This is a genomic window from Paenibacillus amylolyticus (assembly GCF_001570725.1).
Taxonomy (GTDB): domain Bacteria; phylum Bacillota; class Bacilli; order Paenibacillales; family Paenibacillaceae; genus Paenibacillus; species Paenibacillus amylolyticus_A.
In genome coordinates this window covers 1-204,142 of the sequence record NZ_BCNV01000003.1, presented here as the reverse complement: position 1 = coordinate 204,142, position 204,142 = coordinate 1, and the positions used below count along the sequence as shown (strand labels likewise).

Sequence of the window (204,142 nt, the reverse complement as noted above, 5' to 3'; positions counted from 1 at the left end):
TATTGAAAAGAGCGATAAGCTCATTTTGAATCTGACGAGATTAAAAATCTCATTTGTGCTCCAATCGATCCAAGCCAAGGCTTGTCTCAACTTTCGCGTTTATTCTGCAAGCAGAATGTTTACTCACTCGTTGTTCAGTTTTCAAAGATCAAACTTATTTCGTTGCCAACCGTCGTTCTCTTCAGCAACTCTTATATATTATCATGTCCGAACCAACTTTGCAAGCTCTTTTTTTAAGTTTCTTTCGAAGCTTATTTCATTCGCTTGCCGCACCGTGTAAACCGTGTTTTCTTGGCCGGATTAATAATATATCACGTATAGATATTAATTACAACACTTAATTTAATAATATTCATTTACTACAGATTAACTACCTTTACTGTGTTGCTCTCCTCTATCCCAGTGTAAAGTTTATTATAGCTTAAATGCCATTCATACATACATCTCATTACTTCTCTGATTGATTTTAAACGTATTAGGCTACATCTCCTCTCATATATTTTAGCTTCATTAATATGCCCAATTTAGGTTGTCCTTTTATCAAGGTCATGCAAGATTACTGTGGGCACTGTAAGTTACCACCATTATAAGTAAAAGTATTATAGAACATAAACAAAAAAGTGATGCACGCATATAACTATACGTGAACCACTTTTTTGTGTGTTATTACATTATATATAGAAAGAAATCCTTAATGCTGTGCCTGTGCTGATGTTGAAGCCGTTATCGTTGTTTGTCCATTACCTACTTTTTGCATGCCAACTCTCAGCAACGTAATTCCCCACGTAATAATCGAGATCAACAGAAGATGAATCATGAATCCACCCACAGCTTCTCCACTATAGATCAAACGCATAAATCCCTGTACCCCATTGGAGGCGGGCAGAAAGTTTCCAATATAGCGGTAGAATGGCGCCAGCATCTCGGCTGGAATGATATTTCCTGCTGTCATCAACTGAAGCGGAACCATCGCTACATTAAATAGAGGTCCTGCATTGCCAAAAAGGGCAAAACTCATTTGTGTAAAACAGATACAAGCCAAACTCACCAACACATGATACAGATACAACGCACCGAAGGAGCTCGCAACATCCGTGAATTGAAGAGCTACTGTATCCACAATTAGAGGAACGATTACTGCTATACACAATAACAGCATTTGCCGTCCCCAGAAGATTTCCCATTTGGAGTGGTTACGCTTCATGATATTCGACGTGATATTGAACTGAATGTTCATAGTCATCGAAGCAATGTAGGTGATAAAACCCAGAATCATGGGCAGCATCGATGTTGCAAAATCACTGACACTATTCGTTTTATTAATTTCAGCCTTCACAGGCCCTTCATTCATCTTGGCCATTGCTTGTCCAATAGCTGCACTCAGTTCATCGCTATTTATATTATCGTTATTAAGTGTCACTTGAACCTTGGATTCTAAAATCCCTTGTCCCATTTGTGCAGTCATTCCAGTCGCAGCATGTTCCACAATGGATTTGGCTACATCGGCATTTCCCTGGTTGATATAAAAGGACAAGCTCGCGTCTGCACCGCCGCCAATCTGGTCAGCGAACCCTTCCGGAATAACAATAACCATTGCATAGTTACCTGCATTCATCTGTTGCTCGGCTTCCTTGGCAGAATCCAGAACATTAACATGGAAAGGCGCGAGCGTTTCAATCTGCTTCTGCACCTCTGTCCCCTGTGTCCCATCTTCGTTCACCAGAGCAACCTGAAGTTGATCCACTCTCTCCGTGGCTTGATGATAACCTGTCATCCAGATCACAACAAATAACAACGGAACAATCAATGCAAAAACCAATCCTATTTTTGTCTGTGGCACTTTAAGAAAATCTTTGAAGCTTCTCATTCGTTCACGACTCCCGTTAATTAAAATTAAAATAATAGCACTACACATATATGCATGTGCACATATTAGGCCAAAAAAATTTATTTCATCTTCTCATAAATGCGATTCATCACATTCATGAATGCTTCAAGCTCTTCAGGGGAGCATTGGGCAAGTGCCTCTTGCTCTTGCTGTTTAGCCTTTGGTGTCAGAACGTTATTCATTTCCAATCCTTCCGCCGTCAAACAAAGCAATACCGCTCTGCGGTCCTGTGGATCTTCTTCTCTCGTCACCAGACCTTTGCGAATTAACTTGTCTATAATTTTGCCTACAGTTGTCTGATCTCGAACGGTTAATTCAGCCAGCTTCTTCTGCGATATGTGACTTCCCGCCTTACTCAATTCATTCAGAACGGCAAATTGTTCCGGAGTAATATCCTGTTCACTCAGATTTCTGGTTGTTGTTTTTTTGTATGCCAGATACGTCCGTGACAAAATCAATCCAAGTGGATTTTCATCCATATTAACAGGCATGCTGATGCTCCTTTCTCTAAATAGTAGCACTACCATCTAATTTGCGTAAGCTCTATATTATTACCATATCTACAATACTGTCAATTTAATTTTTATCTTTTCAAACAAAAAGAGACCCACCCGATAGTCAGGCAGCTCTCTCCTCTGGCATCGTCAAGCCACACTTACTCGGGCTTGCCACTTGAAGTTTCGGTATCGTCCTTCTTCTTCGTACCTTTACTTTTATAAGGCTTCGGGGTACTTTTCGCCCGGTTAGCAGCTGCTTGCCAACGGTTCCAGCCTTTTTTGCCAGTACCACGGCCGGTGCCGCCTTTTCCTTTTGCTTTGCTCATGTTATCACTCCAATAATCCTGTATATGCTTAAAAATGACCGTCCTCGGTAACTTATTATGCAACCCAGCCCATCTAATTCACTTCCAGCAATTCTTATTATACCAAAAATCGATGCTCCTACGTCTTTTCCGCACAATTACATTTCAGCCTTCGGTTGTTTCACCGTTTTGACCCCTCTGAGTACCCGCAGAGATAACAGGAAACAGATCGCCAAAACAGCTGCTGCTGAAACGTAAGGATAGTTAATATTCACATCGAACAGTGCTCCAGCTACGATCGGACCTGCGATATTCCCCAAACTGGTATACGCCGAGTTCAGTCCGGCCACAAAGCCCTGTTGTTCTTGGGCCAATTTGGACATCTGTGTACTGATTGCCGGACGCAAAATGTCCATACCTAGAAAGACGATAAACGTAACGACAAGAATGAGCCAGTACGTATGCACAAACAAGGTCAATAGTACAAATACCGCTACAAACAACAGACAGACCGAAATGACCATCTTTTCACCAAACCGGTTGAGCAACCAACCGATCAGGGATACTTGCACAACCGCACCCGCAATGGAACCAAATGTAATAATGAATGCAATGTCTTTTGTCGTGAAACCAAACTTGTGATCCACAAACAATGAAAATACCGTCTCATAGTTCGCCAAACCAAATGCCATAACAAACACGATGATCAAGCTGAAAAAGTAGGGTTCACGGTACGAATTCAGCAATTGGGATACCATACCCGGAGCTTTGACCTTCACTAAGCCAGGGACAGGTTTACTCTGCTCTCCTGTGCTTCGTGCGGATTCCGGCAAAATAATCAAGGTAATGATCGCTGCCAGCAAACCGGCAACTCCTGCAGCGTAGAACGGTATTCGAATGCCAAAGTCCGCAATGTATCCACCAATTCCCGGACCGATGATGAACCCGGTTGTAATGGCTGCATTAATCAAACCCATACCTTTACCGCGTTCTTCCTCTGTCGTAATATCCGCGGTGTAGGCCATAACTGCCGGGAAGATCATCGCCGCTCCAATACCACCCAGCATCCGGGCTGCGAAGAGCAGCACTGGTGCGTTGACCGCACCGAACATAAACTCAGATACGGCAAAAATCAGCATGCCGCCAACGATAATTTTCTTACGTCCCCACGTATCCGACCATCGACCCGCAAGCGGGGAGAAAAGAAATTGAGTGAAGGAGAATGCCGCTACCAGCAATCCAACCGTGAATCCGGTGATATGCAACAGATCCATATACGCAGGCATGATCGGTACAACCAGACCAATACCCGTAAAAACGAGAAAAATATTAAACATTAACAGCAGCAGTGCGCCCCTGTTCCGTGTTAGTAATGCCATGATTCCATCCTCCGTAGTTGTCAAAATGTTGCTTAATCTTTATCTTTTGCAATCCCGTGCAAGAATACACTAGCGGCCTGACGATATAGAGCGAGAGCCTGATCGGATTCCATGCCCCGTGACATCTGGCTAAGACCAATAATGGTACTTTCCAATATGAGCGCAAGATTATCTACATTGTCTGCTTTGAACTCACCGCTCTCAATGCCTTGTTCGATCATTTGTTTGTTAAATTGAAGATGCCGCTCAAACATCAAGGAGATACGCTCCTCGATATCATTTTCTTTTTTCTCCCCAGTGAAGAACTCATCGGCTGCTTTGGTCAGCGGGTGATTCATGTCATCCAATATCAATTGTTCCGCCAAGCCGTAAATCTTCTCCGTGGAGGTGCGGTAGAGATGTTCTTTGGCCGCCCAACTCGCTTCCCACTCCCGATCCCACTCATCGATTAGATAAAGGAACAGGCCTTCTTTGCTTTTAAAATGGTAATATATATTGCCTTTGCTGCTGCCCGTCGCAGCTACAATATCCTCAATGGACGTTGCTTTATAGCCTTTTTGTACAAAAAGGGCTTTGGAAGCATCCGCAAGTTTCTTCTTGGTCTGCTCGGTTTGAAGTTGTTTTTTATTCATATTCATTCGTTCCACTCCGTCCCATGCATACTGAACATTCGTTCTGTATTTTAACAGATGCATTGAATATAAGCAATGAAAAAGGAGAATCGGCAATTATGCCAACTCTCCTTACCTGATTCATTTCATCTTTTTACCTTGACCATGTAATATTTTCAGTTGACCATTCTCGTAACCAACCTGATACGTAACCTTATATTTCGCCGTTTCATATTCGCCATCTCTACGTTCATCTGCTGTAATGACGGCGGTGACTTCTATCTCATCATTCCCCTTGTCCGACGACGAGACCTCCCCGATAACTACATAATCGGTGTTAAGATACCCCTCACGGAATTTGGCATAAGTTGTGCCGCTTTGCCAGTCACTTCCGAGTAATGCATAGGATTCGACATAGTCACTCAGGTTCAGATAGCTATAGAAATCAGTAACCAATGCCTCGGCTTCAATAGAAGAAGCAGATAGCCTCGAAGTACCTTCACCTACTATTTGGACAGCTTTTGTAATAGACGAAGTATTGGACCATGCCTGCACCTGCTTCAACACACTAGTGATCGGGATGCTAAATCCCAGTCCGGCTTCCTGTTTTACCCCAGTTGAATTAATACCAAGCACTTCACCCGTCTCTGCATTAATCAATGGGCCACCGCTATTACCGTTGGTGATGGGCGCGGAGATTTGGTACATATTCGTATAAATGTACGGTGCAATCTCAAAACTGCGTTCGACACCGCTAATGATTCCCGTTGTTACCGTGTTTTCGAAGCCTAACGGGCTGCCAAGCGCCAGAATCTCATCTCCAACTTCCGCTTTGGACTTCGCAATGGGCAACGGCTGTACTTCTTTCAAATTAGGTACTCTGATCACAGCAACATCCGTTTCTTCCCCGATCCCGATAACCGTACCTTTATATTCCTCATGATTCAACGTACGGATGGTCACTTCCTTTGATCCCTCCACGACATGCGCGTTAGTCACAACATCTCCTTGTTCATTGTATAGAAAACCGGAACCCAATCCACTGCTACTCTCAATCGTAACCACTTTTTTCTGACTCTCTTCAATGATCTGTTTACGCGTTTTCTTCACGATTGTCTTGGAGGCAGACTTCGGTTGAGGGGTTTCAACCTCCTTTGCAGTGACGACAGCCAGTCTGGGACCAACCTCCAATTCATCAGCCGAGTGCTGATGTATCCATAACACGCCTCCTGCCCCAGCCCCGATAATGATTGCACTGGATAGGATTGTACTCCAGGTTCTTTTGGACATTCTAACTCCCCCTACTCCAGATACCATGTTGCACTCGAAACAGATACGTCTGCTGCTTCGTAAACACCATAATAATAAGTTTCAAAATAACCCTGCTCCCCGGTACCCAGTGTGACTGGATACACATATGCATCTGTCTCACCAATATAATCACCTTCCGTGCTATTAATATTGATTATCAGTGCAATTGACCAGATCGGGCGCGTACCCTTGTTAGTTACCATCCCACTAATATGTAGATCACCATAAATATCCAGTTCCGCTGTCAGCTCTACAACACTTACTGCTCCTGTGCGATTTCTCAATTCTTCCTCAGCTGCTTGTTGTTCCGCTAACAAGATCCGTTCTTCTTCCGCTTTCTCAAATGCCTTCTTCTCACGCAATATCTCTTCTCGATACGTTGTCAGTTTAACTTCCTCCGGAGCATAAGACAGCCCTTGATCGACGGTTTGCAGTGCCGCTGTAAAATTCTTTTTCTTCACTTGCTGCTCAGCCTGTTTATAGCTAATCCCGGTCAGTTTATCTACAATCTGCTTCTCTACTGCTTCGGCTTCCTTGCCATTCAAGTTTGATACTGTTTTGAGTTTCTCTGCCAGACCCTCAACCGTTGTCAAAGTATCAATCTCCTTTTTCACCTTCAGTACAGCCAGCGTGACCTTTCTGTTACTTAACGCGGCACGGACTTTGGCAAAAACCGGCTCCTCTCGTTCCTTCAACGCTTTAGATACAGCCTGAATAGTTTTGTCTCCTGCGGACAATTTTCCTGTTTTCAGACTTGTTGAAGCCTCGTTCATCTGATTCATCAGATTGAACGCTTTCGCTGTGATTTGGCGATCCTGTATAAGTGCATCTACATTCGGACGTTTCGCGAGAGCCGTATCCAGGAGTTGCAAAGCCTCTTTGTATTTTCCGTCCAGTGCAGCTTGTTCTGCTTGCAGATGCAGCGCTTTTACCTCTGCGTTTATACCGCTCTCCTGATTATAATAGTACGTCAACAGAGCACCCATTACCGCTGCCAATAGCAGGGGAATGATCCAGCTAAATGTACGACCTTGATTGGCACTTTCTTGCCTTGGTGCAGGTTGTTGTTGCCGGGATAGTGATTCGGCTGGTGCTGTTTCTTTCAATTTGGTGCTACACTTTCTGCACGTGTTATCCCCCGGGCTGTTTTTCGTCCCACATACGTGACAATACACCCTGATCCCTCCATCTAAAAAACATATGTAACCTTTACTCTCTGATACTTCAGCATGTTGCATGCTTCGATTCAAATCGCCAACGTGAATCGACATTTATCATATAGCAAAAAGGTAAAATACACCATATGTTCTATAGATATCACGTTCGAACGAGTCCTACTGGATGCAAAAAAACCTTCCTACTTTAATATAGGAAGGCTCTAGTTATTTTCATTTTGTCACTCCGAAGGAAAAGCACTTAGATCCATATAGGAAACTTCCCACAGGTGATCATCCAGATCTTGAAAACTCCATCCATACATGAATCCATGATCCTGTGGTTCGTTGGATGGTTTCCCTCCTGCATCGAGGGCAGCTTGTACAATCACATCCACCTGTTCACGACTATCTACAGACAGAGCAACGATGACTTCGGTTGTATCGGCAGCATTGGAGATTTTTTTCGAGATGAAGGATTGGAAACGTTCCTCCACCAGAAGCATGGCGTAAATATTTTCTCCGATAATCATACAAGTAGCGGACTCGTCCGTAAAATTGGCGTCAAACTCAAACCCTACTTTGGTAAAGAATTCAACAGATTTCTTCAAATCTTGGACCGGTAAATTGACAAAAATCTGCTTAGCACGAATAGCCACCATGGATCACCTCGAACTCATAGAATAGATTCCACCTCAAAATAACACCTCGCGTATACGCTGTCAATTGAATATAATGGAGACATTCCAACTTGTGAGGTGACATGGATGTTGCTCCGAATGGTTCGAAGTAAATAGACGTCGGGCTGGGTCAAAACGCGTACCAGCTATCAAGGGACACGTCTGTCCATTTGATCCGATTCGACCATTTACAATAGAACGATTTCGCACAACTCTCTTGTCCTATTCAAACAAACTCACATTGGAGGAACATACAAATGAAAAACAAAATAGATTACGCTGACTTTTATGAACGAGTAGGCCGGACGAATGGCTGGAACTTCAGCTCCATAAACGTGATCTCGGAGAAAATCGGATGGAACTTCTATGAGGAAGTTGTTCGCCATACGCGATCATCCGATCTGTTGCTGGATATCGGAACGGGTGGTGGAGAAGCTATTCTGTCCATTGCCCAAGAAGCCTTGTTACTGGTGGGCATTGATCTTGCTCAGGGAATGATTGAAATCGCACAGCATAACCTTCTGGCTGCGGGAGCTCATCCCAATGTACGCTTTCTGCATATGGACGCAGAGAAACTGGCTTTTCCAAATTACTTCTTTGATGTGGTATCCTCCAGACACTCCAGATTCTCTACTTCAGAAGTCTTCAGAGTGCTTGATGAGGGTGGGATATTTCTAACCCAGCAGGTCAGTGAACAAGATAAATCCAACATTTCAGAAGCTTTTGGCCGAGGACAGAGTCTTGGCATTCAACCTGGCACATTGATGGAACGATACAAGCATGAACTTCAAAAAGTAGGTTTCCAGGACATTCAGGCCCGTGAATATAATGTGGTGGAGCATTACGCTACACCCGAAGATTTGATGTTTCTCCTAACCCATGCACCCATCATTCCTGATTTTGGGAAGGTAGAAACTGACTTTGAGCAATTCCAGCAGTTTGTGAAAGAAAATCATGACGAGAAGGGCATTCGTACCAACTCGGCACGCTTCATGATTACTGCAAGGAAATAATGGCCAACCTTATCCTAAAACTATTGGGGGAAACACAATGTCAAAGCAAGTTGAAATCTCTTATCGTTTCGATGCTCCACGTGAACTTGTGTTTACGGCATTTACCGAATTAGAACACCTGCAGAACTGGTGGGGCCCAAAAGGTTGGACATTTGATGTTGCTGAATCAGATTTTCGTTCGGGCGGTGTCTTTCATTACAACCAGAAACCTGCTGACGGCGACACCATGTGGGTTAAATTCACATACAGTGAGATTATTACATCAGAAAAAATTGTTTACACCAGTTTCTTTTCTAATGAGAACGGTGACACTGTACGTGCGCCCTTTGACGAAAGTTGGCCTATGAAAACCCTGAATACCATGACGTTCAGCGAAGACCAAGGGGGAACAACCCTTATAATGACTGTTGCTCCCGTATCTCCGACGGAGGAAGAAATTCAAACTTTCGAGGCTTCACAAGAGATGGTACAAGCAGGATTTACCGGAACATTCGATCAATTAACCGAATACCTAACAAAGATATAATCTATTTGGTGTACCCTTGGTATAGCCGCAAACAAAAAAACACCGTAACCGGTGTTTTTTTGTTATTTATAACCTCACTCTATTTTCTTCGCATACCTTACTCGGCTCCATTGTTTACCTTGTCGGGCATTTCCAACTTCTCCAAGAAAGGCTTTAACTTATCCACGACATAGTGGCTTCCGCCCCGGCCGTTCACCTCTTCAATGATAGCGGATAACAGGAAGGTCGGAGAGTCGGTATCAAATACCACGAAAAATCCGTTCTCTTGACCCTTTTCTCCCTTCTTCGCTTTCAACTCTGCTGTTCCCGTCTTACCCGCGAGTCCTCCAGCGATTGAATTCAAGGAGTGGGCCGTGCCTCCCTGCCGGGAAACGACTTCTCCCAAAGCATCCTTAACCGTATTTGCGGCTTCTGGAGTAATAATCACCTCAGGGTCAGTGCTTTCTTTTCCCTCAATCAGAACAGGCTTCACCAGTTTTCCTTCATTAATAAAAGGTGTAAATGACGTTGCCAGATGAATCGGTGACATCAACATCTCCCCTTGCCCATAGGACGTATCCGCGAGCAACACCTCAGACGACAGATCCAGATTCGCTTCGTTGGCGTATTGGCTCCGCTTCAAATACAATTCATCCAGTCCAAAGTTATCACCAAAACCAAACTTCTGGATCCCATCAATAAACTTAGCGCTGCCCATCTCGATCGCTTCCATGGCAAAGTAAATATTGTCCGAGTACACCAGTGCATCGACCATATTCACCGGAGATAAGCTCTTCACACGCTTGACATAATAACCGCCCCAACTATCGTCTTTGCGCCATTGCAAGCCAGAGATATCATGTGTTTTGTCCGCTGTGGTCACCTTCTCCATCAGTCCAGCTGCGGCTGTAATCGCTTTGAAGGTTGATCCCGGTGCATACCGGGTAGTGACTCTGTTGATAAAAGGAAGCTTCTCATTCGCCGAATATGCATCCCACTCTGCCTGAGTAAGTCCTGTAACCATCTTGTTCGGGTTATAGGAAGGCGCACTGGCCAACGCCAGCAGGTTGCCGTCCGTTGGATTCATCAGTACCATCGCTCCGGCATCTCCTCCGCTGGATAATGTCTGATACAATTTCTTTTGTTGCTTGGAGCTAATCGTCAGTTGCACATCCTGTCCATCTACAGCATCCTTACGAATAAGCTCAGAGCGGGAGTTGCCGGATTCATCCGTGATTTCAATCAGACCGCCACGTTCACCACGCAGCTGTTTCTCCATGGACTGCTCCAAACCTGCTTTGCCGATCCAGTCCTCTGCGCGATAATACCCTTCCGTATCCTTATCCAGATCTTCTTTGGTGGCTTTCCGCACGTAACCAATCAGGTGTGCAGCTGCCTCACCGAGTGGATAATAACGGATTTCTTTGCTTTGCATCGTAACCCCGCTTAAAGACGAAGGTACGTCAAACTCTTCCGTGGAAGCAATCGGGACAAAATATTCCGGTTTCACCCATGTCTGCGCAAGCGCCTTGTGAATGGCATCTTCCGAAACCTGATAATAGCTCGCGATTCGGGCGATCATCTGGTCCGGGTTATCACCAAGTTTCTCAGGTACAATGCCCCATTCGTTCATCGTACCCTTGGTAGCCAGCGGCAAACCATCGCGATCCACAATGTTTCCACGATCCGGGAACAGCGTCCTCACGCGTACCTTACTGCCCTTAATCATGTCAGTCAGAATCAGCGAAGGCTGCCAGTTAATTTGCCAGGTTTTACTCCCGTCTTCAAGCTCCTGCCGCACCAGATTCAGTGTATGCGTCTCACTAACTTCTCCCAAAAAGGTTGTCAGTTGCAGGTCATAATCCACTTCATACGTATCCGGGTTAGTATTCTCTGCAGTTGCCTTGCTGTCATCAGACGCCGTTTCGGCAACATCCACTGGCTTAACTTCCGCCTTGACGGTGGATACTTCCATACCCGAATAGATCGCATTGTATTTCTCAACAAATTGTTCCTTGTTCATGCCCGAGTCTTGCAGCGAAGCAGGCGTCATCAACGTATACAGCTGGTCAAACTCTTTTTTCTGCAGATGCTCTATGTACTGATTCACGGTGGTCTGGGGTTTGGCCTCTGCTTCTTTGTTATTCTGCATGTATAGATACATTCCGATTCCACCTGCAAATAAGATGGGCAGCAGTCCGTACATTAATTTACGTTTGGATTTCATGGTTACATCACCTCTAATATACACTATAGATTTCCAGAGCCATTTAAACAATGAAACAAATCTGACGAATTTATCATTAAAAATAGCCGAAAGCTCACATAATATGTTTAAATAAGAAGAGTGAGATTACATACTAAAGCTTTTTTGCTATGCAAAAGGCTGAAAAGGAGCCCGATGATGGAAATCAGCTATTTTTTACTCCCCAAAGCCGAAGTGGCCTATATCAAGTCTACCGCTTCCATGAAAGATGCTATTGAGCAACTGGAATCGCAGCACTACACCGCCATTCCCGTGATTGACCAGGATGGAAAATATGTTGCTACCCTGTCCGAAGGCGATTTGTTATGGAAAATGCGAAATACACCCGGATTGACTTTTGATACGATGGATCAGGTTCAGGTCCATGAGATTAACAATCGGGTATATAATGAATGTGTATACATTGAGGCTGAAATGGAGGATATGCTGACACTTGCAGCAGACCAAAATTTTGTGCCCGTGGTAGATGTCGATCGTGTCTTCCTCGGTATTATCCGTCGTAAGGATATTATTGAATATTATACGCGTAACATTTCGGATTAGATTTAAGCAGAACATCCCGGTAATAAACGAATATTCAACTCGAAAGGGTACTCCTGTGGTCAATCATTGGCCAACTGGGGTACCCTTCTCTATTGACGGTATGGCGGGGTATCACGCTATTTACGCTTAGCACGCTCCTCTTTGTAATACATCAACACGTCCCTTGGGCTTCCCTGAAATGCGCGCTCTTTGCCGAAGTCATACGCCTGATGCAGATACGAATACGCCTCGTCATGCTGTTCAAGTCTCATGCAGATCATGCCGAGATCGATCAACGGACTCGTATTTCTATCCGTACTCCGTGTTTGCAACGATATCTCAGCCCACGGCTTCGCCAGTTCATATTGCTTCAGATCCATATGTGCATTCGCGTGGCAGGATGCGATCCAGCTTGCAACCTCCCAATCCATCTTTGGCTCGGGTAACATGCCCCATGCCTGATCATAATAGATAAGTGCTTGTTCATGTTGTTGCGTTTCATCCAGCACATTACCAGCTTCTACCGTTTCAATAATTTGTCGCTCCAGTTCGGCATGTTCCGGTGTTAGATCTTTCATTGCACCGTCTCCTCTTCCAGGACGAAATACCACTCCAGAAAAGCATTGAAATCAGCCCACTGAGGCTCACTCTCGCCATTGAGAAACCGTTCGATGGACTCCCCCAGTTCCACCAGCACCACTTCTCCCGTCTGACGGTTGTAGAAAAATCCACCTTCACCTTCAAAACTATCCATTGGAATATACGCCTCGGGAAGCCCCAGTGTAAGCTGTGCTACATTCATGTCTTCCATATATACGGTGTTCTCCATAAACCAGCAGATCTGATACAACTCCTGATGCCTGCTGTAGAAAGTCGGCCCATCCTCTGCATGTAAATAAAATTGTGCAAAATCTGACTGTAGATCGATCTCTAGCTTCCGTAATGCTTCTTCGTATGCTGCTGGAACATCTTCATGCCACCAGCCTTGCTCCTGGCAATGATCAATCACTTTATTAGATAACATCGTAGACCTCCTATTTCAATTTTGCTTACACAGATTTTACAGGTATCCAGATTTGGGGAGGTGTGCCGTGACCTTTATATACTTCAAGTTCCGGAATACCTGCATGCTGATATGAAGTGGAAGGAAACCACTCTGTCATAATATGGTGCCACAACCGTTGTATCGCCTCCGGCTCTAATTCATCGGCCTCAAATACAACCCAATGGGACGCGGGGAGTTCGATTGACACCAAACCTTCAGGCACTTCACCTGAGTGAGAGGTAGCAATCCAATACTCCATTTGATTGTCCTGCAGCTCTCGCTGATCTACACAGATTCCCACCAAACCAGGAATGGCTCCGTTATTGAACCCGTTTAAACGTTCCTCAATTCCATCTGCCAATGCATCTTGCCACATCTTTGGAATTTCTCTTAAATTCTCTCCATCCACACAAGAGAACGTTCGTTTAATGCCCACAAAGGTAAGGGACTGCTGTTCGATCACTTTATCATTCACATTCATTAGATGGACTCCTCTCCGAGAGCGATATGGGGCATGATTCTCCATGACCCATTCATGAAAACATTGTCTGATAATTGATATGTATCTCCGATATGTCCTACAGTTACTGTATCAAAAGAGTAGGTAGATTGGAAATAGCGCCAGTGTACAGGTTCATCCCGTCCTCTATTTCCTAATTCTGGTGCAACTTTCTTCTTAGTCGTTCGTCTAATTACTGATTAAATTTAAAGGAGATGACTATGCGAATAACTTGCAGCCCCGGTTTCCCAGGAAGCATGATTGGATCGATTGATCTTCAGCCATCGAAGTATTACAACGCACCTTCCAGTAACAGCCAGATTACAGATCATGTTGATCCTGAACTCGTTACCATTCCATATGTGGAAGATTTGGAATTCGGATCACACTTTGACGCCATGAAGATCATGAACGGAACTTATAAAGATGAAATGCATGTGAGCTATGATGTGGAGTTTACAATTGATGTGGACAAAAAAGGCTACATTACGCAATTTGAGCATACGTTCCAGCTGGAACGTTATCTAGATCTGGTTCGCACACAGTCCTATAAAGTGATTAAGACAAACTGGCGTGGACAAATATTTCACGTGATGACTTACAGTTACCTGGAGGAAGTCATTAATACGAAGGATGTTCTTTTTAGATGTAACAATGCCGAAGATGTCTTCGTCGTGGCTGAACTTATGCCTCATCGTGTTGGTGGCATTGTGGTACAGCCCAATAATCTTTATCTTCATTTCCGTGCATTAATCTCAGCCCGCGATGATCTGTACCCTTTAGATTATATGTGCGAGCCTGATTTTGACCTGAGTCTCGACTAAAAAAGTAGATACATATGTATGAGGAGTACAAGCTGTCCCGAATTGGCGGGGGCAGCCTGTGCTCTTTTTTCACTAATAAACTAACAATTCTTACTCATTTCCCTCCCACTCCTTCACATGCTCGACCTTATGCTCCCATACCTGCCTCTAAGCAAAATCAGCTGTAATGTCGATGAATATACCATGATGTTGTACATGCATATGTTCTTCGTACGTTCAGAATTGAGAGGGGTTGGAAACATGGTTTACCGAAAAAATAAAATGCATTCACTGTTCACTCTGCCCTTGGCAGGCCTGCTGTTTCTGTTATGGGGTGCTCAAGCGGCGCATGCAGAACAGATCGACAGTTTGCTGCCAGAGCGAAGTCAGCAAGAAATTGTTCAGAAGTGGGATCAGTGGATGAATGGCAATGATGCATCTCCCTTGTATAAAGAGACACCTTCGACAAGTGCTCCCTACTCTGCTGGTGTGGTAAGTGACGCCTATCTGGAGCAGGGGCTGAACGCAGCCAACTTTTATCGTTTTATCACGGGTCTTCAGGGAGATCTTGTCCTTGATTCGACATTGAATCGTCAAGCCCAGCATGGGGCTGTTGTGGTCTCCACGGGTGGATACCTGTCCCATTATCCAGAGCAGCCGGGAGATATGCCAAAGGATTTCTTTGACATAGGTTCAAAGTCTGCCAGCAGCTCCAATCTGTACCTTACCAGCAGTGCCAAGAATAACGTCCTGACAAAAAGCATCCAGGCCTACATGAATGATTCGGATGCCTCCAATATTGATCGATTGGGTCACCGACGCTGGGTTTTGAGTCCACAATTGCAACGAATCGGATTTGGACTCGCCACTCGTAGTGAAGCAGGCAAGACATATGATCAGTACTATAGTGCCATGCAGGTATTCGACAAGAGCAGAACTGGGTCAGCCCCTTTTAACTACAGTCTGTTTCCAAATCAGGGCGCCTTTCCAATCGAAGCCTTTGGCAGTACACAGGCCTGGTCCGTTCAACTGAATACAGATGTATTCGCGAAACCATCACTGTCTGAGGTACAGGTCGAGATGACTCGAACTTCCGATCAACGTACGTGGACCTTTAATGCCAACAATCAGAACAGTGGCTTTCCAACAGGTTATTACAACGTGGACCCTGCGGATAAACAATGGTTTAATCAAGCCTATTTCAATGTAGAGACAGGTGGATATGGATATGGCTACGCTATTATCTTCCGTCCCGATGATGTGCAAATGTTAAAGAACGGCGATACGTTCAACATTCGAATTACAGGTCTGCAAAAGAAGAACGGTACAGCAGCGGAAATCACATACTCTACGCGTTTCTTCCATGTTGACGGTGTTCAAGATGCCACTCTTACCCGTATAACGCCAGGACAACAAAACCTGAACGTTCGAACAGGAGAACAGATTGATCTGCCTTCGATCACTGCCGTGAATGATAACGGAACATCCTATGTTCCACAGTCTAACGTTTCCTTCACGACGACATCAGATCGCATTGCCATCAAGGATGGCAAAATACTCGGTCTTCAGGCCGGTAAAGCCGAAATTCGGATTCGCTTTGAAGGGAAAGAAGCGGTTGTCTCTGTTACGGTAACGGGAATCCCCCAATTAACTGATATCCGCACACATTGGGCGAAAGATGCCATTCAATGGGCCGTTCAACAAGAGATGGTCAGTGGATACGAGGATGGAACGTTCAAACCCAACAATCAGGTAAGTGAGGCCGAATTTCTCTCCATGTTGTTCAAGCTGTATGCGAATTCCCATGTCATTCAGAGCATCGATGCTGTGGAGGGGCAAGCCGTCAAAGGAAACATCTGGAGTGATCGTTACTATACCTATGCTTCCGCGTTGAATCTGAATCTGGATGCCAGCAAGCAGAATCCAAAGCTTCGCAATCATGCCTTGAACCGGACAGAAGTAGCTGTAATTGTAGCTGGTCTTGGCGGTAAAAATTATATCAAGGATGAAGATGCCATCCGGTATCTGCTGAACATGGGATACTCTTCGGGCAAAACGGCAGCTACGGTGCAAGGTTATGCGGGACAAGAATCCTTGACCCGGGCAGAGGCCGTTGTTTTTCTCCAGAACCTGAAGGAAAAAGGATTCGAACTATGGAGCAGACCCAAGAATGCCACTGAAGCTACCGAGAATGAAAAGAACGGTGGACTACCGGATCAGACCATGAAAGCAGTATATTCTGACGATCACACGCTGATCCTTCAAGGAACGTTCCCGGCGTATGCCAACCAGACGATGCCGATCAAAATCCATGGTCCATCGCCTGCTGTAGAGCACATCCAGACGCAACAGGTTACAACAGATGCCTATGGCAATTTTAAACTGACGGTAAGTAACCTTGACGCGAAGGAACTTAATCTCTATGTGGACGTACGCGAAGATTATTCCTACTGGATCAGTGTAGAGGCGGGGCGAACTTCGATAAGTGATTACAAGGAGTAACATGTAAAAACCAGCTTGGGGATGCTACACTCGATTTCCCAAGCTGGTTTGTTTGTTATGAGGACTGATTCTGGTATGAGACATGACATACGTTCAATGTTCAGTGTTCAATGTATTGGTGGATATAACTTTTTACGTGTAGACTTTAAATTGGATGACCGAATTGCTTTGCCTTTTCTTTCATTATCCTCGCTAACCTCGCTCTTAATCCACTCATCCATTCCGGTTCATGTAACCACTGTTCTGAAGCAGACCGAAGCACACGCACATAACCATATAGGTTGGCAAAACGGCGACATGCAGGGAACATGCTCTCCAGATCATAACGTTCTCCTGCCTTGGACCAGTACCCGTTCAGGAACAATTCCCTTTTTTGCTCCCATTGCTCAGGCTCGATTTCCTCACGTAAACTATCCAAGCTACGCTCCACATCCATCGCGTACCAGTGATACATCGAGTCATCAAAATCAATGGCATAACAAGACTGGCTTTCTTCGTCATAGAAGACATTGTCCAGTTCAAAATCGTAGTGGATGAGACCGAAATTTTGCTGGGTCATCGGTAAAGTCGCAAAATACGTTTGGAGAAATTTCACCTCGTTCAGAGCAGCCGTTTCACCAGGAAAACCCTTCAGGATCTCCCGCATCCAATCCAAAACCTCTGTATAGGTCCAGCGTTTCTCCTTCTGCTCAGGTATGAATGCGCGCGATAGATGATGCAGCTCACCCAATGCCTGACCATAGCTGTACAGGATGGTGTCATTCAAATCAAGGCTTCCTAACTGCGATCCGGGTACTCGCTTGAATACAGAAGCATAGTACGTTCCCCATGGGGTGTGAGCCTCTACGATTTCTGTCTCTGAATGAGAAGGTACAGCCTCCATGGCTCCATAATGATTCGTTCGAAGATAACGTAGGAACGCCAGTTCAGCCCTAAGATTGACTTGATTTTTCTCCTCTACCGGGGCAAAACGAAGCAAGCGAACTTCCCCCTGATCTCTGAACGGGTACACGGCATTGGAGGATATGCGATAATACTGAAACATATCCAGCGATTCGGGATCATAGTTCCAATTCTTCAGGATCATCTCGGCAAGATCATGATGTTGAAATAAATATTTTAATTTTAACATGGGCATTTCTCCTTTTTGATTGTTTCATATGGATTGTCTGTAACACACGAATGCCTATTTTTGCGCGCAAAAAGCCGCAGGCTATGCCTGCGGCTTTTAAAAATTCTGAGTATATGAGAAATTTGCACAAGCAAATAAACCTCGCATACGCCAGAAAAATTGAGCAGTTATATCCCTATATGTCGGAAGATCTCAGACCGGGCTGGAACACGAGATGTGTTCCAACCTTCGTCTGATGACCTACCGGAATTATTCAGTTCATTCTTACCTTCATTATAGTAATAGAGCATACCATCTTAGACCGTCGTTTCATGACGCTCACTCCCTTCGAAAGACCAATTGTTTCCATAATAACCCACAACCCTAATGTAAGCAATTACAAAATGAAAATATCTCCATCCTCTTTTACCGGACAACCATCACCCGTTCAACCGTCTCGGTGTTGTCCTTATACCACACCATCACGATGTTTTCTTGTTGAAGATCAGACACTTCAATGGACGAATTCGCACTTGGCCTGGAATTGCCCGAACGCGGCGTGCCCATACCTTCAGTAATAGTGACATCATCACTTATACTCAATTTCATTTCCATTCCAGTATCCTTCCATTCCATGCTTGGAGATGAGGTGTCCTGCACCTCAAGTAACGCCAGAGTAACTGTGTTTCCATTCACGGAGATGACTCTGCCTGTCATGTCGGCATTCATCATCCCCTGCGTCATGTCCGGACTGCCTGTACGGTCATTCATACCCGTGCCGCCCCTTCCACCTCTAGGTGTTCCTCCGTTCATGCCCATGCCACCGCCATTCGGCATGCCGCCACCGTTCATGCCTTGTGCAGAACCGGTGTTGGTAATATTTTGGGCGGTTATCACATCGCAAGCCGTCAGCATAACCGAACATCCCAGCAGCAAGAGCAGCGTAACCGATGTGAAATATTTATTTTTTCGCATATGATCACCTTTCTCTCAGGGAATATCTCTCCAAGGTACGTTTACGATGGAATATAAGATCATACGTATCTTTGAATCCCATATAGGACAGCACAACCAACAGTGGATATACAGGGTAGATGTATCTGGACTTAATTTCCCATAGAATATAAAATCCAATGAATCCGAGAATGACCAGGATCAATGAGACTTCATCATACCGTTTACGACGAATTCCACCGACCAACCGGATGAGAATAAAACAGTACATCAAGAAATTCATCACATATACGATCCAGAGCAAACCTGTCCGATAAGCCGAATCCCCCTGCAACAGTTCTGTTATCGCATTGGTATAACTGTAGGAGCCTGCGATTCCGCCTCCCCTTCCTCTTCCGGCACCCAAGGAACTTTCATTTCCGATTCCGTATCGGTCCATCTGGTACGTTCCTTCGGTCCAGGTCCATATGATCTTTTTGTAATACATCTGCACCAAGTCACTTGCACTTGCTTCGGACAGTTTATTGCCAATCTCTTGTTTGAACAAATCTGCGCTTTCAACCTTATTGTAGTTGGCCTGCCTCTGATAGATCTGATAGCTCTCCATATTGTCCCAGAAGCCAAAGCGCTCCAGATTAATCCCCATATTCAGCCACATATAGACCGGTGCCGCATTCTCTCCAACAGGTGCGCTCACGGCACCGGAGGATTGAAGAACCGTATTCTGAGTCCAGGTTGGTACATTAAACAACATACCCAGCACACCGATGGAAATGATGACTTTCTTCATTCCGATGCTCCGCATATTCAGCAGGATAGTTATGATGGCAGCGATCAGCACGATCACGCCGATGCTTCGGAAGTAGTTGCCCATCGCGAGAAAAACGGCGGCAATGACGATTGTTTTCCAAGACTTTTCACGTACAAAACGAATGAAGAAGTATAAGCACGATGTCAGAAATGCTGTAGCAATCACATCGTTATAGATCAGGTTGTTCAGGAACAGAGATGGCAGGTACGTCGCTGCAAAGATCAACACACCGTAATCACGTTCGGTGGATCTGTCGTTCACTTGTTTGTAGATAAGATAAATCATGAACGTCGTTAATGTTGAAAACAAAATATTAAATAGTTTGAAGATCAGATAGTTGTCCGGGAACAGGTACAGCAATGTCTTCAGGTACAGCACGATCGAGTAGTTAAACGGGAACATGTGCAGATAACCACCCGTTTCAAACGACGAGTAGTCTTGGTCGTACAGCATATCCATGGCGAGTGAGAGAACGGTCTGTGAATCATCGGTGGGCACTCTCGGAAATACGAAAATGATGATGATCTGAATGGCCAGAGAACTGAGCAGCACCATCGGAATGACAACCTTCGGGCTGTATTTGTTCAGCTTCAGACACAGAGCGTATAACCCAACACCTGAACCAAGAAGCAAAAGAAGGACCGGGAGAAAAACACTCCACTGCTGCATGCCCAAAATGGGATTGTCCCCATACAAGGCGTAGTTGTACTGTGCCCGAACCAACAAGGTCGAAGCAATGAATACCGCAACAAACACGAGCAAAATGAGATAAAACGACTTATGCAGCATCTTAGACATGCCAAAACTCCTTTTCGAATACAGGATTCCGTGAGTATTATAATGGCTCTGGCTGAAAAATCGCTGAATTCGAACAAACAATTTCATTCATAAAACTAACGAATTATCCCTCTAATGTCGATAATATACATCGGATACATAATATTATTATTTTATACTAGAAGGAGATTAGAACATGTTTATTCAAAAAAGGTACATCCGCTCGTTACTCTCTCTTCCTCTGGCAGGCCTGTTATTCGTGCTGCTGGGGACTCAGCAGATCACTGCAGCCCCTGTCGACAGTCTGTTGCCTGAGCGAAGTGAGCAAGAAATCAGTCAGAAATGGACGCAATGGATGAGTGGCAAGGATCAAACTGCCACATTCACTCAGAATCCTTCGACCAAGGCACCTTACGTCGCTGGTGTAGTAAGTGATTCCACATTAGAGCAGGCTCTAGGTGCAGCCAACTTCTATCGCTATCTCTCCGGTCTGGATGGAGATCTCGTTCTGGACGCTGCACTCAATCGTCAAGCCCAACATGGAGCGGTCGTTGTGTCTACCGGAGAATTGACTCACTTCCCGGCTCGTCCGGCAGATATGGCGAAAGACTTTTTTGATCTGGGAGCCAAGTCGACTTCCAGCTCCAACCTGTACGCTTCCTATGGTGCTCAAGGAAACCTTGCAGTCAAAAGCGTTGAAGCTTATATGGATGATTCGGATGCCAGCAACATTGCTGCACTCGGCCATCGCCGCTGGATTTTGAGTCCGCAGCTGAAGAAAGTCGGTTTCGGGATTGCATCCCGGGACAACAAAAACTATGCAAGCCATTTCAGCACCATGCAAGTGATGGATACGAGCCGTTCAGGAAAACTCAATTACAATTACAACTTGTATCCTAACAAAGGGGCATTCCCGATTGAGGCATTCAATGTGTCACAAGCTTGGTCTGCACAGCTGAATCCGGACGTATTCGCGAAGCCCTCCAATTCGGAGGTACAGGTGGAGATCGTGCGTTCATCGGATCAGAAAACTTGGGTACTGGGAGCGAAAACTCCGGTAAGCAGTGATCCTGCAAAGGCCTTTTTCAATGTAAATACCGATGGTTATGGATATAACTACGCTGTCATTTTCCGCCCGGATAACTTGAAATCCCTGAAGGCAGGCGACACGTTCAACGTTCGCATTACCGGTTTGAAAAAGAAAGACGGGTCCAAAGCAGAAATTTCATATCAGACACGTTTCTTCTCGGTTAGCAATCCTTCACAAGAGCCTGTAACGGATCCACAGAATCCTGGGACAGAACCACAAGACCCTGGAACAGAGCCACAAGATCCTGGAACAGAGCCACAAGATCCGGGTACCGGGAACGAGGATTACCTGGATAATCATCTGATGCAATTCGAATATACAGCAGATCGTACGCTGAAAGTACGGGGAACACTCACGGCTTATGCAGGCAAAACATTCTCATTCCAAATCCACGGTCCTTCACCTGACGAAAAACATATTCGCACTGTAACGGTGAAGCTGGACGCTAACGGTCGGTTCAGTCTGACTGTTCCCAATCTGGGCGTTTCCGACCTGACGATCTACTTGCAAGTGGACCCAAGCTTTATGTACTTCATCCCTACAGCAAGTAATTCAAACGTTACGTATTCCTTTGAATAGAAGTGAAGCAAGAGTATAGGAATAAACTAAAGTGAAATGAAATACGACCAGAGTAAAATCTAGAATCTAAAAACAAAAACAGTCGGAATGCATAAGCATCCGACTGTTTTTTGGTATGATATGAGCTTTGGTTAAATACATAGATTGAACTAAAGAATATTTACACTTGCCACTTCGATGACAGAACAACCTTCTGATCGCTGTTATCCCCAGATTTTTTGATTCAATTTTACAAAGGTAAAATTCTGGGGATAAAGGCGCACGCTCCGCTTCTTCAGGTTCTTTCTGTCCCCTACGTTCACGTGTAAACGTTTAGTTCAATTTATATGCTGTAGTGCAGATTAAATTCAAAATATCTAAGTATACTGCTCCTTGAATTCATTCATGTATAGAACATCAATACAACCTGACCAATTCAGAATCGAACCGATAAAATCCTGTATGTCTAGTCCCTTCATTTCATACGTTTCTGCTGTATTTACTGTACCCGCCGCATCTTCAATCAGGGTTACTTTAAACCCCTCATGTTCAGCATTAATCGCTGTAAACAGACAACAATACTCCATGTTAAATCCAACAATGAATACATGTTCAATCTGATGATCCAGCAGCAACTTTTTCAGCTCCGTATTACTGAACGCACTCGGTTTACTTTTCTCCAGAATAGGATGTTCCCCAGTATCGACAACAATCTCCAAATTGGCACTTTTCGCATAATAGAGAGAGGAATCCTCATTGTCCTGGTCCAGATGTTTGGTAAACACAATAGGCCAGTTCATCTTTTCAAAAATAGCAATGACAGACTGAATCTTTGCAATTGGAGCAGATACATCCCTCTGACTTGTAAGCCCATGCTGCACATCAAGTACAATTAACCCTTTATTCACCCGGTATCTCCTTCCATAGATAGGCCTGTCTGCCGCCAACACTCAGTTTTTGCGTTTCTTTTCCAACGCGATCTCCACATTTTCTTTCACCCGATACTCCACGATCCGGCGGATGAGATCCTCGGGCAATGGCTGATCCAGTGGAAACTGGACAGATCCCTTTCCCCCTTTATACGCGGAGAGTTCCTCCTGGAAAGCTTGAATTCCTCTGGGAGCAGGGTAAAACCCAATATGATGCTGGTATGCAGCAAAATGAACCAGATTCCCATGCTGTGCATACGTGGGCATCTTATAACTGATCTTCTCTTCGGCGTTCGGAGCCGCTTCACGAATAATCTGTCTTAATGCCTGTAATCTCACCTGTACATCAGGTGCAAACTCCGAGATATATTCATCTACCAGCACAGAATAATGGTTACTCTCAGCCATCTTGGACTCCTTCCACCACGGATACTATCAATGGATTCGTGGTACGGGCATATTTGCTTATATTGTACTTCAAATGGACAAGCGGAACAGCTATTTTCCTGCAACTTGCAATGTAAAATTTGATTTTCAAGTGAACTAAGCCTTATAATACGTTTAAACAATTAAACATTATAACGGAGTGAGCCATGAACGAGTCGATGGGTAACCAAAAAGTTATTGATATTTTCGAGAATTTAAGCCCTTATCTTCAAGGTTTGGGAGATCCCGTTCGCCAGCGGATTATATCACTGCTCATTGATCAAGAGAGCATGAACGTATCCCAGATTGCAGAGCATGTACCCATGTCACGCCCTACAGTCTCTCATCACTTGAAAATATTGCGTCAATCCGGGCTGCTATCGGTTCAGAAAAAAGGTACGGAGATGTATTACAAGCTGGAGTTCAACGATGCGATCGAATTGCTCAAACAGCTCGTTCATCTCGTAGAAGTGGAATGTCAGAGCTAGCGCATACCGCGCTGGTGAACTGCATTCCTTTTCTTCACCCTATTATGTTTAAAAGTTTAAACATATAAGTACATAAACATATCAACGGAGGTTTATCGAATGATTAGAAAAAAAGTTCTTATCGCTGGAGGCTATGGTGCTGTAGGTGAACAGCTTGCCCGCATTTTGCATGACAGGCATCCTGATCTGGAATTGGTACTGGGAGGTCGTTCTGCGGGTAAAGCAGCACCTTTTCCATCCAATCGTGTCCAAACGGTTGTTGTTGATACCAATGCGGAAGATCCACTGATTCACGCAGGAGAAAATATATCATTAATCATTAATGCAGTGAACGATCTGCATGATCGGCTATTGGTATCGGCAGTGCGCAGAAAAATTCCCCTCATCGATATAACACGCTGGACTGAGGTGTTCAATCAAGCGATCCGTACAATAGAGCAGGAAGAGCTTCATGCTCCGGTAGTGCTGTCCTCTGGATGGATGGCAGGAACGGCGTCACTCTTTGCCATGATACTTTCTAACTCTCTGCAACATGTCGAAGTAAACATTCATGCCCTATGGTCGCTGCGAGATAAAGCCGGGCCTGACTCAGCAGCCTTTATGGATCGGATGAGTATTCCTTTTCAGGTAACTGAATCCAACACGAACCGGCTCGTCTATCCCATGACAGATCCGGTTAAAGTACATTTCCCTAACGGGTACACGACCCCATGTTACAGGTTGGATACACCCGATCACGTCACTTTGCCTCATACAAGTCATATTGATTCCGCCAGTTTCCGCATTTCATTTGATAGCAAAGTATCTACCTATGCACTTGCCGGATTGGTCAAAACGGGTGTATGGAAGATGATCAGCGGTGAACGATTCCAGCCATTCCGGCGGAAATTGCTCTATAATCCCGGAACCGGGAGTGCACATCATCTCGTCATTCAACTGAAAGGACTGGATGCGAAAGGGAAGCAGGTTGAACGAACGATGACGGTCTCTGACCCACTTGGTCAGACCCACATGACTGCACTCGGTGCTGCGGTGCAAGCCGAGAAGATACTGCTGATGCCTGCGGATGAGCCTATGGCTCCAGGCGTCTATTATCCTGAGCATCTGTTCGATGATCGAATGGACATGGATGCGGTTACTCATTTTTTCAAACAATACGGCGTTCAATTATCTTACTCCTAATATCCAGACACAACAAAAATCCGCGAAGCCGCTCACTGCAACAGTGGGACCTTCGCGGATTTTACGAATGATATTGGAGGGATATGGCGTATCCAAGTGAAGGCCTAAGCTTGGATTTATAGTGTCATGGCTCGACCATTGCGCATCAGATAATCTTCTTTGGCTTTGTAATCCGGCATGATACTTCCAATACGCCGCCAGAAGGAGCGATCATGATTCATGTGGTGAATATGGCAAAGTTCATGAATGATGACATAATCGATCACTTCCAGTGGCGCCATCGCCAGACGATAATTGAACGTCAGCTTTTTGTCCCAGCTACAACTGCCCCACTTGGTGGGAGAATCTACGATCTCCACTGACTTCGGCTTCACCTTCAACTCCTGCTGATAACGTCCGATGCGCTCCCCAATCATGCGTTTACACTCGGCAAAATAAAACTTCTTCAGATTCGCTCGCAGCTCCTCTTCTGTAAACCCCTCTACAGGGATTAATTCATGCAGTGCATGCTCCTTGCCAAAAAGCAAAAACTTCCCTTTGCCTTCATCTTCGTATTCCTTGGCTTGAGGACCGTCGAGCGCTTGCTGCATCAGAGCAGATTTCTTCAAAATCACATCCCCGAACTGCTCCACAAGTTGCCGGATCATGTCTTCACTGGTACCATTGGGTGCTTTGATCGTTACCATATAAGGCAAGTCCATCGTGATGGACACTTTTTTGCGTTTGCCGTATTCAATATGACAGTTAATACTGTGATTATTTAATTCTATAGTTAACATAACGCGCTCCGCTTCTGAAGTTATTCTTTTAACCAAATCAAATTGTATACCATCTCCGGCTATAATGCATACTGTTCGCGAAATATATATTCTCGTTGTATTTTTATACATTATTATGTATTATTATTTAATTATGAAATCGGAGGTTGGTTATGACGCATACTATAGATTCAGAACATAAAACCATTGAAGAACTATCCCTTAACCACTGGCAACCCTTGTCCACCTTATTGTATGACGGTTGGGTACTGCGTTTTGCCAAAGGATATACCAAACGTGCCAACTCCGTTCAACCGATCCACTACTCCACTCTGGATGTGCATGAAAAGATTGAGGAATGTGAGCGCATCTATGCTTCCAATCAATTAAATACCATATTTAAGATCACGCCGTTTATTCAACCGGATCATCTCGATCAGCTTTTGCAAGACAAAGGGTATGCAGTTGTAGATCTCACTCGTATCCAGATCAGGAGTCTGGATGATATCAAAGAACCTGTGCACCAAGCTGTACAGATTAACGAACAGTTGACCACAGCGTGGCTGGATCACTTTTGTAGGCTAAATCAGGTGAACGATCTGCAACGGGAAACGACAGAACTAATGTTACATAACATCCGCACAAAGGTAGGTTTTATATCGCTATTGATTGACGGGCAAGTCGTCGCGTGTGGGTTCGGTGTAATCGAGCGTGGCTATATCGGGTTGTATGACATCATTACAGACGCTAACTTCCGGAATCGGGGACTTGCTGAACAGATGATCCTTCATCTCCTGCACTGGGCAAAAAAACAGGGCGCTACTTCCAGTTACCTGCAAGTGGTTGCGAAAAATGCACCTGCCTTGAAGCTTTACGCCAAGCTGGGTTATTCGGAGATGTATAGCTATTGGTACAGAGTCAAAGAATGGAATGAGTCCTGACCATGCTCAGACCAAAAACTGCCCTCCTCTTATAAAGGAAAGGCAGTTTTTGATTTGCTTCGTGATCGTCCAAAACGCTTCACACCGTTCAGCAGTACTCCGTACTCTTTTCTACAAAGGTAGCTTCACCAGCACCTCATATTTCACGCCGGCTTGTATGTTCTTGATAATGTCGCCTTCAATCCGTTGGTCGTCAACATGTACCTCAATTGTCTGGACAGATGCATCCTTCTTCATGTTTACATGCAGCTCAGCCCCGCGGAACAAACGTGTAACCGATGCCTCGTTCCAATCTTCTGGTAACTGCGGACGTACTTGAAGTCCTTGTGCATGACCTTGCAGTCCAAACAATCCGTCGATCAGGCAGCGATACACCCAAGGCACCGTGCCGGTGTTGAACAGGTGACTGGAGCGCCCGGCTGTACGTGGGAATTGATGATAAGCTCCGCGATAATAATTCGGGATAAATACGGGTAGCTGACCCCGCTGGAGAATATCCTCGGCATCGGGGCCAGGAATCATTTTACGCAGCAAACGATACGCCTTCTCCTTCTGTCCCACCAGATACAACGCATAAATATAGAACGCCGCCGCGTGATTGTACACGGCTCCGTTCTCTGCACTTCCCGGATGTTTCTGCGTGACACGACCTACATCCTCTCGCATGGCGGTGAAAGACGGCGCGAGTTTCTCGACACCATATGGCGTTTCCAATTGTTCTTCTACCGCACGGATTAACTTCTCCTGTTTCTCCTGATCCGCAGCACCGCTCATAAGTGCCCAGCTCTGAGGATTGATATAGATGCGTCCTTCCACGTCTTTGCTTACACCAAACACTACGTTATCATCCGTAATTCCGCGGGCATACCAGTCCCCATCCCACAGATACTCATTTGCTACCGCATTGGTCTGATTGGCTTCCAGACGGAATTCCTCCGCAACCTCGGCATGCCCCGCCTGTTCACCAATTTCTGCCCACACATTAAATGCATATGCCGTCGCAATGGTCAGCCAGCCGGATACGCCTTTGCCTTTGTATCCCACCATGTTCATCGGATCACACCAGTCACCCTGATTGATATAGTTCAACCCACGCGCATCACGCTCATGGATCAACCAGCGCATTGCAAGATTCATATGCTCCAGTACGGAAACCTTCTGTTCACTGTCTGTAAAAGCAACCTGTTCCTCCAAAATGCTATAGTCATTCGTTTCATCCAAATAGGTCTTCATACAGACCGGAAGCCAGATACAATGATCGGTATGAGGAACCTGGTTAATATATTTCAGTTCTGCGTCCGGGTGCAAAATAATGCCGTCTGGCATCGCGCCGCTTATATGCTGTTGAGACAAAGCAGTCAAGAACGCAGCTCGTGCAATCTGCGGCTGAATGTAACTCATGCCCATGTTGTCCTGCAAATAATTCCGCGTCTGCGGATCGGTTGTCAGACGGTTGGTTTTGCCATGATAGTACATCTGGCGAGGTAGCCAGTGATTCACGACATTATCTAGCCAGCTGTCCGGTGTCTCAATCTGGATGTTCCCTTGCCCTTCCGCAATATAACCAGCATACTCCTGCTCGGCTGCGGTGAACCCATCCTGTCCTTCTTTATTCTGCTTCACAAAATAATGCTGACGAATACCCTCAATCTCTGTCTCATCATGAGCCGGGCCAAAGATAAATCGATACGCCTGCTCCGCTCCCGCTTCCAATTCGACTCTGTATTGCAATACAGCCACCGGTGTCTCATAGCGTGCATCTCCACCTGCGAGCGTCTCCGACTGAAGGGCGGAAGGATTATGAAGTCCGCCTTCGCCCTCAAAGCTCTCATGATTCACTTCCCAGGCGGCCGGTTGGTGATCTGCAAGCAGATAGGTTTTGTCCCTGTAATTTTTGATTTTGCTATAATCCTGATATTTCTGATACGGCGTAATCGCCGAACAGACAATGCCCTGCAAATCTTCCACATATGAACCGGATTGGTTCATCCATGACATATAACCGACCGTATAATACGGGTAGATACTCAGCTTGCGTTTTCTCGAAGACAGATTGGTTACCTTCACACGCCATAGCTCCATGACATCTTCCTTCGGCAGACGCAGGGACATCTCGATGCAAATGTCGTCTTGGACGACTTTCCAGTGAATATCGTGTTTACCGACAGCGAACGTATAGCTATCCGCCTGCTTGCGAACGGGTTCATACGGGGCGGAGAAGATTTCGCCACTTATTTCATCTTTAATGTACACAAACCGTCCCGGATGGTGGGCATAGTACGGCTGCTCCGGTTGCATAAACGTCTTGGCTTCCAGGTTGGGCGCATACGAGTATTTAGCAGGTTCGGGCTGCATGAATTGGGCCACCGCGTACCCCCGGCAATTCACATGAATCATCATCTTTTCATTCCAAAGGAATCCGGATGCCTTCGGTAAGCTTGTCGGCCTTGTCAGTTCAACATATTGATTATCTTCCGTTGCTTTAATCATCACTGAACCTCACTTTCAGATAATAGAGTCAAAAGACAGAAAACGTTTTAGGTAACTTGTATACAACTTTGTTCATTATAACACGGTAACGCTTACAAAGAACTGAAAACTAAAAAAGAGCTGCGAAACTCAGCTCCGATTACGTTCCAATTGTTTCTCGATGCCCAACCTGTCGATCTGTATCCAATACGCTGCAATTCGTTCGTTTTCCACTCGGTATACCGCACTGGCAATTTCAATCACTGGGATGTTGGTTGGGCTGTATCCGTCCACTTCGCCAACATGGGTACCTGTTTGTCTCCAGCGCACATAAACTTTGTCGCCTTGCGTCAGCAACTCCAGAACTTCGAGTGAAAACTCCCCGTAAGCTTCGATCATCTCTCGCACATGATCCGCATAATCGGAAGGTGTACGGGTCACCGTGACCTCTTCTTCAGATATCACTTGATGGGCCAGTACCTGTTCCGCCATCACGATGCTTGCATAATCAGGATTCCGACCTGATCGGACTTCTTCAAAAAAGGTTCTGACAATCTGTTCCGCTGTCATACGGCACCCCATTCTATTCAAATTATTCTGTTATATATTTAAATATGTAGTAACTCTTGTATTTTAACATGGTCCCCTCGCTACGGAATTACAACTGTTCTATTGTTCTACAGGACTTAAACCCTATCCTCTTACCTTGACAATGCGTCAATATGACCATAAACTAGCAAAGGATATTAGGGAATTAATAGGAGGTTTAGCCGTTAAGAGGTTCGAGTATGGGTTTTAACCATATTTGATAATCTTTCGGTGTATAGAACGTAGCTATTAGAGCAACTCAGAAAAACAAGAAAGCGGTGTATCATGAAACGTCTATTTTTCATTATGTTTGCGCTCACCCTGTTACTGGCTGGATGCCAGAGTAATGAGCAGGAAAGCAGTCCGTCCGAGAATAATCCTACAGAAATTGTGGAAGGTTCTACCATTTTAAGTTTGAAGCAGAAATACGGCTCTGAATCGGAACAAGCGATCATGCCGATGTACAATGTAGCTCAGGATGAAGAATTTACGTTCAAGTTTAAAGCAGATTTAGGAAAATCTAATTGGTCCCTGAGAGATACCATATCCGTACATACCGATATTAAAGCACTCAAAGCAAGTGAAGTACCTTTATTATCAGATATTCATGACAATAGTATTTCTATTAGACCTCTTGGATGGGGCGTTTTAAGTTCAGATTCCATGATGAACAGGGGCCAAAGTTCTTGGGGTGGTGCCCCCATTTATTACATTCGTCTGAATTATGATCCTGACGCAGAGAACATGACGTTGCTCGATGAACCCATCATTATTCCGTTTACAGTGAAATCGGAGTTACCTGTACCCAACCTAAGATACGAGATTGATAAAGACAGACGGTTAAAGTTAGTCTGGGACAAGGTTGAGGGTGCAACCGAATATAAAATTTATGAACGTTCTGACCTAACCAATTTTGATACAAATGCACCTTTAACCGGCGCGGAGGATGCATTCAGCAATAGTCTGCCTTTAGATATTGCGGTAACGACAGAGACGTCTTTCAATGATTTTATGAAAGACGGAAAAGGCGGGCTCGGCACTTATAAGGAACTGATAACTTCTCATCAGAACCATGGTTTACGAGGAGAATATTACGTCACTGCAATCGGTGGAGGCAAAGAATCCAATTTTAGCAGAGGTGTCCCTACAGCTCCGCTTGCTTCCCAGTTGCCAACATCTCTGAAAGAACAATTATATAGGGAGAAATTAAAGAATATAGATGTACTTCCTCAGAAAGCAACAGTTGAGTACAATGACGGCTCTCTAGCTCGTGAAACCATTGTCTATGATACCCAAAGCGTAGAGATTTCAGAGTTCAATGAAACGAATATTCCTTTTCATATTAAAGGAACAGCTCTGAAAAGTTACGTACGTGTAGAAAATGTGACTCAAGCAGAATTAGATAAACTTGCTCAGCAAACCGTAGCCGATTCCAGCAACGGACTGGTGGAACCGAAGAATGACACACCTTACGTCCCTGCACCTGACGTGCCAACGATCATCAACAATCATGATGCACCTGAGTCTGCAACGGAAACAGAAGCACCGGCTTCCGAAACTTCAACTACAGAGTCCACAACCGATACTGGAACGTCAGAAGATGCAACTGATCCGGTATCTACTGAGGCTTCTAATGATACTTCTGAGAGTGCTTCCGAGGAAACTTCTAATGAAGCCCCTGCTCCAGCTCCTGAAGCTGAAGAAGACAACTTGGTAGATGAGCAGAAGTCCAATACACAGCAAAATGTAGAACAAGGTAATCAGGAAACCGTGCCTCAGCCTGCTACAGGCGATGCAATGATCAATGCGGATTCCGCATTGGAAGAAGTTTTAGCCAAAAACATGATTGCGGCACAAGATAAAATTTCGTTGAAAGCTTTCCCCGAAGCTCAAAATTTCACGACACTCTCGGATGTTGTCCTGAAAGTGATGTACCAGAATCCATTGATTCTTGGTGTGGAAGGTTTCGAATACAACTATGGTACGCTTACCCTTTCCATCTATTACAATGAATCGGCTAGTGGTATCCAGAAGAAGCAAGATGAGATTATTGCCAAAGCAAACGAAGTTGTAGCTTCCATTATCAAGGATGGCATGAACGAAGACGAGAAACGAAAAGCCATCTACGATTATCTGAACGATAACGCGAAGTATGACGATGCAGCGCTGGAGAATGCGGAGCAGAACAACTTCAAAAATGTCGATCCGCAGTTCAATGACTCGTTTACCACATACGGTATTCTGGTCAAAGGTGTTGGGGTATGTGCCAGTTATGCCTCCGTCTACAAATTGCTCTCCGATCTCTCGGGACTGGAAAGCATCGTTGTAACGGGAGCTTCAAGCGGCGTTCCGCATGCATGGAACAAGGTCAAAATCGGGAACGAATGGTTCCATGTGGATGCCACCAACAACCTGACGAACTCCGGCATCCCATACTTCCTGTATAATGCCAACGATGAAACTGCTGCAAGTCAGAAAACGATAGCGGATAAGGATTACTGGCTTGATTCCGAGCTCGCGATGTTTAATGGCGAGAGCGATGCCAATGATTATTATGTGCAGAATGATCTCGAAGTCGCATCCCTTAATGAGTACAAAACCAAGGCTGAGAGTGAACTCAAAAAAGGAGAGAACCGGGTCATTCTCCGTTTCGCCTCACCTGTTGACTCTGATGAGCTGATGACAGCTGCCGGCGAAGCCCTCGCTGCAGTGGATGAAGCGCTTCTGAATACAGCACAATTAGCCACGCTCGGCAGTTATGCCATCTTGGACCCGAAACCAGAACAGAAGTAAATTTATAATTATGAACAAATAACATATCAACAAAGAACTCCATTCACCTTCATCGGGAATGGAGTTCTTTGCTTAACTGGCCTATAATCACTGAACTATGGTCGGTCTATAGACCTTTTTTATCCAACGTTTACGGACTAACCGTACCACCATTTGCATTCAATGTCTCGCCGCTCACATAGCTGGATTCCTGGCTTGCCAGGAACACAAATGCCGGAGCCATCTCGGCAGGTTGTCCCGCTCGACCAAGCGGTGTATTGGAGCCAAAATCAGCGAGCTTTTCAATTGGCTGTCCACCCACGACCTGAAGCGGAGTCCATACCGGGCCTGGTGCAACAACGTTGACACGAATCCCTTTGCTACCCACTTGTTGGGCCAACGCTTTGCTGAACGTGTTAATCGATGCCTTCGTTGTCGCATAATCCAGCAGGATTGGCGAAGGTTTGTACGCCTGAATCGATGATGTGTTGATAATGGAGCTACCCGGTTTCATGTGTTTTACCGCTGCTTTGCAGAGCCAGAACATGGAATAGACATTCGTTTTGAACGTCGCATCGAATTGCTCGGTGGTCAGATCTGCAATCTGCTCCACAAACTGCTGCTTACCTGCCACGTTAGCGAGGATATCAATCCCGCCAAGCTCTTTTACCGCAGATTCAATGAGTTCCTCGCAGTATTTCTCATCCTTCAGGTCACCTGGCTTCGTAATCGCTTTGCGCCCAGCTTCCTCAATCAGCTTCACGACTTCCTGTGCATCTGCTTCCTCTTCCGGCAAATAAGCCAGAACGACATCTGCACCTTCACGGGCAAACGCAATCGCTGCCGCACGGCCAATTCCACTGTCGGCCCCGGTCACAACTGCTTTGCGTCCCGTTAAACGTCCGCTTCCCTTATAACTTTTCTCACCCGCATCGGGAACAGGAGTCATCTCACGCTGGAGCCCCGGCTCATCCTGTTGCTGTTTCCACTCCGGTGTAGCCTTCGGATATTGTGTCGTTGGATCTTGCATGGTGTGTTGGTCTTGATTAGCCATGTTCAATTCCTCCTCGGTTATTTACAGTGATCACTACGATCACAGAAGTTATTTTCATAAATGTTGCACTCTTTCCTTTGTAACCGAGATGGGTGAAATTTAAACTAAGCCCGCCCGAATTCCCTGATAGCCGTTTAACATTGAATCTCCACTAGCTGGAGATTATATAATAGAACATGAGGTGATCTCGTTGAATGCAAATAAAGAACCCTATTCCATTGGTGAAGCAGCCAAACTGATCGGCTCCACGGTGAAAACGATTCGTTATTACGATGAGATTGAACTGTTACAGCCCTCCAGTCATACGGAAGGCGGGCATCGACTCTATACAACGCAAGACCTATGGCAACTCGAACTCATTACAACGCTTCGTTATCTGAATTTCAGCATACCGGATATTCGAAAGCTCATGTCCGGTGAACTGGCGGTAGCACAGGCGTTAGATCTACAGATTGAGGCCTTGGAAACTCAGATCGGCACGATGAATTCCATGCTCTCTGTTTTGCAGCAAGCGAGGCAGCATGAAGAAGAAACTTCACTGCATACGGAACAGTCTCTCACCTATATCTCCAGTCTGGTAGAGTCCCTAACGGCCAATGCGAGCAGTCGAAAACAATTCGTTGCTGCCAAGGTGGATGAATCTCATCTGCTGGACAGTATTCCGCAGGATTGGAGAGTGTCGTTTCTACACTTTTTCGATAAATACATGATGAAAGATACGAAACTGACGGCTCAGCAAACACTGGCCTGGAAGGAAATTCAGGAACTGATCAATGATCCGGCCTATTGGGCCGATCTGGCTAGGTTGGAGGTTCCTTTCTTCATTATGGCGAACCAGCCACAAGTCGAAGCAGACGTCTGGGTGAAAAAAATGGAAGCTATTCGCATTCGCACGACCGAAGCTCTCGACAAGCGTTGGGCAATCGATAGCCCTGCTGTGCAAAGCATGGTGTGGGACTTTGTGTTGATGTATGCAAGTGTCGAGCATGTCGAAGCACCTGAAGTATTTTTTGGCAAACAGGCCCGATATATGCTGGACTCCGTGACCGATCGCATTCTACGTTTTAACAAGCTGTGCAAGGTGATGAATCCCGAATGGAGCCAAATTGTAGATGGCATTAACCTGTTGCAGGAGGGCATGCGGTTAAGATTAAAACAAATGGAAGAAGACTGAATCTCAGTCTCCTTCCATTTATACGTTTAGCCTTTTTTCAACGAATAGGACTCATGTTCTCCCACTTCCTTGTCCATATGGAGCGGTTGCCCTTTCAAGTAGTGGTTGAAGAAATCAATCGTCGTATCGTTGACCAACTGTTGCGTCCCCCGTGCATCTACACCCTGCGTCCATTCGAGCAGTGGAGAGATCAGGTAGAGATCGGAGAAACTCAGATGTTTGGTGTTGGTCAGCTCCATCCAGTAGTTCCCTCCTGTGGTTACCGGCTCATACCGAGCGTACACTTCCTCATAATATTTCTCGGCTTCCGGACGGGTCGTACCCATAGCAGCAATCTCCTCGTCACTCATCACACTTGTACCTGCAACGGTTGAGTCTGCACTCATCATCAGGAACGGCTTGCCCACACCTTCCGCAGGGATACGTTTCTCGCCAAACAATACACCATCCATATTCATGCCTGCTTTCACACGTGGATCATCCATTAACATCTGTACTGTCGTTGCTCCGCCAAATGAATGCCCAAACATGCCGATGTTGTCTAGATCCATATGTCCGATAAACCGCCCACTCGGGTCCCCCTCAGCCAACTTTTCTACCTCATCCAGTACAAACTGTGCATCCTTCACCCATGTCTCATTTAACTTGTCCATGTAATTGAATTGCAGTTGCTGGAAGCCTTCTTTCCCTTCAGATTCAAACTGCGCCACACGTCCATCCGGGAATACGGACACCAGACTGCTATACGTGTGATTAATGCCCACAACAATGTAACCTTGACTGACAAGTTGCTCGACCTGGAACGTATTCTGATTTTCATAGCCATGCAGACCATGAGAGAAGAGAACAACCGGATACTTGGCTTCGGCATCAGACAATTGAACTTCCTGTATCGCATGTGTTTTGACCTGACTCAGACTGGAAAATAAAAGCTTTGGCAGTTTCAGCACTTCATTGAAGGCTGTCCCGTAGATCTCCGGCTTATTAACATAAGGGGCTGTTGCTCCCTCTGCTTCTGGATTTGTTGGATACCAGATCTGTACCATCAGCTCCCTTTGGTCACCGGTGGTACTCGTCAGCAGTTCCTCCCGGCTGCTATCTGTCCAGTCGTAGGATACCGTTCCGATTCCATAAGGACCTGCTGGCTTGGCAAACGTAAATACTGGGAACAGCAGCGGCAAACCAATGCTCACAACAACGTATACCAATACCAGCAGAGACGTTGCGATGATTCGAACACGTCCGAGTTTCTGCGCCATAGTCGATGCCTTTGTAAATAACACAACCAGTGGAACCAACGTGAGCAGATACGCTGGAATCATCGGCCAACGAAGTCCTTCGACCACACCATGGATGATCAGCAGCACACCCGATATGGCAAATCCGCCCCATACCATTTTCCGAAAATGTTGACTCTGTCTCCCGACCCCGATTATCCCCACGAACATAAGCAGGTTGAAAATAAGATAAATCCATTCTACTGTCCTCATAAGACGTATGCCCCCTTGTCTGCCGCCGATTTTAAATCGGAATGATATTATTGCGCAGCAGCTATTATATAAATTGAACTGAACATTTACACGAGAACGTAGAGGGCAGAAATAACCTGAAGAAGCGGATGCGTTCGCCTTTATCCCCAGATTTTCACCTTTGTAAAATTGAATCAAAAAATCAGGGGATAACAGCGATCAGAAGGTTGTTCTGTCATCGAAGTGGCAAGTGTAAATAGACTTTAGTGCAATCTTTATAATCCCAATCTTAAAACCTCCAGTTACAGGAGATTCAAGTTTGGATTTTTCTAATAAAAAAATGCACTCCCTGAATGACGCTGAATCACCCGCAGGCTCTTCAATCATTTCAAGGAATGCACGTTTAGTATTACATATCAGTTGATGTTTGAATATTAGACTAGCGATCTTCGCCGCCATCTACCCGTTGTCTTTTTCCGATGCCAAATGCGAAATATCCTGCCACCACGATTGCCATGAACGTAGCTCCAACAATCAGGGGTAAGCGCGTATCCGGGTTAAACGCCATACCGATGATGACGAGGATCAGATACACAATGATAATGTAATTACTGATCGGGAACCATTTGGACTTAAAGTTATGATCGGCCATCTCATTGCCCCAACGCTTTCTAAATCGGAACTGACTGAACGCCAGCGCGAACCATGGGACCATACCCGGAAGAACACTTGCGCTATAGATGTACAGGAAAAGCTTGGAGTCCGGCATCAGGTAGTTCAGCACAACCCCGATCAGCAACAAAGAAATCGTTATAACGATACTGTTGCGGGGAACCCCGCCTCTGGACAGCTTTTTGAAAAAGGCAGGTGCCTGACCATTCTCAGCCAGCGTGTACAACATCCGTCCCGCACTGTAGATCCCGCTGTTACATCCCGACATGGCCGCCGTGAGCACCACAAAGTTGATTATTCCCGCAGCAGCCACAATGCCAACTTTGGCAAAGGTAAGTACAAACGGACTGCCCGTCTCGCCTACCTCGTTCCAAGGATACAGGGTTACGATTACGAATATGGCGCCAACGTAGAAAATAAGAATACGCCACACGATATTTTTGATCGCTTTACGCAAGGTGTATTTCGGATTCTCCGCTTCGCCTGCTGTAATACCGACCATTTCCACCCCCTGATACGCAGCCGTTACGATACACAGCGCGAAGAGGAAACCTTTGATACCTCCAGGGAAGAAGCCACCATGACTGAACAGATTCGACAGACCAATGGCCTGCCCCCCATTCCCCCAGCCGAAGAAAATGAGCCCCGTTCCGATCACGATCATCGCCACAATAGCTGTCACTTTGATCATCGCAAACCAGAATTCGAATTCCCCATAAAACTTCACGGCCGCCAGATTGGCCGCCGCAATGATGAGCACTCCAGCAAGTGCTGGCAGCCACTGCGGAATATCCGGGAACCAATACCCGACATAGATGCCAATCGCCGTAACTTCCGCCATACCAACCGTAACCCACAGGAACCAATAGCTCCAGGCGGTCAGGAATCCGGCAAGCGGACTAATATATTTGTGAGCAAATGTAGCAAACGAACCGGTTACCGGCTCCTGAATCAACATTTCACCCATAATACGCATGACAAAAAAGATAACGATACCGGCCAGTAAATAGGCCAGCAGCACGGATGGTCCTGCCCATTTGATCGTACTCGCCGATCCCATAAACAGACCAACGCCGATTGTACCTCCGAGTGCAATCAGCTCTACATGGCGGGGCTTTAGCCCTCTAGATAGTTGCTTTGACTCCAAACGATTCTCCCCTTTTCTTGTGTACAGCTTCCTGATGTAATCTTTAATTTTCATGTTCACATTAACGCAATGCAGAATTGCTCCACCAAATTGTACGAGATGTGCGGCAGAAATACAACAAGGAATGTGAGGAAACGGATTCACTACACATATAGAAATAGGATAACCGCTTAATAAATATGGCAGTCAGCTCATTCAACAATTCTTGTGGGAACCCCCGAAGGACAACTCACGTATTGTATATTTGGTCGCAATACCGTATGTGACTTGTTCGCTATTGACCTGCTTATACAAAATTGAAAAATGGGAGGTTCACATGCCTGACTTTTTACTAATCTTATTTTTGTTTAACCTATCTCTCTTCCTGCTTCACGAAATGGATGCCATCAGGCGGTCCGAGTGGAAATTATTTATCGTGTTAAAAGATATGGAAGATGATAAAGCCTACAGATATTTCACTTGGATTCATTTACCTATGTACACGGTCATTCTTTCTCTACTTTTTAGCTCGTATCAAACCATTACATTTTGGGTACTGGATATCTTTTTCATCATACATACCGTATAGCACTTCTTTTTCGAAAAGCACCCTCGCAATGAATTTAAAAATGGTTTTTCCAGATCATTGATCTACCCTATGGGAATAATCGCTTTAATTCATTTGATATTGCTAATTATCTAATCTGATCCACTATTTACATCTGTATTTTATTGGTATATAGTATAGCCGTTAGGAATGTTAGCGTTAACATAAACTGAATAAGGAGGGGCTCCAATCCGTTTCGAAAAGGTTTTTGGTTTACATCGAGTTAAACTATAAAAACACTTTATTTTGAGAGGATGGGCATTCTATGAAAAAACGCATTAGCACATTTTTTGCACTTATTCTAGGCATCTCCCTTCTGTTTAGCCTGACGGCTTCCGCTAACCCCTCCATCGTAATCTATGGAGGCACCTATTCCAATGCACTCTCGGCCGGGCAAGGCTACGCCTACATTCTTCCTAACGCCAAAACGACCGGTACCAGCGTGAAAATTACGACAAACGCAGCCAATACCCTTCAACTGCACTATTATTGGAGCTACAATAATACGACACTCGATCTGGGTACAGCCATCGTAAACAACAATACTTACTTCGGGGGTTCAGCATATTACAACCCGGGCACGCTGATCACTGTCGTAGAACGTGTTCCAGGTTCGACAACGGCATACCCTAACGTAGCCTACACGATCTCTTTCAATTAGATCAGTCCTGTATCATCGATCAAAATCAAACCTACGACCGCTGATTGCGGTCTTTTTTTATATTGATACAACTCCTTCTTATCTGTGGAAGTGGCTCCCCTTAAAAAAAGGGTAATGAAGAGCAAACAACCTATTTTTCTTAAATGGAGGTCTGCGTATAAGCGGTAAAGAAAACCGCTCTTTTTGAACATACACTTATATAGTAAACTGTTGAAAATGTCTACATTCGGGAGGTCTACTTATGCAACAACATCATGCAGAACGAGTTGAACTATTCGTTTCCAACACCCAGATCATCAAGAAGTCGTTCAAATGGCAACATGCGATGATGCATCGTCTGGCCGCCCTGCTCTATGCAGCAGAGAATAAAACAGCCGATGGAGAAGCCATTCGTGAAAACCATGAGTTGATCAAGCAAAACACCAAACTCTTCTCTGCATTCAGAGGTAATTCTGCCATTAGCATTGCTACGATGCTCTCCCTTACAACGGATGAGAACACAAAGCTTGCAGATACACTACATGTCTATGACCTGATGAAAGAAATCAAATTCCGCACTTCGGATTATCTGGTTATTGCCGCCTATCAGATCGCTACTCAGGTATCGCCTGACCAGTTTCAACCTACGGTGGAGCGGGCTAAATCATTTTATGACGCCATGAAAGCAGAGCATCGCTTCCTCACTGGACAGGATGACTACATTTTCGCTGCCATGTTAGCCCTCTCCGATCTCGACGTGGAGTCTGGTGTGGCACGCATGGAACAACTTTATGGCGAATTAAAGCCAGAGTTCTCCTCCAGAAACAGTGTGCAGGCGTTAACACAGGTACTGGTTCTTGGAGATGATACCTCGGATGCAAGTGCTCGTGTGATTGCCTTAAATGAAGCTTTTCGCAAAAGGGATCTCCGAATGGATAAAACGTACACATTACCCTCTCTCGGCATCCTTTCCCTACTACCTTCGGAGAGAGACTCATTAGTTGATGAAGTCGCGGAAACAAATGACTGGTTACGGACTCAAAAAGGCTTCGGTGCTTGGTCGATCGATAAACAGGAGTTGCTCCTGTTCTCATCTGCGTTGATCGCCATTCAACATGTGGAGAATCTGCGAAACGGTGTGCTTACGACAGCGATCTCAACCAGTATCACGAATATTATTATCGCCCAGCAGGCGGCCTTGACCGCAGCGGCCGCAGCATCGGCTGCAGCTGCTTCTTCATCTACTCAATCATAGTTGACATCGGCATCCACAAAAAATGCCGCACCGTAATCCTGTACCCATATATCACTCTCGATATCAAGGGGCATACTCTATTTCTATGGATAAAAAAGTTCCTTGGTCATATCCTTACCGGATACAACCAAGGAACTTTTAATAATTATAGGCGAATTAGATTAATCCTGATTTTTGAAGCAGACGTTTAGCAATTGCTGCCACTTCAGCCCTTGTAATCAGGGCTTTTGGAGCAAGCTTACCCTGATTTCTTCCTGTAAAAATACCTGCTTGTACACTATCTACCATGCCGCGGTATGCCCAAGTGGAAACTTCAGACGTATCGGTATATTTCTCTAACCCCAACGGTTCAGATGCAGCAGAGAGTTTCCCTTTAAGACCCGTTAACACCATGGCTTTTGCCATAATCGTCATCGCTTGTTCCCTTGTAATCTTGTCGTCAGGACGGAAAGTTCCATCTTCAAAACCTTCCAACAATTGATAGTCATATGCTGTAGTGATTGCTTGACTGTACCATGTATCATTTGCAACATCGGTGAAGGTAGCTGCTGATGAACTCAGCTTCAGTCCCAAACCACGTACTAATACCATGGCAAATTCGGCACGTGTGATGTCTCTTTCCGGTGTGAACGTACCCTCCCCTGTTCCCTCCATCACCATACGTGAGCCCATATCGTTAACATCAGATTTCGCCCAGTGATTCTGAACATCATGAAATTCAATAGGATTCCATACAATAGAGTAGGTACTGTTGGTTAAACTGTTCACTTTAGCGAAATATTTGGAGTCATTAACCACGACCTGTGTGGGTACATGTCTGACAGACCCATCCTGTTCGATAACTACTCCCGTTGTAATGCGATTGGGATCGACTCCGTCAGGGATTGCGACTGTCCGTTCAACATATACGTTGAATTTTGTAATATTAATAGTTTGATCTCCATACGTGCCGCGTACTTCAAAATTATGCGTAGGGGCAACCAGTGTAAATCTATTTTTCTCAGCTGCATCTGCAACAACTTTTAACATCTCAGCTCCAGGCGTTGCGATTTCAATCTGAATTTTAATATCTTTCAGGTCGATGGACTGACCTAACTGATTGGACAATGCTTGAATGTTAATTTGCTGAGAAGGCAACGTGTAGGTCGCAAAAGGCGCTTGAATTTTCAAGATCGCTCTTTTATCCTCCATGTTTTTGATCATCTGACCATTAAGTTCTCCGATCACAACGTCAGATGTTGTATTCAGCAAAATCGTAACCGTTGCACCGTCTCCTTCCGTGGACAGTTTTTCATCCAGTTTCGCAGAATCTACGGTAATTGTATTGATACTCTGACCATTGCTCTCGCTAAGCTTCGATGTTCCGATTCGTTCTACTTTTCCGTTAACAAGTACGTCCACACCCGAACTACCAGATGTTGTTGGCGTTGGAGTTCCTGACCCAGGTGGCTGAACTGGAGTTAAATTGCCTCCACCAGTACTTCCTCCACTGTTTCCGGTGTTGCCGTCTGTACTCGTTGGAGCCACTGGAGTGGTGGCATTAGACGGTAATGAAGACTCACTTTTTCCTGAGGCATTTATGGCCCGCACGGTAAATGTGTAGCTCGTTCCATTCGTTAATCCAGTAACGACGATCGGGCTGCCTACGCCAGTAACAATGCTGTTTCCCGGTGAGACGGTTACTTCATACCCCGTAATTACACTTCCACCTTGATCTGCTGGAGGGTTGAAACTGACTGTAGCCTGCCCATTTCCAGCAATAGCTGTTACTCCCGTGGGTGCTGAAGCAACTGATAATGGTGTTGCAGTTACCTCATTAGATCCGGCACTTACACCACCAATTCCACCTGCTTTCACCATAAAATAATAGGTCGTTCCATTCGTTAGATTCTCAACACGATAATTTCCACCCGTAACAGTTGTAATTGCAGTACTACTAAACTGACCAGTTACCGTGGATAGATAAATATCGTAATATGCAGCTCCTGGTACAGTACTCCAGTTCAACTCTACCTGGAAATTACCAGGTGTTGCGACTAGATTCTGTGGATTAGCCGGAGCATCTGGCAAGTTAATCGCTTGTACGAATTGGAACGTTTCATCGACTATATTATCTGCCGACACATGTATATTTGCAGTATATGTGCCCGCTGGTAAGCTATCCTTGATCTTGACGGTAAAAGTCGTTGTTTCTCCAACAAGAAGCGTAGACAGTAAGGGTTGTGAAACGTTGTAATCTGTTCCATGAGCCCCACCAGATGAAGTCTGCAAGTTAGCTAATGTACCTGTACCGATATTTTTCACGGTAATGGTTGCCGTATCTTGACTCCCTGACACATAGCCTTGAATCAGAGCCGCTCCACTCTGGTTCGGAATATCCTGGACCATGTAGGTTAGTGTCGCTTGAATCGTAACTTGAGCTGCATTCGTCGTCGTTGTGGTCGTCTTGCTTCCACTCACACCATTGTTGGTGTTCGTGACCACCGCATAATAGTAAGTCGTTCCTACACTTGTTGTGGGTGTAGCATACATAGAACTCGTTGCTCCACTGACTGGCACACCACCTGTGTTGCTGTTTGTTGCATTGCTATACCATTGATAGCTTAGTGTGCCACCGTCACTGGTACTTGCTCCCACAGTTAGTGTCGGGCTGCTCGCTCCCTCGTTAGCTGTTTCGTTGGTAGGTTGTGTTGTGATCGTTGGTGCTGTTGCATTCACTAGCGCATTCACAGTCACTTGAACTGCATTAGTCGTCGTTGTAGTTGTCTTGTTGCCGCTTGCACCATTGTTAGTGTTCGTCACTACGGCATAATAGTAGGTTGTTCCTGCAATTGTTGTGGGTGCAGCATAAGCAGAACTTGTTGCTCCACTGACTGGCGTACCCCCTGTATTACTGTTCGTAGCATTGCTATACCATTGGTAGCTCAGCGTTCCTGCGTCACTCGTGCTTGCTCCTACACTCAGTGTTGGACTGCTTGCTCCCTCGTTAGCTGTTTCGTTGGTCGGTTGTGTTGTGATCGTTGGTGCTGTTGCGTTCACTAGAGAGCTTACCGCAACCTCAGCTGTATTCGTGGTCGTCGTCGTTGTCTTATTGCCATTGACACCATTATTCGTGTTCGTGACCACCGCATAATAATAAGTCGTTCCTACACTTGTCGTTGGCGCTGTATAGCTAGAGCTTGTTGCTCCGCTGACTGGGGTGCCGCCTGTGTTACTATTCGTAGCATTGCTATACCACTGGTAGCTTAGCGTTCCGCCATCACTTGTGCTTGCTCCTACACTCAGTGTTGGGCTGCTTGCGCCTACGTTAGTGCTTTGGTTCGTCGGCTGTGTGTTAATCGTTGGCGCTGCTGCGTTCACTAACGCATTGACTATAACCTGAGCTGCGTTACTGGCAGTTGTCGTTGTTTTGCTACCATTGACGCTGTTGTTGGTGTTAGTCACTACCGCATAATAGTAGGTTGTTCCCGCACTTGTCGTTGGCGCTGCAAAACTGGAACTCGTTGCTCCGCTGACTGGGGTGCCACCTGTGTTACTGTTGGTCGCATTGCTGTACCATTGGTAACTTAGCGTTCCACCATCACCAGTGCTTGCTCCTACACTCAGTGTTGGGCTGCTTGCGCCTACGTTAGTGCTTTGGTTCGTCGGCTGTGTGTTAATCGTTGGTGCTGTTGCGTTCACTAGCGCATTGACTATAACCTGAGCTACGTTACTGGCAGTTGTCGTTGTTTTGCTACCATTGACGCTGTTGTTGGTGTTAGTCACTACCGCATAATAGTAGGTTGTTCCCGCACTTGTCGTTGGCGCTGCAAAACTGGAACTCGTTGCTCCGCTGACTGGAGTGCCACCTGTGTTACTGTTCGTCGCATTACTATACCACTGGTAGCTTAGCGTTCCACCATCACTTGTACTTGCTGCTACACTTAGTGTTGGGCTGGTTGTGCCCACATCAGCGCTTTGGTTCGTTGGCTGTGTGTTGATCGTTGGCGCTGCTGCATTCACTAGCGCATTGATCGTAACCTGAGCCGCGTTACTGGCAGTTGTCGTTGTTTTGCTACCGTTTACGCTGTTGTTGGTGTTGGTGACCACTGCATAATAGTAAGTCGTTCCTGCACTTGTTGTTGGTGCGGCATACGTAGAACTTGTTGCTCCACTAACCGGTGTACCGCCTGTATTGCTATTCGTCGCATTGCTATACCACTGATAGCTTAGGGTTCCACCATCGCTGGTGCTTGCTCCTACTGTTAATACGGGGCTGCTGGCTCCAACGTCAGCATTTTGGTTCGTCGGCTGTGTGTTAATCGTTGGCGCCGCTGCATTGATGACTCCAAGCACAACAGCATCATCCAGGATAATATCATTGATTCCGTGCCAACTGGTCCTATCTATTGAATACAAAAGAACCTTGTCTACATTATCAAAATCCGTACCTAAAGTAAGTCGTTTAGAATTGTAGTTATTCACGACATCATCATTGGTAAACGGGTAACTCGCAACCCTCACTCCATCACGATACCCTTCAATAACCAGATTGATTGGACCTTCACCCCAATTGGAATAGTTCAGTCCATCAATTTGGAATTTCGAAGAATCACTTTTTTGGATCCCCATACCTTTCCATGATTCATAAGTCTGAACATCATAAGTTGTAAGAAAAGGGAAATAACCATATTGAGGTTGGTTTGCAAGTAAAAGTGGTTTGCCAAAAACAGTTCCGCTGGTATCACTAATATTGTAAAATTGATAAACTCTATTCGGGATATCCGTCGATCCACCTTCGCCATCTTCGGCGATACCATCTGCCCAGGCACTGCTATCTGTTGAATTAAACGTTACGGTAACAGCACCTGCTGCCGACGCAACTCCCATCCACGGACTTCCAAAAAAACCATTAGGGACAACTAAAATGAAACATAAAAGTGCGACTGAGACTCTCTTATACAAATTCACTGAACTGTTAATAGTCATCCATCCCTCTCTTATTCCGAAGTGAAAGCCCGCCTTCATCGTCAATTAATCGATCAACCTCCAACTGATTCAAAATACATATATTTAATACAATCGTCACAATATAGCTAAATTCTTTGGCTTTTTACGAAAATAATGTAGTTAAATATTTTATTCACTCATACTTTAATACGGCTGATCTATATAGCAGAAAAAAGAGACTCATCTGCATATATGCAGATGAGTCTCTCCCTCGTATTTCACACCTCAATCTGAGTAATCTCTCTTCAAAACTATTACACTATACCTGTGTAACGGAACTCCTCAATAAAATCATTAAGCCAATCCGAACCATAGTCCAGCGCACCCATATCACTTTCAATAAAAGCAACATCCAGACCCATCACCCAGAATCGGCGAGCGACAATAAAGAGATCAACCGCCTGTTCATCTTCAGCAGAGAAGCTTCTGACTGAACGGTAACCTGCCATTAGCGCACTCCATAATGCTGCTTTTCGATCTTCAGACTGTCGCTTTCGCACCTTCACTTGGGCCAGATCATAAGCACGCCAGCTTTTTGCTGCCCACTCGAAGTCGTAATGGATGAACTGATGCTCCTGTTGAAACGCATTGTTATTCCCATGCATATCGCCATGGCACAGACCAACGTCCAGACCTTGTCTGGAAGCGGCACCGATTCGTTCTTTTAACGTTGTGGCAAACGTGTGGAGAAATGCTGCTGCTTCGTTGTTCTCACCGATGTAGTTGATAATTCTCTCAAGAGGTTCGTCAATAAGAAATTTCAGATCCAGCTCATATCGTGGCAGCTCCACGTTCACCTGATCCATAGCCTTATGTAATTCAGCAGCAGACTGGCCAAAGGCGTAACAAGACTCCTCATCCTCCAGGTTGTTCTCCGTACCCTCGATATACCGAAACATTACAGCCACTCGCTTGCCTTCCGCAGCCTCCAACACCGTATATCCTGTATGATCTTTATTCTCGATGTATTCTCCAATGTCGGTATGTTCCGCAGATGTTAGAACGTTCTTCAGTTGAGACAATAACGATAACTCGTACTGCACATCTGCCTCCGCAATTTCAGTGCGGTAAATACGGAGAATATAAATGCCACTGGACGTGCGAACCCGGTAAGTATCATTCAATCCTCTAAGCCAAAATAAACATTCTTCCCATGTTCCCATGTCATACTGATCCCTCAATGCAGACTCCAGGTACCTAGGGTTAAGCACTGAACGTAAAGCAGTCGGTTGAATGGACATATGGTTGCTCCTTCGGTTTAATATGATTATTTCTCATCTGATGAACGATGTAATCCTTTCACCTATCAATCTATAACATAGTATAATTTTAATTTATTTTCCAGAATATATATTTCGATGGGTAAATACTCTTTGGACTCCCATAGATTCATCGCTCGACAATGCAGTACATTCACGAAAGGCAAAATGTTTGCATCCCCTACATTTCTGTTCATCCAGATGCACTAACGCATAATTGATGGCTTCACCCGTATGTTCAAACATATGCTCAGAACCAATCCGTTCAATCAAGCCTGTTCTCTTCAGCATCTCCAACGGTTGTGCCTGAATGCCTGAAAGTAAAACCCTTCCTCCAGAACTCTCCATATGTTTAACAATATTGGCCAGGTTGGATTCACCTGTCGTATCCATAAAGGGCACCTTGCCCATGCGCAATAGCAAAATACCTGGTCGCCGATGAATCGAATCCATGACCGACTTCTCAAACCAATCTGCTGCACCAAAGAATAACGGCCCTTCAATGGTATACAAACTTATTTGTGGACAATCATGTCCTTTACGGACCATGTGGGCCATGACTTTCTCATGTTTATGATTGGGATCGGGCAGTACTTTGGCAACCTTCAACATCTCACTCATTCGCTTAACAAATAAAAGGACAGCCAGAATCAACCCTACCTCTACAGCTGTCGTTAAACTAGTAAATACGGTCAGTAAAAAGGTAATGAGTAGAACGAGCGAATCGCTCGTTTTGGTTTTCATGACATGCATGAACGATCTCCGTTCACTCATATTCCAGGCAACCATCATCAGAACTGGAGCCATACTGGCAAGTGGAATATGGGAAGCATAGGGTGCGAACAGAACAATGACTAGTAGGACTACTACACCATGAATAACCCCAGACAATGGTGATACAGCTCCAGATTTAATATTCGTTGCCGTACGTGCAATCGCTCCTGTTGCAGGAATACCACCAAATAACGGCGTTACTATATTAGCAATGCCTTGTCCAATAAGCTCCCGATTGCTGTTATGGCGACTTCCGGTCATACCATCGGCCACAACAGCGGATAGCAACGATTCAATTCCCCCCAGCATGGCGATGACAAAAGCGGGTTGCAGCAAGTTTACGATTCGCTCCCACGTCATCTCAGGCACATGAAATTGAGGCAAGGAGCTTGGTATCGCACCAAAGGACGATCCGATCGTAGTCACCTGCCCTTCAAAAAACAACGCTGCGACTACCGTCGATAGAACCAGACCTACCAGTGATGCAGGCACCTTCGGTGCAAATCTCGGCACAAGCAGAATAACAGCCAGGCAACAGCCTGCTGTCAGCAAACTATATATATTAATGGTTGAGATATGCGCCCCGATTTCTTTCATATTGGACCAAAAATCTTCATGTTTCTCAATCCCGCTTAGTCCCAGAAAATTAGCAAGCTGCCCACTGAAAATAATGACGGCAATACCCGCCGTAAATCCAATGGTCACGGGTCGTGGGATAAACTTGATTAACGCCCCAAGCTTAAACAGCCCCATTAGTACAAGCATCACTCCGGCCATGATGCCGGCAATCAATAAATTTTCATATCCATACTGCATCACAATGGCGAAGAGGATGGGAATGAATGCCCCCGTCGGCCCGCCAATCTGGAATTTGGAACCACCAAGCAAGGAAATGAGAATCCCTGCGATCACCGTGGTATACAAGCCATACTCCGGTTTTACCCCGGAAGCGATAGCAAACGCCATACCGAGTGGAATCGCAATAATACCTACAATTAGCCCTGATAACAGATCCTTCCGAAAAGCAGAACCATTATACCCTGCATATCTCCCCATGCATTTCATCTGACTTAACCTTCTTTTCTTTATATATTTGAATATTTGAATATAGTAAAAAGACTACGCCCCTGCGAGCACCCTGTCAATCGAAATGCTCACACCTGAAACGTGGATTACATGCAAAAAAACAAGAAGTTACCTGAACTTACTTCCGGTTCCTCTTGTTTCGCGTGTTTATGTTTCTTTGCGGATATCTTCCAACATGGAAATGGCATCGACCAGATGATTGTCAAAAATCTGCTTGGCAACCTCCAGCAAGTCTTTAATCAAAGGATCACGCAGAGAGTATATGACCGTAGTCCCTTCCTTCAGACCCTGCACAACATTTTTGCTACGTAATACAGCCAGTTGTTGCGAAACGGCGGAGCCTTCAGACCCCAGGATACTTTGTAACTCATTGACGTTCTTCGCCCCTTCACTCAGCAACTCCAGAATCTGAATCCGCATGGGGTGAGCCAAGGCTTTGAAAAAATCCGCTTTAAACTGTTGTATGCTCTGATTCATACGTTATACCCCTTCATTCAAACTTTTGAATATATAAAGATCATAACATAGATGCGCTCATAAGTTTTATTCTATACCATAAGGATTGGTACCTACTGCATACCAGCATTGACCTTGAACTATACTTCAACCTTTATACTATACATATCAACCTTTAATGATGAGAGGACGAACCTTAAATGAGCATACAAATTTATAATAAAAGACGCTCTGTAACGAGCTATCTATTAGAAAAATACATCGGAACATTAGATAGCAAGAAAAATCTATCGACACGGGAACATACGCAGAAACATCTGGAGCACATGGGCGTTGAGAACATTAAGCCCTATCAATTAGGTAAAGTTAAATTAACTTCGCCTATCAAGGAGCGTTCCTATGAAGACATGCAGGTGTTTACTTTAAATGACCAGGGTTCCCCTGATCAACGGGTTATTCTCTATATTCATGGAGGAGCACATACGCATCAACCGCTGTCCTTCCATTGGAAATTCATGGATTATATAGCTCAGGCGCTGAATGCCAAAGTAATCGCCCCCATCTATCCCAAATTGCCTCACTTCAACTATCAACATACGTATCCAAAACTTCTAAATCTGTATCGGGATATCATTGCATCCATAAAAAGTCCCTTACAGCTAACCATTATGGGAGATTCAGCAGGAGGAAATATCTCGCTAAGTCTAGCACACTACCTGAAGATGAATTCTCTTCCTCAACCCAAAGACATCATTCTATTATCACCTTGTGTGGATATGGTTTTAGATAATCCAGTTATCTTCGACTATGAGACCAGAGATCCCATGCTGGCTTTGGAAGGATATGATGTGATTCGGCGGATCTGGGCAGCCGATAAACAGCTGAATGACCCGCTCATTAGTCCAATCTACGGGGATTTCGAAGGGCTTGGCAAAATTAGCATCTTCATCGGAACCCATGAAGGTTTATTTCCGGACAACATGGAGCTTGATAAAAAGCTGACGGACCAAGGTATTGAGCATAATACTTTCGTATATCCCAAAATGAATCACGTCTTCGTGCTGTATCCGATTCCTGAAGCCAAAGACGCTAAGCACAAAATCATTCATATCATTAAACATGGATCACATGAATCGCATGTATAAGACTACAACGGAAAAAAATCCAGAAAATTCTCATTCAGCACTTGTAAATTGTATTATTCCGGGTATAATACTCGGTATATAGAAAAGCGTAGCTGACTGGAGTGAATAACGCCATGGATTCTTTGACACAAACCTGGGTTAACGATTATTTGGACTTATATAATTTTGCCCGTACAATAGAAGACTCGGAATGGGCTGAAGATATTCTCAGAAAGCTTCGTGATCAGAAGGATGCGTTGCTGGAGGAAGAACGAAAAGCTATCCTGCTCCGTGAATTGCTTATAAGTTATGACCGAATCAACAAGCAACTGGTGGATATTTTCAGCAAGCTAAGAGTCGCTTCAGAAGGATACCAGACTGAATCCTTGCAGGAGCAATGGTTCAAATTAAAGCTGATGCGGATCGATGTATCGCGGAAGATTCTTCAATATCAATAATAAATAAGAAAAAAAGCCGGTCTGCAGTTCGTCTGCTCAACCCGCCCTATTGAAAGGCTTACTATTTTGGAATGCATACAGTGAACTGTTCTGCAGAGTTGTAGAGCCCGCCAGCTTTACAAGTCGAACTTGGTAATCAATGAATTACATGGATGCTTTCTTCATGTTGCTCATCATGCCCATCATAGTGGTCATCATTTCGTCGCACTCTTGCATGCAGGACATCATTTTATTCATATCCATGCCTTCCATCATGCTCTTGTCTTCCATACATTCCATCATCATCTTCATGGATTTCATTTTGCACATCATTTCTTCCATGCACATATTCATCATCATGTTCATCATCATCATATTTTCCATCATCCATACCTCCTATTAAAATATAGTAGACTTCCTTTTTTTAGAATAAACGATAGCCTACGTAAAAGCAATCTTTTTCCTCTTGCATTTCCATAAAATTTCTTGTATAATACGCATTTAACTTATCAATCCAGTAGGGAATACAGGCTTTAATAGACACTGAATACAACTAAAGCTCAAGCATTGGCTGATCGCCGCAGGCTTGAGCTTTTTTCGTTATGAAATAGAACCCCTATCCGTTCCTACACTGATTTAATTGCGCCAATCTTGGTGATCACCGTGTCATACGGATCTAATTCCACGGTTTGTTTTCCATGCTCCGTATCAATCGTCGTAGATTGAACCTGATCGCTATTATTGATCACAACCAATATGTTGCTCTCAGGGTAGTAGGCACACTCGGTATACAGGTTATCCGGAATATACTTCGCCTCACCCACCTCATTCCCGGCAAAACGAATCAGATTCTGCAGCAATCTCGTATTTTCCCAATTGAATTCGAACGAAGATAAGTAGATTCCTTGCCCTTTCCCGAAAGCATGCGTGGACAATGTAATGTTGCCATCTGTCTCGTGCAATACCTTGGCTGTCCCATCCGTAAGATATATTCTACCTTTACCTTTTGACGCGATATTAGCACCTTCCGGCACCAGGCCGTGCGCGTCCCCAACCTCATACGACCATTTTCCATGAACGACTCTTGCACCTGTATCCTCATCTACCCCAAGCACATGCGCCATTCTGAAAAAACTGTCGTACCCATGGGCCGCTGAAGGCTGGTTGATCCCCATAAAGGTACCGCCCTCATACACCCACTGGGTGAGGATGTCTACACCTTGGTGATCGTTCCAGTGCTCTCCACCACTCCAGGCAGAACCAGCAGAACCCGCATTAATGACAACATCCACATCCTTCAATACATCCTGACGAATATCATCAAAATTAATGAATTGGACCTCGATTGGTAAACCGGATAACGCCTCATTCACATGAATCAGATCATGCATATGCGTTTCATGAAAATGACCGGACAAGGTCCACGATCTTAACTTGCCCCAACTATGCAGAACGGCTACCTTTGTCTTGATCTGATATGGTTTCCCCTCTTGATGCAGCTCTTTCATTTCCCTGAATTCATGGGCAATCTTCTCGATGTAGTCCACAAAGTCCGGGTAAGGCTCAACCAGATGCAAATATCCACCCAGTCCAATCCGGTCGATCGACTCCCGAAGCAGCGCTCGCCGAATATTAATCCAATATTTCTTGGCATCCAGGGTAGGATCTCCGCCCTCCTTGAAGGTAGGAAGCCCGCCTAAGCCAACTGGGAACAAATATGGATGCAATCGAATCTCATGGGTATCGACCTTAACACCTGAGCACATTCTTGCCTCATAACCGGAGAACACACATTTGATCATGCCGTCGAATCCAAATTCCTCAAAGCGATCGTTGTACGGCTCCATGCCTACCCAACTGTCATCATAGAAGACATACGCCAGCTTGTCATGCTTGTGCACAATATCAATTAATTTCTTACCGAATTCAATCACAAAATCATTGATAAATGCCATCCAGTCCAGTTTGCGCTGATCCGCAGGCATATGAGTGACCTGATATTTACCACCATTCACAAAGTCCTCAGCCGAGAGTGAATACCCAAATTTTTGAGCAAACAGATCCAGCGCTCTCGAACTTACCGTGAAATCGTATGAACCCCAATCCGAGAACAGATGGCGATTCCGCTCATCACTGCCCCAGATCCAGGCGAAATTATAAAATAGGGAGGTAAAACGTACAACCGTTGTTTCCGGATGGTTTTGACACCACGTTTCCATCCAATCCAGCAGATACGTTTGCGTTTCCGTATAGATCGGATCAATCTGCATCAGATGCTCTTTGTCCCAGTTATTCGTCGTATGATTGTACATGGAGATCTCTTCCCATATCCGATAGACCATGAAACTCACCGTGTATTTATGCCAAGGAGCAACGCCAGTAATCACAACATTGCCAGATTCCCTTTCATAATTCCACTGTCCTTTGGGGACTTCTTCCCCAGTCGTTCGATCATAAACCTGCCAATATTTAAACGCTTCTTTGGAATCATTCACCCTGAATTGTTCAGCGAAGAAGTCCTCCATCAGATAGATCGATACATAATCTTGAACAGCGACCTTCGGATTCGTAATGAGAAAACATTGCTGCAACTTATCCAGATTACGGGATGCCCACTCATTATGATCCCGAATAATGCAAATGGTTGAATAGATGCCATATCCGGCATTAATAATCTCATCGGACAATTTTGTACCGTCACTGTCACGGATTACATCGGCACCCCAGCGATCGGCAAGTTCCAGCGTCAGTGCCTCATAACCAGATTCTCCCGGTAGTGTAAAAGAGCCTTTGGTTGGTTTGGACATTTTGGTTCCCTCCCTATCTCAACATATCGGACAGAAAAGCGAGTGCCAGGCCCTGACCCCAGCCCTGAATCCAGTCTTTTGGAATATTGCGATAACCATCCCGATCCTTCATGACCGCCGTACCGCCAGATACACCAAGCACACGTCCATCCTCGCTAATATTGTTCAGGATGCCTTCCAGTGCCTTTTGCACATATTTCGTATGCAGTGGATTGCCGTTGTTGATCATGGCTGCTGCAATACCAGCGGAGGCTGACACCTCTTCATACGATTCTTCGTCATCCAAAACCGTACGCCACAAGCCGTTCTCGGTCTGTACCAGTTTGAGAGCTGCTAATTGATCGCGAAGTGCACATTCTACATCCATACACTGCGGATACAGATACCAGTCTTTCAATTGCGGTTTCACTTGAGACATCGTATAGGCTCCCCAAGCATTCGCTCTTCCCCAGTAAAATCCGGACATATGGTCCTTGTTGATATTGTTATAGCCGTGATACCACAGACTGCTGGTCGGATCTTGAAGGTATTTGATATGCCAGTAATACTGATTCAGCGCATCCTGAATCATGGCCTCATCTTTTAATTTGCTACCTACGCGGAGCAGGAAAAATGCCGCCATAAACAAGGTGTCCGCCCAAGCTTGTTCCGGAAAATCATTGGAAACGGATACCGTATGCTGAAGCACATTGTCTCCAAAGCGAAGCGCATGGTTCTGGAGATAATCGACTTTGCTGAGGACAATATCCCAATACTTCTGATCACCGGTTTCTTCATATAAAGTGATGAGCACATGGCCCATGGCACATGTATTTACCGTCCAGCTCGGCAGACCCAGCTCGATATATTCGTCCGCCCATTTCACCAGCCTGTCCAGAATCTCTTGGTTGCCTGTCGTTTGATAGGCTCTGGATACGCCATAATAAGCCACACCGCCGGGCCAATCCCATGTCAGATCCATATCCAGTGTTTTCTTGGTAACGCTCTCGATTACGTTTAGAATCTGTTCTCTGTCATATTTCACTTGAAGCATTGTTATTCCCCTCTCCCTCCGCACACGCCCCCAAGTGCGCCCTGAGAGGTGTCCGTCCATTTTTGTAAACGCTTTACTTATTCCATTGTACGCAGTAAAATAGTCTCAATCTAAGCATATTCACAACAAAACTGTGCAATTTCAATCATTTATACATAGGAGTCCTCGAAAATGCCCAAACCGAAGAAACCTGTCATTGAATATCGTCACTACAGTCTGCCCATTGATTTTCCTGTCCTGTTACTCAGTGGAGACCGCTGGAGAATATCCGATATCAAAAGTGAGCATCTTCATTTCCATAACCACATGGAGATTGGCATCTGTTATTCGGATGGAGGCATCATGGAGATTAAGGGGGAATCTGTGCCTTTTCGAGCAGGCGACATCACGTTCATTCCTCGTTATCTTCCGCATACCACATACAGTTCGCCTAATAACGCCAGCCTGTGGGCCTATATCTTTTTTTCACCGGAAGAACTCTTCCGTCATTCGCTCAAAACCGCTCAAACTCATATTGAACCGAATTTATGGGCCATTCAGGGAACCAATTGCATTCTGAATAAGGAACAGCACCCCAAAATTCATACGCTAGCAACATCAATTGTAGAAGAAATGAAGCAGCAGTCCCCCTACTATCGGGAGAGCGCGTACGGCTTGTTGATGTCTCTATATATCGAACTTCTTCGAGTTCATGCGAGTAACGAGAGGTGGTCAGCGCAGGATCAGGAAAGGGACCTTCAAGGTGACTTGGTCATCTCACCCGTGCTGGAGTTTATCACCAAAAATTATATGATGCCCGTGACCATTGATTACCTCGCTGAACTGTGTCATCTGAGTACAACGCATTTTCGCCGCAAGTTCCATGAAATTATGGGAACCACACCTCTCGATTTTCTGAATAGTACACGGGTCGAAGAGGCATGCAAGCGGTTGAAAAGCACGGAGGCTTCCATTCTGTCTATCTCTGAGCAGGTCGGTTTCCGATCCATCTCCAGCTTTAACCGTTGCTTCGCTAAACTGATGGGAGAATCGCCCAAAGCCTGGCGCAAAGGGGCCCATACCGAGGCACAGTCTGCAAAAGCATCCATACTGGAATTTACAGGCTGGGTATGAAATAATGTGCAAAGCTATAAGCCTACTCATAAAAAAGGTGCAAAAAAGCCCGAAAGTCGCAATGACTTTCGGGCTTTTCCAGTTATTTTAAGTTGCTATAAACTTGTTCATCATGCTTACAAAAACAACAAATTCTTTATATTTACAGCAAATCCAGTTCCACAAGCAATCTGCGGACAAGCGTCGCCATCTCGGCACGAGTTACCGGAGCTTTTGGCTCAAGTGTCGTTGCCGATTTACCTTGAATCAGACCCAGTTTTACCGCTTGCGCGGCACTGTCTTTGGCCCAATCAGACAACGTTGATGCATCAGTATAACCGTCAAGGCTATAAGCTGCACTACTCACAGCTGGTGCAGTATGTCCTGCCATCTCGTATGCACGGATCAGCATGACCATCACTTGCTCACGTGTCATGGCATCCTGTGGTCCGAAACGATTACCGCTGTAGCCCGTCATGAGGCCATAGGCAGTTGCTGCTTGCACCACATCGTTGTACCAATCCGCTGCTTTAACATCTGCGAATGGTGAACTTGCGCCTGTGTCTGGTTTCAGGCCAAAGGCTCTCACCATCAGTGCAGCAAGCTCTGCCCGAGTCATGCTACGCGAAGGCTCATAGCGAGCAGACGACACGCCATTCACAACCAGACGTGATGCCAGATCATGAACCGCTTCGCTTGCCCAGTGACTCTTCATGTCGCTAAAGGTAGCGTCATATCGGATCGGCAAGTACACGCTGTTGGTCATACTGCTTGCGATGGCAATCATCCGGCCGTCCCGCACTTCGAAGCGGGTTGGCACATGCCGCAAGCTTCCATCCGCTTCAAGAACGACCACGGTCGATACGGAGCGTTCGTCCTCTCCAACCGGCAGATAAAGTTCTTTGGTTGTCATTTTCAAAAGCTTATCGATCTCGATTGACTTGCTACCATCGCTTGCCGTCATGTTGAAGCCAACCGGGGTTCCTCTCGGGATCATGCGACCTTCACTGGCAAGCTTCGCAGCAAGCCGTTCGTATGCCTGATCCGGTTTACCTACATTTAAGCTTACTTTGATATCCTCGGCCTTTTGCGCCGGGAAAGCTGCTTCGAGTGCGTTCAGATCGATAGCATTCCAATCCAAACGGTAGCTACCCCAATCGCTTTCCAGATCCATAGAAATATCTTTGGCAGCGAGTTGTTTAATCAAATCCGCATCCAGCTCAAAGCGTAGTTGCTCCAGTTGGCCCGCAACGTGCAAACGAATTCGCTGTCCTTGCTCGGCTGCATCAAGCAGCGCTTCTCGAACAGGATGAGCAACCACGGTCGGACCACTTACGCCTGGCGTAACATCGACCAGCAACAATCCATCCTTCTGCACTGCATCCAGTTCCAGAGGTATCTTCATGTCTTTACCTCCAACGGCACTATCGATGGCTACGCCACCCACCGTCAACGGACCAACAGGTACATTCGATGCGGGTGGTTTGCTACCGCCCGAGCTTGGCTCACTTGGCTCCACATTTGAAGAGATCCGCTCATTCACCTTCACCGCAGCAGAGGATGCTGTTGCGAGTTTCGGCTCACTGGTTGTTCGTTTGGCGATGACAACCCACTCGCCTGGTTTTGCTTTGATGACTTTATCGGAAGGCAGCGTGTTCCATCCGCTGATATCCTGTTCAAATGTTGGCAGCATCACTTGCGATTGGTCCGTGAAAATACGGTATGCCAGTTCACTGCCAACCATGTTGCCTTTGTGTCCGGCAGCGCTGATCGAGACACGTGTCTCTCCCTTTTTGCCTGTCCCGATCGTGGAGGCTTTGATCGTATCCATGTAATCCGGTGGTGCAGCTCCCGTCTTCGGTGCAACAACGGAGACGATATCCGTCGTGCTAAGCTCAGTACCTTGCCATGTATAATCGGCCTGGATTAGAGCAGCTCCAACACGTTTTCCGTCGAGAAGACCATCATCCTGAACGGCTGCATTCGCTTCACCCATAACCACACTGTAGGTGATGCTATCGTTATCTGCGAGTTCACGAGTCCCATCCGTATACTCCACATAAGTCTGAACTGCAGCTTGTTCTCCACCGGCAACAAGTTCATCAGGCATAACCAGTTTCAGTCTGCGCGGCAGCTTGAAGTCGCCGTTCAGTACCTCGACAACGGCAGAGTTCACATTGCCTGCCGCGTCCTCGGTTTTAATTCGGAGACGGGTCTTCATGCGGTTCACATCAATCGGCACCTCATGTTTAAAGACTCCGTTCTCGTCCGGTTTGAACTGTGCCAATTTTTGATCACTATCGGCATCCGTTACCGTCACTTCGGCATCGGTCATCGTTGTACCCTGTACGAGCGCAACACCTCCCTGTACCCGTTCGCTTTGTGAAGGTGAATCCAGATAGATCATCGGAGCCGTCGTATCCATCGTGACATACAGCATCGTGACTGACGTATCCCCTGTGTTAGTATTTCGAGCTTTGAGCTGGACTGCATATACACCATCCACCTCAAAGTTGAACTTCAGCTTGTCTGTTGTTGCAAGGTTAGTGGTGCCGAGCGAACCATCGTCCGTCGAAGCCTCTACAACAACGTTCGACTGATTCGAAGCCACGTTCACGGTCACCTGATTCGAACTTGTAACCACCTCGTATTTGTTGTTGACCACTTGTTTGTTATCGAGCGAAAGCACTGGCCCTGTAGGGGCAGGAAGCAGCTTCGACCCGCTATACGTCGTTGTGGATAAACGAAGATTCGCTTGCTCATCGGAAGCCGGTTTGCGTGCAACCGTAACGCCCATACGATAAGATTTACCCGGCTCCAGGCCGGAATGGCGTACCTCTTTATCCTCCATGGCAATGGTGCCGTCTGCATTACGCAGCACTTTGCCGTCCGCACCCATCTTAGGTGTTCCTAGTGCATTCCATCCGCCCACGGTCACATGATACTTGCCATCCTTGAGCGTAGCTTTCAAGTCGGATTCACTGTATCCTTCTTCGCCGAACGGATCATACAGATGTCCTTGCTCGTCCGATGCGGTCAGAATATAAGTGAACTCCTCCGCTTCTTCTTCTACTGTTTTCGTGATCGCCGGGAATGCGACCTCGAACTGCCCGTTACCAATGCTTCTCGTTTCCACTTCTGGCACGGCGTTCGGAGCAAACGGATCTACGAGCGTATACCCTTCTTGTGAAGATAAGACAGAGAATGCCATGTCCGTTTTCAGTTCCGTACGCAGATAATATGTCCCTTGTTGCAGCAAACCACGAAGGTCTGCTCCGCCGAGGTACGCAATCTGCTTCACGTCAAAGGTCATCTCGCCGGATGCACGACCGTCAGCACCAATATCGGCACTTTCAATCTCGATGCCTTTGGCAATCATGATCCCTGGATCAACGGATTCATCCGGTGTAGGTGTTGCCTGTAAACGGTCCGAAGACAGATACAAATCTACCGTATCTCCAGGCGAAGCGTTGTCCACGGTCCAAGTTGCTGTGAATTGGTCCGCATCCTGTGGATCTACTGCAAGTTCCGTCGAAGACAGTTCCGGAAGTACCGGAATGTTCATCAGCTTGGACTTGACCGATTGACTGGACGTCAGTGTCCAGCTTCCCGTTTTCGCGTCTTCCTGTGGAATGGCAACATAGATCCGACGGATATCGGTGCCCTGAAGCTCTTCTTTTTTGGTCACTGTTGTACCGTCGCTCTTCAGATCACCCTCTTTAGGTGCTTTGATAATCTGTTCAAACGCCGTTGCGTTCCGATCCGTTGCTTCTCCATACACGATATCGTACGTACTTCCGTCGTTACGCTTCAGAGTCAGAGTAGGTCTGGTTGTTGTAAAATACTCCAATTCAAGGAGCGCATCCCCTGTCACTCCACTCATCGGGATCACATGCGTTTTCCCTCCATTGGACGTACGAATGCCGCCAATGCCGAGGTTTTGCGAGCTATCCTCGATCATATCAATGCCTTCTCCAACGGCGGTGTACCGAATCTCGTAACGCTCAGGCTCCTCATTCTCCCATGAGGTCGCAAGCGTCTCTATTCCCGTTCCGATCTGTAACAGGCGCGGACCCTGCTCTGGATCATTAATCGACAGGTGTGCGAGTGCCTCGTTATCCAATGCCGATCCATCGGTCATAAACGAGATGCCGCCGCCCCAGTAATATTTGATGCCCAAGGTGAGGAATAACAAGGAAATCCCTGCCCACAGTTCATCGTTATTCACGCCTGCACGGGTTCCAAATCCTAAACCGCCGACAACCGGCACTGAACTTGGTATTTGTATTTTGGAACTGACCATGCCTTCAAAATCAACTCGTCCCTTCTCCAGGTTCTCGCCGATAAACAGGCTGGCGCTGCCCACGATGATATCCCATCCACCGACATCAATCTGTGCCCTGGCTCGGATAAACATCGGGCTGGCCCATTGGGTCTGGACAAGCGCTTCCGTCAACATCGGGATGACTTTGCTGCCTTCACCGAAGCCCAGTTTGCCCACCACTTTGAAGCCGGTAGCTTTGAGTGTAAGGTCTACACTACCTGAGAATACAGCCGGCTTCTGCCCCAGCTCCATGTCGATGCCTGCCTCCAGCGTCAGGGGCAAGCGTTCGGTACCACCGGCAATCGTCATCGCAAGTTCACGGATGGCGCCGCGAATACTTGAGATTTTGGTAGCCGGATTGATCATGATGCCCGGATCTGGAAGGTCCGATCCAAAAGCAATCACGTCTGGAATAATCCGTCCGTCGGGAACCCGTTTAAAGGCAAGCTCTGCACTAATGGAGAACAAGTTCTCCAGTTTAGCCTCGAAGTTAACGCCGTACGAATTCATGATGCCGTATTTGTTCGGGTCTTTATAGTGTGTAACATTGATACCGCCTTTTACGCTATCCTCGGAGTCCGGTTTGAACAAACCGATTCTATTATCCAATTCAAACGCCAGTGAGGAATCGATGCCCACGAATCCCGATTGGTTGAACATCACATTGCTTACTTCTCCATTTACAATAAACATCTTCATTGCACCACCGAAGGACACACCATCCTGCCGCAGTACGAAGTCATTGAGTTTCAACCCAAAGCCGTTCAGCGAGAAGGTAGGTGTTGAAAACAACGTATGTTTATTAAAGTACACATAGGAGACAAGCAGATTTCGGTAAGGATTGAGCGCATCGCCCAGCATACCGTTAGCCCAAGTCAGAGTTCCATTCAGGGTAGGGTCTGCCGGATTACGTCCTTCCTCCCATGCCTGCTCTTCATCCGTCAGCTTTGATTCCGTTCCGAGTGACTTATCGAATCCGTTGTAGAAATCAACGGTCCATTCGCCGGAATGGAATACGAAACCGCTATTCGCCACGCTTAGGGTACCGTCGCCACCCACAAAGAGGGTTTGCAAGAACGGCGTGTCGGTATTTGCTCTCAAGTCTTTGGCGAGCGGGAAATTCCCCGTTGAAATGGTGAGGTCTTTCCCGCTGTAAGCTACACTCTTGTTGAGAATCGCAGGTTCAGTATCCGATTGAACCGTATATTGGGCGTTTGCACCCGTACCGGACTGCACGATCTTACCGCGCACTTCCAGAACAACCTCCTGCTCGGTATCATCATCAAGTCCTTTTTTGAACGTTTCGAATGCTGCTTCATTTTCGAACGTTTGGACCGCATATACCGGCGAAGCCGATGCATCGATGGCTCCAGCTACATCGAGATCAGGGTCCAGCTTGCGTGAAGCTGCTACCATTTCCTGCTTGGCAGCAGTCAGTCTCGCCCGATCCTGATCCAGCTTTGTTTTGAACTGCGCGTCCGTCAGGTTACCGTACGTCCATGGCAGCACGCTCGCAAACGTCGCTTTCTCACCAGCACCTGCATTTAGGTCCAGTTTAGTTTTATATACAGCGAGAATTCCGGCTTTGCGAACCCGGTTCTCTTCATTCTCGGTTATGGCAAAAGTCTGGTCTGTCTTGAAGCTCAGCGCTTCAGCCAGCTCGGGAATTGACTTGTCCCGATAGTCCACTTGCACGGCATATTCCCCAAGCGGCAAGAACGCATCGTTCAGCACTTCAAGCGTTGTGCCGTCCGCCTTCACCTTTTCCCCGCCACGATATACCAGCTTCAAATCTCCCGCGAACCCGTTTCCAAGTGGCTGGGATGTTACGGAACGGGTCACCGGCACTTTGTAACGATCCCCGTTCTTCACGTTCACCAGATACATGTCAAAGTTGGCAGCGGTAGACGTTGCTTCATTGCCGACATTGTAGGCAGCGATATTGGACACGTTCAGCGTGATGTACTTCTCGTCCTTGCTGTACGCTTCCTCCGGTGACATGGCGTAGACCAATGTCTCTCTTAATTCGCCAACCGGTGGCAGGAAAATAAAACCTGCTCTTGACGATTCATAGATTGCTCGAATTTCCGATTCCGGAAGCCCTTCGCTCTCTTGAGCGGCCGTCTCCAGCTTTTTCTCTGTCTCCGGGCTGCTCACCGTCACCATATACTGGCGCGTTGAAGGCCAGGCTTTACCTGTACCCTTCACTCGCCATTTGGCTGCGACGACCTCGCCCGGTTTATACGGAATGAATTCAATGCCCTGTGCAGCTTGTTCCGGCGGAACATCCTTGCGGAAGGTAAGCTTCTGGCTCGCTGCATTGAGTTCCTTCCCATTCTCATCCACAAAGCTCAGACCGTTCTCCAGTGTGAGAGTCACATCGATTTGGCTATGGTTGGTGTTGAACATCTCCAGGTTCTCAATCTCCGTGTTCACTTCGAACACGCCGTCATTCACGTAACCCGTCTCTTCCTCATTCGTCTCCAGCTTCTGCGTTGGATCAAGGAAACGAACATCGAATACCTTCTCGGGGGAAACAATCTCGCCCAAGCCGTATACCAGTTCATACGAGTGCTGGCCGCCAGCTTGAACAGTATCAGGCTCCCAATAGAAAGCCACTGCCGTATCGGCTGTACCGTAATCATTTGTATCCTGCGTAAAATCAAGATTCTCGTCCGGTTCATATTCCCATTTCGTTCCGGCGAGATTGGCCCAATGGCCTACCACCATTTCATCAACAATGTTAATACCGCCCTCGAACAGGTTGTTGAATCCATAGGCAATGACATTCGTCGCCAGCGGGTTGCTCAGATCAAGCTTATCCCGCATCACCCAGTAAGGTGGCAGCTTATGCAGATTGTACGCCTGCTCGTCCACGTTTTTGTCATAACCGAGCTTCTCTGGTTCGTGAACCAGTTTGCGCTCCACCGTAAGTGGAACGGAATAATTCTGCCCGATCTGGAAGGCTGGGCCATCATTGCCGCCGACCGATGTGTCCAGCAACACACGTGACCCGATCTCTACCTTGGCATTTGTCGTATTTTCCACCACATATTGAACACGCGCATTACCGCCCTGATCCTTGTCTTCCTTCAACAGCAAAGTGATCACTTGGCTAATACGAATGCCTTGAACGGTCCATACGGTAACCAGACTCTGGGTACCGTCATTACCCGTAACGACCTTCGGAGGTGTAACCTCCGAGGTCCAGTTCGGTGCCATTTTGTACGGATTACCGAAGATCAGATCCGTTCCGTTGATGCGGAATGTCGTGAACGACGTCTCCGGGTTATCTCCACCAAAGATCATATCCACGCCGTTATCCTTTTTGCGGATTGGCTGGCCGTCTTCTGTACGAATGCTGAAGCGCCCACTTGCATTGTCCACTGTTACCTTGATAAACCCGTTCTTAATGGATGTCGTTCCCGCTGAGGATACGGCCGCTGCCGCGATGTGAAGCGGCAAGACGCTGATCAGCATGACCATGGCCATCAACGTTGCGATTATCCGAATAATTTTGTTCCGTCGCATGGGTGAACCCCTTCCGTTTCTCTAATTGGCCCGATTAACAAGCAGCGTGGAGTATACGCGTTCGCGCTCCTGATTTTGCACAATGATGGTGTACCATCCTGCTTTGGGCAGTGTAATCTTGAAGTCTTTGCTGATCAGTTCCTTATAGGTCACTCGGGTCGCGATATATTTCATCTGTCCTTCGCGCACCAGACCCGGGAAATAATAAATATCGTACGTGCCCAGTTCGTTCTCCAGCTTGGTTCCCCCAGCAGTCTCGATCGTGCGGAAGTTGTTCACATTGAACGTGACCGTACCTGTATTCACGATTGCTGTTTCGGATTCGGTATCCGACAACGGAATGCCATTGGCCGTAACGAACATGCCATCTGTCGAACGAACAAATACCGTTTGCAGCGCGTAGCCCGCATTGCCGAGCTGGTCCTTCGCGGTGTAACGAATCGTGTGTTTGCCCGTCACCGTGAGATTCAGTGGTTTCTCCACGTATTGTCCGCCTTCCAGCACGTATTCCGCAGCCGTCACCTGAATCTGCTCCGCAGATGTGAGATTATCGCTCACTGTGTATCCGCCCAGATCGGTGACCAGATCGAAGCCTGGTTTGTTTTGCAGAACCGTTGTGGAAGCTTTGTTCAGACGGATCGTTGGTGCCGTATTATCGAGACCCGCAATCGTAAAGTTGACCTGTTTCTTGTTACCAAGTACGTCTGAAAGTAAAATCGAATGCTCCCCATTGCTGGCGTAGTCGGCGCTAAAACTCGCTACCGGGGTTGCCCCGGCATAGATCGTATTGCCTTCTACTACAGATGATGGCATTACAAAGCCTACACGCACTTTGCCTTTGGAGTAAGCCTGATCGCCAATCTGCACCAGCTTGCTGTCATCGATGATCTGTCCGTCGTTTTCTACTCGAACCATCGTGATCTCTTCTACTGCGGGAATCGATCCAACGAGTGTTGTAATCGCTTCGGATTCCAGCTTCGCATTATTCCCTGCGGCATCTGCCAGCGAGAAGCGTGCTTTACTGCCTGAAGTCATGACCAATGAGGATTGGTTCGTCCCTGAGCTATTGGAGACCACCTGGTAATCCTGAACTTGTCCCTGTTTCGGCAGCACTTGCGCCACGATCAGATTAGACGCGATCACATTACCTGTTGTCGGTGCTGCGAAATGAGTAAATTCTCCATTTGCATTGTACCCGTCACCCGCGCTATCCACGACAGCAGTACCACTACCGTAACGGATCAACGCTTTGAGATCGGGATGGTTGTAGTGCATGACAATATCTGCTTCCGGCGGCGTGGTATCGATGTTGCTCACTGTTGCTGTCACACTGCCTGTAAAGCCAACCGCATCTTCGTACTCAAACGTGAATTCTCCGTTCTCGCGGAACGTTTTGGACGACGACGGCAGATTGGTGATGCGGATCGGTTCACTCGATTGCAGACTTACTTTAACCGTGCCATTCGTTGCCGCAATGGTGGAATACTTCACGTTTACCATTGGCGGCGTATCATCGAAGTTGGAGACCACGATGAACACGGTTGCTGTAGTGCTGCCATCCTTCACGGTGAAGGAGTAGCTTCCGTTGCGGTATATTTTGAATCGTTTGTTCGCCTCCAACGTTTCCGGCATTTCCGGGTTGCTGTTCGTTGGCTTCACGGTCTTGCCATCCACGAGGTCGAACAGGATCTCTTGTCCTTCGTTCTGCCCACCATCCTGCACCTTCTCGCCTCCGCGAACCGGCATGATCTGCTCCAGTGAAGCAAGCCCATAGGCAGGGGCATCCTGAAGCTGGATCTCAGGTGTTACGATATCGCTGATATTGTCGTAGTAGCCTTTGAATTTGACCCGAACCTGTGACTTGAGTTGTCCCGAATCATTCGTATCAACAGGAACGCCGACATAGTTCGTATACGGCAGCCAAGTGCTCCAATTGTCTCCACCGTTGGTGGAAACGGAATAGAAGTAACCTTCCTGTGCCGGCACATCCACCGTCAGTTCCATAATGGCAGTGTACCCGTCATCTCCTGGACCTTCTGTCCGAATCAAACGCGCGCTACCAACAGGTGGTTCACTGCTCAGATAAAACACGGAGAACAGGCCACTTGTGTGGTAAAGCTTACTGTTACCCAAGCTATCGCTGGCATGGACGTACAGACGGTAATTACCGTTGTCCTTTTTGTTGTCTACCTGTAATGTGATCAAACGATCCGCAGGCGACACACTCCAGCCCTTGCCTTCCGGATCTGGTTCCTTCTCGTCTTGCCCGTCAACCACTTTGATCCATTGGTAACGAATGTTCTTGGCTGCTACGCCGTTAAAGTCCACCAACGTGTCAGACACATCAATCTGTACCGTCTGCTCTGGCATCGGATACAGATAACCCTGCGAACCGAATTTCGTTACAGGTGGCAGATGGTCGAATTTGTACTCCTGATAATAGTAGTAATAACGTCCAGTATCCTGCTGCTTGATGCGCACATGGGCGTACCAGGTCCCGTTCAACGTTTTGTCGGCAGGGAAGCTGTAACGCTCGGCGGGTACATCCCCCAGCTTTGTTTCTTTCGGTTCATCCTCAAAAGCAACCCATTTGCTGTTGCCCACAGGACGTTCGGAACTTTCACTGTATTGATATTCGATCGTATCGATTGGAACACCGGCTACGGTGAAGTCGGGTCCGTCATTAATCGCATAGGTACCCGGATAGGCTTTGAACTTGGTTGAGATGACAAGCACATCAACTGCTTTTGGCTCGGCGGTGGCTGAATGGCCCGCCACATCCTCGGCTTTCGCATGTAGCTCGTATTGTCCACCTTTGGAGATCGCCGGATCATTCAATGTTGATATCTCAGCTTCACCTTGTGCATTCAGCTCGGCATCCTGCCATCCGGAAGCGGCAGGGCTCTTGCCCACGGCCACGAACTGATATTGCACCTTGTTATTTTTAATAGAAGAAGTCGGATCAGCGGCCTTAACCGTAATCTTCACATTGTCGGAGTTATTGTCCACGATGTTCGCAACTTCGACGGTTGGATCGTCATTGTCAATCTTCAACAGGCCGACATGGTACGACCAATTGGAATCATCCTGTTTGAAATCGGCCAAAGGCCACTGTACTGTATTGCCGTAATCAGACAGATTCGGCAGAATGCTTGAGCGATAATACTCCTCCAGCTCGGCAGGTGTCGCACCCGGATGTTGGGTAAGGTAAGCTGCACGTTCGTTGCTGCCTTTGTCGTATTGCATCCGTTGACGAGCCGAGTCCCAACTCATGTCGGCAGTCCATGTATGCAAATACCAGTTCCCGTTCAAACCTGTGCCGTCATCCGGCAGTTCTACTTTCACGCCATTCTGTCCCGTAGACAGTACAACATCCTGGAAACCAGATGTATACAATTCTTCAAAAGGCTGCTTCTGCGTCAGGGAATACCGTTTCACTGCGGCAAAGTTGTCGTTTTGCCCAGCGAAGGGATCATTCGGACTCTGGTTTAGCACATAATACACGAGCCCTGAACCACTGCCTGGACGGAACAATCCTTTGCTCGTCTGACCGTTCAAGTCGGGATCGAATGCATTGATCGTGAATGATCCATTTCCTACGTATTGTCCTTCGGGAATAATCTCTCCGTCCTGATTCTCATAGACAAAATTCACTTCAGGTGCCGTATTGTCCACCGACAATCCAGCCCAATCAATCTTCTTGACTGGCTCAGTAAGCACGTTGCCGGCGTAGTCCGTCAATGCCTTCCCGTCGCCAGGATTGCTGGCATGCTCCAAAGCAGCTGTTTCCAGCAATGACGTTTCGATGCTCTTGCCGTCTGGCACTGTCATACGGAACGTCCATGTATTCGTGTTCTGGCCACCAACATATGCGGCGGTCAAGCCGTTGGCAAACTTGAGTCGTGTATCCTCCGTCGGGGTAAACGCGCTGATCACCTGTTCGTTGAGGTACACGGTAAAATCAACAACGTCGCCCTTGTTCAGCACAAGTCCCGTTAATACTTCAGGCTGCACGCCGTTGCGGGATGCTGAGTACTGAGGTACACGTGCGTCGATAATGGTACGGAACGTACCGCCCGGATTCGCGTTATCGGCAAAAGGAACTGTTCCAATGCCGTTAAAAGCTGCAACGGGATTACCCGCACCATCGATGAAACCAGCCTCATTCATCCGTTCGAGTAATGTTGGACGATCCTCTTCGGAGGGCGCGATCAGACGCTTCGGATCAATAGGAATGTTACCTGTGCTATCATTTAACGCAGCCTGATAACGAAAGTTAAAAGTGGAGCGTGCATGAATGTTCCGATCCAGTCCACCCTGCGCAAAGTCACTGTATCCGCTATCTGCGCTCGTTAGATAATAAACGGACGGATCGAAGCCGTCTCCACCTGGATTACTGAACAGTTCCGTACGCATGAAGCTGAATTTGCCATCAATCCGGTCAGAGGCATTCTCTGCAGAATCTGGAAACACCGGCTCGCTGAAGTTCAGCGCAAGGTTAAGGTTACTTCCTTGCTTCAGGAACAATTCATTCTTTTGTACTGCCGGATCGGCATTGAATCGAACTGCCCCGGTATGGGTCAGTGTATTGCCGTTGTATGTAGGAGGTGTGATGTCGGCGAAATAGAGCTCAATGTCACTGGCGCTTTCAATAACTCCTCCTCCAATGTCTATCTCGATCGTATCGTTGGGACCAAAACTGATCCATGATGAGTTTACTGAACTTTTGGTGCTAACAGCGAATTTCGAAACACCGTTGATACTTACAGAGACTGCGCCACTAAAACCAAACATAGTCTCCATAGATCCAATCTTAAAGAGCATTCTGGCCTGTCCACCTTCGGCCAATCGTCGAAGTGTTGGGTTCGAAGCAACCGAAATCTTGGCAACTAGCTGACCAGGTAAGCTCATTTTGAGATAACTTGCATTCAATACATCTACATTGCTCTTCTTCGTTGAAGTTCCCGGCGCGCCGGCAGCAAATATGCCAAAACTGTTCGCCTCGAACTTTTTAATATTATTGTTCCAGGAAGACATGTCTTCCCGATTGATGATTTTGCCGCCATTCGGAATATTAATATCCGTGTACTCCGCAGCTGCGGAAACGGTCGGCAGGTGTGGCCAGCTCACAGACGTCAACGTCAGCAAGGCCGCAAGCAGACAGATTGATAACTTTTTGAACATGCGAGATTCCCCTTTTTCCCATTATGTATTCGACTTCTTCATCAGCTTGCGAATATCTTCGATCGTTACACAGATATGAATGCCATTCATTGTCCGGAACGAACCGGAGATTAATCCGATCACGCGACCTTCTTCGTTTAACAAAGGACCACCCGACATGCCCGCAGACACCTGCGCGGAAGTCAGCAAGCGAATGACATCGTTCACCTCAGCGGTTGGTGCATTCACGATGCCCTCCGTAATGATCTTGCCATCCTTCAGCGGATATCCGATTGCGAACGATCGTTGCCCATATCTTGCAGGCTGCTTGTCCCCTGACAGGGTAAGTACCGGACGTTTTTTGCTATTCTGCACAGACAACATAGCCACATCGGTCTCCGTATCAGCGCTCAGAACCGTTATCTTTTGGATGGAACCATCTTCAAATACCGCCTCGAAAGTAACCCCGTCCTTCACAACATGGGCTGCTGTAAGTGCTTTACCATCACCGATCAGAAAACCGGTACCTACCGTTTTAAGCGTTCCGTCCTTACGATACGCTTTCAAGTAAAAGACAGCTTGCGCCGCGGATTGATACACTTTTTCAGCTCCCGATACAGCCACTTGTCCGGTCCCAGCCGCTTTCGCGACAGATGAACCCGTATACCCATTCAGACATGCCACAGCAATCAGTACAGCCAAAATACCAATCATCCGCCGCCGGAAACGCCAAGATGTGATGCTTCTCTCCATTTTCTCAACTCCATCAGCCCATAGTCGCGCAAAGATAGGTCTTTCGATGCTTTTTCTGTGCCCGTTCGACATATCTTGCTTCCGCATTATAATGGATCACAATAAACAAGCAATAAACAGAAAAAAATTGTCGAAATGTGATTGCACCCCCCGGAGATATTCGCTACAATGCCGATAGAATACAAGAGATTTTGTCCGAATCTACCTAAGGTTCCAAACAAACTCTAAAGGAGCAGCATTTCGTGTTTTTAAAAATTTCAGGCGTTGTCCTGACTGTTGTACTCGCCATTACCGTACTGCTCCTGTCAACGATCAGAGAACCACAATCTGCGGCGCTTCATGCTCGTCAAGGTGTTCTGGACCTCTCGGCTTGGAACCCTGAACAGGACGAACGGATCAAGCTGGATGGGGAGTGGGAATTTTACTGGGAGCGATTGCTTCCTGACGAATCTGCAACTCCGAATCAGGCTGGTCCGACGAAAGCACCCGATACCTATGCAACCGTTCCCGGCTCCTGGAATCGACTTGAAGTGCATGGCGTACGACTGCCTACCCACGGCTTCGCCACGTATCGACTCGTGCTCCGTAATGCACCTGCCCGGGGAACGCTGGCGATCAAAAAAATGAACATTCGTTTTGCCAGCGAAATCTACATCAATGGCAACAAGCTCCTGGAAGACGGGCATGCCGTGGCAAAGTCCGCGGGTTACCAACCCGGCAACTCCCCACAGATTGGATTTTTCCCCTATCACGGCGGTGACATTGAGATTTTGATCCGGGTGGCTAATTACGATTACACGGACTCTGGCATTCCGGGTCCACTCTTTTTCGGCGAACAAGCGGCCATGCTGAAAAAACATCAGACCAGCACAGCTATCGAATTCGGCACGCTTGCTGTACTGGCTACCATTTCGATCATATTCCTCATCAGTTACCTGGGGTCTGCACTCTATCGAAACAGGGACGATTCCCTGCTGCTGCTTGGTCTAATCTGTCTGCTGTATGCCCTCTATAACGGCATGATCAGCGAACGTGTGTTATCCATGATAGGCACGGAAATCTCCTTTAGCACGCTCTATAAATTAAAAGATTTCTGCTCTGTCGCATGTCTGGGTCTGTTGACCTTTTACTTCTACCGATTCAAAACAGGCATCCTGTCCGGTATGCTCACAGCGGTGATCCTGATTATCTTCGGAGCTTACTTATGCATGGTCGCGCTCCTGCCTATCTCTGTCTACGGACTTGCTGCGCCTTACGTCGTCGTTATGTACACGTTGCTGTTACTGTGGTTGCTGTATCAATGCGCATCACAGTTCCTGACCAGTGAGAAGGGCGAACGGCTCTCTACTTTCTTGTGGTATGCGGCTCTCTTAAGCATCGTGCTGTACTGTCTGGACATTAATCTCTTCTCGATCTCGCTCAAGGAAAGCATGAACATCGGACAGGCTTCCATTGTCCTGTTCAGCATCCTGATGCTGTTTCTGGCGGTGCTTCGGTTCTTCGAGGCCTATCGTACGGTTCGCACTCTCAAAGATCAGTTGCTCTTGCTGGACAAGGTGAAGGACGACTTCCTGTCCAATACCTCGCATGAGCTCAAAACACCGCTGAACGCGATTGTAAATATCAGTGAAAGCCTGCTCAAAGGCGCCGAAGGCCCACTTACCGACGAACAGGCGCACAATCTGGCGATCGTGACGGGAAGCGGCCGACGATTAACCTATCTGGTAGATGAATTGCTGGATTATTCGAAAATGAAACATGGCGACATCCCGCTCCACCGGTCTTCGACCGATCTGTATTCGTTTGTCGAATCGGTCATGCGTATGCACTCCTTCCTGCTTGGCGCGAAAAAGGTGGAGCTTATCAACCGCATCCCGGCGCATTTCCCGCCGATCTATGCGGACGGCAACCGACTGATTCAGATTTTGCATAATCTGATCGGTAATGCCATCAAATTCACGGAACGTGGCACCGTAAGCATTAGTGCTACAGTAGTTCAAGGCAAAGCGGAATTACGCATTGTAGATACCGGCCGTGGCATTGGTACGGATAAGCTGGAGCATATCTTCCTGCCGTTCGAACAGGAAGCAGATACGGGGCCAGTGGTTGCCGGAGGCACCGGTCTAGGCCTAAGCATTACGCGCAAGCTGGTTGAGCTGCATGGCGGAACCATTCATGCGGAATCGGCACCCGGCATAGGTGCCACGTTCATCCTGACCTTCCCGCTGGCGGATGGCAAAGGAGAGAAGCGATCCAACGTTATGCCACTCGCCATAGCTCCTACAAGTCCTGGTAAACGGCTGTTCCGGTTCGAAGAACCAACGATTGTGAAAGGAAATAAAGACGAATGGATCATCGTCGTGGACGACGACTCGGCTAATTTGCAGACCATTGTTAATCTCTTGAAGCTGGAAGGATACAGTTATGCGGTCACTGCACGCTCCCCTTCTGTACTGGATCTGCTGGACAAGCTACCTACCGTGCATCTTGTCATTGCTGATATCATGATGCCTGACATGTCGGGTTACGAATTGCTGGAACGGATCAGGGAGCGCTACTCCCCTTCCGAGCTGCCTGTACTCATGCTGACGGCGAGTAACAAAGCCCATCAGTTGAAGCTTGCCTTGGAGAAAGGTGCCAATGATTTCGTATCGAAGCCGTTCGAATCGGAGGAATTGCTGGCCCGGATCGGCGGTTTGACCCGGATGAAAACATCCGTTCAAGCTGCGCGAGATGCAGAAATATCCTTTTTGCGATCACAGATGAACCCGCACTTTCTATATAACGCCCTGAATGCCATTGCCGAATTGTGTGTGGATGCGCCGAATCGGGCAGAACAATTGATTTTGCAATTATCGAGTTACTTACGACGCAGTGTGCACTTTAAACATCTGGACTCCAAAACTAGCCTGATGAACGAATTGGAGATGATCGAGGCCTATGTAGCCATTGAGCAAGCTCGCTTTGGCCAACGGTTGGAGGTCATCATCGACGTGGATGCGGACGTGAACCGGAACATGGACATTCCACCCCTCACGTTACAGCCTCTGATTGAAAATGCGATTCGGCACGGCCTGATGTCGAGCATTCACGGGGGCCGCGTCATGTTGTCTATACGTAATCTGAATGATATGGAAACACGCTTCACCATTGAGGACAACGGAATTGGCATAACCAGGGAACGGATGGACGAAATTCAGCAATCCACCGATGGCAGTAACGGCGTGGGACTATGGAATATCTCCAGCCGGTTGAACCTGCTGTATGGCAGACACCTTCAGATGGAAAGTCTGGACGGCGAGGGAACGCGGATTACATTTGATCTTCCAAATCAACGTCTAAGCACAGATGGGAACGGGGGTTATGAAACATGAAGATGAAAGTCATCATCGTGGATGATGAGGATTTGTCGCTGAAGCGATTGAATCGCATTTTGACAGAAAGTGGAGAAGTTGAGGTGTCTCGCGCATTTCATGACCCGGAGGAAGCCTGCGAATATGCGGCGGAAAATAGCTTTGATGCGGCATTTCTGGACATTACGATGCCTCGCATCTCGGGTATGCACCTCATTAGTGAATTGCGCAAGCATCACCCTTCGCTCCCCATTGTGCTGGTGACTGGATATGAGGAGTATGCGGTGCAGGCCTTCGACAAAGAGGTGATCGATTACGTCATCAAGCCCGTCACGGCTGAGCGACTGAACCGTAGCATTAAGCGATTGCAGGAAAAGCTTCACAAGACCGTCGCCCCTTCCGAACCGACGACTCCTGCACCCAAGCTGAACGTTCGTCTGTTCGGTGAATTCACCGTGTTCGGCGGAGCCGGAGCAGACAGTCCCATCAAGCTTAGAACGCCCAAGACGGAAGAATTGCTGGCATTTTTGCTGTATACCAAATCAACCACCCGCGATGCCTTGGCCGATACGTTGTGGAAGGATCTCAGTCCGCAGAAGGCCTGGACGAACATTAATTCCACATTGTACTATGTGCGACGTGCCATCGGCGATAACAGTGACGTGCCGATCATTCTCAAGGACAGAAACGGTATCCGTATCGACCGGGAAGCGATTGACTGCGATCTGTACGAGTTCGAGACTTTGTTCCGGCAGATGCGTCAGGCCTCGGCACATCAACCCGACCTCTTCGAGCGAATGGACACGTTGTATACGGGTGAACTTCTGAAAGGAAGGCATTATGAGTGGGCTTTCGCGTGGTCCAGACAGCTGGAGCTGGATTTCATCATGACGATGGAAACTGCTGCCCACTATCACGCGAAGGCAGGCGAGCCGTTACGAGCGCTGTATTATTTTGAACGTATCCTCCAGATTGATTCGATTCGGGAAGACATTCATCGCGAGATCATCCTGCTGTATCTGTCGCTTGGACGAAGAACCGAAGCGCAGCGACAATATCTGGTGCTGGAGGAATTGCTCAAAGAGGAGCTCGGCTCCAGTCCGGCAGCGGATATCAAACAACTACTTCGTCAATCATGAAACAGCAAATAAGCCCATGCGCTGGCATACTGAACTGCTCCCATCATAGTCTTTTACGGTCTACTATGACAGGGAGCAGTTCAGTCTTGCTTTAGGCTTGGGCTATTTGCAATAGTTGGACGCTCATTCGTCCTTGTCCGATGATTTTACATCATCATAGTCTAGAATCAATCATTCATTTATAAGTTTTTCTGTATTAAGGGTAAACCCTTCAATCACGACATCTTCGTCCACTTCAATCATGATGCAACGTCTGCCTTGATAGTTCACCTGTTTCACATATCTCAGGTCTTGCGGGCTAACCGAAATCGTAGCAACCTTGGTTTCAATCTTAATAGACTTGGACGTGAACTTCGGCATAACACTAGTCGCCTTCATTTCATAATTCTTGTTGTCCACAATCGTTTCGAAGGCACGTTCCACTTTCTCCGTCGTCAGATCCTCTATACCACTTGCGGTCAGTACACGTTCCAGATCTTTATAATCCAGTTTCGGAGGTTCTTCCTCATGGGACTCTTCGTTAATTTCAATGACTCGGTTGATCTCCTCGTACACATGAGCAATGGTGGCTGAATCGAGCTGTTCACCGGCCACTTCCTTGACGATATCTTCGAAGATCGCCCGTTCTTCCAGTGCGGTTACGGATCTTTCTCCATTCAATACATTTTCAACAAAATGCGGATCCGGGAAATTGGATTTCCCTGTACAATATAGAACACGATTCACATCGGAGTAGTTGTCCGTTACGCTAGGGTAGAGGAACCCTTGCTCTGGCGTGCTTAATTTGATAATCGGATCGACAATAATGTTGTATTTGAATTCTCTCTCCACGTAATCAAACAAGAGCGTCTTCCGCTGCTTCTCCGTTGAATTCACGCTGCACAGAATGAACGGATGGGCGAACACCTCATTCTTCTCACTCTCTTCCGTGGCTTCGTTTCTAGCCTTGGTCGGCAGATAATACTGTCCACGCACGAACGTAGCTACCATATCCCGCTCAAACTTCGTATCCACCAACATTCGATCCACGAGCAGCAGCATCAGATCCTGCCATTCATCCGGATCACCTGTTACCAGCGCCTGGTGAAGCAGTACCTGTGCCGGGTCCTCCGCCGCTTCCTGGAACTTTAGTTCGAACAACTTTTGATCCAAATCACCTGTCAGCAGCTTTTTGAAATTGCCCATGTACAGCTCCTGCTTCTCTCTGTCCACCAGTTCGAACGGGTGACGCTCCCAGTGATAGACTTCGTTCGTTTCCTTCGTGATGTACACGTTGAGAATATCGTAAATATTCAGTAGATCGTGATCGAGTTTAAACTGCTTGCGTATATGCGCGACTTCTTTTTTATTCATATTGGATTTGGCAACTCCTTAGATATGTTTCTGGCTTTATTAGTATAAAGGATCGACAGAGAATTTGTTGACTAACTTGTTGCTTGACGATTACTAGATTTCAGTTACCTAAGTACACGTGATATTCACAACAACACAAAAAGGGAGACACTCTCTACATGCATACGAGCACCTCCTGTATGTGTTACATCTCCTGATGTTTTAAACTATTACAGCGATTACTATTAACATCTTACATATTTGCGCTTGAACCCAGTCCGCCCTGCATCCACTGCCTTTTGGATATTCTCGGAGGCATTCAACAACTTGCTCTTGGGCTTGTCCTTGTTTACTTCAACAGGGCCAACGACCTTGGCCGTCTCCACGGCCTGATCGTGCAAGGGATGATAGGATGTCGCGACAGTATACAGGAAGTTGTTCATCGAATATTTCGTTCGTTCCGGAGATTCGTGAATGGTCTTTTTCACGCGTTCGAGCATCTCCATCAGTTTATTCTCAGAAAACTCAGTATCCTTCCGGCTTCCAAGTAACCAGCAATAACAGCTCCATCCCGCTGACATTCTCAGTTCATCACCACTAGCAATCCACGCATCAGAAACCTCTTGCGCAATGTCTGTCTCAGCCAACGTCACAGCAACGATGAAGTCAGAGATCATGTAAAAATAAGCGGCATCGATCCAACGATCAAAATCGGCGGGCGTCATCACTTTGGGATCGGCAATCACGCCTGCAAAGTACATTGCATCATAATTACCTGTCGCGTATAATTGCTCCGCCAAAGGTTGATCCTTTTTGATCTGCTTCGCGATTGGTTTCATCGCACCGGTTGCCACACCAAATAGCGGTTCATGCGCACCGTTGGAGATGTAGATTTTTTTCGTTCGTTCTTTACCGAGCGCCTCAAGCTCCTGCATCACTTCATCTCGATTCATTCCACAACACTCCAAATCCTATAAAATTTTAGGCCTAATCCAATCAACTCAAAATTATGTTTAAATCGTACATTTTCCTATTCGAACCACTCATCTATTTGCAAAATCGTTCTGGAGAGATTGTTACCTTTCATTGGGGAATCCACATTGGAGGATTATCACAGATCATAGCATTCATGCGATCATTTCGCAAAGATACCTGAACGGAGATAACTTCCTCGCAGACAGACATTTTTTCCTCTCTTAGGCTTCTATCGGCAACTTCTGGATACCGCCCAAAAGTCTGATTGAAAGAGCTAATTCCTACAGCAGAGCAGAGCAACATTTGTCCATGTCCAAGCAACGTTAAACTATGGCAGGAAACGCCACTCATCGTTTATGTTCAGTGTAGTGCTGTTAACGAAACTGTAAAAAGGAAGGATGCGAGATCATGAGCAACAATCAAGTGTTAGGCTTTGCCCCTGCCCTGGGCTGGAATTCGTGGAACACCTTTACGTGGGATATTAATGAACAATTAATTCGAGATGTCGCTGATGTGTTCGTATCGGAAGGTTATCTGGCCGCTGGCTATGAGTATATCGTAATCGATGATTGCTGGAGCCTGAAGGAACGGGATGTGAGCGGCAATCTGGTGGCTGATCCGGTAAAATTCCCAAGTGGAATGAGAGCGCTTTCCGACTATGTCCACAGCAAAGGTCTAAAGTTCGGCATGTATTCATGCGTGGGCACACATACTTGTGCCGGGTATCCAGGCAGTTTCGAGCATGAATTCCAGGATGCTGCGCTTTTTGCCGAATGGGGCGTTGATTATTTGAAGTATGATTACTGCTTCAAGCCGCGTCATATCTCAGGCGAACTGCTGTACAAACGAATGAGCCTTGCACTCAAAAACTGCGGACGCGATATCCTTTTCTCCGCCTGCAACTGGGGAGCGGACGACGTATACGATTGGATTCGGGAATCGGGCGCTCATATGTACCGCTCTACCGAAGATATCCGCGACAATTGGGATTCGGTCAAAGCCCTTGCCCTTTCGCAGCTTGGCAAACAAAGCTATACGGGCTCCTTCTGCCATAACGACATGGATATGCTGATTGTTGGGATGTATGGTGGAAGCAACAACGACTTTATAGGCAGCATCGGCGGATGTAACGACATCGAATATAAAACTCACTTCTCACTCTGGTCCATGATGGGTTCACCACTTATGATCGGATGCGACATCCGCAAGGCTAACCAGATCACAAAAGATATTCTGCTCAACCCTGACCTGCTTGCCATCAATCAGGATGTAGAAGCGCGCGGTGCTTACCGCATTAAACCAGAACCGCAGTGGTTTCACACGGATGATGTATTTATGCTCGTAAAAGTACTTACAGATGGCGATCTGGCCATCGGCTTCTTCAATCTGAGCGATAGTCAGCGGGAATTGTCTTTGCAATTTTGGGATATGGGTCTACCTTACGCTGCCGGTTATGCGCTATCGCTGTATGACTGCTGGGAACATAAAGAACTAGGCGTGTTCCGTGAACGCTTCGCTCCCGTTGTCGCAGCACATGATTGTTTAATTGTGCGTGCCAAACTGGTGAAATAGATGGTTCAACATCGCTTGTGCACCTCCTGTCAGGTTCCGCTCTCTTCAGACGATGTGGGTATCTACCTCAAATTGATCTCGCGCTCTGCCCAGAAATTTCTGTGCATTGATTGTATAGGAGTGAAGCTGAACTGTGGACGCGAGCCTATTGAGAAGCTGATACGTTATTTCCGAGAGTCCGGGAACTGCGCCCTGTTTCGTTAACATTATGCTTTTGTCTGGTGCAGCATCATGTACGATGTTGGCGTGTGTGATGTTGCTTTCTTGAACACTTTAGAAAAATATAATGGATCATTGTAGCCAACCGAGTAAGCCACCGATTGAATCGGCAAGTCCGACGTCTTCAGCAGTTCGCAAGCCCGCCGAATTCGGCAGGATGTAATATACTCCAAAACAGACTTGCCAGTTGCTCCCTTAAACAGACGAAACAAATAACTACGCTCCAGATTGACTGCCTTTACGATCTCCGTGACGGTCAATGTCGGCTTCCAGTAATTCTGTTCGATGTACTTTCTCACCAGCCAGACATAATCCTTGACGTCCACTTGCGGCTCCTTCGGATAATATTCCATATAATAGGAAAGAAGCAGACGCAAACGGGCATCCGCCCGCAGCATTTCATAGGATGATTCACCCGCGTTCCAGGCAATGTGAAAAAACGGTTGCAGCGTCTCCGGTGCTACCCTCACCACGGGCTGTACCACTGAAAACTGCGTCAGCCCTAGCAACCGTCCGGCGTCCTCACCGCTAAACTCCATCCAGACGTACTCCCAAGGATCTTGTGGGTCTGGATAATAGTAGATCTCCTTTTGTGGAAATATGATAAAGCTTTCCCCCGTCACCAATCGAAAAACCTGGCCGCCCGTCTCTAGGGTCCCTTGGCCGCGGATAATATAGTGTAGCGCATAAACGTCACGTACTCCTGGCCCCCATTGGTGAGGGTTGGCTGGCTTGTGACCACCGCTGATAAAATACAAATTACTGGCTCTGCTGCTCTTATGCCACATCGGATTCAACCCTGTTTCCCCCATTTCTAAAGCCGCCCTGTCTAGCGTTTGTTTTATCTTATAATATCGTTGATCAGATGGTCGGGTATCGTTGACACGCTAAATCCAGAGAGGAGCATATTGTGATGCTAAGAATGGTTACGGTAGAACATGGACAAGTACAAGGACTGCTCGCTGCAGATCCGCGGATTACCAGCTTCAAAGGTATTCCTTTTGCCGCGCCTCCTGTAGGTGAGAATCGCTGGCGCGCTCCTCAGCCGCAGTCGAACTGGGAAGGTGTACTGCAAGCTTCTGATTTTGCCCCCATCTCCATGCAAGCCCCAACAGTCATCGATGATAACAATATCATCTTCAATTGCAACAGATTAACCCTGGACCTGTGCTCGAATTTGTGATTGAACAGTATCTCAAAAAGCAGAATGAACCCTCTATATAAGATATACCGAATTACTTGTTCAGACACAAGATACAAGAAAGAGCCCTGCAGATGTGCACGGCTCTTTCTTGTATGAATTCAAAAGCTTTATATAAGAAATAACTAAGTCGTCATAGCAAGACGTGTTATGTCATATACACCCGTCTTGCCAATGCGTCTAATGGGTTCTGCGTTAAACCCATTCGGTAACTGTTCCCCAACAATAGGCAACTTTTCAAGATCCAGACCGGCTGTATCCAGGAGATAGACTTGCTTAGCGATCCGTAGCAGTTCATCCAGCAGGACGATTAGCAGGGTCAGCGGAATAACTTTCCAGACATCCGTAATCACGGCCATCCGATAATAATCATCCTCACAAAAATTGATAAAACCTGCTTTGAAGTCGGTGTTAATCGTAGGTCGTTCCGTGCGTATGACTTCAGCATTATGCTGATTACATGCAAATACATCGGTAATACTTAACCTATCAACGAACGAAGAAGACATGTATCCTACTGCTAATCGTCTGCCTTCTTGGTTAGGATCCATATCGCTTGGTTCAATATGCTCATAATCTTGAGGTAGATATTGATCTGCCACATTAAACTGTGCGAGCAACATTTCAAGATTCAGAGCCTCGTTTACATATGACAGTTCGACAGGAAGCTCCTGATGCAACCTGACAAAATGTAAATGATTCTTCCGGCTTGTCATCTGCACAGGATGAAATTGTTCATGAGGCAAATGCAACGCATGAAGCGCAGGGTCCGATCGAAAATGAATGCCTGCTTTCCACAACCGATAACCCAATTCCAGATCCTCGTGCCCCCATCCATGAAAGGACTCGTCGAATCCACCCACTTCTCTCAACACATGGGTTTCCACGGAAACCATACTTGTCCAGAAAAACGACCACGGAGCGGAACTTCGGTCCAGGTCATTTTCGTAAAAGTCGAACTGCATTTGTCTGGAATCCGGGTAGGTTTTCAACATCGGATTACGCAGACAAGCTTCAGGATGTTCCGACAACGCAATCGATTGCAGATATCTGGCGATTGGATGCTGATCATCCTTTTGATTCATCCCATGAACTGTACCTAAACCGATAGTGCCTGCATACTGAAGATGAAAATCGATGATATTGCGAATGAGATCGGCACCAATCAACACCCCTGTGTCCAAATACACACATATCTCATGCTTGGCAAGGTGAAGTCCCATATTGCGTGCAGTTCCGGCCCGAAACCCGAGATCCTTTTGATAACAATATCTCAGATCCAAATACGATTCAAAAGAACAGGCAATCTCTTTTGTATCATCATTTGATCCGTCATCACAGACAATCACCTCGAATAATGACTCGTCCTTCTCCTGATGCTTCAAACATACCAATGTGCGTTCCAGCAAGTCCGACCGATTATATGTAGGAATAATTACCGTAACTCCCATTCCCATTTAACATCCCTCCTCTCATATTGGTGCGCAAAGCAATCAAGAATCGAGGATACTAGTTGATCCACTGCGGTTCCATCGTAATCATATGTTTCAAGCTGCTCTTGTCCACTTAGAATTTGATTAGAATAAGAAGCCAGTAAGTCGCTATCCAGATCGGTTTCCTGCAACCACCGGATGTACCCCCTCTCGCCCATTTGCTTGGCATACACAATATTGCTCGGGTTGACTTCTTCCCTCCGCGGAATCGCAATGGCCGGTATGCCCAGCGTGGCCAGCTCCCATAATGTCGTATGCCCGCCCCGGCACACGACAAGCGAGCTGTTTCTCACTTCGTCTATAAACGAGCCAGGGTCTGTTATAAAATGTGTGGACTCGTCACCTAACCGTTGCAAAGATTTCGTTAACGTTCCGCTGTACACAAGTTTCACGTAATCCGGGTTCCCCTTCAAAGCCGCTATGGTTTTCGTAAAAAAGGGGACATCTACAATCGTCGGTGAGCCTGACGTAACGATAATTTTCTTTTCCTTTGTCCTCGCAGGTTCCGGTACATCTATTACCGGGCCTACAAAACGCAGCTTCTCCTGAAGCGAATCATGTACCGGGAACATCCAGTTCTCCCGTACATCCACGATTGCAATTTGATTAGCCATCTGTAGGAAACCAAGTGTTTCCGGTTCATCTTCCAGCCAATTGGTAATAAAACAGGTTGGAATACCCAAGCTTTGTCCTATGGGAAGTACAATAAGTTCTTCATCAACCACCATGCCATCCGGTTGTGTACGGCGTATCAAGTCCAGCAGTTTGCCTATTCGCAAGGCACTGCTGCCTGCTGAAGGCAGCTCCAGATCAATCAGATCACCCGGGTATACCATTCGTAAATATTGGAATCCGGAAGAATAGGATGCGATAATGACCTCGTGATTAAATTTCATAAGTTGTTTGGCAACAAGCAAATCCCGCTTTGCATGTCCGAATCCGTTACCCCGAGATATAATTAATATTTTCATAGGCACTTCCCCTTTACGGATTTCACCCTACGGATGCTACACTCCCCTGTTTGCGTAACAAAGCAACCTGCGCTCCATACATTTCACGAAATACGCCATCCTCTTCCAGCAATCGCAAGGGGTTTCCTTCCTGAACAATCTGTCCATCAGCCATAACATAGACCTTGTCACAGTGCATCACCGTGCTGACTCGGTGTGCGATCAGCAGGGCTGCTTTTCCCTGAGTCACAAATTGTTTAATGCTTCTGACAACAACCTCCTCCATCACCGGATCCATGGCGGCCGTAGGCTCATCCAGTACCAGGATGTTTTTGGTATTCGCCATCGCCCGGGCAACCGCCACACGCTGCCATTGCCCTCCCGATAGTTCAGTCCCATCTGAATATCCCGCACCCAGCCTTTTATCTCCACTTCGGTGGATAATGTCCTGTACTAGCAGCTGTGCAGCATCGTTCCATTCATGATTCAGCCCGATGTTCTGCTGGACGTTAAGAGGGAATCTGGAAAAATCGGCATACGCAACAGAGATCGCACGTAACCTGTCGGCAGGCGTACTGTGTTCTCCATCCATCCATACTTCGCCTTCGGTTGGCTCAAGCAGTCCGCACATTATATTGCACAATGTTGTTTTCCCCGCTCCGTTCTCGCCCACCAACCCGATAAGCTCTCCTGTTCGAAAATGCATGTTCACATCAGTAATCACAGGTCTGTCACTATTCGGATAGGTGAAGCTAACTCCGTTCAATGCTACTTCTCTGCCTGCTTCCTTCGTTGAATCCTCAGTTTTATTCACAGCCTCAGCTGAAAGAAACCGGGTGAGGTTGGAAGAGACAAGCAACTCACTGGTAAACAGCCGAAGCTCAAGGACAAAAGCATTCGCTTTGCCAAGCAATTCATCGATCAGTTGAAAAGCAATGATCAGTCCGCCGATGGATGAACTAGCCGTCAGAATCGACACCATGTAAGCAACAGAAATGAGCAGAAGCTGGCCGATTTGCATCACACCCGTCGTTTTTTGGGAAGTAAGGAGGAAGGTTTGATTAGTTTTGCTAATTTCAGTAAAGGTATTTCTCCAGAGGTTCACGATATAAGGCGAATATCCAAACAACTTGCGTTCTTTGCCCAGGTGAACATCCATGATTGTGCTTCGATAATAATTCTCACGGATGCGCTGACCGGATAGCTGATTCTCAACGTTAAACATCTGACGACCGAGCTTGTATTGTTTGAATACAACAAAAGCAAAGGTCACGATCATCACGAGACACCCGATCTTGGTGACGAACCATAAAGCTGTACCCAAACTGATCAGCATAATTCCTGCACTGAGTACATCCAAACCAAGTGTGAGAATTCGATGCCCCCGGTCCAGACCATTCGCTGCCTTCTCAGCCGATTCGGAGAACGACCGATTTAGAAGTTGCTGATATGGCACTTCGTTATATCGATCAACATAGAGCTCTTTCGCGGATCGCCCTATATGAATGCGCAGCCCCTCTAACGCCACACCATACAACGAGTCCATCACCTTTTCTCCGATGGTTGCTGCCGCGAACCAGGCCATCAGCATGAGCAGTTGGTCAACGTTAACACCCGAAATAACTTGCTGGACTGCATATCCGAAAAGGAAAATCCGCACGGCTGGCAATATACCGGTTAACACAGTCACGGACAATGCGAACAGCATCCAGGGAATGATCTTACGCTTATTCTGCACTCGCATCAGCCACATTAGGCAACACCCCCTTCTTCCTCTTCCCTCGGCGCTTCAATAAAGGAGGAAGAAGCTTTCCACATCGCTTGATAAGGCTCGCATGTCTCCAACAGTCTCTCATGGGTCCCGTAATCCCTGATCTCTCCCTGATCCATCATGAGTACCGTATCGGCAAAAACGCAACCTACCAGACGATGAACGACAAACAGCACGGTGTACCCCTGAAGTCTGTTAATGATGGACTCCAGAATGCTTAATTCATTGCTAGGATCTAATTTCGATGTTGGCTCATCCATAATTACGACAGATCCAACACGGTAGATCGATCTGAACATGCTTCTTGCTAATGCCAGCCTCTGCCACTGCCCCTCGGACAGATCTGATCCACCGACTTCTGGCCATAGCTCTGTATGCCTTCCTTGAGGTAACTTATCTACAAAGTGGGCATTGGTCAGTTGTAATACCTCAGCGATATCTTCCTCACGGTCCTTGCGAGTAATGTCACCCAGATATACATTTTCGGCAACGGATAGTTTATACCGCCCGTAGTCCTGCAGACAAAAGCCACCTACCTCTTCTGAACTGACTGAACCCTGATCCGGCTTCAGTATCCCGGCGAGTATGAGCATTAATGTGCTCTTGCCTGAACCATTAGCACCTACTACAGCCACCTTGGCCCCATGCGGAATATCAAAATTAATGTTATTTATTACATTTTCTTTCCCATCGTAGCTAAATGTTAATTGACGAACTGATATTGCATTGGAGGATAGCGTCTGCTCTTCATTACGATTAGACATCTCTGTGTCTTTAGCTGTGGATGTTTCAGTTTGTTCATCTTGCGGCTGTTGGATAAGTTCAGCCAAAAATATTTTGCGACCCAGCCAGTGCTTACCCTGACTCAGAACCAAACTGAGCAATTGTTCAAGATGAAGACCACCTATAAGCAGCGCCGCGACTTCTCCGGGATTCAGGGTACCTTGCCAAAGTTTCAATAGTCCCACAAGCAGTACAACCGAGGTTACTATGCCACTACCAAGTTGACCCAGCAGTTTGTAACATGCGGCTTTGATGGTTTGCTTCATTGTTAATCGCGCAATCCGCTTCTCCTCAGTTTGCCACTTTCCCTTTATCCAGCCTGCTATTCCAAAGACACGCATTTCTTTAGCGGAATTAAGCGTTGTTAACATGCCAAGGAATGCACCCTGAAGCCTCGATATTTCGGAGATGTCCTGCAGGAAATTAGACTCTGACACCGCTGCTTTTTTCATCAGCAACACATTAAGTGCTGTACCGACGAGGATCAAAATCGGTGCCCACCAAGCAACCTCCAGCAGAATCCACGTCAAAGAAAAACCCGTCACGATGACCTGAAGCAATGCCGATAAACCGTCAAGTCCTCCATGATAAATGGAACTGACTGATTCCGATGTGCTTGAAATGCGATTGCGAGTTGCTGCCTGAAGCATCTGGTTTTCTGTTCTGCGATCCACGGTATCAAACAAACGAGTAGACAAATTATGATAGACATGGTCTTTCACTTTTCTCAAAAAATAGGGCTGTATCACGTTCAGTAAAATTGCAACCGTACCCGCCCCTGCAATAATTCCTATGTAAGCTAATGAAGCGTTACGATCACCACTAGCTAATTGATTCACAGAATGCTTGATCGCCCAGATCATGAACCCGGGCCATACCCCAAGGGCAAAAATAAGAATTAGTAATATCCAGATGGCCCGTTCTCCTGCCCGGGCAATGATCCAAATCTGGGTGAACCCGGCCTGTAAACGACTCATCGTATTCTCCTTCCAGAGACAGAATCTATGAAGGCAATCGGTGTATGAATCTGTGACAGATCCGATGTTTCAATGAAATAACCCTTATCCGAGCGAACAGAGGGACACAACATGACAAAGCGCCATGATTCTCCGGGCTCACGATCAATGAGCAGGCAAAGCGTCTTATCCGTATCAAATCGTTCCATACCTGTTAGATATTCATAATCAATAACAGCACCATCTTGACTTATCCACATACGGTGCCGGGAATAGATCTGTTCGGCTTTGGCTGAATTCCACGGCATAACAAGAAAGGGTATAGCTTCGCTTCGTTCTTCCACCATGTCTGAGTTGACAATATCGTAGTAATCTCCAATCCACCGCGTACTCGCCAGCAGAGAGAATGGGTCCTGAATGTAGACACGAGACTTCATTTGAATAGTATGCACTACCGTCAAAGGTGTTTCTTGTTGAGCCTCTTCCAGATTAGGAGGTGGCCAGTTCGTATTAAGATTATTTATATATTGAATGAGATGATCACCAAATCCGACTTTACCGGTATATTGCGAAAGTGCCCAGCGATAGATCATTCGATCTTCTTCATGAAACACGAAATCCAGATTGGTACTGAAAAAGTGATCTACTTCAATTAAAATAACTACCGACACCAAATTGATCAGGTGTGGCTTCAATCCGTCCTTTATTTCTCCGAATTCACCAGCATATGCATGCAACCACTCTTTGACAAGATAATGGATGCCTCCTCTGGCAAAAAAGGACTCTGTCAGATTGAACTTATCCCATAAAGGAATTGGTGGTGATCCGAAGGCCAAATGTACGGATGTAGACGTCGCTTTGCTAAGACTGGCTCCGAAACGCCCAATCTGCGGAGGCGGCATGGTCGATAGCGGATAAAGCTTCAACTCTATTACCTCGGCTATATTAAAATTTTGGACCAGTGGAGCAATATACTCCTTAATGGACTCGCATTGCGTAGACAAATGATTTTCATACTCATCCATAACGCCAAATTTTCTTTTTTCGACAGATGAACTTAATATGCGTTTTAACAATTTCACTTCAGGCCCATTCTCCAAGGCCAACATATCTCTCAAAAACAAACTGCCCCAGTATCGATAAACGTTCGAACGAAGTCCTCGATTACGGATTAGATTTAACAGCGCTGGGGGATAATGTCGTTCCTCAGGAGCAATCCATAATTGATCTTGCCTCAACTCATTAATCGCTCTGCAAAGTTCCAATAACAGTGGATATCGCCCAACCCGTACATGAAGTGTCGGCATCGCATTTTGGCTTCCCTTCCTGTCTGATGCTACATGTCAACGCAAGTCTCATCCCGCTTGCGCTGACACATGCAAGTTATGACTACGTGAGAAAAAACAAGCGATTCTCTTCGATGCTGTGTTTCCACTGTTTGGGTACTGCACTTTCAGGGAAAATAGCTGCAACGGGGCATGCCAGATCGCAGAGACCGCAATCCGTACATAGGGTTGGGTTAATAAAATATTGTTTGGCGTCCGGAGACGTCTGGATGGCTTCCTCAGGACAAGCCACAATACATTTAGCCAGACGCTCATCTTCGCATGTGGCGGTAATTACCCATGACATAATGTTGTCCTCCTCATATGAAAACCTATAATTGCCGCTACACTCACTTCTGCATTCAAGTTATCCCAATACTTGATTGCTGTTCTTGCCACGAAGCTTGCATCACTCAAGCCAATGATGCCATTAGGTGCATCTGCTTCTCTACCCACATCATAGCCAACAAAGACGACCATCTTGCCTGTTATCTGCGGCAAATCAGATATATGTTCTCTCGCACCCGCATGAATAGCAACAGAAGTCCATCCCTTCTCCTGCAAGCTCAGCAGTAGACTAACCGGATTCTCTTCAATGACAATATCCACAGCAAAAGCTTGGGAAAGGGCTTTGCTCGTTGTTATACCAAGTGCATCAGGATGAACAACCACTTTTAATTCAGATGATGGATACATTGAATTTAGCGCACTTTGATCCATCTGCTGATCTTCGGGAATATCCACCTTCCCCAAAATATCACATCGGTGAAAGGGTGTATCCGATATGTGATTGCGGTCACCTGAAGTAATTACACAGTCATTCTCAACGCTGAGGATACGATGAGCCAAAAATCGGTTCACCTGATCCCGGACCAACACCACATCGCCTTCTTTTATTTCATCCGGGGGATACACAGAGGTACGCTGTCCGTGAACCAGCAGGGGATGCATGCAATTGCCTTCGATCAATATGGAAATCGGCTTCCCGTGCTGCAATGCACGAATCAGGAAATCTTGTCTGCCGGTACCATGCATTCTTTCAGAACTCCTATTTTGGATAATGCCGTTACGAAATCCCGGATATCGTCTTCGACATGGTCATCTTCACTGATATTGAATTTTTGCTTGGTATGCTGGCACATGTCATCAAGGGATTGTGGTGAATCCGCAAGCATGTTCCATACCGCTTTACTAACATCATCCTCCAGAACGTATACTTCTCCGGAATCGGATAGAATGAACACCCCTTCTATATTCTCATCAAAAAACACATCATCAGCTATTTGAAAGCACGGATTCATTCGTTTTACCTCCTGTCAGTTGGAAATAAGCGACCATTTTCCTACGAATTCCGCGTCGGATGCCTGAGCAATCCTGCGAGAACGTTCCATCAGCATCGCCTGTTGCTCCCCAATGAAAAGCACGACAACCGCCGCCACAAGATTCACGGAATGTACACTTCATGCACTCGGGCAGCGTGTGCACCGTCCTGTTCCGCGAACGCTCGAACACCTCGGAAGTCTCCCATATTTCCCTGAGCGATTTCTCTCGAATTGATCCCGCGTGAAACATCGGAGAGTGCATCAGTTTGCAAGGAAATACATTGCCCTTGGCATCGATAGAAAACTCGCTTGTACCATGGCCGCAATGTCTTCTCCGTTCATACTGCTTCACATTTAAGGCATGGCAATCTTCGTGGGCATCATCCATTTCAATATCCAACATACGGTCGGATATACGGCGGCGTTCAGCAAAACTCAGTCCTTGCATACGTTCGTCCCCACGCCCCAAAGTGGCAAGAGGTACAATATTCAAGCGAATGGAACGTTCAGTGGCAAACTCCAGTAAAGGATCAATCGAATCCTTATTGTGCTTCGTCACCGTTTGATTAATTTTCATTTTAACGCCAGCTTCAAGGAGAAGATCGATGGCTTTCCGCGCTCGATCCCAGGTATTCTTGCCTCGGTTCGCTTCATGCTCGTCCTTGTCCATGGAATCGAAACTAATCGTGAACAAATCAATTACCTTGGCAATTTCATTGACTTTTTCACGGCTGTTAATCAACGTCCCGTTACTGATGACGTTCACACGAAGCCCAATTTCTTTGCTGTAGGTCATGAGCTCCATGATATCCTTGCGGATAAAAGCCTCCCCACCTGTAAACACGATTGTACTGGTCCCCAGATCTTTGATCTGCCTGATCATATCCTTGGCTTCCTCCGTATTCATATCCCCATTCATCGACCGCTCCGGGCTGCTATCCGCATAACAATAAATGCAACTCAGATTACATTTGTATGTTGTCACAAAATATATGGCGGTAGGTGCGACTTTGCCCATTCCCTGCTTCTGCAACGTATCCAGAACGTTGTATTCTTCAGGTTTCTCTCCTTGATAAGCCACACGATACATCAGCATCTTTCGTGCAATCCGCTTCACATTTTGAGCGTCCAAACCCGAATCCATTAATTCAGAAACGGTCTTGCCACCGTATACCAATTCAGATGCAATTTCATATTCGCTTGGTGTATACACAACCCAACAGTTGAGTTGAACGTTATGTACGACATAGTGTCCGTCTTCGTAATACACCGCGACGTTTGGAATATGCAATCGTTCATCAATTCGCATCAACAAGCCTCCAGTAATTAAGATAAGAGGCCGGTTAAACGGCCTCTTCTTGCGTTCTTGAAGAATAATAAATGATTAGCAGGATGATCCATAGCCGCCGCCAACTGAAAATGCACATCCACACCCACAGCTTGCTGCTTGGGCGATTGCGGCGGACTCCAATTTGCGAAACGTCGGTTTTTTGTAATTAGTCATGTTCTCACCTCCTCTCATAACAACTATCTGTAAGCGCTTGCAATACAAGAACTAAAAATGTTACAGAGGAAGTAGCAAGAGAAAAACCAGAAAAGAAGAAATGGAATGAAGACTTGTCTTACACATTGTTTGCACTTTAAGTCTAGTTGAGAAATAAGGAAAGGAAGCGTAAGAGGTAAATCTATGGAGTGTAATTCAAGGTATTTTACAAGGTGTATTTAATTACATAAATTTGAATTTTTTTCTAGAATACTGCTATTCAATTATTAAGTCAACTGTTTTTTTGAATATTTTGTGAACAGTTTATTCGTGCTGTACTTCTCTTTGCATTGCGATATCCAACAACGCTTGTTCATAGTGCTCCGCTATGCTCTGAACAGCATATTTTTTCACTGACTCTCTGCATGCTTCTGGTGATGGAAAAGGTTGTCCATTGTCCATTACATGTTCCAAAATAGATGCCAGTTGCTCCACATTATCCGGTTCGTAGAGCCATCCATTATTATCTCTCACAATCTCTCTTGGACCATATTTGCAATCGCTAGAGATTACAGGAATACCTCTCGCAAGTGCTTCAATCAATACCAATCCAAACGGTTCTGTATCGGACGCCAAGAGTACAGATGTTACGCCGTTCACCCTATCCCACGGCTCATGCTGCCAACCATGCCATACGATGCGGTCTTGTATTCCCAATTGATAGGACTGTTCCAGCAACGGCTCGTATTCTTCACCGTCTCCTATAATATGCAGTTCAAAGTTTTTCCTCTGCAGCGACGACAAAGCCTTCATGATGTGGTCCACGTTCTTCACCTTGGCCAGTCTGCCAACATACAAGAATACAGGATGAGACGGTCTCGCCACATAAGTTACGTTATCGAACTTCACAGGATTATAGACCAATAAGTTTCGTTTTTCAGGAAAAACACAGTGTAAATCCTTCAAGTTTCCTTCACTAATTGACAGATGTCCATCGGCGGCCCGTAAATCCTCAAAGAATCTATAATACATATCCAGATTAAAGTGTAGCCAACTTACGATAGGTACGCGTACATTTAATCGCTCGACAGCCATCGATGCCGCTTTGACTCCAGTGGGCCCTGTGGATACGATAATATCCATTGGCAGCAGATCTTTCATTACATTGGCCAAGGCAGCCGAGTAGATATTTAACAGAACATTCCGCGGGATAAAATCACTTAGTTTTTGAGACAAAGCTATGGTATTGATGCCCTCTTCCCAGGTACTATCTTCCGATTTCCCCTTCAGGATCACCATTACATTATGCCTTTTTTTGAGCTCGTGGTAGATTAACGAAAGAGCTGTTTCCATTCCACCTCGACCACTGAGCAAAATATCCACTACAAATATGATGTTCAATACCGGATGCCCCCTTGCGTTTTCAACGTTTTGACAAGGATGATTAGTTCCATTTAATAACATTTTCAACCATATCCTAGCACTTCTCCGCTTTAAAGTAAATTATTTCCTTTAAGGCCTGCAATCTCATCCTCAATCCTGTCTCACACTCAAAAGCTCTCACTCTAATCTCCGAACCAATCAAAGGCGGTACAGAACGATTCTGTACCGCCTTTTTGTCTCATTATACTACTCAAGAGTTGTCCATATATCCAAAGCCATCAAACGGACAGCTTCCTGCTCATGGTTTCGATATACTCTTAAACGGTCCGTACAGTCCTCATTCCATAATAATCCCTCACCGGCGATCTTCAACAGACATAACCCTACACCGAAAGCGGCCATGTGAGGCCGGGTATTCAACTGATCCACCATCTGAAGGAGGTCCTCCCGCTTCCAGTACCCTTTGCTTGCATTCACGATACGACTGACCTTCCGTTTCACAAAATCCAATACATACGGCTGTCTGTTCACCATATCAATGACAGGCTCCAAGCCGTCTATCGCCAGGTCCGCCTTGCTCCAGTCTGTCATAGCCAGATGCAACCGGACTACCGCTAGCTTCATGGTTTCATCAGATTTGAGACAGGTAATAATGCCTGCATACAAAGGAACAAGCATCCTCCTTTCCGGCAGAGACAACGAGGTTACCTTGTCGATCAATGCGAGCAAACGCTGCCGCTCTGGCAGATCTCGCTCATTCCCCGCATTCCATTCGTCTACCGTTTCTGTGGCAGCCAGTTGTCTGCAAACCTCGATCACCTGTTCGTCTGTTTTGCCTTCCGAGCAAGCCGCAATAAGGGTGTCCAACGCTGCCTTCCATCGGGTACTATCCTGGAAATCAAGCAGTGTACTACTGGCACAAGTGGCGATTACTTCTTCATTCCCGTTCAACCACGAGATCATGGAGCGAAAAGCTTCTCTGGCTACAATCGGATCTGCATGGCCTGCGATCCCTGTAATCCATCGCAAATACCGTGGACTCGATTTCAGCGGAAGTTCACTGGGCTACTGGTTCAACAAGCTTCGGGCAATATCCCGCTCCGAAGAGGAAGCCATCGTACTCATCATGGTCCAGCTTCGCTCATCATCCAGACATTGCCTTGCCGCATGTCCAATGGCGATAATGACGTCTTTGTGAGTATTTGGCTTCTCGTATTCCCGAACAAGGAAGGTCATGCTGTCATTGCTTGTATAAGCACCGAGCAGCCGGATGGCCTCTTTTCTGACCGTAATCTTCAGTTTCTCCCGATTTAGCAACTCCGAAAGCATCGACGTTAGCAAAACCGGGCTCACCCTGCGCGCGCATCTAGGGATTGAATACATGGCGACACGAGCGCGGTCTCCGGCCAGATTGTCCAGTAGAACAGGAAGAGCCTTCTCTGGTTCTTCACCTATGGTATAAAAGCAACCTTGTCTTCGACTGTATACAAAAAAAATGACTCACAGGTCCATGAACGGCCCATGAGTCATCTCTATTCATTCAAGATGGTGCGATTCCATTTAGTTGTTCCAGTATTGCTTGGCAATCTTCTGACCCTGATCAATCTTCGCCCATTGCTGAGCTTCGCTTAATTCGTTACCGCCATCGCAGGATGCAAAGCCGCATTGGTGAGACAGCAGCAACCGATCCTTATCAATAATTTTGGATGCTTCGTCCAGCAAACGGACAACGCGTGCTTCATCATCGAGTGTGCTCGTTTTGGATGAAAGCAACCCTAATACAATTTCCGTTTCAGGTCTGTCCTTGAACACTTCCAGGGCTTCGATCGAACCCGCGCGGTCATCATCCCACTCCAGGAAGAAACGGTCATATTTCAATTGCTTCAGGAAAAGATTAGCGATTTTCACATACGATCCACCGCCCATGTTGCGGGAATCATAGTTGCCGCGGCAGTTATGTGTCCACATTTTCAAGCCCAGGCTATGTCCGAAGTCAATCACGGTATTGTTAATATCAATAAATTCGGTTGCGAGACCTGATACTTCATCTTGATTAATGTGCTCCCCTGTAAACGGAGAGTTCGGGTTGTCGTCTGCAAACAGCTCCCACAAGCAATCATCGAATTGCAGAATATTGCCGCCCACAGCAGCGAATTCCTCTACAAATTCCTTATACGCAATCACAAGACCCTCTTTGAGCTCCTGTTTGTTCTGATATATAGAATCCGTACCGCCAATGTTATCCGACCAGGAAAGTTCACCGAAGATATGAGATGGAGACGGCACACAAAGTTTCGTTTGTTGCTCACCAGCCGTGTCTTGCAGTTGTTTGAACAATTGAATGAAATGATGATTCTTTCCGCTCAATTTGTCAGTGATGCGCAGTCCAATATCTTTGCGTGTTTCATATTTCGACGTTCCATCCACATCTCTGAAAAAATAGCCGTGATCCGCGATATAACGCTTCACTCCGCCAAATCCCCATACAAAGTCCAGATGCCACATCGATTTGGAGAATTCGCCATCGGTAACCACGGACAAGTTATGTTCGATTTCCTTTGCCACAACTTGTTTGATAGCCTCCGTCTCACACTTCTCATATCCTTCGTAGTTTTCATAGAACGGATATTGGATATCATCGTTATGCTCAATTTGTGTTTTATATTTCAGCAGCTCATCCGGCCGCAATAAACTTCCTACGATCTGGAACTTATCAGTCATGTAAAAAACCCCCTCGTTGTATGCAATTATCATATCACGCCGAGGGCAGTTAGAAGAGATACTTAAAAACCATAACTGGTTATAGTTAAAAGCTATATCAAGATATTAACATTGTTACTGACTGCTCCCTGTATTCTGACAAACATTCATTTTCATACCCTAGACCTTTATGATGTAAGATGGAATCAAAGAGCAACCCTTGGTTTGCTGATTGGTGCGCTACTCTCTCACAAACACAATTAGACTGCCACACTGTACAAAGGTTACGGTCACCTTCCTACTGTATATACCAACTTATCCAATCTCGCAAAAGTCTGTTACCTATAAAAAGATTTCTTGATTTGTAAATAACAATGTTTGGATACCATCTAGGTCTAAAGAAATAATTATTGTTTCCTTACGTGCCTACTTACTTTGAATAGTTTAGGCTGTAAATGTAGCAAAACCAAGAACATCACACTTGATCATTGTTGGATATTGTGGCAATATTAGTATTACGAATTAACTAGGTAAATTGGACTATTGTTAGAAAGACAGATAAAATTTAATACTAAATGTCTACCTAATATTTAGCAAGAAAGGAGATTAAACAGCCTTCCATTTTATAACAATATCACAACGAATTTGAGCCGAACTAATTACAAAAAAAAATATTTGGAGCGCAAGGCTATATCCTAGTATAGGAACAATTCGATAGTGAAGAATTTTAATGCTAGATCAAACGATTTTGGACCAGTAGCACTTTTAGAGCTGTAATGGTATTTCAGGTACTTGTTTGTTTTTCATATGCTACACCTTGATTAAACATCAAATACATAATAATAGAAAGGAAATGGGATTATGCCAGACTTAGAATTATACAGTGTGAGAGATGGTATAGTACAACAGCAAGCAGGATTAAATTGGGGGTTTTCAGATGGACATGTGTGTTTGCCCGATGCCTACATTGCATTAACCAATCGTTTTTTCAAAACTCATCCTACTTTTTTCCCTTCTCATGGTAGCACTATTATAACAACGTGGGATGATGGTATAATTATAGAATGTTCCCTTGAAGGTACTCAAAATATTTCAGGAAGAACCTATCCGAAACAAATTTCTTCAGCCAGAGACAAATCAGCCCTCGGTTGTTATTTAAGAGGCAGAATTGGTGTATCTAATACCACTAGAATTACTATGAACGATTTAAACAATTATGGTAGAAATACTGTATCAGTGTCACACTCAGGAGGAAATAATTACAATTTTGATTTTAGTGTTTAGTATTAATTCATATTGTAAGTTCTGACCTAAGCTTTTGAATACCAAACCAGTATGCTAACATTTTGATGTGAGAGAGTTCTAATCATCCACACACAAAATCACAAATTACACAAGATGGAAACTTTAGAGTAAGTGTCCTTCTTGTGTAATTTTGTCTCCTAGAAATATAAAACGGGAGATTTTGAGATGGACATAAAGTTTTACGTAAAAAGAAGTCCCTGTAGGGATTTACCCTTCCCCCTTTTGCAACATATTTTCAATTAAACCCCAATTGTTATAATAACTAGTACAATCATACTCTCCTTCTCTATCATCAATCCACTTGCCTTGTATTAAGTTAACATAGAAATGATAATTACCATTAGAATCTGTTGATTTATGGCCTACCCAATTGTTGATTTCATTTTCATTCATAATTAGTGTGTACAATTCCCCTCTAAAATCCTTAACTACTAAAAAAAACAAATCATACTGCTCAAGTTGGTCTCTGTGAATTGTGAACCATCCTGAGGGGTATCCCTCTTTTTCTCTGAAGGATTTTGAAGCCCGAATCATAATCTTCTCAATAATTGATACTCCGTTTGAGATCGTTAATTTCCCGATTGCACGATTACCATTTGTAAACCTAAGTTTAGTGTTTCTGTTAATCAATTGGCCCTTAATATAATCTCGAACACTATTGATAGACATTCTCTCAGTTTTATCGTTAGGAGTATCAAGCACTTTATGTGTTTTTTTCATTTTCTCATTCAAATTAAACACTGCCTGTTTTAATGTATCGATCTCATTTTTCATAGAATCAATCTCAGAAAGTACTTTTAATTCAAATTCCGAATGCACTTACATTCACCTCCAAGCAATAATAAACAATAATAAACTTGAATACAAACATTCTAATTTGAAATTGTATATCATTTTACTGTGTTAATAACCTCAAAAGTATTTAACTTAATTTTTGGGGGAGCTAAGGGTCAGTGAAACTTAAGGAAATAAGCTATTTAGCCGGGTATTTGTAAAGTCCGATCTTAAAAACACTATAAGAATTTTTCTCAATACTTGTACCAAGTAAAATAAGCCATTGTAATTTGTAACCCTTTATTAGCCTTGCTAGCTATCTCTACTTTAACAAATAAACATTTTCATAGCATCTATATAAGTTGAATTAAAAATCAGAAAACGATGTTAAAGATTTCGTGGCTACTTGTCGAAGTAATATAGACCATAACTTCAGACAGGCAGGGGAATATATTGGACCATAGAGAATCCTTTCAAGAGATCGAAAACGCGATGAAACAAGAGAAAAAACGCCGGATGTATGAACGCTACCAAACCCTATATTTATATCTACAAGGAACAGATATTGAACAGATTTCCCATACCATCAATCGAAGTGCGAAAATGGTCAAAGGAAAATTGATATACTATTAAGTTTCCGGAAAGTCAATATTGCCATAAATTCCAGTTTGAATTACGATGTTAGTTTTTGACGAAAAATGCTACAATACATATTTAAGGCTTGCGAATATCACATCTATTAACTAAAATCATATATACAACCAAACAGACGTTCTATAAGGAGATAAATAATGAATAACAAGACTTTAGCCAGTAATTTAAATGTTCTTGATTTGTTTTGTGGCTGTGGTGGACTATCACAAGGATTTATCCAAGCAGGTTACAATGTAATATTAGGCGTTGATTTTGACGAAGCGGCATTACAAACGTTTAAATATAACCACAATGAAACACAAGCAATAAAGGCAGATCTCTCAACAGATGAAGCTTTTTTAGATATAGAAAAAAACATAGGTTCCAAAAATGTAGATATCATTATCGCTGGTCCTCCCTGCCAAGGATTCTCTCTGACTGGCTCCAGAGATATCAATGATTCTAGAAATTCTCTCTATCTTGCTGTAGTTAAAGCAGTTAAAAGATATAGACCTAAAGCCTTTTTAATCGAAAATGTCCCAGGTATGGCAACTCTATATAATGGAAAAGTAAAAGAACAAATAATAAATACGTTCCAAGACCTTGGTTACAATGTTACAGTTACTGATAGGCCTCTACTGGCAGCTGATTATGGAGTCCCACAAATGAGAAAAAGAATGTTTTTTGTCGGTTTTCAAAAAGATTTAGGTAATTTCGAAATTCCAAATCCTACCAACACCCCTGAAACTTACGTAACATGTGAACAAGCGATTTCTGACTTACCAAGTCTTGAAGATGAGTTAGGAAAAGAAAACGATTATTATCCTGTAGATCCACAAAGTGATTATCAAAAAATGATGAGAATTAATGCTGATACACTCTATAACCATACTGCAACAAAACATACTGAATATGTTAAGTCGGTTATTAGTCAAGTACCTGAAGGAGGTAATTATAAAGACCTCCCTCCAGGAGTCGGGGAAAGCAGAAAGTTTAATGAAGCATGGACAAGATATCATAGTAAAAGACCATCACGTACTATTGATACAGGACATAGAAATCATTTTCACTATAAATACAACAGAGTTCCTACTATTCGAGAAAATGCTAGACTTCAATCTTTTCCTGACGATTTTGTGTTCTTGGGCACAAAAACTCAACAAAATAGACAAGTAGGTAATGCTGTGCCTCCACTACTTACTTATAATTTAGCTAAGCAGATATTAAACCAATTGCAATCCTCAGAAAAAAAGAATAATTTGGCGCCTCAAGAATATCAAGTTTCTACGAGTTTCGAATAATAATTGAAGTACAGGAGATCATATATGGAAAATAATAAACCAAAAAAAATAAACACCTTAGAATTGTTTGTTGGCTGTGGAGGTTTACTTGACGGATTTGAACAAAGTGGCATGTATGAGACTATAGCAAGTGTAGAGTGGGCTAAGCAAGCTTGCACAACTTTAATTAATCGTTTGAGTAAAAAATATAAATATGAGAACGCACAAAGTAAGGTTCTGCACTTCGATATACAAAGAACTCATGAATTAATAAATGGTTGGAAAGATGATGAAAAGTTTGGTACAAATAAAGGTTTAAATTGGGTGATCGGTGATCGGGAGATTGATTTAATTATAGGAGGACCTCCTTGTCAAGCTTACTCTATGGCCGGCAGAATTCAGGACAAAGATGGTATGAGATATGATTACAGGAACTATCTATTTGAAAGTTATTTAAAAATGGTGAAAATTTACAAGCCTAAAATGATTGTATTTGAAAATGTAGAGGGTATGTTATCGGCTAGTCCAGATGGAGTAAATATCGTTGATAAAATAAAACAAGGATTCAATGATCATGGATTTGATATTATTGATGATATCCGGGGAAACGCCTTAATAGATCTATCTGAATATGGGATTCCCCAAAAAAGGAAGAGAGTTATTTTAGTAGGATTGAGCAGGGACCACTTTAGTGATGAAAATCGTAATCAAAGTTTACTTTTAGAATTTTACAATAACACACTTGCAAAATACAAATCTTCCACAATAGCTACAGTTTACGATGCAATTCACGACCTGCCTTCGTTCTATCCTATTAAAGAAGAAGATTCGACGAAGAAATTAAAATTTTCACATACTCCCACCGCATCTTCTTTTAGTGGTCATACTCCGAGATTTCACAATAAACGAGATATTGAAATTTTCCGTACGCTAGCTGAGGATATTAAATCAGGGAATTCTAGGTACCTTAGTGCTGTTTCACTAAAACAACTATATACAGAAATGACTGGGAAAAATTCCAACGTACATAAATATTTTGTACTGCGTTGGGACCAACCAAGTAATACAATCCCTGCTCATTTAAAGAAGGACGGTTTGAGACACATACATCCTGATCCTGATCAAGCAAGATCCATTACTGTTCGTGAAGCAGCTAGATTACAAACCTTCGATGATGATTTTGAATTTTTAGGTAGCATGGTTCAAAATTATGAGATGATTGGAAATGCCGTTCCACCGAAATTTGCAAAACTTTTGGCTACAGCAGTCAATGAACTACTTCAATACACCAAGTTGGTATAATTTCAACTTGGTGTTTTCTTTTAACATGATGTTTTGAATCATAAATTATTAAATTGTTATCGTAACTATTTCACATTTTTTCTTTTTTAACATTTCTGATTTGTTTCTATTTCATCTATTATTTTTTCAATAAAACATTTAATTCTCTCTAAATCAATATCATTATCTGTTCTTAAGGGAAATGCTCCCACACTAGGAATAGCCCTGTTATGGAATTGAAAATAAAGTGATTCTTCCGTTCCCGGATACAAAACATATGCTCCAGATGAGCCTCGAATAGCATCTTTATAAGCGTGCATTTTTATAATATCTTCATTTTTGCTAATCAATTTATTATTGGATTCAAAAAAATCAATTCGATATTTCGCATCAAAATGAATGAAGGTTTCAACTGATCCTTCCTTGTTATCAAGGACAAGTTTGATTGAACAATCAGGTTTCAAAGCAAGAGAGTATGACATTTCCGACTTATAACTATGCTTTTGAAACTCCTTGTTATAGAATAATGTTGCGGTCACAACTTTATCTTCGTAGTTCTTTTTGAATACTACTTTACTTTCTCTACCTTTTTTTAAATTTATGCTGAATAAATCTTTTTCAACTTTAATAATAGTATTTTCCTTTTCAGCTCCAAATATATCTATACATATTTTTCTCAATTTAATAAAACACCATATTTCATATAGCTCGTAAATTGGTCTAACATCAGCTAAGGTTTGCTCAAGGACCATGCTAGGATGCCATGCAAGCTTTAATCCTAGCTGTAGCCTAAGATCATATTGTAGTATCTGACGATATCCTTTTCGCTTTTGAAGAACCTGGGAATTCGAAGGGATATGATTTAATTGTTGAATTTGATTCCATATTGGTTCTGATAAATATTGATGTATAATATTGAGCCATCCATCCAGTTCTTTTAAGTTTGAATTAAAAACAATCTCATTAGTCTTCTCTTTACTAGCTTTTCCTTGTAATTGTATGAACAGCTTCTTACACAAACTCTCAACTTCAGTCAAAAAGTGTTTGATATATCTATTTTCAGGTGTATCAACAGTTTCGTATTTATTGGTTTCAAACATTTTAATTGGCGTATAACCATTAAATAACGAAGCTAATACTCCCCCCTTATTAAAAGGTAAAGTTGTTCCTTGAGAGGCCATCTTGTGTATATTGGGCTGCTTTACAAGTGAAATGTCAACAATTTCATTCTCATTCACAATTTTTGAGTGCATATTATTCAGTACAGTACTCAAAGCTAAAGGCAATTCATCTGCATTAAATAAGCTTCTTAGATGGAACATCATGATTAAATAATCTGCTTCCCTCTCATTTTGAACATCTAAATTTAACCCAGTTAAATTTCCCATCTGCAGTAAAATCTCAGTGGATTCTTTTGCAATATCGGTCAATAACAATTGGAAATCTTCTTGGTAATTAATTTTCGATGAAGCAACTTCGCAAAAAAGATTTTCCCGCTCTCCCAGAGACAAATCTAAGATACCTACTTGGTTTTTAGTTTGAAGAGAACCAGTTATAATTATAAATTTTTGGTTATCTCTGATATCTTCCTTCCATGTTTTTATGGGACTAACCTTAAAATTGCTTGATAACCTCAAATTGGTAAAAGGAAATCCGTTAAGATAATCAATTAACTTTGCTTCTAATTCGAATGTAAATGGAATCGTAACGGAAATAAAATAATTAGTATTTTCCCTTAATTGTATTGGGTAATAGACACCTTCTTTATCTAATCTAATACCAATTGCAGGGGAATATCCAATAGACTTATCATCTTTTTCAGTTATTGCATTATAGACATAGTCTAAAGGGACAGAAACCCTTTCTCCTTCCTTACCATTTAAAAAATCTATTTCCAATTCATAGAAAGAGTTAGGCCATTTAATTAAGAGTCGTTTAATATTTATCATTTTTTCTATCCCTCAATTAATAAATGAAGTATATCCCGTTAAGTCTAGATTTCTTTTCATCTTTTTTATTTTTTCTAATGACTTTTCTAATTTAATTTCGGTTTTTTCAATTAATATTTCAACACCTAATAGAGAGTGATTAATTGCATTCCCCATTAGGAAATCCTCCAAAGTATCCAAACAAACACCTATTTGTCTTTTGTTACCATGGATTTTCGGTAAAATCTTTTGTAACATGGCATAGTCAAGTGAGACATGCCAGTCCTGATTTACATCTACTTTATTACACATGGCCATATATTCAATAACTTCCTTTATTATTCTATATCCAAAATCAAAATTTGTTGTTTTTAAAATTTTATAAACTCCATCAAGCAAGTTTTCTAAAGTTTGAGTCATCTCATCATAAATTTCTCTATTAAGCATAGAGGCTTGAAGGAGATCTAGTGGATGATCTTCAGAGGAACCTTCTCTATCTCGGTATTGTATTGATTCATCAAATAGCTGCATGATATTAGAGTTATTTTCGATTTTTATTCTTTTATTTTCTTTTTTAAAAAAAGTACTTGGGGACTCTGTTTGTAATTCGATTACATGAGCACGATCAAGTACTTTTGGTGAGAACATGTAAGTTGTTTCATCTACATTAACTGTACCAATAATAAAAACATTTGATGGAAGAACTATACCTTTACCTTGTTGTGCCAGTATCTCAGCAGATTCTCTAATGATTGTCCACTCGTAGGTTTCATTCTCTTCATTTGCTATAGTCTCTGCAATTAATGGAACGTTTTCTTTTTCTATTATTCCGAGATCATCATTAGATTTAACACTACGGTTTGCTTCCATTATCGAGAGAAATGTACTGAAATATCTCTCCACATGAGAAAGATTCATTTCATCAAGAACCAAAAAAAAGGGTACTGATCTATTATTGGGGTGTAACGCTTTTAATATTAATTTTAGTGCAGGTGAAATTTCAAAAACTCTCTTGCCTTTGGCTCCGAATGGATTAACATATCCAAGAAGGTTTCTTGAATCTGTCCAGTCGGAACCTACTGGTACATGAATATATCGTTTGCTATCCTTATTTTCTGCAACAGCTAATTGTATATTGTTCTTATCACTATCACCTATTGCATCATAAAAATCTCTATTCTCACTAGATACCTGAATATTCATTGTTATATTGACAGTGAAATTATTTTCTCCAAATTTAGCAGTGAAATTATTTGATTGCTCGCAAAGATCACGAACCTCCTCTTCATCAGAACTAATTATTCTCCCTGATTTATTAACTACAACATTCACCCAGTTTTTATCTTTTTCAATATCTCCTTCTTCTAATGCTTCCGCAAATTGAAGAGCCAAGCGTGTTTTCCCTGTACCTGAACTACCTGTTAATATTACAAAAGGTTTTGCTAATAGAGCAGAAACAAAATTATTCATCAATTTCATTTTCAACTAACCACCTAGTCTGTACAGTTTAATAATTGTATTGGGCGCACTTACCATTTCAACATAATCGTTGTGGGTTAATTTTTCAAATTCAAAAGAAGATTTACTCCAAGTAACACAAGATTCTATTAATTGTTCTAAAGGATACTTATATAATTCATAATGCCCCTTAGTAGGAGACTTTCTAATAATTTTTGCATCTATCATTCTGTTTAGGAGAATATTTGTTATTTGGCTTCTATTATCAAGTGTTCTTTTGTATAAATGAAATTTTTCTATGTTGTATATAGAGCTCTTTTCAATAGTTTTGTTTTCATTAAATAGTTGAAGCACTTCGTTAAGAGGATGTACTACCTTTCCATTTATCAATTGGTTCAAATTCAGTAAATAAATCAACAAATACTCGTGTGAGACTATTTTACTTTTCAAAAAATCCATTGCTAAATTAGACAATACATATCTTCGATCCTTTCCATCTTTAAATATTCCCAGTTCCCTACCTAGAGTGTATGCGCTACTCCATTGTTTTGGAGTCCCAGTATACTTTTTCTTTCCACCCTCAACATAGGTATCTAACGTATTTCCAAACCCTGTAGCAATTTCGCCATCATTATAATTTTCTACTGCTGCGGTATAAGCTCGTAACAAATCTTTAAAATTTGCTTTTCTCCAAATATCAAAATATAAGCTTTCTTGATCTTTCAACAAAATCACTCCAACAATTATTAGTTTAGTAATATATCGGGCTAATTTCACATTAAATTAATAGTTGATTCTTTTTAAAAGACGGATTGTCAAACCAAGTGCGATAGTTCCTTTGTGAAAGATTCGTGAGCTGTCTTCAAACCCAAGCATTTTCGGGGTCTGTGATTCATTTGATGGAGTGAATGGGCGAGATCATCAACATCCATCCCCGCAAGATCGGTACCTTTAGGGAAAAACTCTCGAAGCAACCCGTTCGCATTCTCGTTGGATCCGCGTTGCCAGGATGAATACGGATCAGCAAAATAAACGTGCAGGTTATGGGTGGTTTCCAAATTGGCATAGTATGCGAACTCCTTGCCTCGGTCAGCCGTGGCTGTGAGGAAGGTTCCTGGGGGATACTGTGAGATCGCTACACCGAGCGCAATTTCCATGGACAAGGCGGTGCGGTCGGGCATGAGTACAGCGGTATTTTAAACGTGTTTTGCGTTCAATCAACGTCGCTACGCAGCCTTTACTTTTCCCACGATCCCATACAACGGTATCCAGTTCCCAGTGTCCAAACGTTTCACGGGAACGGACTTCTTTCGGGCGATCTGAAATGGTTCTTCCAATGGCGAATTTACCGCGCGTTTCTTCGGGTTTCTGACGCTTACCCTTGTGCCGAAGAACCTGTAATACACCTCGAACCAAGCACCCTGAATAGATCCAGCGATAGATGGTTTTGAAAGAGACTGCATGCCGCCCTTCGATGCGGAAACGTTCGGTGACTTGTTTTGGAGGCCACGTTGCCTCCAATTTTTCCTCCAGTGAAGCTGCCAAGGCATCGGACCAATTCCCTGGAGAGACCGAAGCCTTACGTCGCTCCTCATAAACGTTCTGAGCTTGTTCTGCCTGTTAGGGATGTGATGAAGCCACACGATCTAACTCACGACAAATCGTCGATGGATGCCTACCCAGTTCTTTCGCAATGACTCTTGAGCTTTTACCCTGCCTGTGGAGGATTTCTAGCTTACTGCGTTCGATTATGCTAAGATGTCTGTAGCTCATGGCCGGATTCGTGTAGAATGGTGTTGTGGTGACTTCATTCTACACGAATCCGGCCATGGGCCCCTTTTTATTTATTCCCAGTAGGTGTCGCACTTCATATTACAATTCGTCAAAATAAAATTTTTAACTGATAAAATCAATTTTTCTCAACTATGAGAACCTGTCGAGGAAAAACAGGAGTTTTTCCTAATCTTCTTTCTTTACATAAGCTAGCTTTTTAGGCTTAAATACCACTTTTAAAAAAAATGTGTTTGATTGCTATTCATACCCGTCATGATCCTCCTGCCAAACTATCGCCAGTCTTCTTTGCATCCTGGGAGCGCTTTTAGAGGAAATATCTCGTTAACACAGTTTAATTCACAACGTACTACGCCGTATTTCATAAAAATACTGTACAGCTGGGTGCTTTAACTTGATCTGCTCGGACATATTCAAAATTCGCTTTTTGCCAACGCGTCTGTCCATCAAAGCCAGAATATTAAACAAGATATCATTACTCTCCAGATTATCTTCTATAGAGGTAGATAAATACGTCGTAGCTGCAACAGTAAAATTCGATTTACTGAGTGCGGTCTGAGCCAACATCAGCTCTTTGGCATGTACAGAGATTTTTCTGCTTCTTGCCATGACTTGAAGGCGATCCTCGGGAATGGGCCCTTTGGAATCTTTTCGAATAGCTTCAATCTCTTCATGGGTCACAGGAATCATGATCTCCGGGTCGCTCTTGATCTCCTGCTCCGTCTGATACCATCGGATTGCAGTTGTTGCATCACTCATGTTGAGTACATTCTTTTTATCTACGGTAATATAGCAATTTCCTGATTTATCAGGTGAATAGCGATAGCTGGTTGCACGGTACTCCACCCTTCCAACTAACGCGGGACTAAGGAAACTCTCCAGTTGTTGCTTCAATTTGCTCCAGGACATAGATCCTCCTATTATCAAAAGCCTACCGCACGAATTGCGGCGATTATATCAAATATCTTTTTTTCAACCCATCAACCATATGAAACTCATCTAAAATTATAACACAGCCTCACAAAGCAACGTCTCATCTTGATTGGAAGCCTTGCTTTAGACGGAAGAAACCTAGTTATTGGTTTTAAATTCCTCTCTGTGATAAACTTGCAGAAAATTATCTACTTACTCTTAAATCGTCATAGCCTACCATTAGAATATACGTTGTTATTTACAAAGGAGAGGAAGAGTGTAATGGCTAAGAAGAAAGCAACCTTACCTGCTCATATGGAAAAACTCGTTAAGGATAATGCTATCGCTACTGTAAAAGAGGTTTTCGAGCAATGCGAATGGGATGCCCGCGGGGGCTACAGCAAAGGTACAGCCCTCAGCTTTCGGCATATTTCGGATGAATTGGTTCGCTGGCTGGTAGAGCAAGGGGCAGACATTAATGCACGTGACAAATATCAACGCACGCCTTTACATGCCCATGCCTCGCACTGGTCAGGAAATGTGCCCCTGTTCCTTGAATTAGGTGCGGATCTGGACGCTGTGGATTACCAAAATGAAACACCGTTACATGCAGCGGTCAATGGGTATAGAACCAAAGTGGTTCAAGAGTTGGTAAACCAAGGCGCTACTATCAACGTACAAAATAAGCAGGGAAATACGCCATTAGCTAAGGGGTTAGTCAATTGCAGGAATAGCGATATAGTCAATCTGGCAGAGATTGCCGCAATTCTGCTAGATGCTGGAGCATCGGTCACCCCGGATATGAAAGAATCGGTGAAGCGGATCGGTAAGGATTTTGAATTCGTCCGTGAGAAGTTCAATAAGGACAAGGTCGATGAAGTTTCAGACGCGCTGATCAAACTGTACCAGTTATTTGATGTCGAGCCGGTAGCGAATCGGATCATGCACGATGGGACTACTCCCATTCAGGTAAAGGCAACCACTTGGACCAAACAGCACCAAGAGTTGTGGGAATATCTCATCCCGGCCCAGGGACATGCGCAAACAGTACAAGGAGAGGTTATCCGCATCACAGGGCGCGTATCCCATGAAGTATTGGATAATGGCGGAGGAAACTGGGATGCGGAGTATCGCAAGATGCTGGAAGCACTGATTCATCACCTGAGCACTGGTGCGCCACTCGCCCTGGCACATCTCCAAGAGGCAGCAGATTTGGTCAGCAGGCTTCGCAATGGATACGATTTTGATGCGCCTGCCCGATTATCCGAGTTGGCTGTGTTATGGGTTCTTGCCAATCCTCAGCCAGTCGACATGACCCAGCCGGAGTACTCGCGTTAATGTTAATATTCTAAGGATAAACGGCATTGAAATGTGTGAATTATGCTAAAAATGTCCAATAAATGTAATGTTTTTTCATCTTTCCCCATATTTCCCTTTAGAAAAGGGAAATATCAGGAAATTACGATTAGAAGGTTGTTCTGTCATCTACTATTATTCGCTACACTCGGTTCTTAGAGCAACTTATAGGCTTTAAACTTTGAGATGACCATGCATTTCTGTTCACACAACATAAAAAACACAGCCTGATCGGCTATGTTTTTCACAAATGTTACTTATTTTCCTGAAGCGCCTTGTTCCACTCATAAAATACATCGCTATGTGAAGAAACCGACGCCATTCTTTTGGCAGTTGGATCAATATAGGCTTTGGCTTGGTTGACCGCAATAATGGAGTCGCTGAATGCCGTAGCAATTAAACCAATCTTTGCTGCATAACCCGCAGCATCTCCCGCACAGTAAAAACCGGGCAAACTGGTTTCCATTCTGTCATTTACTTTGAACTTGTTCCACTCGCCTCGATCCATCTCCCAGCCACCAAGATCTCCCCAATCACTACGTGTACCATGGTTTACAATAACTGCATCCACGACAATTCGTTCTTTCTCACTCTCCATCTCTCCGTTCTCATCTAAACGAGATATCGTCACGTACTCTATAGCATCCCCAGCAGCATTCGCATGTAGACCGGAAATGGTATGTGGTGTGTATACTCTGACCGAAGAATCCAGCATTTGTTTAACAGGCTGTTCGTGACCGCCAAATTGGTTACGTCTATGAACTATAACAACTTCGGCTGCGATCCCCTCCAACTCATTCGCCCAATCCACCGCTGTATCGCCACCCCCGGATATGAGGACACGCTTATTGCGAAAATAATCCATTTGGGTCACTGTATAGAACAGATTATTTACTTCAAAACGTTCTACACCTTCCAATTCGAGTTTAACTGGCTTAGGTATGCCGTAACCTACGGCGAGTAGTACCGTTTTGGTGTGATGCTGTTCGCCTATCTCAGTGTATAGACGAATTGTGCCATCTTCCATCCGCTCGAAGTTGGTTATTTTTTGTCCCAATGCAATGGTTGGCTGGAAGGTCTGGCTCTGATCAATCGTCCTGCGAATTAATTCTTCGCCGCGAATCGGCGTAGTGCCGCCGACATCCCAGATCATTTTTTCCGGGAACGTACGCAATACGCCACCCAATTCATCATTAGCCTCAATAATTTTGGTTTTCATATCTCGCATTCCGCTATAGAAGGCCGCATAGAGACCAGCTGGCCCACCGCCAATGATCGTAAGATCGTAAAGTTCATCCAAGACTATTCCTCCTCTACTCAATTTGCTTTTGACAACAAATACAAAAAATATGGAGTGCTCAAGATCGTAATTAAAATTCCTGTCGGAATATTTGCACCGAAGCTGATCGTACGGCTGATCGTGTCCGCCAACAATACGATCATGGCTCCAGTCAGACAAGAGGTTGGCACCAAAAACTTATGATTATGACCCACCAGTCTTCTGGAAATATGAGGAGCAATCAGTCCAACAAAGAAAAAGTTTCCGCCAAGTGAAACACTTGCTGAAGATAAGGCAACCGCCGCAACGGCTAAACCTATAAACTCGAGTTTTACAGCCACTCCAAGTCCCTTGCCCAATGAATCACCAAGTTTCAATGCATTAAGCACCCGGGATTTGTAGAAAACATACAGACACAGGATGAGGGTCCATGGGACTAAGACACGCAAATATCTCCAATCATCTCCCCACAGTTCCCCTGCAAACCAGCGAAGCATAAAATCCATCTGAGTATGATCCAGCTTAAGCGTCAACATGATCGTAAATGCGCTATATCCGCTTGCCAAAGCCACACCTGTTAAAATCAATGAAGTAGGAGAAATATCCCTTCCACGCCGATAAGCCAAAACAAAAATTAAAATAGCTGCTGTCATCCCGCCAACGAATGCTAGAAGCGGTAAAATAATCGCAGAAGAAACACCTTGCACGGAGAAAATCACCACGAAAATCAGGACGAACAGCCCTGTTCCAGAATTAATCCCCAGCGTACCGGGACTAGCCATATCGTTTCGCAACAATGTTTGCATTACACAGCCTGAGACTCCCATTCCCATACCGACAATGACCGCTAGCACAATACGAGGAAGACGAAATTCATATACAATCATGTTCTGTTGATCTGTTCCTTGACCAATGAACACTTGCCATACTTCAAGCGGCGTCAGATTCATCTTTCCTGAATTGATGCTAATCAATGCAATGACAAGGATGATAATCGACGTGGTCAGCATCATGATGACAGCTCTCACTGCGGGAGATCGGCGTGCTTTCATTGAATCTCCCTCCTCTGCTTGCGAACCAGGTAGAGAAAGTAGGGAACACCAATTACAGCAAATGTGACGCCAATCGGCGTTTCATATGGCTTATTGATCAGACGACCTGCCAGATCCGCTGAAACAGTCAAGAGAGCACCGTATATGCCCGATACCGGAATGATATAACGATAGTCCACACCAACTAGCCCTCGGACAATATGTGGGGTTATCAGGCCGACAAATCCGACAGGGCCTACTACGATAACCGACAACCCCGTTAGAACAAGCACTACAATCGTTGACATTAGTAGAATATATCTGGTTTTCAATCCCAATCCAGAGGCTACCTCTTCTCCTAAACTCATGGCAGCTACGAATGGGGACAACACAATGGACGCAATGACACCTGCCAGAAAAACAGGAGTAACAAACATGACTTCACTCCAAGTTGCTCCTGCTGTTCCTCCTGCCGTCCAAAATGCCAGTGATTCTCCCAATTGGTATCTGATTGCAATAAATTGGGAGAATGCACCAAACAGCATCGAAATGGACATTCCTCCCAGTACCAATCGTTGGGGAGTCATTCCGCGCTTGCCGACTGAAGCAATAAAATATGTCAGTCCCGTTGTAATAGCTGCCCCCATACAAGCAAAGAACATGGTCACACCATAAGTAGAGGCCGGGAAAAAGGCCATGCTCAGCGCTATGGCAAACACCGCGCCGGAACTGATCCCCATCAGTCCCGAGTCGGCCAATGAATTACGCGTCGTTCCCTGCATGATCGCACCACAAAGGGCAAGACTGCTGCCGACTATAATGTCTGCAAAGGTTCGAGGCAATCGGAACGTTCTAACAATCTGATGCTCTGTAATTGCAGCATCAAAGCCAAAAACGGCTCCCCAAGCAGTTGAAAATTGCATATCTGCCGCACCCAGAGAAATAGAGAGAAATGACATGATAATTAGAAGGATGACTCCTGTTATTGTGTACAACAGGAGTCGACTTTTGGGGAGCAGAGAAGCGGAAGATCGACTGGCTTCCATATTAGCCTTCTAATGATTGCAGAAGGTTCGTGATATAATCCAGTTGCGCAGTCATGGCAGCTACGTCGGAGAAAAAGAATAGCCCATATTCCTCTGCCGGAATAATTGCAATTTTATGAGTGGCTACAGCTGGAATACTGTTCCATATTTCTGTCTTTTGATATTCCGATTCTTTGCCCGGAGATTCGAACCATAATACATAGTCACCAAAATACTCATGGGCAACTTCATAACTAAGAATGGCATAATCATCCCCCGATTTGTCGAGCAGGGCCTGCACGTTATCCGGTAATTTTGTTCCCAGGAAATTGTATAGAAGCGTTCCGCCACGAGACTCGCTTTCAAATCCAATGCCAGCCCACGATCCGGTTGAACCCCAATCCTGATTAATTGTAAACGTCTGGTCTTTGAATCGTTCGCTGTTTATCAATTGTTTGGCAGTAGTTAGCCTGGTCTCGAAGTTATCCAACACTTGAGTTGCAATCTCGCCACGTCCAGTCGCTTCTCCTAGAAACTTCAATCTCTCTGTTGGTGTCATTTCATTACCTGAAATCACAAGCACCGGAGCAATGTTTCTGAATTTATCGAAGTCCTCTTCCTTATGCGTAATGATCAAATCTGGTTCAAGTGCCATTATATCTTCCGTTTCCCACTTTTCAATAAACGTATATTTGGATAGCTCATCCCAATATGGAAGCTTGTTGTAAGAACTTTCTGTACTCTGCCCAACCGTTGTACCTACAATATTTAAGCCTAAAGTAACCGCATCTCCAGCGTACCAATTGACTACTACACGCTCAGGATTAGAAGGAACTTCTATTTCACCCATAATCGTGTTGACCGTCCTTGTCTTCGGAGTTGACTCTGCTACCTTCGTCTCCGCACTTGCCGATGATTGTACCTGTTGTGTCTGCGCCGGTGGTTCACTTGCTGAGGCTCCATTATTCGCCGGTACAGTACCCGAGCACGCTGATAACAACAACATCAAGCTCATCATCGCGGCCATTATCATTTCCTTGCTTCTTGTTTGTCCAAACATGGTTAACTCCCCGTCACTATGTATTTTGGCTAGGTTGTCTAGCCCTTCCTCATTGTATAAACGGTGAGAATTATTATCAATACCATAATCCGGCATGCCTGGTGCTTTTATTTTCCGATAATCGTTAGGGGTCATCTTGTAATGCTTTCTAAACATACGAAATAGATTCTTCTCATCAATAAAACCACAACCCAGAGCAATTTCCTTGATTGTCGATTCCGTATTGGTCAGAAGAGTTCGCGCTACTTCAAGCCGCTTTTGAATCAGATACTCTTGCAATCCTATGCCTTCCTTTTTTTTGAACAAACGAGTCAGTTGGCCATTACTAATGGAAAACATATCGGCTATTTCCTGAAACAAAATCGGTTCTCTGTAGTGTTCATTAAGATATTGTTTGGCCGAATTGACGGGATCAGGTTGAAGATAATGCACACCTTCCGTTTGCATATCCTTGTAAATATCGTGAATAATTTGATACAGCAGATTTTTGGCACGAAATTGGTTCATTGCCGTTATACGTTGCCAACTGTCCAACATCTGCTGGAATTTGTCTTGGAACTGTATCGGGTTTTGGGGAACGTACCCGTACAGCTGTATGAATGGATCAATCTCTTCCAATAACCGAATTATTTCTTTCTTATAGAAGGAAGGCGGCTCCGGTTTGTAAAGAACCATGATTGTATGAATCTGTGAATCTGAAGGCGTAATACTTAATTCTGCTCCCTTGCCTCCATGAAAAATTCCAAAACGATTCATGCTGTAATGAATATGATTCAGTTTTACATCCGCGAGTCCACCATATGCATAAACCAGCATGCTGCTAGGCATTCGGTAATTTTCGATAGGACGATTCGGATAGACCCATTTACTGCGAACGTCTATTAATGAAATGGGAGTGTGTGACCATAATCGAGCAATCTTCTCAATCATTTCATTGGTGAAATAATCGGTTAAGCTCGGTTCTTCATGCATCTATCTTCACTCCTTCAAATCACATTTTAATATAGATCGTATTCTAAATGAGTTTGATTATCAATATCATTGTTGAAGATAACATATTTATTCGGTTTGTATCTGCGGGTCTCATCATGAAAACACCCCCTAGAATCTTATCGGATAAACCAAGGGCTTATCTCAATGTCTTTCTAAGGGGTGTATATCAATCAATTTTTATTTTTTCTCCAAACTCGGAAACTTAAATCCCATGTTCCTCCGCCTCATCTTGATCCTTACTCCCAAATTCATTAAGCAACGTACGAACTTCACTTGTCGACTTGGCGTTCATCAAACTGTTTCTCAGCTCACTAGCACCGCGGAAGCCACGAACATAGACTTTAAAAAACCGAGCAAGCGCACTGAACGAACGCGGCTCCTGTCCTGAATATTGATCATGGAGATCCAGATGCAGCCGCAGCAGACCAAGTAATTCCTCACTACTGTGTTTCTTCGGCTCCTTCTCAAAAGCAAAGGGATTCTGGAAAATACCTCGTCCAATCATAATGCCATCCACACCATATTGCTCCACGAGTCTGAGGCCTGTCTCACGGTCGGGAATATCCCCATTAATCGTTAGAAGAGTATTGGGTGCTATCTCGTCACGAAGTTTTTTAATCTCCGGGATCAGCTCCCAGTGAGCGTCTACTTTGCTCATTTCTTCTCTCGTCCGCAAGTGAATAGATAGATTAACAATGTCTTGTTGCAAAATATGAGTTAACCAGTCGCGCCATTCGTCTACAGCTGTGAAACCGAGCCTTGTTTTTACACTAACAGGCAATCCTCCGGCTTTCGCCGCCTGAATAATCTCCGCCGCAAGGGCTGGCCGGCAGATCAGGCCGCTTCCTTTTCCATTCTCCGCTACATTCGCTACAGGGCATCCCATATTAATATCTAACCCTTTAAAGCCTTCCTTAGCCATACCGATACTCATCTCACGAAAGAATTCTGGTTTATCTCCCCAGATATGAGCTACAATCGGCTGTTCGTCCGCTGTAAAAGTCAAACGCCCGCGCACACTATGGTGCCCCTCCGGGTGACAATAACTCTCTGTATTCGCAAACTCCGTAAAAAACACATCCGGTCTGCCCGCTTCACTTACGACATGCCGAAACACCACATCCGTCACATCTTCCATCGGTGCCAGTATAAAAAATGGTCGTGGCAATTCACGCCAAAAGTTTTCCTTTGTCATCTCAAAAGCTCCTCTATGCATTCCAGGACAGTCTATGTCCTCATTAATAGTTAATTATTCTGCATGCTACATCGTGCAAACAACATCATTGTACATCAGACACATACCATTGAGTATATCACAACCTCTGAGGAGCATCTCAACCCAATTAATTCACATAAAAGAAAGGCTCGTTACACTGCAGTTTATAAAAATTCCACCGAAACTTAAATTTGATATGTTCTTACCTATTGGAAATATCGGAGGCAAACTCGGTTCAATTATTCAGGAATGCAACCTTTCAACTTTAAAAAAAAGCGGAAACACAGGCTTACAAAGCCCATATTCCGCTTTATGATTATTATGCCGTATAACCAACATCGCCACCTAAAACAGATGTACTTTAGGCAATTAGATCAGATTCGACTTTTGCAGCAATCTCTGCATCATGGTTGCAATCTCAGCCCGAGTAATCTTGCCTTTTGGCACCAGTAGAGACTCGCTGCGCCCTTGGACAAGGCCTGACCTCACACTGTCTGCTGCTCCGCTACGTGCCCAAGAGGATACAGTGGCATCATCCTGGAACCTTTGGAGTGTTGCGTCCAAAGATGCATCGTTCAATGTTCCTTGCAAACCGGTAATCTTCATGGCTTGAGCCAGAATTACCATTGCTTGTTCTCTGGTGATGGTGTCGTCAGGACGGAAGGTGCCATCCTCGAAGCCATTGATCAAACCGTAGGCTTGCGCTGCATGAATAGCACCACTGAACCATTGCTCCGCCTGGACATCCGAAAACGGTGTATCCTTGTTCTCTGGACGAAGTCCTAATCCGCGAACAACAATTGTTGCGAACTCGGCGCGAGTAACGGCTCGGTCAGGACTGAAGTTGCCGTTACCGACTCCTTCCACAATCATCCGAGAGCCCATGTCGTTCACAGCATCTTTGCCCCAATGATTCGTTACATCATTAAATTGTAGCGGATGCCAAACCACCGCGTATGTGCTATTGGTCAAACTGTTGATTTGAGCCTCGTATCTTCCATTATTTTGGCGCACTTTGGTAGGGACGTGACGAACCGATCCATCCGGCTCTACGACAACGCCAGTTGTAATTTTGTCAGGATCTACGCCGTCTGGAATGGTTATCGTTCTTTCCACATATGCATCGAAATTTTTGACTTGGAATGTCTTGTCTCCATGGACGACATTAACGGTAAAGTTTAGCGGCTGGGCAACCAGCACTAACTCGCCTTGCATCGCTGCACGCTCCACGATTTCTTGTTCAACAGATGTCGTGGCTGAGATTTCGATCCGTACCTTCATCTCCTGCAAATTTGCGGACCCTCCAACTTGAGCTGCAATCTCCCCGATACGAATTTGACCCGCAGGAACCGTGTACGAAGCCTGCTCGGTTTTGAATTCTAGAACGGCTTGATAATCTTCCATTGTCTTGATCATTTCACCGTTAAGTTCGCCAACAAAGATATCGGACGTTTGATTAATAGGAATCGTGACAACAGCATGCTGTCCTTCCTTCTTCAACCTATCATTCAGCTTCTGCTGATCAATCACAATCGTCAACGCGGTTTGTTGATTACGCTGCGATATCACCGCTTGCCCAGCGTTTTCTACCTTCCCGTTAACCAAAATATCTACGCCCGTCGACGCAGGTGTCGCTGGTGTGGTCGTCGGTGCTTGTGCCACGGGTGGAGTGGTCGACGGAGCAGAGGACGCTACAGGTACAACTGCATTGGACATAGCCGAATCTGTACTTCTGCCTGCGCTGTTTATTGCTCTCACATTGAACGTATAGCTCGTTCCATTATTCAATCCTGGTACTGTAATTGGACTAGTGTTCCCTGTAATTATAGTATTCCCAGGCGATACAGTCACTTCGTATCCCGTAATTGTACTTCCACCATTATGTGCTGGCGCTGTAAATCTCACTGTAGCCTGCCCGTTGCCCGGAGTCGCCGTCACATCTGTTGGCGCCCCCGGAACGCTTGATGGAGTAACGCTGACCTGATTGGAGGCTTCACTAAGACCTCCCTTATTCTCTGCTTTTACAACAAAGTAATAGGTCTTACCGTTAACCAACTCAGGAATGGTATAAGGTGACGATGCCTCGTCTGTAATTTCAACCTTATAGTCAGGATCATCGTCTGTTGCCATATAAATCCGGTACTCTACTTCGGGTTCCGTTTCCCATTTCAACGTTACATGACCATCCCCAGGTTCAGCTGTCAGATTCCGAGGGTTGGCCGGCGCATTAGGCAGATTTACCGCCTGTGTTACTTTGAAAGTGACCGGCAGCATCTGATCTGCTGTCAAAGTAACGGTAGCTGTATATGTTCCTGCTGGCAATCCATCTTTGGCACGCAAAGTGAACTCTGTCTGATCTCCAGCGGTCAATTCAGTATCCGGCTGCGTGATAACAAAGGCATCCGAATCATTCCCGCTCAGGGATGCAGATAAATGAACCAGATTCCCTGTACCCGTATGTTGAATGGAAACGGTATTCGTTTCCTGAGTACCAGACTCATAATCGAGCAATAGTGGTTCCAGTGTGCGATCTTCAATTGAAGCAATCGTATACGTTGGAGCTGCTGTCACCGTGAGAATCATGCTACCTTTTTTACTAATATCTACTGTCGAGGTTGCAAAAATGGTATATTCCCCTGGTTCAGCATCGGCTTCTACCGTAACATAACCTGTATCATTGACTTTTACCTTATTGGTTGCATCGCTACTGCTCCACGTCACCGTTATGTCGGCTCCGCCTACGGTATCTACCGTTGCCGTCAGTTGTCTGCTCTCTCCCTGCATAAGGCTGTCCGTAGCCGGGTTAACCCTGACGCTGTTCACGGCCGGTGCATACGTCACTTTAATGTTTGCCGTTGCAACCTTGGTTAGATCGTACACGGATGTTGCTGTAATCACATAGTCACCTGGCACAGCATCGGAAGCAACGCTAACATTGCCCATGCTACTTACCGTTACCTTGTTGCTAGAATCGTTGCTCGCCCACATCACGGAAGGATCGGCTCCACCTACCGCAGTTACCGTGGCGGTGAGTTGCTCGCTTCTTCCCTGCGCGACATTAGCACTTTCCGGATTGACAGTGATATTGTGAATGGCTGGCGCATAGGTCACGGTAACGGTTGCCATGCCTATTTTGCTGCCATCTTCAATTGATGTAGCTGTAATCGTATAGTCCCCTGGTACAGCATCTGCTGCAGCCGTTACAAAGCCTGTATCACTTACCTCAACTTTGCCAGTTAGATCACTGCTGTTCCATGTTACCTCCGTCGAAGCTCCACCAACTGCCTCAACGATTGCCTCTAACTGTATACCATCTCCCTGTACAATACTGGCTGGATCAGGCGTAACACTAACCCCGTTTACGGCTGGTGCATACGTCACCGTAATGGTTGCTGTCCCCACCTTACTGCTGTCTACCGTCGAAGTTGCCGTAATCGTGTAATTCCCTGGCACAGCATCTGCGGCAACCGTCACAAAACCAGTATCGCTTACCTCAACCTTGTTATCCGTGTCACTGCTGTTCCACGTCACCGTTGCTCCCGCCCCACCTACAGCGTTTACTGTTGCGACCAGTTGTCTGCTCTCTCCTTGCATCAAGCTGTCGGTATCTGGGCTAACGCTAACGCTATTAACTGCTGGCGCATAGGTCACTGTAATGACCGCCGATTCTCTCTTGAAAGTATCATAAGTGGAAGATGCTGTAATGGTATAGTCACCCGGTGTAGCATCCGATGCCACACTTACCTTCCCCGTTGCATCTACCGTTACTTTATTACTGAGATCACTGCTATGCCATCTTACCGTGTCTGGCGCTCCACCTACGGCTACAACCGTTGCAGTTAACTGGATGCTCTCCCCCTGCATCAAGCTATCAGTACTTGGACTAACCGTTATGCTCTGAACGGCTGGTGCATATGTCACCGTAACGGTTGAGGTTGCTGTTTTGGTACTATCGAACGCGGAAGTCGCCGTGATGATGTAATTCCCTGGTGTTGCGTCCCGTGCAACAGTAACTAAGCCCGTAGCATTTACTGCTACCTTGTTCGTGACGTCACTACTATTCCATGTCACTGTCGTTGGCGCATCCCCTACTGCATTAACAACAGCGGATAGTTGTCTGCTACCACCTTGCATGATACTTGTCGTAATTGGGCTCACACTAACACTGGTGACGCTTGGTGGAGGTGGCGGCGAAAATTGCGCTGCCCTTATATTGACCACTGCTCTGTCATTCTCGTCCCACACCGCGTACAGCGCTCCATTCATTGCTGTTATGGCAGGATTGCTAGCGGTTTTAGTTCCAAATGCATTTAGGCCACCATTTCTTCCGTTTTCGGCTAGAACCCATCCATTGCCATCGTATTTTTTTACACGAATCTTAAAAATAGGAATAGCGTTACTCGTCACTCCAGAATATTCGGACCAAATGGCATATAATTCATTATTCAAACTCGCTAACTGAACCTCAAAAGCACGCATCCCTATATTTACGTTGATGCCATACTCGCCATCTCCATCAATATTGGTCCAAGTACTGCCATCAAATTTTTTGACACGGATCTGATCATCCGTGCTATATTGACCACCGCGGGCTTCTACCCATGCTACATACAGATGATCATCGATAACACTTAAGACTGGGGTTATTGCGTTGTTCCAACTAACCTTGTTTAATCCAGCTCCACCGTCAACTACTGTCCAATTGTTTCCATCATATTTCTTAGCACGCACCGTACTGAAACCGGTACTTACTCTTTCAGACCATAGTGCATATAAATCATTACCATATACAGCTATGACGGGGCTACCTGCTCCACTGCCTGGACTCACATTCAACCCATCTGCTCCACCCCCGTCGAGGCTTGTCCACGTAGTGCCATTGTACTTCTTCGCGCGAATCTTAGCTGCTTCCGTCCAGATTGCATACAACTCATTATTGTATTCAGTCAACTTGGGAGTACTCGCGCTTATTGAGGGGCTTCCATTGATTCCTTCTACACTTCCTCCTTCAGCATTTGTCCAGCTCGTACCGTCATACTTTTTGACCCGAATTTGGCCAATAGAGGAAGTCTTCATTTCCGACCAAGACAAATATAAAGCGTTGTTATATACGGCGAGAGTCGGAGATACGACATCTTTGGTAACATCGTAATTTAAACCAAGTGTTGGGTGACCCCCGTCAACACTAACCCAGTTTGAGCCATTAAACTTTTTAACCCTAATCTGATTGATCGTAGGTGTACTCTGGATGGTTTCTCGCCATGCCACATAGATTTCACCATTCCATTCCACAATGGCAGGCTTTTCACCCCTCATGGCTGGATTTACATTAATGCCAGTTGCACCATACCCATCAATAATTGACCAGCCGGAAGCAGCCGAAGTTACACCGCCCCCAATCACCAAAGATGGTATAAAGAGAATGATGGCTAGAAACAGATGTGCCATTCTTCGATAATTTCCGTATTTCTTACTTACTACCCCCACTGAAACCATTGCACGTTTCCCCCTCCGCAATATCAATCGAATACATTCTAATCAGCATAACGGAGCACACCTTAAAAAAACCTTAAAAAACGATGTTATTCGACATGTTTCGACGAACGATTGGACTTATGTATCTTTTGCCTTGGAGCAGCTTGGACATTCGAGTCCAACCAATCATATTTTTGATAAACTAACGTTCAAATCAATACAAAAAAGCCCCATCGTAAGTACGATGGAACCCATTGATATAACACATCTTCTCTTAAGACAGTACATTAGGAATACGAAAAGCAACACTCGTTCCACGCCCTGGCTCACTCGTTAGCGCCAGTGAAGTTCCATATTCAAATCTCAATCGCTTATCGATATTTCGCAAACCTACTCCTTGCTGGACGTAGGACTCGCTTTGTTCAAGTAATATCTTCATACGATCTGAGGGGATTCCGACTCCGTCATCGGATACAACAAATAACCAATCCTCTTCTGATCTCTCTACTGTCAATTTCACTGTACCGCCTTCAATTCGGTCTCCGATGCCGTGGCGAATTGCATTTTCGACCAACGGCTGAAGCAGCAACGGTGGTATTTGTAGACGATACGCCTCTTCAGGAATCTCGTATTGGACGCAGATACGGTCCCTGAATCTTGCCTGCTCAATCTGCACATACGTTTGAATAAGCTTGAACTCCTCATCAAGTTCGATGCGTTTATCCGAATTGCTAAATCGGAAGCTCCCTCGCAAATAATCAGCCAACGCGATAATCATGTTCCGCGCACGCTCTACATCTGTATAACTGGAGGCAACGATACTATTAAGAACGTTATATAGAAAATGCGGCTTGATCTGCGATTGAAGGAACGCCACCTCCATATAAACTGCGCGTCCCAACGATTCCTTCATGGCAAGCAAACTTCCGATTCGGGCTTTCAATTCTTCCACATCAAACGGTTTAGGCAAGTAATCGTTTGCCCCAACCTGATATGCAGCCACCTTATCTTGTGGCTGTATTGCCGCAGTAACCATTAACACGGGCAACTCCAAGAGCGAATAGCGCTTGCGAATTTCTTGGCATACTTCATATCCGGACATGCCTGGCATCATCAGATCCAGAATGACAAGATCGATTCTGCCCGGTTGTTCGATCTGGTGAAGTGCTTCGTATCCATCTTTGACCGCGATGACACGATAGTCATGGGATTGCAGTGTATCCAGCAAGACCTTCAGATTCACATACTGATCATCGACGATCAAAATTGTGCGCTTACCATCAGGATTCGCAATATACGGTGTAGGAAACGAATATTCATTTTCCAGAGGTTGAATGTAGGATACAGATAAATGATCCAGGGTAGCTATACTTTCCTTAATTGAGGTTGCCCTCGGCAGCATAAACGTGAATGTCGTCCCTACATTCAGCGTTGAGCTCACGGATAGTGTTCCTCCTTGCAGATTGATCAGTTGCTTTGCGATAGACAGCCCCAGCCCGGAGCCGCGTTGGCTTACTCCTTCCATGGATTTGAACGGCTCAAAGATATACGGCATATCCTCCGGATGGATACCCGCTCCCGTATCCTGTACTTCGAATTGCAACAGGTCTCCTTGTTCCTTCCCAGCAACAATAATCGTTCCGTTCTCCGTATACTTGATTGCATTGTCCAACAGATTACTAATGATCTGGCTTAACCTGATCTCATCAGCATAAGCGAGCGGTAAGTCCGCTGGCACCTGATTGACGAGTTGAATCTCCTTTTCCGTACTGAGATAAGAGTAGAAACGGATTTGCATCTCTACGACCGAACGGACATCGACCGGTGCCGGATCAATTCTAAGCTCTCCCTGTTTCAGCTTGGACAAGTCCAAAATGTCATAGACAAGCTGAGAGAGCTTCCTGGTAATGTCGATCATCAGCTGCAGCTTCTCTCGCTGTCCTGACGTAGGCGGTATAGCAGTATCATCGAGCATAGAACGGGATATGTTCATAACGCCATGAAGAGGCGTCTTGAATTCGTGTGAGGTGCGTGCGAGAAAATCATCCTTGTGCTTGTCTGCCTCTAGCAGCTGTCCCGAGAGCTCCTCTATCCTTTGGAACGCGTTTGAAAAGCGAAGCGACATCAACAGTGCAAGCATGAGCAGTACAAGAAACGGCTCGACGGGTGGTAGCGAATAGATTGGAACGCCAAAGTAGACGTTTAAGTTTTGGTTCAACACCAGCGCGTTCAAAGCCATAGCCGCCACAGCCAAATACCAGCTGCCAGCCACTCTATGGAGAACAGCGTAAACAAACACATAGGTGGCGTACAACAAAGCTAACGTGACGTACAGTGACGTCACAAGGCGAAACGGCCCTGTCGTAAGTTGCGTAGCAAAGCCCATATGCAAGAGAAGTAAAGTACCCCCTGATAGTAGTCCTGCCTTCGTAAACCATCTATAGCTGTAGGGACGAAATGCGGTATACACATACAATAAAAATCCTACACCTACCCCGATTGTCGAAACCATTTGAATGCGAAAATATAGCCAAAATGGAAGTGGACCCATCGCATCGAACAGCACCCTCTCACCACTGACGCTTGTAAACGCTGCGATAAATACACAGACGAGTCCAAATACAACAAGGGACTGATCATTCCTACGCTGAGAAAATAATCCGATAAAATAAAGCCCCATGATCAGGAAGGCTGTTAGGGCAATCCAGTCATGTGCTGTCGCGACATCCCGAATTCTTGCGATCTGGTCAGCCTTGCCAAATTGGATAGACTCTCCAATTCCACTTGTTACCCGGAATTCATGGTTGGCAACCTCAATAACGATATCGTTCCAACCTGGCTTTAGTGTGAAATAGCTGACATACGGCTTGTTAAGTGCCCAATAACTGTCTTTGTTATCGGGATGCCCGCTGGAGCCTACGACTTGTCCGTTGACAACAAGCCTGTTGGAGATCAGAATGGCTGCCGTCTTCATTCCGTATATCACACTATCGTCATCAATTAAAAGCCTTAACCGATACGTTGCCACACCCAACGTATCCATCTGTTTGGACCATGATCCTGGCACCTGAATGAACGAAGGGGCTTCATCTCTCGCTTCCTCAGAGGTGGGGGGATGGCTGAAGAGTAGCCGATTCGGATAAAACTCCCATTGCCCATCTAGCCGTACCACACCGCTCTCCTCAAATGCCCAATCGGTCAAGTCCATGGCCCCGTTCGCCGCGATCGGCATGGTTTTCTTGTTCATTGTGAAGTAAGTCAACAACACCCCATAAGTGGCAAATAACATTGTTATCGTAATAAGTAAAGCAACGATTTTGCGCTTCATCGAGCTGTGCGTTCCGATCCTTCTATCGTTTTCTGAACCAATAACAACGTCTCCTCCTCCAGTTCTGTTCCAAGTTGTATACGCACGGCTTGCTCTAACTGCAAGCTTACACGGTACGCCTCACTGCGGTTGTTCAGGTCCAGATAAAGTTTAATCAGCGCGCGGCCGTCAATCTCGGAGTCAGGAACAAGCGACAACAACCTCTGCAAGCTATCCGCTGCAAACAAAAGCTTTCCTTGACTACGGTAATGCACATGCCATTTTCGAAGCGCACGGACATACAACGATTTGATATCCAACTGTTTGGCAATTGCCCAGTCGAAATTGCATCCATCCATATAATCTCCGATGTACATCTCGTTCATCTGATCATAGTGCATCTCATTCATTTGCTCTTCCGCTAATATTCTGTTTAGCAATGTCTCGAATTGAGAGACATCTATTGTAATGTCGTTCAGGTCGGCGGAAAACCCCTGATTTCCCTTTCGGATATGGATCGCTACCTTATGTTCTGTCAAGCTTCTCCGAAGATAAGAGAGACAGGTGTACAAATACGATTTGGCTTTTTCGAGATCGTAACCCGGCCACAATGCCTCAATAATAACAGCAGCACTTACACGCTTGCCTTCATGATGAATCAGAAATGCGCATAGCTCCCTCTCTTTTTTCGTTTTCCAAATGACTTCCTTGCCTGTTTCACCCAGTGATACGATATGAAATCCTCCGAGAGAAAGAACTGACGGCACTGAAGGCTTTTTTAGCTCTGGTGGACTGGCCTGCTTGTAAAGATTTTTGGTTATCCTTGCCACCGTAGTTTGTAACCGGTTCACCGTAAACGGCTTCAACAGATAATCGGTTGAATCAATCTCAAACGCTTCAAGTGCATATTCAGCGTAGGCTGTCGTGAAAATGATGGGCAGGTCAGGAGAAATGCTCCTTATTCGCCGGGCTGCTTCGGTGCCCTTCATACCCGGCATCTGGATATCCAGGAACACGGCGTCTACCATGGTTCGGCTTAAATCTTCTAGCGCCTGAATAGGATTTAGATATCTTCCTGCGATTTCCACATTCCCTATTTGACCAAGCAATATTTCAAGCAGATCCAGTGCATCTTCTTCATCGTCAATCAATATGACACGTATCATCGGCTGTTCTCCTTTTCCGTTCATGCTGAAGATTGGCGGCCTTGAGTCAATGTTCCATTCACAATATTTATAAATATATATCGGGCGAGTGGCTTCGTCTCTTTATATCCTGATATGTTAGGTGCAATTAATCTTGCCGAACTGGAAAAGCTCCTCTAAAATGAAGCTCGGCAGGCATTTAACCTGCAGATCCACATTTGGAGGAGGCATGACTTAAATATGGAAATTTCACTGGATATAATTAAAGATAAAGTCGAATGCTTGCAGGCTTATGACTTTCACGAACTGGCGCGAGCGATTGAAGAACGAATTGAAATCAACAAAGCGCTAATGCTGCGAGTGAAGCAAGTTCAACATCAAGTAACATTTGACCCTATTCGTACCAAAATGTTATATAGTGCAGTTGTGCATTTTGCCGTAGATTAACGGATTAAGATTCGGAATAATGAAACATCGACCTTTTCGATGTGGTTAGCTTAAACGAAATTAATATGAAAGATATTTCAAATCAGATTGTAGATGTTGATTCGGAGAAAATAACCTTTTATTTCACTCCAGATGGACCACATATCGTTCAAAAAAGCACGATCACCTTTATTAAATAATGCCTACCACCAGCCACACTTTAAATAAGACCAAAAAGGAGCAGGATTCCCCTGCTCCTTTGCTATGTGAAACTTCTTTCTCTCATCAAACGTAAATTCACAAGGTATAATGAAATCAGATGACCGTTCAGCATGATCTTATGACCATCATAATGAAGGAGGGGACATTCGTGGCGTTTATCCCGCTAAACTGCCCCAATTGCAACGGAAGAATTGAATACAAGAAGGATGAGGTTTTAAAGTGTCCCTATTGTGAAACAGAGCTTTTATTGAAGCAAAATCATGTCTATTACGTAGACCAGACCATTAATCATTACCACGGAACACCCCCTAAAGCACCGTTGAAGCATACTGCCTCCGTAAAGGCAATGCTGATACTGATGTTCGTCCTAATTGGCGCCATCGGTACATATTTTTATTATAGCAACAGCTCCACATATCCAAAAACAGAAGCCAATCTGCCTGTACGAAAGATGCCTGAAAGCGAGGTTCTTCTCTCATTTTTGCGAGATATCTTCGATAAAGGGTCCGCCTTGCCGACAGAGGAGGAATTGGCTCGTCTTCGCTTTTTAACCGTAGAGCATTCGGAGAATGATCAGTGGAAGTTTACATATAGCCTCTCCGATCCCTTCAGCGATGAACAAGCCGAGAAGATCACTTATATTACTCAGGACAAGAAACTGAATAGCCAGCGGATTGATCAGCGAGATTTTGAAGCTTTTACGGGACTGACTGCATTGGACCTGACAAATACCTATGAAATATCCCAGACGGACCAAACCACTTTGGCCCATATGCCCGGATTAAAAAGTTATGGAGGGGCTTTTAACGAATCCTTTAGTACGTTTTCGGGCTACTTTGGCGACAAGTCTAAAATCACGGAGCTTACCACCCAGCTTCGCAGCAATCAGGAATTGGCCCTGTTGCTAGAATTACCCAATCTGAACTCTTTATCCATTACCTATGTGGATGAGTCCGTAACAGATTTTCACTTGTTAAACCAATTGCCAATCAAGTCCCTGTCGCTCACCTTTGTCGATGAACTCGGATGGTTATCGTCCATGACCGGGCTGTCATCCTTGTCCATACATTACAGCGAAGCCACAGACCTGCAGCCGCTGTACGCCCTGACCCAGCTTCAGGAGCTTCAGTTGTCCTATTTATCGAATGTAAAGTCCATCGACTTTGTGCAAAATATGCCTGCTCTACAAACGCTAGATATCGAAAATGTGAACTTTTCCAATCTGGAGCACTTGACCGGTAAAAACTCCATTACTACGCTACGCTTGGCTTCTCTAAGTCAGCTTGGTTCGGTAAAAGCCATAAACAGTCTGCCCTCTCTGCGGGAATTAACGTTGTCCGGCTACTACGAGAATGCAGAAGCGCTGACACTGCCTAAAGTAAAGCGAGTGGAAATTCCAAGCTCCTTTCTCACCGGGCTAGAGGCCGCGGCTACAACCAGTCTGACGCTCCGTGGCGGAAGTGGCGAGTTGAACTTGGCTGCGCTGGGGAAATTTCCGAAACTGGAACAACTCTCGCTCTGGGAAATTGATGAAATAACCCAACTTGGTGCCCTGGACAGCTTGTCCCGCCTAGAGACCTTAAACATTTACGACTCGTCACTGTTCAAGGAAAGCGATGCCTTATTTCGTTTGAAGCAGGTCAAATCTCTGATGTGCTCCGAGTGTAGGCTGAACTTTGAACAAAAGACGGCCACGGAGAACAGCGTGCTTGAACATTTGATCTTAGAGCAGCCATATTTCAGTATAAACAACACCTCTGTTACTGAAGTTGACCAAATGATGCCTTACTTTGCCAATATGTCCGCTCTACGTTCCTTCACTCTGCAAGACAGCAATCTGGCTTCTCTCGAATTCATGAGCAACTGGCAAGCCATAGAAAAGCTTCATCTCGAGAACAACGCCATTTCCAATATCGAGCCCCTAAGCCAGCTGCCTGATCTGCAAAAGGTATATCTATCGGGTAATTCGGTACAAAATAAGTCCGTGCTTGGTACGGATGTGCATGTGTATTAATTACCGCTTGGGATGATGGGGAGATTTAGACTACTGTAGTTAATGGATGGTATTGAAACAAAGACAAAAAGGGTTCCCCTTATGCAGTTCTTCCTGCATGGGGAACCCTTTCGGTGCTTTATATCAATTCAGAAGCCTTCAATAGGGTTATATACAGATCTCCTTCCTCAGGATAAAGCAAATCCAGAGGTCCCTCTCCCCATATAAAGGGATCTTGACGAAACAAACAAGCGGCTGCCTGATCGGCAACCGCTTTATCGGACATGCTTATTAAATGTCGTAGTTATTCGAAGGACTGTGATCGATAACGGATTGCACGACTCGTTTAACCACGGATTTCGCGGCATCCTGGGTGGACATTCCGCCGATCTCTTCCGCGTTAACTTCGATAAATCCTTTGCCCCCGATGATCTCTCGAGCTGTCTCAAGTTCGCCCGCACTGATAGAATCATGGGATACCAGTGAGATCAGACCGGCGTCGTTCAACACCTTTGCCATCTCCGCCGTACCGCGGAGCGTTTCTCCACTGACGCTCTCAAGCAGCATCGTATGGTAACCGGATGACATTAGTCGCTTCTCCACTTCCTTGGCGAGAGCTACCGTATCCGAGCCAGCCAACCAGACCGTGAGCGGAGATTGTCCTTTCTGCTGGGCGCGAACATCTCTCGTGATCCCCGTATCCAGCGTGGCAAATCGGCTTTCTCCCTTCAGCGCTTGATCGATGACTCCGCAAGCAGACGTCATGTTAGTGACACGATCAATGAGGATAAAACCTCCGATGCTCTTATTGTGTTCAAAGGAATCGAAGACGATCTGATCTGACAGTGTGAATTCACACTTGGCCAATTCGTTCTTAACAATTTGATCGGCCGGAACGGTATGGCCCGTGTTAATGTCAATTTTATGGGTAATCGCCGTTACAGTGCCCGGAAGAGTCTTCGTTCCGACCTTTACCCAATAATGCTTGCCTGGAGTCAGGACGGAATCGTCCATCCACAGGATCGTAGAAGCGAAGCTGTCAGCTTCTTGGACTTGATTGTCTATCGTGAGCACACAGCCCCGCGAGACATCCACTTCGCGGTCCAGTTGTATCGTAACCGGTTGGCCAGCATAAGCCGAATCCTGAGCTTGGTCCGTCACCAAAATCCGCTTAACCTTGGCTTTCTCCCGACTTGGCAGAGTCATGAGTTCGTCTCCGACCGAAATATTTCCAGCCTCGATCTGGCCCTGGAACCCACGGAACGTATGGTCCGGTCTGCTTACACGCTGAACCGGCATCATGAAAGGCTTCGTATCATCGGTAGTATGAACATCTATACTTTCCAAATAAGGCAATAAAGCTAACCCCTCGTACCAGGGTGCATTCGGCGACTGGGTTGTAATGTTGTCCCCTTCCGTAGCGGACACGGGAATGACCTGGATGCTCTTGATTTGGAATTCAGCCGTCGTTTGAATGAACTCTTCCTTAATCGCCTCGAACGTCCTCTGATCGAAGCCAACCAGATCCATCTTGTTCACAGCCAATACGAGATGCTTGATCCCCATCAGGGCGCAGATCCGAGCATGGCGTTTGGTCTGGGTAATGATGCCTTTGGTAGCGTCCACTAGAATGATGGCTAGATCGGCAAAGGAAGCGCCTACAGCCATGTTGCGCGTATACTCTTCGTGTCCCGGTGTGTCCGCTACGATGAAGGAACGATGAGACGTCGTAAAATAACGATATGCCACATCAATGGTAATCCCTTGTTCGCGTTCAGCCAGCAAACCATCGAGGAGCAGCGAGTAGTCGATTTTGCCGCCTCGGCTTCCCAATCGACTATCGAGCTCAAGCGCGCGTTCTTGATCGGCGAACAGCAGCTTGGCCTCATAGAGCATATGTCCGATCAGCGTGGACTTGCCATCATCCACACTTCCGCAGGTAATGAATTTAAGTAGACTCTTCATGTTAGAAATAGCCCTCCCGTTTGCGTCGTTCCATGCTTCCCGCCGCTTCTTGATCGATAACCCGACTGGTACGTTCGGAAGATAACGCACCCAATGTCTCCTCAATGATCTCATCCAGCGTAACGGCATCGGACTCGACTCCGCCCGTGAGCGGGTAACAACCCAACGTACGGAAGCGAATCTTCTTCATCTCTACCTTCTCGCCAGGCTCAAGCTTTATCCGCTCGTCATCCACCATGATGATATGCCCGTCACGATTAACGACCGGTCTTACGTCCGCGGAGTAAAGCGGAACGATATCGATGTTCTCCCGACGAATGTATTGCCAGATATCCTTCTCAGTCCAGTTGGACAGCGGAAAGACTCGAATGCTCTCTCCCTTGTTGATTCGCGTGTTGAACAGCTTCCACATCTCCGGACGTTGGTTCTTCGGGTCCCACGAGTGGTTCTTGTTCCGGAACGAGAAAATCCGCTCCTTCGCACGCGACTTCTCCTCATCACGTCTTCCGCCACCGAACGCAACCGTGAATCCGTATTTGTCCAATCCCTGCTTCAGGGCTGTGGTTTTCATAATGTCGGTATATGCGGAACCATGATCGAAGGGGTTGATTCCTTGTTGAATAGCCTCTTCATTAGAGTGCACGATCATTTCGATACCAAATTCCTTCGCCTTTCGGTCGCGGAACTCAATCATTTCCTTAAATTTCCAGGTTGTATCGATATGCATGAATGGGAACGGCGGCTTCTCGGGGTAGAAAGCCTTTAGGGCCAAGTGCAGCATGACCGAGCTGTCCTTGCCGATGGAATACAACATGACCGGTTTCTCGCACTCCGCTGCTACTTCTCTGATAATGTATATCGCTTCAGCCTCAAGTTGATCCAGATGTGTTAATTCTTGCATGGCAAGGCGGCCTCCTTTTAATCCTCACTAAAACCATCGTATTTATAAACTTATCCTATCAGATTCCATCTTTATTGCAAAGTGGAAAAAAGTAAAATTTATGATGTCTATGATTGAATCGACAATATTCAGCATTGAGTAGCGGTTCCCTCCTATAATAAAATCGCCTGAACGAATGATTTGTGCTGAGCTGCAAATGGAATCGATTGATTAACGATCTCTATTACAATCATGATTGAGGACCATGGAATTTGAAAAAGCTGCCGCCTGTAAAGTACAGACAGCAGCTTCAGATAAATCCAAGGATCCATTTAGTATAGATTAAAAGGCAAACTGACAAAAAAGACGCTGGGTAAATTTCTTCCCAGCGTCTTTCATTTCTTTATCATCTGTTAGTCTTCTTCAGTTTAGAACCTTAAGCATATTTGCGGTAATTCTGCTTCGAGTACTCTGTTATATAAACCAAGGATATTTGCATCAGACGATAATCTCTTAGATATCAATTGTCCTTAGTCCCTAACTAACATCGCCACCGACTCCACATGCACCGTATGTGGGAACATATCCACCGGCGTTACCTCAACCGTGCGATACCCGCCATCCTCCAGCACACGTAAGTCACGTGCCAATGTGCTCGGATTACAGCTCACATACACCACTCGCTCCGGCTTCATCTCCAGAATCGTTTCAAGCAAGCGTGGATCACAGCCCTTACGCGGCGGATCGACAACGATCACGTCGGCCTCGATGCCTTGTTCTTTCCAGCGTGGAATAACGTCCTCGGAAGCACCAACTTCAAACTTAACGTTACGCATCTCGTTCAACATGGCATTGCTACGCGCATCCTCGATCGCTTCAGGCACAATCTCTACCCCATACACCTGATCCGCATGTTGCGCGAGGAAAAGAGAAATCGTACCGATGCCGCAATAGGCATCAATCACAGTCTCTTTGCCACTCAGTCCAGCATACTCTACCGTCTTCCCATACAGCACTTCCGTCTGCACCGGATTCACCTGATAGAATGAACGGGCCGAGATCGCAAACTGTACATCACCGATATAATCATAGATTACATCACGGCCCCACAGGACACGGGTCTCATCGCCGAAGATGACGTTGGTCTGTTTCTTGTTCACGTTCTGGCAGATACTCGCTACATAGGGAATCGCTTCACGGATACTGCCAATCCATTCGTCTTTGTACGGAATGTCTCGGCCATTGGTGACCAGAACAAGCATCATCTCGCCAGTACGGAACGCCTTCTTCACAACCACGTGGCGCAACAAACCGCGACCTGTCTCTTCGTTATATGCGCTAATTCCAAAATGGCTGCCTATTTCCTTGACCTTCGCAACCACTTCGTCATTGTGCTCATGTTGGATAAGGCAGCTCTCCATATCAATGATCCGGTGACTTCCTTTAGCGTAAAAACCACCTACCAGACCACCCTCGGCTGCTCCAATCGGCACCTGTGCCTTATTCCGATAGCGCCATGGCTCGTCCATGCCCATCGTAGGCAGTACGCGAATGCCCTGCTCCGTATCTTCTGCATCCTCCACCATCACGTTCAACTTGCCAATCCGTTGCAAATTATCGATCACCAACTGGCGTTTCCACGCAAGCTGTCCAGCATAACTCATATGCTGGATCTGACAACCACCGCACTGATCATAGATCGGGCATGGCGCGGACACTCGATCCGGGCTTGCCTTCACGATCTCCAGCAGTTTGGCGTAGCCGTACTGCTTTTTGGTCTTCATCACGCGCACACGCACGGTTTCACCTGGTAGCGCCCCCTGCACGAAGAGCGTGTATCCATTCGCACGACCTACACCCTCACCGTCATGGTTCATACCAATGATGTCGATGACGGTCTCTTCATTTTTGCTAACGGGCAGACCTTCGATTGGTGCAGATTCACGCGCTCTCCCCTTTGGACGAACGGAAGAAAGAGATGCGCCTTGTGGCCGCACCTCTTTTCCCTGCTGACGTGTAGATGGACGAGATGATTGACTTGGCTGACGGGACGCTGAAGCGTTCCCTTGCCCCTGAGAGGCAGCCGAATTCCGGCGGTTTTTTCCACGACCGCTGCGGTTCGTATTTGACAACGTACATTCACTTCTTTCTTCTTATATGGTATCACATCAAAAATAACGTTCCGAATTTCTAATGAACTTCAGAAACGTTATATCATCCTAAGATGGTGTTTTCCGACCTTTTTCGGTCATTTTCTCCAAAATAACGATGCTGAGATTCGTTAGATTCGCAGGTTCGACCATTTCGCCACATTAAGGCTTTTCGAGTTCGTTAAGCTCAACACACGGGTGACCACATGAGATTATACGCGATCCCACCATACACAGCAACTGGAAAATGCACTTCCATCTCGCCTTACGGCAGAGCTGAATCCAACTCTCCTCACCACTTATGCGATGCTATGCAACAACCACCTCGGCATCGATACTTTCCGCAAGCGGCCAACATCACCCCCTACCCCCACATTCTTAACGATACAGCATCAAGTGATGACGCAAATTCGTAAATGTAGCTGGCAACGTGCCGCCTAACTCTCCATCCAGGTTCAACTGTACATATCCCGGTGACGTAACTTCCATATGACTCGTCTGGAAATGAACCACTTTCTTGTCGTTCAGATGCTCCCCACGCAGCGCGAGCGTTACGAGGCGGATCATGTCGGCAAGATTACATTTGCGGACACCGATCACATCGAACAGACCATCATCAATGGTTGCACCTGGAGCCAGCTTCTCGAAGCCTCCGACTGAATTGGTATTGGCGATAAGGAATAACATGAATTCATCATGGATCTCTTCCTGACCGTCGGCGCGAATAATCAACTCCTGTGGAGACAGACTCGCCATTTTCTCAATACCCTTCATATAATAGGCCAGTTGCCCAATCATCGTTTTCAGACGACTTGGTACTTCATAGGTCAGTTCAGTCAATGAGCCACCACCGGCGATGTTGATAAAATATTTATCATTGGCCTTGCCCAGATCGAGCGGACGAAGCTGCTGGTTAATGACCAGATCCACGTAATCTTCCCACTGTCTCGGAATGCCGAGTGCACGTGCAAAATCATTCGTCGTTCCCAAAGGAAACACACCCAGCGGAGGACGGTTCTCCCGCTCGGCCATACCGTTAATCACTTCGTACAATGTACCATCGCCGCCAGCAGCAATAATCATGTCATAGCCGCGTTCAATCGCGAGTTCAGCTTCCCGGGTTGCGTCACCTTCACCCGTTGTTGCGTGACATGAAGCTTCAATACCACCTTGATCCAAACGCTGCAAAATATCAGCCAGACGTTTCTTCATTTCTTCCCGGCCTGAGGTCGGATTATATATTAAGCGAGCTTTTTTCATCTCATACGCCACCTATTCCACATTATCCATGAGTCTGAACGACCTCATATTCTTACGTTGCACGAGTCCACCAAAGGGCATATTTTTTACACAATAATGAACTTCCGTTAATGCTGCTCTAATCTTTCGTCTTACCTATATCTATGCATCAGGAATTCCGTCTCATTCCAAAGCCTTTATCTCCTATCATATCATCAAATGTAAAGATGTCCTAGCCTGTAATGTATAAGTATATTCTTTCATATCCGTACCCGCTAATCTGCCTATTACCCAATAAACCTCTCATACCTATCTTGAATCTGTTCCACTACCTTTTTTGTAAAATAGTCTCATTAATCAACCATTCTGCCCGCTTGGGCAGGAATTAGTCTTCGGTACTTTCATATTATTATGACATAGATATGCTACAAATTTACAAATCTTAAGATGAAAAGATAAATAAAACAAACCTTTTTCCACTATAGTCTTAGTGTATCCTCAACCCCGCACCACATCATACCTGTGAAGGAGAACTGTGAATGAAAAAAATCGTGTTAATGCTCATGGTTGCGCTTATGGCCTGTGTTCCCTGGGTCACCATTGTTGAAGCGGCAGAAATTAATCATGATCAGGTTGTCGGATTCCAGGAAGTTACACCAGTCACCGTAACGCAACAAGCAGCTAAGCTTTTTCAACCTTTTCTAAAAGTCTATCATGGATGCGTGCCTTTCCCCGCAGTGGACCAACAGGGCAATACCAGCGCCGGCTTGAATACCTCCGGGTCATCGAATGGAAACTGTAGCTCAAGTACAGGACAGGTCTACTCCCGTTCCGCCTGGCATAATGGGGCATGGGCCATCATGTATTCGTGGTATTTTCCCAAAGACTCCCCCTCCTCCGGACTCGGCCATCGTCATGATTGGGAAGGAATCGTCGTGTGGGTAGATAATCCGGCAGCGACCAATCCCCAAATCCTCTCCATCGCGTATTCCGGTCACGGCCAGTTCACCAACGTCACACCAAGCAGCAGCAACACACAAGGTAACCATCCGTTAATTTCCTATAATAGTACCTGGCCGCTAAACCATGAGCTCGGCGTTACCAGCGCTGTTGGTGGAACTCAGCCTTTGATCGGATGGGACGATCTGACTTCTGCAGCACGAAATGCACTTAACACGACAAACTTCGGTAGCGCTAACGTGCCTTTCAACGATAACAATTTCACCAACAATCTGAACAAGGCTTGGTTTAGATAAAAAAATCCCCTTCAAGTGAACAGCTCACTTGAGGGGGATTTTCATATAAGGCTATAGTGAATCGATAGCTTACCTTTTCAGCCCTGTCATCGTATCGTTTCTTCAGCCAACCTTAAAATCCAATTTTTCTCCCTGCACGCAGCTGTTTGTACCAGAAATACACCGTGCAGCCCACACAATAACCCAGCAGAGCCGCACTTGCAGCCGCGAGAAGCATGATGGAGAATACATAACCTGCGACTACCCAGCCTAGCGAGAACGAGATGAGTGCCAGAGACAGGAAGAGCACGGCCAGAATATTGTTGAATCGCTGTAGCTCCACCGCCTGCGTTTCTGTACCTTTACCAGTCAGCACGGCTTTGCCAATCTGTACGAACAGATTCAATTTGCCACCGGAAGCCAGCCCGACCACCTGAATGACCCACAGCACCCCCAGAACTACCAGAGGATTGAACACAAACGAGAGCAAAACAAACAATACAATACCAACCTGATTCGCTTTCACATAGCGCATGGGCACTTCCCGCATTTGCATATCTCCTTATCCCCATTTTATTAGTTGGTTTTATTGTAGTCGGTATTGGGGCAATGAGCAACATTTCATTTAAGGCGAGTAAAATCTCTTTTCAATACATCCCAATGGGGAGTCGGGGTGCCTGTTGTCTTTTTCCAATTCGTGAATGCGTCACTTAACGCTTCGATTTCACCAAAAACACCAGCTAAAAGTTTATGCATCGGAAGAAGGCTATAGATTTTCAATAATAGATACAACATGCGTTTATGTTTACGAATCAATCTGCCTTGAATCTCTGGTATAACCGATATACCCATAGCCTCCAGTACACTGATACCCTCATCCATCGCCTCAATCATATGCACAAGTTGCCGCTTGTTGCCATCCAGTTTTTTTAACTCATACTGCTCATTAAAACTCACTGCATTAAGCATTAGAATGGGGATGATATGGCTTTTCAGCCAGGCATCAATATCGCTTAAATAATTTAGCTTGTATTTCACACGTTGGAAAGCTTGATCCAGCAAAGGTTTGAAGCCTATCTCACCGTCCAGACTGCCGATCACCATTTGTGCGCTCCCTCCACCGATGGATAACATGCGGTCCTTGTCACGCCTACCTCCACTTACATGGAATCCGAACGCGACCTGTTTTTCCCTCGGACTATGCTCTTCCAGATAGGTCTGCATACTTCGTGCATCTGCGTTGTTTCCCACGATCACAATATTGTTGCTCTGATTCTCTGCCAGAATAGGTAACACGGAAGGAAAATCGTTGTATTTCATGACAACAAAAATCAGATCATATTGGTCATTTGCCTCCAACGTTCTGACTACCCGAACCGGATCAACTGTCGTTTTGAATTGGAAAACATGCCGGATAACGATTCCATCCTTCTCCAGCTCCTCTGCCCGCTTCCCTCTAGCCAGAATAGTGACATCATTGCCACCACGCACCAGAACTTGCGCCAGTTGACTGCCCAAAACACCTGCACCATACACTAATATCTTCATTGTCTATCCCTCTATTTCATATTTTATCAATATCCGTTGCTTTATGAACATTTGTTGATAAAATAAGAGTATCAAAGCAACTGGCGTGCTTCAATCGCTAAAATATCCGCTTTCGTTCAATAATCAACGAAATACTCATTATTGTTGATAATCATAAAAAATTTGAGAAATAGCAGAGATATAAAATATTAAAGGAGGACGCCATGGACAGACGCGTGCTAAAAACAAGAAAGGCCATTATGGAGGCTTTTGTGGGATTGCTGGCAGAAAGGGATTTCGAGCAAATGACCATCAATGACATTGCCGATCGAGCGAATGTTAACCGGGGAACGATCTATTTGCATTATACAGACAAGTTTGATCTGCTGGACCGATGCATTGAAACCTATCTGCAACAATTAGTAGAAGCCTGCATGAATGATCATGTTCAGACTCCGCTAACTGCGAAGGACGCCCTGCTCCGCACCTTCCGCCATCTCGAAGAACATGCAGCCATCTATACCACGCTTCTAACCAAAGAAGGGATTCCTGCATTCCGAGCAAAGCTGATGACGCTTATGATTCAGGGCGTTGAGGAACAAATGAATGCATGCGGCGTCCAAGGAGGCATGAATAAAGAGATAACGACACAGTTTCTTGCTTCTGCTGCCGTTGGCCTGGTGGAATGGTGGATTATGAATGCCATGCCTTATCCTGCGGAAGAGGTGGTTGACCAGTTAATCGCATTGCTGGAACTCCATCTGAGCCTGCCTGCGTTAGCGGTAAAATGAACACCCTTTCTCCCTGAAAGACTAGTCTATGCAGGCGTAGAGGACGTCCATTAATCTCCCGCCACAGCTTCATCTCAAGCTATAGCGAATTTACACGCCGTAGGAAGTTATTGTAGGCAAAGCCCCGCACCTGCTCTTCCGAATATTGTTTAAGCAACTCATTAATCAGATTTTGGCTTTGGGCAGCATGTTCGAGCTGTTCAACATGGCTGGTGATTCCGTCAAAATCAGAACCCAGACCAATGTTGCTTACTCCTCCAAGAGAGCAAAAATGATCAATATGCTTGATCAGATCAGCGATCGTAGCGTTACCCTCTGCAGCAGATTTGATAAACTCAGGGAAATAGACCACATGTATCGTAGCATCTTTGGCAAAGAGTGCCTTGGCCTGTTCGTCGCTAAGGCTCCGAGGGTGATCATATACCGCTTTTGCATTGGAATGACTCGCGATCAGATAATCGGCAATGTCGAGGGTGTCCCAAAAACCGCGTTCGTTCAAATGACTGACATCCGTCAGGATTTTATGCTTATTGTTAAACTCAATGATATTACATCCAAATGCGGACAGCCCCGCCCCTCTAGGCTCCAAAGCCCCATCCGCAGCGAGATTAGCATAGTTCCAGGTCAAGCCGACCGAGCGGACTCCAAGGCGATACAGAATGCTTAGCTTATGGAGGTCATTCCCGATAGGATCAACTCCTTCCAGCGTAAGAAAGGCACCGATCTCATGCTCCTGCAACTGCTCAATATCACTCCAACGGGTGATGTGTTTGATGTCCTGATTTTTCTCCAACACTTCCTCATAAAAATAGTGGATCTGATCCAGCGCAGATTGAAACTTCTCCGTATCATTCAGATTGGGAGGCACGAATACTGCGAATCCCTGCACCTTAACCCCACCTTCGATCAGGCGTTGTTTGCTGGTCTCCAGCTCAGGTGCGTCATGGAAGGAGAGTTGACCCTTGGCAAGCCATATTCTAAACAGCGAATCACAATGCAGATCTATAATGTGCACAGATTATGCTCCTCTCGAAACTCATGATAATGTGTTATTACCCTCCATACCTCATCATCTGATCTTCCAGCCCTTCATCATTTGATGTCCCAGACCTCATGAAGAAATTGAACAATGCGATCCACCGATTGCTGAACTAATGCCTCACCTTTTTCCTTGGTAGCGAATGACGGAGAACCGACCACACCCGACTTGGAGATGGACGACAGGCGGCCATATTTCACGATTTCCGGAAAAGAATCTTCATAGGAAGGTACTTCATCTGCGATCTTATCCTGATTTACGAGCTCAGGGTGCAGATGCAGCAGTACCGAGGTGCCAATCTCCGCCGCGTGACCGTTAGCCCATTTGCCGGATTCGGATATGCCATGATCTTGTGCTTTGATGAATCGCCAGCAATCAATCTGCGCGGCTTGCACGTCACCATGCTGTTCCCGAAGCTGATGAACAATCTGATTAATCACCGGGACATTACCGGCATGACCATTGATAAAAAGGATACGTTTGAACCCCCATGTAATCACACTATGTACAATATCGCCAAGATACGCCTTCAGACTTTCCGGACGAATTGTAATGGTTCCGGGAAAATCATTCAGGACATTGGAATCACCAGCTTCCACCGTTGGTCCAATAACCGCACCGACACGTTCGGCTACCAACTCGGCTAACCGATCCGCAAGCAGACCATCCGAGCCAAGGGGCAGATGAGGACCATATACCTCGATTGCGCCTACGGGGATAATCACAAGCTCCGTTTGCTTCTTATATTCCTCGAACACCGTCCAGCTAATCTCTCTAAGTTTACGGCTCTGTGTCATCGTGATCTCTCCTGTCGGTATAGTTATGTGAAAAAATAATTAGAATGCTTCGTTTAAACCTCGGCATACAGATGACAGGCGACGTAACGACCTCCCACATCCTGCAACTCCGGCTTATCCGTCCGGCAAATATCCATACAAGCGTGACAACGCGTATGAAAACTGCACCCGGAAGGCGGATTGGCTGGACTGGGCACATCCCCTTGTAGCACAATTCGCTCCTTCTTGATCAGCGGGTTCGGACTAGGTACTGCCGACAATAACGCCTGTGTATAGGGATGCAATGGTGCTTCGAATAAGTCTTTTTTATCCGCAAGCTCAACGATGCCACCCAGATACATCACACCAATACGACTGCTAATATGTTTAACCACGCTTAGATCATGGGCGATGAACAAGTAGGTCAGCTTGAATTGCTCCTGCAAATCCTGAAGCAGATTAATAATCTGTGATTGAATGGAAACATCCAGCGCGGATACAGGCTCGTCGGCAACGATGAGCTTCGGATTCAAAGCAAGTGCCCTGGCAATACCAATCCGCTGCCGCTGTCCCCCACTAAACTCATGACCATAGCGGTCTGCATGACGGCTGCTTAAGCCGACAATTTCCAACAACTCATCTACACGCCTGGCTCGTTCTTTACCGGTTGCTGTCTGGTGGATATCAAGAGGCTCAGCGATGAGCTCGCCTACAGTCATGCGGGGATCGAGGGAGGCGTACGGGTCCTGAAATACCATCTGCATATCTTTTCGCATTTTGCGTAGCTCTTCTGGCGGCAGTCCAACCATGTTTCGTCCCTCATAGATAATTTCACCTTCTGTTGGACGAAGAAGCTGTAGTAATGTCCGACCTGTTGTTGATTTGCCGCATCCACTCTCTCCAACGAGCCCCAGTGTCTCCCCTTTATAGATCGTAAACTTCAGGCCGTCTACGGCCTTCACTTGTCCCACCGTACGATTAAAAACGCCTTTCTTGATCGGAAAATACTTCTTCAGATTGTTCACCTCAAGCAGCGGCTCATTCATAGAATCGCCTCCTTCGCATCTGCATGAAGCCAGCATCTGACTGTGTGTCCGACCTCTACCGTCTCCAGCTGTGGCAGCCGTTCATGACAAATATCTTGCGCATATTCACAGCGGGGGCTGAAACGACAGCCTTGTCTCAAACTGCCAGGCGGGGGAACGCTACCTTTAATGGAATAGAGCCTGCGTTCATTGGTGTCGAGTGTTGGCATCGATTTGATCAGCCCCTGTGTATAGGGATGCTTCGGATTCGTAAATAGTGTCAGTACATCGCACTCTTCAACAATCTGACCGCCATACATCACGGCTACACGGTCACACATCTCCGCAACAACGCCGAGGTCATGGGTAATTAGCAAAATGGAAGTCCCTTCGCTAGCCTTCAGCTGCTGCATAAGCTCCAAAATTTGCGCTTGAATGGTAACGTCCAGCGCGGTAGTTGGCTCATCGGCAATGAGCAACTTCGGACTACAGGCCATTGCCATGGCAATCATAACCCTCTGCCTCATGCCACCAGACAAGCGATGTGGGTATTCATACAGAATCTGCTCAGGGCGTGGAATACCGACAAGCCGCAACAATTCGATCGCTCTCTCTTTGGTCTCGGATCGACTGACTTTCCGATGATTGCGGATCGCTTCCCGAATCTGGTCACCAATCGTGAACACCGGATTGAGCGAAGTCATCGGCTCCTGGAAGATCATCGCCATTTCGTTACCTCTTACCGTTCGCATCTCCTTCTCGGAGAGGGCAAGAATGTCTTTGCCATCGAAGGTAACGGAGCCTTCAACCTTTCCTTGCGTTAATCGCATGGCGGTTAACGAGGTAACACTTTTGCCAGAACCAGACTCACCAACAATACCAACCGTCTCCCCTTCATAGATCGTAATATCGACACCGTCTACTGCAGGAATGACACCCTCGCTTGTGTGAAAATACGTCTTGAGTGCCTTCATTTCAAGTAATTTGCGTTTCAACGCGAGCCCTCCTTGTCATTTCCGGTACAGTAAGCTGCGCTCTTGTTGTCTGCTGCCATTCCTCGTGAAGCGGAGCAAACTATACCTTCATCTTGGGATCAAGCGCATCGCGCAGTCCATCCCCCAGCATATTGAAGCCCAGAACAACAAGCATAATCGCCACACCTGGCACGATAGAGATATGAGGTGCAGCTCGCAGGAATTCCCGGCCCGTACTCAGCATGGTCCCCCACTCCGGTGAAGGCGGTTGAGCCCCCATCCCCAGAAAGCTCAGTCCCGATGCGGACAGGATGGCTGTTGCAACCCGCAACGTGGAGAGCACGATGATTGGAGCGATACTGTTCGGAATAATATGTTTGAAAATAATTCGGCTATGCTTCGCTCCCATGGATCTCGATGCTTCAATATACTCTTTGCTCTTAATAGAGAGCACCGCACTGCGGGAGATCCAGGTGAACGACGGAACTGAGAATATGCCGATGGCAATCATTAGATTCATCATGCCGGGTCCAAGAACACTAACGATGGCCAGCGCAAGCAAAAAGCCTGGGAAAGCCATAAAAATATCGGTAATGCGCATAATCAGCGCTTCGATTCTGCCCCCGAAATAACCAGCGATTGTGCCGAGTGCGACGCCAAATACGACAGAGATAACCACACCTACTATGCCGACCATCAACGAAATACGTGAACCGTAAAAGATACGCGAGAGCATGTCTCTTCCATACTCATCGGTTCCTAATGGATGACTGAGAGATGGTGATTGCAGCAGCTTATCCATATTTTGTTCCAGTGGATCATACGGAGAAATCCATGGCGCCAGAATCGCGATCAAAATAAACAAGGTGACGATCCATAGGCCAATCATCGAGCGTTTATTGCTGCCTACCCTCTTCAGAATCTGCCTTAACAATCCACTTCTGATGGGTGCAGCTGCTGGACTTACCTGGACGGATATGGGCACAGCATTGGGTTCACTCACGGTTATGCCTCCTTCCGGTCATAGCGTATTCTCGGATCTACCGCGGCATAACACAGGTCTACGAGCAGATTAATAATGACAAAAATAAAGGCGACAAACAGAATGCTCCCCTGTACAGCCGAGTAATCCCGGAATTGAATCGATTGAATGATATATCTGCCTAGGCCGTTCATCGAAAATACCGTCTCCGTCAGCACCGCTCCACCTAGCAGATTGCCGATTTCCATTCCAATGACGGTAATGATAGGCACGAAGGCATTTTTAAGTGCATGCTTATAAATAATGAGCCACTCGCGCACTCCCTTGGCCTTGGCTGTCCGAATGTAATCCTGATTGATCACCTCAAGAATACTGGATCGCGTCAGGCGGGCAAGTACAGCAGCGGAGGATATGCCAAGTACCAGAGCAGGCAGTATGAAATGCTTAAATTCGCTACTGCCTCCAGAAGGCAGAATGGGAATATAATATGCGAAAAGAAGAATCAGAATAATACCTAGCCAGAACACCGGCATCGATATACCGAATAACGAAAAGGCCATTGAAGCGTGATCCCGTGCACTACCTGGCTTGGTTGCAGCGATCACCCCGGTGAATAAGCCAATGACAATCGTTACAAGCGTGGCAAGCAATGTCAAAATCACCGTGTTCGGAAAACGCTCCAGAATTTCCTGAAGGACCGGATTATCCGAACGCATCGACGTGCCAAGATCACCTTTCAGCAATTGCAGATTGTACTGCACATATTGCTCATACATCGGTTTGTCCGTGCCCAGTCGCTCCCGAATGATCTGAACTTCCTCCGGACTCGCATCCATCCCGGCAATAAGCTCTGCCGGATCACCGGGAACAAGCTGAAGGATGACGAACGAGAGTAGAGAAACACCGATTAAGGTAGGTATCATTTGAAGCAATCGTTTCAGAATATAGTTAAACACGTTGTGCTCCTTCCTGGCTGATTGCCCGGTTCAGGCCATCCTGACGGTTAGCCGTACAAATGAGCTTGTCTATGCAAATGGGAAGGGAGCTTGGCACGAACATCGCAAACCCGCTCCAGGTCAATGCGGTAAGGAATTAACGTCTCCGTCTCGTCGCCACGTGCAACGACAACCCCCATCGGGTCAACAATCAGGCTCTGCCCGATATAAAACTCGTTGATTTGGTTCACGGCAACGACATATGCGGTATTTTCCAATGCTCGTGCAGTGACGAGTGTTTCCCAATGTTGCTCTTTGACATGTCCGCGTACCCAGCCGGATGGAACCAGAATGATGTCCGCACCATGCAGTGCTTGGTAACGAGCAATCTCCGGAAATCTCAGCTCATAACATACGAACAATCCCAGTTTGCCAAAAGGCGTATCGATTGGCTCGAACAATGCTGTGCCCGGTTTAATATCACGTGATTCCTTCGCACCGAAAGCATCGTATAGATGGGTTTTGCGATAGCTGCTTACAATCTCCCCATCGGAATCAATGATGACAGCCGTGTTATAGACCCGATCGTCATCGGAATCCTCCGTCGTCTCCCGCGTACCGAATACAACCCAGACACCATATTGCTTGGCAAGTGCGCGCATCGTTGTCGCGAAATGCCCATCGAGCGGCTCTGCATCTTCCAGCTTCTGTTCCCGCGGCGTGCCGATTTGGTAGAAGCTCATGAAGGCTTCCGGGAAAACAACGATATCTGCGTGATGAATACGCGTTGCTTCCTCTAGTGCTTTTTCCGCTTTATCTAGGTTCTCCTGTTTAGTACTGGACGACCCGAACTGTGCCATAACGAGTTGAAAGGTCATTGCTGTACTCACACTCCTAATTTGTTTTTTACAAAACCTCATCTTCACTTCAGTCTTAGATTCGTACTTTCTTTCGTTCATACGCCCATTCATTCATTGCTTCACATATGGTAAAGTGCCGTCTGCACGGCACCCTTCAGCTTATTTGAACTTCACACCACGCAGATCCCATAACAGTGAAGGCAGGAATGTAATGCCCTCAACCTTGCTCGAATAACCGACTTGAACACTATCTTCGTACAGTGGAATCCATGGTGCATCCGCTTTAATCAGTTGCAGAGCCTCATTGTACGCAGTTTGGCGTTCTTCCTTATCCAGCGCTTGACCACCTGCAAGAATGAGTTCATCTACCTTAGGATTATTGTAAAAAGCGTAATTGGACTTGCTTGTGGAGAGGAAACTGTCCCTAAGCAGAGCATCCCCGTCACCAGTAACGGATGACGCGCCTCGGACAAATAGATCATAGCTGTCCGGATTTTTGAGTGCATCGAGATAAGAGGCAAGTTCAAGCACCTGTAGCTCTGCTTTGAATCCCAGCTGTTGAAGGCTGTTCTGTACGAATTCAGCAGCAGGACGATCCTGAACTGTATTGGCTGCGAGAATAATACGCAGTGGCGTTCCTTCCGCAACGCCTGCTTCTTGCAGGAGCTTCTTCGCGGCTTCCACATCGTAAGCGTAGGCACCTACGTCCGCATAACCAAAGGAATTTTTAGAAATAAACGAAGTGGCAACTTCAACACGTCCCTCATACAGTTTCTTGACCAACGTTTCGCGGTCGATCGCCAGATTAAGAGCATTGCGAACCTTCACATCATCAAATGGTGCATGCTTCGTGTTAATGCCGATATACCCCACACGGTTGGTGGAACGGGTATTCACCGTAAAGTTGCTATCATTGGACAGGCGTTCAATGTCTGTAGCTGGCACTTTATCGATGATGTCAGCTTCCTCGGATTCAAGCATAATGACACGAGCAGCATTTTCAGTTACGGTCTTGAACGTAATGCCACTTACACCAGGTTTGCCACCCCAATATTGCTCATTGGCTTCAAGCACAACCTCATTACCTGAACTCCAGCTCTTGAGCTTGAAGGGACCTGTGCCTACAGGTTCTTTGGCAATACCTTCTTCATTTTCCTGAATGGATTTGGGGCTAATGATACTACCGGAGGTCACTGCAATATTGTTCAAAAATGCGCCTTGCGGCTCTTTCAGCTGAAACACAACCTCGGAATCACTCGTTGCGGTGACGGATTCAATGAACTGCCCCAGCGTTGCATATTGGGAAAGCTTCTTATCCGGATTGATCAGACGATCAAAGTTTGTCTTTACCGCCTCCGCATTAAAGGGGGTTCCATCCTGAAACGTCACATCTTGGCGTAGTTGGAAGGTCCATGTTTTGCCGTCGTCGGATGTCGTCCAGCTCTCGGCCAGCTGCGGGACAATTTCAAGCTTGTCATTGAAGGTAACCAGACGGTCATAGATCTGATAACTAATTAAACTGGAGATGGAATCGGTGGAGTTCTGGGGATCGAAGCCAATGGCATCCCCTGTTAGAGCAATGGTCAGACCCTTGAGCGAAGCGTTCTCGGCTGAGCCACTGCTATTGCTTGCAGATGAATTGCTATTCGTGTTCGAATCGGCCCCGTTGCCACAGCCAACGGCAAACAGTGATAAGGCAATCAGGATACCGCCAAACTTGTGCATAAAAGGTCTTTTTTTCATCTCGTGCTTCCCCCTTCATGATCTGCTGCCTCGTGATGTGCGGAATGGGATGCAAGGAGCTTCCCATACCCGAGTTCCTGCCGGCGTTGCTCTTCCTTACGCTGCTTGTCCTGGGCAATGACCCCGATCTCCTTGGCATAGCGCGGATTAATGACAAAGACACCATCATCATCACCAACGATCAGATCGCCAGGCTGAATACTGACGCCGCTGACACTCACCGGTGTGTTGACCTCACCCTCAAGTTGCAATGAACGAGTGGTTAGTGCACTAATGCCTTTGGAGTAAATGGGAAATCGTAGCTCTGTAATCGGACGAACATCGGTCACACAGCCAGATATAATCGCTCCGGCAATTTTTTTGTCCAATGCTGCATACGTTACAAATTCACCCCAGCATGCCCGCTGGTCATCGCCTGACATATCCACAACGATAATGTCGTTCGGCTGGGCAATTTCAAAGGCGTGACGGATTGCCGATGCGTCAAGGTGAGGAATGCGTACAGTGACGGCATTGCCCAGCAATCGAATGGGACGGAACAGTGGCTGCAAGCCATTTAGAAAACCAAAATCAGTCATATGTCCGATTGTTGATGGACTAATATCCGAATACAGCTCTAGCAGCTCATCGGTAACCCCCTGTACTCTTGGCTCAATGCGAAACATAAGATGAATTCTCTCCCCGCTTACTAAAATGGTAAATAATAAATCACATAAGAATACTATGAATTTAACTTAATGAAGAGGATAGCATTGCCTGTCCTTGGCAGTCAATGCATTAGCATATAGATAATTCCAATCGAGGAATAGGGGAAAACTATCGATCCTTGTCGTAAAAATGTGTTATCGACAGAGCCGTATTCGAGGAATAAACGAGGGTTGCGATTACTTCAATCATCACAAAAAAAACCACGTCCAAGGACGTGGTTTAATTGTTTTATGCAAAAATGAACCTAATGAATTCTATTCCACTGACAACATTACCGGAACAATGCGTTCACACAACTGCGCCAGAGTGGTCACTTCAAGAAGGAAACTTAGACCTCATTACATCTTTCCAGCAAAATCTGGATCTGGCGCTCCAACCACTGCCCAAGCAATGGATGTGGCAACAGCGTCTCACCGCTGTACACATAATCCAGTTCCTTCAGCCGGTCCGGGATTACGTTCCTCGTGAAGTAACCGGCACTCAAAAACAGCGGCGCCACAATGACTCGGTTCCCCCGCTCTTCGCTCCAATACTTCACTTTGTCGTACACACTCTCTGGATTCAACAATGCATAATCCATATGGGCTACGCCACTAACTTCCTGTACACGCTGTGCAAGAGAGGAAATTCCCGCTTCCCAACGCTCGCGAAATCCATCATGAATACTACCGTGCCCTACCAGCAGAATCGTTTCCTTCTCCGGTTGCTGCGAGAGCGATCGGACTTTGTCCCACACCATCACTGCAATATCCGGATCATTATCCACTGGATAACCAAAGTGAACCCGCGCTGTGACCTGGAACGGTTCCAGATCTGTTTCCCGCTCAGGTGCTTCCTTTGCACCAATGGCAAATTCAATTTCATCCACATGTGTACTTCCAGATGAAACGAATAAAGGTACAACCAGCATATCGGTTACGCCTTGCGCTTCCAGTCGGTCGATACCGTCCTGGATCAGGCGTCCTTCCACCAATTCAAGAAATCCGGCTTCAACTGGCAACGGGCGGGGCAGATTTAACCGGGAGATCGCGTCATCGACGGATTCCACCCAGGTCTGCTCCTGAGAACCGTGACTGATGATGAGTACACCCGGCTTCTTCATGTTAGCGTCCCAGGCGTTCCAGCGTCATTTTATAACCATCATTGCCGTAATTCAGGCAGCGTTTGACACGTGAAATCGTAGCAGTACTCGCACCCGTCTCAGCTTCAATCTGGTTATACGTATTGCCTTTGCCCAACATACGAGCCACTTCAAGTCGCTGTGACATGGATTGGATCTCGTTTACGGTGCAGAGGTCATCAAAGAAGACATAACACTCTTCAATATCTTTTAGAGTCAAAATAGCCTCAAATAGTTGTTCAATGCTTTTATCATTTAGCTTTTTCAGCTGCATTTCATCATCATCCCCTAGCGGTTACTGTGTACCTACATTGTACTCACCCTGAGTTGGTATTTCAAGCGTTACCGATTTCACGCACTACAGAATAAAAATACATGTTACCGCTTACAAAAGGTACTATTGTCCTCCCCTCGCGCACATCTAGCGAAATTATCGCGCTATATCCCAGTTTTCACCTGTATATTTCCGATTACTTATGTAGGAATTCAATCAACCTAATTGTTACAATTTTGTGTCTAAACTGCATTTTCCTGTATGGATACCTCCCAGCATGTCTACGCGCCCAAATCCGCAAATATCCCGTTTTCCGGGATACCCGCCTACGCCGTCTCTCCGCGAATGACATACAGTATAGCAAAAGGGAGTTCCAGTAGGGTCTATGATGTTCATCTGTCATGTAACTCATGGAACGCAATTCCGAAATCCAACATAGAAGGAACGTGATCGTTCATGCCACAGCATTATTATCACCGCCAGCCAGCACAAGGGCAGCGTCCGTCTTCTCATGCTCATCGGCAGGCACATACTTCTGCCTATATGCCGCCCGGTGTGGTTCCGCGGTCTTTGAATGAAACTCAGATCCAACCGATGTATCCTGGCGTAGAGCCTCATTACCCGGGCTTTGGTGAAGTCGAAGCATCAGCCATCGTACCCTATGGGCAAGGTGTCCCTGGCGGGAACTTTTATGGAGGTGGAGCCCAGGTGGTCCCCCCAGCTCCGGTACAGGCGCCTGCTTCAACAGGCGGTTCCGGTTTTTCGTTAGCTAACATTGGTGAGTTAAAAGGAATGATCGACCGCTTCGGCGGGATTGATGGAATCATGAGTGGAATAGGCAAAATGCAGAAGGTCGTCGGCGGCATCCAGCAGATGGCTCCGATGATGAAGCTCGTTATGGGCATTCTGCCTTTTGGAAAAGGAAAATCGAATGATAGCGCGGCTGATGCAGACTATGAAGAATATAAGACTCCCCGGAAACGTAAGCGCAAGCGCCAGAACAAACCAACGAGTGTCCCACGTCGTCGCAACACGACGCCAATCCGCCGCAAATCCAATTCCACGAAGCGCCGTCCCAAAAGTCGCAAAGGTTAAACCCATCCAGGCACCCCCTTATAGAAGGTGGGTGCCTTAACTCTTTTCTTCAATATACATAGAAAATTCAGGAACTTATGTTCTTATTCCTGTCATTTGAGGTATACTGGATAGTAACTAAAGGAGGCGGACCATGGAACTTTTCAAAGACAAATACACTCCCGCATTAATCGGTCGGACTGGTGAATTGTTGCGTCAATTCTACCCGAAGCTGGATACCCAGCAATTTCATGAATTAGTGTTCGCTGAGGGTTGGGAACAGTTGGAGTTCAAAGCACGGATTCGTCGAATCACACTGGCCTTGACCCAAGTGTTGCCCGATAATTATGAAGAATCATTACATATCATCGAACAAGCTGCCCCCCATATGAGAGGCGTTGAATATCTGTTTGTACCGGATTTTATCGAAGTGAACGGACTGGACCCAGAAGATTACGAGCTATCCATGAAATATCTGACCGTCTTCACACCTTATTCCAGCTCCGAGTTCGCGGTACGCCCGTTTATTGATCGTTATCCGATCCAAACCATGAAACATATGATGGCGTGGGCAGATAGCAACAACGAGCATATTCGCAGACTTGCCAGTGAAGGTAGTCGGCCCCGTTTGCCATGGGGAGCTAAACTCCAGGGATTCATCACCGATCCAACACCTGTACTGCCAATTCTTCACGCGTTAAAAGCGGACGAGTCCCTCTATGTCCGGAAAAGTGTGGCCAATCATCTGAATGACATCTCCAAAGACCACCCTGAACTGGTGATGGATCTAGCCACGACCTGGTACGGACAACATACGCACACGGACTGGATTGTCCGGCATGCCAGCAGATCATTACTGAAGAAAGGACATCGCAAAGCGCTAAGCCTTTTTGGTTACAACGAGCAGGATGCGATTCACATTGAGCAACTTCAGCTTGCCCACGATACAGTCGCTATTGGCGAGGATCTTCATTTTTCATTTGATGTGGTCAATGAGAGTGGCGAGTCTCAGATGCTGAGAATTGAATATGAGATGGGCTACATGAAGGCGAACGGCAAGCAGGCTCCCAAACGATTCAAATGCTCCGATAAAATGTACCCGACAGGAAGAACCAAGGTAGCCACCAAACAATCTTTCAAAGTCATCACAACGAGAAAATATTATGCCGGTCTGCATACGCTAACAATTGTTGTGAATGGTAAAGCGGCAGCAACGACTTCTTTTGTCCTTGAAATGGAGTAACAGGAAGACATCGTAAGTTATACACAGCTTATTGCTGCGGAATAGTTATTCACATGTGGATACATTTATTTTCAAAACTTCTATAGAAGAATCAGAAAGGCCACCTGGCAAGCATCATCTCCCGACAGTTAATCCTGCTCGAGATCCTTGTCCAGTGGCCTTTTTATATGTAACAAACGTTGCTTCAGCTATGCAATCTTCTTCTGATGATCTGCTCGCAATAGCTTGCGCTTATCACCGAAAGGGTGGAACTGTATACGGAGCAGTAAGGTATAACATTTCTACTTAAACCATCCCCGCTTCACAAACCAAGCCACCATACTCCCGCCAAGCACAAACATTAACAGAAGCACCGCACCATACCCAAACTTCCATTGAAGCTCAGGCATATAGGCAAAGTTCATGCCATATATACCCGCAATCAGTGTGAGCGGCATAAATACGGTCGTAATCACCGTGAGTGTCTTCATGATCTGATTCATCCGGTTCGAGTTCAGGGAAATATAACTGTCGCGCAGGTCAGCGGTCATCTCCCGATCGGCTTCGATCATGTCTGTCAGCTTCAATAAATGGTCATAGATATCGGTAAAATAAGCCGTATGTTCACCTGTTCGCTGCACATGCTGGGAGTTCACCACCCGATAGAGCAGATCCCGCATCGGTACTACGGTTCTTCTAAGCTTCAGCAATCGAGTCCGCAGATCAAACACCTGGTTCATCAAGTCTTCAACCGACTCTTGTCCACCCCGGTTCTCCAGTTCAGCCAGTTCATCCTCAATGGCAAATAGAGACGGGAAATAATGATCGACTAGCTTGTCCATCACCGTATACGCTGCTGCCACCGGACCTCTCGCCCAGATGGTTCGTTCATGTGCATGGTGCAACAAGCGTTCCCACGCTTCATCCACTTCCTCCAACACACCATGATGGAAGGAAACAAGGAAGTTCGCTCCGAGAAACAAGTCCACCTCCTCGGCTTCCAAAGTGGATGGATTAAGTGCATGCAGTACAAGAAACTGCAAATTATCATAATAATCGAGCTTCGGCCGCTGCAACACATGCAGACAGTCCTCTATAGCTAAGGGGTGAAAATGAAAATATGTATCCAGCAAACGGCTTTCCTCTTCCGTTGGCTGGTTAAAATCGGCCCATACCCAGGCGTAATCGTTCAAATCCAACTGTGTAAGTGGTACGTTAACGGAGACTTGATGCTCTCGTGTAATAGCGAGTGTACGAATCATAAATTAGACCACGTCCTTGTCCTGTATCTTTACGTCATTGTACAACTTTAACCATAGGCACGTCTCCAACGTAGCCAAAATATCCACAAACACATTCAAACTCGACAACAAAAAAAGCCAACCCTGTTGGCTTCTCTCATTTCCCTATCCACAGTTCCCTGTATCCACAGGAATATCTTCTTTTGGTTTATCATTCCACGGATGGCTATCCACATATCCAGCCTGTCCACACGTTCATGCACAGGCGTCTCTTGATTTTGGTTGTATAATTGTCCACATATCCCGATATTCACACAGTTATGAACAGTTTGTCTGGTAACCCCGAATTTGTTCGGGATAACTTCTCTTTTTAGAAAATAATCCAGTACAGCAATCCTGCAAGTCCAGCAGTAATTGGAATCGTAATGAACCACGTAATAATGATACGTCCAGCAAGTCCCCATTTTACAGCAGAGAAACGTTTCGCGGAACCCACACCCAGAATAGCTGATGTGATCGCGTGCGTTGTACTAACTGGAAGGTGAAGCAACGTTGCTGTGAAAATAACGGAAGCAGCTGACAGATCGGCGGCGAATCCGTTAATCGGTTCAATTTTAAAGATTTTGGTACCCATTGTTTTGATGATTTTCCAACCACCAATGGATGTACCCAGAGCCATCGCGGTTGCTGCTGAGATTTTAACCCACAGCGGCACTTCCAGATGATCTTGTACACCTGCTGCTACCAAAGCAAACGTAATAATACCCATCGCTTTCTGTGCATCATTCGTACCATGTGTGAAAGCTTGCAGTGCTGCCGTGAAAATCTGTACTGTACGGAAACCTTTATTCACGTTATGCGGACTGCGTTTGGCAAAAATGTATTTGAGAATCGTCATGACCACATAACCGATGGCAAATGCGATTAGAGGTGATAATAGCAAACCTCCGACAATATCAATGAACCCGCTCCACTTCACTTTGTCAGAACCAGCGCCAACGAGCACGGCACCTGCAAGGGCCCCGATCAGTGCGTGTGATGAAGAAGACGGAATACCAAACCACCATGTAACCAGGTTCCAGATAATCGCAGCGATCAAGGTGACTATGACGACCTCGATCCCGTTATCCAGCGTGGTGGGGTCGGTTACACTCCCCCCAATCGTCTTCGCAACGCCTGTAAACATCATCGCACCGACAAAGTTCATTACCGCTGCCAAAAGAATCGCGCGACGTGGCGTCAGAGCCCGTGTCGATACTGAAGTGGCAATGGCATTGGCCGTGTCGTGAAAACCGTTGATGAAGTCAAACGCCAGTGCAAGGAAGACGACTATACCTAATACCCAAATCGTTGTTTCCATTATTCTCTGGCTCCTTAAGAATTACGCATGATGATGGATTCGAGCACATTTGCTACGTGTTCACAAGCATCCGTTGTTGTCTCAAGACGTTCGTAAATTTCTTTACGTTTGATCAATTCAATCGGATCAGGAACGGTAGCGAAAAGGTTCTTGATACACATGCGCAATACTTCATCACCCTGATTTTCCAGATCGTTCAATCGAATCGTGTACTCGCGAATCGCCAGCAATTTTTTCTGAGACAGCAAATGAATGGCCTTCTGAATTTCGTAAGCCGATTGGCGCAAAATTTCAGCAAATTGCACGATATATTCGTCAGGATCCGTCAGTTGGTACATATAGAAACGGGAAGCCGTTGCTTCAAGTCCATCCAATACGTCATCAAGTGTTGTTGTCAGCTCCATAATATCATCGCGTTCGATCGGCGTGATAAACGTTTTGTTGAGTTCCGTAATGATTGTGTGAACATAGTCATCACATTGGGACTCGTACTTCTTCATTTCATTGGCAAAAAGAGTCACATCCTGAAGGTTGGAAACATGCTGGGAGAAATAATCTGCCGCTTGAACAACCGTATCTGCCATGTTCTCCAGTGTCTCAAAAAATATATCCTTCTTCTTCTTAAGCTTCATAGCCCTATCCCCTTTACGGAAAAAATTGCCGATAACCGATGAAACATGAAATGACAACCTTTGATATCTTATCATATTTGTTTCATGGTTTGTACAAAAGGTGTGATCCTTTTTTATATTCTTATCACATTAATCTGAAATGAATCTTAATTATTTGGAATAATGGCAAATTCAAGTCGAGATTTTACACTGCGTTTACAATTCGACATGAGAATTCAGATTCGACACTGTTCTGCTTTTCACGCAAATGTATAATATCATGTCTTTAGGGCGACAAAATGCATACTTGTTTCATCGCTTTCTTTCATTGCATACAACTTTATTGAACAGCCAGCTTGACATGACTCGCAAATTCCGGTTGATTTGGAACAATGCTGATAAAAGTTTTGCCAGGTACAAGAGCCACTTCACTGCCGTCCCGAATAAAACGGATGATATCCCCCTGCTTCTTCACCCATTGTCCACGAATCATCTTGCCCTTCTGAAACAGCATGGCTTCCCCGCCCTGATCCAAATTAACGGACAACCGGCCTACACTATCGAGCACTTTGTGATCTGCACCTGCAACAATGATATTCGCTGCACCAAGCGGATTCCCGTTATCCAGATCCTGATCTGCCTTGCCATTCACCATTCTCATATATCGTCCGCTAACTTCATCATAATCATACGTCACCCGGTAACTATCCAATAAATAATGGATATCAAATTGCTTCACCGTCTCTCCTGCTGATGTCGCACCGTCTTCGTTATAGATGTATACCGGAGATTTGAAGTCATGACTGTATCCCTTGATATCTGCCCCTTCTCTCAGCTTGTCCGCTGAAGTGTACAGATTATGTGGAGCTTTACGATCCGAGGAACGCCAGAAATAAGGCCCGCCATTCGATATTTCATCCATATGCTGTTTCTGCTGCCTTTGCAAAATGGAATAAGCCTCCGGACTACCTCCGGCATGAACAAGTACACCATCATAACTTTCGCCCAGCTCAATCAGGTATGGACGTATGCTGCGTACGGGTCCGACCGTCTCAGCAGCGCCTTCACTCTGGAAGATGGCTATAAAACGGGTAATACCTCCCTCTGCGAGGACTTCCAAAATGATATCGGCTGAACTCAGACCCGATTGGGGCCGAGCTGCTGGAGCATTATTAATCATCACGGCGAGTGGTCGACGCGTAATCGCTTCATCTACAGGAAGACCTGTCAGTGGTGCTGTGTAAAGAGACGTGCTTGGCTCCTCCACATTCTGTTCTTCTTGCACAGGTGCTGGGGTCGGTTCTGGCTGAAGTGGCATCTGGGCCACCTCCTGGTTTTGGCAGGCAACTAGACTCAATGCGAGAATACACAGGGATGCAGCTGATGCAGCTTTGTTCCATTTAAAAAGCTTCAATATAGGACCTCCTGAACGATATGGCCTGGTTCTAAGTTGTGATATATGTCTCATGTAGGCAACCATTTCACGTATTTCTTTCCATTTAATCACACACCATCTGATTTGTCTCCGCCCAGGAGGCCTTGATACAGCCTGAAATTCACATTTGAAACAGCATATCGTCAGAAAAATATGTCCTAAATGTGAACTTCTCAAACCTTACTTAAAATTTGAACTAGATTGTGATTTTAATCACAAACAAAACGACTTTTGAACTATACAATAAAGACATCAAAGGTGATCACTTAGAAAAACAAAAACAACACACACTAAATTCCATGAAGGAGTGGTTCATATGTTCAGCTTCAACCAATGGCTTAGAGAAAACAAAGTAGCAATGTGGATTTTGACAGTACTTCGGGTGTATATCGGTTACGATTGGATGACTCACGGATGGAGCAAATTGACCGGCGGATTCCAAGCAGGCGGGTTCCTCGCTGGGGCAGTCGGCAAAGCAACGGGTGAAAACCCTACAGTTCAAGCATGGTGGGGAACATTCCTTGAGAAATTCGCTGTACCAAACGCAGGATTGTTCGACTTCATCATCCCGCTCGGTGAATTCCTTGTAGGTGTAGGACTCTTACTCGGATGCTTCACAACACTGGCTGCACTGATGGCTCTCGTGATGAACTTCGCGTTCCTCTTCTCGGGTACAGTAAGCACGAACGCTCAACTGGTTCTGATGCAAATCTTCCTGGTTGTTGCTGGTGCAAATGCTGGTAAAATCGGTCTGGATCACTGGGTACTGCCTTACCTTCGCGGATTGATCACTCGCAACAAAGGGAATCATCCTAAAGACACACCAACGATTAGCCCGACTCAAAAAACAGCTTAAGCAATAGCAATCATTCATCAAATTTTCAGCCCTGCTCTCCATCCCCCGGAGAGCAGGGCTTTTTATGTCTGAATAATCTATGAACTATACTCGTCTCGAGTAGTAACTACGATGAAAAATGAAAAAAAGCCGTTTTGCGATATGACATCGTAAAACGGCAAGAGAGACTAATCCCGGATCGGGTTCAATTATGTTGGAGTACATCATCAAAACTTGCACCGTTTCCACTCGTGTGGATTCCATGTTTGGAGTGATTGCCTGTTGCTTCCACCATTACATCACAATTACTTTACTCGTGCTCTCATCAATACCTCTGTTGCTTCCGCACGGGTTGTCAGCGCCGAAGAATCAAATGCTCCATTGGCACGACCTTTCATCAGACCCGACTGCTGCATGTGAGCTGCTGGCTGACTTGCCCATATAGGGATGCTGGCTGTATCAGTAAAGGAAGATTCGGTCGCAACATCAGTCAGTGTCAGCGCACGGCTGACCATAACTGCCATCTCCGCACGTGTGATTGGAGCGTTTGGACGCAAGGTTCCATCCTCATTGCCTTGAATCCACCCCAGCGCGCTTGCCTGTGCGATCTCTTTGATCCCCCACGTCCCAATCTGGGCTGCATCCACGAAAGCAGGCATTGTTGAAATAACATCTTCATGATCAGATACCGGCTTCAGCATTCGAACAAGCATGGCTGTAAATTCTGCTCGTGTAACTTGCGCTCCTGGATGGAACGTACCATCAGCATAGCCTTTGACAATACCAAGCCCAGCCGCTTCACGAATACTGTCAGCTGCCCAGTGACCTTCAATATCGCTAAAATTGGCTGCTACAGGAACAGCTATTGTTGCCGGAACTGCCATCACAGCAAAACGTGTAAAGTGATTCACATCTACGCGGATTGAATTGCCGTCAACTTTGCCGTCTTCAACCATTGTCCATGGGGTGTTCGGCTCTTGCTGGTACAAGACCGCAAGTTTCTCATTGCTTCGAAGTGAAGTAGGGTCAAAGGTCAGCGTTAACTTCACTGGAATCTTAAAATTACCCTGCGTATTTTTGGTAAACTCCACCACCTGACTCACAACACGTTGATTACTTGCTAAACCAGTAACCGGTATGTCTACCACAATGGCTTTAATTTCTAATGGCTGATCCGAAGCACCAGCTGGAACTTCAAGGAGCACCCCTGTGCCTAGCCGAAGCTCGCCAGCTTGCCCTGCAGGAATGGACACGCTTGCCTGCGTAACATTGTTATCATTAGAAGGACTACCACTTGAGATCGGACTAGAATTGGAGTTGGAACCTCCTCCACTTTCGTTGCTTCCACTATCTACACTACCGCCACTGTTCCCTGTGTTTCCATTGTTTCCGGAGTTACCACCGCCTGGTGATGGTAGCGTCCACCCCGCATATAACGTCATATCCGCATTTACGGTTGCTATTGCAAAATCAAACAGCTGACTGCGTGCGATATCCGAGTACCATCCCGTAAACGTATACCCAGTTCGCACCGGATCGCTTGGACGAGATAACATCTCTCCGTTATTTACTTCAATAGCCTGTATTGTCGTTCCACCATCCGTATTAAAGGTGACGGTTCGCACGGCTATATTCCATTTCGCATACAACGTCATATCTGCCACTACTGTAGTTGCTGCAAAATCGAATGGCTGCCCCGAATCGGTAAACCAGCCAGCAAACGCATAACCTGTGCGCTCTGGATCGGTTGGACGAGACAGAAGGTCGCCATAAGCAACTGTCTGTGGAGCAATTGTAGTGCCTTCATCCGTATCAAATGTAATCTGCTGTACTTGAACTGCCCATTTGGCATACAAAGTTACATCCGACTCAATCGGCTGACTAAAATCAAACTTAACCGTGAGCTGTGAATCTGCAAACCAGCCGGCAAAGACTTGACCTTCCGTATCCGAAGTTGGCTCATTTATTAAGGTTAACTGATCACCATATCCGATACTCATATCAGGTATATCCGAGCCTCCGGTCGTATCAAAGCTAACTGTATAGAGAATGCGTTCCCAGCCTGCATATAGCTGAACATGATCCTGAATAGACGATGTCGTAAAATCGAAACGTTGCTGTAAGCTAGCATCACTATACCAACCGGCAAAGGTATACCCCGTTCGGCTCGGTTGCTGTGGCTCCTGCACCGGATTACCATAGTCGAGCAATTGCTCACTCACCACAGTACCACCATTACTATCAAAGCTGGCTGTATATTGATTGGTCCCCCAACCTGCATACAATGTAACCGAGTCAGTAATTATCGTCTGGAAGTCAAATGGCTGCGTATGTGCTGCATCTGCGTACCAATTGGTAAACGTATAACCCGTACGTACCGGATCTGTAGGTCGCGTAATCAGTGTACCGTACTCTATCGTCTGATCAGGCACATTAGCATGATCTCCCTGATATACGTCGAACGTGACGGTATACGATTGGAGCGTCCAGCTTGCATAGAGCTGTGTATCCACCGTTATTGGCATACTTACAAATTCAAAGCGCTGTGTATGAGCCACATCTGTGTACCAACCACCAAATGTATATCCCGTTAGCGTTGGAGCCGTTGGCTCACTCATGAGCGTACCGTAGTCGATCTGACGATTCGCTACCGCTGTACCTCCGTTACTATCAAAGCTGACGGTGTACCGATTGATATTCCAGCCCGCATACAGCTGTGTATTTGTCGTGATCGGTGTATTCGCAAAATCGAAGAGCTGCGTTTGTGCCGCATCACTATACCAGCTAGTAAATCTGTACCCTGTACGTGTTGGCGCCGTTGGTGCACTAATCGTGAAGCCGTACGTAACCGGCACATCTGATACAACTGTACCTCCGCCGCTATTAAAGCTGACGGAATACTGATTGATACTCCAGCCTGCATACAGCTGTGTATTCGTCATAATTGCCGTATTCGTAAAATCGAATGGCTGCGTGCGCGCCGCATCGCTATACCAACCGGTAAACGTATAACCAGTCCGTGTCGGAGCGGTTGGCTCATCGCCATGATCGCCATAATAGAGATTTTGTGTGGCTACGCTCGTTCCGCCGCTGCTATCGAACAGAAGCTGACGTGGTGCATAGTAGCTGAATGTGATCGTTTGCTTATTATTAGCCGAGTCAGTGACGATCAGCGTATAATTACCTTCCTGATTAACCTGACCTCCGTACGCAAATGGTGCACCATTCAGCGTAGCTGTTCCATCACTAAACGTAATCGTCGGCGGCACAGTATAACGCCCACTATTCGTTACTCCAATTACGGTTGGCGGTGTAAGATCAATCCTAAATTGAACCTGCGTCGAACCGTATCTGTTCATTGCAACTAACATATAGCTACCTTCCGCAGTAACCGCTGTTCCGCTCGTAAACGGATGACCATTCAGGGTCGCCGTGCCAGAGGTAAATACGGGATTGACCGTACGATTGTAAATTCCCCCATCGCTAACACCGGTTACTACAGGTGGCAGAGGTTGCTCTACCTTGATTTGAACTGTCGAATAGCCCGTAGCAAATCCATTATCGTTGTATGTCCTCACTGTGAAGCTATCATTACCGAAATAGACGTTTGGAGCCTGATAAATAAAACCGTTACTGTCTTGTGTAACCGTTCCACGCTGCGGTTGAGTTCGCAAGGAAACTCCCTTGGCATTCGCACTACCAGGCACATTACCCATCAAATCCGAACTGTAAATACGTAACGACTGTCCAGTGGCTACGGTATAAATCGTACTTGTTCCTGCCACTGCGGACGGTACCCCGCCTCCATCACCACGAGAAGGGTATAGTCCTATATCATCCACAGTATAGTATTGAAAATTGTAAGGATTATTTCTTAAATCCGGTATAGCAAAATTATTGATCCCATTACCACCAAACTTCTCTCCCAAGAGTGAAAACAGAGCTGTGTAACTCCACAAATTAAGTAATCTTCCATCGCTAGCACTCCAGTTGGTTTGCATCGGAACAAGGAATGGTATGGTCTGTCCTAGTAAAACTGCACTATTTTGATTCCTGATATCCGTTCCATTCTGACCACCCATCGGTCTTGCCGCAACAGCAAAGTATAATGGTTGGTTTGGCAGCGGTGCACTGATACTGGGTAAAGTGAATTTTTGACCATCCTGAGATCCAAACACATCACTAATAACGGAGTACAGCTGCGGATAACTCTGCGCATCATATGTACTCCCATCCAGCTTGAGCCAGCCATCAGGCGAATAAGTATACGGGAAGATGCGCACTTCACCTGCATGCCCCATGGCAGTCCCGCCATTTTCGCGTGCGGGAAATACCCCATTAGTAGCTATGTAATACCCCATACCGTCAGGTGTAGGAAGTGATGTGAGATCCGGCAACGCAAAGTCGGATCGACCATCGCCACCATAATTCGTACCAAGCAAAGAAAACAAAGCAACATTGTTCTGAATATTCATCTTTTGTCCAGCCGCGAACTCCCAACCACTCGGCACAAATTCATAAGGAAATAGCTGTATCTCCCCTACATACTTTTCATACCACTCCTGCGCGTGCGCTGACTTCGTTGTTCCCCACCCTGCCGATAATGCAGTAAACACTAACACAAAGACCAGTGCGATCTTCCAAAAGGCACGACCGGTATAATAAATCACGCCAATATCTCCCCTTTATTCTCATTTGTTCCTCATGCTAAATGTAGCTCCGCCAAGCAGTAAAATGATGTATGTACTCTGATGCCTAGCGACCTGAAGCAAAAACTTCTCGCTCCTCTGTTGCATGGTTCTGATGAGCTTGCATTTTCAGAACAGCCTACCATCCCCGTCAGCATGCGATTTTTCCGTAGCGTATAACATGATTACGCTTAGTTTACTTTATAGATCAGGAAAATAATATAGCAAATCTTTAGCTATCCAGACTTTATTTTTTTGCACATTTTTACATTTTCAATGATATAAATCACAAATATAACTCTAATTTTCCAAAGCGTTACAACGCAAGCTGCTCATATCCAGCTGCATATACTTGCTCACCTGTAGAATCCCATATTATGATGGTATAAAGTCCAACAGAACAAAGGAGTATCTCTATGCCTACGCAGCGCCGTCTCGAAACTGACGCCGATTTCCAGGAAGCCATGACCTCAAAACATAAAATTCGGGTATTCAAAGATAACCATCAGATTGACTCTGGAGGTATTATCATCCGATTTGATGAGAAAACCGTTGTTGTTCAGTCCAGTGTCAGTGAACTCGCCTATCACTCACGTACTGAATGTGAGTTGTTCGAAATTCGCAAATAGTCTTATAAGTTAGGCTAAAGGCTGTACTTTATATATTTCAACGCTGTGATACCCTGAACACAAAAAAAAAGGTTCCACGCCGTCAACTAACTGACTGTAGGAACCTTTTTGCTTATTTATATTCATAGGTCTAGTCTTGTTCTTGTCTGTTCCAAGTTACACGCCGTCTCCAAACTGCCAGCAGTTCAAACTGAGCGTTCCGTAAGGATAAGACTGGAATAGACGCTTCGCTGATCGGGACATGTCCGCTGTCCCCATAGCGTAGAACAAAGGCGCCAGGTGTTCTGTACCATAAGACGGAACTGCCGTGCGTGCGTGAGGGGCTTTTTTCTCATATTGAAACAGCTCTCTCGTGTTCCACTGCTCCAAGCGCTCCCCGATCCAATTATCAAATTCCACTGCCCACTCTTGCGGCTCATCCGTATTGCCCAGCAATCGCAAATTGTGAACCGTTCCACCGCTGCCAATGATCAGCACATCATCATGACGCAGCTGTTCCAGCATCCGACCAATATCATACTGTTCCTGCGGCGTACGCAGCGAGTCTACAGATACGGCGATCACGGGGATGTTAGCCTCGGGGTACATATGTAGCAGCGGTACCCATACGCCATGATCCAGGCCCCGACCTCGAATCGGCTGATGCGCCAGATTGCTACGAGTGAACAAAGCACATATCTCATTCGCTAGATCTGGCTGCCCAGATGCAGGGTATTCCATGGTATACATCGTAGAGGGAAATCCGTAAAAATCATGCAAGGTCTGATGTGTATCATCCATCGTCACGGACGGTTCGGGACAATCCCAATGCGCCGTAAATACGACAATGGCTTTCGGAGCCGGCAGCCTGTCTCCAAGCTGGTTCAGAAAATGAGTGTAGTCATTGCTCTCCACCGCCAGAGCGGGAGAACCATGCGCAATGAAAAGTGCGGGTAATGTCATTGCTGCCAACCTCCAGACACGGATAGAATGCTTACTCCTCTATTTTACCCCTAAGAAGGCGCTTTTCCAAGCTGACATCCCCAAACAGTTGCAATCCTGCCATTTATATCATCCAGTGCTGCCAATCCTGTTCGATCTTCTGGCGTTCACCCAGCCACTCTCTGGTACGCGTAATCAGCTGTTCCCGCTCTTTACCTGAAGAGAAGGTGTGATCGCCCTGGAAGATGATCTCCTTGTCGCAACGGCCTTCCTGGCGCATCCAAAATACCTTTTGATACAGGAATGCGTAGTCTACAGGGATAATCTCATCTGACGTGCCGTGCACGACGAGAACATCGCCATTAAACTTAACTGCTTCCTGGAATGGCTGTTGTTCAGCGAGTGACTCGAAGAAGGTTGGTGTGAATTTGTATCCGAGATAGTCAGCCGCCCCCAGTTTCACGCCTTCATCGTATACTTCCCGCCCCGTAATCTTCACAATATCATTGAATGGATAACCTACAGAGGACCACATAACCAGATTCTTGACACGTTTGTCGCGCACAGCAGTTAGTAATGCAACCGCACCACCCAGACTATGACCAATTAGTGTAACGCGCGTAGGATCTACATCACTGCAATTAACCGCGTAATCCAGCACCGAGCGGGTCTGTAGCACCATCGACTCCAGTCCCTCTGCTCCATACTCACCACTGCTCTCTCCGCAACCGATGTAATCGAAGCGCAGTACCAGATAACCGTCTTCGGCAAGCTCCCGTGCAGTCTTTACAAACAGACGATCCACGCCGATCCGGCTACCAACGAAGCCGTGGCAGATAACGGCCAGAGGTACTCGCTGCTGACTCTTCTCCTCCTTGATATCTTTCACAACCGGATAATGAATCGTGGCTGTTAATTCTTCCTGTCCATGACGGATACTGATCTGACGTTCCATGCCGATTTCCCCTTTCCATACGAAGCCTGTCGATGTTCTATTTATTAAATATATATAATCCGATAAGTTTAGTGTGTATTAAGATGATAGTAATATATTATCATCCCGCAACCTGCAAGTCAACGTAAGCAAGAACCCTTTATAACTCTACTGCCAGTCTACATTTTATCGGTAGATGAGCGCAAAAAAATGAGCCAAGCTGGTTACAGCTGGCCCGGATATTTTCTGAACTTCAAACGGCTTGGGTCAAGGATCGCTATTCGTAGCTTCTACGGAACATCTCGTGGGTCTCCACCCGTCCATTCCATTCATGTTCATGAGCGGAATCACAGTTATCCCAGAAACTTCTTCCCCTCAGATTGCCATCTGTCAGCTCTTCTGCATACTCCGTATCCTCCAGGTTCTCCTCAAAGGATACAACCTCGTCCACCACTCCACGGGAGTTGCTGTTCATTAGCAGCTTCCGCGTCAAATCTGTTTGTTTATCCATAACAAGCACACTCCAATCTCGGATTTCTGTTGGAAATGCTACTATTGTGATGGAATCGACTGCTCTTTATGCATACTTCACACAATCGTTAGAACTGGGAGATGTGAGGGTATTTTTTTACATGAATCGGGAAAAATAAACCAACAATTATAGGCAGCATGTGCCTCGGAATCCTTCTGCCGAAAGGAATGAATTCATGGGACATCTACTGGAATGGATTCAACATCACGGAAAACTGGTGCTGTTATGCACCTGTGTCATACTGGCCTGTGTATGGATATGGGTCCATCATGAGCAGCTTTTTTATAAGGAATGACTTTGCGAAACGAGAGCCCTTCCCGTATACTAAAATACCGTCAGGGTCTTCATATATTGGGAGATCAGAACGTGTGTAGACAGGGGGAGCAATCATTGGGGATTTCCTACAAGAAGCTTAAAGAAATACAGAATCGGCAAATAACCGAGATGAGTCGGATGACACCCGAAAATGTAAAACTGTATGACCAGATCAGCACAATAGCGCGCCATGCGCCAGCTGACGAGAGAACACAGGAAGAGTGGATTCTCTCCGCAGGAAGAGCGATCGTGCAGGCTCAGAAGGATAATAAGCCCGCTCGCGAGCTATATGGACCTGATCTGGAGCAAGACATCCTTGCACAGCTCGGGGTAACAAATACAGCACCGGAGAAGACGGATGCCGTTGAGGTGGGTAAATCCGATCCAACCCGTGCTACAAGTCCATCCCCTTCAGCGAAAAAGAAAGCCAACGTTGCAGAACCTCAGCCAACTGAGAATCCAGAGCCAGTGAAACGGACACCGAAGTGGTATGCCATGATCGCTTGGGCGGCTTTGTCTTTCGTCATGTTAATTCAGGGGTGTGCCGGATTGTTTGTGGGTTGGACTGGCGGAGATACGGAACCGTTCCAACACATTAGTCTTTTCTCTCTAATCGTTGCGGCAGTTGGCGGAATTGCTCTGGTTGAGATGCTTCGCCGCCTTGCAGAGCGACCGGATGATGAAGGAGCGGACAAGAACACCGTACCTAGGGTTAACCTTAAGGGAATCATCATCTATATCGTAATCGTGGTACTCGTGCTGTTTGTGGGGTATCCATTGCGTGATAAGCTTCCGGTATTTGCACTGGCTCCGTGGGTGAGCGCGGCGATCGGAGTTATTGGACTTGCAACGTTACGTCCTTTCTTTGGAACAAAGAAAACAGGATAACAAGATACATGGACGATTAAGGGGCCTTTTGGGTCCCTTTTTATATTTGGAGTTGATTGCGATGTTTGATCCCCTTGCCTGGCGTCTCTCCAAATTCCCGCTTGTACATCCGGATGAAATAGTTCACTTCCATGCCTACGGTCTCTGCTGCCTCCCTTACACTGGCTCTTGGATGCTTATCCAGCCATTCCGAAGCCTTCTGCAAACGTAATCGCTGCATATATTGATGCCCTGTGACATCATAATGCTGATGAAATAACCGATTGAGATGCTGCACCGAGTAACCCACCGCGTCAGCTACATGCTTCAATAACAGATCGTCCTGATAATGTGTATGCATCAATGCTACTGCTCGGATGAGTGCATCTTTGCCCGGATCAGACTCTCGATTAGAGTATGTTATAGTCTCGCCCTGCGCCGTAGATGATCCAATACCTACGCTAACAACATCAGAGGGATTTTTAGATTGCGCTATATCCAGAATGAGTTGGTAGATCAGCGTTGATGTGTTCCACATCTCCGTTGCTCCTTGATCCAGCGCGTGCCAGAGATTGGTCATTCGTGACCAGATGATTTCAAAACCGGAGATATGGCACGGCTCGATCTGAAGCAAACCCGTGGATTGTAGTACCGATTTAGCTGATGCACCGCCAATACCGATGTAGCCCAGTTCACCGCTTGTTTTGGAATGCGGCACATACTCATGCGCCACTCCGGGTTCCACGATGAATAATTGCCCGGCTCCCATGGTCCATGTTCCTTTTCCCGGAATCCTGAACTGCCCTTCACCGCGTGACAAAAACAACTGATACACCGGAAATCCATCCGGTCTATGCAGACCTTTCTCTTCCTGCGTGCCCACACAATACAGATATAGCGGCAACCGGGAATCCGGCAGACCCGTCAAACGAAATGCAAGCATTCCATCATTCCTTTCGGCTCATAGGCTTCTATCTTATTCCTTCCATTATCCATCGGGTTGTTCTATTCCAGCAATGGTCTAAGGAACCTTTTTGGCGACAAGATTTTCATAAAGCAGGTGAGGTGATTACGCTAGGAAAAAGGAAAACTCCCTTTCCGTATGGAAGGGGAGTCTCCTATGCAATAAAATTACTATATAACAATATTTATAACTCTGTAACTGTATAAATTCTCTGCTTTAAACCAAATATTGAGTTTAAGTCTCAGGGCTGGGCTAGATCCAGCTTAACTGTACCCGATGGAGCAGAAAGGGCATGAGTGTGCGTTGTTGTATTACTGGCAACTGACAGAATATATGCTTTATATTCGCCTCCGGCCACGATGTTAGCTCCAGTTGAATCTCTTGTATCCAGAGTCAAGTTAACTTCACCTGCGGAGAGTTCCCCAGCATTAATAGCTCTATAATTACCGTTTGAGCTTGCTGAGGAAAGGTCTAAACTGTCTGATCCCTTGACAATAAACAGTCGATACTCACCTATCCCCGTTTCAATCACTGGCTTAGTAAATAACACCTTGTAACTTGCATCTGTTACTGAACTTGTATTTCTTAGATCCATATTGGTTACTGCTTGAACCCCAGTAACTTGTGCAAAGATATTAAACTCATTGGAAGCAGCAGATAAATTGGAAGCACGTGATGTACTGTCTGAAACGGACAAGACAAACACGCTGTATTTCTGTCCCGCTACAAGGACACTACCATTAATATCTCGATGTCCACTATTTAGTACTACCGGGCTGCCTGCATTGTTCTTATTGATTTCAACAAAGGAATTAATTCCAAGAGCAGAACTTGTATTAAATCCACTCACTTGGTTAGCAGGTACAATCAAGATACGGTAATTGGAGATATTGGTCTCGCTAGTTGCCTTATTGAAGGTTATTGTTACATCCGAAGGCGTTCCAGACTGTCCTTGATCTTTGACTTTTACATTCACATTGCTCGCCGCCGCTACAGCTGCATTTGAAGTCAATGTGATTATACCAGAGGCTGACGATATTGCATTCGCTAAAGACGCGTTATTATTCACAGCCATCACATACACTCGATAGCCCATATCGTTACGAATCAAGTCACCATCCACTGTTCTCGAACCATTAGATAAGGTAATTGTCTGATTATTACCCGTTCTACTTACATACGTATAATTCGCACTATTTACTGCATTCGCAGAGCTTAGAGTGAAGCTTCCTGCATTTGCATTTTTCACTACAAACATCCGATAATGATTCACATTTGTCTCATCTGCGGATTTGGTGAACGTCACACGGAGATCACGTCCATCTCCATTATCACCGATGTCCGTTGCAGCCACACTGCTCGGAGCGGTTACCGCTGCGTTTGCCGACAATGTAATCAATGAAGAGTAAGAAGACAATGCGTTCTGACTGGAGTTTCCGCTATTACTTAACGATAGAACAAATACACGATAAGAAACGCCATTGGTGATCCGATTTCCATTCGTATCAACCGCACTGGACGGAAGTGTAACTGACAGGTTACCACCCGTTTTGTTCACCTGCGTGTAGTTGTTCGACGCATTAGCTGCGCTCAGCGTGAAGCTGCCCACATTAGCGGAACGAACGACATATACTCGATATGCAGAGATTCTGGATTCATCCGCAGCTTTGTTGAAAGAAACACGCAGATCACGCCCATCAGCATAGTCACTGATATCCGCAACAGCCAGGTTGCTAATCACTCCCGCGTTACCGTTCGTTGTCAGTCTCAGCACAGTGGAGGAAGCAGACAGCGCATTGGTGTATCCATTTTGCTGATTGCCAACAGCCATCACGAAGATGCGATAATCTTGCAGATTCGTTACGTTATAGCCACTTGTGTCCTTCATGGATGAAGGCAAAGTCGTTGTAATGTTGTTGCCTGTTTTGTTCACCGTATAGTACAGACTGGAGGACAGGTTACTTGCTGTCGCCAAATTGAAGCTGCTGGCAACCGAGTTACGTACCACGAAGACACGGTAGTTCGCCACCTTGGACTCATCCGATGAACGGTTGAAACTCACTTGAATATCACGACCATCCCCATAATCCGAGTTATCTCTAACCTGTGTAATTACTGGAGACGTTGCTGTGTTCACGGACAGCGTAAGTGAAGATGATGCTGCAGACAACTTGCTGTCTGTTGTTGCTTCATTCGTACTTACCGACAGGATGTAGACAACATACGCTGTGTTACTTTTAATCAATTCGCCTGACGTATCCCGTGTTGAAGAAGTCAGCTGGCTCTTGACCGCAGCAGTGTTGCCTTTGTAAATGATCGTGGAGTTTGCACTGGACACCTTGTTCGCTGCAGCCAGATTGAATGCGGAAGAGTCCTTCGCTTTGACTACAAAAGCACGATAATACGTAATGTTCGATGTCGTGCTTGGTTGCGTGAAGTTAATCTCCAGATCACGTCCATCGCCATAGTCGCTAATATCTGTGGCGCGCAAGCCTGTAACCGCCTGTACTGTGGATTTCACATTATTGAGCTTCAACGTTTGGGAAGACCACTTCAATGCATTCTTATAATTATTGTTGCTGTTTCCAACAGTCAGTACATACAGGCGATACGTTTCATTGCTATTGAGTAAGTCCCCATTCACGTCACGTGTCTGTGCATTGAGCGTCAGTTTCGGGTTGCTATTATTTGGTGTTACGGATGTATAGTTTGCAGAAGGTACAGCAGATGCTGACGACTCCGTGAAGCTATTCACATCACGAGTTTTCACCAACATAATCCGGTACGCAGACACTGCACTCTCTGAAGTTGGACGTGTGAAGCTCACCGTCAGGTCACGACCATCTCCGTTACTTCCGGATACCGAACCATAGATGTTCCATGCAGCATATTGTGTCTCATCCACTGGAGGCGTTGCCGTTGTCTTGATATCTACACGTTGATTACGCGAATTCCAGAACACTTTCTCTCCAAAAGCTTCGCTGACAAAACGAATGGGAACCATCGTGTTGCCCTTGATCGTGTTCGCAGGTACATCCAGTGAGATCGCTTCCCCGTTGATGTATGCCGTTTTGGAACCGAGTGTCAACGTAACTTCCTGATCGTCGCGAGTTGCAACAATCGTTTTGGTTCTGTTGGTGTACTGTACCTTCGCATCCAATCCTTCAAAAATCGACCGAAGTGGAACCAGTACGCGTCCACCTTTCATGACAGGTGCCTGAGCAGATGATAACTCTGCATCATTAATATATATACTGATTCTCGCAGCTGCATCCATAACCGACGTTGGAAGTGCGGACATCAGCATAGCTGATACAGCCAGCGCTGACATGACCTTCTTCACTTGTTTTCCTCCCGCTTTCCTCATATCCCATATCCCCATTCTCGCAATTAGTTAACATCGAAATAGTTTTCGCTGTTCATTTCATTTAATTCCTGTATTTACCTATGCACAACTAAGACGTTCCGATCAGCTTAAAAGTTTCCAGTTGTACAAAAAATATTTTCGCAGAAATATTCCTCTATCTTCCACCCTCCAAAAGTTAAAAATAACAGAAGAATTTGTCACCATTCCGCAACCACATCCTGCACCAATTGGGTTAATGTATAGTGACTAGTGAACAACGCCTATCATTTTCTTAACTACGGGAGGTTCATATCTATGACATCATCGTTCCAATCTGCCAAACGTAAAGGCATGCGCACCTTCATTACAGCTACGGCCATCGTCATGCTGCTCCAAACGACCGTAGCTCCATTATCTGGAGTCGCTGCTGCCGCATCTTCCAGTACAGATACCAAAGTCACGACTGCCAGTTCAACAACCATATATAAAACATTTCAGTCCATGCTCTACAAAAAGAACGGCTTACCTGCCGCGGATACTTATCTCGAATCTCATATCAATCAAGTCACCACTCATCATGCAACTCTGATGGTCTTACAACTGGAAAATGCCCGCAACAAGGCGTTAACAGCCATGACGGACCGTCTCCTTGTGCCTAATGTTCAAGACAAGATGATCAAAGCCTACAAGTGGAATGATAGCTTCACCCAACTGATGAGCCGCACCAACGACGCCAGTCTGCGTGCACTGCTCCAGCAAGCACGGGATAGCGGTTATCGCTTGGTCATGCTGGAAGGTTCTCTTTATCCAATCATGAACTATATGGCTTTTCAGAAATATATCTCGTACATGAAACCAGACATCAAACAATACATCAATATCATGGCAGTCGAAACCAGTAACCTTGCCGCAGATGATGGTGCACTGGTCATTGGCTATCAGGAAATACTCAATCGCGCTATGAATCAGGAACGATTCCTAAACGAATATCCGAAGTCCAATCGGGTAAAACAAGTGAACAACCTGATAAATAACTATACCTTATATACGTTTTATGGCCTGAATAATACGCCTCTATTTGACTATGAAACGAATAAAATGACTACCAATGCCCAGAAAGGTTACAAAGCTGTCTTACAACGCAACTCATCCGAAGATAGCGCCTTCCTAACCAAACTCCAGAAGTTCATGGATATCGTCACCGACGCCAAATTCGAGAAAACGACTGCTGTCGAGAAATGGTTGGAGCAGAACATCCCGGTCAGCGATTATGCAAATTTTTGAGTTAATCCGTTCCCCTGGTTAATATTCGGGCCAAGCCAAAACTCGGCTCAATTCCAACATATCACCACGACAAAAACCGCTACAGGATTCCCCCTGTGGCGGTTTCTTCTTGTTTCTATAGTCAAAAAACTGTCTTAACCCGTCAGCTCCCTGCTCTATTGAATCGGTTTGACCATATGATCATACTCATGTCCTGCGATGACAATCACATCGTCTTTGACATATCCCTGCCGTTCGTACAACATTAACGCACGGCCGTTGTCCCGTTCTACAATCAGGGATACCTGCGAGTGACCCAGATCTCTGCCCTGCTCCTCAAAAGCAGCCATCAGTGCCCGGCCGATGCCCTGCCCCTGATAAGCTTCACTTACCGAGAGAGTATCCAGATAATACTCACCCGGACGGGTTTCTTTGACCAAAGTATACTTCTCATCCTGATTTCGTCCAGGACGATTCAGAATCGGCTGATCCAGAAGATCCGCTTCACCGCCATCATAGGCTACTAGAATCCCTGCGATTATCCCATCTTGCTCCATCACTGTCACATGACGATAGCTAATCCGGTTGTCTTCCTGTACATAGAGCTCCTGCAAAATCTGCATCGCCTTCTCATGATCCGCCTCACCCGCAAGCGCATATGCAATATCCCCTATCGCCTGAACCAGTAACGGAATGACCTGATCTGCATCTTCTATACGCGCAGGTCTGATCAGAGGGGATGTTTCTTGGTGATCTGATTGCATACTGAAATGATTCATCAGATTAACATGTTGAACAGATTGAGATTTTTGTTCAGCTCGGTATAGGCGATACCTTTGCGGTTCATACGTTCAATGAGCGGTTGGTAATCTTCCTTGTACATCAGCTCGATGCCCACTAAGGCAGGGCCATTTTCCTTATCATGCTTTTTCGTATATTCAAACCGGGTGATATCATCATTCTTCCCTAGAACTTCCTCCAGGAATTCACGTAAAGCTCCTGCACGCTGCGGGAAATTAACCATGAAATAATACTTCAGACCTTCATAGATGAGGGAACGTTCCTTGATCTCCTGCATCCGGTCGATGTCATTGTTCCCACCGCTAATAACGCAGACCACCGTCTTGCCCACAATTTGTTCACGATACTGCTCAAGCGCCGCAACAGCCAAGGAACCGGCAGGCTCGACAACAATCGCATTTTCATTATATAGCTCCAGAATGGTTGTGCAGGCTTTGCCTTCTGGCACTTTCACAATGTCATCCAGTGCACTGCTGCAGATCTCAAAGGTCAGATCACCAACCCGTTTCACCGCTGCGCCATCCACGAATTTATCAATATCATCCAGCGTAACAACCTGTTTACGGAACATCGCCTCACTCATGGAAGCTGCCCCAAGTGGCTCAACACCGATGATGCGTGTCTCCGGACTCACGGTCTTCATATAGGTTCCCACGCCGGCTGCCAACCCACCGCCACCAATCGTAACGAACACATAGTCGGCATTCTCATCGAGACTTTCCATAATTTCCATCGCTACCGTACCATTACCTGCAATAATCTTCGGTTGATCAAAAGGATGGATGAACGTCATACCCTGTTCGTCACATGCACGCATTGCTTCTGCGTATGCATCGTCATACGTATCCCCGATCAGCACTACTTCAACGTTGCTGCCGCCAAAGCGTCGCACCTGCTTCACCTTCTGGTTTGGCGTTGTACTCGGCATAAAGATTTTGCCGTTAATTCCGAGCGCATTACAGCTAAAAGCAACACCCTGAGCATGGTTGCCCGCACTTGCACAGACAATGCCCTTCTCCATCTCGGCTGGTGTCAGACTGCGAATCATATTATAGGCACCCCGAATTTTGAACGAACGCACCACTTGAAGGTCTTCCCTTTTCAGATACACATTACAGTTATATTTGGCCGACAATACAGCATCCCGCTGTAACGGCGTTCTTACAATGACCTCACGCAGCACATGATGTGCGCGCACGATATCTTCCATGCCAACACTGGCACGACCGGGACTTGTGGTTCCCGTTGGTTCTTGTTCAACTGGTTTCATGTTGTCTCCACACTCCGCTTTTATGGTCTAGCAATGTCGCGCACTGCTTTTCTTTGTATTGTATCACTTTTGTTCTGTTCTTGCGCCTGAGCTCACATCATTTATCATTCGTACAATTTCATCAATAATAACCTGTGGGTCTGTATACATAACCATATGACCCGATTGATCCGCCCCAATCCATCTCGCATTGGACAGCTGGCTCACCGTCTGACGATGCGCCGTGATGAGGGCAGGTCTGATTTTCCCCTCTCCCTTGCCCGGGTTCGTACCCGAGATCACGCTGACTTCCAGATCACCCAGAGCCGGAGGATGTTTCAGCAGCGCTGCCATGTCATTCAGGAATGTTTTGCCTTCCGCAAGCATCGTGCTGGCCGCCCTTACAGTGAAATCCTCCTTGAGGTGATCCGCTGCCACATCGTCAGGCTGAACACTTCCAGCTTTGCTTCCAAGCATCTTATATAAGCCAGTCCGCGCCATGATTGGAATAATGAAACCATTGATGGCAAAGCTCTTTTTAGTAAGCTTGGAGAAATACATTTCGCAATGCTCGTCTGATGGATCTACCAGAATAATGCCTCGTAATCGAGATAGATGTGCAGCCGCCGCTGCCCGTACAATCGGACCTCCCCAGCTATGTCCAACCAGAATGAATGGACCTGGACCCAAAGCTGTCAGCAGTTCCCCAAGATCCCCTGCAATGCGTTGAAGGCTGCGGGGAGCCGAGTCAATATCGCTTCGCCCCGCCCCTGCCCTGTCATACACGACAGTACGTGCATGCTCAGCAATGGCTGGTGCTACCAGTCCCCAGTTGGATCTGGAGGCACCCATACCGGATTCAAATACAACCGTAAGTTCCCCTGTTCCCCTGGACATATAATGTAGTTTGCGACCATCGCGGGTCTGAACAAACGCACTTGAACCAAACGTATGAGAGCTAGGGTTAGGATTCATATTCCCCTCCTGATTACAAGCATAGTCATCTTTCACCGAATCTAATTGAAAATGATTATCAATTACTTCATTATAGAATAATCTATGCTATACGACAACCATATTGCTTCATCAAGTTACAGCAGTCCTGCACCTCTGTCACGTTGCAAGGATCATCCCCTATCCCACCGTTCCGTTAACCCTTCTTTTTCCTTGTGCAAAAAGAAAACCCGATCCAAGATCGGATCGGGTAACTGTCCCAGCCACTATGCGGCTGGCCCTCATATGCACATTCTTGTTGCTTCGTGCGCAGTTCCTGCACGGATTAAACAATCGTTGAATCCAAGGATGGACAAATCTCGGTTTAAGGGTACCGACCCTTATCCTCGAATACCATGATCCTTGTTGTTCAACTGCTCCAGCAGCTCATTCATCGCTTCTTCCGTCATGGCCCCACCGCTAAACGCAACAAGTGCACGCAGCGGCATATATTTCATCATCGCATCCATCATATCCGCGTGATCCCCGGCATCATCACCGCCAAATCCACTGGCCTCCTGGAATTGCTGCAAAGCCTGTTCCAGCAGCTGTTTATGGGCCGGATCACGTTGGATATCCCCCAATGTACTATTACGCGTGTAGGTTGGAAGGAATGTCGCTGTAGACTCTACGTTCACACGTGTGTGAACATGAATGTCCCGTGAGGAACTGCCTACCTGAATCTCGAACTCTCCGGTCTCCACATGCCAGTCCTTCATATCCACGTTGTAATAGGCGAATGAACGCTTGTTTAGTGTAAAGCTCACCACTTCGGATTCTCCAGGTTCCAGAGCCACTTTGGCAAAAGCTTTCAGTTCTTTGAGCGGACGAATAACTGTGCTCTCTACATCGCTGACATACAACTGCACAATTTCCTTGCCTGCTCGGTCTCCGGTATTGGTAACCCGAACATGCACATTCACTTCATCCTGATCGGTCAGTTCTGTGCGATCTACCTTCAGGTCAGCATATTCAAATGTCGTGTAACTCAGTCCATAGCCAAACGGGAACAGTGGCTCCAGCTCTTTTTTATCATAATAGCGATAACCAACAAAGATACCCTCCCGGTAATCGACACGATCCCCTTCACCAGGGAAATTCAAATAAGATGGATTATGGCTGAGCTTGGCAGGGAACGTCTCCGCCAGTTTACCGGACGGATTCACCTCTCCATACAACAGATCTGCGATCGCTCCACCAACGGCCTGTCCACCAAGATAAGCTTCGAGCACAGCTTGTACTTGAGGTAGCCAAGGCATCTCCACTGGAGATCCGTTGCTTAGTACAACGACGATACGTGATTGAACCTTAGCAATCTCTTCAATTAACCGAATATGATTGTCAGGTAGACGCAGATGGGCACGATCATACCCTTCGGATTCATAACGATCCGGCAATCCAACGAACACCACGGCGGTATCCGCTGACTGTGCGGCCTGAACAGCCTCATGCATTAACGTTTCATCCACATCATCCGCTTCAATCCGATAACCCGGAGCATAGGAGAAGGTTACACCTTCGCCAGCCACCTGTGTCATTTCTTCCACAATATCATCCACTTTGGTCGGATTAATGTGGGAACTGCCTCCGCCCTGGAAGCGTGGTTTACGCGCAAATGCTCCGATTAACGCCACTTCGCCTTCACGGCCCAGAGGCAGGAGACCTTCTTCATTTTTCAACAAAACCATACTCTCGGCTGCTACCTTGCGCGCAAGTTGGTGATGCTCATCCTTGTTATATGTAGCCCCTTCTTGCTTTTGATCAACGGCATTGAAGATCAGCTTAAGTAGACGCTCCACTGCCCGATCCAACTTGTCCAGCGGCAGTTGTCCGCTCTCTACGGCATCGATCACTTTACGCTCACCGATTCCACCGCTTGTTGGCATCTCCAGTTCCAGTCCTGCTGCAAGAGCGTCTGCACGTTCATTGACCGCACCCCAGTCTGATACCACAAGACCTTCGTGACCCCATTCGTCTTTCAAGATATCCGTAAGCAACCATTCATTCTCACCTGCATACGTACCATTCACCTTGTTGTAGGAACACATCACCGTCCACGGCTGTCCATCCTTCACCGCACCTTCGAAGCTCGCCAGATAAATCTCGCGCAACGTCCGTTCATCTACCACCGCATCAATCGACATGCGTCGCTCTTCCTGATTATTGACTGCAAAGTGTTTGAGAGACGTACCCACACCCTGACTCTGCACACCTTGAATATGACCTGTAGCCATCTGCGTAGATAACAACGGATCTTCGGAAAAGTATTCAAAATTACGCCCGCCCAGTGGGGAACGTTTAATGTTCACACCCGGCCCAAGCAGTACCGCTACATCCTCGGCCTGACATTCCTCACCCAAAGCAACCCCGACCTGACGCGCCAGCTCCTTGTCCCATGAACTAGCCAATCCTGCCGCAGATGGGAAACAGGTTGCAGGCACGCTCGACGTTAGGCCCAGATGATCTGCACTCCCATCCTGCTTGCGTAGCCCATGAGGTCCGTCCGTCACCATGATGGATGGAATGCCAAGACGCTCCACCCCTTTCAGATGCCAAAAGTCCAGTCCCGAGCACATACCCGCTTTTTCTTCCAGTGTCATCCGCTGTACCAGTTCCTTGATGTTACGTTCCACATTAACCCCTCCAGTTCATGATGTTGATGCATAGCTATATCACTAAGCATACAAGGTTATCTACCACACATTCAAATGTTTACCCGGTTAGTAACGGTTACATAACACTAGTCAATCATTTCCTCTTCCTGACCATGACTAAATAAAAAGAAAAAACAGCCCGATCTTCACGATCAGGCTGTCTTCACCTGTTTCATAACCGTCTATCCACACAAATTACGCCTGTGTCTTATACCAAGATGCCGCGGCTTCTGCCTCAGTACGAGTCAACTGGTGACCCTGACGCTCCCAATGAGTGTTTACATCGGCACCTGCACCGCTGAGCAGCGAAGCAAGTTCCTCCGTTTCACGTCTGGGTACAATCGGATCATTCTCGCCCGCACCAATGAACACAGGTAGACCTGTCAGATCTGGCAATTCCAGTCCGCGCAGCGGTACCATCGGATGATGCAGAATTGCACCTTTGAATACATCCGCTTGATGGAAAATCAGGCTTGCTGCAATGTTGGCACCGTTAGAATAGCCCAGTGCATACACGTTCGAACGATCGAAGCCATATTCCACCGCAGCTGCATCTACGAAAGATCCCAACTCCGCCGTACGAGCGATCAGATCTTCTTCGTCAAAAATGCCTTCGGCCAGACGACGGAAGAAACGGGGCATCCCGTTCTCCGATACGTTCCCCCGCACCCCAAGAATGCCAGCTCCTGGTGCGATCATCTCCGCCAGACCGATCAGATCGTTCTCGGTTCCGCCTGTACCGTGAAGCAACAGGATTGTTGGCGCATCCGGCTGAGCACCTGCTTTATAGATGTGTTTCATTGTATTGGTTGTGGTCATGATTTGGACTCCCCTTTCCATTCACGTACTTCAATTCGTGGCAACAATTGTTCAATCTGCTCACGCTGTGGTTCATACCATTCAGGCAACATCAGTTTCTCGCCCATGCTCTCTGCTGGTTCATCCCGTGCAAATCCCGGAGGATCCGTAGCCAATTCGAACAGTATGCCTCCCGGCTCCCGGAAATACACAGCGTTGAAGTATTGACGGTCAATGACTGGCGTTGGATGATATCCGGATTGTTCAAGATCCTGCTGAATTTGTTCGTGCTCTACATAATCTTTTGCACGCCATGCAATATGGTGAACCGTTCCGGCTCCGCCAATCCCGCGTTGGATGCCTGTAGACTGAATATCGATGATCTGACCGATATCGCCGCTTGCCTGAAGACGAAGGAGTCCGTCCTCTTCGCCAACCTGCTCCAGACCCAGTTTGCTCACCAATACGTCCATGGTTTTCTCAGGAACATGACTGAACAATACGGCACCGCCGAATCCTTTGATGGCATGCTCTGGTGTTACACCGTTGAATGACCATTTGCTTGGCTGACCCCCTTCGCGCTCAACCAGTTCAAGCAGCAGACCACCTTTGTCGAAGAAACGAATGTACTGCTCACCGAATCTCGTTTTATTTTCATATGGAATATCGAAGGAAGCAAGACGTTCTTTCCAGAATGGCAGGCTGCCCACAGGAACTGCATATACGGTAACTCCAGTCTGACCTGAACCAATGACACCTCTTCTTGAATTCTGCTGTGGGAAAAAGGTGATAATTGTGCCCGGTGCACCCTGCTCGTTTCCGTAATACAAGTGATACACGTCTGGTGCATCAAAGTTAATGGTTTTTTTCACCAGTCTGAGCGCCAACACACCTGCGTAAAAATCAACGTTTTTCTGCGCATCGTCAACAAAAGCTGTAATATGATGAATTCCTGAAGTTCTGAACATAATCTCCACTCCCTTGGTTTATTTACACAGGCACTACGATGACAGAATAACCTTCCAATCGCTGTTATCCCCAGATTTTTTTGATTTCTTTTCCTAAGGGAAAATCCGGGGATAAAGGCGAACGCTTCGCTTTTTCAGGTTTTTTCTGTCCTCTTCGTTACGTGTAAGTTATTATTTCGACTTATTTAGCTTCTTTTATTTATTTCGTTTTTGTTATTTATCTTTAAATTAAGATTCTTTAAATTTATATTAATCCATTGCAAAGCAATATGCAAGCATTTATTTCAAAATTAAGATTTCACAACAAAAAACAGGCCCCGATCACATCGGGAGCCTGCTCGTTAAAACGATTACGTCGCTTCGCTAATCCTGTCTTACCTTTGTACCAATGCTTCTTTAAACCAATTTCATTCTTTTTGGCGGATTCACCAAATCTTTGTGCTCGTATTCATCCTTGATATCGCCCACAATCTCTTCAAGGATATCCTCCATTGTAACCATACCTACCGTAGCACCTGCTTCGTTTTTCACGGTTGCAATGTGTACACGGCTTTGCTGCATCTGAATCAACACGTCTTTGATTGGAGAACGCTCGGAGAAACTCGGCGTATTATGAACAAATGTCTCCATATTGAAGGCGCGGCCCGCAGCCACACTTGTCAGCATTTCTTTCGTGTTGATGAAACCAACAAAATGATCCTGATCCCCATTTGCAATAACAGGGTATCTCGTGTATTCGTGTCGATTCAGCATCTCAATGATCTGATCAAGCGGCATTTCTTTATTCAGCGTAACAATTTTATCTCGTGGAATCATAATCTCCTGAAGCAGACGCTCATCAAAAGCAAAAATATTTTTGAGATAGTCCAGTTCCGTCTGGTTGATCTCACCACTCTCATAGCTCTGTGCCATAATCAGCTTCAGCTCTTCTTCCGAGTGAACGGTATCATGCCCGGCAGGTTTTACACCAAATATGCCAAGCAACAGACGCGCAGCTCCATTCAATGCATAGATGAACGGATTCATGATTTTACCGAACCAGTACAGTGGTGGTGCCAGCAACAGCGTCATTCTCTCTGCAAACTGAATCGCCAGTGTTTTCGGTGCCAATTCACCGATAACCACGTGCAGGAACGTAATGATCGCCAGAGCAATACCGTAGGAAAGCACAGTAGACAACGCCGCCGGCACTTCCATGCGCTCAAACAACGGGTGTAACATTTTCTCAACGGTAGGTTCACCCAAGGCTCCCAATACCAGCGCCGTGATGGTAATACCCAATTGACATGCAGACAGATAATAATCCAAGTTGTGCGCCACTTTTTTGGCGAGTACTGCCTTTTTGTTGCCTTCCGAGATCAATTGATCGATTCGGGACATCCGTACTTTAAGAATTGCAAATTCAGCTCCAACGAAAAAGGCTGTCAGGCCGATAAATACGGCTACTAAAAATAAATTCAAGGCTATTATTCCGTCCAATGATTTCCCTCAGGTTGAGGGATTCACCTCCAAGTAAAATTTATATTAAGGTTGCACAGACCACTCCGATGACAGAATAACCTTCCGACCGCTGTTATCCCCAGATTTTTTAATTCCTTATATAAAAGGGGAAATCCGGGGATAAAGGCGGACGCTTCGCTTCTTCAGTCTATTCTGTCCTCTCCGTTATCGCAAAAACATTTAAATTTTAAAAAAATTTCCGCAACATCACGCCAGATCGCTAGTCGCTTCCTCAACCTGCGCGCCGTTTACCCGCTCCAGAAGAACTTGTTTGATGTGATAGTTCTCGGTATCCACAACGGTCCAGACATAATCGCCGTGTTCTACCGTATCGCCTTTTTCCACACCTACACCCTTCTGGTACTGAATCCATCCGGCCACGGTATCCATCTCTTCATTACCTTCAAAGATAAGTCCGAACTGCCGCTCCACTTCATCCAAAAGTACCCGGCCATTAATGAGATATTGATTCTCTCCCGTCTCCTGGATATCGGCCACCTCATCGGCATCGAATTCATCGCGAATCTCACCGACCAGCTCCTCCAGGATATCCTCCATCGTAATGATTCCCGAGGTACCGCCGTATTCATCCACGACCACGGCCATGTGTACACGTTCCTGCTGCATTTTAATCATCGCATCCTGGATAGATGTAACTTCGGACACGAATGGGATCTCACGAACGAACTCGCTTAGTTGATACGATCTTGCGGCTACCATGTCAGGCAAAATCTTTTTCACATTCACAACGCCAATAATGCGGTCCTTGTCCCCATCCTCAATGACAGGGTAACGTGAATAATTATGTTCATCCAATATAGGAATAATATCGTCATAGGTCATATCCTGATTTAATGTCACCAGTTCTGTACGTGGTACCATAATGTCTTTGGCATCACGTTCGTCGAACACAAATACATTTTCCAGATATGAAAGCTTGGTCTTGTTATTCTCGTCACCTTCATAACTCTGGTTCATGATGATTTTAATCTCGTCCTCCGAGTAGGCTTGATCATGTTTGGCAGGCTTTACACCGAATCCTCGCAGAAGAACACGTGAGGTTCCATTAAGCGCCCAGATGAAAGGATACATGATTTTACCAAACCAATACAGGGATGGGGAGAGCATCAACGTCAGTTTTTCTGAAAACTGAATCGCCAGCGTTTTGGGTGCCATCTCACCAATAACCACGTGCAAGAACGTAACGAGGATAAAGGCGATTGCATAGGAAGCAATCGACGAGATTGAAGGTGATACGTTCAGGTAATCGAATACCGGGTATAACAATCTCTCAACCGTCGGTTTTCCGAGCGCTCCCAGTCCTAGTGCAGTGACCGTAATACCGAGCTGACAGGCTGACAGATAATAATCCAGGTCTGAGACAACTTTTTTGGCGAGTACAGCCTTTTTATTGCCTTCAGCGACCAGTTGATCCACTCTTGATGTACGAATTTTGACTACAGCAAACTCCGATGCTACGAAAAATGCAGTCAATGCAATCAAGATAATAAGTAAAGCGATATTCAATATGGTAATTATGTCCAATGATTTCCCCGGTTCTCAGGGATTCACCTCCAGAGATAGTTACAGTGTGATCCGTTAACTAGGTTAACCATTCATCAACTGTTATTCTTTCAACACGACGTCTGCCTTATATAAAATCGATTTCAATGATATCTTTTGTATAAGTCTTACGTTTGACCTTGTAAAATTACAAAACAGGAATTCAAGATGAAGTCAATGACTTGCAGAAACTTCTTCATTCAAATCGGGTTACCCCTCATGCTGTCAATTGTTCCTCGCTCAACTCCACCTAGATTCGCCATTTGGACAATTTACAATATCGCCTACCCAATAGATATCCACCTCCCCTCATACTCATTCCTGTTTCCGAAAAGTATACCATGTTTCCCGCTCAACCATCCAGTTGCACGTTATGGTTTGGAACAAGGTTACAGTATAATGTTCACAAATTAGTCTTTATGTATGTTACGTACTTTCTATAATATGATGGTTATTACCTCATAATGTGATAATCTTCACATGTTTAGTATAGTCCAATTTATAAAAATACTACCCTTTAGTTTAGGGCGTTAAACATGCGTGATCATCCTGATCTACTCCTAGTTTGCGTCTTTCCCATGGCTTTCTCGTATGGACAAGTTCGGCCGTTTACACAAGATACATCTATATACGCAGTAAAGAGCCCGCAGGATGCAAATACCTTTCCGGTATACATCATTACGGGCTCTTGTATTCATTCTATACGAGTGCTTTGGCAGCAATGTCTGTCCGCTGATGTTTACCATCAAATCGGATACGCTCCGCCTGTGCATAGGCTTTGTTTCTGGCTTCGGCAATATCTACACCAAGGCCAACTACGCCCAGGATTCGTCCACCATTCGTAACCCAGTCTCCTGCTTCACTGCGTGCTGTACCTGCGTGGAATACTACGGCACCATCTACTTGGTCCAATCCTTCAATGACTACACCCTTGGCATAAGGACCCGGATAACCTCCTGAAGCGAGCACTACACATACTGCGGCTTCATCGCTCCATTCAATCTCAATGTCAGCCAGTTTGCCATGAACAGTTGCCCAGAAGATATCGAACAAGTCACTCTTCAGACGTGGCAGTACAACCTGTGTTTCCGGATCACCAAAACGTGCATTGAACTCAATGGTTTTGGGTTTGCCATCCGGCGAGATCATCAGCCCGGCAAACAATACTCCCTGGAACGGACGTCCCTCGGACACCATTGCTTTGGCCGTTGGTTTGATGATCGTCTCCACGGCTTCTTCAATAATGGATGCAGGGATATGTGGCAATGGTGAGTATGTACCCATACCGCCTGTGTTTGGCCCCTGATCATTGTCGAATACAGGTTTGTGATCCTGTGCTGCGGCCATCGGACGAACCGTCTCTCCATCGACAAAGGCCAGAATGGACATTTCCTGCCCTGCGAGGAATTCCTCGATGATGACTTTGGCTCCCGCTTCACCAAATACCTTCTCCACCATGATACTGCGAAGTGCCTGATCAGCCTCTTCACGCGAATAAGCTACCGTCACACCTTTGCCCGCTGCCAGTCCATCTGCCTTGATAACAACCGGAATTGCTTGTTCATTCAGGTATGCTTGAGCCTGTTCGTAACTATTGAATTTCTCATAGGCTGCGGTTGGAATATTGTATTTGTGCAGCAGATCCTTCATGAACGTTTTACTTCCTTCGATCTCTGCTGCATTGCGACGAGGTCCGAATACCGGAATACCTGTCGAATCAAATGCATCCACGATCCCATCCGCGAGCGGATCATCCGGACCAATAACCACTAAACCCACTTTAAGCTCTACAGCAAGAGCTGTTAGTTTATCGAATTCATTTACCGCAATGGCATGACACTCAGCCAGCTGAGCAATACCTGCATTTCCCGGTGCACAGTGAATCTTGTCTACCTTTGGACTCTTTGCCAGCGCCCAGATGATTGCATGTTCCCGGCCACCGCCGCCTACTACCAGAATATCCATTCGTTCTGTTCCCCTCCGTACATAACTGAATTTGTTACGCTACTGCGTGTCAAAAACCTAAAAAAGGGGGGGTGTACCATAAGTCATTAACATGACAGGCGACACCCCTTATTAAACCTTTTTCGTTCTAGTGTTTGAAGTGACGAACGCCTGTGAAGACCATGGCAATTCCGTATTCATTTGCTACTTTGATGGATTCTTCGTCTTTGATCGAACCACCCGGTTGAATCACTGCTGTAATTCCGGCTTTTGCTGCCAGTTCCAGCGTATCACCCATTGGGAAGAATGCATCGGATGCCAGAATAGCACCTTTTGCTTGCTCGCCAGCTTGCTCAATCGCAATTTTGGCTGCACCCACACGATTCATTTGTCCAGCGCCCACACCTACTGTCATGTCATTCGCAGCAAGTACAATTGCGTTGGATTTCACGTGTTTAACTACTTTCCAGCCAAACAACAGCTGTTTCAATTCTTCTTCCGATGGTGCACGATCCGTTACCACGTTCAGCTCGCTTGTTTCAATGGAATGCACATCCGACTGTTGCACGATCATACCACCGTCGATGGACGTTACCACGAATTGGCTTTCCCGTTTACGAGCAGCATTCAACTCACCCGTTTTGAGCAAACGAATGTTTTTCTTCTTCGTCAGAATATCGAGAGCCTCTTGCGTAAAATCAGGAGCAAGTACGATTTCCAGGAAAATCTCGCTCAATTTGCCTGCTGTATCGCTGTCGATAATGCGGTTTGCTGCCACAATGCCACCAAAGATAGACGTTGGATCTGCAGCATATGCTTTGCTGTAAGCTTCATAGATACTTACGCCAATGCCCACGCCGCATGGGTTCATATGTTTAACCGCGACAACGGCCGGTTCTTCAAACTCTTTCACAATCTGCAATGCTGCGTTCGCATCGTTGATGTTATTGTAAGACAACTCTTTGCCATGCAATTGCTCGGCTGTTGTCAACGTATCTTGAGCAGCCAGCGGTTTGCGGTAGAATGCCGCTTGCTGGTGTGGATTTTCGCCGTAGCGCAAATCCTGGAGTTTTTCGTAAGTAACCGTCAGACGCTCTGGCAACGGATCACCGTTCAGGTTGGAGAGATAGTCAGAAATAACTGCATCGTAAGCCGCTGTATGGCGGAACACTTTTGCCGCAAGCCGTTTGCGTGTTTCGAGAGTGGTGTCGCCATTGCTGCGAACTTCTTCAAGCACCTTGCCGTAATCTGCTGTGTCAACAACGACACTAACAAAAGCATGGTTTTTGGCAGCCGAGCGAAGCATCGTTGGACCACCGATATCGATGTTCTCGATCGCATCTTCGTACGTCACATCCGGTTTGGCGATGGTATCTTGGAAGGGATACAGGTTTACGACAACGAGGTCGATATAATCCAGTCCGTTCTCTTCCATCTGGCGCTTATGCTCTTCGCTGTCACGAACAGCCAGCAACCCACCATGAACTGCAGGATGCAAAGTTTTGACACGTCCGTCCATGATTTCCGGAAATCCGGTCACATCCGAAATTCCGATGACAGGTACGCCTTCCTTCGACAACAGGCTGCTTGTACCTCCTGTCGAAATAATCTCCACACCCATTTGCGACAGCTCGCGGCAAAAGTCCACGATGCCTGTTTTATCCCATACGCTGACCAGCGCTCTTTTGATACTCACAATATGCTCCTCCTTTAATGTCCCATGGCTTCGCGTTTCCTGACGAAACACAGCCGATTTATTTCCCGAGAAATATCACAAAATGCGTACCAATATTCGACTTCTGTTATATAAGTGGAACCAAGATGTTTACACGGGACACTCCGATGACAGAACAACCTTCTAATCGCTGTTATCCCCAGATTTTTTGATTCCCTTTTCTTAAAGGGAAAATCCGGTGATAAAGGCGAACGCGTTGCTTTTTCAGGTTTTTTCTGTCCTCTCCGTTAATGTGTAAAAAAATTTCAACTTATATCAAACCGTTTTCTGTACTGTGACGTGACGTCCGTCTAATTGAACCAGACCTTGGGCGAACCAGGATACCACTTCAGGGTAAAGCTGCTGCTCGGCAGCATGAATGGAACGACTGATTGAATCAGAAGTATCTCCTGGCAAAATAGGAACGGGATGCTGGGCAATAATCGGTCCGGTATCCATGCCTCCGTCCACAAAATGCACGGTCACACCCGTAACTTTCACACCGTATTCGAGAGCCTGTCCAATCGCGTCCTTACCTGCAAATGCCGGTAGCAAGGACGGATGAATATTAATCAACCGCCCTGCGTAACGATCCACCACAACAGAAGTCAGCAATCTCATGTATCCCGCAAGAACAACCAAGTCGATCTTTTTGGATTCAAGCACTTCCACGATCTCTGCCTCATAGGCTTCACGGGAAGCATAATTTTTCGGAGTAAACAGATGACAATCCACGCCTGCGTCCTGTGCCCGCTGCACAACGCGTGCAGACGGTTTATCACATACGAGCAGATCTACAGATGCATCCAGCCCACCGTTTCGTACTGCATCGACCAATGACTGAAAGTTGGACCCTTCACCCGAGGCAAATACAGCTATGCGGTAGTTCGCCATTAAACATCCGCTCCCGTGAAGGTTACTCGCGCATCTCCTTCAGTAACACGGCCAATGATGTACGCTTCTTCACCAGATGTTTTCAGTTGTTGTAGCGCTTCCGTTGCATCTGCTTCATTAACGACCAGTACAAGCCCAACACCCATGTTAAATGTGGTGAACATGTCACGGTTCGAGACAGCTCCCTTTTCCTGTAACAGGTTAAAGATCGGCAGGATCGGCCAAGAGCCGTAGTTAATATCCACATTCACGTTGTTTGGCAACATACGTGGGATATTCTCGATGAAGCCGCCACCTGTAATGTGTGCCATGCCTTTTACTTTTACCTTTTCCAGCAGGGACAACAGGGGTTTAACATAGATCTTCGTAGGTTCCAGCAGGGAATCACCCAGCTTACCACCGAGTTCCGCTACTTCATCATGCAGATCAAGTCCCGCATCTTCCAACAAAAGTCTGCGTACCAGCGAGAATCCATTACTGTGCACACCGCTAGAGGCCAATCCAATTACTGTGTCGCCAGGGGCGATGGTTGTGCCGTTGATAATCTTCGCTTTGTCCACGATGCCCACCGTGAATCCGGCAATATCGTATTCGCCTTCACTGTACATGCCCGGCATCTCAGCCGTCTCGCCACCGATCAGCGCACAACCAGATTGATGACAGCCTTCAGCGATTCCCGCAACAATAGCTTCGATCTTCTCCGGAATGACTTTGTCACATGCCAGATAGTCAAGGAAGAAGAGTGGTTCTGCACCCTGTACCACAATGTCGTTCACACACATCGCTACCGCGTCGATTCCGATGGTATCGTGACGGTCCATGGCAAATGCAATTTTCAGCTTGGTGCCTACACCATCCGTACCGGATACAAGCACCGGCTCATCGTATTTATCTTTGTTCAAACCGAACAGGGCACCGAACCCACCCAGATCTGTCATCACTTCCGGACGGAAGGTACGCTTCACGTGTTTTTTCATCCGTTCAACCGCTTCATTACCTGCCGCGATATCGACGCCGGCCTTTTTATATGCTTCAGACAAGTGGAATCATCTCCTTTTTTTTCGCCCCACCTAAATCCTCCCGCCCGGGAGGACCCCATAGGACCTTGGCAGGCCCTCTGGACACCCGCCAAAAAAGCGGTGCAGAGGTGGCTGGTGTGATCTTGCTATGGTTGATTCGTGCGTGATCTCGCGGGATTGTTCGCCGATTCCGTTGGCTGCAAGCCATCGGTCAGCGAACCCCGCTCAGCTACGCTGCGGGCAAGCCCGCTGGGCAGCTGCTTCGCCTGGCTGCCTAGCCCCTGTTGCTCCGCAAGGCGGGGCTTAAGGGCTCGGGCCAGGCCCGTGGCAGCTGCTTCGCTCGGCTGCCTAGCCCCTGTTGCTCCGCAAAGCGGGGCTTAAGAGCTCGGGCTATGCCCGGGGGGCAGCTGCTTTGCCTGGCTGCCTGGCCCCTGTTGCTCCGCAAGGCGGGGCTGAGGGCTCGGGCTACGCCCGTGGCGGCAAGATACATTTGTCTTGCCACATAACAGCTAGCAACTGCAGCCGAATTTTTCCTCGCCGCCAAAGTCGAGGCGGGTTGGGTAATCATTATCAAAACATGCGAGGCAAAGCCCGCCTTTGGGATCATCCTGATTATCTCCCTGAATCGATGCTATCAGTCCATCCGGACTGAGGAACGACAGGGAATCCGCATTGATTTCACGGCAAATTTCTTCCACCGACAGTTGTGAAGCGATCAATTCACGGCTATCCGGGGTATCAATGCCATAGAAACACGGGTTTTTGAAAGGTGGTGATGTAATGCGCACATGGACTTCCGTTGCTCCTGCATCACGAAGCATGTTCACGATCCGCCGGGAAGTTGTTCCCCGTACAATGGAATCGTCAATCATAACCACACGTTTGCCTTCCACAACGCGACGCACAGCGCTCAGCTTCATCTTCACGCCCTGCTCCCTTAATTCCTGGCTGGGTTGGATAAACGTACGTCCGGTGTATTTGTTTTTGATCATACCCATCTCGTACGGAATACCCGTTTGCTCCGCATAACCAATGGCCGCTGAAATACTGGAATCTGGTACCCCCGTAACCAAGTCCGCATCCACAAACGACTCAATGGCCATCCGGCTTCCCATCCTTTTACGGGCCGCATGCTGGTTCGCACCATTCATGTCACTATCCGGACGAGCAAAATAAATATATTCCATTGCACATAATGCCTTGCGGTGTTTGTGATGATCAAAGCGATCCTCGTGCAGACCATCTGCATCCAGAACAAGTAGTTCACCCGGTTCAATATCACGAATTAACTCTGCGCCGATCGTTTCAAGTGCACACGTCTCGGATGCAAACAGATATGCATCTCCCAGCTTACCCATCGTCAGCGGACGAAGTCCGTGCGGATCGGATGCTACGAGCAACTTGTCATTGGTCATGATCAGAAATGCATAACCGCCAACAATGCGCTGGAATGCCTCTTTTGCCGCTTCCACAAGCCCTTTGGAGGATCGTGCAATCAGATGCGCAATAACCTCGGTATCACTCGTTGTTTGGAAAATGGAACCGCTCTGCTCCAGCTCGCGCCGGATCGTTGGTGCATTCACAATGTTACCGTTGGTTGCTACTGCCAAATCGCCATCACGGTATTTGAATACCAATGGTTGTGCGTTCGTCAGTTTGCTGTCACCACTTGTTGAATAACGGACATGTCCAATAGAAATATCCCCGGTCAACGTCTGCATCAGGTCTTTGGTGAATACTTCCTTCACCAGACCCATACCGCGATGATAGTTAAACTGGGTGCCATCACTCACACACATGCCTGCACTTTCTTCGCCCCGATGTTGCAACGCATGCAGTCCATAATAGGAGAGCGAAGCCGCGTCAGGGTGTCTGAACACCCCGAACACACCGCATTCTTCTTTCAATTTATCGAGTCCTTCCTTGCCGGACCCTTCATTATAATAATCGCCTGTCCACAACGGTCCTGTCGTCAGTTCATGAGACATGGAATCGCATCCTCCCAGACCTGAGCCAAACCTCCTACAGGTTCGCTCACGGCTGATGTTCCGTTCAGTTCAATCGTCAGGTTACTTCCTTCTACACGTCCAATCACAGCTACAGGTACACCGCGCTCACGTACAAATGCTTCAAGTTTACCCGCTTGCTCTGGCGTAGCCGACAACAAGATACGGGATTGGCTCTCACTGAACAAAGCGTGATCTGCACGCAGTGCAGTCTCCAGATTCACCTGTGCTCCAACATTACCGCTGATACAAGACTCTGCGAGTGCAACAGCCAAGCCGCCTTCAGACAAGTCATGTGCCGAGCGAACAAGACCGGATTGGATTGCTTCCAGCACTGTGCTGAGCAACGCTTTTTCCGTTTGCAAATTCAGTTCTGGTGGACGACCTTCCGTCTGACCATGAACCGCGTATTGCAGCTCGCTGCCACCCAGTTCAGCTTTCGTTTCACCGAGGAGGATGATAACATCACCTTCGGATTTGAATGCTTGTGTCGTGATATGATCCGTATCATGAACGAGACCTACCATACCGACAACTGGCGTTGGATAGATGGAGCCTTTGGCGTTTTCGTTATACAAACTTACGTTACCACCGATGACCGGCGTATCCAGCACACGACAAGCTTCTGCCATACCGTCTACTGCTTTCTCCATTTGCCAGAAAATATCCGGCTTCTCCGGGTTACCGAAGTTCAGGTTGTCCGTGATCGCCAGCGGCTCAGCACCGGAACATACAATGTTACGCGCTGCTTCACTTACGGCAATCCGTCCACCAACTTCAGGATCAAGGTACACATAGCGTCCATTACAGTCCGTTGTCATCGCGAGACCTTTGCGTGTGCCACGAATCGTGACTACGGCTGCATCCGAACCTGGACGAACGGCAGTGCTTGTACGCACCATGTAGTCGTATTGATCATAAATCCATTTTTTACTTGCTACTGTTGGTGAAGCCAGCACTTGTTTCAGTGCTCCGCCGAGATCCGACACTTCGTCGTAACGAAGCGTGTCGATGGAAGCACTTTGCTCGTAGTATGCAGGTACCGAAGAAGGTTTGTCATAGACTGGACATTCGTCAACCAAAGCCGTTACCGGCATATCTCCGACCACTTCGCCGTGGTGGATCAATTTCAAACGACCATCATCCGTTACTTTACCGACTTTCGCACAGATTACGCCCCAACGTTCAAAGATTTCCATCGCCTGCGCCTCATCCTTCGGCTCAACGACGAACAACATCCGTTCCTGGGACTCGGACAACATCATCTCGTAAGGCGTCATGCCTTCCTCACGCTGCGGTACCTGATCCAGATACAATTCCAGACCGTTACCCGCTTTACTTGCCATCTCTGCACTCGAACATGTCAGACCCGCAGCGCCCATATCCTGAATTCCGAGCACGATGCCCGTGTCGATCAATTCCAGACAGGATTCCATCACCAGTTTCTCCATAAATGGATCACCAACCTGAACGGCTGTCCGTTGGGACTCGGATTCTTCTGTCAATTCAACCGATGCAAAGGTTGCTCCATGAATACCATCACGGCCTGTTGGCGGCCCAACATAATACACAGGGTTACCTACACCTTTAGCTACGCCGCGCTGGATCTTGTCATGATCAATCAGACCCACACACATGGCGTTAACCAGCGGATTGCCTTCGTAGCTCTCATCAAACATCACTTCGCCACCAACGGTAGGGATACCGATACAGTTACCATATCCGGCAATACCCGATACAACATGCTCGAACAAATATTTAACCCGATCGCTCTCCAGCTTGCCAAAACGAAGGGAGTTCAGTATTGCTACCGGTCTTGCACCCATGGAGAAAATATCACGGATAATACCGCCCACACCTGTTGCCGCACCTTGATAAGGCTCAACCGCGGAAGGATGGTTATGGCTTTCAATTTTGAATACAACGGCCTGGTTATCACCGATATCCACGATACCGGCACCTTCACCAGGTCCCATCAGGACACGTGGTCCAGACGTTGGGAAACGGCGCAGCAATGGCTTGGAGTTTTTATAAGCACAGTGCTCGGACCACATTACACTGAACACACCAATTTCCGTGTAGTTTGGCTTGCGCCCCATGAACTCACAGATCAGCTCGTACTCGCTGTCAGATACGCCCATTTGTGCGTAAAGTTTATGTTCTGCGACCTGTTCTGCTGTTGGTTCCTTAGCGGATAGCTGCTGCGTCATGCCGATCCCTCCATGCTTTCAAAATAGATGTAAACATACGTTTGCCGTCTTCCGAACCTAGCAGTGAGTCCACTGCACGCTCTGGATGCGGCATCATGCCGACCACGTTGCCACCCTCGTTACAGACTCCCGCAATATCACCCAGGGAACCGTTCGGGTTGTTGCCATACGTAAATACGATCTGGTTGTTCGCTTGCAGACTCGCGAGCGTCTCCTCGTCGCAATAATAGTTGCCTTCGCCGTGAGCAATCGGGATGATAATCTCTTCGCCTGGTGCATAGTCACGTGTAAATGGCGTATCTGCATTCGCCACTTTCAATACTGTATCGTGACAACGGAATTTCAGGGAAGTGTTGCGGATCAATGCACCTGGAAGCAATCCCGCTTCGGTCAGGATTTGGAATCCGTTGCAAATACCCAAAATATATTTACCTTGTTCAGCAGCTTTCGCTACCTCGTTCATTACCGGTGCAAAGCGGGAAATCGCTCCGCAGCGCAGGTAGTCACCATAAGAGAAACCACCCGGAACTAAAATACAATCATAAGCCGATAGATCTGTAGCCGTGTGCCATACATAATCAACCTCTTGCCCAATGGCATCTTCCACTGCCTTGTAACAGTCGATGTCGCAGTTGGAGCCAGGGAACACAAGAACTGCAAATTTCATGAGATTAACCCTCCAATTCGTAGCGGTAATCTTCAACAACGGTGTTGGCCAGCAGCTTCTCACACATGACTTTCAATCGTTTCTCCGCTTCCGCACGATCTGTTGTATCCAGGTTCAATTCCATGACTTTACCGATCCGTACACTTTCCACTTCGTTGAATCCCATGGAATGCAGGGCTCCTTGAACAGCTACGCCTTGCGGGTCGAGTACGCTTTGCTTAATAGTGACATATACGGTTGCTTTGATCATGATCCTTGTGTTCCTCCTCAGTAATGAACGGGATAAATGCTTTATGCTGTTAAAAATGGGGTGTGGTGCTTGCTCCGGGGCGGATTGTTCTTTCCGGTCGCTTGTTGTCCCCAGGTTTTTTGATTGTTTTGGCCCGCTGTGCGGTCAAAACCCGGGGACAAAGGCGAACGCTATCGCTCCTTCAAGAACAATTCCGCCCCTCCGCTAGTCCTTGCGACGTTTTTTAAAGGCCTAAACCTTTTACGTTGCACGGTGTGTAATGGTCGAGACTGACCATTCCTTCAAAACAGTGAATGGCGAATGGTCTTTAAGTTACTTTAGTAATTAGTAATTTAATTCTCTTAATTTTTCAGGCTTCCCCTGCCTGTGGGAAGCCACCGCTCTTAATTGCCTCACCCACCAGTTTGAACACTGGCGGAGGGAAAGATTTGAGCTAGAGAAACGAAGTGCTCGCCTTTGCAACCGGAATGTTTCCTTTTGAAAAAAGGATTCCAATCAAAACATTCCGGGGGCAACAGCGATCGAAAGCCAAACTTTCCCGCAGCTTACTCAAACTTTATTATTTCGTTAAACGGTTATAAATATCGACGTATCTTGCGGTTGTTGCTTCTACTACCTCTTGTGGGAGTGGATCGGGTTTGCTGTTCTTGTCCCAATCGGTTCCGGCGAGATAGGTGCGCACTGGCTCTTTATCCATGCTGTCGATCTCGATGTCGAGTTCGTAATTCTCTTTGGCCCAGAAGCGTGAAGCATCTGGAGTGAAGATTTCGTCAATCAGGATGACCTTGCCATCCACGATGCCGAACTCGAATTTGCAATCTGCCAGAATGATGCCACGCTGATCACAGTAATCACGGGCAAATTCGTACAGGCGCAAGCTTTTTTCCTGAAGCTCAATTGCGAGTGCGTCTCCCACCAGTTCTTTCATGCGATCCATTGGGATGTCTTCATCGTGACCAACATCGTTTTTGGCTGCCGGGGTGAAAATGGGAACTTCGAGCTTGGCGTTTTTGCGAAGTCCATCAGGCAACTTGATCCCGTTCACTTCTCCGCTTGTCTCATATTGTCTCCATCCACCACCCGTGATGTATCCACGTACAACACACTCAATATCAATGCGTTCTGCTTTGCGGGTTACCATGATGCGGTCTTTGAGCAATTCAGGGTCTGTGATGAGATCACCCAGTTGATTCACATCGGTATGAACGACGTGATTCTCCATCATGTCACCTGTCAGTTCAAACCAGAAGCTGCTGAGCTTATTCAGTACGTTTCCTTTCTCGGGAACTGCCGGGTCCAGCACGTAATCAAATGCCGAGATACGGTCCGTAACCACGATCAGAAAATGTTCACCCAGATCGTACAATTCACGTACTTTTCCTTTATATAACAGAGGTGCTTTAACGAGATCTGCCGCAGTGGACAGTGCCATGGGCTCACCTTCTTTCAGGAGATGTAAAGTATACGTCCAATTCCCCTCTTCACGCGGGGCCACTCCGAATGCAGAACAACCTTCCGATCGCTGTTATCCCCAGATTTTTTGATTCCCTTTTGCAAAGTTAAAATCCGGGGATAAAGGCGAGCGCTTTGCTTCTTCAGGTTTTTTCTGCCTTCTCCGTTCCAGCGTGAACACATAATCAACCTATACTTTTAGGGAGTAAAACTTGTTCTAAATTTGATAAAGGCGCAGCGTATGCTTCCGAAGTAGCTTTCTTTCAGAATGTTTTTAGCTTCGCTCCTTGAGCTTGTTTCTGTCCTCTGCGTTCCCTGCTAGTCCATCATTCTGTGCTATAGCCTTATGGGAGTTATATATTAATCGTTCAAGCCGAGCTTTTTGAAGATCGTGTCTACGTGCTTCAGGTGCCATGACGGGTTGAACGCATCTGCGATTTCTTCTTCGTTCAGTACTTCCGTGATTTCCGGTGTGGATTTCACGATATCCTGGAACTGACGTTGCTCTTCCCATGCTTGCATCGCACGTGGTTGAACGGTATCGTACGCTTGCTCGCGGCTGAAGCCTTTGTCGATCAGCTTTGTCATGATGCGACCGGAGAATGGTACCCCGTAGGTGCGCTCCATGTTGCGTTTCATGTTCTCAGGGAATACCGTCAGGTTCTTCACGATGTTACCAAAACGGTTCAGCATGTAGTTCAGTAGCATCGTTGCATCCGGCAGAATGATACGTTCAACGGAAGAGTGCGAAATGTCGCGCTCATGCCAGAGCGTTACGTTCTCGTATGCCGATACCATATGTCCGCGAATAACGCGGGACAGACCGGAGATGTTTTCACTACCGATTGGGTTACGCTTGTGCGGCATCGCGGAAGATCCTTTTTGACCTTTAGCAAAAGCTTCTTCCACTTCACGGAATTCACTCTTCTGCAGTGCACGTACCTCTGTAGCAAACTTGTCCAGGGACGTTGCGATCAACGCCAGTGTAGCCATATATTCCGCATGACGGTCACGTTGCAATGTTTGAGTCGAGATTGGCGCTGGCTTCGTGCCCAGCTTCTCGCAGACAAACTCTTCGACAAACGGATCGATGTTCGCGTACGTTCCTACCGCACCTGAGATTTTGCCGTATTGTACATTGTCTGCTGCATGACGGAAACGCTCCAGGTTCCGTTTCATCTCTTCATGCCACAACGCCATTTTCAGACCAAATGTCGTAGGCTCCGCATGCACGCCGTGCGTACGTCCCATCATTGGTGTGTGCTGATAAGCCAGTGCTTTTTCGCGAAGAATTTCAATGAAATTCACGATATCTTTTTCCAGAATCTCATTCGCTTGACGCAATACATATCCCAGAGCCGTATCCACGACATCTGTAGAAGTCAGTCCGTAGTGCACCCATTTCCGCTCCGCACCCAGACTTTCAGATACCGTACGTGTAAATGCGATAACGTCATGACGTGTTTCCTGTTCAATTTCATAGATGCGGTCGATGTCAAAAGATGCATTCTGACGAAGCAATGCTGCTTCTTCCTTAGGGATTACACCCAGTTCGGCCCACGCCTCACATGCACAAATCTCAACTTCCAGCCACGATTGGAATTTGTTCTCTTCTGTCCAGATGGCTCTCATTTCGGGTCTGCTATAACGTTCAATCATGAATTTGTATTCCTCCAGAGATTAGTTTGTTTAATCCATTGCAATCCTTCTTCAACATCTTGACAAAGCAGATTCACATGCCCCATCTTCCGTCCTGTTTTCGCTTCGGTTTTACCATATATGTGAAGCTTGGGAATCACACCGAGTTCTATCGCTTCTGCATCAGGTTGCCCTGTTCTTGCGATAATGCCTTCCAGATGCTCTCCAAGCACATTGACCATAACAACCGGACTCAATAACGAAGTGTCCCCAAGTGGTAATCCGCAGATGGCACGGATATGTTGTTCGAACTGAGAAGTCGCACAAGCTTCCATCGTATAGTGACCAGAATTATGCGGTCTTGGTGCCAGTTCGTTGACGTACAGTCTTCCATCCGCCGCTACAAACAGTTCCACAGCCAGCAACCCAACAGCCTTCATTGATTCTGCTACCGCTGCTGCCAGCTTTTGAGCTTCAATCTGGATGTCTGCAGCAACTCTAGCCGGTACGATTGACGCATGCAAAATGTTGTTCACATGAATATTCTCCGCTGGTGGGAACGTCTTGATCTCCCCATTTGTACTACGCGCTACAACGACAGATATCTCGCATTCGAACTTAATGAATTGTTCCAGCACCAGTTCCGCACCTGTAGTTGCAAGTTCTTCGTATGCGGCAACAGCCTGACTTGATTCCCGGATTACCCGTTGGCCTTTGCCATCATAGCCTCCAGTCACCGTCTTCAGTACGCAGGGCACTCCAAGTTCGCTTACAGCAGCAAGCATTGTATCCGCACTTGTGATTCCCCGATAAGGCGCGACCCTCACTCCGGCGGCTTCGATCGCACGTTTTTCACGCAACCGATGTTGTGTGGTGTACAGTAGCGCACTTCCTTGCGGAACGTAAGACTCACGCTCGAGCAGCCCAGCGACTTCTGCATCCACATTTTCGAATTCATACGTAATGACATCGCATTGCCGAGCGAGTTCGAGTGCAGCTTTGGCATCATCATATCCAGCTTCAATCTGACGAGCAACTTGTCCACAAGGTGCATCCGCAGCGGGATCAAGAGTAACGAATCGATACCCCATTGCCGTTCCTGCCAGCGTCATCATACGTCCGAGCTGTCCGCCTCCAAGAATGCCGATGGTTGTTTTCCCGGGCAGCAGGACATTTTTCAGCTCTCCTGCCGCACCCGACTGTAAACCTTCTCTAGTCATAGTTCTTCACTGCTTTCGAGTACTTCTTGTTTGATGCGCTCTCTTCGAGCTTCAGAGCGACGTTGGACATCCGGGTCAAATGCACCGATCATCTGAGCAGCGAGCAGCCCTGCATTGGTAGCCCCCGCCTTACCGATTGCAACGGTTGCAACGGGAATTCCGCCAGGCATCTGAACAATGGACAACAAGGAATCGAGACCATTCAATGCTTTGGATTGAACCGGAACGCCAATGACTGGGAGCATCGTTTTGGCTGCAACCATACCAGGTAGATGTGCCGCCCCGCCTGCGCCTGCAATGATCACCTTGAATCCTCGATCAATCGCCTGCTCTGCGTATTCGAACATCAAATCCGGTGTACGATGGGCTGAGACAACCTTTTTCTCATAACCAATCTCCAGTTCATCCAGAACCTCGCACGCATGCTTCATCGTTTCCCAATCCGACTTACTGCCCATAATTACAGCGACTTGCAGTGACATGAATACATCCAACTCCCGTCTGAGCTTTTTTGATTACACTTGCTAATAAGGAATTCATTTTACGTGTGAAATGAAAAAATCCGCTACCCGCGAAAACATCACATTTTCTCCGGACACCGGACTCCAAGAAATACGTATCCCTCATTTGGGCATGCCAAAAGGGGGCTTGCTGTCCGCATCTGGTTGCATGCGACTCTCAGCCGTATCTCCTCGTAGTCCGGAAATTTACGGTTCCCGGGTAGATACTTCCGGGCCCTATTCCCGGCGTTATACGAGCAAATATCTATTCAAACCATCTTGATTCATTTTGATATATCTTGTTACACATTTCGTTCCTACTCGACCTTATTCTTACCTGATCGACACATCTAACATTCTAACAATCCCCTACAGCTAATGTCAACTTAAAGACGAACATTTAACATATTGACAAATATAATGTTCGGGAATTGCTTCATTAATTTCGCTTAGTCATCCATTTCATCCCATAAAAGAAAGCCGGCTCCTCTTCAATCTCTCGAAGACAACCGGCTTTTTGCTCTCTAGTGCATGCACACTTCATTCACTATTTTACGATCAGTACTGGAACCTGAGCATGCTGCACCACATTATGACTGACACTACCCAGGACAAATTCACGAATTCCGCCTAGTCCGCGGCTACCAATGATAATGATATCAGAATCATTTTCTTTGGCAAAATCAAGCAACACTTCCGCAGCTGCTCCTTGAATCAGGTCTACGTTGGCCGTTACACCAGCAGCCTGAATTCGTTCTTTCGCTTCATCCGTCGTCTGCACCGCCAGATTGTAATAGTCATTATTAAGCGAAGGCGGCAATGGAGCTAACCCTTCACCAATGAATACACGCGGGAAATCAAAAGCATGAATAACATCCAATACAGCATCCGGGGACACTTTAGCTAGCTCAATCGCACGATCGAGTGCTTTATTTGAAGCTTTGGAACCATCATAAGCCACTAATATTTTGGAAAATAACATGTGAATCCCGTCCCTTCCTTTATATGTAGAGCACGCGAAGCAAGCTTCGGTCTGACATGCAATAAACTAACAGAACCATATAACTCCTTAAACATCCCGGAGTCACTATGAACCATTTATACGAATGAATTTACATATCAAACAAATTAAAGATACACCTTCACTTCAGCGTAAGTCCAGTTCGATATCTCCAATCCTACAATTGAAAACACAGAAGGAATGGTTACGTACGTGTTCCATGTGTTCATTGAATAAAGTAACCATAGATTACGGCATTCAGGAACAACAACAACGGAATGCCAATGGTGAAGCTGGGATGTTTGGTTTTATGCCTTTTCCGATACATCGCGATCCAGACTCCCAAAGCACCACCAATAAACGCAAGCAAAAACAACGTCCGTTCAGGTGTACGATCACGACGTTGCTGTGCACGCCTCTTATCATCCGACATCACCAGATAACCAACTACATTAATAAATAGAAACCACAATATAAGTCCGGTTTGCATATAATTCTAGCGATCCCCCTGTCCCGGGACATCTCCCTGTCTCCATTATAATCCTCATTAGAGACATGTTCAACGCACCGGTAGGGAACCGCAAGTTTGTGTAAGAATGGTAACCTCGCGCTGACTCTAGGACTCCTGTTTGGGAATACCGTTCAGGCTTGGCGCTCTTTTGGCTGCTTTATCCGGACGCACAGCGATACTCTCTTCCCGAATACTGTCTTTGTTTTGCTGATTATGGATTTTCTCTGGTTTGTTATGCGGCATGTAGGTATCACCTCCTTGGCTTACGTTGCCTGAAAACGAAGGATCTTATACGACTTCACATAGATGAGTAGAGAAAAGTTATAATCAGTCCCTTTTGGAGTAAATGAGTACATCATTCGTATGGCTCGTACCACACGAGGCACGATCTCAACTACCTCAAGCGTGTTACTGCCCTTTTTTCTCCATAGCCGCCTTCAACAGATCCCCCAGATTGGAGCCAATCGACTCTTGCTTCGCATACTGCTTCACCAATTTTTGCTGATCGCGTTTGTTCACATGCTCTTTGTCCTTATCCAATGTTTCTGTAATACCACAAGGAAGACACTGCACGTATAGTCCCGCCTTACCTTCTTTGATTTCCATCTTTTTGTGGCACTGCGCACAACGACGATTGGACAATCGTTTTTCTGCCGAACGACGATATCCACAGTCCTCCGTAGGACATACAAGAAACTTGCCACGCTTGCCCTTCTTCTCCAACAACCGTGCATTACAGTCCGGGCAATGGCTATTGGACACATTATGTGGCTTGTACTCTGCTTTGCTGCCTTTGACCGTTGACACCAGCTCTTTCGCCATGGATCGGATACTATCCAGAAACGGCCCCGGTTTTCCTTGCCCACGAGCAATTCGCTCTAACTCAGCCTCCCAGCGAGCAGTCAGATCCGGTGTACGAAGCTGCGGAGCAGCCAGTTCAATCAACTGTTTTCCTTTACCGGTTGGATGCATGCTGTTGCCTTGACGATCAATGGTATCGGAACTGACCAGCTTCTCAATGATATCCGCTCGTGTCGCCGGAGTGCCCAGTCCATGCTTCTCCATTTTGGAAAGTAAAGCAGCTTCGGTATACCGTTTGGGCGGCATCGTTCGTCCACTTTTAATATGGCAACGCTGAACCGTCACGGACTGTCCTTGCTGCACATCAGGCAAAAGCGCACGCTCATGGTCTGCTGCATCGTCAGCACGGTCATCGTCATCATCGCTGTAATCACCGCCGTATACTTCACGCCATCCACTTTCTTTCACCGTTGTACCTTTGACATGGAAGGAGTCGTTACCCACCTGAACCGTGATCGCAACCGAATCGTACTTCGCTGCCGGATAGAACAGGCTGATATAACGACGTACGATCAGATCGTACAATTTGCGTTCCTCTGGATTCAATTGATTCAGAAGCACCGTCTGTTCCGTAGGGATAATTGCATGATGATCGGTCACTTTGCTGTCGTCCACAATACGTTTGGTGATATTCAGATTCTTGCGCAGCAAAGGTCGTGCCAAAGACGCATAGGGCCCAATGGCTACACTGTCCAGACGTTCTTTCAATGTGGCTGTCATATCGGAAGTCAGGTATCGGCTGTCCGTACGTGGGTACGTTACAAGTTTGTGTTGTTCATACAGACGTTGCAGGACATTCGATGTTTGCTTTGCAGAGAAACCATATTTCCGGTTGGCATCCCGTTGCAGTTCCGTCAGGTCATATGCCAGTGGATGTGGCTCCACCTTCTCGCTTTTCTTCACTTGGGCAATCGTTCCTTTGCGCCCGTCTACCCGTTTCTTCAATTCCTGCGTTTCCTGAGGGTCAAAGATTCGTGAATCTCCCCCATTTGCCCGCCACACAGCCTGAAAACCTCCTAAATCTGCCGTTAACGTCTCATACTCCTGAGAGCGGAATCCGTTAATTTCACTTTCTCTGTCCATAATCATGCCCAAGGTCGGAGTTTGAACCCGTCCAGCTGACAACTGTGCATTGAAACGAACAGTTAGCGCACGGGTCACGTTAAGTCCGATCATCCAGTCAGCTTCAGCCCGGCAACGTGCAGATTCATAGAGAGAGTCGAACTGACTGCCTGGTTTCAGCGATGCAAAACCGTCTTTGATCGCCTTATCTGTCTGGGATGAAATCCACAGACGTTTAAAAGTTTTTTTCCACCCCGCCATCTGCATGATCCAACGGGCCAGCAATTCTCCCTCACGTGCTGCATCCGTCGCAATGACCAACTCGCCCACATCCTGACGCTTCATCAGCTGCTGCACTGCTTTATACTGATGGTTGGTTTCCTTAAGCACCTTCAGCTTCGTACGTTCTGGCAGAATGGGTAGGTCTTCCAGATTCCATGTTGCATACTTCTTGTCGTAATCCTCCGGTTCAGCTAATCCAACCAGATGTCCAAGCGCCCAGGTAACGATATATTTCGGGCCTTCCATATAACTTTTATGTTTATCACGCGCACCCATAACTCTGGCTATTTCGCGTGCTACAGATGGTTTTTCTGCGAGTACCAATGTCTTCACTTCATATCTCTTCCTCTCTGTAATGCCTTATGTCTCTTCTATTCCTATCTTTTCATTATATCATTTCATGGTAAAGGTATGCTCTGTCATCTCTCTTTCCTAATCTGTTTGCATCATGTAACCTCAATGATTAATCACAATGTCGTATGTATGTCACATTTTATTACACATAGGAGATTAGTAGTTTTCCTGAGTACACGGAATCAGAAGCATCAATAAGTATTAACACGGTAAAGTATTGATGTATACGTTTTTTTGGATAAATATAAACATTGTAAGTTTACCTAACATAACTATACAATGTGTCAAAAGCATAGAAACAGAATCGCTGCTACAACACATCAATGAGACACAGGAAGGGAGCGTGGATGCATGACTTATCATGGATCTGTATTGAAAAAAAGTGGAGCTTTGTTACTGGCGGGAGCTGTTGTTGCCACAACATGGGGAGGAACGGTACCTTCGGCATCAGCTGCATCGGCAACGCCTACGAGTAAAACAACAGTTGCTGCGGTATCCAAAGGCAAAGCCCCTGCTACTCCGGCAGCATTTATTCAGGCCATGGAAGAAGCGGCTACACTTGCAGGTGTTCCTTTTACCATGGACAAGCTCTCTGGCACAACCGTACAACGTAAAGATGCTGCGGTCGCCTTGCAACAATGGCTCGAACTTGATTCGACTTCCGAATCATTCAAGGATGTCCCGGATGAAGCCACTTTCGCAGGTGCTGTTGGTGCATTGAACACTGCGGGATTGATGAAAGGTTATACGGAATCCCTCTTCCTTCCAAACGCTGTACTTACGGAGAATGACCTCTCCATATTGAAAGATCGCATTTATAACTACATAAAACCGTTTGTGCTGGAGGAAGCAACCATCATGGATCTCCAGGCTGCAATGACGCAAGGAAAACTGACATCAAAAGAGCTGGTTCAGAAATATCTGGACCGCATTGAGAAATACGATGATCAAGGTGTAAGCATCAACGCCGTATTAACCCTGAACCCGGATGCACTCCAAATTGCGGAGCAATTGGATGAAGAACGTGCAGCTCAAGGTGCTCGCGGACCTCTGCATGGCGTTCCAATTCTGGTGAAAGACAATTTTGATACCAATGACATGCCTACAACCGCAGGCTGTATCTGTCTGAAAGATTCCATCCCTGCTCACGATGCTGAACAAGTGAAGAAACTCAAAGCAGCTGGCGCCATTATTTTGGGCAAAACGAACCTGCATGAATTCGCATTCGGCATCACGACATCCAGCTCATTGGGTGGACAAACGCTGAACCCTTACGCCCTGGACCACTATCCAGGTGGCTCAAGTGGTGGAACAGGTGCTGCCATTGCATCTAACTTTGCCGCAGCCGGCATGGGTACAGACACTGGCGGTTCGATCCGAATCCCGTCCAGCTTTAACAGCCTTGTGGGTATCCGCCCAACCATCGGACTGTCCAGCCGTGAAGGCATTATCCCATTGGCTTTGACACAGGATGTAGGTGGACCTATGGCTCGTACGGTTAGTGACGCTGCAATCATGTTGGATGCTACAGCCGGATATGATAAAAAGGATGTCGCTACAGCTTACGCGGTTGGAAAAATCCCTTCCAGCTATACAGACTTCTTGGATGTAAACGGACTGAAAGGTGCACGCATCGGTGTCGCCACAGAACTCATCCCAAGTACCAAAGCTGAAGAAAAAGCCGTTGCTGACGTGATCAACACCGCTGTGGAAGAACTGAAGACACTAGGCGCTACCGCAGTTCCCATTTCCATCCCGAACTTGACTGAGATCAACAAATATCCAAGCCTTAGTGGATATGAATTCAAGTTCCAGCTAAATGACTATCTGGACTCATTGGGCGCAGATGCTCCCTATCACAGTCTGTCCGAGATCATCGCTTCCGGAGAGTTCGACAAATCTCAGGAGCAATCCATGAAGACTCGTGATGCACGCCAAACATTGGAGACTACCGAATACAAGGACATCGTCCTGAAACGTACCCAAGTTACACGTGAGTCACTGCTGAAAGTTATGGCAGACAATAACCTGGATGCCATCATCTATCCTACATCTACACAGGCCGCTGGCGTGATCGGCGAAGGTCAAACATCTGGTGGTAACAACCGTCTGAGTCCATTCTCCGGCTTCCCAGCGATCACTGTACCTGCCGGTTTCACAACCGATGGATTGCCAGTAGGTATGGAATTCCTGGGTCGTGCCTTTGATGAAGGAACCTTGATCAAGCTAGCTTATAGCTACGAACAAGGAACTCATCACCGCCAAGCTCCTAAGCTTACGCCGTAAAATGTTTATGGGATTAATATAAGTTTGAACACCAAAAGTACACCTCGTTCATGTAATCCATGAATGAAGTGTACTTTTATTAAGTTTGCTCTGTTATACAATTAAAAATTGATCTTACCATCCTTTGTCGAATACAATAAATAGGATGTGATTCTAATTTTCATTACCATAGGAGGTTCGAATGAGGTATCCAAAGTGGAGTATTTTCATTATTATTCTGACTCTCAGTTTATCACCGTTCACTACGTCACTAGCAAACGCAGCTTCAAGTTCCAGCAAATATGAATGGGCCAAACCATCTGTTGAATTTATGGCATCTCATAATGCCATGCAGAGCTTTAAGCAAGAAGAGAAGAATTTAAGCAAGAATGTGTCAAAAGCAGAACTTACTCATATGATTCATCTTTTATTTAAAGAGTTCCGAGTAGATAGTAGTACAAATGTAGAAATTCCTGGTGTTCCTGCAAAAAGTACATATTATCCAATTTTTAGAGACGTATACGGAAGTATACCTAGTAATCCCTCAGGATTAATTGCAGCAGCAGATACAATCAATTACCACAATGAGACGTTTACATATCAACCCAACAAGATATTATCTCGCTGGGACTTATTAATTACACTAAATACTCTTTTTCCGGATATCGGCCACTCCGTCGATGAAATGTCAGAAAAAGAGGCACTCACCAAGCTGCAAAAATTCAAGGATATTCCTAAAAGATATTTTAATTCCTATGATACTTATGAAAAATGGAAATATGCTTACCAGCCATTAGCACCCGAATTTGGCTTTATTAAATCCAAAAATGATAATCACTTAGGTTCCGACCTTGATTATGTAAAACGAGATGCTCTGCTCGGATTCTCACAGGTGGGCATAATGAAACCTAATTCAAAAGGATACTTTTATCCGAATCAAAAGGTAACTTTAGCCGAAACGGCAGTGATTCTGCATCGGATTTATAAGTACTATGGTGGAACAGGTTATAAATATCAGCCATCTAAGGATGAACTAATTCCGAATGGAACTCTTACCTACTTCTATAGAAATCAAGTAAGCGGGCTGGGTATGACGGATGACTTCGCTCTGGTTAATGCGGATGACTCTCCAGCGTTGTATCTTGCGATTAAAGCTACTGAACCAGTAGACCTTAAGATCACTTTGAACGGTGAAAGCATCACTTATCCCTATGAGCGACTAAACGTTCTCAATGCACCAGTTATCATACCATTTGACGGTGCGTACTATGCCGAATTTTATCCCATCTTGAGAAGGACAGGCAAATTGGTTGGAGACCATGAGGCTATTGGAGAATTAGAATCTTATGATGAAATAAATTTAGAATATTTTTTCTCCGATCATTGGACCGACTTTAATGAATTTAATAAGCTTTGGGAGGATTAAACATTAAGTTAAGGGTATGACTCGATCACTTGAGTCATACCCTTATTATCTTGTCTTTGACAGACACCTATCAACGATTTATCTTTGATAGGGTTAAGAAAAACTACATTCAAGCCACTCTTAGTTGGTTGGCTATTCCTTATCACACTTACTCATCGACACTTTACTGCCACTACTCCTTGTCGGGTACACCCCATTTAAGAACCAGACCGGAATAGGTCAGTCCTCCTCCAAAACCGAACAGCGCAACATGTTGTCCATACTTCAACTTCCCTTCATCCACTGCAATCTGCAGTGCCAGCGGAATGGAAGCAGCAGATGTGTTCCCACGATACTCAACACTGGTTAAAGTACGGTCCAAGGGAACCGGTCCACGTTCGCAAACAGCCTCAATCATTCTCATGTTAGCACTGTGTGGGACAAACCAGTCAATCTGCTCAGGGATTAATTCAGCTTTTGCTATTAGTTTACCCAGTTGCTCTGGAATCGTCCGTACAGCCCACTTATAGATCTCTCGGCCATTCTGAACTAAACAACCTTCGCCCTGTAAAGGCACACCATTCATCTCTGAAGACAAGCCACTCTTATAGAGATGTACACCGCCTTCTCCATGTGTACCTGATATGGCTGCCATAAAGTCACCTTCTGCAGCTGCTGATCTCTCCACCAAGAAGGCTCCTGCTCCGTCACCAAACAATACACAAGTCGTGCGGTCTGTATAATCCGTAATTTTGGATAATGTCTCTGCCCCAATAACCAGCACTTTGCGGTACATTCCACTGGTCACCAGACTGTCCGCTAGCTGTAGCCCATAGGTAAAACCTGCGCATGCAGCATTTAAATCCAGTACGCCAGTGTGTGGGATCTTAAGATTAGCCTGTACTCTGGATGCCGTACTTGGAAAAGCATATTCAGGTGTACTTGTAGCCACAAGGATCATATCCACATCTTCTATACTTACTTGGTAACGACGTATCATGTCTTCTACAGCCTTCGTAGCGAGGTCAGATACAAACTGATCTTCAGCTGCAATTCTCCGTTCTCTCATACCTGTACGCTGTACAATCCATTCGTCACTTGTCTCGACCAACTTCTCCAGATCAGCATTCGTTAATATTCGATCCGGTACATACGTCCCCATTGCCGTGATGGTTGCCTTAGATTGATGATTCATACCGGTAGTCACCTCATTTGTTTTTTTATTATTATAGCACCAAGTCTTAGTACTTGGTACTAATTTTGAAAAATATTTATTACGATTCTCTCGCGAGTTGTTTATTTTAAGTGATCTCTTCATCCTATTACCCATTCAAATAGAAACTATCGCGTGCATTTCTGATGAAGAAATGTGGATATCACCCGGTTAACATGAAGCATGCCTTAATAAATTGCGTTTTCTATAGACAGCTCATTCCAACAAGAGGAAAATAAACAGATTGCCCTACATTACTAAAGAATAGAGATGAACTATACCCATGAAAAAAGAATTAAATATCCTTGCCATTTCCGGAAGTCTGCGCAATCAATCCTCCAATACGTTACTAATGCACGCCATGATTAAGCTGGCTACTCCTAACCTTAGGTTTCAAGTATATGATGGATTAAATGATCTACCGCATTTTAACCCTGACCTTGATATCGAAGAGGGCCCTGTACCCGTGCAGAATTGGAGAGAGCGATTGGAGCATTCGGACGGAGTTCTTATTTGCACGCCTGAGTATGGAAATGGAGTTCCTGGTGCCTTAAAAAATGCATTAGATTGGATTGTATCTTCTGGAGAATGGCTCAATAAACCCACCATTGTAATCGCTGCTTCCCCAAACCCCATGGGAGGTGACAAAGCCGATGCTTCTTTATGCTGACCCTAAAGATGATTAATGCGCAAGTATTACAAGAGGGCTGCTTAACCATTCCTTATATTACATTGAAAATGAACAAAGAAGGCGTCATCATTGATTCCAAAACCCAGCATGCTTTGCAGAAATCCCTTACAATCCTTGAGGAGGCTTGCATCCTAAAAGGCTAGACAGACGCTGCACTTAAATCCATGATGAGAAATGAACAATTTAAAGTTATTTAGTATTCTCATAAATATTGAAATAAAAAAAACAGCCTGGTGAATAACCAGGGCTGTTAAGATATATATAAGCATTTAGAAAAAATGAAAAAGACACACTCGATATCATCAAGTGTGCCTTTATATTGCTTGGCGGCGTCCTACTCTCCCAGGACCCTGCGGTCCAAGTACCATCGGCGCTAGAGGGCTTAACGGTCGTGTTCGGGATGGGTACGTGTGGAACCCCTCCGCCATAGCCACCAAACGCGGTGCTTACATTTCAGAGATCGTTCTCTGAAAACTAGATTCGAAACGAAAC

Annotated in this window: 152 protein-coding genes, 1 rRNA gene, 2 pseudogenes and 1 riboswitch; of the genes and pseudogenes, 39 read left to right on the top strand and 116 right to left on the bottom strand. The window is 46.0% G+C overall.

Going from position 1 to position 204,142, the window contains the following annotated elements:
• Nucleotides 1-691: 691 nt before the first annotated feature.
• The 8 genes from PAHA3_RS19095 to PAHA3_RS19065 all read right to left on the bottom strand — a co-directional run bounded on the left by PAHA3_RS19095 (nt 692) and on the right by PAHA3_RS19065 (nt 7,804).
• Nucleotides 692-1,867 (bottom strand): YhgE/Pip domain-containing protein, encoded by a 1,176-nt coding sequence (locus tag PAHA3_RS19095; protein WP_062836329.1) that lies wholly within the window; start codon nt 1,865-1,867, stop codon nt 692-694.
• An 80-nt stretch (nt 1,868-1,947) separates the two neighbouring features.
• Nucleotides 1,948-2,379: a MarR family winged helix-turn-helix transcriptional regulator gene (locus PAHA3_RS19090; protein ID WP_062836328.1), complete on the bottom strand. Its 432-nt coding sequence runs from the start codon at nt 2,377-2,379 to the stop codon at nt 1,948-1,950.
• A 164-nt stretch (nt 2,380-2,543) separates the two neighbouring features.
• On the bottom strand, nt 2,544-2,711 hold the full coding sequence (locus PAHA3_RS29950; protein WP_076333364.1) for a DUF3934 family protein: 168 nt from the start codon (nt 2,709-2,711) through the stop codon (nt 2,544-2,546).
• A 137-nt stretch (nt 2,712-2,848) separates the two neighbouring features.
• Nucleotides 2,849-4,069: an MFS transporter gene (locus PAHA3_RS19085; RefSeq protein WP_062836327.1), complete on the bottom strand. Its 1,221-nt coding sequence runs from the start codon at nt 4,067-4,069 to the stop codon at nt 2,849-2,851.
• 32 nt (nt 4,070-4,101) lie between these two features.
• Nucleotides 4,102-4,701, bottom strand: coding sequence for a TetR/AcrR family transcriptional regulator (locus PAHA3_RS19080; protein WP_062836340.1), 600 nt, complete (start codon nt 4,699-4,701; stop codon nt 4,102-4,104).
• A gap of 120 nt (nt 4,702-4,821) precedes the next feature.
• A complete protein-coding gene (locus tag PAHA3_RS19075; protein WP_062836326.1) occupies nt 4,822-5,970 on the bottom strand; it encodes a S1C family serine protease in 1,149 nt (382 codons plus the stop codon).
• A gap of 11 nt (nt 5,971-5,981) precedes the next feature.
• Nucleotides 5,982-7,097 carry a hypothetical protein gene (locus PAHA3_RS19070; protein ID WP_062836325.1) on the bottom strand — a complete coding sequence of 372 codons (1,116 nt, stop codon included), beginning with the start codon at nt 7,095-7,097 and terminating at the stop codon, nt 5,982-5,984.
• A 290-nt stretch (nt 7,098-7,387) separates the two neighbouring features.
• Nucleotides 7,388-7,804, bottom strand: a complete 417-nt coding sequence (locus PAHA3_RS19065; protein WP_047840603.1) for a VOC family protein — start codon at nt 7,802-7,804, stop codon at nt 7,388-7,390.
• Between the two features lie 278 nt (nt 7,805-8,082).
• Between PAHA3_RS19065 and PAHA3_RS19060 the strand changes: the two genes are divergently transcribed.
• Both PAHA3_RS19060 and PAHA3_RS19055 read left to right on the top strand, forming a co-directional pair.
• The gene (locus PAHA3_RS19060; protein ID WP_062836324.1) at nt 8,083-8,838 is read left to right on the top strand and encodes a class I SAM-dependent methyltransferase; all 756 of its coding nucleotides are present in this window, start codon (nt 8,083-8,085) and stop codon (nt 8,836-8,838) included.
• Between the two features lie 37 nt (nt 8,839-8,875).
• Complete coding sequence (locus PAHA3_RS19055) at nt 8,876-9,364, top strand: SRPBCC domain-containing protein (RefSeq protein ID WP_062836323.1); 489 nt, start codon at nt 8,876-8,878, stop codon at nt 9,362-9,364.
• Between the two features lie 97 nt (nt 9,365-9,461).
• Here the strand turns inward: PAHA3_RS19055 and pbp4 are convergent, their stop codons facing one another.
• Nucleotides 9,462-11,570 carry a penicillin-binding protein PBP4(5) gene (gene pbp4, locus PAHA3_RS19050; protein WP_062836322.1) on the bottom strand — a complete coding sequence of 703 codons (2,109 nt, stop codon included), beginning with the start codon at nt 11,568-11,570 and terminating at the stop codon, nt 9,462-9,464.
• Between the two features lie 177 nt (nt 11,571-11,747).
• Here pbp4 and PAHA3_RS19045 point away from each other — a divergent pair, with 177 nt between their 5' ends.
• The gene (locus PAHA3_RS19045) at nt 11,748-12,152 is read left to right on the top strand and encodes a CBS domain-containing protein (RefSeq protein ID WP_062836321.1); all 405 of its coding nucleotides are present in this window, start codon (nt 11,748-11,750) and stop codon (nt 12,150-12,152) included.
• Nucleotides 12,153-12,268: 116 nt separating this feature from the next.
• On the opposite strand, the gene PAHA3_RS19040 is transcribed toward PAHA3_RS19045, so the two are convergent.
• Genes PAHA3_RS19040 through PAHA3_RS19030 form a run of 3 tightly spaced genes read right to left on the bottom strand, consistent with a single transcriptional unit; the run spans nt 12,269 to nt 13,657 of the window.
• The gene (locus PAHA3_RS19040) at nt 12,269-12,709 is read right to left on the bottom strand and encodes a hypothetical protein (protein ID WP_062836320.1); all 441 of its coding nucleotides are present in this window, start codon (nt 12,707-12,709) and stop codon (nt 12,269-12,271) included.
• Complete coding sequence (locus PAHA3_RS19035) at nt 12,706-13,155, bottom strand: hypothetical protein (RefSeq protein ID WP_062836319.1); 450 nt, start codon at nt 13,153-13,155, stop codon at nt 12,706-12,708. Before PAHA3_RS19035 ends, PAHA3_RS19040 begins: the two co-directional genes overlap by 4 nt.
• 25 nt (nt 13,156-13,180) lie before the next feature.
• Complete coding sequence (locus PAHA3_RS19030; protein ID WP_062836318.1) at nt 13,181-13,657, bottom strand: GyrI-like domain-containing protein; 477 nt, start codon at nt 13,655-13,657, stop codon at nt 13,181-13,183.
• A 239-nt stretch (nt 13,658-13,896) separates the two neighbouring features.
• On the opposite strand from PAHA3_RS19030, the gene PAHA3_RS19025 reads away from it, so the two are divergent.
• Together PAHA3_RS19025 and PAHA3_RS19020 are read left to right on the top strand one after the other, a co-directional pair.
• A complete protein-coding gene (locus PAHA3_RS19025; RefSeq protein WP_062836317.1) occupies nt 13,897-14,499 on the top strand; it encodes a hypothetical protein in 603 nt (200 codons plus the stop codon).
• A gap of 240 nt (nt 14,500-14,739) precedes the next feature.
• On the top strand, nt 14,740-16,980 hold the full coding sequence (locus tag PAHA3_RS19020) for an S-layer homology domain-containing protein (protein WP_062836316.1): 2,241 nt from the start codon (nt 14,740-14,742) through the stop codon (nt 16,978-16,980).
• 145 nt (nt 16,981-17,125) lie between these two features.
• Here the strand turns inward: PAHA3_RS19020 and PAHA3_RS19015 are convergent, their stop codons facing one another.
• The 3 genes from PAHA3_RS19015 to PAHA3_RS19005 form a co-directional block, all read right to left on the bottom strand.
• A complete protein-coding gene (locus tag PAHA3_RS19015) occupies nt 17,126-18,112 on the bottom strand; it encodes a phosphotransferase enzyme family protein (RefSeq protein ID WP_062836315.1) in 987 nt (328 codons plus the stop codon).
• A 405-nt stretch (nt 18,113-18,517) separates the two neighbouring features.
• Complete coding sequence (locus PAHA3_RS19010) at nt 18,518-19,066, bottom strand: hypothetical protein (RefSeq protein WP_062836314.1); 549 nt, start codon at nt 19,064-19,066, stop codon at nt 18,518-18,520.
• Between the two features lie 4 nt (nt 19,067-19,070).
• A complete protein-coding gene (locus PAHA3_RS19005) occupies nt 19,071-20,654 on the bottom strand; it encodes an ArnT family glycosyltransferase (RefSeq protein ID WP_062836313.1) in 1,584 nt (527 codons plus the stop codon).
• A 175-nt stretch (nt 20,655-20,829) separates the two neighbouring features.
• Here PAHA3_RS19005 and PAHA3_RS19000 point away from each other — a divergent pair, with 175 nt between their 5' ends.
• Entirely contained in the window at nt 20,830-22,302 is a 1,473-nt protein-coding gene (locus PAHA3_RS19000) for a CAP domain-containing protein (RefSeq protein WP_062836312.1), read from the top strand.
• A gap of 356 nt (nt 22,303-22,658) precedes the next feature.
• Here PAHA3_RS19000 and PAHA3_RS18995 read toward each other — a convergent pair whose 3' ends face one another.
• The gene (locus PAHA3_RS18995; protein ID WP_082762899.1) at nt 22,659-23,189 is read right to left on the bottom strand and encodes a cysteine hydrolase family protein; all 531 of its coding nucleotides are present in this window, start codon (nt 23,187-23,189) and stop codon (nt 22,659-22,661) included.
• A gap of 42 nt (nt 23,190-23,231) precedes the next feature.
• Nucleotides 23,232-23,618, bottom strand: a complete 387-nt coding sequence (locus tag PAHA3_RS18990; protein ID WP_062836311.1) for an iron chaperone — start codon at nt 23,616-23,618, stop codon at nt 23,232-23,234.
• Between the two features lie 185 nt (nt 23,619-23,803).
• Here PAHA3_RS18990 and PAHA3_RS18985 point away from each other — a divergent pair, with 185 nt between their 5' ends.
• Together PAHA3_RS18985 and PAHA3_RS18980 are read left to right on the top strand one after the other, a co-directional pair.
• Entirely contained in the window at nt 23,804-24,124 is a 321-nt protein-coding gene (locus PAHA3_RS18985; RefSeq protein WP_017690570.1) for an ArsR/SmtB family transcription factor, read from the top strand.
• A 99-nt stretch (nt 24,125-24,223) separates the two neighbouring features.
• Complete coding sequence (locus tag PAHA3_RS18980) at nt 24,224-25,306, top strand: saccharopine dehydrogenase (RefSeq protein WP_062836310.1); 1,083 nt, start codon at nt 24,224-24,226, stop codon at nt 25,304-25,306.
• A 116-nt stretch (nt 25,307-25,422) separates the two neighbouring features.
• Here the strand turns inward: PAHA3_RS18980 and PAHA3_RS18975 are convergent, their stop codons facing one another.
• Complete coding sequence (locus tag PAHA3_RS18975; protein ID WP_062836309.1) at nt 25,423-26,085, bottom strand: M48 family metallopeptidase; 663 nt, start codon at nt 26,083-26,085, stop codon at nt 25,423-25,425.
• A gap of 152 nt (nt 26,086-26,237) precedes the next feature.
• Between PAHA3_RS18975 and PAHA3_RS18970 the strand changes: the two genes are divergently transcribed.
• Nucleotides 26,238-27,005: a GNAT family N-acetyltransferase gene (locus tag PAHA3_RS18970; protein ID WP_062836308.1), complete on the top strand. Its 768-nt coding sequence runs from the start codon at nt 26,238-26,240 to the stop codon at nt 27,003-27,005.
• A 111-nt stretch (nt 27,006-27,116) separates the two neighbouring features.
• Here the strand turns inward: PAHA3_RS18970 and PAHA3_RS18965 are convergent, their stop codons facing one another.
• Both PAHA3_RS18965 and PAHA3_RS18960 read right to left on the bottom strand, forming a co-directional pair.
• Nucleotides 27,117-29,495, bottom strand: a complete 2,379-nt coding sequence (locus PAHA3_RS18965) for a GH36-type glycosyl hydrolase domain-containing protein (protein ID WP_062836307.1) — start codon at nt 29,493-29,495, stop codon at nt 27,117-27,119.
• Between the two features lie 129 nt (nt 29,496-29,624).
• Nucleotides 29,625-30,044: an ester cyclase gene (locus PAHA3_RS18960; protein ID WP_062836306.1), complete on the bottom strand. Its 420-nt coding sequence runs from the start codon at nt 30,042-30,044 to the stop codon at nt 29,625-29,627.
• A 303-nt stretch (nt 30,045-30,347) separates the two neighbouring features.
• Between PAHA3_RS18960 and PAHA3_RS18955 the strand changes: the two genes are divergently transcribed.
• Nucleotides 30,348-32,855: a transglutaminase domain-containing protein gene (locus PAHA3_RS18955; RefSeq protein ID WP_062836305.1), complete on the top strand. Its 2,508-nt coding sequence runs from the start codon at nt 30,348-30,350 to the stop codon at nt 32,853-32,855.
• Between the two features lie 130 nt (nt 32,856-32,985).
• Here the strand turns inward: PAHA3_RS18955 and PAHA3_RS18950 are convergent, their stop codons facing one another.
• Nucleotides 32,986-33,888 (bottom strand): SDR family oxidoreductase, encoded by a 903-nt coding sequence (locus PAHA3_RS18950; RefSeq protein ID WP_062836304.1) that lies wholly within the window; start codon nt 33,886-33,888, stop codon nt 32,986-32,988.
• A 190-nt stretch (nt 33,889-34,078) separates the two neighbouring features.
• Between PAHA3_RS18950 and PAHA3_RS18945 the strand changes: the two genes are divergently transcribed.
• Nucleotides 34,079-35,062, top strand: a complete 984-nt coding sequence (locus PAHA3_RS18945; protein ID WP_062836303.1) for a MerR family transcriptional regulator — start codon at nt 34,079-34,081, stop codon at nt 35,060-35,062.
• A gap of 26 nt (nt 35,063-35,088) precedes the next feature.
• On the opposite strand, the gene PAHA3_RS18940 is transcribed toward PAHA3_RS18945, so the two are convergent.
• Together PAHA3_RS18940 and PAHA3_RS18930 are read right to left on the bottom strand one after the other, a co-directional pair.
• Entirely contained in the window at nt 35,089-36,552 is a 1,464-nt protein-coding gene (locus PAHA3_RS18940; RefSeq protein ID WP_062836302.1) for an alpha/beta hydrolase family protein, read from the bottom strand.
• 418 nt (nt 36,553-36,970) lie between these two features.
• A complete protein-coding gene (locus PAHA3_RS18930) occupies nt 36,971-38,350 on the bottom strand; it encodes an amino acid permease (protein WP_062836338.1) in 1,380 nt (459 codons plus the stop codon).
• Between the two features lie 316 nt (nt 38,351-38,666).
• Between PAHA3_RS18930 and PAHA3_RS31230 the strand changes: the two genes are divergently transcribed.
• From PAHA3_RS31230 to PAHA3_RS18915, 3 genes are all read left to right on the top strand, one after another.
• Nucleotides 38,667-38,918 carry a DUF6713 family protein gene (locus tag PAHA3_RS31230; RefSeq protein WP_371327940.1) on the top strand — a complete coding sequence of 84 codons (252 nt, stop codon included), beginning with the start codon at nt 38,667-38,669 and terminating at the stop codon, nt 38,916-38,918.
• A gap of 283 nt (nt 38,919-39,201) precedes the next feature.
• Nucleotides 39,202-39,597, top strand: a complete 396-nt coding sequence (locus PAHA3_RS18920) for a hypothetical protein (protein WP_062836300.1) — start codon at nt 39,202-39,204, stop codon at nt 39,595-39,597.
• Between the two features lie 241 nt (nt 39,598-39,838).
• On the top strand, nt 39,839-40,831 hold the full coding sequence (locus PAHA3_RS18915) for a DUF4003 family protein (RefSeq protein WP_062836299.1): 993 nt from the start codon (nt 39,839-39,841) through the stop codon (nt 40,829-40,831).
• Nucleotides 40,832-40,987: 156 nt separating this feature from the next.
• Here PAHA3_RS18915 and PAHA3_RS29945 read toward each other — a convergent pair whose 3' ends face one another.
• The 4 genes from PAHA3_RS29945 to PAHA3_RS18895 form a co-directional block, all read right to left on the bottom strand.
• Nucleotides 40,988-45,700 (bottom strand): S-layer homology domain-containing protein, encoded by a 4,713-nt coding sequence (locus PAHA3_RS29945; protein WP_235599506.1) that lies wholly within the window; start codon nt 45,698-45,700, stop codon nt 40,988-40,990.
• A 374-nt stretch (nt 45,701-46,074) separates the two neighbouring features.
• Nucleotides 46,075-47,061, bottom strand: coding sequence for a phosphotransferase (locus PAHA3_RS18905; protein WP_062836298.1), 987 nt, complete (start codon nt 47,059-47,061; stop codon nt 46,075-46,077).
• Nucleotides 47,062-47,154: 93 nt separating this feature from the next.
• Nucleotides 47,155-48,918: a SulP family inorganic anion transporter gene (locus tag PAHA3_RS18900; protein ID WP_062836297.1), complete on the bottom strand. Its 1,764-nt coding sequence runs from the start codon at nt 48,916-48,918 to the stop codon at nt 47,155-47,157.
• 168 nt (nt 48,919-49,086) lie between these two features.
• Nucleotides 49,087-49,416 (bottom strand): ArsR/SmtB family transcription factor, encoded by a 330-nt coding sequence (locus tag PAHA3_RS18895; protein ID WP_062836296.1) that lies wholly within the window; start codon nt 49,414-49,416, stop codon nt 49,087-49,089.
• 179 nt (nt 49,417-49,595) lie between these two features.
• On the opposite strand from PAHA3_RS18895, the gene PAHA3_RS18890 reads away from it, so the two are divergent.
• Both PAHA3_RS18890 and PAHA3_RS18885 read left to right on the top strand, forming a co-directional pair.
• Nucleotides 49,596-50,540 (top strand): alpha/beta hydrolase fold domain-containing protein, encoded by a 945-nt coding sequence (locus PAHA3_RS18890; RefSeq protein WP_062836295.1) that lies wholly within the window; start codon nt 49,596-49,598, stop codon nt 50,538-50,540.
• A gap of 113 nt (nt 50,541-50,653) precedes the next feature.
• Nucleotides 50,654-50,977 carry a hypothetical protein gene (locus PAHA3_RS18885; RefSeq protein WP_062836294.1) on the top strand — a complete coding sequence of 108 codons (324 nt, stop codon included), beginning with the start codon at nt 50,654-50,656 and terminating at the stop codon, nt 50,975-50,977.
• Nucleotides 50,978-51,121: 144 nt separating this feature from the next.
• On the opposite strand, the gene PAHA3_RS18880 is transcribed toward PAHA3_RS18885, so the two are convergent.
• From PAHA3_RS18880 to PAHA3_RS18870, 3 genes are all read right to left on the bottom strand, one after another.
• Nucleotides 51,122-51,340: a hypothetical protein gene (locus tag PAHA3_RS18880; protein ID WP_056692804.1), complete on the bottom strand. Its 219-nt coding sequence runs from the start codon at nt 51,338-51,340 to the stop codon at nt 51,122-51,124.
• Between the two features lie 242 nt (nt 51,341-51,582).
• Nucleotides 51,583-53,763, bottom strand: a complete 2,181-nt coding sequence (gene gnpA, locus PAHA3_RS18875; protein ID WP_062836293.1) for a 1,3-beta-galactosyl-N-acetylhexosamine phosphorylase — start codon at nt 53,761-53,763, stop codon at nt 51,583-51,585.
• A gap of 13 nt (nt 53,764-53,776) precedes the next feature.
• Nucleotides 53,777-54,796 (bottom strand): glycoside hydrolase family 88/105 protein, encoded by a 1,020-nt coding sequence (locus PAHA3_RS18870; protein WP_062836292.1) that lies wholly within the window; start codon nt 54,794-54,796, stop codon nt 53,777-53,779.
• A 171-nt stretch (nt 54,797-54,967) separates the two neighbouring features.
• Here PAHA3_RS18870 and PAHA3_RS18865 point away from each other — a divergent pair, with 171 nt between their 5' ends.
• Nucleotides 54,968-55,909 (top strand): AraC family transcriptional regulator, encoded by a 942-nt coding sequence (locus PAHA3_RS18865; RefSeq protein ID WP_062836291.1) that lies wholly within the window; start codon nt 54,968-54,970, stop codon nt 55,907-55,909.
• A 142-nt stretch (nt 55,910-56,051) separates the two neighbouring features.
• On the opposite strand, the gene PAHA3_RS18860 is transcribed toward PAHA3_RS18865, so the two are convergent.
• The 3 genes from PAHA3_RS18860 to PAHA3_RS18850 are packed head-to-tail and all read right to left on the bottom strand — an operon-like array spanning nt 56,052 to nt 69,659.
• Nucleotides 56,052-63,743, bottom strand: a complete 7,692-nt coding sequence (locus PAHA3_RS18860) for an S-layer homology domain-containing protein (RefSeq protein WP_062836290.1) — start codon at nt 63,741-63,743, stop codon at nt 56,052-56,054.
• 21 nt (nt 63,744-63,764) lie between these two features.
• Nucleotides 63,765-68,927, bottom strand: a complete 5,163-nt coding sequence (locus PAHA3_RS18855) for a hypothetical protein (RefSeq protein ID WP_062836289.1) — start codon at nt 68,925-68,927, stop codon at nt 63,765-63,767.
• Between the two features lie 21 nt (nt 68,928-68,948).
• Nucleotides 68,949-69,659, bottom strand: coding sequence for a S1 family peptidase (locus PAHA3_RS18850; RefSeq protein WP_062836288.1), 711 nt, complete (start codon nt 69,657-69,659; stop codon nt 68,949-68,951).
• Nucleotides 69,660-69,901: 242 nt separating this feature from the next.
• Between PAHA3_RS18850 and PAHA3_RS18845 the strand changes: the two genes are divergently transcribed.
• Together PAHA3_RS18845 and PAHA3_RS18840 are read left to right on the top strand one after the other, a co-directional pair.
• Nucleotides 69,902-73,033, top strand: coding sequence for an ATP-binding protein (locus PAHA3_RS18845; RefSeq protein WP_062836287.1), 3,132 nt, complete (start codon nt 69,902-69,904; stop codon nt 73,031-73,033).
• Entirely contained in the window at nt 73,030-74,151 is a 1,122-nt protein-coding gene (locus PAHA3_RS18840) for a response regulator (protein WP_062836286.1), read from the top strand. The genes PAHA3_RS18845 and PAHA3_RS18840 overlap by 4 nt, the downstream gene beginning before the upstream one ends.
• 171 nt (nt 74,152-74,322) lie before the next feature.
• Here the strand turns inward: PAHA3_RS18840 and PAHA3_RS18835 are convergent, their stop codons facing one another.
• Nucleotides 74,323-75,504, bottom strand: coding sequence for a DUF4317 domain-containing protein (locus PAHA3_RS18835; protein WP_036668338.1), 1,182 nt, complete (start codon nt 75,502-75,504; stop codon nt 74,323-74,325).
• 224 nt (nt 75,505-75,728) lie between these two features.
• Nucleotides 75,729-76,436, bottom strand: coding sequence for a DNA alkylation repair protein (locus PAHA3_RS18830; protein ID WP_062836285.1), 708 nt, complete (start codon nt 76,434-76,436; stop codon nt 75,729-75,731).
• A 430-nt stretch (nt 76,437-76,866) separates the two neighbouring features.
• On the opposite strand from PAHA3_RS18830, the gene PAHA3_RS18825 reads away from it, so the two are divergent.
• Nucleotides 76,867-78,030 (top strand): glycoside hydrolase family 27 protein, encoded by a 1,164-nt coding sequence (locus tag PAHA3_RS18825; protein WP_062836284.1) that lies wholly within the window; start codon nt 76,867-76,869, stop codon nt 78,028-78,030.
• A 206-nt stretch (nt 78,031-78,236) separates the two neighbouring features.
• On the opposite strand, the gene PAHA3_RS18820 is transcribed toward PAHA3_RS18825, so the two are convergent.
• The gene (locus tag PAHA3_RS18820; protein ID WP_235599505.1) at nt 78,237-79,061 is read right to left on the bottom strand and encodes an AraC family transcriptional regulator; all 825 of its coding nucleotides are present in this window, start codon (nt 79,059-79,061) and stop codon (nt 78,237-78,239) included.
• Nucleotides 79,062-79,162: 101 nt separating this feature from the next.
• On the opposite strand from PAHA3_RS18820, the pseudogene PAHA3_RS18815 reads away from it, so the two are divergent.
• Nucleotides 79,163-79,384: pseudogene (locus PAHA3_RS18815) on the top strand (carboxylesterase family protein); the annotation flags it as partial.
• A 191-nt stretch (nt 79,385-79,575) separates the two neighbouring features.
• Here the strand turns inward: PAHA3_RS18815 and PAHA3_RS18810 are convergent.
• From PAHA3_RS18810 to PAHA3_RS18750, 13 genes are all read right to left on the bottom strand, one after another.
• Nucleotides 79,576-80,907, bottom strand: coding sequence for a glycosyltransferase (locus tag PAHA3_RS18810; protein WP_062836282.1), 1,332 nt, complete (start codon nt 80,905-80,907; stop codon nt 79,576-79,578).
• Complete coding sequence (locus PAHA3_RS18805) at nt 80,886-81,914, bottom strand: glycosyltransferase (protein WP_062836281.1); 1,029 nt, start codon at nt 81,912-81,914, stop codon at nt 80,886-80,888. The genes PAHA3_RS18810 and PAHA3_RS18805 overlap by 22 nt, the downstream gene beginning before the upstream one ends.
• Nucleotides 81,915-81,936: 22 nt before the next feature.
• A complete protein-coding gene (locus PAHA3_RS18800; protein ID WP_062836280.1) occupies nt 81,937-83,646 on the bottom strand; it encodes an ATP-binding cassette domain-containing protein in 1,710 nt (569 codons plus the stop codon).
• Nucleotides 83,646-85,424, bottom strand: coding sequence for an ATP-binding cassette domain-containing protein (locus PAHA3_RS18795; protein ID WP_062836279.1), 1,779 nt, complete (start codon nt 85,422-85,424; stop codon nt 83,646-83,648). Before PAHA3_RS18795 ends, PAHA3_RS18800 begins: the two co-directional genes overlap by 1 nt.
• Entirely contained in the window at nt 85,421-86,710 is a 1,290-nt protein-coding gene (locus PAHA3_RS18790) for a hypothetical protein (RefSeq protein WP_062836278.1), read from the bottom strand. The genes PAHA3_RS18795 and PAHA3_RS18790 overlap by 4 nt, the downstream gene beginning before the upstream one ends.
• A gap of 82 nt (nt 86,711-86,792) precedes the next feature.
• Nucleotides 86,793-87,035 (bottom strand): 4Fe-4S binding protein, encoded by a 243-nt coding sequence (locus PAHA3_RS18785; protein WP_062836277.1) that lies wholly within the window; start codon nt 87,033-87,035, stop codon nt 86,793-86,795.
• Nucleotides 87,023-87,763 carry a S24/S26 family peptidase gene (locus PAHA3_RS18780; RefSeq protein ID WP_062836276.1) on the bottom strand — a complete coding sequence of 247 codons (741 nt, stop codon included), beginning with the start codon at nt 87,761-87,763 and terminating at the stop codon, nt 87,023-87,025. Before PAHA3_RS18780 ends, PAHA3_RS18785 begins: the two co-directional genes overlap by 13 nt.
• Nucleotides 87,733-88,029 (bottom strand): PqqD family protein, encoded by a 297-nt coding sequence (locus PAHA3_RS18775; protein ID WP_062836275.1) that lies wholly within the window; start codon nt 88,027-88,029, stop codon nt 87,733-87,735. The genes PAHA3_RS18780 and PAHA3_RS18775 overlap by 31 nt, the downstream gene beginning before the upstream one ends.
• Nucleotides 88,004-89,359 carry a radical SAM/SPASM domain-containing protein gene (locus PAHA3_RS18770; RefSeq protein ID WP_062836274.1) on the bottom strand — a complete coding sequence of 452 codons (1,356 nt, stop codon included), beginning with the start codon at nt 89,357-89,359 and terminating at the stop codon, nt 88,004-88,006. The genes PAHA3_RS18775 and PAHA3_RS18770 overlap by 26 nt, the downstream gene beginning before the upstream one ends.
• 498 nt (nt 89,360-89,857) lie before the next feature.
• Nucleotides 89,858-90,934: a glycosyltransferase gene (locus tag PAHA3_RS18765; protein WP_062836273.1), complete on the bottom strand. Its 1,077-nt coding sequence runs from the start codon at nt 90,932-90,934 to the stop codon at nt 89,858-89,860.
• Between the two features lie 228 nt (nt 90,935-91,162).
• Nucleotides 91,163-91,945 carry a hypothetical protein gene (locus PAHA3_RS18760; RefSeq protein ID WP_062836272.1) on the bottom strand — a complete coding sequence of 261 codons (783 nt, stop codon included), beginning with the start codon at nt 91,943-91,945 and terminating at the stop codon, nt 91,163-91,165.
• Nucleotides 91,946-91,981: 36 nt separating this feature from the next.
• Nucleotides 91,982-92,257 carry a hypothetical protein gene (locus tag PAHA3_RS18755; protein ID WP_062836271.1) on the bottom strand — a complete coding sequence of 92 codons (276 nt, stop codon included), beginning with the start codon at nt 92,255-92,257 and terminating at the stop codon, nt 91,982-91,984.
• A gap of 219 nt (nt 92,258-92,476) precedes the next feature.
• Nucleotides 92,477-93,637 carry a hypothetical protein gene (locus PAHA3_RS18750; RefSeq protein WP_062836270.1) on the bottom strand — a complete coding sequence of 387 codons (1,161 nt, stop codon included), beginning with the start codon at nt 93,635-93,637 and terminating at the stop codon, nt 92,477-92,479.
• An 840-nt stretch (nt 93,638-94,477) separates the two neighbouring features.
• Between PAHA3_RS18750 and PAHA3_RS29935 the strand changes: the two genes are divergently transcribed.
• Entirely contained in the window at nt 94,478-94,900 is a 423-nt protein-coding gene (locus PAHA3_RS29935) for a restriction endonuclease PLD domain-containing protein (RefSeq protein WP_082762894.1), read from the top strand.
• 228 nt (nt 94,901-95,128) lie between these two features.
• Here the strand turns inward: PAHA3_RS29935 and PAHA3_RS18745 are convergent, their stop codons facing one another.
• Nucleotides 95,129-95,740, bottom strand: coding sequence for a hypothetical protein (locus PAHA3_RS18745; protein WP_062836269.1), 612 nt, complete (start codon nt 95,738-95,740; stop codon nt 95,129-95,131).
• A 746-nt stretch (nt 95,741-96,486) separates the two neighbouring features.
• Here PAHA3_RS18745 and PAHA3_RS18735 point away from each other — a divergent pair.
• Together PAHA3_RS18735 and PAHA3_RS18730 are read left to right on the top strand one after the other, a co-directional pair.
• Nucleotides 96,487-97,629, top strand: coding sequence for a DNA cytosine methyltransferase (locus tag PAHA3_RS18735; RefSeq protein WP_062836267.1), 1,143 nt, complete (start codon nt 96,487-96,489; stop codon nt 97,627-97,629).
• Between the two features lie 24 nt (nt 97,630-97,653).
• Nucleotides 97,654-98,910, top strand: coding sequence for a DNA cytosine methyltransferase (locus tag PAHA3_RS18730; protein ID WP_062836266.1), 1,257 nt, complete (start codon nt 97,654-97,656; stop codon nt 98,908-98,910).
• An 86-nt stretch (nt 98,911-98,996) separates the two neighbouring features.
• Here the strand turns inward: PAHA3_RS18730 and PAHA3_RS18725 are convergent, their stop codons facing one another.
• The 5 genes and pseudogenes from PAHA3_RS18725 to PAHA3_RS18705 form a co-directional block, all read right to left on the bottom strand.
• The gene (locus PAHA3_RS18725) at nt 98,997-100,838 is read right to left on the bottom strand and encodes a DUF2357 domain-containing protein (RefSeq protein WP_062836265.1); all 1,842 of its coding nucleotides are present in this window, start codon (nt 100,836-100,838) and stop codon (nt 98,997-98,999) included.
• A 12-nt stretch (nt 100,839-100,850) separates the two neighbouring features.
• On the bottom strand, nt 100,851-102,296 hold the full coding sequence (locus PAHA3_RS30740; RefSeq protein WP_062836264.1) for an McrB family protein: 1,446 nt from the start codon (nt 102,294-102,296) through the stop codon (nt 100,851-100,853).
• A 6-nt stretch (nt 102,297-102,302) separates the two neighbouring features.
• Nucleotides 102,303-103,001 (bottom strand): hypothetical protein, encoded by a 699-nt coding sequence (locus tag PAHA3_RS18715; RefSeq protein ID WP_062836263.1) that lies wholly within the window; start codon nt 102,999-103,001, stop codon nt 102,303-102,305.
• 89 nt (nt 103,002-103,090) lie between these two features.
• Nucleotides 103,091-104,048 (bottom strand): annotated as a pseudogene (locus tag PAHA3_RS18710) (IS30 family transposase).
• Nucleotides 104,049-104,405: 357 nt separating this feature from the next.
• Nucleotides 104,406-104,975, bottom strand: coding sequence for an SF0329 family protein (locus tag PAHA3_RS18705; protein ID WP_062836262.1), 570 nt, complete (start codon nt 104,973-104,975; stop codon nt 104,406-104,408).
• A 285-nt stretch (nt 104,976-105,260) separates the two neighbouring features.
• Here PAHA3_RS18705 and PAHA3_RS18700 point away from each other — a divergent pair, with 285 nt between their 5' ends.
• Nucleotides 105,261-106,316 (top strand): ankyrin repeat domain-containing protein, encoded by a 1,056-nt coding sequence (locus PAHA3_RS18700; protein ID WP_062836261.1) that lies wholly within the window; start codon nt 105,261-105,263, stop codon nt 106,314-106,316.
• A 271-nt stretch (nt 106,317-106,587) separates the two neighbouring features.
• On the opposite strand, the gene PAHA3_RS18695 is transcribed toward PAHA3_RS18700, so the two are convergent.
• From PAHA3_RS18695 to PAHA3_RS18660, 8 genes are all read right to left on the bottom strand, one after another.
• Nucleotides 106,588-107,634, bottom strand: a complete 1,047-nt coding sequence (locus PAHA3_RS18695; protein ID WP_082762893.1) for an NAD(P)/FAD-dependent oxidoreductase — start codon at nt 107,632-107,634, stop codon at nt 106,588-106,590.
• 17 nt (nt 107,635-107,651) lie between these two features.
• On the bottom strand, nt 107,652-108,665 hold the full coding sequence (locus tag PAHA3_RS18690; protein WP_062836260.1) for a FecCD family ABC transporter permease: 1,014 nt from the start codon (nt 108,663-108,665) through the stop codon (nt 107,652-107,654).
• Nucleotides 108,662-109,690: a FecCD family ABC transporter permease gene (locus PAHA3_RS18685; RefSeq protein WP_062836259.1), complete on the bottom strand. Its 1,029-nt coding sequence runs from the start codon at nt 109,688-109,690 to the stop codon at nt 108,662-108,664. The genes PAHA3_RS18690 and PAHA3_RS18685 overlap by 4 nt, the downstream gene beginning before the upstream one ends.
• A gap of 1 nt (nt 109,691) precedes the next feature.
• Complete coding sequence (locus PAHA3_RS18680) at nt 109,692-111,701, bottom strand: AraC family transcriptional regulator (protein ID WP_062836258.1); 2,010 nt, start codon at nt 111,699-111,701, stop codon at nt 109,692-109,694.
• 223 nt (nt 111,702-111,924) lie between these two features.
• Nucleotides 111,925-112,917 (bottom strand): tRNA dihydrouridine synthase, encoded by a 993-nt coding sequence (locus tag PAHA3_RS18675; RefSeq protein ID WP_062836257.1) that lies wholly within the window; start codon nt 112,915-112,917, stop codon nt 111,925-111,927.
• Nucleotides 112,918-113,307: 390 nt separating this feature from the next.
• Nucleotides 113,308-118,434 (bottom strand): Ig-like domain-containing protein, encoded by a 5,127-nt coding sequence (locus tag PAHA3_RS18670; RefSeq protein WP_062836256.1) that lies wholly within the window; start codon nt 118,432-118,434, stop codon nt 113,308-113,310.
• Between the two features lie 253 nt (nt 118,435-118,687).
• Entirely contained in the window at nt 118,688-121,741 is a 3,054-nt protein-coding gene (locus tag PAHA3_RS18665) for a hybrid sensor histidine kinase/response regulator (RefSeq protein WP_062836255.1), read from the bottom strand.
• Nucleotides 121,738-122,886: a response regulator gene (locus PAHA3_RS18660; RefSeq protein WP_062836254.1), complete on the bottom strand. Its 1,149-nt coding sequence runs from the start codon at nt 122,884-122,886 to the stop codon at nt 121,738-121,740. The genes PAHA3_RS18665 and PAHA3_RS18660 overlap by 4 nt, the downstream gene beginning before the upstream one ends.
• A gap of 219 nt (nt 122,887-123,105) precedes the next feature.
• Here PAHA3_RS18660 and PAHA3_RS18655 point away from each other — a divergent pair, with 219 nt between their 5' ends.
• Nucleotides 123,106-123,312 carry a DUF2536 family protein gene (locus PAHA3_RS18655; RefSeq protein ID WP_062836253.1) on the top strand — a complete coding sequence of 69 codons (207 nt, stop codon included), beginning with the start codon at nt 123,106-123,108 and terminating at the stop codon, nt 123,310-123,312.
• A gap of 448 nt (nt 123,313-123,760) precedes the next feature.
• Nucleotides 123,761-125,527: a leucine-rich repeat domain-containing protein gene (locus PAHA3_RS18650; protein WP_235599503.1), complete on the top strand. Its 1,767-nt coding sequence runs from the start codon at nt 123,761-123,763 to the stop codon at nt 125,525-125,527.
• A gap of 270 nt (nt 125,528-125,797) precedes the next feature.
• On the opposite strand, the gene PAHA3_RS18645 is transcribed toward PAHA3_RS18650, so the two are convergent.
• The 4 genes from PAHA3_RS18645 to PAHA3_RS18630 all read right to left on the bottom strand — a co-directional run bounded on the left by PAHA3_RS18645 (nt 125,798) and on the right by PAHA3_RS18630 (nt 131,761).
• Nucleotides 125,798-127,471, bottom strand: a complete 1,674-nt coding sequence (locus tag PAHA3_RS18645; protein ID WP_062836251.1) for a GTP-binding protein — start codon at nt 127,469-127,471, stop codon at nt 125,798-125,800.
• A gap of 1 nt (nt 127,472) precedes the next feature.
• Nucleotides 127,473-128,372 carry a sulfate adenylyltransferase subunit CysD gene (gene cysD, locus PAHA3_RS18640; protein WP_062836250.1) on the bottom strand — a complete coding sequence of 300 codons (900 nt, stop codon included), beginning with the start codon at nt 128,370-128,372 and terminating at the stop codon, nt 127,473-127,475.
• A gap of 509 nt (nt 128,373-128,881) precedes the next feature.
• Nucleotides 128,882-130,483, bottom strand: a complete 1,602-nt coding sequence (gene rlmD / locus PAHA3_RS18635) for a 23S rRNA (uracil(1939)-C(5))-methyltransferase RlmD (RefSeq protein WP_062836249.1) — start codon at nt 130,481-130,483, stop codon at nt 128,882-128,884.
• 396 nt (nt 130,484-130,879) lie between these two features.
• On the bottom strand, nt 130,880-131,761 hold the full coding sequence (locus PAHA3_RS18630; RefSeq protein WP_017690659.1) for a diacylglycerol kinase: 882 nt from the start codon (nt 131,759-131,761) through the stop codon (nt 130,880-130,882).
• Between the two features lie 518 nt (nt 131,762-132,279).
• Between PAHA3_RS18630 and PAHA3_RS18625 the strand changes: the two genes are divergently transcribed.
• Complete coding sequence (locus tag PAHA3_RS18625) at nt 132,280-132,996, top strand: NPP1 family protein (RefSeq protein ID WP_062836248.1); 717 nt, start codon at nt 132,280-132,282, stop codon at nt 132,994-132,996.
• A 112-nt stretch (nt 132,997-133,108) separates the two neighbouring features.
• Here the strand turns inward: PAHA3_RS18625 and PAHA3_RS18620 are convergent, their stop codons facing one another.
• The gene (locus PAHA3_RS18620) at nt 133,109-133,525 is read right to left on the bottom strand and encodes a DUF4395 domain-containing protein (RefSeq protein ID WP_062836247.1); all 417 of its coding nucleotides are present in this window, start codon (nt 133,523-133,525) and stop codon (nt 133,109-133,111) included.
• A 71-nt stretch (nt 133,526-133,596) separates the two neighbouring features.
• On the bottom strand, nt 133,597-134,523 hold the full coding sequence (locus tag PAHA3_RS18615; RefSeq protein ID WP_062836246.1) for a ketopantoate reductase family protein: 927 nt from the start codon (nt 134,521-134,523) through the stop codon (nt 133,597-133,599).
• A gap of 203 nt (nt 134,524-134,726) precedes the next feature.
• On the opposite strand from PAHA3_RS18615, the gene PAHA3_RS18610 reads away from it, so the two are divergent.
• The gene (locus tag PAHA3_RS18610; protein WP_062836245.1) at nt 134,727-135,293 is read left to right on the top strand and encodes a TetR/AcrR family transcriptional regulator; all 567 of its coding nucleotides are present in this window, start codon (nt 134,727-134,729) and stop codon (nt 135,291-135,293) included.
• A gap of 79 nt (nt 135,294-135,372) precedes the next feature.
• Here PAHA3_RS18610 and PAHA3_RS18605 read toward each other — a convergent pair whose 3' ends face one another.
• The 11 genes from PAHA3_RS18605 to PAHA3_RS18555 all read right to left on the bottom strand — a co-directional run bounded on the left by PAHA3_RS18605 (nt 135,373) and on the right by PAHA3_RS18555 (nt 145,729).
• Entirely contained in the window at nt 135,373-136,308 is a 936-nt protein-coding gene (locus tag PAHA3_RS18605) for a dipeptidase (RefSeq protein ID WP_062836244.1), read from the bottom strand.
• A 77-nt stretch (nt 136,309-136,385) separates the two neighbouring features.
• A complete protein-coding gene (locus PAHA3_RS18600; RefSeq protein ID WP_062836243.1) occupies nt 136,386-137,129 on the bottom strand; it encodes a creatininase family protein in 744 nt (247 codons plus the stop codon).
• A 53-nt stretch (nt 137,130-137,182) separates the two neighbouring features.
• Nucleotides 137,183-138,154 carry an ABC transporter ATP-binding protein gene (locus PAHA3_RS18595; RefSeq protein WP_062836242.1) on the bottom strand — a complete coding sequence of 324 codons (972 nt, stop codon included), beginning with the start codon at nt 138,152-138,154 and terminating at the stop codon, nt 137,183-137,185.
• The gene (locus PAHA3_RS18590) at nt 138,151-139,128 is read right to left on the bottom strand and encodes an ABC transporter ATP-binding protein (protein WP_062836241.1); all 978 of its coding nucleotides are present in this window, start codon (nt 139,126-139,128) and stop codon (nt 138,151-138,153) included. The genes PAHA3_RS18595 and PAHA3_RS18590 overlap by 4 nt, the downstream gene beginning before the upstream one ends.
• Nucleotides 139,129-139,207: 79 nt before the next feature.
• A complete protein-coding gene (nikC, locus tag PAHA3_RS18585) occupies nt 139,208-140,110 on the bottom strand; it encodes a nickel transporter permease (protein ID WP_082762892.1) in 903 nt (300 codons plus the stop codon).
• A gap of 2 nt (nt 140,111-140,112) precedes the next feature.
• Nucleotides 140,113-141,045 (bottom strand): nickel ABC transporter permease, encoded by a 933-nt coding sequence (gene nikB / locus PAHA3_RS18580; RefSeq protein WP_062836240.1) that lies wholly within the window; start codon nt 141,043-141,045, stop codon nt 140,113-140,115.
• Between the two features lie 47 nt (nt 141,046-141,092).
• Nucleotides 141,093-141,914 (bottom strand): carbon-nitrogen hydrolase family protein, encoded by an 822-nt coding sequence (locus PAHA3_RS18575; RefSeq protein WP_235599502.1) that lies wholly within the window; start codon nt 141,912-141,914, stop codon nt 141,093-141,095.
• A 129-nt stretch (nt 141,915-142,043) separates the two neighbouring features.
• Nucleotides 142,044-143,627 carry an ABC transporter substrate-binding protein gene (locus tag PAHA3_RS18570; protein WP_062836238.1) on the bottom strand — a complete coding sequence of 528 codons (1,584 nt, stop codon included), beginning with the start codon at nt 143,625-143,627 and terminating at the stop codon, nt 142,044-142,046.
• Nucleotides 143,624-144,292 (bottom strand): RraA family protein, encoded by a 669-nt coding sequence (locus tag PAHA3_RS18565; RefSeq protein ID WP_062836237.1) that lies wholly within the window; start codon nt 144,290-144,292, stop codon nt 143,624-143,626. The genes PAHA3_RS18570 and PAHA3_RS18565 overlap by 4 nt, the downstream gene beginning before the upstream one ends.
• A gap of 371 nt (nt 144,293-144,663) precedes the next feature.
• A complete protein-coding gene (locus PAHA3_RS18560; RefSeq protein WP_062836236.1) occupies nt 144,664-145,437 on the bottom strand; it encodes a sirohydrochlorin chelatase in 774 nt (257 codons plus the stop codon).
• 1 nt (nt 145,438) lies between these two features.
• Nucleotides 145,439-145,729: a YerC/YecD family TrpR-related protein gene (locus PAHA3_RS18555; RefSeq protein WP_017690665.1), complete on the bottom strand. Its 291-nt coding sequence runs from the start codon at nt 145,727-145,729 to the stop codon at nt 145,439-145,441.
• A 456-nt stretch (nt 145,730-146,185) separates the two neighbouring features.
• On the opposite strand from PAHA3_RS18555, the gene PAHA3_RS18550 reads away from it, so the two are divergent.
• Complete coding sequence (locus PAHA3_RS18550; RefSeq protein WP_062836235.1) at nt 146,186-146,824, top strand: hypothetical protein; 639 nt, start codon at nt 146,186-146,188, stop codon at nt 146,822-146,824.
• Between the two features lie 133 nt (nt 146,825-146,957).
• Nucleotides 146,958-148,046, top strand: coding sequence for a DNA alkylation repair protein (locus PAHA3_RS18545; protein ID WP_062836234.1), 1,089 nt, complete (start codon nt 146,958-146,960; stop codon nt 148,044-148,046).
• 281 nt (nt 148,047-148,327) lie between these two features.
• On the opposite strand, the gene corA is transcribed toward PAHA3_RS18545, so the two are convergent.
• The 4 genes from corA to PAHA3_RS18525 all read right to left on the bottom strand — a co-directional run bounded on the left by corA (nt 148,328) and on the right by PAHA3_RS18525 (nt 152,651).
• Complete coding sequence (gene corA / locus PAHA3_RS18540; RefSeq protein WP_062836233.1) at nt 148,328-149,287, bottom strand: magnesium/cobalt transporter CorA; 960 nt, start codon at nt 149,285-149,287, stop codon at nt 148,328-148,330.
• Nucleotides 149,288-149,636: 349 nt separating this feature from the next.
• Nucleotides 149,637-150,626, bottom strand: a complete 990-nt coding sequence (locus PAHA3_RS18535) for an inorganic phosphate transporter (protein ID WP_062836232.1) — start codon at nt 150,624-150,626, stop codon at nt 149,637-149,639.
• Nucleotides 150,627-150,640: 14 nt separating this feature from the next.
• The gene (locus tag PAHA3_RS18530) at nt 150,641-151,258 is read right to left on the bottom strand and encodes a DUF47 domain-containing protein (protein WP_062836231.1); all 618 of its coding nucleotides are present in this window, start codon (nt 151,256-151,258) and stop codon (nt 150,641-150,643) included.
• 319 nt (nt 151,259-151,577) lie between these two features.
• Nucleotides 151,578-152,651 carry a DUF3048 domain-containing protein gene (locus PAHA3_RS18525; RefSeq protein ID WP_082762891.1) on the bottom strand — a complete coding sequence of 358 codons (1,074 nt, stop codon included), beginning with the start codon at nt 152,649-152,651 and terminating at the stop codon, nt 151,578-151,580.
• A gap of 337 nt (nt 152,652-152,988) precedes the next feature.
• On the opposite strand from PAHA3_RS18525, the gene PAHA3_RS18520 reads away from it, so the two are divergent.
• A complete protein-coding gene (locus PAHA3_RS18520; RefSeq protein ID WP_062836230.1) occupies nt 152,989-153,528 on the top strand; it encodes a DoxX family protein in 540 nt (179 codons plus the stop codon).
• A 284-nt stretch (nt 153,529-153,812) separates the two neighbouring features.
• Here the strand turns inward: PAHA3_RS18520 and PAHA3_RS30735 are convergent, their stop codons facing one another.
• Entirely contained in the window at nt 153,813-158,177 is a 4,365-nt protein-coding gene (locus PAHA3_RS30735; protein WP_062836229.1) for an InlB B-repeat-containing protein, read from the bottom strand.
• 434 nt (nt 158,178-158,611) lie between these two features.
• Here PAHA3_RS30735 and PAHA3_RS18510 point away from each other — a divergent pair, with 434 nt between their 5' ends.
• Nucleotides 158,612-158,824 (top strand): hypothetical protein, encoded by a 213-nt coding sequence (locus tag PAHA3_RS18510; protein ID WP_062836228.1) that lies wholly within the window; start codon nt 158,612-158,614, stop codon nt 158,822-158,824.
• Nucleotides 158,825-158,980: 156 nt separating this feature from the next.
• On the opposite strand, the gene PAHA3_RS18505 is transcribed toward PAHA3_RS18510, so the two are convergent.
• From PAHA3_RS18505 to PAHA3_RS18495, 3 genes are all read right to left on the bottom strand, one after another.
• Nucleotides 158,981-159,766 (bottom strand): DODA-type extradiol aromatic ring-opening family dioxygenase, encoded by a 786-nt coding sequence (locus PAHA3_RS18505; protein WP_062836227.1) that lies wholly within the window; start codon nt 159,764-159,766, stop codon nt 158,981-158,983.
• 103 nt (nt 159,767-159,869) lie between these two features.
• A complete protein-coding gene (locus PAHA3_RS18500; RefSeq protein WP_062836226.1) occupies nt 159,870-160,700 on the bottom strand; it encodes an alpha/beta hydrolase in 831 nt (276 codons plus the stop codon).
• Between the two features lie 256 nt (nt 160,701-160,956).
• Nucleotides 160,957-161,190, bottom strand: coding sequence for a hypothetical protein (locus tag PAHA3_RS18495; RefSeq protein ID WP_062836225.1), 234 nt, complete (start codon nt 161,188-161,190; stop codon nt 160,957-160,959).
• A 411-nt stretch (nt 161,191-161,601) separates the two neighbouring features.
• On the opposite strand from PAHA3_RS18495, the gene PAHA3_RS18490 reads away from it, so the two are divergent.
• On the top strand, nt 161,602-162,414 hold the full coding sequence (locus PAHA3_RS18490; RefSeq protein WP_062836224.1) for a DUF1129 family protein: 813 nt from the start codon (nt 161,602-161,604) through the stop codon (nt 162,412-162,414).
• A gap of 40 nt (nt 162,415-162,454) precedes the next feature.
• Here the strand turns inward: PAHA3_RS18490 and PAHA3_RS18485 are convergent, their stop codons facing one another.
• Together PAHA3_RS18485 and PAHA3_RS18480 are read right to left on the bottom strand one after the other, a co-directional pair.
• Nucleotides 162,455-163,336 (bottom strand): AraC family transcriptional regulator, encoded by an 882-nt coding sequence (locus PAHA3_RS18485; RefSeq protein ID WP_062836223.1) that lies wholly within the window; start codon nt 163,334-163,336, stop codon nt 162,455-162,457.
• Between the two features lie 262 nt (nt 163,337-163,598).
• Entirely contained in the window at nt 163,599-166,700 is a 3,102-nt protein-coding gene (locus PAHA3_RS18480; protein ID WP_167350914.1) for a copper amine oxidase N-terminal domain-containing protein, read from the bottom strand.
• Between the two features lie 318 nt (nt 166,701-167,018).
• On the opposite strand from PAHA3_RS18480, the gene PAHA3_RS18475 reads away from it, so the two are divergent.
• Nucleotides 167,019-167,987 (top strand): hypothetical protein, encoded by a 969-nt coding sequence (locus tag PAHA3_RS18475; protein WP_062836222.1) that lies wholly within the window; start codon nt 167,019-167,021, stop codon nt 167,985-167,987.
• Between the two features lie 155 nt (nt 167,988-168,142).
• On the opposite strand, the gene PAHA3_RS18470 is transcribed toward PAHA3_RS18475, so the two are convergent.
• The 12 genes from PAHA3_RS18470 to purM all read right to left on the bottom strand — a co-directional run bounded on the left by PAHA3_RS18470 (nt 168,143) and on the right by purM (nt 184,084).
• Complete coding sequence (locus PAHA3_RS18470) at nt 168,143-168,745, bottom strand: GNAT family N-acetyltransferase (protein ID WP_235599501.1); 603 nt, start codon at nt 168,743-168,745, stop codon at nt 168,143-168,145.
• Nucleotides 168,745-170,037 (bottom strand): threonine ammonia-lyase IlvA, encoded by a 1,293-nt coding sequence (gene ilvA / locus PAHA3_RS18465; protein ID WP_062836221.1) that lies wholly within the window; start codon nt 170,035-170,037, stop codon nt 168,745-168,747. Before ilvA ends, PAHA3_RS18470 begins: the two co-directional genes overlap by 1 nt.
• A gap of 63 nt (nt 170,038-170,100) precedes the next feature.
• Complete coding sequence (locus tag PAHA3_RS18460; protein WP_062836220.1) at nt 170,101-170,991, bottom strand: alpha/beta fold hydrolase; 891 nt, start codon at nt 170,989-170,991, stop codon at nt 170,101-170,103.
• Between the two features lie 359 nt (nt 170,992-171,350).
• The gene (locus tag PAHA3_RS18455) at nt 171,351-173,642 is read right to left on the bottom strand and encodes a beta-glucosidase family protein (RefSeq protein WP_062836219.1); all 2,292 of its coding nucleotides are present in this window, start codon (nt 173,640-173,642) and stop codon (nt 171,351-171,353) included.
• Between the two features lie 216 nt (nt 173,643-173,858).
• A complete protein-coding gene (locus tag PAHA3_RS18450) occupies nt 173,859-174,464 on the bottom strand; it encodes an alpha/beta hydrolase (RefSeq protein ID WP_062836330.1) in 606 nt (201 codons plus the stop codon).
• Between the two features lie 14 nt (nt 174,465-174,478).
• Nucleotides 174,479-175,429 carry a ring-cleaving dioxygenase gene (locus PAHA3_RS18445; RefSeq protein ID WP_062836218.1) on the bottom strand — a complete coding sequence of 317 codons (951 nt, stop codon included), beginning with the start codon at nt 175,427-175,429 and terminating at the stop codon, nt 174,479-174,481.
• 396 nt (nt 175,430-175,825) lie between these two features.
• The gene (locus PAHA3_RS18440) at nt 175,826-176,908 is read right to left on the bottom strand and encodes a hemolysin family protein (protein ID WP_062836217.1); all 1,083 of its coding nucleotides are present in this window, start codon (nt 176,906-176,908) and stop codon (nt 175,826-175,828) included.
• A gap of 228 nt (nt 176,909-177,136) precedes the next feature.
• Nucleotides 177,137-178,474, bottom strand: coding sequence for a hemolysin family protein (locus tag PAHA3_RS18435; RefSeq protein ID WP_062836216.1), 1,338 nt, complete (start codon nt 178,472-178,474; stop codon nt 177,137-177,139).
• A 717-nt stretch (nt 178,475-179,191) separates the two neighbouring features.
• A complete protein-coding gene (purD, locus tag PAHA3_RS18430) occupies nt 179,192-180,457 on the bottom strand; it encodes a phosphoribosylamine--glycine ligase (protein ID WP_062836215.1) in 1,266 nt (421 codons plus the stop codon).
• Nucleotides 180,458-180,584: 127 nt separating this feature from the next.
• Complete coding sequence (gene purH / locus PAHA3_RS18425) at nt 180,585-182,132, bottom strand: bifunctional phosphoribosylaminoimidazolecarboxamide formyltransferase/IMP cyclohydrolase (RefSeq protein ID WP_062836214.1); 1,548 nt, start codon at nt 182,130-182,132, stop codon at nt 180,585-180,587.
• Nucleotides 182,133-182,426: 294 nt separating this feature from the next.
• The gene (purN, locus tag PAHA3_RS18420; RefSeq protein WP_062836213.1) at nt 182,427-183,044 is read right to left on the bottom strand and encodes a phosphoribosylglycinamide formyltransferase; all 618 of its coding nucleotides are present in this window, start codon (nt 183,042-183,044) and stop codon (nt 182,427-182,429) included.
• Nucleotides 183,044-184,084 (bottom strand): phosphoribosylformylglycinamidine cyclo-ligase, encoded by a 1,041-nt coding sequence (gene purM / locus PAHA3_RS18415; protein ID WP_062836212.1) that lies wholly within the window; start codon nt 184,082-184,084, stop codon nt 183,044-183,046. Before purM ends, purN begins: the two co-directional genes overlap by 1 nt.
• A gap of 127 nt (nt 184,085-184,211) precedes the next feature.
• On the opposite strand from purM, the gene PAHA3_RS30520 reads away from it, so the two are divergent.
• Nucleotides 184,212-184,370, top strand: a complete 159-nt coding sequence (locus PAHA3_RS30520; RefSeq protein WP_167350913.1) for a hypothetical protein — start codon at nt 184,212-184,214, stop codon at nt 184,368-184,370.
• 202 nt (nt 184,371-184,572) lie between these two features.
• Here PAHA3_RS30520 and purF read toward each other — a convergent pair whose 3' ends face one another.
• From purF to PAHA3_RS18360, 12 genes are all read right to left on the bottom strand, one after another.
• Complete coding sequence (gene purF, locus PAHA3_RS18410) at nt 184,573-186,051, bottom strand: amidophosphoribosyltransferase (RefSeq protein ID WP_062836211.1); 1,479 nt, start codon at nt 186,049-186,051, stop codon at nt 184,573-184,575.
• Complete coding sequence (gene purL / locus PAHA3_RS18405) at nt 186,036-188,279, bottom strand: phosphoribosylformylglycinamidine synthase subunit PurL (protein ID WP_062836210.1); 2,244 nt, start codon at nt 188,277-188,279, stop codon at nt 186,036-186,038. Before purL ends, purF begins: the two co-directional genes overlap by 16 nt.
• Entirely contained in the window at nt 188,257-188,946 is a 690-nt protein-coding gene (purQ, locus tag PAHA3_RS18400; RefSeq protein ID WP_062836209.1) for a phosphoribosylformylglycinamidine synthase subunit PurQ, read from the bottom strand. Before purQ ends, purL begins: the two co-directional genes overlap by 23 nt.
• Before the next feature lie 4 nt (nt 188,947-188,950).
• Nucleotides 188,951-189,196 (bottom strand): phosphoribosylformylglycinamidine synthase subunit PurS, encoded by a 246-nt coding sequence (purS, locus tag PAHA3_RS18395; RefSeq protein ID WP_017690695.1) that lies wholly within the window; start codon nt 189,194-189,196, stop codon nt 188,951-188,953.
• A 559-nt stretch (nt 189,197-189,755) separates the two neighbouring features.
• Nucleotides 189,756-190,628, bottom strand: a complete 873-nt coding sequence (locus tag PAHA3_RS18390; RefSeq protein ID WP_062836208.1) for a phosphoribosylaminoimidazolesuccinocarboxamide synthase — start codon at nt 190,626-190,628, stop codon at nt 189,756-189,758.
• 380 nt (nt 190,629-191,008) lie between these two features.
• Nucleotides 191,009-192,307, bottom strand: coding sequence for an adenylosuccinate lyase (gene purB, locus PAHA3_RS18385; protein WP_047840491.1), 1,299 nt, complete (start codon nt 192,305-192,307; stop codon nt 191,009-191,011).
• Complete coding sequence (gene purK, locus PAHA3_RS18380) at nt 192,304-193,506, bottom strand: 5-(carboxyamino)imidazole ribonucleotide synthase (protein ID WP_062836207.1); 1,203 nt, start codon at nt 193,504-193,506, stop codon at nt 192,304-192,306. Before purK ends, purB begins: the two co-directional genes overlap by 4 nt.
• Nucleotides 193,503-193,988, bottom strand: a complete 486-nt coding sequence (gene purE, locus PAHA3_RS18375) for a 5-(carboxyamino)imidazole ribonucleotide mutase (protein ID WP_017690699.1) — start codon at nt 193,986-193,988, stop codon at nt 193,503-193,505. Before purE ends, purK begins: the two co-directional genes overlap by 4 nt.
• A 193-nt stretch (nt 193,989-194,181) precedes the next feature.
• Nucleotides 194,182-194,283: riboswitch (purine riboswitch) on the bottom strand.
• Nucleotides 194,284-194,553: 270 nt separating this feature from the next.
• Nucleotides 194,554-194,988 carry a universal stress protein gene (locus PAHA3_RS18370; protein WP_062836206.1) on the bottom strand — a complete coding sequence of 145 codons (435 nt, stop codon included), beginning with the start codon at nt 194,986-194,988 and terminating at the stop codon, nt 194,554-194,556.
• Between the two features lie 244 nt (nt 194,989-195,232).
• Nucleotides 195,233-195,496: a DUF1294 domain-containing protein gene (locus PAHA3_RS18365; RefSeq protein ID WP_017690702.1), complete on the bottom strand. Its 264-nt coding sequence runs from the start codon at nt 195,494-195,496 to the stop codon at nt 195,233-195,235.
• 126 nt (nt 195,497-195,622) lie between these two features.
• Nucleotides 195,623-195,760, bottom strand: coding sequence for a hypothetical protein (locus tag PAHA3_RS30515; protein WP_017690703.1), 138 nt, complete (start codon nt 195,758-195,760; stop codon nt 195,623-195,625).
• 165 nt (nt 195,761-195,925) lie between these two features.
• Entirely contained in the window at nt 195,926-198,055 is a 2,130-nt protein-coding gene (locus tag PAHA3_RS18360; protein WP_062836205.1) for a DNA topoisomerase III, read from the bottom strand.
• A gap of 372 nt (nt 198,056-198,427) precedes the next feature.
• Here PAHA3_RS18360 and PAHA3_RS18355 point away from each other — a divergent pair, with 372 nt between their 5' ends.
• Nucleotides 198,428-200,362, top strand: coding sequence for an amidase family protein (locus PAHA3_RS18355; protein ID WP_062836204.1), 1,935 nt, complete (start codon nt 198,428-198,430; stop codon nt 200,360-200,362).
• A 181-nt stretch (nt 200,363-200,543) separates the two neighbouring features.
• Nucleotides 200,544-201,767 (top strand): S-layer homology domain-containing protein, encoded by a 1,224-nt coding sequence (locus tag PAHA3_RS18350; protein WP_062836203.1) that lies wholly within the window; start codon nt 200,544-200,546, stop codon nt 201,765-201,767.
• Nucleotides 201,768-201,939: 172 nt separating this feature from the next.
• Here PAHA3_RS18350 and PAHA3_RS18345 read toward each other — a convergent pair whose 3' ends face one another.
• On the bottom strand, nt 201,940-202,941 hold the full coding sequence (locus tag PAHA3_RS18345) for a ketoacyl-ACP synthase III (protein ID WP_062836202.1): 1,002 nt from the start codon (nt 202,939-202,941) through the stop codon (nt 201,940-201,942).
• Between the two features lie 301 nt (nt 202,942-203,242).
• Here PAHA3_RS18345 and PAHA3_RS18340 point away from each other — a divergent pair, with 301 nt between their 5' ends.
• The gene (locus PAHA3_RS18340; protein ID WP_235599500.1) at nt 203,243-203,629 is read left to right on the top strand and encodes an NADPH-dependent FMN reductase; all 387 of its coding nucleotides are present in this window, start codon (nt 203,243-203,245) and stop codon (nt 203,627-203,629) included.
• Nucleotides 203,630-203,971: 342 nt separating this feature from the next.
• Here PAHA3_RS18340 and rrf read toward each other — a convergent pair.
• Nucleotides 203,972-204,088: ribosomal RNA gene (gene rrf / locus PAHA3_RS18335) — 5S ribosomal RNA — on the bottom strand.
• Nucleotides 204,089-204,142 lie beyond the last annotated feature (54 nt).

Bases quoted from the DNA above. Each gene is read 5' to 3' on its own strand.
- PAHA3_RS19010 (WP_062836314.1), bottom strand. From the start codon at position 19,066: ATGCGAAAAAATAAATATTTCACATCGGTTACGCTGCTCTTGCTGCTG.
- purN (WP_062836213.1), bottom strand. From the start codon at position 183,044: ATGGCGAACTACCGCATAGCTGTATTTGCCTCGGGTGAAGGGTCCAAC.
- PAHA3_RS18680 (WP_062836258.1), bottom strand. From the start codon at position 111,701: ATGCATGAAGAACCGAGCTTAACCGATTATTTCACCAATGAAATGATT.
- PAHA3_RS18675 (WP_062836257.1), bottom strand. From the start codon at position 112,917: ATGACAAAGGAAAACTTTTGGCGTGAATTGCCACGACCATTTTTTATA.
- PAHA3_RS19005 (WP_062836313.1), bottom strand. From the start codon at position 20,654: ATGTCTAAGATGCTGCATAAGTCGTTTTATCTCATTTTGCTCGTGTTT.
- PAHA3_RS18960 (WP_062836306.1), bottom strand. From the start codon at position 30,044: ATGACAGCGGAACAGATTGTCAGAACCTTTTTTGAAGAAGTCCGATCA.
- PAHA3_RS18450 (WP_062836330.1), bottom strand. From the start codon at position 174,464: ATGAAACACATCTATAAAGCAGGTGCTCAGCCGGATGCGCCAACAATC.
- PAHA3_RS18790 (WP_062836278.1), bottom strand. From the start codon at position 86,710: ATGCCGACACTTCATGTACGGGTTGGGCGATATCCACTGTTATTGGAA.
- PAHA3_RS18800 (WP_062836280.1), bottom strand. From the start codon at position 83,646: ATGTGGCTGATGCGAGTGCAGAATAAGCGTAAGATCATTCCCTGGATG.
- PAHA3_RS18470 (WP_235599501.1), bottom strand. From the start codon at position 168,745: ATGAATCATTTCAGTATGCAATCAGATCACCAAGAAACATCCCCTCTG.
- PAHA3_RS18655 (WP_062836253.1), top strand. From the start codon at position 123,106: ATGGAAATTTCACTGGATATAATTAAAGATAAAGTCGAATGCTTGCAG.
- PAHA3_RS18920 (WP_062836300.1), top strand. From the start codon at position 39,202: ATGAAAAAACGCATTAGCACATTTTTTGCACTTATTCTAGGCATCTCC.
- PAHA3_RS19000 (WP_062836312.1), top strand. From the start codon at position 20,830: ATGTTTATTCAAAAAAGGTACATCCGCTCGTTACTCTCTCTTCCTCTG.
- PAHA3_RS18345 (WP_062836202.1), bottom strand. From the start codon at position 202,941: ATGAATCATCAATCTAAGGCAACCATCACGGCAATGGGGACGTATGTA.
- PAHA3_RS18795 (WP_062836279.1), bottom strand. From the start codon at position 85,424: ATGAGTCGTTTACAGGCCGGGTTCACCCAGATTTGGATCATTGCCCGG.
- PAHA3_RS18840 (WP_062836286.1), top strand. From the start codon at position 73,030: ATGAAGATGAAAGTCATCATCGTGGATGATGAGGATTTGTCGCTGAAG.
- purF (WP_062836211.1), bottom strand. From the start codon at position 186,051: ATGTCTCATGAACTGACGACAGGACCGTTGTGGACAGGCGATTATTAT.
- PAHA3_RS18550 (WP_062836235.1), top strand. From the start codon at position 146,186: ATGCCACAGCATTATTATCACCGCCAGCCAGCACAAGGGCAGCGTCCG.
- PAHA3_RS29950 (WP_076333364.1), bottom strand. From the start codon at position 2,711: ATGAGCAAAGCAAAAGGAAAAGGCGGCACCGGCCGTGGTACTGGCAAA.
- PAHA3_RS18685 (WP_062836259.1), bottom strand. From the start codon at position 109,690: ATGGAAGCCAGTCGATCTTCCGCTTCTCTGCTCCCCAAAAGTCGACTC.
- PAHA3_RS18350 (WP_062836203.1), top strand. From the start codon at position 200,544: ATGAGGTATCCAAAGTGGAGTATTTTCATTATTATTCTGACTCTCAGT.
- PAHA3_RS18970 (WP_062836308.1), top strand. From the start codon at position 26,238: ATGACGCATACTATAGATTCAGAACATAAAACCATTGAAGAACTATCC.
- PAHA3_RS18625 (WP_062836248.1), top strand. From the start codon at position 132,280: ATGAAAAAAATCGTGTTAATGCTCATGGTTGCGCTTATGGCCTGTGTT.
- PAHA3_RS19095 (WP_062836329.1), bottom strand. From the start codon at position 1,867: ATGAGAAGCTTCAAAGATTTTCTTAAAGTGCCACAGACAAAAATAGGA.
- PAHA3_RS18775 (WP_062836275.1), bottom strand. From the start codon at position 88,029: ATGAATCCGTGCTTTCAAATAGCTGATGATGTGTTTTTTGATGAGAAT.
- PAHA3_RS18865 (WP_062836291.1), top strand. From the start codon at position 54,968: ATGCCCAAACCGAAGAAACCTGTCATTGAATATCGTCACTACAGTCTG.
- PAHA3_RS18770 (WP_062836274.1), bottom strand. From the start codon at position 89,359: ATGCGAATTGATGAACGATTGCATATTCCAAACGTCGCGGTGTATTAC.
- PAHA3_RS18495 (WP_062836225.1), bottom strand. From the start codon at position 161,190: ATGGATAAACAAACAGATTTGACGCGGAAGCTGCTAATGAACAGCAAC.
- PAHA3_RS18805 (WP_062836281.1), bottom strand. From the start codon at position 81,914: ATGAAAATATTAATTATATCTCGGGGTAACGGATTCGGACATGCAAAG.
- PAHA3_RS18545 (WP_062836234.1), top strand. From the start codon at position 146,958: ATGGAACTTTTCAAAGACAAATACACTCCCGCATTAATCGGTCGGACT.
- ilvA (WP_062836221.1), bottom strand. From the start codon at position 170,037: ATGAAACCAGTTGAACAAGAACCAACGGGAACCACAAGTCCCGGTCGT.
- PAHA3_RS18990 (WP_062836311.1), bottom strand. From the start codon at position 23,618: ATGGCTGAGAGTAACCATTATTCTGTGCTGGTAGATGAATATATCTCG.
- PAHA3_RS18595 (WP_062836242.1), bottom strand. From the start codon at position 138,154: ATGAATGAGCCGCTGCTTGAGGTGAACAATCTGAAGAAGTATTTTCCG.
- PAHA3_RS18980 (WP_062836310.1), top strand. From the start codon at position 24,224: ATGATTAGAAAAAAAGTTCTTATCGCTGGAGGCTATGGTGCTGTAGGT.
- PAHA3_RS18535 (WP_062836232.1), bottom strand. From the start codon at position 150,626: ATGGAAACAACGATTTGGGTATTAGGTATAGTCGTCTTCCTTGCACTG.
- cysD (WP_062836250.1), bottom strand. From the start codon at position 128,372: ATGCAAGAATTAACACATCTGGATCAACTTGAGGCTGAAGCGATATAC.
- PAHA3_RS18725 (WP_062836265.1), bottom strand. From the start codon at position 100,838: ATGATAAATATTAAACGACTCTTAATTAAATGGCCTAACTCTTTCTAT.
- PAHA3_RS18610 (WP_062836245.1), top strand. From the start codon at position 134,727: ATGGACAGACGCGTGCTAAAAACAAGAAAGGCCATTATGGAGGCTTTT.
- PAHA3_RS18705 (WP_062836262.1), bottom strand. From the start codon at position 104,975: ATGTCCTGGAGCAAATTGAAGCAACAACTGGAGAGTTTCCTTAGTCCC.
- PAHA3_RS18730 (WP_062836266.1), top strand. From the start codon at position 97,654: ATGGAAAATAATAAACCAAAAAAAATAAACACCTTAGAATTGTTTGTT.
- PAHA3_RS30515 (WP_017690703.1), bottom strand. From the start codon at position 195,760: ATGCCGCATAACAAACCAGAGAAAATCCATAATCAGCAAAACAAAGAC.
- PAHA3_RS18750 (WP_062836270.1), bottom strand. From the start codon at position 93,637: ATGACTGATAAGTTCCAGATCGTAGGAAGTTTATTGCGGCCGGATGAG.
- PAHA3_RS18340 (WP_235599500.1), top strand. From the start codon at position 203,243: ATGAAAAAAGAATTAAATATCCTTGCCATTTCCGGAAGTCTGCGCAAT.
- PAHA3_RS19055 (WP_062836323.1), top strand. From the start codon at position 8,876: ATGTCAAAGCAAGTTGAAATCTCTTATCGTTTCGATGCTCCACGTGAA.
- PAHA3_RS31230 (WP_371327940.1), top strand. From the start codon at position 38,667: ATGCCTGACTTTTTACTAATCTTATTTTTGTTTAACCTATCTCTCTTC.
- pbp4 (WP_062836322.1), bottom strand. From the start codon at position 11,570: ATGAAATCCAAACGTAAATTAATGTACGGACTGCTGCCCATCTTATTT.
- PAHA3_RS18505 (WP_062836227.1), bottom strand. From the start codon at position 159,766: ATGACATTACCCGCACTTTTCATTGCGCATGGTTCTCCCGCTCTGGCG.
- PAHA3_RS18985 (WP_017690570.1), top strand. From the start codon at position 23,804: ATGAACGAGTCGATGGGTAACCAAAAAGTTATTGATATTTTCGAGAAT.
- PAHA3_RS18915 (WP_062836299.1), top strand. From the start codon at position 39,839: ATGCAACAACATCATGCAGAACGAGTTGAACTATTCGTTTCCAACACC.
- PAHA3_RS29945 (WP_235599506.1), bottom strand. From the start codon at position 45,700: ATGGGAGTTGCGTCGGCAGCAGGTGCTGTTACCGTAACGTTTAATTCA.
- PAHA3_RS18820 (WP_235599505.1), bottom strand. From the start codon at position 79,061: ATGGGGGAAACAGGGTTGAATCCGATGTGGCATAAGAGCAGCAGAGCC.
- PAHA3_RS18850 (WP_062836288.1), bottom strand. From the start codon at position 69,659: ATGGAGAGAAGCATCACATCTTGGCGTTTCCGGCGGCGGATGATTGGT.
- purB (WP_047840491.1), bottom strand. From the start codon at position 192,307: ATGATTGAACGTTATAGCAGACCCGAAATGAGAGCCATCTGGACAGAA.
- PAHA3_RS18880 (WP_056692804.1), bottom strand. From the start codon at position 51,340: ATGGAAAATATGATGATGATGAACATGATGATGAATATGTGCATGGAA.
- PAHA3_RS19075 (WP_062836326.1), bottom strand. From the start codon at position 5,970: ATGTCCAAAAGAACCTGGAGTACAATCCTATCCAGTGCAATCATTATC.
- PAHA3_RS18810 (WP_062836282.1), bottom strand. From the start codon at position 80,907: ATGGGAATGGGAGTTACGGTAATTATTCCTACATATAATCGGTCGGAC.
- PAHA3_RS18645 (WP_062836251.1), bottom strand. From the start codon at position 127,471: ATGAAGAGTCTACTTAAATTCATTACCTGCGGAAGTGTGGATGATGGC.
- PAHA3_RS18860 (WP_062836290.1), bottom strand. From the start codon at position 63,743: ATGCGACGGAACAAAATTATTCGGATAATCGCAACGTTGATGGCCATG.
- PAHA3_RS18530 (WP_062836231.1), bottom strand. From the start codon at position 151,258: ATGAAGCTTAAGAAGAAGAAGGATATATTTTTTGAGACACTGGAGAAC.
- PAHA3_RS18780 (WP_062836276.1), bottom strand. From the start codon at position 87,763: ATGCATGGTACCGGCAGACAAGATTTCCTGATTCGTGCATTGCAGCAC.
- PAHA3_RS18965 (WP_062836307.1), bottom strand. From the start codon at position 29,495: ATGATTAAAGCAACGGAAGATAATCAATATGTTGAACTGACAAGGCCG.
- purD (WP_062836215.1), bottom strand. From the start codon at position 180,457: ATGGATATTCTGGTAGTAGGCGGCGGTGGCCGGGAACATGCAATCATC.
- PAHA3_RS18565 (WP_062836237.1), bottom strand. From the start codon at position 144,292: ATGTTTCGCATTGAGCCAAGAGTACAGGGGGTTACCGATGAGCTGCTA.
- PAHA3_RS30740 (WP_062836264.1), bottom strand. From the start codon at position 102,296: ATGAAATTGATGAATAATTTTGTTTCTGCTCTATTAGCAAAACCTTTT.
- PAHA3_RS18700 (WP_062836261.1), top strand. From the start codon at position 105,261: ATGGCTAAGAAGAAAGCAACCTTACCTGCTCATATGGAAAAACTCGTT.
- PAHA3_RS18870 (WP_062836292.1), bottom strand. From the start codon at position 54,796: ATGCTTCAAGTGAAATATGACAGAGAACAGATTCTAAACGTAATCGAG.
- PAHA3_RS18690 (WP_062836260.1), bottom strand. From the start codon at position 108,665: ATGAAAGCACGCCGATCTCCCGCAGTGAGAGCTGTCATCATGATGCTG.
- PAHA3_RS18600 (WP_062836243.1), bottom strand. From the start codon at position 137,129: ATGACACAGAGCCGTAAACTTAGAGAGATTAGCTGGACGGTGTTCGAG.
- PAHA3_RS18475 (WP_062836222.1), top strand. From the start codon at position 167,019: ATGACATCATCGTTCCAATCTGCCAAACGTAAAGGCATGCGCACCTTC.
- PAHA3_RS19020 (WP_062836316.1), top strand. From the start codon at position 14,740: ATGGTTTACCGAAAAAATAAAATGCATTCACTGTTCACTCTGCCCTTG.
- PAHA3_RS18500 (WP_062836226.1), bottom strand. From the start codon at position 160,700: ATGGAACGTCAGATCAGTATCCGTCATGGACAGGAAGAATTAACAGCC.
- PAHA3_RS18955 (WP_062836305.1), top strand. From the start codon at position 30,348: ATGAAACGTCTATTTTTCATTATGTTTGCGCTCACCCTGTTACTGGCT.
- PAHA3_RS30520 (WP_167350913.1), top strand. From the start codon at position 184,212: ATGGTTGATTCGTGCGTGATCTCGCGGGATTGTTCGCCGATTCCGTTG.
- PAHA3_RS18460 (WP_062836220.1), bottom strand. From the start codon at position 170,991: ATGAATCCTAACCCTAGCTCTCATACGTTTGGTTCAAGTGCGTTTGTT.
- gnpA (WP_062836293.1), bottom strand. From the start codon at position 53,763: ATGTCCAAACCAACCAAAGGCTCTTTTACACTACCGGGAGAATCTGGT.
- PAHA3_RS18355 (WP_062836204.1), top strand. From the start codon at position 198,428: ATGACTTATCATGGATCTGTATTGAAAAAAAGTGGAGCTTTGTTACTG.
- PAHA3_RS18485 (WP_062836223.1), bottom strand. From the start codon at position 163,336: ATGCTTGCATTTCGTTTGACGGGTCTGCCGGATTCCCGGTTGCCGCTA.
- PAHA3_RS18555 (WP_017690665.1), bottom strand. From the start codon at position 145,729: ATGCAGCTGAAAAAGCTAAATGATAAAAGCATTGAACAACTATTTGAG.
- PAHA3_RS18665 (WP_062836255.1), bottom strand. From the start codon at position 121,741: ATGAAGCGCAAAATCGTTGCTTTACTTATTACGATAACAATGTTATTT.
- PAHA3_RS18520 (WP_062836230.1), top strand. From the start codon at position 152,989: ATGTTCAGCTTCAACCAATGGCTTAGAGAAAACAAAGTAGCAATGTGG.
- PAHA3_RS18785 (WP_062836277.1), bottom strand. From the start codon at position 87,035: ATGTCATGGGTAATTACCGCCACATGCGAAGATGAGCGTCTGGCTAAA.
- PAHA3_RS18900 (WP_062836297.1), bottom strand. From the start codon at position 48,918: ATGAAATGCATGGGGAGATATGCAGGGTATAATGGTTCTGCTTTTCGG.
- purS (WP_017690695.1), bottom strand. From the start codon at position 189,196: ATGATCAAAGCAACCGTATATGTCACTATTAAGCAAAGCGTACTCGAC.
- PAHA3_RS19040 (WP_062836320.1), bottom strand. From the start codon at position 12,709: ATGAAAGATCTAACACCGGAACATGCCGAACTGGAGCGACAAATTATT.
- PAHA3_RS19045 (WP_062836321.1), top strand. From the start codon at position 11,748: ATGGAAATCAGCTATTTTTTACTCCCCAAAGCCGAAGTGGCCTATATC.
- PAHA3_RS19030 (WP_062836318.1), bottom strand. From the start codon at position 13,657: ATGAATGTGAATGATAAAGTGATCGAACAGCAGTCCCTTACCTTTGTG.
- PAHA3_RS18735 (WP_062836267.1), top strand. From the start codon at position 96,487: ATGAATAACAAGACTTTAGCCAGTAATTTAAATGTTCTTGATTTGTTT.
- PAHA3_RS19090 (WP_062836328.1), bottom strand. From the start codon at position 2,379: ATGCCTGTTAATATGGATGAAAATCCACTTGGATTGATTTTGTCACGG.
- PAHA3_RS18905 (WP_062836298.1), bottom strand. From the start codon at position 47,061: ATGTCCATTCAACCGACTGCTTTACGTTCAGTGCTTAACCCTAGGTAC.
- PAHA3_RS18950 (WP_062836304.1), bottom strand. From the start codon at position 33,888: ATGGCTAATCAAGACCAACACACCATGCAAGATCCAACGACACAATAT.
- purE (WP_017690699.1), bottom strand. From the start codon at position 193,988: ATGTCACTGCAAGTCGCTGTAATTATGGGCAGTAAGTCGGATTGGGAA.
- purK (WP_062836207.1), bottom strand. From the start codon at position 193,506: ATGACTAGAGAAGGTTTACAGTCGGGTGCGGCAGGAGAGCTGAAAAAT.
- PAHA3_RS18370 (WP_062836206.1), bottom strand. From the start codon at position 194,988: ATGTTATTTTCCAAAATATTAGTGGCTTATGATGGTTCCAAAGCTTCA.
- corA (WP_062836233.1), bottom strand. From the start codon at position 149,287: ATGATTCGTACACTCGCTATTACACGAGAGCATCAAGTCTCCGTTAAC.
- PAHA3_RS19060 (WP_062836324.1), top strand. From the start codon at position 8,083: ATGAAAAACAAAATAGATTACGCTGACTTTTATGAACGAGTAGGCCGG.
- PAHA3_RS19025 (WP_062836317.1), top strand. From the start codon at position 13,897: ATGCGAATAACTTGCAGCCCCGGTTTCCCAGGAAGCATGATTGGATCG.
- PAHA3_RS18660 (WP_062836254.1), bottom strand. From the start codon at position 122,886: ATGATACGTGTCATATTGATTGACGATGAAGAAGATGCACTGGATCTG.
- PAHA3_RS19035 (WP_062836319.1), bottom strand. From the start codon at position 13,155: ATGTTATCTAATAAAGTGATTGATCATTGCCAGGAGCAAGGCTGGTGG.
- PAHA3_RS19080 (WP_062836340.1), bottom strand. From the start codon at position 4,701: ATGAATAAAAAACAACTTCAAACCGAGCAGACCAAGAAGAAACTTGCG.
- PAHA3_RS18670 (WP_062836256.1), bottom strand. From the start codon at position 118,434: ATGGTTTCAGTGGGGGTAGTAAGTAAGAAATACGGAAATTATCGAAGA.
- PAHA3_RS18620 (WP_062836247.1), bottom strand. From the start codon at position 133,525: ATGCGGGAAGTGCCCATGCGCTATGTGAAAGCGAATCAGGTTGGTATT.
- PAHA3_RS19085 (WP_062836327.1), bottom strand. From the start codon at position 4,069: ATGGCATTACTAACACGGAACAGGGGCGCACTGCTGCTGTTAATGTTT.
- PAHA3_RS18560 (WP_062836236.1), bottom strand. From the start codon at position 145,437: ATGAAGAAGCCGGGTGTACTCATCATCAGTCACGGTTCTCAGGAGCAG.
- PAHA3_RS19015 (WP_062836315.1), bottom strand. From the start codon at position 18,112: ATGTTAAAATTAAAATATTTATTTCAACATCATGATCTTGCCGAGATG.
- PAHA3_RS18825 (WP_062836284.1), top strand. From the start codon at position 76,867: ATGAGCAACAATCAAGTGTTAGGCTTTGCCCCTGCCCTGGGCTGGAAT.
- PAHA3_RS18830 (WP_062836285.1), bottom strand. From the start codon at position 76,436: ATGAATCGAGATGAAGTGATGCAGGAGCTTGAGGCGCTCGGTAAAGAA.
- PAHA3_RS18390 (WP_062836208.1), bottom strand. From the start codon at position 190,628: ATGGCACTGTCCACTGCGGCAGATCTCGTTAAAGCACCTCTGTTATAT.
- PAHA3_RS18940 (WP_062836302.1), bottom strand. From the start codon at position 36,552: ATGAGGACAGTAGAATGGATTTATCTTATTTTCAACCTGCTTATGTTC.
- PAHA3_RS18895 (WP_062836296.1), bottom strand. From the start codon at position 49,416: ATGAATCAGAGCATACAACAGTTTAAAGCGGATTTTTTCAAAGCCTTG.
- PAHA3_RS18445 (WP_062836218.1), bottom strand. From the start codon at position 175,429: ATGTTCAGAACTTCAGGAATTCATCATATTACAGCTTTTGTTGACGAT.
- PAHA3_RS18615 (WP_062836246.1), bottom strand. From the start codon at position 134,523: ATGAAGATATTAGTGTATGGTGCAGGTGTTTTGGGCAGTCAACTGGCG.
- PAHA3_RS18885 (WP_062836294.1), top strand. From the start codon at position 50,654: ATGGATTCTTTGACACAAACCTGGGTTAACGATTATTTGGACTTATAT.
- PAHA3_RS18570 (WP_062836238.1), bottom strand. From the start codon at position 143,627: ATGAAAAAAAGACCTTTTATGCACAAGTTTGGCGGTATCCTGATTGCC.
- PAHA3_RS29935 (WP_082762894.1), top strand. From the start codon at position 94,478: ATGCCAGACTTAGAATTATACAGTGTGAGAGATGGTATAGTACAACAG.
- PAHA3_RS18365 (WP_017690702.1), bottom strand. From the start codon at position 195,496: ATGCAAACCGGACTTATATTGTGGTTTCTATTTATTAATGTAGTTGGT.
- purQ (WP_062836209.1), bottom strand. From the start codon at position 188,946: ATGAAATTTGCAGTTCTTGTGTTCCCTGGCTCCAACTGCGACATCGAC.
- PAHA3_RS18510 (WP_062836228.1), top strand. From the start codon at position 158,612: ATGCCTACGCAGCGCCGTCTCGAAACTGACGCCGATTTCCAGGAAGCC.
- PAHA3_RS18855 (WP_062836289.1), bottom strand. From the start codon at position 68,927: ATGTTCAAAAAGTTATCAATCTGTCTGCTTGCGGCCTTGCTGACGTTG.
- PAHA3_RS18835 (WP_036668338.1), bottom strand. From the start codon at position 75,504: ATGAATAAAAAAGAAGTCGCGCATATACGCAAGCAGTTTAAACTCGAT.
- purL (WP_062836210.1), bottom strand. From the start codon at position 188,279: ATGACGCAGCAGCTATCCGCTAAGGAACCAACAGCAGAACAGGTCGCA.
- PAHA3_RS18975 (WP_062836309.1), bottom strand. From the start codon at position 26,085: ATGTTAACTATAGAATTAAATAATCACAGTATTAACTGTCATATTGAA.
- PAHA3_RS18890 (WP_062836295.1), top strand. From the start codon at position 49,596: ATGAGCATACAAATTTATAATAAAAGACGCTCTGTAACGAGCTATCTA.
- PAHA3_RS18630 (WP_017690659.1), bottom strand. From the start codon at position 131,761: ATGAAAAAAGCTCGCTTAATATATAATCCGACCTCAGGCCGGGAAGAA.